Consider the following 230,686-nt stretch of genomic DNA (forward strand, 5'->3'; position numbering starts at 1 on the left):
GCGGGCCTCCGCCTTCGTCACCGGACGCCCCCCTCCCGGAGATCGCCCGCGAGATCAACGACATGCCCTCCGGCGGCCCCTCCTGGCCCTCTCGGTGAGCGGCCGTTCGCTGATCGGCCCGAGCCGTACAACCCTCGTGCCCGGCCGAGGGTCTCCTGTGCGCCGACGCGTCATCTTCACAGCCCATTCAGCAGGAGTACGGCCCCATTTAGTGGCAGTACGGGGGGAATGACGCTCGGCAGCCCTTTCGACATGGGATGCCCGAGTAGCGGGCGTTCCGCGTGCTGCCGCAGGAGAACCGCATGCCCCAGAAGTTCCGTATGGCCCTGGCCTGTGCCGCCACGGCCGCTCTGACCGGATCGCTGCTCGCCGCCGGGTCGGCTCCGGCCGGGGCGGCCCCCGGGGCGGACCGGATACGCGCCGACTTCAACGGCGACGGCTACGGCGACCTCGCGATCTCCGCTCCCCTGGCCAAGGTCTCGGGCAAGTCGGGTGCCGGCCAGGTCGCCGTCGTCTACGGCACCGCCGCCGGTCTCGACACCACCAAGCGGACGCTGATCGACCAGGCCGCCGCCGGCATCCCCGGCACCCCGGAGAGCGGTGACCACTTCGGCGACCGCGTCACCACCGGCGACCTCGACGCCGACGGCTACACCGATCTGATCGTCGGCGTGCACGGCGAGCGCATCGGGAGCACCGACGACTTCGGCGCGCTCACCGTGGTCTGGGGCGGCGCGAGCGGGCTCGGCACCGGGACCGACATCTCCTCGCCCCTGCCGGAGCACCGCAACGAACTGGGCTGGTCCGTGGCCGCCGGCGACTTCGACGGCGACGGCAGGACCGACCTGGCGGCCGCCAACAACGCCTCGCCCGGGCTCAACGTCTTCAAGGGCCCCATCTCCCGGACCGGCAAGGCCGCGGCGCTCACCGGCGTCGACACCCAGGACGCGACCGGCATCAACACCGACAAGATCGTCGCCGGTGACGTCGACGGCGACGCGGCCATGGACCTGCTGGTCATGGGCCAGGAGGAGACGAGCGGCGGCGGATACCGCACGCGCAGCGTCCTCTACCGGGGCGGTACGACGCCCAAGCCGGCCGGCAAGGTGGCGGGCGGTTACGCCGCGACGATCGCCGACGTCGACAAGGACGGCTTCGGCGACATCGTCACCGGCAACTTCATGGAGAAGTCGGCGGACGAGCCGAACGGCGGCCCCGGCGGCGCGGTCACCGTCACCTACGGCAGCGCGACCGGCCTGAGCACCCGCACGCCGGTGCGCATCACCCAGGACACGGCCGGCGTACCGGGGGCCGCGGAGAAGGGTGACGCCTTCGGCTGGAGCCTGGCCGCGGGCGACACGAACGGCGACGGCTACGCCGACATCGCGGTCGGCGCGGCCTCCGAGTCGCTGGGCTCCGCGCAGAAGGCCGGTTCGGTCGTCGTCCTGCGCGGCGCGGCGGGCGGTCTCACCGGCACGGGTGCGAAGGCGTTCTCGCAGGACACCTCGGGCGTGCCCGGCACCGCGGAGACGACGGACTTCTTCGGCGGCTCGGTGGCGTTCACGGACGCCGACGGCAACGGCCGGGCCGAGCTGGCGGCGGGCGCGTACGGGGAGAACGACGGGGCCGGTGCCGTCTGGCTGTTCAAGAGCGCCTCTTCCGGCGTGACCGCGACCGGTTCGAAGTCGGTCAGCGGGCCGGGGCTCGGCGGGCCGGCGGGCACGTCGTACTTCGGCGACGTGCTGCGGGGCTGACGCCTGCTGTCGGGGGCCGGGCCGTTGTCAGTGGTCGCTGCCAGAATCGTGGCAGTCGATGAGGAGGCCCCGCATGGCAGTTCTCGACGCGGACGATCCGCGGGCCGTCGCGGTGACGGCGGCGATCCGCTCCGGTGACGTTCCCGCGCTGCGCAAGCTCCTCGCAGCGCATCCGGGCCTCGCCGCCTCGTGGATCAGGCGGGAGGGCGAGGCCGCGGGGACGCGCTCCCTGCTGCACATCGCCACGGACTGGCCGGGGCACCTGCCCGCGGGGCCCGAGGTCATCGGCGTCCTCGTCGCGGCCGGTGCCGACCCCGGTGCCCGGTTCGTCGGCGCCCACCGCGAGACGCCTCTGCACTGGGCGGCCTCCAGCGACGACGTCGCGGCGATCGACGCCCTCCTCGCGGCCGGTGCGGACATCGAGGCGGACGGCGCCGTCATCGAGGGCGGCACCCCGCTGGCCGACGCGCGCGGGTTCGGCCAGTGGCGGGCGGCCCGGCGGCTGCTGGAGCGCGGGGCGCGAACGACCCTGCGGGACGAGGCGGCGCTGGGGTTGCTCGACCGCGTCCGGGCCCGCGTGACGGCGCAGCCGCCGCCTGCCGCCGATGACCTCGACGCAGCCTTCTGGGACGCCTGCCACGGCGGGCAGCCGGCCACGGCCCGGTTGCTCCTGGAGCGGGGCGCCGCGCTCGACCGCGTGGGGTACGACGGGATGACGCCACTGGACATCGCGGTCGCGGTGGCCGCCGATGACGTCGTGGCGTGGCTGCGGGGGCAGGGCGCGAGGACCGGAGCGGGGGCGGAGCCGTGAGGTCACCGGGGGCGGGGTCAGGTCTCCGGGATCGGCTGGTCGCGCTTCACCGGTGGTGTCGTGCCCGCTGTCTCGCCCTGGCCCGGCAGTTCGCGTCGTGTGCGTACCGGAGAGAGGAACACCGGCAGGAACGCCACCGCCATGATCACGCCGCCCGTCCACAGCGCGCCCCGTACCGACGCGACCTCGCCGATCAGCCCGGAGACCGCGGCGCCGACCGCGAGGGCACCGCTGAGCAGGAAGCGGAACGTAGCGTTCATGCGGCCGAGGAGGGCGTCGGACGTCATCCGTTGCCGCAGGCTCACCCCGAGGACGTTGTCCATGCCCGTCTTGAACAGGGCCAGCAGCCACCCGGCGCCGGCCACGTACAGCAAGGGCCCGCGGTCGACCAGCGGGACGAGCAGTCCGGCGGGGGCCAGGCACAGTCCCGCGAGGCCGAGCGTGCGGCCGTAGCCGACGCGTGCCGCCACGGCCCGGGCGCACCGCGCGCCGAGCAGCAGCCCGACGCCTCCCACCGCCCAGAAGAGACCCAACGCCGCGGGGGTAAGACCGAGTTCGCCGACGAAGAGCACCGGCAGCATGGTGTTCACGATCTGCGAACCGAGGTTGCCGAGAGAGGCGGTGAGGGCCAGGGCCCGCAGCTCCTTGTTGCCGAGGACGTGCCGCAGCCCCTCGGCGATCTGCGCGCCGAGACGCGGCCGCGCGCCGCGCGGGGCGGGCTTCGGCAGGGCGTCGCCGCCCCGTACGGCGGTGAGCCGCGCCGCCGAGGCCAGATAGCTGACGGCGGTGCACACCAGGGCGACCGGCGCGGTCAGCAGCGCCAGGAGCCCACCGCCCGCGCCCCGGCCCGCCACATTGCCCGCGGCCATCAGGGTCACCATGGCCGCGTTGGCCCGCACCAGCCCGTCCCGGCCCACCAGTTGGGGCAGCACGCTCTGGGAGCCGACGTCGAAGAAGACGGTGGCGCAGCCGTTCAGGAGCACCACCGCGTAGAGCTGGCCGAGCGTGAGGCACTCCAGCCACCAGGCCAGCGGCACGGTGGCGTACAGCGACCCGCGTACGAGATCGGCCGCGATCAGCACGCGGCGGTGGCGCATCCGGTCGACCCAGGCGCCCGCGGGCAGGCCGATGAGCAGGAAGGCGGCCATGCTCAGGGTCGCCAGGGCGCCGACCTGGCCGGGGCGCGCGTCGAGAGCCGTGACCGCGACGATCGGGATGGCCACGTACCCGATGTTGGTGCCGAGCTGGCTGAGCGCGGTGGCGCTGAACAGGACGCGGAAGTCGCCTATTCGCCAAGGGGATGCGGGCCGGTTCTGCACACCTGGTTCCATTCGTCCTTCTCGTCTCGTCTCTCGTCTCGTTTCTCGTGCTGCTCGTCGCCTCGCGGCTCGCCCAGGGGTTCACCCCGCCGCTCTCCTTTGTGCCGGGTCAGCCCCACCCCCGCGAGCACCACGGCCATGCCCACGAGGACCCGCGGCCCGACCTCCTCGCCGAGGACGAGGGCCCCGAGGGCCACCGAGACGACCGGCAGCAGATAGCCGACGGTGGCGGCCGCGGTGGGCCCCTCGTCCGCGATGAGGCGGGAGTTGAGGTGGAAGGTGATGCCCGTGCCGAGCGTGCCGAGGATGACGACCGCGACGATCGCGGTGAGTGTGGGGGAGCCCGAACCGGCCGGTGCGGCGGGCAGCGCGAGCGCGGTCAGCCCGGTCGCGGTGAGCAACTGCGCGGCGGACAGGGCGAGCGGGGCCCCCGCGGTGTCCGCACGGCCGACGAGGTGACGCGCCATGTAGGCGAAGGCGACCGCGTAACTGACCGCCGCGGCGAGCAGCGCGAGCGCGCCCCAACTGGCGAGCCCGGTCCGCTGCCAGGGCGCGAAGATCAGCAGGGTTCCCGCGAAGCCGAGCAGCAGACCGGTGAGGCGGAGCGGCCCGAGGCGGCGTTCCGTGCGCAGCGTCAGGCCGATGGCGAGGGACCACAGGGGCGTGGTGGCGTTCAGTACGCCCGCGACGCCCGAGTCGACGGTCTGCTCGCCGAGGCTGAAGAGGAAGAACGGCAGGGCGTTGCAGAAGAAGGCGGCCACGACGAGATGGCCCCAGACGCGGCGACCGCGCGGCATCCGCTGCCCGGCCGCGCGGGCCAGGGCGAGCAGGACGGCGGCGCCGAGCGCGCACCGGATGACCGTCAGGTGGAGCGGGGCGAGGCCGCCGCTGAGGGCGACCTTGATCCAGAGGAAGCCGGAGCCCCAGAGCAGGGCGAGCACGGCCATGCGGACGAGGGTGCCGCGGGTTCCGCTGAGCATGGCTGCTCCTCCTGCGTTCGTCGGTGGTCGGGGGCCCGGCTCCTGATCAGTACGTTCTCGCCGCCACACCCGTAAGACAAGCGAAAAGATCTGGAGCCAGAATTAAGCTCCACTGCACGCTGCGCACACGCCGTGCCACACACTGGCCCCCACGTCGTGCTGCACACTGAGGGGCATGCTCGACATGCGGCGGATGCAGATCCTGCGGGCCGTGGTCACCAGCGGCTCGGTCACCGCGGCCGCCCGGAACCTCGGCTACACCCCCTCGGCCATCAGCCAGCAGATGGCCGCCCTGGAGAAGGAAGCGGGCATCACGCTCCTCGACCGGACCGGCCGCGGAGTGCGCCCCACGGACGCGGGCCGCCTGCTCACGGAGTACGCGACGGTCATCGGGCGCCACGCCGCCGAGGCGGAGACCGCGCTCGCCGAGCTGCGGGCCGGGCGGACGGGACGCGTCTCCATGCGGTACTTCACCACGGCCGGGGCGCCCCTCGTGGTCCCGGCGATCGCCGCGCTGCGCCGCGAACAGCCCGGCGTACAGGTGGAGTTGCGGCTCTTCGAGCAGGACGATCCGGTACTGGAAGTGAAGGCCCGACGGGCCGACCTGGCGCTGGTGGTCAGGGAGCCGGACGGGGCGGCGGTGGACGGCATCCGGTTCGTGCACCTGCTGGCGGACCGCTACCGCGCGGTGCTTCCGCCGGGCCACCGGCTCGCCGCGCGGCCGGTCCTCGAACTGAGCGACCTCGCCGAGGAGCCCTGGATCGCGGGCGAGACACCGGGCCCCTGCCTCGATCCGGTGCTCGACGCCTGCGCGGCGGCCGGTTTCACCCCGGACTTCGTGGTGGAGAGCGGGGACTACGCCACGGCCCAGGGCTTCGTCGCAGCCGGTCTCGGCATCAGCCTGGTGCCCGAGCTGGGCCTGACCGCGGGGCACCGCCCCGACGTGGTCGTACGCGAGGTCAGGAGCCCCGAGCCGGTGCGGGTGATCCAGGCGGCGGTACGGGCCGGGGCGGCTCCGGCTCAACCGGCGCTGCGAGGGCTCGTGGAGGCGCTGCGGGCGGCGGCGGCAGGGGCGGGGACGGCCGCGGACGCCTCTCCGTCCCCGGAGGGTCCCGCGTAGCAGCGCAAGGTCACCCGCTGCCCCGGACCCCACTCCCGCTCGACGACGGCCAGCAGCTCCCAGCCCAGGCGTTCGTAGAGCCCTGCGGCGGCGTCACGGGAGACGACGTCCAGGACGGGATGCAGGCCCCGCGCCCGCGCCTCCCGCGCCGCCCGCCGCATCAGCAGCGCGCCGATGCCGTGGCCGCGCGCGTCGGGCGCCACGTACAGACGGCTGACCACGGCCGTCGCCTCGACGCCCACGCCCGCCCGCTCGCTCCACAGCCCGGGCGCGGCGTCGTCCGCCGTACTCCGGGCCAGCTGTACGTGACCGACGACGCGCCCGTCGAGTTCGGCCACCCAGGCACCGAGCGCGGCGGCTCCGGACAGCCACTCGCCGGGCTCCGCGGGCCAGTTGACGGGGTAGCCGTCGGCGTGGTGGACCCGGGCGAGCACGCCGACGCACGCCTCCAGGTCCCGCTCACCGGCACGCTCCCGTACGCGGAGGACAGGGTGGCCGTCGGTTGCCTCGGCGACACGGTCTGGTCTCATCGGAGCATCGAAGCACAGCCGGGCGCGCGAGCGGGCGGGGACGGCGGAAGCCCGCGGGACGGCGGTCCCTCAGGCCAGGCCGACCAGCTCACGGTAGTCGGGGCTCCACAGGTCCTCCGACCCGTCCGGGAGCAGCAGCACGCGGTCCGGGCGCAGGGCGTCGATGGCGCCCTCGTCGTGCGTGACCATCACGATCGCCCCGGGGTAGGTGCCGACGGCGGCGAGGACCTCGTCCCGGGAGGCCGGGTCGAGGTTGTTGGTGGGCTCGTCCAGGAGCAGGACGTTCGCGCCGGAGTGGACGAGCCCGGCCAGCGCGAGGCGCGTCTTCTCGCCGCCGGAGAGGACGGCGGCCGGCTTGTCGGCGTCGTCACCGCCGAACAGGAACGACCCCAGGACCCGCCGCACCTCGCCATCGGTCAGCTGCGGTGCCGCGCCCGCCAGGTTCTCCCGTACGGTCTTCGCGCCCTCCAGGGTGTCGTGCTCCTGCGCGAAGTAGCCGAGCCGCAACCCGGGCCCCGCCACGACGCGCCCCTCGTCCGGGAGTTCGCGCCCGGCGAGGAGCCGCAGCAGCGTGGTCTTGCCGGCGCCGTTGAGGCCGAGGACGACCAGGCGGCTGCCCCGGTCGACGGCGAGGTCGACGCCCGTGAGGACGCGCTGGGACCCGTACGACTTGGTGAGGCTGATGGCGCCGAGCGGCATCCGGCCGCACGGCGCGGGCTCGGGGAGCCGGATGCGCGCGACCTTCTCGGTGCGCCGCACCGGCTCCGTACCGGCGAGCATGCGTTCGGCACGCCGGTCCATGTTCTTCGCGGCGGTGGCGGTGGCGACGTGGGAGCGCATCTTGTCGGCCTGGGCGCGCAGCGAGGCGGCCTTCCGCTCGGCGTTGGCGCGCTCACGGGTGCGCCGCCGCTCGTCCGCCGCGCGCTGGCCGAGGTAGGTGTGCCATCCGGTGTTGTGCACGTCGACGGCGGCGCGCCGCGGGTCGAGGTGGAAGACGCGGTTCACGGTGTCGGCGAGGAGCCCGGTGTCGTGGCTGATGAGCACGAGACCGCCGGGATACGAGGAGAGGTAGCCGCGCAGCCAGACCACCGAGTCGGCGTCGAGGTGGTTGGTCGGCTCGTCCAGGAGCAGGGTGTCGTGGCGCGAGAAGAGAATCCTGGCCAGCTCCACGCGACGCCGCTGCCCGCCCGAGAGTTCGCCGACGGGCCGGTGCAGGGCCCGCTCGGGCAGCCCCAGTCCGGCGGCGACCCGGGCGGCCTCCGCCTCGGCGGCGTAACCGCCGTGCGCCTGGAAACGGTCGTCGGCGCGGGCGTAGGCGGCCATGGCCCGCTCCTGCGCGGCCGGGGTGGCGGCGTCCGCCATGGCGGCCTCGGCGGTACGCAGGGCCGCGACCGCCTCGTCGAGGCCGCGGGCGGACAGGACGCGGTCGATGACGGTGACGGCGGGGTCGGCGGCGCGGGGGTCCTGGGCGAGGTGGCCGACGGAGCCGGTACGGGTGACGGTGCCGGCGGCGGGGGCTTCCTGCCCCGCGAGGATCTTCAAGAGGGTGGTCTTGCCGGCGCCGTTGCGGCCGACCAGGCCGATGCGGTCGCTGGGGGCGATGTGGAAGGAGGCGCCGGACAGCAGGGTCCGGGCGCCGACGCGTACGTCGATGCCTCGTACGGTGATCATGGGGTAACGCTCCGCAATAGCGAATGGACACACGGGTGGCGTGAGAGCGGGTGTCCTGGCTAGGAGATGCGGGGCGTAGACATGCCGTCGAGGCTAACGGCGGCGGGGAGGCCGCCGCACGGCATTTTCCGCGCCGCCCACCCGGGGGCCTCCGGGGAGGCGGCGCGGGCGCCGAGGAGAGACCATCGACCCATGGACGTCACCCTGCACATCGCCCAGCAGCCGGAGGCCGACGAACTCCTCGGCCGCAGTCCGCTGGCCGCGCTGGTCGGGATGCTGCTGGACCAGCAGGTGCCGATGGAGTGGGCGTTCGCGGGCCCCTACACGATCGCCACGCGCATGAACGCGGACGACCTCGACGCCCACGAGATCGCCGATTACGACCCCGAAGACTTCGCCGCGCTGCTCTCCGCCAAGCCGGCGGTCCACCGCTACCCCGGCTCCATGGCCAAGCGCATCCAGCAGCTGTGCCGGTACCTCGTGGATCATTACGAGGGTGACGCCGCCGCCCTGTGGCAGGACGTCGCCACGGGGGAGGAACTCCTCGAACGCCTCAACGACCTGCCCGGCTTCGGCCGGCAGAAGGCGCAGATCTTCCTGGCGCTGCTGGGCAAGCAGCTGGGGGTACGGCCCAAGGGGTGGCGGGAGGCGGCGGGCGACTACGGCCCCGCCAAGGCGTACCGCTCGGTCGCGGACATCACGGGCCCGGAGTCCTTGCGGAAGGTCCGCGCGCACAAACAGCAACTCAAGGCGGCGGCGAGGTCGGAACCCTGAGGGGTGCCTCGGTGGCGGCCGGAAACGGGTACCCGGCGGTATCGGCCGTAGGGCTCCGCGCGGGACCCGGGGGTTCGGGGGGGCACCCGGCGGTATCCCCCACCCCGCCGCTCCGCGCCGGAGGCCTCCCACCCACCCACCCGTCACTCGGCGTCGAGGGGTTTGGGTAGGAGCAGGCAGGGGTGGCCGTTGCTCGGCGCCGAGACGTCTGGACAGGAGCAGGCTCAGGCCACTGCCCGGCATCGAGATGTCCGGGCAAAAGCGGGCGGGAGTGGCTGTTGCTCGGCGGCGAGACGTCCGGGCAGGAGCGGACCAGGGCGATTGTTGCTCGGCATCGAGGGGCGTGGGGAGGAGCGGGCAGGGGGTGTCCGTTACCCAGCGTCGAGGCCTTTATGGAGGAGCAGGCGAGGGGACCCATTGTCCGGCATCGGGAGCCCTAGGCAGGAGCAGGCCCGGGGTCCCGTTGCCCAAGATCGAGATCCCTGGGCAGGAGGCAGGCGCGGGCTGCCTGTTGCCCGGCGTCGAGGGCTCTACGTAGGAACAGACGAGGGCGACCCGGCATCGAAGGCTCTACGTAGGGACGGGCGGGGCGGGCGCCCGGTGATCGGTGGTGGGAGGGCAGGGCAGGGGAAGCGGGACGGATCGTAACGGTCGATGGGGACGGCCCGCAGGCGCCCGGTGGCCCGAGGGGACGTGGGGGTATGTGCGCGCGGAGCACAGTGGTGGTCATGACGGCCCCGAAGCAGCAAAGGGCCCGCGCCAAGATGGCGAGCACGGACATACCCCCGCGGCCCCGCCCCAAGACACAACCCAAGGCGCCCCGCGGCACTCAGAAGCGCCCGTCCCGCCCGGCACTCCGCCGTCAGCCCCACCACCCTCACTGACTCGTTCGGGCGACTTCCGATCCCCGTCGTGGACGACCTCGGCCGGCTCCCGCCCGCTTCGGCCCCTGCTCCCGACGGGGACACTTTCCGCTTTGCCCCCTTTAAGGCGTCATTTCCCGTGGCCGCACTCCGTCGCCATGGCTGCGCCCGGAGAGTCTTGACCGGTAGGCTTTCCGTGTGATCTTCAAGCGCATCGGAAACGGCCGGCCGTACCCCGACCACGGCCGGGAAAGCACCCGGCAGTGGGCGGACGTCGCGCCACGCCCGGTCCGCCTCGATCAGCTCGTGACGACCAAGGGCCAGCTCGACCTGGAGACGCTGCTCGCCGAGGACTCGACGTTCTACGGCGACCTCTTCGCGCACGTCGTGAAGTGGCAGGGCGACCTCTACCTGGAAGACGGCCTGCACCGCGCGGTCCGCGCGGCACTCCAGCAGCGCCAGGTGCTGCACGCCCGCGTACTCGAACTGGACTGACGCGAGGGCCAGGCCTCCACACGCCGCCCCACCTCCGCCGCCCCCGGGCGTTGACCCTTTCGGGTTGGACTGTCACCCAGCCGATGATCATTTAGTAGGCATCACCGCCACGCGGCACTACGCTGCGCCCATGAGCATGCTCACTCCCCCCGGCATGGGCGGCAAGTACCGCATCACGGGGGACAAATATCCCCGAATGCGCCGCACCGGCGGGCCCCGCAGGCTCGTGCTCGCGATCATCGCGTCCGCCGCGGCCATGGCCCTGATCGGCTGGGGCACGCTGCAGCTCATCCAGGTCTTCACCGGCGGGGACAAGGCGTCGGCCGCGGCCGGAACCACCCAGGACTGCGACCACCGCACCCCCGAGCCAGGGGCCACCCCCAAGCCCGACCACCCCCGCCCCCACCTTCGCTCCCTCCCCAAGCCCGCCCAGATCACCGTCAACGTCTTCAACGCGACCCCCCGCGGCGGCCTCGCCAAGAAGACGGCGGACGAGCTGAAGAAGCGCGGCTTCGCCATCGGCGAGGTCGGCAACGCGACGAAGCAGTACGACAAGAAGGTCAAGGGCACCGGGATACTGCTCGGCGCGAAGAAGACCGCCGACACCGCGTTCCCCGTCCTCGGCACGCAGCTCGCGGGCACCGAGCACAGGACGGACGGCCGCACGGGCGGCGAGGTCGACCTGATCCTCGGCACACGGTTCAAGGAACTGGCGAAAAAAGAGGACGCCGACAAGGCCTTGGCAGAACTCGCCAAGCCCAAGCCGACGCCCACACCGTCCGCCGAGAAGAACTGCTGAACCGCAGAGAACGCACAGACCGCGGAGAACCGCGGCCCGCGGCTACTCCGCCGTGCCGTACATCCGATCCCCCGCGTCGCCGAGCCCCGGCACGATGTAGCCCTGCTCGTTGAGCCGCTCGTCGACCGAAGCCGTCACGACCGTCACCGGCGTGCCGGCCAGCTCGCGCTCCATGACCTCGACGCCCTCGGGCGCGGCGAGCAGCACCACGGCGGTCACGTCGTCGGCGCCCCGCTTGATCAGCTCCTGGATGGCCGCGACGAGCGTGCCGCCCGTGGCGAGCATCGGGTCCAGGACGTACACCTGGCGCCCCGAGAGGTCTTCCGGCATGCGCGTCGCGTACGTGGAGGCCTCCAGGGTTTCCTCGTTGCGGATCATGCCGAGGAAGCCGACCTCGGCGGTCGGCAGCAGCCGGACCATGCCGTCGAGCATGCCGAGACCCGCGCGCAGGATCGGCACCACCAGCGGCTTCGGGCTCGACAGCTTCACACCGGTCGTCCGGGTCACCGGGGTCTCGATGTCGACCTGCTCGGTGCGCACGTCCCGGGTGGCCTCGTACGCGAGCAGGGTGACCAGCTCGTCGGCGAGGCGCCGGAAGGTCGGGGAGTCGGTGCGCTTGTCGCGCAGCGTGGTGAGTTTGTGCGCCACCAGCGGGTGGTCGACGACGTGGATCCGCATGGCATCAACAGTAACCGGGCCGGCCCCCTGCCCCTCGCTGGCATCAACAGCGCCGACGGGGGGAAGGTGGGGACGTACGAACCGAGGTGGTGTGGCCCATGGCGGAACGCAAACCGGAACCGGCAGACGAGACCGACGCCGAGCGCCGCAGGCGCCGCGCCCAGTTCCTGCGGGAACGCGCCGAGGCCATCGAGCTGCGCGACCGCGTGAAACCGCGCCGCGCCCGGGCGGCACGGATGCGCCAGCAGATGCGGATGCGTACGTTCCGCTGGTGACCGTCCCCGCGTGCGGCGGGCCCGGCGGGGGCCCGGCGGGGGGCCCGGACGAGCGTGACGGGGCCCGGGATGAACGCGACGCGGAACACAGCGGCCCGAAGACCTCTCCTGACGGCGCTGTTTCTGCCACGATTCCGAATGGGCGGGGCTCGGCACAGCTCCCCGCCCCCCGACCTCGCCGGGGGGACCCCAAACCGCCAACCGGCACTGCCTATGACCAGTGGGAGAGTCACGGTGTACTTCGCCGCACTGCTCGCGCGCACCGAAGACGGGTGGGAAGCGAGCGACACGGAACTCGACGACGTGGAGACCCTGGCGGATCTGGCCGATCTGGCCCGTGAAGCCACGGCCGACTACGACGACGACACAGTGCTCGTCTTCATCGAACAGGACGACGCGTGGTTCGGCGTCGTCCGTGTGGACGGCGAGGAGGACCCCCGTATCTACGTCTCGGACGCGGCCGCGGCCTCCCGCAGCTCGTACGGGGAGATCCTGCTCACCGACGAGATGCTCGGCCGCCACCCGGGCGCCGACGACACGGTCGCGGACCTCGACGCCCTCGATCTCGACGGTACGGAGGATGGGGAGCCGGAAGGCTCCGCCGAAGAAGGAGATGGTGAAGGAGACGGAGGAGCAGGAGCAGGAGTGGCCGGGCCCGCGGGGTCCGGTGGCGCGGTGCCCGCGGGACCGCTCGGGGACCGGAAGATCCTCGCCGACCTCGGCGTACCGGAGAAGGACCTGCTCGGCCTGGTGTCCGGTGACGCCCTCAACGAGATCGCCGACATCCTCGGCGCGGCGGAGGTGCTGGAGGCCGTCCGCTAGGTTCCCGGTGTGACCGACCCGACCGACCCGACCAAGTCGACCGACCCGACCAGGCCGATCGCTCATCCCAACCTGACCGATCCGACCGGGCCGACCGACCCGACCAGGCCGATCGGGCCGACCGGGGCGACCGGGCCAACCGGGGCGACCGGGCCAACCGACCCGAGCAGGCCAACCGACCCGACCGGGCCGACCGACCCGACCAGGCCGACCGGGGCGACCGGGCCAACCGACCCGAGCAGGCCAACCGACCCGACCGGGGCGACCGACCCGCACCCGGCCGGCCCGGCCCATCCGCCCGGCCCGACCCACCCGCCCGGCCCGACCCACCCGGCCGGCCCGACCCACCCGGCCGGCCCGAGCCACGGGACCGGCCCGAGCCACACGCCCGCCCAGGACCCCGTACGCGACCGCTGGCAGACCCCCATGCGGCTCGCTCTCGCCCAGGCCGAGCTGGCCGTTCGGGGCGGTGACGTCCCCGTCGGCGCCGTCGTGCTGTCCCCGGACGGCACGACGGTGCTCGCCACCGGGCACAACGAACGCGAACTGACCGGCGACCCCACCGCGCACGCGGAGGTGCTCGCCATCCGCAGGGCCGCCACCCAGCTCGGCCAGTGGCGGCTGACCGGCTGCACGCTCGTCGTCACGCTGGAGCCGTGCACGATGTGCGCGGGCGCGATCGTGCAGTCCCGCGTCGACCGGGTCGTCTACGGAGCGCGCGACGACAAGGCCGGAGCCGCCGGCTCGCTCTGGGACGTCGTACGCGACCGCAGGCTCAACCACCGCCCCGAGGTCATCCACGACGTCCTCGCCGAGGAGGCCGCCGGGCTCCTCACCCGCTTCTTCCGTGAGGGGCACCGGGGCAGCTGAACGGGCACGCCGGGGCCGCCGCGCGAAACGGGTCGGCGAAACGGATTTCTGACCACGGCCCATCTTGGGCTAGAGTTCCTCTCGGTAGCGTGTCCGAGCGGCCGAAGGAGCTCGCCTCGAAAGCGAGTGTGGCGCAAGTCACCGAGGGTTCAAATCCCTCCGCTACCGCTCTCCACACGAAGGGCCCGTCCGGTTGGACGGGCCCTTCGTCGTACTGCCGAAGCGGAAGCTGGGAAGTGGGAGTCGGGAGAAGCGGAAGCCGGGGGAAGCGGCATCGGGGGGACAAGCCGCTTCCCCCGATGAGGACCAGCCCTCAAGTCGACGCCGCCGTCGGGGGGAAGCGGACGGCGCGGACCCCGCAGTGGGGCCGGTCCCTCGCCCGTGGATTCCTGCCAGATCCCCGGGCTCACCACCCATCCTGCGCCCCGCGCCACCGCGCGGAGGCGGGCAAAGGACCTCCGGAAGTGGGCCGTTGGTCCTCAAAAGCCCGGTGCGTACGCGCCGGGTTAGACTCACCGCCGTCACAGGGGTCACACGGGGCGCGGGCAAGGGGAGGCCAGATCGTGGCAGTGCAGTGGAAGAAGGTCGGCCTCTTCGTGGTGGTCGTCTTCGCGCTCTACGTGATCATCACCGACCCCGCCAAGGCCGCGGACTACGTGCAGATAGGGTTCGAAGGCGTGTCGAGCGCCGCTCAGAGCATCGGCGACTTCATGACCTGGGTCGCCAACGGAGGCAAGGACTGAGCGACCGCCCCGGCCGCCAAACCCCGGCACCTCGCCCTCGTACCCCTTCTCGTTCTCGCCAAGGAGCGCCTGTGATCCGCCATCTGGTCCTCTTCAAGCTCAACGACGGTGTACGGCGCGACGAGCCGCGCGTCATCGAGGGCGTCGAGGCGTTCCGCGCGCTCGGTGAGCAGATCCCGGAGCTGACGTTCTGGGAGTGCGACTGGAACATCACCGACCGCCCCATCGCGTACGACTTCGCCATCAACTCGGCGGTCGAGGACACCGAGGCGCTGAAGCGGTACCTGGAGCACCCGGCCCACCAGGCGGGCGTCGCCATGTGGCGGGAGTTCGCCACCTGGGTGATCGCCGACTACGAGTTCTGAGCCGCCGGACGCCACAGCTCCCCGAACGGCCCCGCACCACGACGGTGCGGGGCCGTTTCGCGTCCCGCTCCCGGGCGTCTCGGCACCCGCGGCTGCCCCCCAACACGTAGTTATCGGGTGCTTGCACACAGTGCACATGTCTTGTGATGCTATGACCGCTTTTGACGGATGAGTTGACCGAGGTCGATCGAGGTCGACTGAGACCGATTGATGCAGATTGATGCCGATCGAGACCGATTGAGGTCGACTGAGCTTGACTGGGCTTGACCGAGAAGGGGTGGCGTTGACCGTGCCGGCCAGTACTGCGCCCGAGGCTCCACCCACCAAGACCGCACCGGGCACCGGAAGCACCCGCGGTGCCGACACCCGGGCCCTGACCCAGGTCCTCTTCGGCCGGCTCAAGGACCTGGAGCCCGGCAGCCCCGAGCACGGCCGGGTGCGCGGCGCGCTCATCGAGGCCAACCTGCCCCTCGTGCGGTACGCGGCGGCCCGCTTCCGCAGCCGCAACGAACCGATGGAGGACGTCGTCCAGGTCGGGACCATCGGGCTCATCAACGCCATCGACCGCTTCGACCCGGACCGCGGGGTGCAGTTCCCGACCTTCGCGATGCCCACCGTCGTCGGCGAGATCAAGCGGTACTTCCGCGACAACGTCCGCACCGTCCACGTGCCCCGGCGGCTGCACGAGCTGTGGGTGCAGGTGACGGGCGCCACCGAGGACCTCACCACCGCCTTCGGGCGCTCCCCGACGACCGCCGAGATCGCCGAGCGGCTGCGCATCACCGAGGAGGAGGTGCTCGCCTGCATCGAGGCCGGCCGCTCGTACCACGCGACGTCACTGGAGGCCGCCCAGGAGGGCGACGGGCTGCCCGGCCTCCTCGACCGGCTCGGCTACGAGGACCCCGCGCTCGACGGCGTCGAACACCGCGACCTCGTACGCCACCTCCTCGTCCAGCTGCCCGAGCGCGAGCAGCGGATTCTCCTGCTGCGCTACTACAGCAATCTGACCCAGTCGCAGATCAGCGCCGAGTTGGGCGTTTCCCAGATGCATGTGTCGAGACTGCTGGCCAGGAGCTTCGCGCGCCTTCGATCCGCAAATCGGATCGAGGCGTAACCGTATCGAGTGGAGTACCGTCGGGGCTCTTTCCGACGCCACTGCGGGCCCATATGCCTCAGACCCCCTCTTTCCTGCACGGATGTCACCCTTGTTTGTCGACAAGTAACTACAGCGCGTTGCCGACATGTGACATTCTGCTGGAACCGCGTTTGCCGTAGCCCCACCTCCGGTATTCAGGTGGAGGCTGCGTTCCTCCGACGGGAGCGCCCGCCGCGACCGTCCGCGACCTCAAGGTGGTGGCATGTCCGCAGACCAGGGCAGCTCGAAGGTGCTCACGCTCACGCTCACGAAGAGCCCGAGCGAATCCGCGCCCGACGCGCTTCAGAGTTCACCCGACGCGCTGGAGCCCTCACCCGAGGCTCTCCAGACCGCGACGGCCCCGGAAGCCATCGACACACGGACCCTGTCCCGCTCCCTGTTCCTGCGGCTCGCCGCACTCGACCAGGACAGCCCCGAGCGCGTCTACGTACGCGACACGCTCATCGAACTGAACCTCCCCCTCGTGCGGTACGCGGCGGCTCGCTTCCGCAGCCGCAACGAACCGATGGAGGACATCGTCCAGGTCGGCACGATCGGCCTGATCAAGGCGATCGACCGTTTCGACTGCGAACGCGGCGTGGAGTTCCCGACGTTCGCGATGCCCACGGTCGTCGGTGAGATCAAGCGCTTCTTCCGCGACACCAGTTGGTCGGTGCGCGTGCCGCGCCGCCTGCAGGAGCTGCGGCTCGCGCTGACCAAGACCAGCGACGAGCTGGCGCAGCGGCTCGACCGCTCGCCCACCGTGCCCGAACTCGCCCTCGCGCTAGGGGTGTCGGAGGAGGACGTCGTCGACGGCCTCGCGGTGGGCAACGCCTACACCGCGTCCTCGCTCGACTCCCCGGCACCGGAGGACGACGGCGGCGAGGGCTCCCTCGCGGACCGGCTCGGGTACGAGGACTCGGCCCTGGAGGGCGTCGAGTACCGCGAGTCCCTGAAGCCGCTGCTCGCCAAGTTGCCGCCGCGCGAACGCCGCATCATCATGCTGCGCTTCTTCGCCAACATGACGCAGTCGCAGATCGGCGAGGAGGTCGGCATCTCCCAGATGCACGTCTCCCGGCTGCTCACGCGGACACTGGCGCAGCTCCGCGACGGCCTCATCTCGGACTGACCTCCCCCGGCTGAACTCCCGTGGCGCGTATGCCTCCTGGGACACCTTGGCCTGCCGGACTTTCCAGAGCTTTCGGCACGACAACCGCGTGCCGCGTGAGCCGTGTGTCGCCGGCAGGTTCCTAATTGACGGTCCGTCAGCCACACTTCCGCCATGCGACGTGGTGCTCGGAACGTGCTCGGTGCGTCGGCGGTCCTGCTGTGCCTCGGCGGAGTTCTCGCCGCGTGCGGCGGCGAGAGCGGTGACGGTCATGTGGCGACCGGGGCGGCCGGCCCCACGCAGGGCGGCGCCGGGGGCCCGGCCGGTGACGTGCGCCTGATCCCGATGGACGGCGGAGAAGACGGAGGCGGCCCAGGCGACGGAGACAGCAGCGCCAGGAGAGGCGGCAGGGACAGCGGCGGTACGAACGACTCCTCAGGCGCCCCCAAGGGCGCTCGCGGCGGCTCGGCGAAGGCGCCGCCCGTCCCGGACGAGGACGCTCCCGGCAGCAGCGGAGCGGGTGGCACGGAGGGGAAGCCACCCACCGCCGACGGGAGTTCACCCTCCGGGACCGGCGAGGCCACCGAGCCGGGCGGCCCGGCCTCACCGCCGGCAGGAACGCCACCGGGCAGCCGACCGTCGCCCCCGGGTACGGAGAGACCCGGTCCCGCCAAGCCGCCGAGCGGGCCCGCCGCGCTCGGCGTCGGCACGCCGGAGCGGGAACCCACAGACAACGCCGACAAGCGGTGGTGCGAGAAAGTGACGGTCACCTTCCGGAACACCGGCGGCTCACCGGTGCGTTCGGGCACGGTGACCTTCGGTACGCACATCATCGGGGCGCTCGGCGTCGACTGGGCCACGATCAAGTCGACCGAAAAGCTTCCGGTCCCGATCGAAGCGGGACGGAAGAAGACGGAAACCTGGCCGATATGTGTCGACGCGTGGCGCGTACCGCTGGGGATGCACATCGAGACGCGTGACGTCTCGGTGGAGTGGAAGTAGGGACCGCGCGACTCCCGGCCCTCCGCCGCCCAGGGGGCGTCACAGGTTGTCGTACTTCACCCTGCTGCACCCCCGCGCGTCCGCCGAGGTCACTCGCGCAGCTCGCGCAGTCCCCCGCGCCCCTTCACGACTCCAAGGGACACGAGCCCCCGCCCCCAGGCCCGCTACTTCAGCGCCAGCCAGGCCACTCCCGCCACGATCACCACCGCGAGCACCACGCCGAGGATCAGTCCGACCCGCGGGCCGGAGGAGGAGGCGGGCGCCGCCGCTCGGCGGCCCTGCGGCGCCTCGTCGACGAAGGCGCGGAACATCTGCGTGCTGCCGGCGGGGTCGGGGTTGCCCTGGGGGCCCTGCGGGTTGTGTGCCATGGAGCAGGACCCTAGCGAATCCACGGCGCCCGGCCCAACCCCCGCCCGCCTGGGGCTTTACGTGCGCAGCCCCAGAGCTTTGCCGACTCTTTAGGGCTTTGGTCCGCTTTTCGTTTGCCTGCGGCAACCAACTGCTTCTATCGTTGCCCTAAGCAACAAATACCCAGGAGGTGCCGTGGCCGCGCAGCGTCAGTACGAGGAGCTGGCCCGACAGCTCAGCGCCATCGGTGCCGTGAAGCGCGGTCTCGGCCGGGGGCTGCCCCACGACTGCCCCGGCGGGTCCGCCGCCGTACTCGTCCTCCTTGAGCGCCACGGCGCGATGCGGATGAGCAGGCTCGCGGAGCTGCTCGCCGTGGACATGTCGGTGACCAGCCGCCATGTCGCGCACGTCGCGGAGAGGGAGTGGATCGTCCGCGATCCCGACCCCGCGGACAAGCGCTCCCGCATCCTGCGGCTCACGCCCGAGGGCAAGGCCAAGGTCGACGAGCTCTCCGAGCTGTCCATCCGGACCCTCACCCACTACTTGCACGACTGGACCGACGACGAGGTCGTCCAGCTCAGCACGTTGCTCGCGCGCCTGCGCGACAGCTTCGGGGACTGCCGAGCGGCTTCGGCCCGGCTGTCCGACGTACCGACCACCCGTACACCCGCGTAAGAAAAGGAAGTCCATGGCAACAACCACACCAGCCGGTGTGCGGGGCAGCCATGCCAAGCACGGAGCCCACCACGGCCACGCCGATGAGAACGCTCCGATGACGCACCGGCAGATCATGGAAGCGCTGTCCGGGCTGCTGCTCGGCATGTTCGTGGCGATCCTGTCGTCGACGATCGTCTCCAACGCCCTGCCCGAGATCATCGGTGACCTCGGCGGCGGCCAGTCCGCCTACACCTGGGTCGTCACCGCCTCGCTGCTCGCGATGACGGCGACCACGCCCCTGTGGGGCAAGCTCTCGGACCTCTTCAGCAAGAAGGCCCTGGTCCAGATAGCCCTGATCATCTACGTCGGCGGTTCGGTCGTCGCCGGTCTCTCGCAGAGCGCCGGGATGCTGATCGCCTGTCGTGTCGTGCAGGGCATCGGCGTCGGCGGTCTTTCCGCCCTGGCGCAGATCGTCATGGCCGCGATGATCTCCCCGCGTGAGCGCGGGCGTTACTCCGGCTACCTCGGCGCGACCTTCGCCGTCGCCACCGTCGGCGGACCGCTGCTCGGCGGCGTCATCACCGACACCTCGTGGCTCGGCTGGCGCTGGTGCTTCTACGTCGGCGTGCCCTTCGCGATCATCGCGCTGATCGTGCTGCAGAAGACCCTGAAGCTCCCCGTCGTCAAGCGGGACGTCAAGGTCGACTGGGCCGGCGCCTTCTTCATCAGCGCCGCCGTCTGCCTGCTGCTCGTCTGGGTCACCTTCGCCGGTGACAAGTACGACTGGATGTCGTGGCAGACCGCCGCCATGGTCGGCGGGTCGGTCGTCCTCGGGCTGATCTTCGTGTTCGTCGAGTCCAGGGCGAGCGAGCCGATCATCCCGCTGCGGCTCTTCCGCAACCGCACCATCACGCTCGCCTCGCTCGCCTCGCTCTTCGTGGGTGTCGCGATGTTCGCGGGCACGGTCTTCTTCAGCCAGTACTTCCAGCTGGCGCGGGGCGAGTCCCCGACGATGTCCGGTGTCATGACGATCCCGATGATCGGCGGCCTGTTCATCTCGTCGACCGTCTCGGGCCAGATCATCACCAAGACGGGCAAGTGGAAGGCGTGGCTGGTCAGCGGCGGTCTGCTGGTGACGGCGGGCCTCGGTCTGCTCGGCACCATCCGGTACGACACCGAGTACTGGCACATCGGGGTCTACATGGCCCTCATGGGTCTCGGCATCGGCATGATGATGCAGAACCTCGTGCTCTGCACGCAGAACCAGGTCGAGCCGCAGGACCTCGGTGCCGCCTCCTCCGTCGTCACCTTCTTCCGCTCGCTCGGCGGTGCCATGGGTGTCTCGGCGCTGGGCGCGATCATGGCCACGCGGATCACCGACTACGTCAAGGACGGCATCACCGACCTCGGCCCGAAGGCCGCCGCGCAGTTCGGCCACGGCGGTACCGGTGGCGGCGGCATCCCTGACCTGGACAAGATCCCCGAGCCGTTCCGCACGGTGATGGAGAGCGCGTACGGGCACGGCATCGCCGACGTCTTCCTGATCGCCGCGCCGATGGCGCTGATCGCCTTCCTGATCACGCTGTTCATCAAGGAGGTCCCGCTGCGGACGTCCGGCGCGCTGGCGCAGGCCACCGCCGGGGACGCCCCCGCGACCACCGCGGCTCCCGCCGCGGCCGCCTCCGCCGGGACGTCCGGCTCCGCCGAGGAGCCCGTGCTCGCCTCCGTCGCCTCGCGTCCCGAGGCCGGGCCCGAGGGCACGCAGCGGCTCGCCGCCGTGGCGTCCGCCGCCGAGGCCGCGTCCGGGGGCCTCCCCCCGGTCACCGACGGCATCCCGGTGCACGGCTACGTCCGCGGCGCCGAGAGCGCGCCCGTCCCGCAGGCCGCCGTCACGCTGATCTCCCTCGGGGGACGGCAGCTCGGCCGCGCGGTCGCGCAGGGCGACGGGGCGTACTCCGTCGACGCCCCCGGCGCCGGGTCGTACGTGCTCATCGCCTCCGCCGACGGCTTCCAGCCGCAGGCGTCCACGGTGATCGTGGGTGAGGACGCCCTCGCGTACGACATCCTGCTCAGCGGCACCAGCGGGCTCAGCGGTGTGGTGCGGGACGCGGACAGCAAGCTGCCCGTCTCCGGTGCCATGGTCATCGTGACCGACGTGCGCGGTGACGTCCTGGCCACCGGGCTCTCCGGTGAGCAGGGCGAGTTCACCTTCGCCGAGCTGGTCCCCGGCACCGTCACCATCGCGGTGAACGCCGCCGGACACCGGCCGATGGCCCTGCCCGTCGAGGTCGGCGGGGCCGGGGTGACCCGGGTCGAGGTGGAGCTGAACTCCGGCGCCCAGGTGCTCGGCACCGTCCGGGCGGGCGGCGCGCCGCTGAACGACGCGCGGGTCACGCTCGTCGACGCGGCGGGCAACGTCGTCGCCACCGCGACCACCGGGACGGACGGGGCGTACGCCTTCACCGACCTGGACAGCGGCGAGTACACGGTCATCGCGACCGGCTACCCGCCGGTGGCGACCGGCCTGACGGTGACCGGCAGCGGCGTCGAGGGCCACAACATCGAACTCGCCCACCCGGGCGAGTGACGACCCCGGTCCGTGGCCGCGCCCCGAGCGGAGGCGTGGCCGCGGACCGGTCGCGGAAAGGGCCCCCGGGCCGGCGGTGGCGTTCACGGCAGGGGACGGCCGGCCACCGCCGACCCGGGGGCCGACTGCTCTCGGCCTCACGGGACTTGAACTTTTTTGTGGCCCCCTGACAGGGGCCCGGCAAGGAGTAAACGGGATGGGACTCAACGCTCGGATTCGCACGCGCGACGGATGGGCCGTGCCCCACGCCGTCGTCACGGTGACCGACATGACCGGGGCACAGGTGCTGCGGGCGGCCGCCGACGAGGAGGGCGCCGTACGCGACGACACGGCCCTGGTGCCCGGGCCGTACACCGTCATCGTCACCGCCGTCGGGTACGCGCCCGTCGCCTCCACCGCCCTTGTCACGGCCAGCGGCCGGGCCGAGGTCGGCAACGTCGTCCTCGCCCGGCAGGGCGGCACCGAGCTGCCGCCGCCCGGCCCCTGGACGATCGACCCGGCGCACTCGACCGTGGGCGCCGTCGCCCAGCACCTCGGGATCACCAGCGTGCACGGGCGGTTCACGGAGTTCGGGGGCCGCGTGGAGATCGCCGAGGACGTGGAGAAGTCACGCGTCGAGGCGGTCATCCGGTCGGCCTCGATCGACACGGGCAACGGCATGCGCGACGGCCACCTGAAGTCCCCGGACTTCCTGGACGTCGACCAGTACCCGGAGATCACCTACCGGTCGAGCGGCCTGACACCGGCCGGGGCGGACCGCTGGACGGTCCACGGCGAACTGGGGATGCACGGGGTCGTACGCCCGGTCGACCTGGAGCTGAGCTATCTCGGCACCGGCGCGGACCCCTGGGGCGGCACCCGGGCGGCCTTCCGCGCCACGGCCGAGCTGCGCCGCGAGGACTTCGCCATGAACTACAACCAGGTGGTGCAGGCGGGGATCTCGGCGATCGGCACGACGCTGCGCGTGGAGCTGGACATCCAGGCCGTGCAGGGGGACGCGCTCCCGCAGGCCTGATCCGCGTACGGACGGTGTCCGCGTACGTACGGTGTCGGGTGCCCGTCAGAGTCCCTGGCGGGCGCCCGGCATCTCGTCTTCTCCTCGGCCGGAGCGCTCCCCTCGGTTCTCCTGTTCGAGGAGGGACTCGATCCCGGCGATCATCAGATCGAGGGCGACCGTGAAGTCCCGATGCCACAGCTCCTCGACCGTGCCGTCACCGCGCGCCGCCAGCAGATCCTTCGCGCTCTCCATGATCCCGTGCGAGGCGAGTTCGACCTGGACCGTTCCGGCCGCCTCCCGGTAGTACTCGTCCTGGGTCATCCCCGCCTCCGCGCACCGCGCCATGTAGTGGCCCTCGATGGTCCCGAAGCCGTACACGAACTGGAAGACCGCCGAGATCGCGCCGTTCTGCGTGTGCGGGGGCAGGCCGGTCCTGCGTACCGTCTGCTGCACCGCGACGGCGAACGCCAGCCAGTTCGGCCCGATGTTGAGGAACCGGCCGACCAGCGGCGAGACCCAGGGGTGGCGGATCAGCAGCGCGCGGTACTCGTCCGCGAGGGCCCGCAGCTGGTCGCGCCAGGACTCGTCGGCCGCCTCCGCCGTGTCGGGCAGCCGCATCTCGCCGCACACCGCGTCGAGGGCCAGCTCCAGGAGGTCTTCCTTGGTGTCCACGTACCAGTAGACGGACATCGCCGTGACGTCGAGCTCCGCGGCGAGCCTGCGCATGGAGAACTTGGCGAGGCCCTCCGCGTCCAGGAGCCGGACCGAGGCCTCGGTGATGCGGTCCCGGTCGAGGCCGCTGGGCTGGTCACCCTTGCGTCCCCCGCCGCGGGGAGCCTTGCCCTGGAGCCAGACACTGATCCGCGCCGGGTTCTTCGTGCCGCCGGCTGCCTTGGCCATGGCGCGCCTTCCTGGTTGGTCGTGGGGCCCGGGGTGGTGGCCCCCACGATGCTATGCCGCCGCCTTACCCACCGAGTCTGCCCTCTCCGCCCTGCGCAGCAACGCGGCCGCCAGGACACCGCCGACGAACACCGCGGCCGCGCCCACCAGCTGACTCGTCTCCAGCCCGGAGGCGAACGCATCGGCGATCCGCTCCCGCTCCCCGGACGACTCGGCCGCGGCCATGGCCGCCGGGAAGGACGCCGCGGAGACCGCCACGAGCGAGGCGAAGCGGGAGTTGAGGACCGCGCCGAGGACGGCGACGCCGAGGCCGTTGCCGAACTCCGCGAGGGTGCCGTTGACGCCCGCGCCCACGCCGGCCTTCTCCACCGGGATGGCGCTCATGATGGCATTGGCCATGGCGGGCATGGCGAACGCGATGCCCGCGCCCATGATGACGAGCCCGGCCAGCATGCCGTTGTAGTCGTCGCCGCCGAGCAGCGCTATCACCGCGAGACCGGCGGCCAGCGCGCTCATGCCGGACAGGATCGTCGCGGGTGTGCCCAGCTTGGCGTGGAGCTTCGCGCCGACGCCGGTGAGGTTCAGGGCCACGATGGTCACCGCGAGCGGCGCCGTCCGCAGACCCGCCTCCAACGGCTCGTACCCGAGGACGAACTGCAGGTGCTGGGTGAGCAGGAAGAGCGAGCCGCCCAGGCCGAAGGCGACCAGGATCGCGCCCGCCACCGCGCCGATGAACCGCTGGTTGCGGAAGAAGTGCATGTCCAGCATGGGGTACGGGATGCGCAGCTCCCACAGGACGAAGCCGCCGAGGACCAGTACGCCGACCGCCGCGGAGACCAGCACCTGCGACGACGTCCAGCCGTGGCCGGGCCCGGAGATGATCGCGTAGACCACCGAGGCCATGCCGATGGTGGACAGCAGCGCGCCGAGCAGGTCGGGGCGGTCGCCCCGGGGGTTCTTGGACTCGGGCACCAGCTTGGCGACCGCGGCGAGGCCCAGCAGCGCCACCGGCAGGTTGATCAGGAAGATCGAGCCCCACCAGAAGTGGTTCAGCATGAAGCCGCCGAGCAGCGGACCGGCCGCGAAGCCGAGGGAGTTGATGGTCGACCAGAGGCCGATCGCCTTGACGCGCTCGGTCTCGTCGAAGATCTGTACGACGACCGCGAGCGTCGTGGTCATCAGGAGCGCGCCGCCGACGCCCATGCCGGCGCGGGCGGCGATGAGCTGCGCGGAGGACTGCGCGAACGCCGCGACGCACGAGCCGACGCCGAACAGCGCGAGGCCCGTGAGCAGCATCTTCTTGCGGCCGTAGCGGTCGGCGGAGCTGCCCGCGGTGAGCAGCAGGCCGGACTGCACGAGCGAGTAGGCGTTGATCATCCACTGGATGTCGGACGTGGACGCGTCCAGCTCCCGGGTGAGGGAGGGGATCGCGACGCTCAGGACGGTGTTGTCGAGCAGCACGGTGAGCTGGGCGAGGCAGATGACACCGAGAATCAGCCAGCGCTGCGGGTGCCGGGGCGGGGCGGCCGAGGACTCGGCGGTCGTCGCCGTCATGCGGGTCTCCTGGTCCGTGAGAGTTCTACGGTGTACGAGAGCGTGTGTCATACACCGTAGATCAGTTCCCGTACGCCGTACAAGGCGATATTCGGGCGGGGGTCCCTTGGCGCTGTCGGCTACTACTTCGGCTGGGCCAGGTCGCAGAAGGTCGCGCCGCCCAGCGAACAGTCGCTGCCCGGCATCAAGCAGCTGCCCGGCGCCCAGCCGCGACGAGGCCCTGCATCCACTCGGCCCCGGACTCGATCCGGCCGGGCGCGTGCCGCGTACCGCGTGTCGGGACCGGTGGACTCCCGTTCCCGGCACGTCAGTCGGCATAACCGACGTACCCGCGTCTCGGTGTGCGGGTCCGTGTCGGGGCCCTCGTGCAGCGTCACTTCGCCACTTCGCCGCGGTGCAACGGGAGTTCGGCAGCGGCCAGGCCCGCGGCCATGCCGCCGACCTCGACGACGACCAGCGTGCCGAGGGTGCTGCGCGCCGGGACGGAGGCGAGTGCGGCCTTCTGGCCGTCGTCGAGCCGCGTCACATCCGGCAGCGGACTGCCGCTGCCCCTGCCGCTGTCCGCCTCGGTACTGACAAGGGCCCCGACGGACAGGGCGAGACGGGTGCGCAGCCCGGAAGCCAACGGCACCGGCGCCCGGCCCTCACGAAGCCGAGGCCACCGGCACCGCGGGCTTGATCAGGTAGCCCGCCCCGCGCCGCGTGTGGATCATCGGCTCCCGCCCGGCATCGATCTTCCTGCGCAGATACGAGATGTAGAGCTCGACGACGTTGGCCTTGCCCCCGAAGTCGTAGTTCCACACCCGGTCGAGGATCTGCGCCTTGCTGAGCACGCGCCGCGGATTGCGCATGAGGTAGCGCAGGAGTTCGAACTCGGTGGCGGTGAGGTGGATGGAGTCCCCGCCGCGCGTCACCTCGTGGCTGTCCTCGTCCAGGGTCAGATCACCCACCACCAGGGTGGACTCACCGCGCTTGCCCGCGCCCCCGGCCCCGGCCCGCCGGATGAGCCCGCGCAGCCGCGCCACCACTTCCTCCAGGCCGAAGGGCTTGGTGACGTAGTCGTCGCCGCCCGCGGTGAGCCCGGCGACACGGTCCTCCACCCCCTCCTTCGCGGTCAGGAAGAGCACGGGCACGCCCGGCAGCTCCCGGCGCAGCCTGCCGAGCACGGAGAGGCCGTCCATGTGGGGCAGCATCATGTCGAGCACCACGGCGTCGGGCCGGAACGCGCGCGCCACCCGCACCGCGCCCGCGCCGTCCCCCGCGCTGCGGATCTGCCAGCCCTCGTACCGCAGGGCCATGGACATCAGCTCGGTGAGCGACGCCTCGCCGTTCACCACGAGTACGCGGACGGGGCTCCCGTCCGGCCTGGGCAGTTCCGTACGCGCCTGAGGCGTGGTCATGGTCATGCCCCATAGCGTGGGCCGCGCCCCTGAGAGCACCCTTGCGCCTACCTGTGAATTCCCTGAGAAACACCGGCCCGCCCAGGGCGCTGTCCCCGCACAAAGCCGTGGCTCCGCTCCACCTTCGCGACATGCAGTGCGTACGACTCGTACCACTCCGTACGCCCGCGCCGCTGCGCCACGCGGTGCTCGGGGTCGCGCTGCCAGGCCTTGATCGCCTCCTCGTCCCGGAAGTACCCGACGGTGATGCCGAGCCCGCCCGGCGTTCCGGCGGACTCCATCCCGAGGAACCCGGGCACGGTGGCGACCAACTCGTCCAGGCGTTCGCCGGTTTCGCCGTACGCGACCCCGTCGTCGCCGCTGCGGACAGCGGTGAAGACGACGGCGTAATAAGGCGGTTCGAAGGGACCGACCGGCCCCGCCACAAGATCACTCATGCCCCCACCCTCAGAGCGCGGCCAGGCGGTGTCCACCCCTCCCCGCCGCTCCTTGCCGTCCGGTCACCGAGACTTGACCATCCGGTCAGCGAAGCGGAGCGCAGTGTGCGGTCCCTCTCAGAAGAGCCCGTCCTGCTCGCCCCCGCCTCCGCTTCCACTTCCGCTTCCGCTTCCACCCGCGGCACCGCGCACCGCCTCCACCGGCACGGTCACCCCGCCGCCCGCCGCCGCCCCCGCGTCGACCCCCGCCAGCTCCCACCCCACCAGGACCCGCGTGTCCACGACCAGCACCCGCCCGTCCGCGACCGCCAGGTACAGATCGGGCCCGGCCGCGGAGACGAGCCGCCCCGCCACGACACCACCGTCGACCAACTCCCGCACGACCCCGTCAGCGGCCCCGGCAGCACCCCCGTCGGTGGCCCCATCAGCAACCCCGGCAGTCGCCCCACCCACCGCCTCGCCCCACCCGAACGCCGCCGAATGGTCGACCGCCTCGAACTCCACCCGCTCCAGCGCCTCGGCCCACCCCTCCAGTACGACCGCCCGCCGGTACAACTCCGCCAACTCCCGCACCCGCTCCGCCCACCCGGGCAGAGCCCCCCGCACCGCCCGCTTGCGCGCGTACGGCACCCGGTCCGGCACCCCCAGCGCCGCCCGCAACAACTCCTCCGTACGCCGCGCCGCCATCAGCGGCCCCCGCCCCAGCCAGCAGAACGCCACGGCCCCCTGCTCCAAGAGCCGCACAGCGCCCCGCTCCTCGGCGGTGATCCCGACCTTGACCAGCCCCGCCCCGAACCACGCGAGGTACACCCGGTACGTCCGCGGGTCATCCGGCACCCCGTCCGCCGCCACGGAGAACGCCCGGTCCAGGCGCGCGCACTCGGCACACCGCGCCTGCGTGGCCCGCGCCGGCACCACGGCCCGCAGGGGGCACGGGTTGCCGCGCGCCCCCACGCACCGCCGCTCACCGACGGCCCGGAACCCGATCACCCGCCCGTACGTGAGGGCGCTGCTCCTGCCCCCCGCCCACCGCAACACCGGCACCCCACCCGGCCACCCGAGCCCCGCGCAACGCCACTCCATCGCCGTACTCCTTCTCCCCCGACGCACAAACGACCAGAGGCACCGACGATTTCTCGTCAGGGCCTCTGGTCCGCTGTGCACTCGGCAGGATTCGAACCTGCAACCTTCTGATCCGTAGCTCTATGTGGATCAGCCGCGAACGGTCATACCGGCCGCATTACGGCCCCAGAGTGACGCTACCGGACCGCACCGGTCGCTGTGGTTGCTGTACTTCACTGCTGTACCGCTTCCAGGAGCAGTTACCGAATGGCAGTGATCAGCGCGGCGACTCCAACCAAGAGAGTTCCTGCGCTCGCCATGAGCTGCGTCCACGCGCTTATGGCACGCCTAGTCCTTCCGCTAGGCTCAGGCTCGGCAGGGGTATCGGATAGTCCCATATCGCTCCTTCCCTTGCGCATCTTCACGAGGTGCGTTTGGAGCCCCGTTCGTTGTCTGGCGAGACGTTTCCGGACGGGGCTCTTTACGGCCACGGAACGTATCAGCGATCCCCGCCCCCTGGTCCGTCCGAGCGATGGTTTTGGCTTCTGAAGGCGCTGTCCATAAGACGCGCTACGTGGTTTCAAAGATCACCATGGTGCGACCCTCTGACCTGCACTTTCTCTCGGTCTACATATGCCGCACACCGGACTGCACGCCTGTGTCGCCGGACTGCACGCCTGTGTCGCCGGACTGCACGCCTGTGTCGCCGGACTGCACGCCTGTGTCGCCGGGCTGCACCGCCATGGAGAATGGCGCATATCACCTAAAAAACCATTCACCCTGAATGGAAAGATGGCTCGTTCTTAGCGCTTCTACATGCCTGACGGACTTCACCACTAGGTCGGTGGAGCGGCTTTGGGCGGGAGCTGCTTTGGGGCGAGTGATCATGGCCCCTTAAGCTTCCGGCGAGTCGGGCAGTCTGTGGACCTGCCCGTTAAAGCACGACGTTGGGGCCATGATCTTAGAGGCTCGCCCCAAAGTGGCTGCCTAAAGCCGTGGAGCCGACCGCCCCAGCCCCCACCTTCCCCACCCCCACCCCACCTCATCCTTCCCCCGCCTCCTGCTCACCGCGGCGAGTGGTGGTCCACGGTCGGCAGGGTGGTCCGGTGCCGGCGCGCACTGGGTGCTGCCGCGGGCCTAGCTGGGTGAGCGGGCCTGCCCGGTGCGAGGCGGGGTGGTCTTCCTGCTGCCTTCGAGGTGTGCGTCCTGGGGCCGCTGATGGCCATGGTGGGAGCCGACCGTCCGGGCTTGGGGCAACGGCCCCGGGTAGCGGGTTAGCCCGCCGTGTGCCGCCGCCGCGATCCGGCCTATTCGGTAACCCAAAGCGTCTGTGACCTGCTGTGCGGATATCCCCTGTGCCCTATGGCCCGGTGCTGGGTTTTGGCCGCTGTGTGGGGCGACGGGCGGTCGCCGCCGCGCAGCCGGTGGCGGAGACATAGAGGCAGCGTGGCGGCGGCCGACCGGCGCCGCCGCGCTGTGTGCGGCCCTCGGTCCTTGGATTGATCCCCTTCGGGGGCGGCTCGGGTCTGTGGGCTTGTTTGGGTGTTTGTGTCCGTGCGTGCGCTTGGCGTTCTACGGCTTTTAAGGCCTTCCCCCTCCAAGGCCGGATCGCGGCGGCGGTACGCGGCGGGCTCACCCGCGTGACCAGGGGTCGAAGTCCCGGGCAAGGGATGGTTGGCGCTCGCGGCTGGCCATGGACGGCCGCGAGCGCAGCGAGCCTTGATGAAGTAGGGAAAGTTCTACCGCGCGGTGTCTCGGCGCTAGGGCTTCCGGGTAGGGCTACGCGTCCAAGCTCTTGGGCTGCTGCCCATGTTCGAGGTAGATCGGTGTGGCCCCTGATCGGGCTTCAATCGCTGCCAAGATCCGTCGGCCTAGCCTCGGGATCGTCCGTTCACTGATCTCTCGGGGCGACAGGAACTCGAACCCTTTGATCTCCTCCACCTGCAAGGTCACTCCTGCAAGACTCTCCGGCGAGAGCTGACCGCCATCGAATAGGTAGAGGATCTTGTCACCCTCGGTGTCGTTGGGCGCCCAATCGACAGCCAGTAGACGCCCAAGAGGAACCGTAATTCCCAGCTCTTCCCGCACCTCGCGGATGGCTGCCTGGAGGGGCGACTCCCCCATCTCGACGTACCCGCCGGGGATGTCCCAGTAGTCCTTGTACGTGGGCTCGACCATGAGGACTCGCCCCGCGGCATCAAAGAAGAGCGCACCCGCGGCCACTCGCGGATGCGCCATCTTCGCTTCATGTTCGTTCAAGGCCATGCAGCCGAGCGTACCTATGTCAGACGATGTGGAGCCGGTTGGCCAGGTCGGCCATGGGGCGGCTCGGTCGACCGCGCTGGTTCCGCACCCAGGTGAGCACAAGTTCCCGCGCAAGGTAATGACTCCGTACCTGCTCCGGCGCCCATCCCTCTGCTTCGAGGATCATTGTCAGAGCGTCGTCGACCCGGTTGTGCGCGCTGAGAGCACGGGCTACTTCGAGGTTGTGCCGCGTTCGTCGCTCGATCGGCAAAGCACTCGTATCGATCTGTGGCCCAAGGTCGACGGCGACTTGCATGTCTCCAAGCTCTGCCGACGTGGCTACACGGTGAATCGCGACGTTGGTCGGTCCGAACGCTGTCCATACGTGGTTGGCGTCGTGTCCGAGCTGTTGTGCCGCTCTGTCGGCCTCGGCAAGAAACGCGCGGGTCGTGGCCCGATCTGCCGCGCGGGCTGCTGCCATCGATCCGGCAAGAAAAAGTGTTCCGTAGATCGACAGGAACTCGGGGCCGGCGTCATCGAGACCTGGGCGGAGATAGTCCGATGCATCGCCGACAAGCTGCACTGCGGTGTCGAAACGGCCGTTGGACAGTAGGCAGTGTGCTACTGATCGGAAGAGCGATCCCGTGATGACCCCGTTGCCCGACTGCTGCGCCGCAGCCAATCCCCGATCCGCCGCGATCCACGCGAGGTCCGTTTCACCGACCTTGGTCAGCACCATCGCAGCGCCTTGGTAGGTCATCGCCAACAACTCGTGCGCCCGCTCTCGGTCGTGGCCCTGGTACGACTGGGCAGCAATCAACACGTCGGCAAGCAGGAGCGGCAGACGGCGAGTCGCGAATCCGTACCGCGAATCCTGGTAGGCGTCCCACACTTCCGCCACGTTGGCCCGCAACTCGTCGAGCGGAGTCGGTTCTCCCTCTGTCGCCACCCCCAAGAGCGGTGTGAGTTGCCTGTAGTTCATCAGCGCGGAACGCAGCGCGGGGACAGTCCTGGTTCCGCTGTCGGCTGTCCAGTCCATGAGAGTGGGTTCGGCGAGCAAGTCGCCAAGGGTCACGTCCAGCGCGTCGGCTAGCGACTTGATGACCGACAGCCGGTCCAACTCCAGCCGGTTGTTCTCGGCCTTGCTCAGCCAGTCGACCGTACGGCCGACGAGTCCGGCCAAGACCTCCTGGGAGATGCCGCGGCGGCGGCGGTACCAAGCGACTCGTTCGCCGATCGTCAGGTTCGTCGTCATTCCTCGCATGGCAAGAGCGTCTCCCCGTCTCCTCACGCGACCCCGGAGAGTTTTTCCGGGGTGGTGTTTCCCTCCGGTCCTAGCGTTGCTGACTACCCGAGGGGCTGTCAGCTCGAACGTGCGAGGAAGGGGACACGATGGCACTGACCCCGCAGGAGCGGAAGGAACTAATCAGGCAGATCAAGGGCCTTGGGAACGAGGTGGACACCCTTACGCGTCGCGCTGACGCGGTAATCACTTCGCTTGCGTTTGCTGCTTCACGAGACCTTCGAGCTGCTCCATCCGCTCGGCGAGACGGCGGACCTCCTGGCGAACCTCCGACAGATACTCGGTAATCTGCTCGAACTCCGGGCTTCGCTTCGTCTCGGCACCTTCACCGGGCATGGCGGCAAAACTGCCTTTGCCCTGATGAGAGATCGCGTATCCGTCCTCACGCAGACGAGAGATCGCCTGCCGGGCGACGGTGCGCGAGACGCCGTGACGAGTCATCAGCTCGGACTCTGAAGGCAGCTTGTCCCCAGGGGCCAGCGCCCCCTTCCGGATCTTGCCCTTGAACTCGTCGGCGATCTGCAAGTACGCCGCACGCCCGGTGAACTCGGTCATAGCCCCTCTCCACGGTTGTTGTACCAAGTGCAGCACATCGCACCGACACGAGTCGAGACGGCCCACTTGACATACCAAGTAGGACAGGTGCACTCTCGATGCAAGGTTGACGTACCAAGTACGTCAAGTAGCTCGGATCTAGGAGCACTCAATGCGTCAGATTCCCGTCGACACCTCCGCCGCTACCGTGATGGTGGCCAAGGCTCCGCAGCCCAAGGTCAAGGACCGTCGTACCGGTGAGATCGCCACGGACGCTGATGGCGTCACGCTGATGACCGTGGACGTGATGTTCTCCGCCAACGACGAGGTGGAGATCCTGAAGGTCACCGTTCCCCAGCCGGGCATCTCCGAGGACCTGGCCATGGGCTCGCTGGTCGCCCTGACGGGCCTGGTGGCCTCGCCGTGGGAGAACGAGTTCAACGGCCAGAAGCGGCACGGGATCGCCTTCCGCGCGGTCGCGGTCACCGCCCTCTCGGCTGGCGCCTCGAAGCCGAAGGCTGCCTGATCATGAGTTGGCTGATCGCCTCCGTGCTGCTGGTCGTCGCTACCGCGGGTCTTCTGCGGTGGCGGCGCCCCGCCTGGTACTGGATGAGCTTCGGAATAGTCTTCACGGTGGTGCGTATCCGACTGCGCTACGCGGACGTGATGGACGCTTGTCACCTGACGATGCCGGCATCCCGGTTCCGCCTGGCCATGGCGCGCATGTTCAGGCGGGAGGTTCCCCGTCAGAGGGTGCCGCGGCTGCTGTGGCTGCGTCCGACTCGTACCGGGGTGAAGCTGCGGATCAGGATGTGGCCTGGTCAGGATGCCTTCGAGTTCTCGGCCGCCGCTGATCGGTTACGGCACTCCTTCGCCGTTCACCAGGTCATCTCGCGTGAGGTCAAGCCGGGCGTCGTCGAGCTCACGCTGACCGGCTTCGATGTCCTCAAGCACGTACACATGCCGCTCAAGACGGACCGTGCCCTGTTGAAGATCCCGGTAGCGCTGGTGGAAGACGGCTCGGTGCACTACCGCGACTACCGCGAGACGCCGCACTCGGTGACCGCTGGCGCTACGCAGTCGGGCAAGTCCGTCTTTCAGCGCACCGTGATCAAGGAACTCGCCTCGCAGCCGGTGGCGCTGGTCGGTATCGACTGCAAGAAGATCGAACTGGGGCCGTTCGCCCGTCGCTTCTCCGCGCTGGCCGACAACCGCGACGATGCCGCCGATCTCCTCGAAGCACTCGTGGTGCGCATGGAGAACATCTACGAACTCATCCGCTGCGAACAGCGGATCAGCGCCGACACCCCCGATGCGGAGATCGCCGCGAACATCTGGGACCTCCCCGAAGCCCTGCGTCCGGTCCCCGTCGTGATCACCATCGACGAGATCGCGGAACTGGCCATGAGCGCCAAACGCAATGATCCGCAACGGGACCGGATCATCACCGCCCTGGTCCGTCTTGCCCAGCTCGGCCGCGCCGCGGGCATGTTCCTGGACATCTACGGCCAGCGCTTCGGCTCTGAACTCGGCGACGGCATCACCATGCTCCGCGCCCAGCTCACCGGCCGGATCGTGCACCGCGTCAACGACGAGTCGACCGCCAAGATGACCTTCGGCGACATCTCCCCGCACGCGGTGTTCGCCGCCACGCAGATCCCCAACACGCGCCGCGGTATGGCCATCGTCGGCTACTCCACCGGCGAGTGGAACCGCATCCGCACCCCGCACACCTCGATGCGCCAAGCGGTATCCGCCTGCAACAAGCACGCGCACCTCACCCCGGATCTCCCGGAACTCGACCGCTTCCGACCGCTGGTCGACGCCGATCCGAAGGCACCCGCAGCCGTCGTAGAAGCCGCCTGAACCCTCCCCGCTCCACCAGTCGGCGTGACCATCTCGCGCCACGTCCCTACCCCCTCCATGCCTGATCACAGAAAAGGAGTCGGTTCATGGCCGCCCGGACCCGCAAGACCGCCGCTAAGCCCCGGGTGAAGAAGTGCCCGGACTGCAAGGGCAAGGGCGAGAACACCGAAACCGTCCGCGTCGGTGCGCGCAAGGGACGTGCGACCGCCGATGAGCAGACCGCTCTGTGCCTCACCTGCTGGGGCAGCGGCGAAGCCCCCACCACTTGATCACCGCTGGGACCGGGCGGCTGGGCACGACTCCCCGCCCTGTCCCGGCTCCAACCCCGCGAAGGAGGTGAAGACATGGCCCGCTCGATCCGCCCGGACGCCGTACTGATCCAAGCCGTGATCGCTGGTGCTCTGTCCTTCGCCCACTTGCACGACCTTGCCGCCGCTGCCGGGCAGACCGGGTGGAAGGCATGGGCCTACCCCGTCTCCGTCGACCTGCTGCTTGTGGCTGCCTGGCGGCGCCTGCGCAACGGCGGCTCGTCCCGCCTTGCCTGGTGCTGGTTCCTGATCGCCCTGATCGCCTCACTGGGCGCCAACGTCGCCACGGCCGGATTCCTCGACCTCGCCGACCCGCCCGCCTGGCTGCGCTTCGGAGTCGCCGGATGGCCCGCGCTCGCCTTCCTCGGCGGCACCCTCCTCGCCCACGCCCCGACCCCTGCCGGACACCAGTCGCCCGCCCCGCCGACGCCCACAGCCGGGAATGCCAACGAGCCGGACCCTGCCCCGGAACCGAACCCCGCTCCGGTCGCTGCTCCCGACGTAACCCCTGCTCTGCCCACTGCCGACCCGGCACCTGAACCGGCCCCCGAGCCCCTTCCTGCATCCCCCTCGGTCCCGGCCGCGCTGGTCGAGCACGCCCGCAAGGTCGCCGATGCCCACCAGTCCCGCACCGGCACCCCGATCGACAGCGACACCCTGCGCGCCCGCCTCGGCGTCCCGGCCCCCATGGCCGACGCCATCGCCGCCCAACTCACCTGACGAAAGGACAACCCTCATGGGCCTCTTCCGGATCTTCCGCGAACTGCGCCGCGTCGGCCAGGTCACCGTCGGCACCGCACACGGCAAGCGCGGCCACATCGCCTACGTCGCCGCCTGCGCCGCCGACGACTGCGGATGGTCGGCCGAGTACGACAACTCCGCCGCCGCCATGGTCGCCGCCCAGGGCCACCGCTGCCGCGTCCGCTGACACCAGAGGAGACAGACCCATGTCCGTTCCGCTGTGGTTCCTCATCGCCTGCCTCGGCCTGGTCGGCGTCAAGCTCGTCCGCCCGCCCTGGTGGCTCGTGATCGTCCTGCTCCTCGGCGGCTACCTCCTCGCCGACAGCGTCCTTGCCCCCGCCATCGACACCGCCACCACCACCAAGTGAAGGGAGACCAACCCATGTTCGAACCCCGCATCCCGACCAACCCGACCCCGACCGGCGAGACCACCCCGATCATCACCACCACGGCACTGCCCGGCCACCCGCACGCCCCCACCGCGTGCTTCTGCCACAACCAGGCCCCCGCCCCGGCCCCCGTCGTGGCGTCCTCCCGCCCGACCATGCAGATCACCCCCGGCAACGTGCTCGCCCTCGTCGGCGCCGGTACGGCCGTGGTCCTGGTCGTCGGCGCGGTGCTGGTCTCCCTGCTCCTCGCGGTCACCATCACCGCCGTCTCCATCGCGGTCATCACAGTCGTGCTGCGCCTGCTGGTCCGCGACATACAGAAGGGCCGGTGACCTCAATGGACACGACCATGATGGCGGCGGCGGGATTACCGGCCCTGGGCTGGCTCCTGCACAGCGGACTCCTCTGGCACCGTCTGGCCACCGCCCGCCGCGACCCCCTGACCGGCCTGCACACCCGCGCCGGATGGACCGCCCGCGCCGAACGCCTCATCGCCAAAAACCCGAACGCCCTGGTGCTCCTGGTCGACCTCGACGACTTCAAGGCCATCAACGACACCCACGGCCACGCAGCCGGAGACGCGGTTTTGACCGCCACCGCTCAGCGGCTGAGCGACTGGTGTGGGCGCCATGGAATCGCCGCCCGTCTTGGCGGGGACGAATTCGCCGCCATCGTCACCCGCCCCGACGGCACTCCCGACCTCTTCGACCTCTGGTCCGCCTTGGACACCCCCGTCGAGCATCACGGGCACGTTCTGCCGGTCTCCGCCTCGGTCGGCTGCTGCCACTCCGGTTTCTTGCCGGCCCCGACCCTGACCGACGCCCTGTCCGCCGCTGATGAGGCGATGTACGCGGACAAGGGCCACGGCAGGCGCAACACGCGCTAGCGGCCCCCGGGGCGGCCTCGGTCACCAAACTTCCGCCGCCCCGGGCGCCTGAACCCCTCCCAGATCACCGGACCCGAAAGGGAAGTCCCATCATGCCCGAGCACGCCCGACCCGCACCGCGGATCTGCCCCACCTGCGACGGCTTCGCCTCCGTCAAGGTCACCCGCGGCGGACGCGACCGCCACGGCCACCTGCACACCATCACCGCCCACTGCACGGACTGCCACGGCACCGGCCACGCCCGCACGACACGTACGCGGGAGGGCGCCCGTGTCTGACGCGCTGCTCGACCCGACCACCCTCGGCGACCTGCTGAGGGTGGCTTCGGCCGACGACTTCGACCGCTGGCAAGACCAGATCCGCCGTACCGGTGGCTGCTCCGACCCGATCCACCTCACCGGCTGGACGCTGGCCAAGGACAAGACGACCGGCGAAACCCTGCACCACTACTCCACCGACGGTGAACCGGGCGGTCGGCTCCGCCTCGCCTGCGGCAACCGCCGCGCCTCCCGCTGCCCCTCCTGCGCCTGGACGTACGCCGGGGACACCTACCACCTCATTCGCGCCGGACTCGCCGGAGACGACCGCCGCGATATCCCCGTCACCGTTCGCGATCACCCCCGCGTCTTCGCCACCTTCACCGCCCCGTCCTTCGGCCCCGTCCACAACCGGCCCAACCGCGGCGCCTGCCGCTGTGGCGCCCGCCACCTTGCTGACGACCCGGCCCTCGGCACGGCCCTCGACCCGAGCACCTACGACTACGCGGGAGCGGTTCTCTTCAACAACCACACGGGCAACCTGTGGATGCGCTTCACCACACGCCTACGCCGCGAGATCGCCGCCCGCGCCGGACTCACCCAACGCGAACTGAAGGAAGCCGGTCGCCTCTCCTACGGCAAGGTCGCCGAATTCCAGAAGCGCGGAGCCATCCACTTCCACGCCGTGATCCGCCTCGACGGACCCGACGGGCCCGACACCCCGCCCCCGTCATGGGCGAACGTCGACCTGCTCACCGACGCCATCCGCGCCGCCGCCACGCACTCGTACACCTCGGTCTCCGTGCCCGCCGCCGACGACCAACCGGCCCGCACCTTCCGATGGGGCACGCAACTCGACGTACGCCCGGTCAAGGCCTTCGGCGACGGCTCCGACATCACCGAACAAGCCGTCGCCTCCTACGTCGCCAAGTACGCCACCAAAGCCGCCGAGAACACCGGCACCCTCGACCGCCGCATCGGCGAACTCGCCGAACTCGACCGCCACAGCGTCCCCGACCACGCCCGCCGCCTGATCGAAGCGTGCAAGCTGCTCGATCCGCTCTACCCGGACCGACGGCTCTGGGCCTGGGCTCACATGCTCGGCTTCCGCGGCCACTTCTCCTCAAAGTCCCGCCGCTACTCCACCACCCTGGGCGAACTCCGCCAGGCACGCGCCGACTTCCGCGCCGCCCAAGAACGCCAAGCCCTCGGCCTCGACGACCGCGAGCCGGACACCGTCCTCGTCCTGGCCGACTGGCAATACGCCGGCCACGGCCACACCCCCGGCGAATCCGCCCTCGCCGCCACCATCGCCCGGGATCTCCAGCACAACCGCGACACCGCACGCGAAGCACTGCACGACCAACGCGCCTCGGAAGGAGCCGCAGCATGACCACGGCAGTAATACAGCGGAAGTGGCACACCACGGCAGAGGTGGCCGAGATGCTCGGCTACGGCCTCTCCAAGACGAAGATGCTTGTGTTGACCGGCGAGATCCGTTCCATCAAGGACGGCCGCAACCGCCGCATCCTCCCCCGCTACGTAGACGAATACGTCGAACGCCGTGCCCGCGAGGCCGAAGGAGTGATGGCATGAGCGGCAAGCGCGGCAACGGTGAGGGTTCGATCTATCCGTACAAGAACGGCTTCGCCGCCTACGTCTGGGTGACCAAGCCGGACGGCAAACGGGCCCGGAAGTACGCCTACGGCAAGACACGCGAAGAGGTCCACGAGAAGTGGCTCAACCTCCACGCGGAGGCGAAGAAGGGGCCCGTGGCCACTCGGCACCGCACCGTGTCCGCCTTCCTCGCGTACTGGCTCGACTCGATCGTTAAGCCGAACCTCGCCCCGCTCTCCTACGTCTCGTACGAGGGCTGCGTACGCCTCTACATCACTCCCTACCTGGGGGCGAAGCGGCTGGACCGGCTGACCGTCCGGGACGTGCGGGAGTGGCTGACCAAGCTCGCCACCGTCTGTCAGTGCTGCGCTCAGGGCAAGGACGCGAAACGGGCCCCGGCTCGCCGTAAGTGCTGCGCGGTCGGGGGGTGCTGCGAGGCCTACCCGTCCCGTCGGGTTATCCAGGCTTCCCGCGACGCCCTGAGGGCGGCCCTGACGCACGCGGTATCCGAGGAAGAGATCAGTAAGAACGTCGCCTCCCTGGTGAAGGTGCCCAAGCCGCGCCGCCGCCGCATCAAGCCGTGGTCCGTCGCGGAAGCCGGTCAGTTCCTCACCGACGCTGCGGCACGGGATGACCACTTGTTCGCCGCGTGGATGCTGGTGCTCTGCCTCGGCCTGCGTCGGGGTGAGGTCTTGGGCCTGACATGGAAGTCCGTCGACTTCGAGAACGGTGAGCTATACGTCGACCACCAGATCCAGCGCGCCGGGCGCCAGATCCTGCACCGTGAGACCAAGACGGAGGACTCGGACGACTTCCTGCCCCTGCCCGCGCTGTGCCTGAAGGCTCTCCGGATGCGCCGCGTCCAGCAGGAAGGGGACCGCCGCGCCGCTGGCGACGCCTGGCAGGACGGTCACGGCCTGATCTTCACGACGAAGTACGGCACGCCGATCGAGCCGGGCAACATGACCCGGATGTTCGCGCTCCGGGCTCGCCGCGCCGGTCTGCGTGTGATCCCGCTGCGGAATACCCGGCACACATGCAGCTCGCTCCTGGTCGCCCTGAAGGTGCACCCGAAGGTGGCGCAACGCATCCTTCGGCACTCGCAGATCGCTATGACGATGGAGGTCTACGCGGAGGCGAGCGAGGAAGAGGTGCGCTCGGCACTCGATCAATTGTCCGGCGCGATGGACGGCAGCGGTTAGCGCGGTTGCGGTACTTCGCTGCTGTACGGGTAACGCGAGAGGCCCCCGGATCATCTCCGGGGGCCTCTCACCTGTGTGCACTCGGCAGGATTCGAACCTGCAACCTTCTGATCCGTAGTCAGATGCTCTATCCGTTAAGCTACGAGTGCTTGTGCTTCCGGGGTTTTTTCTGCCCCGTCGGCGTTGCGAGAACAACATTACATGACCTGCGCCGTGAGGCGAAATCCGTTTCCCTCACCCGCTCTGAACTGGGCAAACGCCCCCTGGGGCGCAGGGTCGGCCCCGGCGGGCCGCCGTCGGCGTCCGCCCTCGAACACGACCGAAGCCCGAGCCGAACACGACCGAAGCCCCGGTCGCGGACGACCGGGGCTTCGGGTTCAACGTGCGGAGGCGGAGGGATTTGAACCCTCGATGGGCTTTAAGGCCCAAACCGCATTAGCAGTGCGGCGCCATAGACCGGACTAGGCGACGCCTCCAGCTTGCACACCTGCGCGAGCGCGGGGGTGCGTGCAGATGATGACACAGCCAGGCGGGCTGCCACCAATCGCGTCCTCCACGGTACTAGTCGCGCGGCCCGCAGAGCAAAGCGCGGCGCGGCCCCGCAACGTCATGCGGCGCACGGCGTTAAAGGGTGTGGGTCCGTCTTCGGACCCGGTCGTTCACTCCGCCACTCCGTTACTCCGACTTCCGTGGAGCCCTCATGCTGCGCCGCCTCGTTCTCACCGCCGCCGCCTCCGCCGCCGCGCTCTCCGCCCTGCCCCTCCTCCCCGCCACCGCGAACGCCGCCACGCCCGCCCCCGGGCCGATCGACCGGCTCACCATCACCGTCTCCGACTCGGGAGGCGACGGCGAGGGAACGTACGAACTGACGTGCCACCCCACCGGCGGCACCCACCCCGCCGCCAAGCAGGCGTGCGCGCGGCTGGACGAGGTCACCGTCTACGGGACCGACCCGTTCGCGCCCGTGCCGGCCGACAGGATGTGCACGATGCAGTACGGCGGCCCCGCCACCGCGCGCATCAAGGGAACCTGGCAGGGCCGACCGGTGGACGCGACCTACAACCGCGGCAACGGCTGCGAGATCTCGCGCTGGGACAACATGGCACCGGTGCTGCCCCGCGCCTCACGATGACCGGGGCGGACGTCACCTCGTACTGCGCCTCCCGGGGGCGTCACCTCGTACTGACGGCCGACCTCTCCTTGTACTGAGGGGTGACATCTCCTCGTACCGGAGAGCTGACGTCACCGTTCTCCGGGGGTGGCCTCGGGCCTCCCGTGACCAGGTAGTACCGAAAACTCACATCTTCTGCGTGCGACCTCCCTCTCATCCGGCGTCGCGCGGGCAACCACTCCCCGTAGACTCCCTCCCGTGACACGCCACGGGTCGAGCGGCAAGATGGCCTGAGCGGGTCGGCAAGCAGCGGTAACCAGGGAGGAAGCGTCGTCGTGAGCAGCAGGCCATCCCGAGGCGCTGCTCGCCTCGCAGCCATACTCGACGCGCTTCCGGACGCGTTGGTCCTCGTCAACGCCAACGGCACCGTCGTGAACGCGAACGCGATCGCGCTGGAGGCGTTCGAGACGCCGGGCACCGCCCTCGTGGGGCGCGGTCTGCTCGATCTGCTGCCGGAGTTCGACTCCCGGCTCATCCCCGGCTCGATGCGGCGCCCGGACACCATCGACGAGCGCGGCCGCACCAAGCCGACACGGATGACCGCCCGGCGCACGGACGGCACCGAGTTCCCGGTGGAGGTCACCAGCTCCCCGCTGGAAGACGGCCGGCACGCGTACGACAACCACGGCTACACCGGCGACGAGCTGCTGATGCTCGTCGTGCGCGACCTCTCGGGCACCGTGGACACCGAGGCCGAGCTGGCGCGTTCGCAGCGGCAGACCGAGATGATCCTGCGGGCCGCGGCCGAGGGCGTCGTCGGCACGGACACCGACGGACGGGTCGTTCTCGTCAATCCGGCCGCCGCGCAGATACTGGGCTTCCGGGCGAGCGACCTCGGCGGGCAGGAACTGCACCCCCTGGTCCTGCACTCGCGCGCCGACGGCGAACCCTTCCCCTACGAAGAGTCCCCGCTCGCGGACACGCTCCGCTCCGGGCGCAAGCACCGGGTGCGCGGGCAGGTCCTGTGGTCCAAGAGCGGCGCCAAGGTGCCGGTCGACCTCACGACGTCCCCGGTGCGCGACGGCGACCAACTGGTCGGCGCGGTGATGACGTTCACCGACCGCAGGCCCTACGACGAGCTGGCCGAGAAGTACGAGGCCGCCCTCGCGCGACACGCCGAGGAAACGCGCGCCCTCAACGAGCGGCATGCCGAGGAGATCAAGGCGGCGGAGGAGCGGCGCGCCGAGGAGATCAAGGCCGCCGAGGAGCAGCGCGCGGAGGCACTCGCCGCCGAACAGGAGCGGTACGCGGCGCTCGCCGAGCGCGAGAAGGACCGCTTCGAAGAGCTGGCCGAGCGCGAGAAGACGCGGTACGAGAGCCTGGCCGCGCGGCATGAGCAGCTCCTCGCCGTCCTCGGCTCGTCCCTGCGCGGGCCTCTCGACGAACTGCGCCGCGAACTGTCCGCGCTCGCCGCCGACGACGCGGGCCAGCTGTGGCCCGAGGCCAACCAGGTCCTGCACCACCTGTCCGCCGGGTACGCGCGCATGACCACCCTCGTCGACAACGTCCTCGGCTTCCAGCGACTCGACGCGGGCGACGAACAGCTCTCCCGTACGGCGGTCATGCTCGACGCGGTCGTCTCCGCCGGTGTCGAGGGCGCGGTCGAGCTGATCGGGCCCGGGCGGGCACAGTTCGCGGTGCACGCGCCGCCGATCGAGATCGTGGTCGACGCGGGGCGACTCGCCACCGCGATCGCCCATCTCGTCGCGGACGTGGCGGGGATCGACGCCACGGGCAACACGCGCGCGGACGCCGGGATCGTCGCGGCGGGCGGTTACGTCGACTCGACCATCGTGGTGGCCGCGGCCCAGCGCGGCGAGGTCGTCCGCATCGAGGTGCGAGGCCCCTACGCGGGCGGCGACCCGGTGCACGAGCCGATCGTGCGGGGCATCGTGCGGGCCCACGGAGGCGTGCTGCAGACGCACGAGGTGCCGGGTATGAGCGGCAGTGCGTACGTTCTTGAGGTTCCGGTGGGGGCGGGCTCGGCGGAGGCTGGGGGCGCTGGGGGCTCCGCGGGATCTGCGGGTTCTGCGGGAGCTGTGGCTTCCGTTGGATTTGCGGGCTCTGCGGCGTCTGCGGGTTCGGGTACGGGTTCGGGTTCTGTGGGGTCTACGGAGAGTGCCGGTTCGGGGCGGGCTGTCGCGCTGCCGGGTGGTGCTGTCACGTTGCCCGAGCAGGCGTCGGGTGCTGCGGATTCCGGGACTCCCGGTACTGCTGGTGGCGGGCGTCGGCGTGCTCGGCGTCCCTCTACGGACTCCTTCCTGGAGACCGGTGTCTCCGGCGGTACGGAGGGTGCGGCGACCGCCGCGTCGACCGGTACGGGTCGGCGCCGGGGACGGCGCGCGGCAGAGGCCGCCGGTACCGCTCCGGGGAGCCAGGACACCCTTGGGGGCGGCTCTCCCGGGGCCGAGCCGGGGACGGGTCCGTCGACCGCCGCTCCTGCTGCTTCCCCGGCCGGCTCCGTGACTGGCCCGGGAGCGCAGGTGCCGTCTCCGGAGACGGTCAGTGGCGCTTCGGGCGGTACCGGACGGCGGCGTGGGCGGCCGAGTGCCGCCGAGAGCGCGGAGGGTGCGCAGGGTTCGGCGGGTTCGGCAGGCTCCCTCGGCTCCGTGGTGACGGCGGCCGAACACGCGGCCGGGTCCGCGGCGTTGGGCCAGACGGTGCCGCCGCAGGGCGTGCCGGTTCCCGCTGCCGGGACCGGACGTCGCGCACGGCGGGCCGGTGAGCAGCACGCGCTGCCCGCGCTGGCCTCGGGCCCGTCCGAGGCCTCCGGTGCCGCCCCCGGCACGGAACTCGCCGCGGTGGAGGCCGGCCATGGCGACGCCGCGCGCCCCTCGGGACGGCGGGCGCGCCGCGCGCTGGCCGCGGCCAAGGAACGGGCTGCCGCCGAGGAAACCAACAGCGGGCGCGTCTTCGCGCTGCCCCCGGCCGACGCCGACCGTGACCCGTCGAGCCAAGGGCCCGGCGCCCAGGAGACGGTGAGCGCCTACGGCCACGCCGTGCTGAATCAGGACGCGGTGGTCGTGGGCCAGGGCGTGGTGGACCAAGGCGTCGTGAACCCGGCGGGCGTGACCCCCGGTAGCCCGGTTCAGGGACAGGGTCAGGGTCAGGTTGCCGCGGGCGGCCAGAGCCGTATCGGGCACGCCGTGGTGAACCAGGCCGCCGTAAGCCGCCCCGGTCCTGTCGTCGCGACCCCCCTCGGCCAGGGCCACCCGGTCGCCCCGGGCAGCACCGCCCAGCACGCCGCGGCCCCGCACGCCCCCGGCGACGACCACACCCCGCCGCAGCCGCACCCCGCGCAGGCTCCCACCGGCCGCCGCCGCTCGCGCCGCCCGATCACCACGGACCCGGCGGCTTCGGAGAACCCGGCAGCAGCCCCGCAGGTTCCGGGTACCCCGGCAGCCCCCGGCATGCCGCCGGTCCCGCCTGCACCCACAGCCCCGGGCACCCCGGCAGCCCCGAACACCCCTGCACAGGGAACTCCCGCGCAGGGAACGGCCGCGCAGGGAACCCCCGCTCACGGCACGCCCTCCGCACCCGGTGCCCCGCAGAGCCGCCCGGTCGCCGACCCGGGGCCGCTGCCCGCGCCGCAGCCGTGGCCCGACAGCGCCACGCCCGCCGGTGGCGTGCCCGCCCAGGGCAACCCGCACTCCGCGGGCACGCCCGCGCCGGGCGTTCCGTCGCCGGCCCCGGGCACTGCGCTGCCGCCCGAGCGCGGCACCCCGGCGCGCGCGGCCCAGCCGCTGCCCGCCGAAGCCGGGTCCGGTGGCGCCGGTGACCCCAACTCGACGCAGGGGCGCGCCTTCAGCGTGCGTACGCTCGGGCAGGGCGTACCGTTCGGCCAGCAGATCACCGAGCAGCAGGCCCGACAGGCTCCACACACATCGCAGGCGCCGCAGGCCTCTCAGACATCGCAGGCCCCGCTGCCGCCCCAGGCCGCGCAGCCGGAGCAGCCCGTGGCGGGCCCGATGCCGCAGGGTCCGGCCCCGGCATCGCCCGCCCCGGACGGCGCCGCGGAGCCGCCGCGGCAGGCCCAGGCCGCCGCCGCCCCGCAGTCGCAGACCCTCGGCGGCTCCGGACGCAGGCGCCGCCTCGCCACCCCGCCCGAGCCCACGGGCGCCGAGCGCGCGGAGACCCCGGCGCGCCCGCACCCCCAGCCGCACACCCCGCCCCCGGCCCACCCCCAGTCGCGTATCGCGGCCGCCACGGAAGGCGCCGGACGTTCGTACGCGATCGGCGCCCCGGACGAGGACGCGGACGAGGGCCCGGAGCCGCTCGACGGCCCCGGCGGCGCGGTCGAGGTCTCGAACCGGCCCCAGCCCCGGCCGATGGACGACGAACTGCCGCCCGAGCCGCTGGACAACCCGCGCCGCCTCCTGGTGTGGCCCGCGCCGGACGTCACCACCCAGCAGGCGCTCAGCGACCGCGGCTACCGTCCCGTCATCGTGCACTCGCGCGAAGAGGTCGACGCCCAGATCGCGGCGTTCCCGGCGGCGCTGTTCGTGGACCCGCTGACGGGTCCGATCACGCGCACGGCGCTGCAGTCGCTGCGTCAGGCCGCGGTGGCCGCCGAGGTGCCCGTGCTGGTCACGGCGGGCCTCGGCCAGGCGACACGCGAGGCGGCGTACGGCGCCGACCCCGCCGTACTCCTGAAGGCCCTCGCACCGCGTGACAGCGAGCAGCATCCGCCGCGCGTCCTGCTCATCGAGGAGCACGAGGAGATCGCGCTCGCCCTGACCTCGGCGCTGGAACGGCGGGGCATGCAGGTCGCGCGGGCCGCCAGCGACGCGGACGCGGTGACGCTCGCCGCCCAGATGCGGCCGAACCTCGTGGTGATGGACCTGCTCCAGGTGCGCCGCCGCAGGGCCGGCATCATCGACTGGCTGCGCGCGAACGGCCAGTTGAACCGCACCCCGCTGGTCGTCTACACCGCCGCCGTCGACGAGACGGAACTGCCGCGCCTCGCGGCGGGCGAGACGGTGCTGTTCCTCGCGGAGCGCTCCACGAGCACCGAGGTGCAGAGCCGCATCGTGGACCTGCTGGCGAAGATCGGCACCAACTGACGCTGACGTCGGACGGATTCCAGGACGGATTCCAGCAGGTCAGACGGTGGTACGGCGGGTCAGGCGGTGATGCGGCGCACCGCCGCCTTGATGGAGGCGCGCAGCCGTTCCCGCTCGGCGTCGCCCTCCCCGACGAGTATCCGCCGCATCTGCGGGACCGCCGTGGACCAGCCGGCCAGCGCGACCATCATGAAGAGCAGGTGGGCCGCGGGGAGTTCATCGCTGATCACACCCCGGGCCTGGGCTTCGGCGAGCACGGAGACCTTGCGGTCGTAGTGGTCGCGCCGCTCCCGCTCGTCGGGAAGCTCGTCCGTGTCGTACTCGATGCCCTCCCAGAAGAGCAGGCGCAGCAGTTCGGGGTGGGCGGCGTGGTAGTCCATCAGCCGGTCCATCCAGCCGTCCAGGTCGTCCGCGTCGACCGGGTTGGCGACGGCCATGTCCAGCATCCGCTTCTCCAGGACCTGGGCGAACAGCTCCGCCTTGTTGCCGAAATAGGCATAGATGAGCTGCTTGTTGGCCTTCGCCTGACTCGCGATGCGGTCGATGCGGGCACCCGCGATGCCGTACCGGGCGAACTCGGCGACGGCCGCGTCGAAGATGCGTGCCTTGGTGGCCTCGGGGTCTCTCACTGCCATGGGCACAGGGTAAGGGAACCCGTTCGGGTAACCAACTGGTTGGTTGCTTGACACGCGAGCTCGGGCGGGCGCAGACTTTTTCCAACCAACTGGTTGGTTGTCGTGCCCTCGCAGGCCTCGAAGGAGCCCCACGCCCATGCCCCCACATCCGCCCACCTCATCCGCCCCCACCTCATCCGCCCCCACCTCATCCGATCCCACCTCATCCGATCCCACCTCATCCGATCCCACCTCACGGGCGACACCTTCAGACGCGACATCCTCCAGCCCGTTCTCCGTCCCGCCCGGCCTCTTCCTCGTCCTCATCGCGCTCTGCACGGCCGTGACGGCCGCCAACATCTACATCGCCGCCCCGCTGCTCCCGCTGATGGCCCGCGACTTCGGGTCGACGCCGTCGGCCATCGCCTGGATCGCCTCGGTCGCCCAGTTCGGTTACGCCGCCGGGCTGCTGTTCTTCGCCCCGCTCGGGGACAGCGTGAACCGCCGCAAGCTCGTCACGGTGCTCTCCCTCGTCACCTCGGGGGCGCTCGTCCTGGGCGCGGCGGCCTCGGGGGCCACCGCGCTCGCCGCGGCCGTCCTGGTGGCATCGGCCGCGACGGTGGTGCCGCAGCTGCTGGTGCCACTGGTCGCCGAGCGGGCACCCGCGCACCGGCGGGCCAGCCATGTCGCGGCCCTCATAGCCGGGCTCTTCACCGGCATCGTCGCGGCCCGCGTGCTGGGCGGGCTCGCCGGCCAGGCCTTCGGATGGCGTTACGTCTTCCTCGGCGCCGCCACGCTCACGGCTGTGCTCGGCCTCGCCTCGGCCGCCGTACTGCCGGCCGAGAACCGCCGCAGGTCAGGGCCGCTCTTCGCGGGCCTCGCCCACCTCCCCGGCGTGGTGCGCGGCTCCGCCGAGCTGCGCCGCGCCTGCATACGCCAGGCCGGGATGTACGGCGCGTGGAGCGCGCTGTGGACCTCACTCGCACTGCTCCTCACCGGGCACGGCGACGACGGCTATGGGATGACGACCGCCACGGCGGGCCTGTTCGGGCTCTTCGGTCTCGCGGCCAGCGTCGTCGCACCGCTCGCGGGAGGCCTCGTGGACCGGTTCGGCGCCGCGAAGGTCGTCGCGTACGGCTACACCCTCGCGGCGGCCTCGGTGCCCTTGTTCTGGCTGGGCGGTGGAGCGCTCTGGGCCTTGTGCGCGGCGGCGGTCGCCATCCACATGGCGCTGGTCTCCAGCCACGTCGCCAACCAGACCCTGGCACTGACGACCACGTCCACCCCGGCGGTGGCCAACACCGCATACGTGGTCGCCGGGTTCGCCGGCGGCGCCCTGGCCTCCGCGTTCGCGGGCACGGCGTTCACGCACTGGGGCTGGACGGGTGTGTGTGCGGTCGCCGCCCTCTGGCTCGCGCTCGGCTGGGCGACGACCGCGATACGGGTCCGTAAGGCCCCCGGCGCCACGGCCGCGTGACGTCCTCAGATCCACCTGCCGGCGTCAGAGCTGCGTGACGTCCAGCTCCCCGGCGGCGTACTGCTTGCGGAGGACCTTCTTGTCGAACTTGCCGACCGAGGTCTTCGGGACGGCGGGGATGACCGCCCAGCGCTCGGGGAGCTGCCACTTGGCGACACTGGTGGCGAGGAAGGCGCGCAGGGCCTGGTAGTCGGCGGTCGCGTTCTCCTTCAACACCACCGTCGCCAGCGGGCGTTCACCCCACTTCTCGTCCGGCACCGCCACCACCGCGGCCTCGGCGACGTCCGGGTGGGACATCAGGGCGTTCTCCAGCTCGACCGAGGAGATCCATTCGCCGCCCGACTTGATGACGTCCTTCGCCCGGTCGGTGAGGGTCAGGAAGCCGTCGGGGCTGATCACACCGACGTCACCGGTCTTCAGCCAGCCGTCCTCGCTGAACTTGTCCTCGGGCCTCAGTACCTCACCGCCCGCGCCGCCGTAGTAGGCGCCCGCGATCCAGGGGCCGCGTACCTCCAGCTCACCGGCCGACTCGCCGTCCCAGGGCAGGTGGTCGCCGCCGGGACCGACCAGACGGGCCTCGACGGACGCGGGGAAACGGCCCTGTGTGAGCCGGTAGCCGAACTCCTCCTCGGTGCCGATCGCGTGGGCGGGCGGGCGGGCGACCGTCCCCAGCGGGGAGGTCTCGGTCATGCCCCAGGCGTGGCAGACCCGCATGCCGAGCCGGTCGAACGCCTCCATCAAGGACGGCGGGCAGGCCGAGCCGCCGATGGTCACCTGCCCGAGCGAGCTGACGTCCCGCGGCTTCGCGGTCAACTCGGCGAGCAGGCCCTGCCAGATGGTGGGGACGGCGGCCGCGTGGGTGGGCCGCTCCGTCTCGATCATCTCGGCGAGCGGTGCGGGCTGGAGGAAGCGGTCCGGCATCAGCATGTTCACGCCGGTCATGAGGGTGGCGTGCGGCAAACCCCACGCATTTACATGAAATTGGGGCACTACCACCAGGGAGGTGTCGGCGTCGGTCAGCCCCATCGACTGCGCCATGTTGACCTGCATGGAGTGCAGATAGATGGAGCGGTGGGAGTAGACGACGCCCTTGGGATCACCGGTGGTGCCGGAGGTGTAACACATGGCGGCCGCGGCCCGCTCGTCCAGCTCGGGCCAGTCGTAGATGGTGGGCTTACCGGCGAGCAGATCCTCGTACTCGTGCACCCGCGCCCGGGTGCCCGCCAGGAGGGAGCGGTCGCCGGGCCCGGAGACCACGACGTGTTCGACACTCGTCATCTGCGGAAGCAGGGGCGCGAGCAGGCCGAGCAGGGAACCGTTGACGATGATGACGCGGTCGGCGGCGTGGTTCACGATCCACGTCAGCTGGTCCGCGGGCAGCCGCAGGTTGAGGGTGTGGAGGACGGCGCCCATGCAGGGCGCCGCGTAGTAGGCCTCGACGTGCTCAGCGTTGTTCCACATGAAAGTGGCAACAGGCTCGTCGTCCGCCACCCCGAGGTCATCGCGCAGGGCGTGGGCGAGCTGGGCCGCTCGCTCACCGATCTCGCGGTAGCTGCGGCGCTGCGGTGCGCCCTCTCCGGTCCAGGTGATGACTTGCGACGTCCCGTGCACGGTCGAGCCATGTCGGAGGATGCGGGTGACGGTCAACGGTACGTCCTGCATCGTGCTCAGCACGGCGTCCTCCTGGGGCGACATCGCCTACGCGGCGGTAAGGGTTGCGCTGATTCTGCGCGCATACCGCTTGGTATGTCACTACTCCAGTGGATGATCGATCATCAGCCCGAGGTCTCAGCGACCTCAGCGGACCTCAGCGCACCGGTGTGAGTTCCGGGTCGTCGCGGAGCTTGCCGAGCGCGCGCGACACCGCGCTCTTGACCGTCCCGATGGAGACCCCGAGCACCTCGGCGGTCTGGGCCTCGCTGAGATCCTCGTAGTACCTGAGGACGACCATCGCCCGCTGCCGGTCCGGCAGTTTCATGATCGCGCGCCACATCGCGTCCCGGAGCACCTGCTGCTCGGCCGGGTCCCCGGTCGGCAGCACATCAGGTTCCGGCAGCTCGTCACACGCGAACTCGTCGACCTTGCGCTTGCGCCACTGCGACGTGCGTGTGTTCAGCAGGGCCCGGCGCACATAGCCGTCGAGCGCCCGATGGTCCTCGATCCGGTCCCACGCGACGTATGTCTTGGTCAGCGCGGTCTGCAGCAGGTCCTCGGCATCGCTGGGATTCGCGGTCAGCGAGCGGGCGGTGCGCAGCAGTACGGGCTGGCGGGCCCGTACATAGGACGCGAACGACGGGTACGCGAAGGGCCCCGTGGCCCGCGTCGGACCCGTGCCCCGCGTCGCGGCCTTCGATGCGCTGGTGCACACGGACACCATGGATGCGGTCATGGCTCCACGCTAGAAGCGCCCCCTACCACTGCGGATCGGCCCCAAGTCCCGAAGCGGTGTCCGCCTCAGGTTGTACGAGGGGCGTCGGCTCCACCTCCTACAGGTGGAGGAGGCGGAGCACACCCCTGAGGAGCACCCCTGAGGGTTCACCCCCGAGAGCCGCCCCGGCACACGGGCGCCGGGCAATGAGGGCGCCTAGCCGACGCGCGCCACCGGGGCGTGCACGAGGTTGCGGTCGATCAACAGCGTGCGCCCCCCGTGCCGCTCCTTCACGTTCCCCGCGTACTGGTGGATGCGTCGCGCCGGGGTCCAGCCGTACCTGCTCAGCGAGGGCTCGCGGTACAGGTGCGGCCGGGTGCGCCAGCGCGCGAACCACATCACCGAGGGCAGGTCGCGCACGCCCGCCCGCCGTGACAGCTCCATGTGCCGCACCCCGGAGTCGGCGCTGCTGTAGAAGCCGGGGACGTAGCCGGATCTGCGCACTTCGCGGTCCCAGGCCCGTACGAAGGAGAGCGTGGTGCGGGCGCACGACGCATTCCGGTAGGCGTACGCCTCCATGTCCAGGTAGAGCGGGCTGCGCGTCCGGAAGCCGACGGCCTTGGCCTCGCGGACCGCGTCGCGCGCCTCCCGCTGCCCCTGACTCCAGGGGTTCCGCCCGATAGGCACCCCCTTCTTGTTCTTGGCGAAGACGCAGGGCGACTGCGAACCCACGTACAACGGCAGCACCCGCCACCCCAAGCGGTGCACCGAGCGCACCCAGCTCCGGCTCAAGTGCGGTTGGTTCTTGCAGGCCCGGCCGCGGCCCGCGAAGTAGACCCCCACAGCGCGGTACTGCGAACTCCGCCACCGCCGCATGGTGTCGACGGACGGAGCGATGCAGGTGTCGAACGCCCGCCCGCGGAAGCGCGGCACCCCGGCGGGCAGCCGAACGGGCCGCGCGGTGGCCCCCGTGACGGACCCGGTGGCACCGGACGCGGGGAAGCCGCCGTACTCCTCGACAGCACCGGCGGGGTCGGGTGCCGCTCGGGTGGGGGCGGGGGCGGCCGACGCGCCCGGTGGTGACGCGGTCAGGTCGACGGTCAGGGTTGCCAGCGCGAGAACCAGTCCAATGATCATCTTTTGGTGACGCATACGGTGAGTGAACGGCCACCGCACCGCGACTCACGCCGGGACACGCGGCACGTTCAGCCGTCCGACCCCAGAATCAGCCCCGATGTGGGGACGCCGGTGCCCGCGGTGACCAGCGTGTGCGCGGCGCCGGGTATCTGGTTCACGGATGTGCCGCGTATCTGACGGACGGCCTCCGCCACGCCGTTCATCCCGTGCAGGTACGCCTCCCCGAGCTGCCCGCCGTGGGTGTTGAGCGGCAGCCGCTCCTCCGCGACGAACCCCGTGGCCTCGCCCGGCTCGCAGAACCCGAACTCCTCCAGCTGCATCAGGACGAACGGCGTGAAGTGGTCGTAGAGGATGCCCACATCGACTTCGGACGGGGCGAGCCCTGATGTCCGCCACAGCTGTTGCGCCACGACGCTCATCTCGGGCAGCCCGCTCAGACCGTCGCGGTAGAAACTGGTCATCTGCTCCTGTGCCCGGCCCGCCCCCTGAGCCGCCGCCCTGATCACGGCGGGGGGATGCGGAAGGTCGCGGGCCCGCTCCACGCTCGTGACGACGATCGCCTGGCCGCCGTCCGTCTCCTGACAGCAGTCCAGGAGCCGCAGGGGCTCGACGATCCAGCGCGAGGCGGCGTGATCGGCGAGGGTGATCGGCTTGCCGTGGAAGTAGGCGGCCGGGTTCGTCGCCGCGTACTTCCGGTCCGTCACGGCCACAGGGCCGAAGGCGTCCGGAGTCAGGCCGTACGTGTGGAGATAGCGCTGGGCCGCCATCGCCACCCAGGACGCGGGGGTGAGCAGGCCGAACGGCAGGGACCAGCCGAGCGCCACCCCCTCGGCGGAGGGTTCGCGTCGTTGCACCCCGGAGCCGAACCGCCGTCCCGACCGTTCGTTGAACGCGCGGTAACAGACGACGACTTCGGCCACACCGGTCGCCACCGCGAGCACCGCCTGCTGGATGGTGGCGCAGGCCGCACCGCCGCCGTAGTGGACGCGGGAGAAGAAGGACAGCTCCCCGATCCCGGCCGCCTGGGCGACCGTGATCTCGGGGCTGGTGTCCATGGTGAACGTGACCATGCCGTCGACATCGGCGGGGGACAGCCCCGCGTCATCGAGCGCCGCCCGGACCGCTTCCACGGCCAGCCTCAGTTCACTGCGGCCGGAGTCCTTGGAGAACTCCGTCGCCCCGATCCCGACGATCGCCGCCTTGCCCCCGAGGCCGTCGCGCTTACGGAGACTCATGCGGTACCCCCTGGCGGAAGGGTCACGGTCACCGTGCCGGTGACGTGCTTGCCGATGCCGTTGGTTCCGACGACCTTGACGGTGGCCGTCACACCATCAGGACCGCTGTCGACCGCCACGACCGTGCCGCGCAGCACCATGGTGTCCCCGGGGTGGTTGGGCGCGCCGAGGCGTATCGCCACCTTGCGCAGGACCGCCGTGGGGCCGAACCGGTCCGTGATGTAGCGGCCGACCAGGCCGTTGGTGGTCAGGATGTTCATGAAGATGTCGGGGGAGCCCTTGGCCTTCGCGAGCTCCGCGTCGTGGTGCACGTCCTGGTAGTCGCGGGACGCGATGGCCCCGGCGACGATCAGGGTGCGGGTGATCGGGATCTCCAGCGCCGGCAACTCCTCACCCACCCTCAGAGCACCGCCGGGCCCGCCCTCCGCGAGAGTGCCGCCCCCGGCGCAGGGGTCACCGATGACGGCGGATGGCTCACCGCCCCCGGCGAGCGGCTCGCCACCGCTGGCGTAGGGCGGGCCTCCCCCCAGAGCCCGGAACAAGGGCAGCTCCAACCCCTCGTCCACCGACTGGAATTCGAGCCGCACCGGCATACCGACCCGCACCTTGTCGTACGGCACCCCAATGACGTTGCTGACGATCCGCACGCCCTCCGCCAGCTCGATGAGGCCCACCGCATAAGGGGGGTCGAACGCCGGGAAGGGCGGGTGGTGCATCACGACGTACGAATAAACGGTGCCCTCGCCGCTCGCCTCGATCGTGTCCCACTCGGGTGATCCGCAAGCATTGCAGCCGGGCAGCCACGGGAAGCGCAGCTCCCCGCAGCCGCCGCAGCGCTGGATCAGCAGGCGGTGCGCGGCGACGCCCTCCCAGAATCCCGCGTTGTCGCGGTTGATCACCGGGCGGGGACGCTTGCCCTTCGGCTCTCGCCGCGCCGGGGCGTACTTGAGGATGCGGAAGCGGTGCGCCCCGGCGAGTTCGCCGCCGGCCCGGATGTCCATCCGCGTGGTGACGAAGTGGCCCGTGCCGAGCTTGGTCGTCTTGCGCTCCGACACCGACTCGATCACCGCGTCGAAGGTGATCTCGTCTCCGGGGCGCAGCGCCCGCACGTACTCCTGCTCGCAGTCGGTGGCGACCACCGAGGTGTACCCCGCGCCGTCGAGCAGGGCGAACAGCTCGTCGTACGCCTCCGACCGGCCCTCGTGTCCGGAGAGGCCGCCCATCGTCCAGGCCTGCATCATCGTGGGAGGCGCGATCGGGTCCGCGCCCGCGTAGGCGGGATGGGTGTCTCCCATGGCCTCGCACCAGTGTCTGATCATGGGTTCGTTGACCAGGTCCTTGCCGATACCGGCCTCTGCCGCGGCCCTGCCCTCGAATGCCTTCAAGTCGTCGTACGGGATGTCACGCACCGCGTCGTACGCCATGTCACGCACCGCGTCGGATGTGGCCCCCCGCACCGTGCTGTCGCTGTTCACCGCCGTCCCCTCCACATGCCGAGCCGCATAGCCGTGACGATCGCGCGCCGCACCTCGCTCACCCCGCCACCGGACAGGCAAGGTTTCTGACTGTCCGTCAGATCGCGCGCTACTGTCAAGAGCTCGCGTCGCCGGGTTCGAAACCCGGACACAGCAGTGCGGCGGCACCGAAGCGCCGCCGCACCAGACCTGTCACACCCCCCGTCGTGGCCCCCTGGAAGCCATCCCCATCGCTTCCGGGGCCGTCGGCTCACCAGAGGTGGGTGAAGTTCACCGTGACGTCCCGGCTCGACTGGTCGATCGCCGTGAACGCCGAGCCCTCGACCTGCGCGGTGCTGTTCTGGTTCGAGGCACTGTCGCCGACGGCCTGCTGCTGCGTGGTCGCCGAGTTGCCGAGGTTGTTGCCGCCGACACCACTGTCGTCCACGGCTGCCGCTCCCGCGTTCGATCCGTCGTTCGCGAACGCGCCACTGTCGGCCATCGCGGCGCCCGAGAAGAGCGCGGCGGCAAGCGGGAGGGCGGCGGCGGCCGCGACGACTCGGGCGGTACGGATACGTGCCATGTCTATTCCTCCAGAGCAGGAAGTACGCGCCGGCGGTGAGCCGGCAGTACCGAGAAACACGGGTCCCCCTGGGCAGTTGGCCGACCGCCCCGGAGTGCTGCACGACGTCGCGGGATCAGAGTTGCCCACCGACCCTTCGGCGATCCACACCGCAAGCCCCGATTCCCCCGCAAGCGTGAGGGCGTGTCGATAAACGTGCTGTGCGCCTCGCACCCATGGCACAGCCCCACATCCACCCCTCGTGATCCGCCCCCGGCCTGCTCCCGTCACGGCCTCGCCCAGGCGCCACAAGGGGCGAAGCGTTCCGCCAGACACTCTCGGCATCCTCAAGAGGGGGGCGCTTTTCACCTCCGAGCCCTCACCCCCGTGCCACCCGAGCCTCGCTCCCCCTTCCCTTCTTCGAACGTACGTACGAAAATGAACCCATGGCCACCACCGACCGCCATGTCACCACCCTCGCGCTCGCCCACGCCCTGTCCGCCGCCGAGCGCGGCCTCGCGGTGATCCCGCTCTCCCGCACCAAGCTCCCCGCCCTGCGGTCCCCTCACCACGCCGAGATCCGTGACGCCGAGATCCGTGACGCGGAGGTCCGTGCCCCGGAGGTCCACGACCCAGAGGCCCGTGATGCCGGCCCCCGGCCGCCCCTGCCCTGCCACGGCGAGTGCGGCCGCCCCGGCCACGGGGTGTACGACGCGTCGACCGACCCGCGGCGCATCCGTGAACTCTTCGCCGCCGCCCCGTGGGCCACCGGTTACGGCATCGCCTGTGGGCTGCCCCCGCACCATCTGATCGGCGTCGACCTCGACACCAAGTCCGGCGCTGACGCCTCCGCGGCCCTGCGGGAACTGGCACTGCGCCACCTGTTCACGATCCCGGAGACCGTCGTCGTGACCACGCCGAGCGGCGGCCGCCACATCTGGCTTTCCGGGCCACCCGAAGCCGTGGTCCCCAACTCCGCGGGCCGCCTCGCGCCCGGCATCGACATCCGCGGCGCGGGCGGCTACCTCGTCGGCCCCGGCTCCCGTACCGAACACGGCGTCTACGGCACCGTGCCCGGCACCGCCCACCTGCCGCCCGCACCCTGCCCACCGGCGCTGCTGCGCCTGCTCATGCCTCCGCCTCGGGCCCATCACGCGGCGCCCCCGCAGGCCGGTCCCGGCACGGCTGACATCCACACGGCCGGCCCCGGCCCAGTCGCCTCCGGGGCGGCCGCCCAACAAGGCCAAGGGCTCGTGCAGTTCGTCCTCGCGGCGCACGAGGGCCAGCGCAACACCCGGCTCTTCTGGGCCGCTTGCCGGGCCTTCGAGAACGGCATCGGCGAGGCCTTGGCCCCCCAACTCACGGACGCGGCGGTCCGCGTCGGCCTCACGCGCCGCGAGGCCCACTCGACGATCGCCTCGGCGGCACGCCTCACAGGACGATCGTGAACGGGCCGAACGGGCCGTACCTAGCCGCCCACACAGACCTACGTAGGCCTATCGCGCCCCCCTAGAGCCACCATGTAAGGCGCGTAAGGGGCGTCCGCCATTGCGGACGCCCCTTACCAACCACGCGGCGGGCAACGCGGCTTCTCCAACAACCACGCAAGGCTTGCGGCTCATCCGCCGCTTTCCCCGTCGGAGGCCTCACCGCCCCCCGTCTTGTGGATCAGCGGTACGAGCACGGCGACCACTCCGGTGGCGGTGCCGATCGGGGCCGCGAGAAGCGGGAAGGCCAGCACCAGGGCCACGACCGCGAAGCCCACGGCGAGGACCCCGCCGATCAGCAGCGCCCCCCGCCCCCGTCTCCGCGTCAGCTCGGCGCCCCGGAGCGGCAGGGCGGATTCGACAGCAGGGGACTTTCTGAAGTCCACGCCTTCGGCGTTCGTGAATACCGTCATGACTGACCTCTCTGAAGTGGGGTCAGGGCGGCTCCCGTGCCAGCGGGGGCCGCCTTTTGACGACCACGCCACCCGTCAGCGGCAATAGCGGCAGCGCGTGAACCCGTGACGGTCTGCTGACCAGCAGGCTCTGGGGATGACCCGCCTACCACTATGTGCAACGAGCAAGAAGAACTGTGCACGAGTCCGTGGAATTGCGGGGCGAGCGCCCGCAGGATTTTCCGTGACCCCCTCTGAGCTGGAGGTTCACCACCCTCCGACTACGACCGGGGGATTTCGTACACGGTTCGAGACCACTGTCAGTTAACGCGGAAGCCTTGTTTCCCTCCGTATTCTATCCGCGTAGAAAGGTAAAGTAAGGGTGCCCATAGTGTCGCGCACGCACATTCACTCCTTCGGCCTCCTTCGACCCCCGGCTCACGCGACGACCAATGACTAAGGCGGAAATTCAGCCGACCCAGGGGTTTTACGTCACGCCCGACCCCTTTGATGAGCCCGCTCCAGCCCCTCCAAGAGATCGGCGATGCCCTGTTCCGACCAATGCCCGGCGGCTCCCGGGCAGGCTGCGACGTACGCGGCGATCGCTCCCCTGTCCCACGCACCGGCCGACAGGAGGCCAAGGGCCAGGAAGCGCAGGTAGGGGAGCGACGGGCGAACACCCCGGACGTCTGCCATGCCCCAGGGAGCCGTGAAAGTCAGCACGGGCATGCGGTCGACCTGGCCGGCGCACACCAACGTCTCGTACCGGCCTGCTCCCAGTACGGCACGCCCCCGCGTGAGCGCCTCCGTCAGATCGAGGTCGGTGCCCGGCTGCCGGTACATCTCCTGAGCCGCGATGTCCGCGAACTGCTCCGCCGTCACCAGATGAGCCCTGGCCAGCACCCGCCCGCTCACCTGCGGATCGTAGAAAGCCCTGCCTCCTCCCCACACCGGCGACTCGGTCGCGAAGTACATGGCCCCGGTCAGCTCCACCGGGACCGATCTCGCGGGCAGGGCAGGGTCGCGGCACCCCGGGTAGTCCTTCGCCGCCCCCGGAGGGCGACCACCCCGGATATACGCGGCAAGGCGCTCCGGGTGCATGTTCGAGCCGTAGGACGCGTACCAGACCCACTCGGGACGCCGCTCACTCGGCAGCGTCGAGTCGATGCTTCGCAGGGCCTTCACGCCGACTCTCTACCACGACCACGCCCCACATCCGCCGGACCGCTCCCCCGAGGGGCAGGCCCCCGGCGGTGCCCCCGCAACAAGCACCGCCAACGCCACCGGCAACGACAACGGCCCCCGACCGTCACACCAGGTCAGGGGCCGTCAATCACTGCGGTGGGTGTGGGATTTGAACCCACGGTGACATCGCTGCCACGACGGTTTTCAAGACCGTTCCCTTAGGCCGCTCGGGCAACCCACCCCGCGCCGGTCACCGGGAACCGGGACGGCGCGGGGACAAGACTAGCGGGTTGGGGCGTCGGCGGAGCAGCGGCTCAGCTGTCGCCCTTGCGCTCGCCCAGGGTCACGTCGACCGTGTGCTCCTTGCCGTCGCGCTCGTACGTGATCTTGACCGTGTCGCCCGGCTTGTGGGTCCAGATCTGGCCGATCAGGGTCGGGCCGCTGTCGATCACCGTGTCGTCCAGCTTCGTGATGACATCACCGGGCTTGAGACCGGCCTTGTCCGCCGGGCCGTTCGGGGTGATCGCGTCCGAACCGCCCACGCCCTCCCGCGAGATCGTCGCGCCGTTCGAGTTCTCCTGCTGGAGCGAGACCGAGGCACCGATCACGGGGTAGACCGGCTGGCCGGTCTTGATCAGCTGCTGGGCGACGTTCTTCGCCTGGTTCACGGGGATCGCGAAGCCGAGGCCGATGGAGCCCGACTGGCCGGAGCCGCCGAGGCCGCCGCTGTCGGCCGGCTTGATGGCGGAGTTGATGCCGATCACCGCGCCGCGGCCGTCCAGGAGCGGGCCGCCGGAGTTGCCGGGGTTGATGGAGGCGTCGGTCTGCAGCGCGCTCATGTACGAACTCTTGCCGCTCTGCCCGCCGTCGCTGGAGGTCACCGGGCGGTTCTTGGCGCTGATGATGCCCGTGGTCACCGTGTTCGAGAGGCCGAAGGGGGCGCCGATCGCGATCGTGGAGTCGCCGACGGCCACCCGGTCGGAGTTGCCGAGGGGCAGCGGCTTCAGGTCGCCCGGGGTGTTCTTGAGCTTGATGACCGCCACGTCGTAGCCCTCGGCGCGGCCGACGACCTCAGCGGCGTACTTCTTGCCGTTGGAGAACGTCGCCTGGAGCTTGCCGCCCTCGGCGGCCGATGCCACCACGTGGTTGTTGGTGAGGATGTGGCCCTGCTTGTCGTAGACGAAGCCGGTGCCCGTGCCGCCCTCGCCGCTGCCGCTCTGGGCCTCGATGGTGACGACGCTCGGCAGCGCGTCGTTCGCGATCCTGGCGACCGAGCCCGGCTCGCGCTTCAGGTCGGCGGGCGTGTCCGCGGCGGCGACCGTGGTCGAACCGGTTTCGTTGTCGTTCCGCTCCGCGGCCCAGTAGCCGATGCCACCGCCGACACCGCCCGCGATCAGAGCGGCCGCGAGCACCCCGGCGATCAGCCCGCCGCGCCGGCGCCCGGGCTTCGGCTCCTGCGGCTGGTAGGAGGCGCCCCAGCCGGAACCGGAGCCACCACCCGCGGCATACGACGGGACGGTCGGCGGCTGCGGAGGCGGCCACGCACCGGCGGCCGCGGACCCGGCACCGGCCCCCGGGTCGCCGGCACCACCAGCGGCCCCGGAAGCCCCGGGAGGAACCGACCCCGCGGCGGCACGGGAATCGGCGGCAGCAGCAGCGTCAGGGGAGGGGGCGGAGGCGGCGGAGTCGGCGGAAACAGCGGGAGCGTCCACCGGCACGGGAGGTGCGGACGGCGCCTTCGGTACCGCGTTGCCCTCGTTCTCGGTGCTCACAGCTCTTCTCCTCGGTCCATGCTGTCGTGGCTTGCGTACTCGGTCACGGCCTGGCTGTGCCGACTGCTGCGCGTCTGTCTCAACTGCGTCTGTTGCGTCTGTCTCAACTATGCGTCTACCTGCTCAACCATGCGTCTGCCCCAGTCAGCTTTTCCCATGGGCTGTCAGGGCACCATAAGCCGAGCCTGTGTGTCCGGCGCTGCGAGACGCGGTCCACCGGGCGAGCCCTCGGGCACCCCGTGATGGCACCATGACGCGGTGACCCTCGCACGACAGCACCAGATCCAGGTCGTCGCCCACCGCGGAGCCTCCGAAGACGCCCCCGAGCACACGCTGGCCGCGTACAAGAAGGCGGTCGACGACGGGGCCGACGCCCTCGAATGCGATGTACGGCTCACCGCGGACGGCCACCTCGTCTGCGTCCACGACCGCCGCGTCAACCGCACCTCGAACGGCCGGGGAGCCGTCTCCGCCCTCGAACTGGCCGACCTCGCCGCCCTCGACTTCGGCTCCTGGAAGCGGCACCACGACGAGGCCCTGGAGGGCGAGGGCCCGGACTGGGAGGGCTCCGCCGGGGCGGACACCTCCGTCCTCACCCTGGAGCGGCTCCTCGAACTCGTGGCCGAGAGCAACGCGTCGGGCCGCCGGGTGCGGCTGGCCATCGAGACGAAGCACCCCACGCGGTGGGCGGGCCAGGTGGAGGAGCGCCTGCTCATGCTGCTGAAGCGCTTCGGTCTGGACGCGCCGCCCGCGGAGGGGCCCTCTCCGGTACGGGTCATGAGCTTCTCCGCGCGTTCGCTGCACCGCGTGCGGGCCGCCTCCCCGACGCTGCCGACCGTCTATCTGATGCAGTTCGTCTCGCCCCGCCACCGCGACGGCCGCCTCCCCCCGGGTGTGCGCATCGCGGGCCCCGCCCTGCGGATCGTGCGCAACCACCCCGGTTACGTGGCCAAGCTGAAACGCGCGGGGCACCAGGTCCACGTATGGACGGTGAACGAACCCGAAGACGTCGAACTCTGCGCCGAACTCGGTGTCGACGCGATCATCACCAATCGCCCCAGGCAAGTTCTGACCCAACTGGACCGCCTGGGACTCCGGTAACCGCCGCTACAGGGAGTGCACCGGCGCGTTCGGTCCGTATTCGATCGTTACGAGTGCGTCACCGGAGGGCGATTGGCCGGTTTCCGGTCCAGTCCATTGGGGCATCCACACCGTGGCGTGGGGCAAAGGAGGTCTCGGGGGTGGCGTTGGTGGTGGCACGGGAGGTGCCCACGTCGTCGAGCATGGCCGTTCCCCATGGCCCTGCGGGCGTGGGGGAAGCGAGACACCGGATGCGTGATCAATTGCGCGTCGGCGGAGTGTCGGAGTCGGTCATCGACGATGCCGTACTGATCCTTTCGGAGTTGCTCAGCAATGCCTGCCGGCACGGCAGGCCGCTGGGCCGCGGAATGGTCGGCGACGGCGATGTACGAGCGGCCTGGCACGTCGACAAGACCGGTCGGCTGACGGTCGAGGTGACGGACGGAGGGGGCCCGACCCGGCCCGTTCCGGCCACACCGTCGGTCACGGCGCACGGCGGCCGCGGGCTCAACATCATCTCGGCGCTCGCCGACACGTGGGGCGTACGCGACGACGTGCACGGCGAGGTCACCGTCTGGGTCGTCGTGCAAGCGGGGCACCGCCCCGAGGATTTCGCTACGCGCGTCGCCGCCCCGTCGGCGGCCGCACTGAGCGACCTCGCCCTCGCGGACCCCTTCGACGACCTGGACTGACGACCACGTGGGCCCGCTGGGGTTCACCAAGGCACGGAAGGCCACCGAAGCTCCCGGCGCCGGGAAGAACACCGAAGCTCCCGGCACCCTGGAGTGAATCCCGGCCGCCCACGCACCAACGGCTAGGCTCGCGCCCGTACGCAAGAGCATGAGCCGCAGCCGGGAGACACCCAAGATGGCCAAGAAGCGCCCCCAGACCAAGGGCAAGCAGCAGCCGCAGTCCAAGGGCGGAGCCGACGCGAACTATCCGGTCGTCGGCGCCCGCGAACCCTGCCCCTGCGGTTCGGGCCGCCGCTACAAGGCCTGCCACGGCCGTGCCGCGGCCCAGGCCGTCGCCGAGCTGGTGCAGCGCCCCTTCGAGGGGCTGCCCGGCGAGTGCGACTGGGTCGCGCTGCGCGAGCTGGTGCCCGCCGCCACCGTCGAGTTGACGCTTCGGGACGGGCTGCCCGAGGGCGTTCCCTCGGTCACCCTCGCCACCGTGCTGCCCATGGCGTGGCCCGCGCTGCGCCGCGACGACGGCTCGGTCCTGATCGGCCTGCAGAACGACACCTCGTCCGGTGACATCAGCCGCGACCTCGCCGACACCCTGCGGCGCGCCCTGGAGGCCGAGCCGGGGACGCCGGTGCAGGGCCGCCGTGCCCCCGCCGACGGGCCGCGCCTGCAGGAGCTGCTCGACCCCGAGGCGCCGTTCGAGCCGGTGGTGCACGCCGGGTTCGAGTTCTGGGTGCCGGACTCGGAGAACGCGACCCCGGAGGTCTCCGCCTCCCTGGAGCGGGCGAACGCCGCCGCCATCCCGACCGTACGGCTCACGGGTGTGGACTCCGCGTACTGGTGCGAGACCCCGGAGAAGAACCACCTGCGCTGGGTCATGCCGCACCCCGAGGAGCAGCTCCTGGACGCCCTGGCCCGGCTGCACGCGGCCGGCACGTCGAGCCTCGGTGAGGGCACCCGCCTCGTCGGCTCCTTCCGCGCGCACGGGGTGATCGTGCCGGTGTGGGACCTGCCGAGCGGCGTCGGCGCGGACGACATCGAGAAGCCGGCCGCGGAGTTCGCCGAGCGGCTGGCGTCGGCGCTCGCCTCGGACGCCCCGCTGACCGCCGACGAGCGCCGGGCCCGCGGCGGCCTCACCAACCGCCAGGTCACGCTCAGCTGACCCGTCCACCACCGCTGCCCCATCCGACCCGTCCGGCGCGGCCGACCCGTCCGCCACGGTCGGCCCGTCCGGCGCCGGCTGACCCGTCCACCCCGGCTGCCCGTCCACCACAGCGACCCGGACGGGTCCGCCTCCGCCGACACGATTCCGCCGTCCGTTCCGCTGACGCGCTCAGGTCACGCTGCGTCGACACCCCCACGTCACACGCCGCTGACCCACCAGTCAGTCGGTGGGGACAGCGTGACTCCTGTCACAACTCCCCGTACTCACAGGTAAATCCCTGTCCGGATACCTGAGATCGAATTTGCCAGGAGCCGATCTCTTGTTACCGTTCAGATAGCCCGGTTGCTGGTGCATCCCCCGTCGCCAGCAACCGGGCCCTTCCATGTCCGGGTCCGGTTCATGGCTCAACTGCCTTGCGGTGGCGGCGAGTTGCTCCCCGAGCGCAGCAGCAGCGCCCCCGCCTCGTCCGCGGCGAACTCCGCCACCGCTGAGTACTCCGCCGCCTCTCCCACCACCCGCTCACGCGGCGTCTCGCAGACTCCCGGCTCGTCCCCGGCCCCCACCCCGCAGTGCGTCCGCACGGTGCGCGCGTCCGGGCCCATCGAGGTCAGTACGGCGTTCAAGTCGTCGCCGGTGGCGTTGCGGTAATAGGTACGGGCCCACGTGTCGTGGCCCTGAGTGAGCACACAGGTCTGTGCCTCGATGCCGTCGGGGGAGGAGAGTTCGGGCCCGCACCGGGCCTCGGTGCCCGCGCCGAGGCCGTCCGGCGGCGAGGGCGTCGGCTCCTCCGCCGCCCGAACCGGAGGGTTGTTCGAGGGGACGGGCGACGGGGCGGGGAGGGGCGACTTCGCGTCACCGTCGTCGTCGCCGACCGGCCCCGCGGACGCGCCGGCGAGTGGGAGGAGAACCGTGACGGCCACGGCACCCAGGAGCACGAGCAGGCGGGGTTGCCGCGTGGGCCGTTGCATGCGCCGAAGATAACGACAGGCGGACGCGCGGCCCGTTCGCCGCGCACCCATTGGCCTACAACTCGGGGGCGCTCACACCCGTACGAGTGAGCGCGTCGACGACGGCGTCCACGACCGCCTCGACGTCGGGCACCCAGGGGGCGGCCGAGTCGGGCAGCTGGGCGCGCTCCCAGCGGACGGGGCCCTGGCCCGTGCCGGAGGGCGGCAGGGCGAGGTAGCCGCCCTCGCCGTGGAAGCGGAGCGAGCCGGGGACGTAGTCCTTGGCGTAGAGCAGCTCGCCCAACCGGGCCAGGGAGTACGGGGCGACGAGTACGTAGAAGCGGCTCTCCGTGGCGACCACCGGGCCGAGCCTGATGCCCGCCTCGTCGAGCGCGGCGAGGGCACGCACACCCGCGGTCACGGGGAGGCTGACGGCGCACGGGGCGCGGCCTCCGGTGGCGAGCAGGACGGGGGCGCCCGGGCGGTTGGTCCACCACCAGCGCACCATCCGCTCATCGGTGGTGGCGGCGAGCAGCCCGGGGTCGAGGGGGTGCGCGCCCGGCACCACACAGTCGGGGTCGGGACAGGCGCACCGGGTGCCGTCACGCCGGTCGAGACCGACGCCCGGCAGGACGGGCCATCGCCACGCGGTCGCGAAGGTCAGGGCCGCGCCGATCTGTCCGGTGCTCCGGCCGGGCCTCCTTCCCCATCGCCACGACAGGAGCCTGCGTCGCCTTCCGAGGATCTCGCGCATGAGCGCTCGTTCCTTTCCGTTGCACGCCGGCGCTTGACGCCGGGGAGACTGCGGGCCACATCACACCAAGTGTGGATCACTGCACCATGCGTGGATCACCGCACCATGCGTGGATCGCTTCGATCACTTCGTGTGGATCACTTCGCTGTACGTACGAGCTGGCACATCCGACCCCAGCCTGTGGCATGGGGAACCACTCTGAACCGAGCGTTGACGTGGCGTGGGGTGGCGGCGCCTGGCGTTTGCCGTCGCGCGATATTGCTTGCCGCCTCCCCCACGGGAGGATGGGGCACGGTCGTCGTGCGTTAAGACGTCCGGGTGCTCCGTGAGGTTCCGGACGGGTCCCAACTGCCCCTGGTCGCCACTGAGTACGTACCCAGCACGACCGCTACAACGCTCTGCCGAACAACGTCAGTCGACCGCAATATGCCCTCACCATGCACGGTTTTCGGTCAACTTAACAAGATCATTTTCCGGGCTCAGAATTCCCACGGACACCAGGAATCCCAGCAGGACAATGCTGGACATCCCCTCACCAGGGCGTGTACATCTGGAGACATTGCTGGCGGCGCAGAATGACATGGGGGTTTGCGATGCTATTGAGCATTACGCACCGGCCGGAAAGCCGTAAGCCATGAACGCCCCGCACCTTCCGAAAGTGGCCGGAATCAATTCCACTGTTCCGCCACCCGCCCACACTGTCGCGCCCTCCGCGCCCACCACGCCCGCACCGACGGGCTCCCCCGTCCCCGGCGCCCCCGGCGCCGCGCTCCAGGACCGCCTCGCGGGCTGGGTCTCCGACCTCACCACGCTGCACGAACTCACCGAGCGGCTCGCCCGCACGAAGACCCTCGACGAGGCCCTGCGCGAGATGCTCGGGGCCGGCGCCGCCCTCGTCGGCGCCCGCCGCGGCCTCGTCGTCCTCGAACCGGCCGACGGGCTGGGCCCGGACAGCACGACCGGCCTGGAACTCTCCCGCGCCGAGCTGGGCCACATCGAGACGGTGCCGCGCGGCGCGACGTCGTACGGCCGCATCCTGGACGCGCCGACGGCCGGCGCCCCCGGCCCCGCCACCGAGATCGTCCAGCCCGACCTGCTCGCCGACGACGGCCTCGACCCCCGCCACCGCGAGGTCGCCGCCCGCCTCGGCTACGCCGCGAGTTACGCCCTGCCCCTGGCCACCGAGGCGGCCGGCCGGATCGGCGCCGCCGTCTGGCTGTACGACGAGCCCGCCGAGCCGACCGAGCGCAGACGCCACCTCGCCGGGCTCTACGCGGCCCACGCCACCGAACATCTGGCCCGCCTGCTGGAGCTGGACCGGGCCCGCACCAGCGCCGCCACCCTGCGCGAGGAACTCATGCCCGCGCGGCTGCCGCGGGTCACCGGGGTGCAGCTCGCCGCACGGCACCGCACCGGGCCGCGCGGCGGCGGCGACTGGCACGACGCGCTGCCGCTGCCGGACGCCGCGCTCGGGCTCGCGGTGGGGTCGGTCACCGGGTCGGGGCCCAGCGCCGTCGCCGCGATGGGGCGACTGCGGGCCTCCCTGCGGGCGTACGCCGTGATGGAGGGCGAGGACCCCGTCGCCGTACTCTCCGATCTGGAACTGCTGCTGCGGCTCACCGAACCCGCGCGGTCCGCCACCGCCCTCTTCGCCTACTGCGAGCCCGCCCTGCGCAAGATCGTGCTCGCCGGTGCCGGGCACAGCCCGCCGCTGATCATCGGGGAGCGGCGCACGGAGTTCGTGGAGACCTCCCTGTCCGCGCCGCTCGGGATGCTCGCCTGCTGGGAGGCACCGAGCGTGGAGATCTCCCCGGAGCCCGGAGAAACGGTGCTTCTCTACACCGACGGCCTGCTCCACCGCACCGGGGACGCCATGGACCGGGCGTTCGCGCGGCTGCACGCGGCGGCGGCGAGCGTGCCGAAGCCCCTGCGGGACGACCCGGGCGCGATCGCCGACCACGTCCTGCGCACGGTCCTCCCCGACGGGCTCGACACCGCGGACAGCGAGGAGGACGTGGTGCTTCTGGCGGCCCGCTTCGCGTGAGGCCGCGGCCACGCGCGGTAAGAGGCCCAACGGCCCTGGGCCCCCTTCCGTACGCCCGTACGATGGAGGGTGGCCCAGTGTCGTACCTAGGAGGCAGACCGTGTCGGACGCCGCTCTCAACCCGGAGACCCCGGAGACCCCGGAGGAGACCGAAGAGGAGCCGATCAAGCAGCGGAAGAACGGACTGTACCCCGGCGTGTCCGACGAGCTCGCCGAGAACATGAAGTCCGGCTGGGCCGACACCGAGCTGCACGACCTGCAGCCGATCCCGCAGGCCGAGAACACCGCGGCCCGCCGCGCCGCGCTCTCCGCGCGCTTCCCGGGCGAGCGCCTGGTGATCCCCGCGGGCAACCTCAAGACCCGCTCGAACGACACCGAGTACGCCTTCCGCGCCTCCGTCGAGTACGCGTACCTCACCGGCAACCAGACCGAGGACGGCGTCCTGGTCATGGAGCCGACCAAGAGCGGCCACGACGCGACCATCTACCTCCTGCCGCGCTCCGACCGCGAGAACGGCGAGTTCTGGCTGGACGGCCAGGGCGAGCTGTGGGTCGGCCGCCGCCACTCCCTCACCGAGGCCGAGAAGCTGTACGGCATCCCCGCCTCCGACGTGCGCGAGCTGGCCGGGGCGCTGCGCGAGGCCACCGGCCCCGTGCGTGTCGTACGTGGGTACGACGCCGGCATCGAGGCCGCGCTGACCGACAAGGTCACCGCCGAACGCGACGAGGAGCTGCGCGTCTTCCTCTCCGAGGCCCGGCTCGTCAAGGACGAGTTCGAGATCGGCGAGCTCCAGAAGGCCTGCGACTCGACCGCGCGCGGCTTCGAGGACGTCGTGAAGATCCTCGACAAGGCCGAGGCGACGAGCGAGCGCTACATCGAGGGCACGTTCTTCCTGCGCGCCCGCGTCGAGGGCAACGACATCGGCTACGGCTCCATCTGCGCCGCCGGCCCGCACGCCACCACGCTGCACTGGGTGCGCAACGACGGCCCGGTGCGCTCCGGAGAGCTGCTCCTCCTCGACGCCGGCGTGGAGACGCACACGTACTACACCGCGGACATCACCCGCACGCTGCCGATCAACGGCCGCTTCAACGAACTCCAGAAGAAGATCTACGACGCCGTGTACGAGGCCCAGGAGGCCGGCATCGCGGCCGTGAAGCCGGGCGCCAAGTACCGCGACTTCCACGACGCCTCGCAGCGCGTGCTGGCCGAGAAGCTGGTGGAGTGGGGCCTCGTCGAGGGCCCCGTCGAGCGCGTCCTGGAGCTGGGCCTCCAGCGCCGCTGGACGCTGCACGGCACCGGTCACATGCTCGGCATGGACGTGCACGACTGCGCCGCCGCGCGCCGTGAGTCCTACGTCGACGGCACGCTGGAGCCCGGCATGTGCCTGACCGTCGAACCCGGCCTGTACTTCCAGGCGGACGACCTGACCGTGCCGGAGGAGTACCGCGGCATCGGCGTCCGGATCGAGGACGACATCCTCGTGACGGAGGACGGCAACCGGAACCTCTCGGAGTCGCTGCCGCGGCGTTCGGACGAGGTCGAGGCGTGGATGGCGCGGCTCAAGGGCTAGACCTGCCGCCGCCCTCCTCCGGACCGCGGAGGGGGGCGTCGGGTCCGGACCGCGGAGGGGGCGTCAGGCCGTCATCAGCGGCGCGCCCTCGCGCCACTTGAGCATCTTGTCGAAGCTGATCACCGCGCCGCCGCCCGCGCCCGGCTTGTTGCCGAGGTGGACGTGGTCGGCCAGCTCCCTGATGAGGCAGAGGCCCCGGCCGTGCTCGTCCGTCTCCGCGGCGGCCGGACGCGGCGCCGGTGCCGGACAGCCGTGCGAGGCTCCGGGGAAGCCCGGGCCCGAGTCGGCGACCTCGATGCGGCACTTCTCGCCGTCCAGGTAGGCCGTGACGCGGTAGGCACCCGTCCCGCCCGCGGTGCCGTTCCCGCACGCGCCGCCGTGCTCGACGGCGTTGGCACAGGCCTCGCTGAGGGCGAGCGACAGGTCGAAGGAGACGTCGGGGTCCACGCCCGCCGTCTCCATCGTGCCGATCAGCAGGCGGCGGGCGAGCGGAACGCTCGCAGCTTCGCGCCGCAAATGGAGAGACCACCAGATGCTCATGCTCCAGCCTCCTGGCTGCGGCTCGACATACCGATACGTATTGCCGCAAGGGCGCGTGGATAAGCGCCCTTGCGGCGTGATGCCGCCCATACGGCGGACTGCGCGGCTCGCGCGGCTCGTGTAGGGCGCTCGCGGTCACGCGTACTGATCCGTGCTCATCCGTGGCCATCTGTGCTCATCGCCCGGAACAGGACCTTCCGGACCTGCCGTACGCACCAGGTGGCCCCAGTGCGATGATGGCCCCGCCATGAACGCCCCCCACCAGCGCCAGCCGCGTGACGGCGTCGATCTCCGGCTGCTCAGGGCCGCGATGTTCGCCGCGGTCTGTGTCGTGCTGTCCGCCGGGGGCCATGTACTCGCTTCCTGCGTCGCCGTCCCGCTGTGGACGCTCGGCGCGGGCTTCCTCGCCGTCCTCGCGGTCGCGCTGCCGCTCGCCGGGCGGGCCCGCTCGCTGCCCGGCATCGCCGCGCTCCTCGCGGTGGGCCAGGTGGGGCTGCACGCCCTGTTCGGCCTCGGCCAGCACGGTATGGCCGCCGCCCCGGCCAGCGGTGACGCCACCCTCGTGGAGCGGGCCGCGCGCCTGGTCTGCGGGGCCGGCGCGGCGACGATCACGCCCGCCCAGGCCCATCGCATCCTCACCACGGCCGGGCTCACCCCCGGCGGGGGCCGCGCGGCCGGGCACCACCACGGCCAGTCGGCGGCCGCCGCGGCCGACACCGCGCTGGACTCGCTGCCCGCGGCGGGCATGACCGGCTCGGCCCACTCGGCGGGTTCGATGGGCGCCATGGCGCTCGTGCCCTCCCTGCCGATGCTCGTCGCCCACCTCCTCGCGGCCGTCGCCGCGGGCTGGCTGCTGCGCCGCGGCGACCTCGCCCTGCTCCGGCTCGTGCGGCTCGCACACGGGGCGCAAGGGGTCGCTGAAGGGGCGCTCGTACGTTCCTTGCGTTCGGCCCTCACCCTCGTACGCGCCCTGCGGGCCGGCCTGCCCGGGGCGCCCGGGACCAGCGGCCCGCCGGTTCCGCGCACCGCGCTGTTCGCGCCGCCGAAGCCGCGCACGGTCACGCTGGAGGACGCGGTGATCCGGCGCGGCCCACCGGGCGGCGCCCGCGACCTCGAACTCGCTGCCTGACGCGACGTACTCCACTCAGCGGTACGGAGGGGTCGCTCGGCACGCACGCGCGCGTGCCCGCCAACCGAGCCGCGCGCAGCCCCCCGTACTGAGTACTGGCTACTGAGTACTGGCTACTGACCACTGAGTACCGAGCACCGTGCTCTGCGTACCGCACCTTGCGTACCGCGTGCACGGGACGCGTCCGTGTGCCGTGCCCCGCGTGGCACGCGCGCCTGGTGTCCCGTGCCACGTGTCCCGCGCTGCTCACCGCGTACTCGCCACATCTGCCGAAAAGTGGAGTGTTTCCCTGATGAAGATGTCCCGCATCGCCGCCGTCGGCACCGTCGCCGCCTCCGCCGTCCTCGTGCTCGGCGCGCCCGCGTTCGCGCACGTCAGCGTCTCGCCGGAGGGTGAGGCCGCCAAGGGCGGCTACACGACGGTCAACTTCAAGGTGCCGAACGAGATGGACGACGCCTCGACCGACAAGCTGGAGGTCTCCTTCCCCGGCGACCACCCGCTCGCCTCCGTGATGACGCAGCCCGTCCCGGGCTGGACCGCGAAGGTCACCAAGAGCAAGCTCGACAAGCCGCTGGAGATCCACGGCAAGAAGATCGACGAGGCCGTCACCAAGGTCACCTGGACCGCTGACGGCAAGGGCATCCAGCCCGGCACCTTCCAGAAGTTCCCGGTCTCCATGGGCCAGTTGCCCGAGGACGCCGACCAGCTCGTGTTCAAGGCCGTCCAGACGTACGACAACAAGGAAGTCGTCCGCTGGATCGAGCCGCAGCAGAAGGGCCAGGAGGAGCCGGAGCACCCCGCGCCCACCCTCCAGCTGACCGCCGCGTCCGACGACCACCACGGCTCGGGTGCCGGTTCCGACGACACGAAGTCCGGCGACGCCAAGTCGGACGCGAAGTCCGAGAGCGCCGCCTCGGACTCCTCGGACAGCAGCGACACCCTCGCCCGTGTCCTCGGGGTCGTCGGCATCGTCGTCGGTGCCGCGGGCGTCGCGTTCGGCGTCCTCAGCAGGCGCCGCGGCGCCACCGGCTGACCCGACGGGCCCGTCATCCTTCGGGGTGCGCCGGGGCGGCGAACGCCCGCCCCGGCGCACCCCGGCCCCCTCACATCTGGGACATTTTCGTATGCGCACGAAGAGCACGAACAGAACGAACAGAACGAACAGCACGAAGGGTTCGAAGAGCACCGAGAGGAAGCTCGCCGCCGCTGCCCTGCTGGCCGTGGCCGCACTCACCCTGACCGCCTGCGGCGGTGGTGACGAGCCCAAGAAGCCGGTCGCCGACGTCTCCATGGAGACCGACTCGGGCAAGGCGGCGACGGTCCTGGACCAGCCGTTCGAGAAGCCCGACCTCGTCCTGACCGACACCCGGGGCAAGAAGTACGACCTCCGCGCGGAGACGAAGGGCCGGCCGACGCTGATCTACTTCGGCTACACGCACTGCCCCGACGTCTGCCCCCTGACGATGAACAACATCGCGGTCGCCAAGAAGGCCCTGCCCAAGGCCGACCAGGAGAAGCTGAAGGTCGTCTTCGTCACCACCGACCCCCAGCGCGACACCCCCGCCGAACTCGGCAAGTGGCTCAAGGGCGTGGACGCCGACTTCACCGGCCTGACCGGCGACTTCGCGACCATCCAGGCCGGGGCCCGCCAGCTCGGCATCAGCGTCCTGCCATCCAAGAAGGACAAGAAGGGCAAGATCACCTCGGTGCACGGCAAGCAGGTCATCGCCTTCTCGCCGAAGACCGACGCCGGGTACGTCCTGTACGGCGAGCAAGCCACCGTCGACGACTACACCAAGGACCTCCCGAAGCTCGTCAAGGGAGAGACCCCGTGAACCACCGCACCACCGTCCGCCGCCGCGCGCTCGCCGGCGGGGCCCTGGCGCTGGCCGCGGCGCTCACCCTGGCGGGCTGCAACGACGACTCGGGCTCCACCGGCGCGCAGACCGCCAAGAAGCCCGAGCTGAAGGTCGGCGGGGCGTACATCCCCGAGCCCACCATGGACGACATGGCGGCCGGCTTCTTCACGCTCACCAACAAGGGCGGCGCCGCCGACAGGCTCACCTCCGCCACCAGCGACGTCGCCGGCGCCGTCACGCTGCACAGCACCAAGGGCGGTGTGATGAAGGAGCAGAAGTCCTTCGACGTGCCCGCCGACGGTGAGCTGGTCCTCGCGAGCGGCGGCAACCACCTGATGCTCGAAGAGCTCAAGCACAAGCCGAAGCGGGGCGAGAAGGTCGCCATGACCCTGCACTTCCAGAAGTCGGACCCGATCACGATCGAGGTGCCGGTCAAGGAGGCGACGTACCGCCCCGAGCAGCCCGGCGGCGGCTCGAAGACCTCGCACGGCACCCACATGTCGCACGGCACTCCCATGTCGCACGACACCCACATGTCGCACTGAGGGACGGACCTTTGATGCAGACCATCGCTCCCCGCTCCCGGTTCGTTCCCCGGACCGAAGGCGCTCGCCGTGGGGCCGCGGGCGCTCCCCGCCTCTGGCGGCTCCTTCTCGTGCTCGTCGCCGCCACGGGCGCGTTCCTCGCCGGTGCCGCCCCGGCCTCCGCGCACGCCGCGCTGACCGGCAGCGACCCGAAGCAGGGAGCGGTGGTCAAGAAGGCTCCCGTCCAGGTGAAGCTCACCTTCTCGGAGAAGGTCGCCATGGCGGACGGCTCCGTGCGGGTGCTCGACCCGGCCGGCAAGCGCGCCGACGCCGGCAAGACCGCCGACCTGGGCGCCAACACGTACGGCGTGAAGCTCCGCAAGGGCCTGCCCGACGGCACGTACACCGTCGCCTACCAGGTCGTGTCCGCCGACAGCCATCCGGTCGCCGGCGCCTTCACCTTCTCCATCGGCGCGCCCTCCGCCACCAAGGCCACGCTGCCCGACCAGCAGGCGGGCGGCGGCCTCGTCGGCGTGCTCTACGACATCGCGCGCTACCTCTCCTACGCCGGGTTCATCCTGGTCGTCGGCGGCGCCGCCTTCGTGCTCGGCTGCTGGCCGCGCGGCGCGGGCGTACGGCCCGTGCAGCGGCTGGTGACGTACGGCTGGGTCACGCTCACCGGCGCCACGCTCGCCCTGCTCCTGCTGCGGGCCCCCTACACCGGTTCCGGGAAGCTCGCCGACGCCTTCGACATGGGCGCGCTCGGCGACGTGCTCAACACCAAGACGGGCGCCGCCCTGGTCTCCCGGCTGCTGCTGCTCGCCGCCGCCGCGCTGTTCATCGCGGTGCTCTTCGGGGCGTACGTGAAGCGCGACGCGCCGGAGGAGGCCGCCGCGAAGAAGGACCTCACCTTCGGGCTCGCCATCGGCGGCACGGTCGTCGCCATCGGCATCGCGGCGACCTGGGCCATGGCCGAGCACGCCTCTACCGGTATCCAGGCGGGCATCGCGATGCCCGTCGACGTGCTGCACCTGCTCGCCGTCGCCGCCTGGCTGGGCGGGCTCGCGGCGCTGGTCGTCGCGCTGTTCCGCACGACCTCGGTGGAGGCGGCGGCCGTGCGGCGCTTCTCGCGCGTGGCGTTCACCAGCGTCGTCGTACTGGCCGCGACCGGGCTGTACCAGTCGTGGCGGCAGGTCGGCTCGTGGTCGGCGCTGACCGGTACGTCGTACGGACAGTTGCTCCTCGTCAAGATCGGCCTGGTCGTCGTCCTGGTGGGCGTCGCCGCCGTCTCGCGGCGGTGGACCGGCCGGATCACCGCCGAAGCGGGCGACACCGCACCCGAGGTGGCGGCGGCCCTGGTGGTCGAGCAGCGCGCCGCGAAGAAGGCGGTGGCGGTGACGGGGGCGCCGAAGGGGGAAGCGGGTGACGCCGAGGAGGCCTCTGGGGCCTCTGGGGTCTCTGAGCACGCCGAGGACCCCACGGACTCCAAGAACTCCGCGGACTCCAAGAACTCCGCGGACTCCAAGGACTCCGCTGACTCCGAGAACTCCGCTGACTCCGAGAACTCCGCTGACTCCGAGAGCTCCGCGGGCTCCAAGAACTCCGCTGCCTCCGAGCGCTCCGCCCAACTCGCCCGCCAGCGGGCGGCCATGGCCACCGCTCGTGAGAAGCGCATCCGCGACGCCGACCCGCACCGCTCCGGGCTGCGCCGCTCGGTGCTCACCGAGGCGGGCATCGCCGTCGTCCTGCTCGCCGTCACGACGGCCCTGACGAGCACCGAGCCGGGCCGCACGGAGGAGGAGGCCGCCAGGGCCACCGCCGCCGTGGCGGAGGCGCAGCGCTCGGGCCCGCTCTCCCTGAAGGTGCCCTTCGACACGGGCAGCGCGGACGGCAAGGGCACCGTGCGCCTCGAACTGGACCCGGGCCGCACCGGCAGCAACGACCTGCACGTGTACGTGAAGCGGCCCAACGGCAGCGCCTTCGACATCCCCGAGGTGAAGGTCTCCTTCACCCTGGAGTCGAAGGGCGTGGGCCCGCTGCCCGTCACCCCGAGCCACATCGCCACCGGACACTGGACGGCGAGCGGAGTGCAGATCCCGATGGCGGGCGACTGGAAGATCGCGGTGACCGTGCGGACCTCCGACATCGACCAAGTGACCGTGAACAAGAACACCAAGATCGGCTGAACGGCATGACGGACAACGGGATTTCCAGGCGGCGGCTGCTCGGCACCGCCGGCGCGACCGGCCTCGCGCTCGGCGCGGCGGGCGGCGCGGTCGGGTACGCGGTGGCGCCGTCGGCCGGTGCCGGCACGTCGGACGCCTCCGATACGTCGGGCACGTCCGGCACGTCGGGCTCTTCGAAGGCGGCCCTGGCGTCTCTCGGCGCGGACGAGGTGATGTTTCACGGGAAACATCAGTCCGGGATCATCACTCCCCCGCAGTCCCGCGGCCACCTGATCGCCTTCGACCTCTCCCCGGGTGCAGGCCGCAAGGAGGCGGCGGCCCTGCTGCGACGCTGGTCGGCGGCGGCCGAGCGGCTGATGGCGGGTGAGCCGGTCGGCTCCGACGACACGGCGGTCGCGCGCGACGCCGGCCCCTCCTCCCTCTCGGTCACCTTCGGCTTCGGTGCCTCCTTCTTCTCCCGTACGGGGCTGGAGAAGCGGCGGCCGACCGCGCTGGAACCGCTGCCCGACTTCTCCTCGGACCACCTGGACAAGGCCCGCAGCAACGGCGATCTGTGGGTGCAGATCGGTGCGAACGACCCGCTCGTCGCCTTCCACGCCCTGCGTGCCCTCCAGAAGGCGGCGGCCGGGGTGGCGCGCGTGCGGTGGCAGATGAACGGTTTCAACCGTTCCCCCGGCGCCACCGCGCACCCGATGACGACGCGCAATCTGATGGGTCAGGTCGACGGCACGAACAACCCGAAGCCCGCGGACAAGGACTTCGACAAGCGGATCTTCGTGCCCGCCGACGGTGACCCCGCGTGGATGGCGGGCGGCTCCTACGCCGTCGTACGCCGCATCCGGATGCTCCTCGACGACTGGGAGAAGCTCGGTCTGAAGGAGCAGGAGGCGGTGATCGGGCGGCACAAGAAGGACGGCTCGCCGCTGACCGGGGGCAAGGAGACGACGGAACCGGAGCTGGAGAAGACGGGCCCGGACGGCAAGGTCGTCATCCCCCTCAACGCGCACGCCCGCATCAGCCGCCCGGACCAGAACGGTGGCGCGGCGATGCTGCGCCGGCCGTTCTCGTACCACGACGGCTTCGACGCGCACGGGGAGCCGGACGCGGGTCTGCTCTTCGTCTGCTGGCAGGCGGACCCGATGCGGGGGTTCGTGCCGGTGCAGCGCAAGCTCGACCGTGGCGACGCCCTGTCGGAGTTCATCCGCCACGAGGCGAGCGGCCTCTTCGCCGTGCCGGGCGGGGCGGCGAAGGGCGAGTACGTGGGGCAGCGGTTGCTGGAGGAGTAGGAGTGCTGGAGGCGTAGGCCTCCGGAATGCTGGACGGGCAGGCCTCCGGGAGCCTGCGGTGGCCTCCGGTGTCGGGTTCCCACGCGTCCGCGCGCAGGCCCCGGCCGGTCGCGGCTTCCGCACGCCTGTGCGGGGCCCGTGCCGCTCTCTGAGACGCATGAGCCGTGCCACGTCGGGCCCATTAGGGTGACCGGTATGTCGGCGACGCGTTACACCTATCTCGGCCCCGAAGGCACCTTCACCGAGGCCGCCCTCCGCACGCTGCCCGAAGCGGCCGCCCGGGAACTCGTCCCGATGGTGTCCGTCCCGGCCGCGCTGGACGCGGTCCGCGGCGGCCAGGCGGCGGCCGCGCTCGTGCCGATCGAGAACTCGGTCGAGGGCGGTGTCACCACCACGGTCGACGAACTCGCCAAGGGCGAGCCGCTGATGATCTACCGCGAGGTCGTCCTGCCGATCACCTTCGCGCTGCTCGTGCGTCCGGGCACGGAACTCAAGGACATCAAGACGGTGACCGGCCACCCCGTGGCCCAGCCCCAGGTCCGCAACTGGCTGGCCGCCCACCTTCCGGACGCCCTGTGGGAGTCGGCCGCCTCGAACGCCGACGGCGCGCGCCTGGTCCAGGAGGGCCGCTTCGACGCGGCCTTCGCGGGCGAGTTCGCGGCGGCCACGTACGGCCTCGAACCGCTGGTGAGCGAGATCCATGACGCGGCGAACGCCGCCACCCGGTTCGTCCTGGTCGGCCGCCCGGCCCGCCCGGCCGCCCCGACCGGTGCCGACAAGACCTCCGTCGTCATCTGGCTGGGTGACGACCACCCCGGCGCCCTGCTGGAGCTGCTCCAGGAGTTCGCCGTACGAGGCGTCAACCTCATGCGGATCGAATCGCGGCCGACCGGGCAGGGCATCGGCAACTACTGCTTCTCGGTGGACGCCGAGGGGCACATCACGGACCGCCGTGTCGGCGAGGCCCTGATGGGGCTCAAGCGGATCTGCCCGCAGGTGCGCTTCCTCGGCTCGTACCCGCGGGCCGGGGTGGCCCCGGCGGACACGCGGCCGTTGCGGCCCGGGACGTCGGACGGCGAGTTCGCGGCGGCCTCGGACTGGCTGGCGCGCTGCCAGGACGGTCGTTTCTAGCCACTGTCGGCTGCTGTCCTACCTGCAGATTTACGTTGTCCACAGAAGTTATCCACAGGCGTGCATCTCGACCTGGGGACAAGTCGACAACGAAGTGCGACATGGTCGACAAATCTGCTCACAGCCCCCAACTCCGTCCACAGCCCCGCACGTCACCCCTCGTCCACCCTTTTCCATTGATCAACTCTTTAGGGTGAACCATTTCCACTCGAAAGTGGGTGACGAGTCGGTTTGGGAAGAGAATCCTTTGCCGGACTCGCGGCTTTCGGAACAACCACTTCCGGCGTCCACAGATCTTTCGCACACCCTGTGGATAACTTCCTGGAGGTAGTCATTCCTGTGGACAACCGACGTGGACGGAGGCCCCAAGTCCCGCTCCGCGCAAGGGGTTCGAGTCAAGGGGGCAGGCGCGCTCTGCCCCTTTCGAGGAGAGGCGCCCCTTTTATTGACCGAGCGTCCACGCGCGCGTGAACGCGCTTTTCCGGCCGCGCCGACCGCTCGGGATCTCCACTCATTAATTCCGGCAAAGCGGGCATAGCGCCCACAATGGAATATCGAGTCGTGGGCCGGAACGGCGCAACGGTAGCCTGGTGTGGTGATTGACCTTCGCCTGCTCCGTGAGGACCCCGACCGTGTTCGCGCCTCCCAGCGCGCCCGTGGAGAGGACGTCGCGCTTGTCGACGCCCTGCTCTCCGCCGACGAGCGGCGCAGGTCGTCCGGCGTCCGCTTCGACGAGCTGCGCTCCGAGCAGAAGGCGCTCGGCAAGCTGATCCCGAAGGCCTCGCCCGAGGAGAAGCAGGAGCTCCTGAAGAAGGCCGGCGAGCTCTCCGCCGCGGTCAAGGCGGCCGACGCCGCCCAGGACGAGGCCGACGAGGAGACCAAGCGGCTCCTCCAGCAGCTGGGGAACATCGTCCACCCCGACGTCCCGGTGGGCGGCGAGGAGGACTTCGTCGTCCTGGACACGATCGGCACCCCGCGCGACTTCGCCGCCGAGGGCTTCGAGCCGAAGGACCACCTGGAGCTCGGCGAGGCGTTGGGCGCCATCGACGTCGAGCGCGGCGCGAAGGTCTCCGGATCGCGCTTCTACTACCTCACCGGCGTCGGCGCCCTCCTTGAGCTGGCCCTCGTCAACGCGGCGATCGCACAGGCGACCGAGGCCGGGTTCATTCCGATGCTGACGCCGTCGCTGGTCCGCCCGCGCGCCATGGAGGGCACGGGCTTCCTCGGCCAGGCCGCGGAGAACGTGTACCACCTGGAGAAGGACGACTACTACCTGGTCGGCACCTCCGAGGTCCCGCTCGCGGCGTACCACATGGACGAGATCATCGACGCCGACAAGCTCCCCCTGCGGTACGCGGGCTTCTCGCCCTGCTACCGCCGCGAGGCCGGCACGTACGGCAAGGACACCCGCGGCATCTTCCGCGTCCACCAGTTCGACAAGGTCGAGATGTTCTCGTACGTCGACCCGGCCGACGCCGAGAACGAGCACAAGCGGCTCCTGGAGTGGGAGAAGCAGTGGCTGACCGGCCTCGGCCTGCCCTTCCAGGTGATCGACGTGGCGACGGGTGACCTCGGCGCCTCGGCCTCGCGCAAGTTCGACTGCGAGGCGTGGATTCCCACCCAGGGCAAGTACCGCGAGCTGACCTCCGCCTCGAACTGCGACGGCTTCCAGGCCCGCCGCCTGTCCATCCGGTACCGCGACGGCAAGAAGGTGCAGCCGCTCTCGACGCTGAACGGCACGCTCTGCGCCGTCCCGCGCACCATCGTGGCGATCCTGGAGAACCACCAGCAGGCCGACGGCTCCGTGGTGGTGCCCGAGGTGCTGCGGCCGTACCTCGGGGGACGAGAGATCCTGGAGCCCATCGCCAAGTGAGCCAGCCAGCTCCGGCCACGCCGTCCTTCCCCTACAAGCTTGTCGCGACCGACCTCGACGGGACGCTGCTGCGCCCCGACGACACGGTCTCCGTACGCACGCGCGACGCGCTCACCGCGGCCACCGCGGCGGGCGCCGCGCACATCGTCGTCACCGGCCGGGCCGTGCCCTGGACCCGGCACATCCTCGACGACCTCGGCTACAACGGCATAGCGGTGTGCGGGCAGGGCGCGCAGGTCTACCACGCGGGGGAGCACCGGCTGCTCACCTCCGTGACGCTCGACCGGCAGCTCGCGGGCCTGGCCCTGGCGAAGATCGAGGCGGAGATCGGTCCGCTCGCCCTGGCGGCGAGCCGCGACGGCATCGACGGAGAGGTCCTGGTCGGGCCGGGCTACGCGGTCCAGGACGGTCCGCTGCCGAGCATCCCCTTCACGGAGATCGCCGACCTGTGGGCCGCCCCGCTGAACAAGGTGTACATCCAGCACCCCGGTCTCGACGACGACGCGCTGACCGACGTGGCACGCCAGGTGGCGGGTGACCTGGTCGGCGTGACCATGGCCGGCGAGGGCGTCGTCGAACTCCTCCCGCTCGGCCTCTCCAAGGCCACCGGCCTCTCCCTGGCGGCCCGCCGCCTGGGCGCGAAGGCCGTGGACACAATTGCCTTCGGCGACATGCCGAACGACATCCCGATGTTCGGCTGGGCGGCCCATGGCGTGGCCATGGCCAACGCGCACGAGGAACTCAAGGCGGTCGCGGACGAGGTGACGACGTCGAACGAGGCGGACGGCATCGCGGTAGTGCTGGAACGCCTGCTGGGCTGAGCGGGGGCACTCCGGCCCGCCCGGCTTTGCGTGGTGGCGCCGGTCTCTGGCCCGCCCCTGCGGGCAGGGCGGAGCGGCGCGGGACAGCCCCGCTTTCCGACCGTCCGGCGGGAGGGGCGGCGGGACGGGGGCGGGGCCCGTATCTCCAGCCCGTCCGGCGTTTGAGGACGAACTCGGCGAAGCCGGTGACAGACGCCGGCCCCGGTGCCGAGCACCGTCAACCGCCCAAGCCCAGTGCGACGTCTCGCGGAGGATGCGCGGATCGAACGCGCGCAGGGCGTCAGCCCTGACGACGGCTTAGCAAGCCGCTGCCTTACCACTCGGCCAATCCTCCGGGTGGGCGGCCCGCGCAGCAAGGTGATCTGCGCGCTCGAAGCGGCCGCCCCGGGCAACTCCCCGTGCGGGACTCGACGAAGTGAGTAACTACTCCGGAGCCTGCCGCAGGCTGCCCTGCCGGGAACTCGACGGACTACTGATGGACACGTCGGCTCCTCTCCCGGACGGTGAGCGCCAGGTGCTGGCGCGGGACATCAACCACTGTGCCCGCCCCCGGAGTTCACCGCCACCGAATAACCCCCCTACTCCTCCCCGGCCAGCTTCAGCGACCGCAGCTTCTGTCCGGCGAACCAGGTGGTGACCACCGTGACGACGACCAGCAGGACCGTCGCCGTGGGCAGAGCGACGTCCGAGGTGATCAGGTCGCCGTCGCCGACCTTCTGGGCCACGGCGAGGGACCACTGCTGCACGCTGAGCGTCCGCGCACCCGTGACCAGCGACCCGAAGAGGGCCTCCCACACCAGGGCGTAGACCAGCCCGAAGACCACGGCGTGCCGGGTGATCGTGCCGAGGAGCAGGAAGATCGCCGCGTACGTGATGGAGGCGACCAGCGCCGCGATCGTGTAGGCCACGGCGACCTGCTGGCCGTTGCCGTTGAGGATCATCCCCGCGATGAACGTGGGGATCGCCGAGAAGGCCATGGTCACGGCTATCGCGACGATCAGCTTGGTGAAGATGATCGTGGGCCGCTTCACCGGCTTGGAGAGGAGATAGACGACCGAGCCGTCGTCGATCTCCGGGCCGATGGCGCCCGTGCCCGCGATGACGCCGATGATCGGCACCATCGTGGCGAGCGCGAAGCCGCCGAGGACATCGACGGCCACTTGGTCGTCGGCGCCGCTGAAGCCGCGTACCGCGCCGGCGATGACGATCAGCAGCACGGGCAGGGCGAAGAGGATCAGAGCCCGGCGGCGGCCGAGCAGGGCCCGGTAGGTGAGCCGGGCGACTGTGGGGTCGTACACGATCGCTCCTTCAGGCCGCGACGAGGTAGGAGAAGACCGACTCGAGGGACTCGTCCGAGGGCGAGACCGTCAAAAGCCGGATGCCGTGCTCACGCGCGACGCGGGGGAGCAGGGTCGTGAACCGGCCGAAGTCGACCGCCTGGATGCGCAACGCGCCCTCCTTGAGGTCCACCTCGATGCCGGCCGTCGACGGATCGGCGATCAGCGCGGCGGCCAGTGCGCGGTCGTCGCTGGAACGGATCAGGTAGCGGTGGGGCCGGTCGGTCATCAGACGGCGAATCCTGCGGAAGTCACCGCTCGCCGCGTGCCGCCCGGCGACGATCACCTCGATGTGCGAGGCCAGTTGCTCGACCTCTTCGAGGATGTGCGAGGAGAACAGGACGGTGCGGCCCTGCGCGCCCATGGTCCGCAACAGCTCCATCAGCTGCATGCGCTGGCGCGGGTCCATGCCGTTGAAGGGTTCGTCGAGCAGCAGCACGGACGGATCGTGGACCAGGGCGGAGGCCATCTTCACGCGCTGGCGCATGCCCTTGCTGTACGTGGAGATCTTCCGGTCCTGCGCGTACTCCATCTCGACCGTCGCGAGGGCCTTCTTGGCGGCCCGCTCGTCCAGACCGTGCAGCTCGGCGTTGGCGACGACGAACTCGCGGCCGGTGAGGAAGTCGTACATCGCCTCCCGCTCCGGGACGATGCCGATCTCCTTGTAGATCTGTTCGTTGCGCCAGATCGGCTTGCCGTCGAGGGTGACGCTGCCCGTGGAGGGGGCGAGGAAGCCGCCCATCATGTTGATGAGCGTCGACTTGCCCGCGCCGTTCGGACCGAGGAGTCCGGTGACGCCCGGGCCGATGTTCATGGTGATGTCGTTGACGGCGACGACGTTCCCGAACCAGCGTGAGGTGTGGTCGATGTTGATCGTGGTCACAGCCCGACCTTTCGGTAGCGGCGCATCATCGCGCCGTAGCAGCCCGCGATGAGGCCGAGGACGACGAGTACGTAGACGACGCCCAGGCCGGACGAGGGGCCTTCCCCTCCGGGGAAGGCGGAGGTCGCGCCGAGGAAGGCGGTCTGTACGCCGTCGATGAGCGTGATCGGCGAGAAGAGGCCGAGCCACGCGATGGCTCCGGTGCTCCCCTGTTCGTAGGCGATCGCCTGGACCGTCGACACCGCGCCGTAGGTGATGGTCAGGACGGCGATGACGGCGGCGATGCCGAACCCGCGGCGGGGTGTGATCGCCGAGATGACCAGGGCTATGCCGGAGAAGAGGAGCGACAGCAGCGCCACGGAGACCAGGCCTTGGGCGAAGCCCGACGTCTGGTCCGTGAAGTCGAGCTTGGCGAGCAGCGCCCCCACGTAGAGGACGAGCAGCGGGGCGGCCGTGAGGATGAAGAGGGCCGAGGTCATCGCGGCGAACTTCGAGAGGACGTAGTCACCGCGCTCGATGGGACGTGAGAAGTAGAGCGGCACGGTCTTGAACCGCAGGTCGCGTGAGACGGTCTGGGGTGCCTGGGCGGCGAGGAAGAGACTGATGACGGCCTGCAGGACGATCGCGTAACGCGTGTAGTCGACCGGGAGGTCTTTGGCCTTGGTGGCGACGGCGACCGCCACCATGATCGCCGCGGGGAGGCACATTACCGCGAAGAGGATCATGGGCAGGACCTTGGATTTCGCGGAGCGCCCGAGGCCGTACGCGCCGCGCAGGCTCTGGGAGAAGAGCGAGCGGCGGGCGTAGGCGCGGCCGAGGCGCGGGCCGTCGTACTTCCTGTACCCGATGTTGTGGATCTGGGTGGACTCACTGCTCATCGCGTCCGCCTCCTGTCTGCTGTGCGGTGGCGGCCGACGCGGCGGCGCGCTCGGAGCCCGGCTCCGGCAGGGCCTCGTGCTGGTCCTTGAAGACCTCGGCGATGTGGTGCCTGCGCTGTTCCATGCGGACCAGGCCGAGGCCGAGGTCGGCGACGAGGTCCCGTACGAGGTCGTATGTCTCTTCGCCGTCGGCGGTGAGCAGGATCGTGTGGCCGGCGCCGGGCAGTTCGCCGCCGGTCCGCGTGTCGATGCCGCGTCCGCTCAGCGCTTCACGCAACGCGCCGGTGCCGTCGGGGTGTTCGTCGGTGTCCGTGACCTCGACGGCCAGAGTCGCGGTGGTCTGGGTGAAGTCGGTGGTGGAGCTGGACCGCAGGAGCTTGCCGCCGTCGATGACGACGACGTGGTCGCAGGTGCGCTCCAGCTCGCCGAGGAGGTGTGAGGTGACGAGGACCGAGATGCCGAAGTCGGTGTGGACGCGGCGGATCAGGCCGAGCATCTCGTCCCGCCCGACCGGGTCCAGGCCGTTCGTCGGCTCGTCCAGGAAGACCAGCTGGGGGTCGTGGACGAGGGCCTGGGCGAGCTTGACGCGCTGCTTCATGCCCGTCGAATAGCCGCCGATGGGGCGGTAGCGCTCCTCGTACAGTCCGACGTGCCGCAGGGTGTCCGCCGTGCGCTCGCGGGCCGCGGTGGGCGGCAGGCCGGACATGCGCGCCATGTGGACGACGAACTCGGTGGCCGAGACGTCGGGTGGCAGGCAGTCGTGCTCGGGCATGTACCCCACACGCTCGCGGATCTGGCCGCCGCTGGTGGCGACGTCGAGACCGAGCACGGTGGCACTGCCCTCCGTGGCGGGGGACAGGCCCAGCAGGATCTTGATCAGAGTGGACTTGCCGGCCCCGTTGGACCCGACGAGTCCGGTCACACCGGGCTCGATGTCCATGGAGAGCCGGTCAAGCGCGGTCACCCTCGGGAACCGCTTGCTGAGGCTTTCGGTCGCGATCACAGTCACGTCGTCGACGGTAGTGGCGCGGCCCACACCAGTCGTCAGACCACGGGCTTGCCCTGCCCTCACTCTGGAGTATTACGGGCCCGTAAGGGTTGTACGGAGGTCTACCCCTGGGGGAACTTCCGGACTTGTCCCGCAGGGTGGGACAGACCTATTGACGCAGCCGCCGGGCATTGTCACATTCATCAGTGTCAAGTTACGACCGCGTACGGCGACGGGCCGGACACGGGTGGACCGGACTCGGGACGGACGGCGGCATGACCTCAGTTGCAGGCGAACTCTCCGCGGATCTGCGGGGGTTCAGGGAAGTGCAGGCCCTCGCGTATGAATGCGCGGAGGCGGTCGCGGCCCAGCTCAAGCCCGGTGTGACCGAGCGCGGAGCCGCGCGGATGCAGCGGGAGTGGCTGCGGGAGCGGGGCGTGCGGGACTGGTTCCACCTGCCCTTCGCCTGGTTCGGCGACCGCACGGCGTTCACGAACTTCCGGATACCGCTGCAGTTCTTCCCCACCCACCGCGAGCTGGAGCCGGGGATGCCCTTCATCCTCGACATGGCCCCCATATACAAGGGCTTCACCGCCGACATCGGCTACTCCGGCTGTCTGGGCCTCAATCCCTTGCACGACAAGCTGCTGGCCGACCTGGAGGCGCACCGTGAGCTGATCCTGCGGGAGGTGCGTGAGCGCCGCCCGCTGCGCGAGATTTACGAGGACGTGGACCGGCTCATGGTCCGCCAGGGCTATGCGAACCGCCATCGCGCCTATCCCTTCGGCGTCATCGCGCACAAGGTCGGCCGGGTCAAGGAGCGCCGCCTGTCACCGCATCTCTTCGGGTTCGGCACGCAGTCGCTCAAGGGCCTGGCGAGCGACGCCATCCATGGCCACCGGGACGGCTGGTCACCGCTGTGGTCCCCCTACAAGTTCTCCGACCACCCGCCTCGAAAGGGGCTGTGGGCGGTCGAGCCGCACCTCGGGTTCAGGGGTACGGGCGCGAAGTTCGAGGAGATCCTGGTCGTCACCGACTCCAAGGACCCCGAACAGAGCGCGTTCTGGCTGGACGACGATCTGCCGCATGTACGGCGCTGGGCTGAGGAGAGGGCCACCGCATGACCACGGGAGCAGTCGCGGAGAAGATGAAGGATGCGCGCGAGCGCTGGGTGCGGACGGGCGGCGTGGAGCTGTGTGTCGCCGCGCTGGGCGACCCGGAGCGGCCCACGGTCCTGCTCGTGCACGGCTACCCGGACTCCAAGGAGGTGTGGAGCGAGGTCGCCGAGCGTCTCGCCCCCCGCTTCCACGTCGTGCTGTACGACGTGCGCGGGCACGGCAGGTCCACCGCACCGAAGCCGCTGCGCGGCGGTTTCACGCTGGAGAAGCTGACCGACGATTTCGTGGCGGTCATCGACGCGGTCAGCCCGGACCGGCCGGTGCACGTGGTGGGACACGACTGGGGTTCGGTGCAGTCCTGGGAGTTCGTCACGGTCAAGCGGACCGAGGGCCGGATCGCGTCCTTCACCTCGATGTCCGGGCCCTCGCTCGACCACTTCGGGCACTGGATCAAGAAGCGGATGTCCCGCCCCACCCCACGCCGGCTCGGCCAACTGCTCGGCCAGGGCGCCAAGTCCTGGTACGTGTACATGCTGCACACGCCCGTCCTCCCGGAGCTCGCCTGGCGCGGCCCGCTCGGCAAGCGCTGGCCCAAGATCCTTGAGCGGGCGGAGAAGGTCCCGGCGGGCGAGTACCCGACGCCGTCGTTGCCCCAGGACGCCGCCCACGGAGCCTGGCTCTACCGCGACAACGTCCGCGCGAGGCTGCGCAGGCCCCGCGCAGATGCGTACGCGCACGCGCCCGTGCAGCTCATCACGCCCTCCGGTGACATGTTCTTGTCCGAGCGGCTCTACGACGACCTGGAGCAGTGGGCCCCCCGGCTGACCCGCCGCACCCTGGCAGCCAAGCACTGGGTGCCGCGCACGCGACCCGATCAACTGTCGTCCTGGATCAGCGATTTCGTAGCGGCCCATGAGGACGGCGTGCCGGCCAAGGACAGCCGACCCACGGGGAAGTACGCCGAACGGTTCGGCCGCCGGCTCGTCCTGGTCACCGGCGCGGGCAGTGGCATCGGGCGGGCCACCGCCTTCGCGTTCGCCGAGGCGGGGGCACGCGTGGTGGCGGTCGACCGGGACGCCGAGAGCGCGGCCCGCACGGCGGAGATGGCCCACCTGATCGGCGCCCCCGAGGCCTGGGGCGAGGCGGTCGACGTGACCGACGAGCAGGCCATGGAGAAGCTCGCCGAGAAGGTCGCCAGGGAGTACGGCGTGGTGGACGTCCTCGTGAACAACGCGGGCATAGGCCTCTCCGGCTCCTTCCTCGACACCAGCGCCGAGGACTGGAAGAAGGTCCTGGACGTCAATCTGTGGGGAGTGATCCACGGCTGCCGACTCTTCGGTCGGCAGATGGCCGAGCGCGGCCAGGGCGGCCACATCGTCAACACCGCTTCTGCGGCCGCGTACCAGCCCTCCAAGGCGCTGCCCGCCTACAGCACCTCCAAGGCCGCCGTGCTGATGCTCAGCGAGTGCCTGCGCGCGGAGCTGGCGGGGCAGGGCATCGGGGTCTCCGCGATATGCCCGGGCTTCGTGAACACGAACATCACGGCGACGTCCCGCTTCGTCGGGGTCGACGCCGACGAGGAGAAGCGCCGCCAGAAGCGCACCTCCCGGCTCTACGGCCTGCGCAACTACCCGCCGGAGAAGGTCGCCGACGCCGTTCTGCGCGCCGTCGTCAGGAATCAAGCGGTCGTCCCGGTCACCCCCGAGGCACGCGGCGCCCACCTCATGTCCCGCTTCGCCCCCAAGGCACTGCGCGCGATAGCCCGATGGGAGCCCCCGGTGTGAGCGAGGAGAGGACACCCGACCCACACGCCGAGGAGCACGACGCGATCGTCCCGCGCCGGGTCTCGTTCGACTGGGGCTGTTCCCGCGAGCTGGGCATGGCGATACCGCGTTCTCTGCGGCGGTCGTACCATCCCTCGCAGGAAGGATCGCCGCGCAAGGCGGTCGCGTACCTGGCGCGGTAGCCCGCGGCACGGGCCGCGGCGGGCGCGGTGGGGCGGGCGGCCATCGCTTAGCCCTGGCCTTGGCCTGCGGCTACTGGGCCCGCTGGGGCGACTCGGGTGTCTGGGGCAGATGTCCCGGCAGGGCTCCCCGACATAAAGGTTCCGGCGGCCACCGCCCGGCACGACGCATCACGGAGGACGGTCAGCGTGGAGTACCGCATCGAGGACCTGGCGCACCACAGCGGCGCGACGGTGCGCACGATCCGCGCCTATCAGGATCGCGGGCTTCTCCCCCGCCCGGAACGGCGCGGACGGTCCAACGTGTACGGGGAGCCCCACTTGGCGCGGCTGCGGCAGATCGCCGACCTGCTCGACCGCGGCTACACCCTGGCCTCCATCAAGGAGCTTCTGGAGGCCTGGGACACCGGCCGGGGCCTCGGCGGGGTGCTCGGGCTGGCCGCGGAGGTCGACGGTCCCTGGACGGACGAGAAGGCCGACCGGATCACACGTGCCGAACTCGACGCGGCGTTCGGTGGCACCGCGGACGAGGCGGCGGTGGCGGACGCGGTCGCGCTCGGAGTGCTGGAGCCGGTGGCCGGGCGCGAGGACGAGTTCCTGGTGCCCAGCCCTCAAGAGCTGGCTGTAGCGGTGGAATTGCACGCGGCGGGCGTGCCGCTGTCCGCGATTGCCGACCATTTGCGGGAGTTGAGAGGCCAGGTCGAACATATAGCGTCCCGTTTCCTGGATTTCACCACGGAGCACGTGTTCGCGCGCTATCTCGGGCATCGTCCTCCGACCGAGGCGGATGCCGCTGAGGCCGCCTCGCTCGTACGCAGGCTCCGGCCGCTCGCCCAGCAGTCGGTCGATGCCGAACTGGCTCGCGCCATGCGTCTGTTCGCCACCCGTCACCTGCGGCAGCAACTCGACCCGGAGCAGGCTCCCAGCCATGACGAGGAGACGCAAAGCGTTCGGCTGCCCGCCTCCACAATGCGCGCCGTGCGAAAGTTGGTTGGCGAAGGCGATGCGGCGGCGTTCATAGCAGCGGCCGCTGAACGCGAGGTGCAGAAACGGATTTTGGACGCACTTGCCGCAAATGGCGCAAATACACCCAATGTTGGCCAAACCGTCAATGCGGTATGAGAGTTGTCCACAGAAACGGCAACTGGCCTGTGGATAACGGGACTTGGTTGTGGATCAAACCTGCGGGCCAAAATTCGTGGATGAAAAGTCGGTGGACAAAAATCGAGTGCGGGGAAAACGGGTCAGCGGGACGCTGAAGGCATGAGAAAAGGATCTCCCGACGCCGACGCCGACGCACGACGTGACGTGGCGGACGGGCAGAGGCGCTTCCCCGATGAGGGGCGCACCGTGAAGGTGTCCAAGTACCTGTCCAAGCACTTGCGGCATCAACCCGACCGGATCGGGCTCACTCTGGACGAGAACGGCTGGGTCGAGATCGATGTGCTCCTGGCGGCGGCGGCCGCGCACCGCTTCCCCTTCACGCGTGCCGAACTCGACCACGTGGTGGCCGTGAACGACAAGCAGCGTTTCGCCGTGGAGGGCAGCCGAATCCGCGCTCAGCAGGGGCACTCCGTAAGCGTGGACCTCGGTCTGCCCCCGGCGGTTCCGCCCGCGTACCTGTACCACGGCACCGTGGCCGCCGGTCTGGCCGCGATCCGGGCCGAAGGGCTGCGGCCCATGAAGCGGCACGCCGTCCATCTCTCGCCCGACCGCGAGACCGCGACGCGCGTCGGCGCTCGACGTGGGCGGCCCCTCGTGCTGTCCATCGACGCGGGCGCGATGCACCGAGACGGCCATGTCTTCCAGGTCAGCGGCAATGGGGTCTGGCTCACGGCCGCCGTCCCGCCCCGTTACCTGCGCTTCCCCGCCTCCCGCCGAGCCGACACCGCGCGCCCTTGAGTGTCGGGGCTCCGAGTTCCCGTGCCGAGCAGCCGGGTGCTGCCGAGCGGCCGCGTCCCGCCGAGTGGTGGCGCCCCGGCTTCCCCGACCGGAGGAGGGGGGCATGATCGGCTGCATGGAGCATCTGCCCAGCACCGAGGCCGCCCTCACCGCCTTGCGCGAGGTCGCCCGCGCGTATCACCGGGAGATCGAGGTCTCGCACGACATCGGCGCCGACCAGACCTCGCGCCGCACCGCTGCGGGCGTCGGCGTGACGGCCGATCCCGACGGCTCGTTGCCGCACGAGGCCTTCGTGGAGTTCGGCGGCTCACCCCGGATCTCGGTACGGCTCTATCCAGACGACGAGGGGGACGCGGACGCGCTGATCACCGTGGAGGGCGTCGAGTGCGCCGACGTGCCACGTGACGCCGTGCCCGCCTTCGTACGGTCGGTTCTCAGTGGGCTCGCGTACGTCAAGGGGAAGCGTTTTCCACCGGGCTACCGCCTGATCGTGCCGCTGCCCGGCGACGAGACGTACAAGGAGTTCATTCCGATGGTCACCCTCACGCCCTGGCTCAGCGCCCGCGTCCGCTGAGCCGGAGCCGGAACGGGAACGGGAACGGGAACGGCAAACGGGAACGGGTCGGCTCAGGTCAGGTCAGCTGAGCCAGCGCTTCGGTGGCGATCTGCTCGAAGACGGCCTGGTCGGCGGCGAAATCGGAGTCCGGGATCGGGGCATGGATGACGATCTCGGTGAAGCCGAGTTCCACGTGCTTGCCCGCGAAGTCCACGAAGGCGTCGAGGGAGGCGAGGGGCCGGTCGCGGTCCGGGGTGAAGCCGGTCAGGAGGACCTTGTCCAGTTCGGCCACATCCCGCCCGACGTCCGCGCACGCCTTGCCGAGCTTCTCGATCTGCCCCCGGATCGCCTCGCGGGACTGCTCGGGCGTACCCGTCTCGGAGAGCTTCGGGTCACCCGTGGTCACCCACGCCTGACCGTGCCGCGCCGCCAGCCGCAGACCGCGCGGGCCGGTCGCGGCCACCGCGAAGGGCAGCCGGGGCCGCTGGACGCAGCCGGGGATGTTGCGGGCCTCGGTCGCCGAGTAGAAGGTTCCCTCGTACGTCACCGAGTCCTCGGTCAGCAGGCGGTCGAGCAGCGGCACGAACTCGCCGAACCGGTCGGCCCTTTCGCGCGGCGTCCAGGGCTCCTGGTTCTCCTTGAGCAGGGTCGTGGCATCGAAGCCGTTGCCGCCGGCGCCGATACCGAGCATGATCCGCCCGCCGGAGATGTCGTCGAGCGAGATGAGTTCCTTGGCGAGCGTGACGGGGTGGCGGAAGTTGGGGGACGTCACGAGCGTGCCCAGACGCATCCGCTCGGTGGCCGCGGCGGCCGCGGTCAGCGTGGGCACCGCGCCGAACCACGGACCGTCCCGGAAGCTGCGCCAGGCCAGGTGGTCGTACGTGTAGGCGGTGTGGAAGCCCAGCTCCTCGGCGCGCAGCCACTGGTCGCGACCGCCTTCGTGCCAGCGGCGTACGGGAAGGATCACAGTGCTCAGACGCAGGCTCATGTCTCCGAGCCTACGGCGGGACGCAGACGCCCCGGCCGACACCCGGGCCCCCTGCGTCACAACGCAACGCAACGCGGCACAACGCAACACAGCGCACCACGCGACACGCGACACGTGACACGCCACGACATGTCCGCCGTGCAAGGTCGGCCGCCCGCCGCGCAGCCCGAGCAGGGACGGAGTCCGAGGGCACTCAAATGTGCGCCCCAGCCCACGGCCGTGCGGGCATATGCGGGAGAATCGTCGGTGTGACCTCAGCTAACCCAGGGCCCCAGCGCTCGGCCGACCTCGCCCCGGCCGACTCAGCCCCGGCCACGCCCGTCCCGGCCGGGCAGCGCCCCCGGACCCGGCTGATCGCGACGGACCTGGACGGCACGCTGCTGCGCGACGACAAGTCGGTCTCCGACCGTACGGTCGCCGCGCTCGCCGCCGCCGAGGAGGCCGGGATCGAGGTCTTCTTCGTGACCGGCCGCCCGGCACGCTGGATGGGCGTCGTCAGCGCCCATGTCCACGGCCATGGTCTCGCCATCTGCGGGAACGGCGCGGCAGTCGTCGACCTGCACGGCGGTCCCGGCACCCACAGCTTCGTCAAGATCCGCGAGCTGGAGCGAGCGTCCGCCCTGGACGTCGTCCGCAGGCTGCGGGCGGCCGCGCCGGGCACGTCGTTCGCGGTCGAGCGGACCGGGGGACTGCACCACGAGGAGACGTATCCGCCGCTCCACATGGAGCCGGCGGAGAGCGTCGCGCCCGCCGAGAAGCTCCTCGCCGAGAACCCCGGTGACCCCGTCGTCGCCGAGCAGCCCGTCCTGAAGGTCCTCGCCTTCCACCCCGAACTCGCGGCCGACGAGTTCCTGACGCTGGCCCGCGCGGCCATCGGGGACCGGGCGACGGTCACCCGTTCCAGCCCCAGCGCGCTCTTGGAGATCAGCGGCCCCGGCGTCTCCAAGGCCAGCACGCTGGAGCTGTGCTGCGCCGAGCGCGGCATCTCGCCCGAGGAGGTCGTCGCCTTCGGGGACATGCCGAACGACATCGAGATGCTGTCCTGGGCCGGTACGTCGTACGCGATGGGCAACGCCCATCCGGACGTCATCGCCGCCGCCTCCGGGCGCACGGTCGCCAACAACGACGACGGTGTCGCCGTCGTGATCGAGCGGATCGTGGCGGAGCGACGGGAGCAGAACTCGTAGAGCAGGGTGCCCACCGATGCGTTTCACGTGAAACGTTGCCTGTGACGAGAGCGGGTGTCCAGAACTGACTGGGCGTTCCGGCACTCCCTAGAGCTTGATGGCCCGCTACAGCGATGGCCTGCTGGAGCTTGCCGCCTCGTTAGAGCTTGACGCCCCGCTCCGCCAGCCACTTCCGCGGGTCGACCCCTGACCCGAGGTACCGGGTGAGCCGCGTCTCGAAGTGCAGGTGCGGTCCGGTCGAGTTGCCGGTGGTGCCGGCCTGGCCGATCCACTGGCCGGTACGCACCTTGTCCCCCTGGTCGACAGCGGCGGCCGCAAGGTGCGCGTACTGCGTGAAGTAGCCACCGGGGTGCCGCACCAGGATCTCGATGCCGAAGGCCCCGCCGCACGACACGCTCGCCACCCGGCCCGCGCCGACCGACCGCACGGGCGTCCCGATGTCGACCGCGAAGTCCTGCCCGGTGTGCCGGTGCGCCCAGCGTTCCCCGGCGCTGTCGAAGCCCGCGGAGAGTTCGTACGTCTTCACGGGCGTGACCCACGCGCGCGTGGAAGGCTTCTTCTTCGGCTGGCGCAGGCGGACGGCGCCCCGGCACTTCCCCGCGGCCACCGCCCGGTCCGCCTCGTCCTGGAGAGCCCACTGAGCCGACTCCAGCTTCCGTTCGATGCCGCGCTTCAGCACCGCCAGGCGGGCGAGGCGCCGGTTAAGGCCGTGCTGGGCCCGGTCCGCCTCGCGTTTGGCGACGGTGAGGCGGGCCGCTGCGCGACGCGTCTTGAGGACGGCGCTGTGGACGGCCAGGTCGGCCCGCGACTGGATCTGCTTCCCGCGCAGCAGCGCGTCGGGGCTGTCGGCCAGCAGGAGCTGTGCGGTGTAGGGGAGACCGCCGCCAGTGCGGTACTGGGCGCTCGCCAGCCGGCCGAGCTCACCGTGCAGCGCCGCGACGTCGTACTGCTTCTGGGAGAGCAGTTGGTTCAGTTTCTGGACCTTCTCACTCTGGAGATCTGCGGCCCGCCGCCCCTCTTCGTAGCGTGCGGTTGCGAGCGAGGCCTCTTCGTAGAGCCGCGCCACCTCCGCGCTCGCGCCGGGTCCCTCGGAGGCGGCAGCGGGTGGCGTGAGCCCGAGCAGCGCGCACAGCAGTACCGACACACTGAGGAGAGGGCGCGGACGATGACGCTGGCTCTGGGGCATGTCACGGATCGTTGCCTGTCCCGGCGGCACGGTCTCGCTGGATTCGGGCACTCGGGGGGACATGGTGCCCCGTACGGCGCACGCGGATACCGCCGAACAGGGAGGCGGGACCGCATTACCCGTCCGCCCGGAGACCGACACCCGGCTGGCCCCCGCAGGCAACACCCGGGCGCCGACAATCGACCCCCACAGACAACCTTCGGGCGCCGACACCCCGCCAGAGATCAATACGGCGCCTGCCACACCACCGTCGTCCCGCGCCCCTCCTCGCCGATGCCGGGCCCGTACCAGCTGTCGCCGCCCAGCGACTCGGCCCGCCTCTTGAGGTTCTTCAGGCCGCTGCGGCGGCCGCCCTCCGCGATGCCCACCCCGTCGTCGGCCACCGTCAGGCGCACGCCCTGGCGTTCGCCGGGCAACAGCACCGTCGAGTCGACGACGACGTCGATGCGGGCGGCGTGCGCGTGCCGGAAGGCGTTCGACAGGGCCTCCCGCAGAGCCGCGATGAGGTTCTTGCCGGTCAGCTCGCCCACCACGGTGTCGACGGGGCCCACGAAGCGGTGCGTGGGCTTGAAGCCGAGCGGGACGGCGGCCATGTTGATCTCCCGGAGCACACGGGTCCGCAGCCCCGACGGTGCCTCGGCCGGGCCCTGCTGAAGCGCGAAGATCGCCGTACGGATCTCCTGGATCGTCACGTCCAGCTCGTCGACCGCCTTGCCCACGCCGACCTGCACCTCCGGTACGACGGACCTGCGCTGGGCGCTCTCCAGCATCATCCCGGTCGCGAAGAGCCGCTGGATGACCAGGTCGTGCAGGTCCCTGGCGATCCGGTCGCGGTCCTCGTACACCGCGAGCCGCTCCCGGTCCCGCTGCGCCTCGGCCATCATCAGCGCGAGCGCGGCCTGTGAGGCGAACTGGGCGGCGAGCGTCCGCTCGGCCTCGGTGAAGGGACGGGCCCCGCGCGCGCGGGGCGTCACGAGTGCGCCGAGGACCCGGCCGTCGCTCTGCAGCGGCAGCATCATCACGGGGCCGTAGCGGTCGGCGAGGTGGGTGACGGTGTGGGGATCGGTCGCCGCGTCGTCGATGAAGACGGCCTGGCCCGCGAGCAGTTGGGTCACGATGCGGCTCTCCGCCGGGACGATCAGGCCAAGCGCACCGGTGGGCCCGTCCGAGGAGACGGCGACGACCTCCATGCCGCCCTCCTCGTCGGGCAGCAGCACGATCCCGGCGGCCGAGTCCGCGAGGTGCCGTGCCTGCTCGGCGACGACGGCGAGGGCGTCCTCCGCGTCGCTGCCGGAGAGCAGGGCCGTGGTGACCGCCACGGAGCCGTCGATCCAGCGCTCGCGCTGCTTGGCGGCTTCGTAGAGGCGTGCGTTGCCGATGGCGATCCCGGCCTCCGTAGCCAGGACGCGGACCATGTGCACGTCGTAGTCGTTGAACTCGGCCCCGTTCCGCTTCTCGGTCAGATAGAGGTTGCCGAAGATCTTGCCCTGGACGCGGATGGGGACGCCGAGGAAACTGCGCATCGGCGGGTGGTGGGCGGGGAAACCGCAGGAGCGCGGGTCGGCGGAGAGATCGGCGAGGCGCAGCGTCCTCGGCTGGTGGATGAGGGCGCCGAGGAGCCCCTTGTGGCCGTCGGGCAGCCGCCCGATCCGCTCGGCGGTCCGCGCGTCGATGCCGTGGAAGACGAAGTCGGAGAGTCCGTCGCCGTCTTCGGAGACGACGCCGATCGCGGCGTAGTGGGCGTCCGCCAGCTCGGCGGCGGTCTCGCAGATGCGGTCCAGGGTGGTGTGGAGTTCCAGCCCGGTGCCGACCGACCGCATGGCTTCGAGCAGCTGCGGCACCCGTGAGGTCAGCTCGGGCGAGAGCCCCTGGAGGCTGTGGGTCGCCCGCGCCGCCGAGCCCATCGGACCCGCCGAGCCGACCGGCCCCGCCAAGCCCATCGGACCCGCCGATTCCGCCGAGCCGGTTGTCCGCCCCGCCGAGTCCGTACACCCCACCGGGTCCGCCGACGTCGAGGGGCGGGGGCCGTCGGGGAGCGGGGCGTCGGCGGAGGCCGCGGGGTCTGACATGCCTTTGAGCGTAGTTAGTCCTATTTACAGGGGAAAGTCGAAGCCGAGGTTCATCCGAGCCGAAGACAGCTCAGGTCCCGGCCCCGTCAGCCCACCGTGAGCAGATCCGCCGCACGCTCCACCTCCAGCATCCGCCGCAACGGCCCCTCCACCGCCGCCAGCTCCGCGTACGTGCCGCGCTGCGCGACCCTCCCCGCGTCGAGGACGATCACCTCGTCGACCGCGTCGAGGCCGGCGAGCCGGTGCGTGATGAGCAGCGTCGTACGCCCCTCCGTCGCGGCCAGCAGGTCGGCGGTGACGGCGTCCGCGGTCGGCAGGTCGAGGTGCTCGGCGGGCTCGTCGAGCACGAGGACGGGGAAGTCCGCGAGCAGCGCGCGGGCCAGTGCGAGCCGCTGGCGCTGGCCTCCGGAGAGCCGCGCGCCGTGCTCACCGACGAGCGTGTCGAGCCCGTCGGGCAGCGAACCGACCCACCCATCGAGCCGGGCCCGCTCCAGGGCGCCGCGCAGCTCCGCGTCGGTGGCGTCCTTCTTGGCGAGCAACAGGTTCTCGCGCACCGAGCTGTCGAAGATGTGCGCGTCCTGGGCGCAGAGCCCGACCATGCGGCGCACGGTGTCTCCGTCCAGCGTGGCCGCGTCCACACCGCCGAGTGTGTACGTCCCCTCGTACTCCCCCACGAACCGCAGCAGCACCTGCGCGAGCGTCGTCTTGCCGGAACCGGAGGGGCCGACCACGGCGATCCGCCGGCCCCGCTCCAGCGTCAGGCCGACGCCCGCGAGCGCGTCCCTTGCCTGGCCCGCGTGCCGGGCGCGCAGAGCCGTGACGCGCAGCGGGAAGGGCGAGGCGGGTGCCGGGGCGGGCGTGGCGGGCTCCGGTACGGGATCGGCGGCGTCAAGCACCTCATGGACGCGCTCGGCGCTCTTGCGCACCCGCTGGCGGTACTGCACGGCGAGCGGCAGCCCCAGCACCGCCTCGAAGGCGGCGAGCGGCGTCAGCACGACCACGGCCAGCGCGACACCGCTCAGCCGCCCGTCCTGCACCGCCTGGACACCGACGAGCGCGGCCGCGGTCACGGTCAGCCCGGTCACGAGCGCGCCGAGCCCGTCGCCGAGCGCGGTGGCGGTGGCACCCCGCGAGGCGATCCGCGTCAGCTCGGCGTCGGCCTCCCCGGCCTTGGCCGTACGACGCTTCAGCGCGCCGGCGACGGTCAGCTCGGCGGTGCCGGTCAGCAGATCGGCCACGCGCGTGGCGAGCACCCCGCGCGCGGGGGCCAGCCTGCGCTCCGCCCGGCGGGCCACGGCGCCGCTCAGCAGCGGGACCCCGACGCCCGCGGCGAGCAGACCGGCGGCGAGCACGGCACCGGCCTCGGGCAGCAGCCAGGCGGTGAAGCCGACGGCTCCCGCGCTCACCACGGCCGCGGCGGACGCGGGCAGCAGCCAGCGCAGCCAGTAGTCCTGAAAGGCGTCGACGTCGGCGACCAGCCGGGAGAGGAGGTCACCGCGGCGGGTGGTGCGCAGGCCCGCGGGGGCGAGCCGCTCCAGGCGCCGGTAGACGGTGACGCGGGTGTCGGCGAGCATCCGCAGCACGGCGTCGTGCGAGACGAGGCGCTCGGCGTACCGGAAGACGGCACGGCCGATGCCGAAGGCACGGGTCGCCGTCACGGCGATCATCAGATACATCACCGGTGGCTGCTCCGAGGCCCGGGAGATCAGCCACCCGGACGTCGCCATGAGCCCCACCGCGCTGCCGAGCGCGAGCGAACCGAGGAGCAGGGCGAGCGCCAATTGCCCGTGCCGGGCCCGCGCCATATCCCGCACCCGTGCCAGGACCCCACGCTCCGCCCCGAAGCCATCCGCCCCGGAACCGCTCGGCCTGGAGCCGCCGACGCCGGAACCACCCGCCCCAGAGCTACCCACCCCGGAACCACCCGGCCTGGAGCCCTCCACCCCAGAACTACCCGCCCCGGAGCTACCCACCCCAGAGCCATCCGCCCCGGAGCTACCAGCCCCAGAACCACCCGCCCCGGCACCAACCACCCCAGAGCTACCCGCCCCAGAACCACCCACCCGCTCGACCAACACCCCGGCCAACGCCGCATCCCGGTCCCTGCCACCCGTCACACCAAGGACCGACACGTCCGAGCGCGGCCCCGGCTGCGGGGCGGCGGAGGCCCCGTCATCCAAGCCCGCGGCCTTCAACCGCACCACCCGGTCCGCCAGGGCCAGCAGCGCGGGCCGGTGCACGACCAGCAGGACGGTTCGCCCGACGGCCAGCCGTCGGACGGCCTCGACCACCTCGGCCTCGGTCCCGCCGTCCAGCGCAGCCGTCGGCTCATCGAGGAGCACCACGGGCCGGTCGGCCAGGAACGCCCGCGCCAGCGCCAGCCGCTGCCGCTGCCCGGCGGAGAGCCCGGCGCCGTCCTCCCCGAGCGGAGTCCCGGCCCCGGCGGGCAGCGCGTCCACGAACTCCAGGGCCCCCGCTTCCCGCAGGGCCTCCCGTACCTGCGCGTCGGACGCGTCGGGCCGGGCGAGTCGTACGTTCTCCGCGATGGTCCCGGCGAAGAGGTGCGGCCGCTGCGGCACCCACGCGACGCGCTCACGCCACCGCTCGGGGGAGACCTCGGCGAGGTCGACACCCCCGACGCGCACCTGCCCCTCAGTGGGCCGCACAAAGCCGAGCACCACGTTCAGCAGGGTCGACTTGCCCACCCCGCTGGGGCCGACGAGTGCCACGGTCTCCCCGGGCGCCACCTCGAACGTCGCCCCGGAGACGGCGTCCGACGCCCGCCCCGGATACCGGACCGTCACGCCCTCCACGCTCAGCACACCTGAGGGCGCCGCCCCCGTCCCGGCGGCCGGCACCGGGGTCTCCAGGACCTCGAAGATCTCCTCGGCGGCGGCAAGCCCCTCCGCCGCCGCGTGGTACTGCGCTCCGACCTGGCGCAGCGGCAGATAGGCCTCGGGCGCGAGGACCAGGATGACGAGACCGACGTACAAGTCCATCTCGCCGTGCACGAGCCGCATGCCGATGGTCACCGCGACCAGCGCGACCGAGATCGTGGCGAGCAGCTCCAGGGCGAAGGAGGACAGGAAGGCGATGCGCAGGGTGCGCATCGTCGCCTGCCGGTACTCGCCGGTGATCCTCCGGATCGAGTCGGCCTGCGCCTTGGCGCGGCCGAACACCTTCAGGGTGGGCAGGCCCGCCACGACATCGAGGAAGTGCCCCGAGAGCCGGGAGAGCAGCCGCCACTGACGGTCCATGCGGTTCTGCGTCGCCCAGCCGATCAGGATCATGAAGACCGGGATCAGGGGCAGCGTCACGACGATGATCGCCGCCGAGACCCAGTCCTCCGTCACGATGCGGGCGAGCACCGCCACGGGCACCACCACCGCGAGCCCCAGCTGCGGCAGGTAGCGCGAGAAGTAGTCGTCGAGCGCGTCCACGCCACGGGTGGCGAGCGAGACCAGGGAGCCGGTCCGCTGCCCGCTCAACCAGCCGGGCCCCAGCTCCCCCGCCCGCTCCAGCAGCCGCCCCCGCAGTTCGGACTTGACCGCCGCGCTCGCCCGGTGCGCGGCGAGTTCGGTCAGCCAGGAGACCAGGCCCCGCCCGGCCGCGACCAGGGCGAGCAGCAGCAGCGGCGTGCCCAGGTCGCTTACGGAGAGGCCCTTCTGGAAGGCGCCCACCACGATCTCGGCGATGAGCATCGCCTGGCCGATGACCAGCCCCGCCCCGACCAACCCCAGGGCCACCACCGCGACGAGGAAGAAACGGGTGGCACGGGCGTACCGAAGCAGGCGCGGGTCGATCGGTTTCACGTGAAACACACCTTCCGGGAGACCACGACGAGGCTCAGTGGGCGGGGTCGGGCGCGATGTGCTGCGTACCGATCCGCTTGCGGAAGACCCAGTACGTCCACCCCTGGTAGAGCATCACCACCGGCGCCGCGATGACCGCGCACCAAGTCATGATCTTCAGGGTGTACGGGCTGGACGAGGCGTTGGTGACCGTCAGACTCCACTCCTCGTTCAGCGACGACGGCATGACGTTCGGGAAGAGCGTCAGGAAGAGCATCGCGACGGCCGCCGCGATCGTGATGCCGGAGAGCGCGAACGACCAGCCCTCGCGCCCCGCCTTGATCGCCCCGATGGCTCCGAGCAGCGCCACGACAGCCACGATCATCGCGACCAGGCTCTTGCCGTCGCCCTGGTCCGCCTGGGTCCAGAGCAGGAAGCCGAGCGCCAGCACGGCCGCGACGAGCCCGAGGCCGAGCGCCATCTTGCGCGCCCGCATGCGGATGTCGCCCACCGTCTTGAGCGCGGCGAACACCGCGCCGTGGAAGGTGAACAGCGTCAGGGTGACCAGACCGCCGAGGATGGCGTACGGGTTGAGCAGGTCCCCGAAGGAGCCCACGTACTCCTTGTGGGCGTCGATCTTGACGCCGCGCGTGATGTTCCCGAAGGCCACGCCCCACATCACCGCCGGGATGAGCGACGTCCAGAAGATCGCGTGCTCCCAGTTGGTCTGCCACCGCTCCTCGGGCCGCTTGGCGCGGTACTCGAAGGCGACGCCGCGCACGATCAGGCAGATCAGGATGACGAGCAGCGGCAGGTAGAAGCCGGAGAAGAGCGTGGCGTACCACTCGGGGAAGGCGGCGAAGGTCGCGCCGCCCGCCGTGAGCAGCCACACCTCGTTGCCGTCCCAGACGGGCCCGATGGTGTTGATGAGGACCCGCTTCTCGACCCGGTTGCGGGCGAGCAGCTTGGTGAGGACGCCGATCCCGAAGTCGAAGCCCTCCAGGAAGAAGTAGCCGATCCACAGAACGGCGATCAGTACGAACCAGATGTCGTGGAGTTCCATGTCCTGAGCGCTCCTTCCTTCAGTACGAGAAGGCCATGGGCCGGTCGGCGTCAGAGTCGGCGTCGGAGCCTGAACCCGAGTCCGGGCCCTTGCCGGAGCCCGGGCCACCGATCTTGGTGGGCGGGTTGAGGTCCGCCTCGGTCAGCTCGGGCGGGCCGAGACGGACGTACTTGAGCAGCAGCTTCACCTCGATGACGGCGAGGATCGCGTAGATGAGGGTGAACCCGATCAGCGAGGTGAGCACCTCGCCCTGCGAGACGCCGGGGGAGACCGCGTCCCTGGTGCGCAGCACGCCGTAGACGACCCAGGGCTGACGGCCCGTCTCGGTGAAGATCCAGCCCCAGGCGGTGCCGATGAGGGGGAAGATCAGCGTCCACTGCGAGAGGCGCCACCACCAGGCGCCCAGCTTCGGCGCCAGCTCCTTGTTCTTGGTGAGCATGAGCTTCGGGATGTCGTCCGCGCCGGTGTGGTGCTCCGGGGCGAGCCAGAACTTCCGCCGCGTCAGCCACAGGCCGGCGGTGCACAGGGCCATCGAGACGCCGCCGAAGCCGATCATCCAGCGGTACGACCAGTAGGCGGTGGGGATGTTCGGCCGGTAGTCGCCGGGCCCGAACTTCTCCTGTGCCTCCTTGTTGAGGTCGTTGATGCCGGGGATCTCGGCGCTGAAGTTGTTCTTGGCGAGGAAGGACAGGACCCCGGGGACCTCGATGGCCACCTTGTTGTGGCCCTCGGCGACATCGCCGTACGCGAAGATCGAGAAGGGCGCCGGCTTCTCCGACTCCCAGAGCGCCTCGGCGGCCGACATCTTCATCGGCTGCTGCTCGTACATGACCTTGCCGAGCGTGTCGGCGCTGACCACGGTGAGCAGGGTGCCGACGAAGGCCGTGACCAGGCCGAGCCGCATCGACATGCGCATGGTGCGGATGTGCTGCTTCTTGCGCAGGTGGACGATGGCGATACCGGTCATGAAGGCGCCGCCGACCAGGATCGCCGCCGAGATGACGTGGAAGAAGTTGACCAGCGTCGTCTCCTGGAAGAGCACCTTCGCGAAGTCGGTGAGTTCCGCCCGCTTGGTGCCGTCGCGCTCCACGATCTTGTAGCCGACCGGGTGCTGCATAAAGGCGTTCGCGGCGATGATGAAGTACGCCGACAGGATCGTGCCGATGGAGACGATCCAGATCGTGGCGCAGTGCAGCTTCTTCGGCAGCTTGTCCCAGCCGAAGATCCACAGGCCGATGAAGGTCGACTCGAAGAAGAAGGCGATGAGGGCCTCGAAGGCCAGCGGCGCCCCGAAGACATCACCGACGAACCGCGAGTAGTCGGACCAGTTCATGCCGAACTGGAACTCCTGGACGATGCCGGTGACGACACCCATCGCGATGTTGATCAGGAACAGCTTTCCCCAGAACTTGGTCGCCCGGAGGTAGTGCTCCTTGCCCGTGCGCACCCATGCCGTCTCGAGGATCGCCGTGAGGGCGGCCAGCGAGATGGTCAGCGGCACGAACAGGAAGTGGTAGACGGTCGTGATGCCGAACTGCCATCGCGCCAGAGTCTCCGGCGCCAGAGCCAGGTCCACTGCGTCTCTCCTTACTCGCCTCAATCGCCTGCCGACCGTGCTCGCCATGGCGATTTGCCCCTGCTTGTCCCACTGATCTCCGGAGAAACAGGGCACGCTTGTGAACGCGTTCACATTCACAAGCATTATGTCGTACCAGCTTCCATCACCCAAACGGGGGGTCCCCTGTAACCGCGGGGAACCGGTCGGGGGGCGCTGTCGAAACCGGTCGGGAGCCGACCGGAACCCACCGAGAACCCACCGGAAGCGCGGGAAGGCCCCGGAGATGTGACTCCGGGGCCTTCCCAAGAACTTCAACATATTGTTGAATCCGCCGCATGCATACGGAGCAGCACCAGCTACGGATACGCATCTCCTGGCCCGCCGGGCACCTGACGGCCACGATCGAGGAGACCCCGACCGCGCAGGCCCTGGAGAAGGCCCTGCCGCTCACCGCCACCGCACAGACGTGGGGCGAGGAGGTCTACTTCGACACGGGCGTGAGCGTGGAGCGAGAGGCCGGCGCCCGACAGGTCGTCGACCCGGGCACGGTCGCCTTCTGGCCCGACGGCGACGCCCTGGCCCTTCCCTACGGCCCCACCCCGATCTCACGCGGCGACGAGTGCCGCCTCGCGAGCCCGTGCAACGTCCTCGGCCGCCTCGACGGGGACCCGAACCTGCTGTCGACGGTCCGGGCGGGCGACCCGATCCGCGTCGAACGGGTCGCGAACTGACGGAGGGGGCGGGGTCCTTGGGCGGCCGGGGGTGCGGGCAGATGCGGTGCTGGGGGGGGAGCGGACGGACACCCCCCAGCCAAAGCTCCTCGGCTAAAGCTCCTTGCGGAACGCCTCCGCCGCCTGGATAAAGATGTCATTCGCCTCGGTCTCGCCGATCGTGGCCCGCATCCCCTCGCCCGCGAACGGCCGTACCACCACGCCCGCCCGCTCGCACGCCGCCGCGAAGTCCATCGTGCGGTCCCCGAGCCGCAGCCACACGAAGTTCGCCTGCGTCTCGGGCACCGTCCAGCCCTGCCCGCGCAGCGCCTCGACCACCCGCGTGCGCTCGGCGACCAGCGCCCCGACGCGGCCCATCAGCTCGTCCTCGGCCCGCAGCGACGCCACCGCCGCGTCCTGCGCGAGCTGGCTCACGCCGAACGGCACCGCCGTCTTGCGCAGCGCCGCGGCCACCGGCTCATGGGCGACCGCGAAGCCCACCCGCAGCCCCGCGAGGCCGTACGCCTTCGAGAACGTACGAAGGACACAGACGTTCGGGCGCTCGCGGTAGATCTCGATGCCGTCCGGGACCTCGGGGTCGCGGATGAACTCGCGATACGCCTCGTCCAGCACGACCAGGACGTCACGCGGCACCCGGTCGAGGAAGCGCTCCAGCTCGGCCCGGCGGACCACCGTCCCGGTGGGGTTGTTGGGATTGCAGACGAAGATGAGGCGGGTGCGCTCGGTGATGGCGTCGGCCATCGCGTCCAGGTCGTGGACATCGCCCTCCGTCAGTGGCACACGCACCGACGTCGCACCACTGACCTGGGTGATGATCGGGTATGCCTCGAAGGACCGCCACGCGTAGATGACCTCGTCACCGGGGCCCGACGTGGCCTGGAGCAGCTGCTGGGCCACGCCGACCGAGCCGGTGCCGGTGGCGATGTGGGAGACGGGCACGCCGAAGCGCTCGGCCAGTTCACCCATCAGGGCCGTGCAGGCCATGTCGGGGTAACGGTTGAAGGACCCGGCCGCGGCGAGCGCGCTCTCCATGACTCCCGGGAGCGGCGGGTAGGGGTTCTCGTTGGAGGACAGCTTGTAGGCCACCGGACCATCGGCCGCGGCAGGCCTGCCCGGCTTGTAGGTGGGGATACCCTCCAGCTCGGCGCGCAGCCTCGGGCTCGTCTCGCTCACCGCAGTCCTCCTCGTACCAGTGCCAGCAACCGTTCGAATACTGCTCACCTTATGAGGATTCGGCGCCGGTGCGAATGGCCTCCGGGCATCGCGTACGACCGGCCACCTCGCCGCCCTGCCATCCGCCACCCCGCCGCGCCACCGTCCGCCGCGCCGCCGCCCAGCCCTCAGCCGCCCTAACACCCCGCTCCCGCCCCCTTCCCCCACCGCCCCACGAAGGCAAGCCGCCCCACGAAGGCATGCCCCAGGGGGGAGCGCCCCGAGCGTGCCGCGCGCCGGTGGCTCGCTCCGTGGCGCGCATCCCCCGTGAAGGTGAGTTGAGACCTCTTCGAGACCTCCCGCACTTGGCAGGCCCACGCCGGACGATCAGCGGCAGCTAATGCCATGACGCCCCAACCCCCTTTCGATCCAAGGTCATTGGCACACCGCAGCCATGCAGAAACGTGCCTGTCAACGAGTGAATATGCGTCCGCACTACCCACCCCGATGAGCCCTACTATCGGCTCGCCATGACAGCAGCAGGGAAGCACCAGGTGAGCCGAGCGGAGACCGCCCGCCGAAGCAACCGGCAGAACAGAGCGGGCATCAGAGATGTCGCCGCGGCCGCCGGCGTCTCCATCACGACTGTCTCCGATGCCCTCAACGGCAAGGGGCGGCTGCCCGACGCCACCCGACGCCATGTCCGCGAGGTCGCGGAGCGGCTGGGCTACCGCCCCTCCGCCGCGGCCCGAACCCTCCGTACCGGCAAGTCCGGCCTCATCGGTCTGACCGTGACCACGTACGGGGATGAACCTTTCACCTTCACCGAGTTCGCCTACTTCGCGGAGATGGCCAGAGCCGCCACCTCCGCCGCCCTCGCCCGCGGCTACGCCCTGGTGATCCTCCCGGCCACCTCGCGCCGCAGCCCGGTCGACGTATGGTCCAACGTCGCGCTCGACGGCACCGTCGTCGTCGACCCCTCCGACCACGACCCGGTCGTCAGCGAGCTGGTCAGACAGGGTCTGCCGGTGGTCTCCGACGGCCGCCCCGCGGGGTCCCTGCCGGTCACCGCCTGGGTGGACAACGACCACGAGGCCGCGGTCCTGGAGATCCTCGACCACCTCGCGGCCGCAGGCGCCCGCCGGATCGGCCTGCTCACCGGCAACACCACGGACACGTACACCCATCTGTCCACGACCGCGTACCTGCACTGGTGCGAGCGGGTCGGCCAGGACCCGGTCTACGAGTCCTATCCCGCCCACGACCCGTGCGCGGGCGCCGTGGCCGCCGACCGGCTGCTCGCCAGGCCCGACCGCCCCGACGCCGTCTACGGCCTCTTCGACCCGAACGGCACCGACCTGCTCGCCGCCGCCCGGCGGTACGGCCTGCGCGTCCCCGACGACCTGCTGCTCGTCTGCTGCAGCGAGTCCACGGTGTACGCCACCACGGAACCGCCCATCACCACCCTGTCCCTGAAGCCGAGGCGCATCGGCACGGCCGTCGTGCAGCTCCTCATCGACGCCATCGAGGGGCTCGACTCGGACCGGCCCGTCGAACAGGTGATACCGACCGAACTGATCGTGCGCACCTCGTCCGAGCGACGTCCGCCGCGCACGACGGTCAGCCCGCCACGCTCCTCGGGCTCCGGCTGACCCGGATGATTTCGGGCCGAGGTGGGTGACCAACCCGCCATCAGGGGGGAAACCTCTGCCCAATTCGGGATAAATCCTTGGTGAACCGGCGGCGGGGACCGATTCACCACCCCTGGTGCACCACACAGCGGGAGCCGCATTCCTATGATGGGCGGACGACACCGCGGGCCGCTGCGACCAGGCAGTCCGTTCTCGGTGCAGATGCGGCGCAATGGTGGTGGAGGGGTCGATGACTCAGGGGGCCGGTCAGGGACCCGATGTGCGGACGGCGACGCTGCGCGACTTCCGCGTACCGGCGTACGTCCATGAGACGACCGGCCCCGCCGAGGTGCACCCTCCGGCGCCGGCTCCGGGGGGGCTTCCGGACGACGGTTACACGCCCACCCAGCGCGACCTGCCGGTCATCAACCGCGGTGACACGGTCCAGGTGCAGGTCATGCCGGACCCCCCGCAGCCGAGGCCGAGCGGTGAGCACGGCCCGCTGTTCGTCGTGGGCGACGTGCACGGCTATCTGAACGAGCTGCTCGCGGCCCTCCAGGAACAGGGCCTCATCGACGCCGACGGCAACTGGTCCGCGGGCAACGCGCGCCTGTGGTTCCTCGGCGACTTCACCGACCGCGGACCCGATGGCATCGGCGTCATCGACCTCGTGATGCGGCTCTCCGCCGAGGCCGCCGCCGCGGGCGGCTACTGCAAGGCCCTCATGGGCAACCACGAGCTGCTCCTCCTCGGCGCCAAGCGCTTCGGCGACACCCCCGTCAACTCCGGGGCGGGCACCGCCACCTTCCAGGCCGCCTGGCTGCTCAACGGCGGCCAGAAGACCGACATGGAGCGCCTGGAGGACCACCACCTCCAGTGGATGGCCCGGCTCGACGCCATGGAGGAGGCCGACGGCCATCTCCTCGTGCACTCCGACACGACCGCCTATCTGGACTACGGCGACTCGATCGAGGCGGTGAACGACACCATCCGCGAGACCCTCACCCGCAACGACGCCGACGAGTGCTGGGACCTCTTCCGCAAGTTCACCAAGCGCTTCGCCTTCCGTGACGAGTCGGGCCCCTCGGCCGTACGCGAACTGCTGGACGTGTACGGCGGCACCCGCATCGTCCACGGCCACAGCCCCATCCCCTACCTCCTGGGTGACGTCGGCTCCGAGGACGAGTCGGACGGCGGCGGACCGGTCATCGAGGGACCGCACGTCTACGCCGACGGCCTGGCCATCGCCATGGACGGCGGAGTGACCATGGCCGGAAAGCTACTGGTCTGCCAACTCCCCCTGGGTATCTGAGCGTTCCCTGGGCAGGCGCCCCCACGAGGGATACTTGCGCGATCCCGCGCAGGGCCCCTTACACGATCACGCCGACCGGGGGCGCCAATTCTGTAAACCCCCTGTCACCGCGTGCCGTCACGGCTCTACCATCGGCTTATCCGTAGCAGGCTCCCCTCCGTTTCTGCCAGACGGCTCGTAGCCATGCGAGCCTTAGCCCTACGGAGCATCGGGGGATGCACATGAACAGCGCTCCACACCTGCTCAATGAGGACCGCCCCGAGTACGAGCGAATCCTCGACGAGGCGCTGCGCACCGCACCTGACCGTCCTGAACTCGCCGCAGTGGGCCGGCGGCTCAACGTCGAACAACTGCGCACCATGGCCCTGAACGCGACAGCACTGATCACGGCCGCCGCCGCTGCCGAGTACGCGCACTACGTGAAGGTCCGCGAGGAGTCGCGCGAACCTCGGCCGTCCTCCACCGCGATACGCGAAGGCAGCGGAAGCGGACAGAGCGCCGCGGAGTCCGGCTCGGGCGGCGTCGGTCTCGCCACGACGATGGGCGAGGTCGCCGAACCGGCGGCCGCGGCGGGCGCCGGAGCGATCGCCGTCGTCGCGGTCCTCGCACCCGTCCTCGCGGGGGCGGCCGCCGCGATCTTCCTGCTCGTCGGCTACATCCTGAAGATGCTCAACCCCGAGCCCGCCTTCGCGGACACCCTGCTCACCGCGGGCTGGCTGTTCGGCGCGCTCACCGCCGGGGGCATCCTGGTCGCCGCGGTCGGCCTGCTCCTGACAGCCCTGCGAAACGGCGCCACGTCACTCCAGGCGGAACTGCACGGCGAGCAGTACGAAAAAGTGTCCCGAGCCAGGGAGGCCTGGGGCCGGGCGCTGCTCGAACGGGGCATCGTGCCGTTCTTGCGGGAGGCTCTGGCGGAGCCGGGCACGGCTCCCGCGACCCGCGCGCCGTCACAGGGGGCCGGGGGTTCCGCGGCGAGCGGCCGCATGCCCCGACTCGGCTACCACCGACCCGGTTTCAGCAGCCCCGACGGCGGCCGGGCGGCGGGGCCGCGGCCGAGCTTTTCGAGCCCCGACTTCTCCGGCCCGGACTTCGGCGGCCCCGAACGCAAACCGGAGTAGGCCGGAATGCACAAGCCGGAGTGTCCGCAAAGACCGCAGAGACGGCAGAGGCGGCAGCGGCGGCCGAGCCACCGGAGTGTCCGCAGAGCCAGTCGTCACGACACTCTGCGGACACCCCCTTCCACACCTCACTCCGGGTTCGCTCAGTCGGCGATCGGCAGATAGACCCGGTTGCCGGCGGCGGCGAACTCCTTGGACTTCTGCTCCATGCCCGCCTCGATCTCGCCTTCCGCCAGGTCACCGCCGTGCTGACGGCGGATGTCCTGAGAGATCTTCATCGAGCAGAACTTCGGCCCGCACATCGAGCAGAAGTGCGCCGTCTTCGCGGGCTCGGCGGGCAGCGTCTCGTCGTGGAACTCCCGCGCCGTGACCGGATCGAGGGCCAGATTGAACTGGTCCTCCCAGCGGAACTCGAAGCGCGCGTCCGAGAGCGCGTCGTCCCAGTCCTGCGCGCCCGGGTGCCCCTTGGCGAGGTCCGCCGCGTGCGCCGCGATCTTGTACGTGATGACGCCGGTCTTCACGTCGTCGCGGTTGGGCAGGCCCAGGTGCTCCTTGGGCGTGACGTAGCAGAGCATGGCCGTGCCCCACCAGCCGATCATCGCGGCGCCGATGCCCGAGGTGATGTGGTCATAGGCGGGCGCGATGTCCGTGGTCAGCGGACCGAGCGTGTAGAACGGCGCCTCCTCGCAGATCTCCTGCTGGAGGTCGATGTTCTCCTTGATCTTGTGCATCGGGACGTGACCGGGGCCCTCGATCATCGTCTGTACGTTGTGACGCTTGGCGATCGTGTTGAGTTCCCCAAGGGTCCGAAGCTCGGCGAACTGCGCCTCGTCGTTGGCGTCCGCGATCGAACCGGGCCGCAGGCCGTCCCCGAGCGAGTACGTCACGTCGTACGCCGCGAGGATCTCGCACAGCTCCTCGAAGTGCTCGTAGAGGAAGCTCTCCTTGTGGTGCGCGAGGCACCAGGCGGCCATGATCGAACCGCCGCGCGAGACGATGCCGGTCTTGCGGCGCGCGGTCAGCGGGACGTACGGCAGGCGCACACCGGCGTGCACCGTCATGTAGTCCACGCCCTGCTCGGCCTGCTCGATGACCGTGTCCTTGTAGATCTCCCAGGTCAGCTCCTCGGCCTTGCCGTCGACCTTCTCCAGGGCCTGGTAGAGGGGAACGGTGCCGATAGGAACGGGGGAGTTGCGCAGGACCCACTCGCGAGTGGTGTGGATGTTGCGGCCGGTGGAGAGGTCCATGACCGTGTCGGCGCCCCACTGGGTCGCCCAGGTCATCTTGTCCACCTCCTCCTCGATGGAGGAAGTGACCGCGGAGTTGCCGATGTTGGCGTTCACCTTCACCAGGAACTTCTTGCCGATGATCATCGGCTCGATCTCCGGGTGGTTGACGTTGGCCGGGATCACGGCGCGGCCGGCGGCGACTTCCGCCCGCACGACCTCGGGGTCCATGTTCTCGCGAATCCCGATGAACTCCATCTCTGGCGTGATCTCGCCCCGCCGGGCGTACGCGAGCTGCGTCACCGCCTGGCCGTCGCGACCCCGGCGCGGCTGACGCGGACGGCCGGGGAAGACCGCGTCGAGGTTCTTCAGCCCGCCGCGCGGCGAGGTGTGCTTGATGCCGTCGTCCTCGGGGCGGGGCGGGCGGCCCACGTACTCCTCGGTGTCACCGCGGGCGATGATCCAGTTCTCCCGCAGCGGCGGCAGACCGCGGCGGACGTCGGTCTCGGCGGACGGGTCCGTGTACGGACCCGAGGTGTCGTACAAGGTCACGGCCTTGCCGTTGGTGAGGTGCACCTGTCGGACCGGCACCCGCAGATCGGGGCGTGAGCCCTCGATGTACGCCTTGTGCCAGCCGATGGACTTCCCGGCCTCCGCGCCCTCAGGCGTGCTGGAGGCAGGCGTGCGTGCGTCCGATGTGGTCATGAGACCTACTCCCTACGCCGGCATTACCCGGTAACAGGTTCGGCGGTCGACGCAGCGGATTCCGTACGTTCATGCACGACTCGTGCCGTTTCGTACGGAGGTCAGCGCCCTCTCAGCCCGGTGCTCCGAGCTCCCGCGATTGCAAAGGTGGCTCCACGCTAGCGTCATGTCGGCCGCGCTGAACAGAGGGCCCCCTCGGTTCTTGCGATGATCGGTCCGTGACCACCACACCCCCGCCGCCGCCTCCGCCCTCGCAAGCGCCCCGCTCCGGCCCGCCCTCCGAAGGCCCCGGGCAGGGCCACGGACATGGACCTGGGCACGCACACGGACACGGCCACACACACAGCCACGGCCCCGCCGCGCCCGTCTCCCAGCACCTGCGCAAGGTCATCGCGGCGGTCCTGATCCCCTTCGCCACCGCGGTCGTCGTGGGTCTGCTCGTCCTGTGGCCGGGCGGGACGCCCAGCCATGAACGCACCGGTGTCGGCTTCGACCGGCAGACGCAGTCGGCGACGGTCGCCAAGGTGCAGGAACTGCCCTGCAAGGACCTCAACCCCTCACAGCCCCAGCCGAACGGCGACACCTCCACCCCCGAGGGCCAGACCGCCCAGTCGCGCGCCGAGGGCACCTGCAAGAAGGCGCTGATCGAGGTCACCAGCGGCGACGACAAGGGCCGCACGTTCACCGAGATCATCCAGCCGGACTCGCCCCGGCAACTGCACAAGGGCCAAGAGGTGGTGGTCGCCTACGAGCCCAAGGCCCCCGAGGGCCTGCAGTATTCGGTGACCGACGTGAACCGCAAGTTCCCGATGGCGCTGCTCGCCGGCATCTTCGCGCTCGCCGTGGTGGTGGTGGGGCGGCTGCGCGGTGTGATGGCCCTGGTCGCGCTCACCATCAGCTTCCTGGTCCTCACCTTCTTCATCCTGCCGGCGATCCTCCAGGGCTCGAACCCGCTGGTCGTCGCGGTGGTCGGGGCGAGCGCCATCATGCTGGTCGCGCTCTATCTCTGCCATGGCCTCACGGCCCGTACCTCCGTCGCGGTGCTCGGCACCCTCATCTCCCTCCTTTTGATCGGCCTGCTCGGCTCCCTGTTCATCGGCTGGGCCGCGCTGACCGGCAACACGGACGACAACACCGGCCTCATCCACGGCCTGTATCCGTCCATCGACATGAGCGGCCTGCTGCTCGCGGGCGTCATCATCGGCTCACTCGGCGTCCTCGACGACGTGACGGTCACCCAGACCTCGGCGGTCTGGGAACTGCACCAGGCCAACCCGACCATGGGCCGACGCGGCCTCTACCGCGCGGGCATTCGCATCGGCCGCGACCACATCGCCTCGGTCGTCAACACCCTCGTCCTCGCCTACGCGGGCGCCGCGCTGCCCCTCCTCCTGCTCTTCTCGATCGCGCAGTCCAGCGTGGGCACGGTCGCCAACAGCGAGTTGGTCGCCGAGGAGATCGTGCGCACCCTGATCGGCTCGATCGGCCTGGTCGCGTCGGTGCCGGTGACCACCGCGCTGGCCGCCCTGGTCGTCTCCGCCGACCGCACCGCCCCTGGCACCGGCGGCCCGGCCGCGGCCACCGGCACACCCGCTCCCCGCTCCTCCCGCGGCGGAAAGGGCCGCCGCCGCAAGGCTTGACCCCGAAGGGACACGCACGGCCTCCTACGGGGGAGAGGCCGACGCAGCGCCACATCGGTCGGGCGGGAGCGTCTCATCTGGCAGAGCATCACGTCGGGCGGGGATGCCTTACATGCGGCACCTTGGCGGCAGTGCCCCGATGGCGGCGCCCCGACCGCGGCAGCCCGACCCAAGGGCACCAGGCGCGGGCACCCCTGAGCACGGGAGCAGCCCAGCCGACCGCAAAATGCACCAATCTGCCATTCATATCCGCCCACCGGCAGTTGATCAGCCCGCGTTCTGCTCCTCCGCCAGGATCCGGTCGAGCGCCTCGTCGAGGTGTGCGTCGAAGTCTGCGAGCGCCCGCTCCTGGCCGAGCGGCACCAACTTGTCCGTACGGTCCAGGAAGGCGAGCAGCGGCGGAATGCCCACCCGGAACAGCGCCTGGTCAGGACCGACCTGGAGTCTGATCAGCGCCTCGTCCATCAACTCGGGATCAGTGGGTTCGATCCGCACATCCCCGACCCCGCACGGCCGGCCCACTCCATCGATCAACAGCTCCCGGCCGAATGCCCAGGTCACCGGAGCATCGCCGGGCAGATGAAACGTCAGCCGCACGGCAAATGGATCGCAGGTCTCGTAGAGCAACTCCACCGGGATACGAAACGACAGCTCCTCGGAAACAAGGAAGCTCATCATGACCTCTGCCTGAACCGTCTCGTCCATCGCGCCCTACCCCGTCACTTGGCCTTCAAGTGGCCAGGAACCAACTCCCTGACACTCATGGCATCTTGCTTAAAGTACACACCAGATCACAAGGAGTGAGTTTTCAGATGCTGATAGAGAAGGCGAGTGTCCTTAGCAGCTTCCCGATCTCACGTTGCAATCTCTCCGCCGCGGGCAGCAGCCGATCCGCCTGACCTGCGGGCACGGAAATGGCGAGAGTCGCCGCGGTGTCACCCGCCAAGATCGGAATCGCCGCACAGACCGTCCCCAACGCGTACTCCTGACGCTCCACCACCGGCCTCATCCGCCCCATCGCGTCGAGCCTGCGCAGAAACGTGCGGTCGTCGCGGACCGAGTAACGCGTGATCGACTGAACCGGATAGCGATCGAGGTGGTCCTGCCGTGCCTCGTCGTCGAGTTGGGAGAGCAGGCACTGCCCGATCGCGTGGGCGTGGCCCGTCTCCCGGAAGTCGGCCCATTCCTCGACCGCCGGGTTGCCCGGCGTGTCGGAGACCGCGACGACCTCGATCTCACCCTCGCGGTAGACGGCGAAGTACACCGGCATCCCGATGACGTCCCGGCAGTGCGCCAGGGCATCACCGATCATGCCGCGACGATTCTGCTGAGCCCCGCTGCTGCTGAGCCGCTCGGCCGCCTCGCCGAGCACGAAAACTCCTTTCTCGCGGCGCAGATAACCCTCGTGGGTCAGCGTGCGCAGCAGGTGGTAAGCGGTGGGCAGAGCGATTCCCGCCTCACGGGCCAGCTGCTTGGCGGGTGCCCCGTCCGCATGTGTGGCGGCGGCTTCCAGCAGCCGCATGGCCCGCTGCACGGAGCCGATCAGGGTGGGGGCAGGTTCGGGCGGTGGGGTGGGGGCGGGGTCGAGCGGTGGGACGTCGCTCGGTGGACGAGTCGTGACGTCGGTCCGTGAGCGAGAGGTGGGGGTCCGTGCAGTGGGGATGACGGCCGGTGAGGTGGGGGCACCGACCGGTGCAGTGGAGTTGTCGACCGCGGCCAAGGTTCACTCCCGAAGCGCGTGGGGGGGGCCGCCCGTGCCCGGAGAAACACGGGAGGGCAATGCGCCCGTCCGCGGGGCACGGCCCCGCGTCGGTTTTCGGACTCTAACCCTTGGCCACCGCTCTTCGGCCGTCTGCGGAGAAACTTCCCCCGGCCGAGGGACTCGTTTCGAAAAGTCACCGCCTGGCAGTAACCGCGCGGCCCGTAACCACTACAGCGACAACCTTAAATGATCCCCACCTGGTAACCATACGAAACAATGGTCACCCATCAGCGGTCACCAATCGGTACGGGACGACGACGCCCCGGATATGAACTTTCGTACGACATAAATGAGTCCACCGACCAAGGCGACGAATAGCAGCACCTTGAAGAGGAGGTTGACCACGAAACCGACAACAGTCAGTATCACGCCGCCGAACACGACCAAGGCGATGACGGGCACGGCCACCCACTTCACCCACCACGGCATTCCCGCAAAGATCCCCTTCGCTGCCATCGTCCTTACCTCTCTCCGCGCACATCACGTCGATGCGGGAGCCTGATTGTCCGCAGGCTCCCGGCTTCTTGCATTCGATGCTAGGGCGCCGAAGCCCTCTGCGGGGGCCGCGCAGCCCTTGTCCTCCCCTGAACCGACCCTGAGAGAACCCCGAGGTCATGACCCTGAACCCGTCGGCCTCCAGAGGGAGATCAGGCCTCCGGAGAGCGGGAGATCAGGCCTCGGGCGGAGAGAAGACGACCAGGACCCGCAGGTCTTCGCTGATGTGGTGGAACTTGTGGGGCACCCCGGCCGGCACGTACACGACACTGCCGCGCGCGACCGCCGTGGTCTCCATGCCGACCGTGATCGAGGCCCGGCCGCTCACGACCATGTACACCTCGTCCTGCCCATGCGGCTGCTGCGGGTCGGACTCCCCCGCGTTGAGCGCGTAGAGGCCGACGGACATGTTCCGCTCCCGCAGAAACTGCAGATACGCCCCGTCGTTCGCGACGCGCTCCGCCTCCAGATCGTCCAGCCGGAATGCCTTCATCGCCCTCGTACGCCCCTCGCTGGTGCTCGCCCCGCGGATATCCCGCCGGTCTCGTGACCCGACCGCTTCCGGTCCATGTCTGCCACGATCAGACACATGAAGAATTTCGTAGTCAAGACGATCGCCAACGCAGCGGCCCTGGCCGTGGCCGTATGGCTGCTCGACAAGATCACGCTGACCGGTGGCAGCACCGGCAAGAAGGTCGGCACCCTGATCGTCGTCGCGCTGCTGTTCGGGCTGGTGAACTTCCTGGTGAAGCCGGTGGTGAAGGTCCTCACCTTCCCGCTGTTCATCCTGACCCTCGGCCTGATCACCCTCGTGGTCAACGCCCTGATGCTGCTGCTCACCTCGTGGCTGGCCGACAAGTTCGACGTCAGCTTCCATGTGGAGGGGTTCTGGACCGCCGTCCTGGGCGGCCTGATCATCTCGATCGTGTCCTGGGCCATGAACATGGTGCTCCCGGACGACAAGGACTGACCGGCATGACGGACTCTTCGGCGATAGGCGGCGGTGCGGACGGCGGGACCGGCGGCCCGGCCGGTCTGGTCGGTCCTCCCGGCAGTGGCCCAGGCGGCACCCCAGGCGGTGGCCCGGACGGCGGCCCAGGCGGTGGCGCGCGCAGTGGCACGGCAGGCATCGGCGACGGCACCCTGGCGGTGCGGGCCGGGCTGCCCGAGCCGGTGCAGCACGAACCCACGCTGCCCGGACCGGTGTTCGCCGCGCACTTCCACCTCTCCGGTGACCCCACCGGCGGCTACGCCTACGCACGCGACGAGAACCCCACCTGGACACTCCTGGAACACGCCATCGGCGAGCTGGAGGCGCCGGGCGCCGGCGAGGACGTCGAGACACTCGTCTTCGCCTCCGGCATGGCCGCGATCTCAGCGGTCCTCTTCTCCCAGCTGCGCGCCGGGGACACGGTGGTCCTGCCGGACGACGGCTACCAAGTCCTGCCCCTCGTCCGCGAGCAGCTCACGGCGTACGGCATCGAAGTGCGCACCGCACCCACCGCTGGCGACACCCAGCTCGACGTCCTGGACGGCGCCAAGCTGCTCTGGATCGAGACGCCGTCCAATCCCGGCCTCGACGTATGCGACGTGCGTCGCCTCTCCGAGGCGGCACGCGCGCGTGGCGTCCTGGTGGCGGTCGACAACACCCTGGCCACACCGCTCGGCCAGCGGCCCCTCGAACTGGGGGCCGACTTCGCGGTGGCCAGCGGCACGAAGATGCTCACCGGTCACGGAGACGTCCTCCTGGGGTACGTCGCCTGCCGTGACGCTGAGCTGATCGCATCCGTGCGGCGCTGGCGCAAGATCGTCGGGGCCATTCCGGGCCCGATGGAGGCCTGGCTCGCGCACCGCTCGCTCGCCACGCTCCAGCTGCGTGCCGACCGGCAGAACGCGAACGCCCTGGCCCTCGCCAAGGCCCTGCGCGGCCGACCCGAGGTGGCGGGGCTGCGCTACCCCGGGCTGCCCGATGACCCCTCGTACGAGATAGCCTCGCGGCAGATGCGGCGTTTCGGGTGTGTGGTCTCCTTCGCGCTGCCCACCCGCGCGCGTGCCGAGCGGTTCCTGGCAGCGCTGCGCCTCGTCGACGACGCGACGAGCTTCGGCGGGGTGCGGTCCACGGCCGAGCGGCGCGGGCGCTGGGGCGGCGACGACGTCCCGGAGGGCTTCATCCGCTTCTCCGCGGGCGCCGAGGACCCGCGTGACCTGGTGGACGACGTGCTCCGCGCGCTGGACGCGTCAGCCGAGTGAGAGCGGTCCCCGCACGCCGGTTCCGCCGCCGGCTCCGGTCCACACCCGGTGCCGGGCTACGCCCAACGAACGGTCCGAGCCTCCCCCCTCGTGGCTCGGACCGTTCCGGTTCCTCGCGCGAAGAACCGCGCGAACAAGGCTAGTTGACTGTGTGTCAGTGTCCAATCACAGTAGCGACAGAGACCTATCGACATATTTATAGTTGGGCGCGCCCTGAGGTCACGCGGGGGAGGGACATTGACATGGATCTGGCCCTGTTACGCACCTTTGTGACGGTGCACCGGGCCGGCTCCTTCACTCGCGCCGCAGCACTGCTCGGTCTCTCGCAGCCCGCCGTCACGTCCCAGATCCGCACCCTGGAGCGGCAGCTGGGCCGTCCCCTCTTCCTTCGCCAGGCCCGCGGCGTGACCCCCACGACCATCGGGGACGAACTCGCCCACAAGGCCGCCCCGCACCTGGACGCCCTCGTGGAGATCGCTGAGACCGGGCTCGACGAGGAGTCGTCGATGCGCACGCTCCACCTGGCGGGCCCGCCCGAGTTCACCGCCGAACGAGCCCTGCCCGCGCTCACCTCCCTGGCCGGACAGGACGGCCACAGCTACGCCCTGCGCGCCTCGTTCGGCACCGCCGACGAGGTTCTGGAGGGGCTCGCCTCCGGACATCACGACCTGGCCATCGCCACGGCCCGGCCGCGTGGCGCGCTCCTCACGGCGACACCGCTCTGCGACGAAGAGCACGTCCTGATCGCGGGGGAGCGCTGGGCCGCCCGGCTCGGGGCCGGCGGGCCGGCCGGTGGTGGGTTGGGACCCGGCGGGCTGGACCGTGGCGGGCTGGACCCCGGCGGGTTGGGCCGTGGGGAAGCGCTGCCGCTGGAGAACCTGCCGGTGGTCGAGGTGCACGAGACGCTGCCTTTTGTCTCCCGCTACTGGGCCGCCGTATTCGATGCCTGCCCCGCCGCTTCCGGCGCCGTCATCGTGCCGGATCTGCGGGCGGTCCTCGCCTGCACGGCCTCGGGCGCCGGTCTCGCCGTGCTGCCCCGCTACCTCTGCGCCGACGCCCTGAAGCGCGGTGATGTCGTCGCCCTCCTCGAACCCCCGGTACCGCCGCTGCGTACGTACTTCCTGGTGGTACGCACCGGGACGCTGGCCATGCCCCACATCGCACGGGCACACGAATGGCTCCTGCGGACCGCCGTCGAGTGGTCGTGAGGGCGGGGCGGCAACCGGGCCTGCTCATGACCCGGAGTGAGGCTTGCTCGTGGTCGTCACTGGGCTCGATGGCGGTTCTGAACGGGCCGCGATGTTTCACGTGGAACAGTCCGGGCCACATTTTCCCCATGACCGTCCGACCCGTGGTCAAGCGCACCGCACGCGCCGTCCTGCTGGACGGAGACGACCTGATCCTGATCAAGCGGACCAAGCCCGGCGTCGATCCGTACTGGGTCACCCCGGGAGGTGGCGTGGAGCCGGAGGACGCCACCGTCGTCGACGCGCTCCACCGCGAGGTGCACGAGGAACTCGGCGCCAAGATCACTGATGTCGTGCCCTGCTTCGTCGACACCGTGGAGCACATCGGCGAGGACGGCGGCGCGACCGGCGTGAAGGTGCAGCACTTCTTCGTCTGCCGTCTGGAGTCCATGGACACCGGCCTGCGGCACGGCCCCGAGGTCGAGGAGCCATGCGGCGAGTACGAGATCGTGCGCGTCCCCTTCACCCGGGTCGGCATCGCCTCGGTCCACCTCGTACCGCTGTCACTGCGGCACTACCTGGATGGCAACATCGAGGGCGTACGCGCAATGCACGCTCCTGACCTGGGCTGATACTGAGCCGCTCGTAGCGATCCCGGGCTGGTTCGCTGTCCTGAGCGCCCGCGTCCGGGCTTCCCTCCGGCTCGGGCGCTCCGACGTCGGTCACTCTCCCGCCAGCACCAGTTCCTCCACGGAGTCGTGGCGGATGCGGCCCTCGGGGACGCCGGCGTCTCGCAGCGCGTCCACGCCGCTGCGGATCATGCCGGGCGGTCCCGAGAGATAGGCGTCGTACTCGTCCCAGGGGCCGTACTCGCGCACGGCGTCCGGCAGCTGGGCTCGCTGGTCCACGATCGGGCGGACGGAGAGCCAGGGGTGGCTCTGTTGCAGCCGCAGCATCGTGTCGATGTCGTACAGATCGTGATCGGTGCGGGCGCCGTAGAACACCTCGACCGGGCGCCGCCTGCCGTGCTCGGCGACATCCTCGACCAAGGCCTTGATCGGCGCGATGCCCGTGCCGCCGCCCAGACAGAGGAGACCGCTGTCGGTGGTGTGGTCGACGGTCATCGAGCCTCCCGGCGGGCCCAGCCGCAGGACGTCACCGGGGCGGGCGTGGTGCACCAGGGCGTTGGAGACCCAGCCGGCCGGGACAGCCTTGACGTGGAAGGACAGCAGCCCGTCGGAACGGGGCGCCGAGGCGAAGGAGTAGTGCCGCCAGATCCGCGGCCACCAGGGGGTCTCCAGGCTGGTGTACTGCCCGGCGAGGAACGGGTACGGCTGGTCCGGGCGGACCGTGACCACGGCTATGTCCGGCGTCCGCAGATCGTGCGACACGACCTCCGCGAACCACCAGGCGGGGGCCCGCAGTTCGTCCTCCGCCGCCGCGTCGATCATGACTTGGGAGATCGTCGTGTACGTACGGACCCAGGCGGCCTCGGTCTGCTCGTCCCAGATCGCGCTCGCGTACCGGCTCAGCGACCCGATCAGGCACTCGCCGACGGCGGGGTAGTGCTCGGGCCGGGTGCCGTACTTGCGGTGCCCGCGTCCGAGGTTCTTGAGGTACGAGACGAGTACGTCGGTGTGGTCGATGTGCTCCGCCGCCGTCAGCAGCGCCTTGAGGAGGCGGTCCCGCTGGGTGTCCATGGCCGCGGGGAACAGCGGGCGCAGGTCGGGGTGACGGGTGAAGAGCAGCGCGTAGAAGTACGAGGTGACCTGGTCGGCGACAGGGCCGATCTCGGCCATCGTGCGCTGTACCAGTGCGGCGTCGGGTGACGCCGAGGGGGACGGCTTCATCGCGGCCTTCGCCACGGGCGGCGGCGCGGACTGGGTCGCCGGGGGCGGCTTCGGCTTGTCCTGGAAGGCGGAGGGCGGCTGCGGCTCCTCTTGGAGGGCGACGGGAGGCTGCGGCTGGGCTGCGGTTTCCGCGGTCGGCTGCGGGGCGGGAGTGGCCCGGGGGCCCGGAGTGGGCTGGGGGGCGGCTGGCTGCGGGGCAGGAGACGGCTGCTGGGAGGTCGGCTGTGTGCTCACCGGCTCCGGCTCGCGCTCCCCCTCTGGGCCTCGCTTCGCGGGAGCATCCGCACGGACCGTCGAAGCGGCGGCGGGTATTCGCCCGCCCGCGGACCCGTTCACCGCCTCTTCCGTCGCGTCGTGCACCGCCTCTTCCGGCAGCTCTTCGCCCCGTTCAGCGACAGCGACAGCCTCCGCCGTGGGCGCCGCGGGGCTCTCAGGCCGACCCAAGGGACGTATGAAAGCGGGCCGGCGCCCCTCGTGGCCCTGGCGCGCGCCGTCGGCGTCGGCCTGCTGCGGCTGACTGTCCTCAGTCGGCCTCGGGGGTCTGCGCGGCGTGAACCAGCCACTCCCGCCGCCGGAAGTGCCGTCGTCCGCCGACGTGGTGGTCGGAGCGTCCATGCTGTGCCTCGCCTCGAACATCTCTCGGTCGGTCTGTGCACTTCCTGACGGAAGTCGCCTGCTTTCCCCGCTCTGCCTCGATGGCCGATCCGGCCACATTGAACCCCGGGTTACCGGACCCTACGGACAAGTAGGTCCGGAATGTGACATTGGCCGCACTCATCTCACGGCAGCATCCCATTCGGCGTGACCACGTGTGCCGCAAAACTGGAAGTACCGGCTCTGGGTCTCTCTACCCCGTTAGGCTTCATTGACCTGCGTGCGTGACCCCCGGGACACGAAGAAGAGCACCCGGCACGAACCGGAGTCGACCATACCGGCAGCCGCCCGACATACAAGTCCCCTGCCCTTCCTCGGTAATTCAACGCATCCGCCTGCGCATTGCCTCTATTAGTCGGCGTGACGCACCAATTCGTACGCCTTACGCAGATCGCGCCCCACATAGGAGTGGGTGGCCAGGCCGACCAGCCGTGGGTCCGCGTTGACCGCGACGGAAACCGGTACGACACCGAAGAGCTCCAGGTCAGAGAGCGAGTCCCCGTACGCGACGCAATCGCTCCGGCGTACCCCGAACTCTTCACAGAGCCGGTTCGCGACCTTCACCTTGGCCGCAGCGTCGAGAATGCCCGCCGGTTCGACGGGCTCGGTGAAGGGCACGGCCGGAAACCGCGACCCATGCGCGGCGTGCGCGCCCCACCCGACGAGCCGTTCCACGAAGAAGGACGGCGAGAGCGACACCACCGCGCAGTAGTCACCGCGTTCGCGGATCTCGGCCCAGGTCTCCCGGATGCCGGAGAGCCACGGTGCCTCCTCGAAGGCGGCGGTCACGTGTGCATCCGTGAGTTCCGCCCACAGGGAGTGCACGCGCGCCGCGTACTCCGGTGAATCGATGCGCCCGGCGACGAAGTCCCGCTCCAGCGCCACGATCTCCGCGTCCAGTCCGAGCTGCCGCGATATCTCGACGGGCGCCGCCGTGCCGTGCAGCAGCGTTCCGTCCAGGTCGAAGATGTGCAGTCGTGCCATGTACGCCGAGGCTAGTACCCACGGTTACTCCCGCTGTCAGACGCCCCGGCACCGCTTTGGTCGGCACTGTGTTTCACGTGAAACTTCGCCGCCCCGCACGTCGGGCCACCCTGGTTGTCCATGTCATCGGCGCAGCCTGCTGGCTCGGGCTCACACTCGGCCTCGTCGCGCTCGCCCTCACCGCGATCACGACGGACTCCTCCGCAGCCGTGGAGGCCGCCGTCCGCTCGATGCAGGTCTTCGCGGACTGGCTGGTGCTTCCGCTCGCCCTGAGCACCCTGGTGAGCGGGCTGGTGCTGTCCTTGGGCACTCAGTGGGGCCTCGCCAGACACCGCTGGGTCTACACGAAGTTCTGGCTCACCCTGGCCACCACCGCCGCATCGGCCTTCGCCCTGCGCCCCGGCGTCGCCGAGTCGGCCGCCATCGTGGCCGCCGGGGACCCGATCACCGACACGGCCGACTTGATCGCCGGCCCACTCGTCTCGCTCGGCGCCTATCTGTTCATGACGGCCCTGTCGGTGCTCAAGCCCTGGGGGCTCACCCGACGTGGCCAGAAGCAACGTGGCCAAAAGGAACGTGCTTCTGCCCACAAACGGGTGGACGCCGAGGACGTGCGTCAGACAGCCTGACCCGAGTGTCGACACCTTCCCTCTCCGCACTGCCCATCCGCCGACTCACCCCCCGCGATCTGACGTCCTGCGCCGATCTCTCCGAGGACCGGGGTTGGCCCCGTGAGGAACACAAGTGGGGCCTCCTGCTGTCGGCCGGAACGGGCTACGGCATCGACGATCCCGACGGCGACGGCCTCATCGGCGCCTACGTAGTGACCCGGTACGGCCCGCACGAGCGGCCCGGCCTCGCGGCGATCGGCATGGTCCTTGTCGCCGAGCGGTACGCCCGCCGCGGTATCGGTCGTCGGCTGATGCGGTACGCCCTGGAGGAGACCGCCACCGTCCCGGTGACGCTCCACGCGACACCGAACGGCCGCCCCCTGTACGAACAGCTCGGCTTCAAGATGATCGGACGGGCCGAGATGGTCCGCGGGCATCTCACCCCGTCCGGGCCGCCCCCCGGCATCGCCACCCGCCCGGCCACCGCGGAAGATCTGACGGCCATCCTCCGGCTCGACACCGAGGTCTTCGGGCACGACCGGACCCATGTGATCACTCGTCTGCCCGCCTTTACCGACCAGCTCCGGGTGGCGGAGGTCAATGGCGAGATCATCGGTTACGCGGGCGCATGGCCGAACATGGAGACCCACGTCGTCGGCCCGCTCATCGCCCGTGACACGGAGACCGCGAAGGCGCTCATCACCTCGCTCGGCGCGCACACCGACCGGCCGCTGCGCACCGACATCGACGTACGGCACGAGGAGTTGCTGAACTGGGTGAAGGAGAGCGGCCTCGAACCGGTCGCCTACAACGCGGTGATGGCTCACGGCATCCCGGAGCTGCCGGGCGACTGGACCCGCCGCTTCGCGCCGCTGACGGTGGCGGCCGGCTGACAGCCGAGGAGCGCGGCGGACGACACCAGCGGCCCCGGCCCACGACGTGAAGAGGCCCGCCCCCAAGTGCCCGGAAAGCTCCGGGGCTTGCGGGCGGGCCTTTCCGCGCGCGGATTACGCGAGGGCCTCCACGGCCGCCGTCGCGAAGCCGTGGTCCTGCTCGGGGGCCCCGCCACCGACGCCGATCGCACCGATCAGGCGGCCGTCGCGGTGGACCGGCAGGCCGCCCGCGATGAAGAGCAGCGGCCGGTCGAGGGCGGTGGGCAGGGTGTGGAAGAGGCCGCCGGGCTGGACGGCGTCGACGAGGTCGGCGGTCGGGGCGTTCAGCTGCAGGGCGGTGTACGCCTTGCGGGTGCTGGTCTCGCCGGAGATCAGCACGGCCCGGTCGTCGCGCCGGAAGGCCAGGAGGTGGCCACCCGCGTCGAGGACGGTGACGCTGACCGTAACGTCGGCCGCCTCGGCGGCGCGGCGGGCCGCGGTGACGAGCGCTTCGGCGTCCTCGATGGTCAGCGGGGCGACGGCAGTGGTGGTGGTGCTCATGCGGTGCTTCTCCTTGTGGTGCGCGGTGCGAGGGGAGGGGAGGAAGAAAGGTCAGTGGTGGACGGGGGTGGCCCGCTCGACGGGGGCCGTTCCGGTCACGACGAGGCTCGGGGCCGCTGTGGAGCGGCGCTCCAGTACGGCCGAGAGGATGGCCAGCACGAGGGCGGACCCGGCGAGGACTGCGCCCACCCAGTTCGGTGCGGTGTAGCCGAGGCCGGCGGCGATGACGATGCCGCCGAGCCAGGCCGAGAGGGCGTTGCCGAGGTTGAAGGCGCCGATATTGACGGCCGAGGCGAGGGTGGGAGCCCCGGATGCCTGGTCGAGGACACGCTTCTGGAGTGGCGGTACGGTCGCGAAGCCCAGCGCGCCGATGAGCGTGATGGTCACAGCTGCGGCGATCTTGTTGTGCGCGGTGAGTGTGAAGAGGGCGAGCACGACGGCCAGGGCGCCCAGCGAGATGTAGAGCAGCGGCATCAGCGCGCGGTCCGCGAACTTCCCGCCGATCAGGTTGCCGGCGACCATGCCGAGGCCGAAGAGGACGAGCAGCCAGGTGACGGAGGAGTCCGCGTAACCGGCGACGTCCGTCATCATCGGCGCCAGGTAGGTGACGGCGGCGAAGACCCCGCCGAAGCCGAGGACGGTCATGGCCATGGCCAGCAGCACCTGTACGTTGCGGAAGGCCGCCAGTTCGTGGCGCAGCCGCACGCCTTCGGGCTTGGGCAGGTCCGGGACGAGCTTGGCGATGCCCGCGAGGCCGATGACGCCGAGCGCCGCGACGAGGCCGAACGTCATGCGCCAGCCGAGCGTCTGCCCGACGAAGGTGCCGAGCGGCACGCCGACCACGTTGGCGACGGTCAGACCCGTGAACATCATGGCGATGGCGCCGGCCTTCTTCTCGGGGGCGACCAGTTCGGCCGCGACGACCGAACCGATGCCGAAGAAGGCGCCGTGGGCGAGCGATGCGACGACACGTCCTGCCAGCATCACGCCGAAGACGGGGGCGGCGGCGGAGAGCAGATTGCCCGCGATGAACAGGCCCATCAGCAGCATCAGCATCCGCTTGCGCGAGATCTTGGTGCCGAGGACGGTCATCAGGGGGGCGCCCAGGACGACGCCCAGGGCATAGCCGGTGACGAGGAAGCCGGCCGTGGGGATGGAGACGCCGAAGTCACCCGCGACCTCGGGGAGCAGCCCCATGATCACGAACTCGGTGGTGCCGATTCCAAAGGCGCCGATCGCGAGGGCCAGTAGCGCGAGAGGCATGGAACTACCTTCCAGACGGTTGCAGGTGCGCTTAACGTGCGTCCACAATAATTGCAGACGCGGGTTAGCTGCAAGAGCTGGCTATTGCACACGTGGACTATCCTGGGTCGTAGCCACTCCGGGACGGAGGAATACAGGAGCCATGACAGCGACGGACCCCGCACTCACCGCACTTGCCCAGGGGTGGTGCGCGCTCTCCCTGCTTCACGGGCAGATCGAGAGCCACATCGAGCGCGCTCTCCAGACCAAGCACGGGCTGAGCGTGCGGGAGTACTCCCTGCTCGACGTCCTCAGCCGCCAGCACGACGGCGAGGGAGGCCACCTGCAGATGAAGCAGGTCGCGGACGCCGTGGTCCTGAGCCAGAGCGCCACCACGCGCCTGGTCACCCGCCTGGAGGACCGCGGGCTGCTCTCCCGCTACCTGTGCCCCACCGACCGGCGCGGCATCTACACGGACGTGAGCGAGGCCGGCATGGCACTGCTCGATGAGGCGCGCCCCACCAATGACGAGGCACTGCGCGAGGCGCTCGACGAGGCCCGCCAGAATCCGGAGCTCGCCCCGCTGGTCAAGGCCGTCGAGACGCTGCGCGTGCCTGCCTAGAGTTGCCCGCCCTCTTCAAGAAAAGCCTCCTCTTGACGCTCCTGGCGAGGACGGCCCGCATAGGCTGCGGCCATGGGAGATCTTGAAATACGCCCGGCCATAGCCGACGACCTGCCCGCCATCGTCGCCATGCTCGCCGACGACCCCCTGGGTGCCACGCGCGAGTCGCCCGACGACCTGACCCCGTACGTCACCGCGTTCCAACGTCTGGCCGATGATCCGAACCAGCGCCTGGTCGTCGCCGTCCGGGAGGGGCGCGTGGTCGGCACGCTTCAGCTCACGATCGTTCCGGGGCTCTCCCGGAAGGGCGCCACGCGCTCGATCATCGAGGGCGTACGCGTGCACGCCGACGAGCGCGGCAGTGGGCTCGGCACCCGGTTCATCGAGTGGGCCATCGACGAATCACGCCGTGAGGGCTGCCAGTTGGTGCAGCTGACCTCCGACGCCACACGCACCGATGCCCACCGGTTCTACGAGCGGCTCGGGTTCACCGCATCGCATCTGGGCTTCAAGCTTCAGCTCTGAGACGTCCCCGACCCCTGCGACGTCTGCGACGCCTGTCGGCCTTCGTGACCCTCGCATCCTGGGAGCCGAGGTACGTCTGTGGTTTCGCCCGGGGGCGTTTCACGTGAGACATGCCTCGCGCGGGGGCCGTGTTTCACGTGAAACATGCCCCCCCTTTTGCCCCGGGCCCTACCTCACATCTGCCCTCAGAAGCCGCGCCAACCCTCCGGGTCCACACCACCCGGAACCGGCGCCCCTTCGTCGTACGGCTTACGGGTGAAGACGAACGAGCCCAGGTCGAGATGGCTCACCGAACCGTCCGTTCGCCGCACCGGTCGCAGCAGCTCTCCCGCGTAGTAGCCGTCAAGCCCCGTCCACGTGCCGTCGCCGTTGGAACGGAATCGTGCCTGGCGCCCTGCACCGGACAGCGGGCCGATCTCGACACCGCCGTCGGCCGACAGGCGGAGCGCGAGCACTTGGGTCCCCCAGTACCAAGGGCCGGTCAGCTCAAGAACCTTCTCGTCGACTTCAGGGAGCGGCCGCCACGGCTCGGGGATGCGCGGCTCCGCCTCGGCCACGACCTTCACCAAGTCCGCTGCCAGCGTCGCCACCAGCGGCCCGGAGGTGCAGTTGGCCAACGCGACCGCGGCCACCCCCTCCTGCTCGCTCACCCACAGGCCGGCGATGAAGCCCGGCAGCGACCCCGTGTGCCCCGCCAGGCTGAGACCCTCCCACCGCAACAGGTCCAGACCCAGGCCGTACGACCTCTCCCAGCTCTCCGGCTGTGACGGTGCCGATGGGGTCCGCATCTCCCGTACGGACTCCGCGCCGAGGACCCGCTCGTCGCCCTGCGCGAGGAAGCAGGCGAAACGCGCCAGATCCGCCGTCGTGGACCACAGCTGACCAGCCGGAGCCATCAACCCCAGATCCTCGACAGGCTCCGGCATCAGCACGTCCGCCCACGGATGCACCGCCCAGCCGCCCGCGTGCGGAGCCTGCGGCTGCGCGCTCGTACGGTTCAGTCCCAGCGGTTCGAGCACCTCGCGGCGCAGCACGTCCTCCCAGGGCGCGCCACGCACCGCCTCCACCAGCGAACCCAGCAACGTATAACCGGGGTTGGAGTAGTGGAAGCGACGGCCGACGGGGTGCCGGAAGGGCTGCTCGCCGAGGACATCGGCGAGTTCCGGGCGCGTCGTCCCGGGCGTGCGCTCCCACCATTCCCCCGGTGTCTCGGCCGCCAGTCCGCCGGTGTGGGCGAGGAGTTCGGCGATCGTGGCCTCCCCCGCACCGGTCCCCGGCAGGTGCTTCTCCAGCGGGTCCCGCAGATCCAGCAGTCCCTCGTCCCGCAGCCGCATCACCAGGACGGCGGTGAACGTCTTGGTGATCGAGCCGATGCGGTACTGGACGTTCTCGTCCGGCGCGTGCCCGTCCACCATGCTTCGGGCGCCGCTCCACACGACCTCACCGTCGCGGGCCACGGCGGCCACCAGAGAGGGGGCCCGGCCGTCCGCCTGCGCGGTGGCGATGCGGTGCAGGAGGGTGCGGCGCGTGGTGGGGAGCAGTTTTTCCTGGGGCGTTGTCATGGGAACAGTTCACCTGGGCGCGACCGGTGCGTCGAGCGTATTCGATCGTCGGTCAGCTCGGGGGAGTCGTTCGCGTATCGGTCAGCCCGGTGGAGTCGCTGGTGACGGAGCCCAGAGCCCAGCCGCCGTCCCGTCGCACAGGTGCTGTTCGTACGTGGTGACCTTGCTGTGGACGATCTCCAGGCAGGCGTTCAGATCGTCGATCTTGGTCCGGATGTCCCGCTCATGCTTTTGAAGCAGTGCCAGACGGTCCCGCGACGCGCACCTCGCCGGCGTCCGCGGGAAGCAGCGTGGACAGGACCCGGACGGTGGTGGTCTTGCCGGCGCCGTTGGGCCCGAGCAAGGCGTAGACGGTGCCCGCGGGGACGGTCAGATCGATGCCGGCGACCACTTCCCGGTCCCCATACGCCTTGCGCAGTCCGGCGACTTTGATCGCGCTTGTTCTCGTAGTCATGCCGACCATGCTGGAAGGTTGCCTCTGGGGCAGGGTCAAGCGTCACGCCGAGAGCCGACCGGGAGCACACCGCCCCCGCCGTTCCACCCACGGAGAAGACCCGCCCGCCCGCGCCCGACGCTCACTACAGTCCAGCCACATGACGACGGTCACCACGCGAACAGTCGAGTATCCCGCCGACGGCCTCACGATGATCGGACACCTCGCGCTCCCCGCCGGGGCCGACCGCCGACCCGCGGTCCTGATCGGGCCCGAGGGTCCGGGCTTGAACGACTTCCAGCGCCGCCGGGCCGACGCCCTGGCCGAACTGGGGTACGTGGCGCTGGCCTTCGACATCAACGGCGGTCGCTGGTTCACCGACCCCCAGGAGATGCTGGCACACACGACCCCGCTGCTCGCCGACCCCGACCGGATGCGGGGCATCGGCCACGCCGCACTCGACGTACTGCGCGCCGAGCTGCGGACCGACCCCGACCGGATCGCCGCCATCGGCTACGGAACCGGAGGCGCCATCGCGCTGGAACTCGGGCGTGACGGCGTCGACTTGCGCGCGATCGGGACGGTCAACGCGCTGACCACAGGCCGACCGGGCGAGGCGGCGCACATTCGCTGCCCGGTGTGGGCCGGCGTCGGGTCCGAGGACCCGATCATGCCGCCCGAACAACGGAACGCCTTCACGGCCGAGATGCAGGCCGCGGGCGTCGACTGGCGCCTGGTGGTCTACGGGGGCGCGCTGCACGCCTTCCACCATCCGCCGGTCGACCAGACCGTGCTGCCCGGCGTGGGCTACCACGAACGGCATGCCCAGCGTGCCTGGGACGACATCGTCGACCTGCTCGCCGAGTGCCTGCCCTGCCCTTGACGGAGCGCGGTCCTCCTCGCCTCAGGTCTGCGCCATGTCCACGAAGCGCGAGTAGTGGCCCTGGAAGGCGACCGTGATCGTCGCCGTCGGACCGTTACGGTGCTTGCCCACGATGATGTCCGCCTCACCCGCGCGGGGCGACTCCTTCTCGTACGCGTCCTCGCGGTGCAGCAGGATCACCATGTCCGCGTCCTGCTCGATCGAGCCGGATTCACGCAGGTCGGAGACCATGGGCTTCTTGTCCGTGCGCTGCTCGGGACCGCGGTTCAGCTGGGAGAGCGCGATCACCGGCAGCTCCAGCTCCTTGGCCAGGAGCTTGAGGTTTCGCGACATGTCCGAGACTTCCTGCTGCCGGCTCTCGGCCCGCTTGGAACCACCGGACTGCATCAGCTGGAGGTAGTCGATGACGACGAGCTTGAGGTCGTTGCGCTGCTTGAGGCGGCGGCACTTGGCGCGGATCTCCATCATCGACAGGTTCGGGGAGTCGTCGATGTAGAGGGGGGCGGCCGAGACGTCCGGCATGCGGCGGGCGAGCCGGGTCCAGTCCTCGTCCGTCATCGTGCCGGACCGCATGTGGTGCAGCGCCACGCGCGCTTCGGCGGAGAGCAGACGCATCGCGATCTCGTTGCGCCCCATTTCGAGCGAGAAGATCACGCTCGGCATGTTGTGTTTGATCGAACAGGCCCGCGCGAAGTCCAGCGCCAGCGTCGACTTACCCATCGCGGGGCGGGCCGCGATGATGATCATCTGGCCGGGGTGCAGGCCGTTGGTGAGCTGGTCGAGGTCGGTGAAGCCGGTCGGCACACCGGTCATCTCGCCGGACCGCGAGCCGATCGCCTCGATCTCGTCGAGTGCGCCTTCCATGATGTCGCCGAGCGGGAGGTAGTCCTCGGTGGTGCGCTGCTCGGTGACCGCGTAGATCTCGGCCTGCGCGCTGTTGACGATCTCGTCGACGTCGCCGTCGGCCGCGTATCCCATCTGGGTGATGCGGGTGCCGGCCTCGACGAGGCGGCGCAGCACCGCGCGCTCGTGGACGATCTCCGCGTAGTACTCGGCGTTCGCCGCGGTCGGGACCGTCTGGACCAGCGTGTGCAGATACGACGCACCGCCGACCTTGGTGATCTCGCCGCGCTTGGTGAGCTCGGCGGCGACCGTGATCGGGTCGGCCGGCTCGCCCTTGGCGTACAGGTCGAGGATCGAGGCGTAGATCGTCTCGTGCGCGGGCCGGTAGAAGTCGTGGCCCTTCAGGACCTCGACGACGTCGGCGATGGCGTCCTTGGAGAGCAGCATGCCGCCGAGCACCGACTGTTCGGCGTCGAGGTCCTGGGGCGGAACGCGTTCGAAGGAGGAGCCTCCGCCGTCCCAACCGCTCTCACGTCCGCGCTCATGCTGCTCGTCGCGGTTCCGGCCTCCGTCGCGGCGCTGGCGGGAGACGGGCAGACGGTCACTGGGACCGCTGTCGGCCCAGGGGTCGTCCAAAGGCTCGGAGATACTCACCGGGCCACCTCCTCCCGTCCGCCGCGCGGACCTCGCCGTGCCCCTTTTTCTACGGCACGACACTGACAAATCAGGGGGCCCAACTCCGGTTCTGACGCGTCGGTTTTCGGGGGTTTCCGAGGTCGTACGACGAGGCGGGCGCCGGACCACGGTAGGCCCGCGGGCACCGTCAGCCAATCTGGTTATCCACAGGCGGTGTGGATGACGGGCCCGATGCTGTGGAGAACCTCGTCAAACCTGTGCACGGCCCGGTGGACAGCCCTGTGAACAAGCCCTCAGCGGCCGTCGGACACTGGCCCTGACCTGCACCTTTCCCATCCACCGGCTGTGCAGAAGAAAAACTTTCCCCAGCGGACCAAGATCACGACAAACGGCGCGCCAAGGAGCGTCCAGCGACCGTCCAAGTAAGGGTCACAATCCAGTTGCATCTCTTACCTGTGGAAGATTAGATTGGTGCCCATGACACAGGCTTCCGCCGCGCCCAAGGCCGACCGTCGAAGGCACGACCGAGAGATCATCGCCCTCGCCGTCCCCGCCTTCGGCGCACTGGTCGCCGAACCCCTTTTCGTCATGGCCGACAGCGCCATCGTGGGTCACCTCGGCACAGCACAGCTGGCCGGCCTCGGCGTCGCCTCGGGCCTCCTCACCACCGCGGTGAGCGTCTTCGTCTTCCTCGCCTACGCCACTACCGCCGCCGTGGCCCGTCGGGTCGGCGCCGACGACCTGTCGGCCGCGATCCGGCAGGGCATGGACGGGATCTGGCTCGCACTGCTGCTCGGCGCCGCCGTCATCGCCGTCGTCCTGCCCACAGCGCCCGCACTGGTGGAGGTCTTCGGAGCCTCGGACGCGGCGGCAGGGTACGCGATCACGTATCTGCGGATCTCCTCGCTCGGCATCCCCGCCATGCTCGTCGTGCTCGCCGCCACCGGTGTACTGCGCGGCCTCCAGGACACCAGGACCCCGCTCTACGTCGCCATCGGCGGCTTCGTCGCCAACGGCGTCCTCAACGTCGGCCTGGTCTACGGCGCCGACCAGGGCATCGCCGGCTCCGCCTGGGGCACCGTCATCGCCCAGTGCGGCATGGCAGCGGTCTACCTCTTCGTCGTCGTACGCGGCGCCAGACGCCACGGAGCCTCGCTACGCCCTGACGCCGCCGGAATCCGGGCCTGCGCCCAAGCGGGCGTCCCGCTCCTGGTCCGCACGCTCTCCCTGCGGGCCATCCTGATGATCGCGACCGCGGTGGCCGCACGGCTGGGTGACGCCGAGGTGGCCGCCCACCAGATCATTCTCTCCCTGTGGAATTTTCTGGCCTTCGCCCTGGACGCCATCGCCATCGCCGGGCAGGCGATCATCGCCCGCTACCTGGGGGCCAATGACGCCGAAGGCGCCCGCGCCGTCTGCCGACGCATGGTGCAGTGGGGCATCGCGGCCGGCGTCGGCCTCGGCCTGCTCGTCGTCCTCGCGCGGCCGCTCTTCATCCCCCTCTTCACCGGCGACGCCCCCGTCCAGGACACTGCGCTGCCCGCTCTAGTGGTCGTGGCGCTCGCGCAGCCGATCTGCGGCATCGTCTTCGTGCTGGACGGTGTCCTGATGGGCGCCGGCGACGGGCGCTATCTCGCCTGGGCGATGCTGCTCACGCTCGCGGCATTCACGCCGGTCGCCCTGCTGGTGCCGTATCTCGGCGGCGGCCTGACCACCCTGTGGGCAGCGATGACCCTCATGATGACGGTACGCATGCTGACCCTCTGGCTGCGCTCCCGCTCCGGCCGCTGGATCGTCACGGGCGCCACGCGCTGACCCGCGCTGCCCCCGCCGCGGTTTCACGTGAAACACCGGCGGGGTTTCACGTGAAACATGGGCACCCACGAGAAAGGGGCCGCACCCCATGGGTACGGCCCCTTCACTCAGTCCAGCCAAGCGCAGTGCTTAGGCAGAGACGACCTCGACGTTGACCTTCGCGGCAACCTCGGGGTGCAGACGCACGGACGTCGCGTGGGCGCCCAGCGTCTTGATCGGCGAACCCAGCTCGACGCGGCGCTTGTCGATCTTCGGGCCACCGGCAGCCTCGATCGCCGAAGCGACGTCAGCCGGGGTGACGGAACCGAAGAGGCGACCGGCCTCGCCGGAGCGGACGGCCAGGCGGACCTTGACGCCCTCGAGCTGCGCCTTGATCTCGTTGGCCTGCTCGATCGTCGCGATCTCGTGGATCTTGCGAGCACGACGGATCTGCTCGACGTCCTTCTCGCCGCCCTTGGTCCAGCGGATCGCGAAGTTCCGCGGGATCAGGTAGTTGCGGGCGTAGCCGTCCTTGACGTCTACGACCTCGCCGGCGGCACCGAGGCCGGAGACCTCGTGGGTGAGGATGATCTTCATTAGTCGGTCACCCTTCCCTTATCGCGCGGTGGACGTGTAGGGCAGCAGCGCCATCTCACGGCTGTTCTTCACGGCCGTGGCGACGTCACGCTGGTGCTGCGTGCAGTTGCCGGTCACGCGGCGGGCACGGATCTTGCCGCGGTCGGAAATGAACTTCCGCAGCATGTTCGTGTCCTTGTAGTCCACGTACGTGACCTTGTCCTTGCAGAAAGCGCAGACCTTCTTCTTAGGCTTGCGCACAGGCGGCTTCGCCATGGTGTATCTCCTGTGTGATCAAGAAGTGGGGGTACGACCCGCCCTCGGCCCGAAGGCCATAAGCCCTGAGGCTCAGAAGGGGGGCTCGTCCGAGTAGCCGCCACCGGAGCCGCCGGAGCTTCCGCCCCAGCCGCCACCGCCGCCGCCCTGCTGCTGGCCGCCGCCGGCCGGGGCACCGGTCGCCCAGGGGTCGTCGGCGGGAGCACCGCCGCCGCCCTGCTGCTGGCCGCCGCCGGAGCCACCGCCCCAGCTGCCGCCCTGCTGGCCGCCGCCACCGCCGCCGTAACCGCCCTGGCCACCGCGACCGGTGGTCTTGGTGACCTTGGCCGTGGCGTTCTTCAGGCTGGCGCCGACTTCCTCGACGTCCAGCTCGTAGACCGTGCGCTTGACGCCCTCACGGTCCTCGTAGGACCGCTGCTTCAGTCGGCCCTGCACGATGACGCGCATGCCTCGCTGGAGCGACTCCGCGACGTTCTCCGCCGCCTGACGCCAGACCGAGCAGGTCAGGAACAGGCTCTCGCCGTCCTTCCACTCATTCGTCTGACGGTCGAAGGTGCGGGGGGTGGACGCGACACGGAACTTCGCGACCGCCGCACCGGAGGGGGTGAAGCGCAGCTCGGGGTCGTCGACAAGATTGCCGACGACCGTGATGACGGTCTCGCCTGCCATGGGGGAACCTCTCGGCGGGTTTGCTGCTGGCTGCTTGTTGCTGCTACTCGATTCCCGGGTGCTGCTGAGCTAGAAAGCTCAGTGCATCTCGGGACGGAGGACCTTGGTCCGGAGGACCGACTCGTTCAGGTTCATCTGTCGGTCGAGCTCCTTGACGACCGCAGGCTCGGCCTGGAGGTCGATGACCGAGTAGATGCCCTCGGGCTTCTTCTTGATCTCGTAGGACAGACGACGACGGCCCCAGGTGTCGACCTTCTCGACCTTTCCGTTGCCCTCACGGACGACGGAGAGGAAGTTCTCGATCAGCGGGGAGACAGCGCGCTCCTCGAGATCGGGGTCGAGGATGACCATCACTTCGTAGTGACGCATGTGGAACCCACCTCCTTTGGACTCAGCGGCCACGGTCGTTCCGTGGCAGGAGGGTCGTGATGCGTACGCAACCGTATCGGCCGCCACTGACAATCGGCTTCCGCGAACGGAAGCTCCTGCCGTGGTCCGGGCAGACACGGGTGCAGACGGTACAGACTACCCGCACCGAGGCTTCCGGTTGAAATCCGGCGAGGTACGGGCAGAATCTGTACACATCGGGTGTGTATGGCGCTACGATGCGCCGCTCTCCGCAGGAGGTGCCTCACATGGCACAGACAATGCGACACAACACCACTACCTCGCTCTTCGCCTCGGACGGCAAGTCCCATCCGCTCCAGGACACGCTCGTCGGCGTGACGCTGGTACTGGGCGCGATCGCCTTCGTGACGGCGATGTTCCACAGCCTCCATCTGCTCAGCTCGTGGACGGGCCTGGTCGGCATCATCACCGGCGCGTACGGCCAGTTCATCTCGGCGACGACCCGTGAGCGCTTCGGTCTGATCCTGGGCATGGGTGCCGCGGCCATCGGCTTCTTCCTCGGCATGGCACACGGCGGACTCTTCGGCGGAATCATCGGCTGACCACCCACGGCACCCCGGTCCCGGGCGGGGCCGGGGGCCAAGGTTGCCTACGGCCAGTCGGGGCGCTCGCAGGGCGCAGTAGGCTTCGGCGCGAGAGCCGGAGCCCCTGAACCCATGGGGACACACCAGCCGAGGAGCGCCCCGAATGAGTCTGACCCTGAGGACCATCAGTCGCGAGCAGCATCTGGCGTATATCCAGACACTGCCGTCGGCGAGTCATTGCCAGGTCCCGGCATGGGCTGACGTGAAGAGCGAATGGCGCTCGGAGAACCTGGGCTGGTTCGACGACCGGACCGGCCAGCTCGTCGGTGCGGGCCTGGTGCTCTACCGGCAGCTGCCCAAGCTGAAGCGGTATCTCGCCTACCTCCCCGAGGGCCCGGTCATCAACTGGTACGCCCCGAACCTGGACGAGTGGCTCCAGCCGATGCTGGCGCACCTCAAGCAGCAGGGGGCCTTCTCCGTGAAGATGGGCCCGCCGGTCGTGATCCGCCGCTGGGACGCTCCGGCGATCAAGGCCGGCATCCAGAACCCGGACGTGAAGCGGCTGCGGGACGTCGAGGCGACGTTCATCGAGCCGCGCGCCTTCGAGGTCTCCGACCGGCTGCGCCGGATGGGCTGGCAGCAGGGCGAGGACGGCGGCGCCGGCTTCGGTGACGTACAGCCCCGGTTCGTCTTCCAGGTGCCGCTGGCCAACCGCTCCCTGGACGAGGTCCAGAAGGGCTTCAACCAGCTGTGGCGGCGCAACATCAAGAAGGCCGAGAAGGCCGGCGTCGAGGTCGTCCAGGGCGGCTACCAGGACCTCGCCGAGTGGCAGCGCCTCTACGAGATCACGGCCATCCGCGACAAGTTCCGCCCGCGGCCGCTCGGCTACTTCCAGCAGATGTGGCAGGCCCTCAACTCCGAGGACCCCAACCGCATGCGGCTGTACTTCGCGCGGCACAACGGCGTGAACCTCTCGGCCGCCACCATGCTCGTCGTCGGCGGGCACGTCTGGTACTCCTACGGTGCCTCGGACAACATCGGGCGTGAGGTCAGGCCCTCGAACGCGATGCAGTGGCGGATGCTCCGCGACGCGTACGCCATGGGGGCGACGGTCTATGACCTGCGCGGCATCTCCGACTCCCTGGACGAGACGGACCACCTCTTCGGTCTGATCCAGTTCAAGGTGGGCACCGGCGGTGAGGCCGCCGAGTACATCGGCGAATGGGACTTCCCGCTCAACAAGCTGCTGCACAAGGCGCTCGACATCTACATGTCGCGCCGCTGATCCCGCACAATTTCCGTCCATAACTCTGATACACCGCAGACACGAGAAAGGTTCCGGGACCAGCCATGGCGCTCACGCTCTATGTCGACACCGCGCGCTGGCGGGCACATCACAAGCACGTGCTGGAGCAGTTCCCGGGCATCGTCCCGGTCTGCAAGGGCAACGGCTACGGCTTCGGTCACGAGCGCCTGGCCGAGGAGGCCACGCGCTTCGGCTCCGACATCCTCGCCGTGGGCACCACCTACGAGGCGGCCCGGATCAAGGACTGGTTCAGCGGTGACCTGCTGGTCCTGACCCCGTTCCGGCGGGGCGAGGAGCCGGTGCCGCTGCCCGACCGCGTGATCCGCTCCGTGTCGTCGCTCGACGGCGTGCACGGCCTGGTGGGCGCCCGCGTCGTCATCGAGGTCATGTCCTCGATGAAGCGCCACGGCATCAGCGAGCAGGAGCTCCCGCAGCTGCACGCCGCCATCGAGGACGTACGGCTCGAAGGCTTCGCGCTCCACCTTCCGCTGGACCGCACCGACGGCTCGGACGCCGTCGAGGAGGTCATCGGCTGGATGGACCGCCTGCGCGCCGCCCGTCTCCCGCTGCACACGATGTTCGTCAGCCACCTCAAGGCCAACGAACTCGCCCGGCTTCAGCAGCAGTTCCCGCAGACCCGCTTCCGGGCGCGCATCGGCACGAACCTCTGGCTGGGCGATCACGAGGCCACCGAGTACCGCGGCGCGATCCTGGACGTCACCGCCGTCGCCAAGGGGGACCGTTTCGGCTACCGCCAGCAGAAGGTCGCCTCCGACGGCTGGCTGGTCGTGGTGGCGGGTGGCACCTCCCACGGCGTCGGCCTGGAGGCCCCGAAGGCGCTGCACGGCATGATGCCGCGGGCCAAGGGCGTGGCCCGCGCGGGGCTCGCGACCGTCAACCGCAACCTCTCGCCGTTCGTCTGGGCAGGCAAGCAGCGCTGGTTCGCGGAGCCGCCGCACATGCAGGTCTCCATCCTCTTCGTGCCTTCCGACGCACAGGAGCCCAGGGTCGGCGAGGAACTGGTGGCCCATCTGCGGCACACCACCACCCAGTTCGACCGCATGGTGGACCGCTGAGGCACCGCCGAAGCCTCCGCACCCCCGCACCACGCTTGAAGGGGCCGGACACGACACACACGTCGTCTCCGGCCCCTTCAGGCGTATGCAAGCTGTGTCCACCACCCGTCGCCGGTGTTCGCTCAGGGCGAACACGGACGCGAACGCCCGACGGCAGGTCCGGGCCCCTCAGCGCGACATATCGGTTGTCGCCGCCCCCCACTTCACCATCGGCCCCTCGGCGGAGTGCGCCACAGGCCGCGCCGGTTGCGCCGCCAGCCCGAGGACGAAGGCGTCCTCCGCACCGTTCAGAACGCCGCCCGAAGGGTCATCGTCGCCGCCCCGGCGCACCACGTCCCGCTCCGGCATCAGGATGTCGCGTACGACCACCGCGCACAGGTAGAGCGTCCCCAACAGATGGACGACGATGGCCACTTGGTAGCCCTCGGTGGGCAGGCCTTTGTGCGCGTCCCCGCTCGTGGTGTACGCCAAGTACAACCAGATCCCGAGGAAGTACGCGACCTCGCACGCCTGCCAGATCAGGAAGTCGCGCCAGCGGGGCCGCGCGAGCGCCGCGAGCGGGATCAGCCACAGGACGTACTGCGGCGAGTAGACCTTGTTGGTCAGGATGAAGGCGGCCACGACCAGGAAGGCGAGCTGCGCGAAGCGCGGCCGGCGCGGGGCGCTCAGCCCGAGTGCTCCTATGGCCAGGCAGGCCAGGAGCATCAGCGCCACCGCCAAGATGTTGACGGTGTCGGTGGACAACGGCGACTCCGTGCGCTGGTTGAGGATCAGCCAGAAAGACCCGAAGTCGACGTCCCGCTCCTGGCTGAAGGTGTAGAACTTCGACCACCCGTCGCCGGCGAGCAGTATCACCGGAAGGTTGACGGCCAGCCAGGTGCCCGCGGCACCGACCAGGCCGGTCCCGAAGGCCCGCCAGCGGCCCGCGCGCCAGCACAGGATCAGCAGCGGCCCGAGCAGCAGCACGGGATAGAGCTTGGCGGCCGTGGCGAGCCCCAGGAGGACGCCGAAGGCGAGGGCACGCGCCCGCGCCCACATCATCATCGCGGCGGCCGTGAGGGCGACGGCCAGCAGATCCCAGTTGATGGTGGCCGTCAGCGCGAGGGCGGGGGCGAGGGCGACGAGCAGGGCGTCCCACGGGCGACGCCGGTGGGTACGCGAGACGCAGACGGCGACGACGGCCGCACAGACCATCAGTATCCCCGCGTTGACCATCCAGTAGATCTTCTCCTGGTGCTGGATGGACCCGCTGCCCGGCGTCACCCAGGAAGCCATCTCCATGAACGCGCCGGTCAGGACCGGGTATTCGAGGTACTCCATCTCGCCGGGCAGTCTGTCGAAGTACGGCACGAGGCCGTCGGCGAAGCCTCGCCCTTCGTAGAGATGCGGGATGTCGGAGTAGCACGCGTGCGTGTACTGCGAGCTCGCTCCCGAGAACCACGCGCCGTTGTAGCACGGCATCTTCTGGACCATGCCCAGCGCGAACATGCCGAGCGCGATGATCGCGATGACGCGGACGGGAGACCACCAGTCCGCCGTGTACAGCGCTCTTCGGCCGGAGGGACCGCCGAGCAACTCGCTGCCGGCCCGGGCGACCTCGTCCTCCACTGTCGGCCGTACCGGCTCCGGCTCCTGCGGGCTCACGGGCTCGTACGCGCTTCCGCTCGGCGTCTCTGCGCCGGGGCGGGCGCTGGGGTCTGCACTGGGCATGCCCGACATCCTGCCGTACGCGGGTGAGAACGCGCCGAGGGCCGCCACACCCGGTCGGTGTGGCGGCCCTCGTTTCACGTGAAACATGCGCGGGGGCGGTCCCGGTCGGCCGTCGGATCACTCCGCACGGACGGGTGGGGCCGGCTCAGCCGAAGATTCCTCCGCCGTTCTGGTTCCCCCGGTCGTCGCCGTCCGGCGGGTCGATCGTGGGAGGTGGTGATTCCCCGCCCGGGTCTCCGTTGGCGCCGCCGTCCTGGGCACCGCCATCGACGCCGCCGTCGTTGTTGCACTCCCAGTCCCACTGGCTGCATGACTCTTCAGGGTCGGGCGACTGCGTCGTGGGCGGCTTGGTCGTCTCCGTCTCCGTCGGCGTCGGAGACGTGGTCTCTTCCTTCTCCGGCTCCTTGGTCGCCGTGGGGCTCGGCGGCGGAGGCGGCGTCTCACCGACGAGCTGACCGATCGGCCCCGGCGGCGGGAAGGACTCCACAGGCTCGCCCTTGAGCGCCTTCGACATGTAGTCCTGCCAGATCTTCGCGGGGAACGAGGCGCCGTGGATCTTCTCCTCGCCACCCGTGCCGAACATCTCCAGGAACTCGCGCTTCTTGTTGGTCTCGTCGTCGTCGAGCCGGTACATGCTGATCGCCGTCGACAACTGCGGGGTGTAACCGACGAACCAGGCGGACTTGTTGCCGTCCGTGGTGCCGGTCTTGCCCGCGACCGGGCGGTTGCCCAGCTGCGCCGAGGTGCCGGTGCCCTTCTCCACGACGGTCCTCAGCACGTCGGTGACGTTGTCGGCGACCTGCGGGGTGAAGGCGCGCTTGGTCTCCTTATTGTGGTGGTAGACCGAGTCGCCCTTGTACTCGACCTCCTTGACCGAGTACGGCTCGTTCTGCTTGCCGCTGGCCGCGAACGTGGCGTAGGCCCCGGCCATCCGGATCGCACTGGGCGACGAGGTGCCGAGCGAGAAGGAGGGGTAATTGGCGCTGGCCATGGAACTGTCGTCCTTGAGGCCGGCGTCGATGGCCGCCTCCTTCACCTTGTCCAGACCGACGTCCATGCCGAGCTGCACATAGGCCGAGTTGACCGACTCCCGCATCGCCTCACGCAGGTCGATCTGGTAGGTCGGAGGGTTGTACGACGCGTCTCCGTCGTTCTTCTGGAGCCACTCCTTGCCCTCACGGTCGGTCCAGACACTGTCGTTGTAATTCTGGATCTTCAGCTCGTTCTTGCCGCTGTACAGGCTCTTCGGACTGACCACAGTGCGCTGGGCCAGGCCCTGCGACGCCGGGCCACCGGGGTCCCGTACGCCGTACTTGAAGGCGGCGGCCAGCACGAACGGCTTGTACGTCGAACCCACCTGGGCGCCGGTCTGGTCGGCGTTGTTGGTGAAGTGCTTCGTCGCGTCCTCGCCGCCGTAGATGGCCTTGATGGCGCCGCTCTTGGGGTCCACGGAGGCCCCGCCGAACTGGACGTGCGTGTCCTTCTCGGGACGCAGCTTCGGCTTGATCTTCTCCTTGCGGACCTTCTTCACCGCGTTCTCGAGTTCCCTGACCTTCTTCCTGTCGAAGGTCGTGTGGATCTCGTAGCCGCCCTGCTGGAGCTGCTCGGCGGTGATGTCCGTGTTGCGGATGACATACGCCTTGGCCAGGTCCACGAGGTAACCGGTCTGGCCGCCCAGCTGGGTGTTCGACCGCGGGTTCTGCAGCTTCGGGAACACCTTGTACTTGTTCCGCTCCTCGGCGGTCAGGTGGCCGTCCTTGACCTCTTCGTCGAGAATCCACTCCCACCGCTTCTTGGCGCGCGCGGTGTTGTCCTTCTGGTTGGCCGCGGGGTCGATCTCGGGGTAGCCGGCCGGGTCGTAGTACGTGGCGCCCTTGAGCACCGTCGCGAGGAGCGCGCACTCGCTCGGGTCCAGGTCCGTCGCTTCCTTGTCGAAGTACGCCCGGGCGGCCGCCTGGATGCCGTAGGCCCCACGACCGTAGTAAGCGGTGTTGAGGTAGCCGGCCATGATGTGTTCCTTGGACTCGGTCCGGCCGACCTTTATGGAGATGAAGAGTTCCTTGAACTTGCGGCTAAACGTCTGCGACTGATCACCGAGACGCGCGTTCTTCACGTACTGCTGGGTGATCGTGGAGCCACCCTGGGTCTGCCCGCCCTTGGCCATATTCACCACGGCGCGCGCGATGCCCATGGGGTCGACGCCCTTGTCGTCCTCGAACGTCTTGTTCTCCGCCGACATGACGGCGAAGCGCATCTCCTTGGGGATGTCGTCGTAGTCGATGATCTGGCGGTTGCGCTCACCACCGGTCGCGACCATCTGCTTGCCGTCGGCCCAGTAGTAGACGTTGTTCTGGGCCTTGGCCGCCTTGTCGACCTCGGGAACCTCCACCAGGGCGTACGAGATGCCCGCGACGGCCATCAGGCCGCCGACGAAGCTCAGGAAGAGACCGGTGACCAGGCGCCACGACGGCACCCAGCGCCGCGCGCCCCGCTTGCCCGCGCGCGGGTAGTCGATGAACCTCTTCTTGCCGGGCTGCTGGGCGCCACGGCCCCTGCCGCGCCCCGGCCCGGACCCGCCGGAACCGCCGGGCCCACCCCCGCCACGGCGTCCGCCACCGCCGGCACGTCCGCCGCCGGAGGCCTCGGCCGCCCTGCGGCGACCGCCTCCCGCGCCGACCGAACCACTGCGCTGCGCGGCGCGCCGGGCCTGCGCCCGGCCTCCGTAGGTCTGGTCCCCCTCGTCCTGAGCCCCGGCTCCCGGTGCCCCATAGGAGGAAGCGGACGGTCCAGTGGCATCTCTCGGCGCCGCACGGCGGCCCGACGGCGCTCCTGGGGCGCCACGCCTGGCCGCGGCGCGTCCGCCGCCCTGCGGCTGCGGCGGTTTGCGACGGTGCTCGCTCATCGAACGATTACTCCTCGGGCAGGCGCAGCTGTCCACGCCTGGAAACGGCGGCTGGTTTCCGGTCCCCCCGACGTACGGATGCGCCCGTTCCGGCGCTCACCCGCACTACACCGGGGACGACGACGCTCCCTGGCGTCACTTGGTTCCCGGCGGCATACATGGCGCACAGACTACGCACCGTCAAAACCCTCGTAGAGCCGAAGTTCACCCCAAATCAGGCAAGTTACTTCCTACGAATCGGTGATGTGACGCCGTTCACCGTGCCCCCTCTTGTCACATGCGGGGCACCGTTCTATCGTCTCGATGTATCGAGTCGATACATCAGCTCGGCATAGAGGCCGTACTGAGGGACCTCGGAAGACGGGAGGCGAAGATGAGCAGGCGCTCCGGCATCCTGGAATTCGCCGTCCTCGGTCTCCTCCGCGAGTCCCCGATGCACGGCTATGAGCTGCGGAAACGTCTCAATACGTCGCTAGGAGTCTTCCGCGCCTTCAGCTACGGGACCCTCTACCCCTGCCTCAAGACGCTGGTCGCCAACGGCTGGTTGATCGAGGAAGCGGGCAGCGCCTCCGAGGACGCCCTCGCGGCTCCGCTCACCGGGCGTCGCGCCAAGATCGTCTATCGGCTGACGGCGGAAGGTAAGGAGCACTTCGAGGAGCTGCTCTCGCAGACCGGCCCCGACGCGTACGAGGACGAGCACTTCGCCGCCCGCTTCGCCTTCTTCGGGCAGACCTCGCGGGATGTGCGCATGCGGGTGCTCGAGGGCCGCCGCAGCCGGCTCGAAGAACGTCTGGAGAAGATGCGCGCCTCCCTGGCCCGAACCCGGGAGCGCCTGGACGACTACACGCTTGAGCTGCAGCGGCACGGCATGGAGTCCGTGGAGCGCGAAGTGCGCTGGCTGAACGAGCTCATCGAGAGCGAGCGCGCGGGGCGGGACCAGCACCGGCCCTCCCGCGAAGGCTCCGCTCAGCAGGACAGCACATCTGGGGAGTCGGCGGACCTGCCCCGGCGGCGGGAGAACGACCCGCCGCCGGACCCGTCCGATGGCCCCACCAAGTGAGACCCAGCGTTCCGCAGGGTTTCATCCGGAATACCGAGATCACACAGGGAGCAACCGGAATGGGTTCGGTTCGCGTAGCCATCGTCGGCGTGGGCAACTGCGCCGCCTCGCTGGTCCAGGGCGTCGAGTACTACAAGGACGCCGACCCGGACGCCAAGGTCCCGGGCCTGATGCACGTCCAGTTCGGCGAGTACCACGTCGGTGACGTGGAGTTCGTCGCCGCCTTCGACGTGGACGCGAAGAAGGTCGGCCTCGACCTCGCGGACGCGATCGGCGCCAGCGAGAACAACACCATCAAGATCTGCGACGTGCCGAACACCGGCGTGCAGGTCCAGCGTGGCCACACCCTCGACGGCCTGGGCCTGTACTACCGCCAGACCATCGAGGAGTCCGCCGAGTCCCCGGTCGACGTCGTCCAGGTCCTCAAGGACCGCAAGGTCGACGTCCTCGTCTGCTACCTGCCCGTCGGTTCCGAGGACGCCGCGAAGTTCTACGCGCAGTGCGCCATCGACGCCAAGGTCGCGTTCGTCAACGCGCTGCCGGTCTTCATCGCCGGTACCAAGGAGTGGGCGGACAAATTCACCGAGGCCGGCGTGCCGATCGTCGGTGACGACATCAAGTCGCAGGTCGGCGCCACCATCACGCACCGCGTCATGGCAAAGCTGTTCGAGGACCGCGGTGTGCGCCTTGAGCGCACGATGCAGCTCAACGTCGGCGGCAACATGGACTTCAAGAACATGCTGGAGCGCGACCGCCTCGAGTCGAAGAAGATCTCGAAGACGCAGGCCGTCACCTCGCAGATTCCCGACCGCGAGCTGGGCGAGAAGAACGTCCACATCGGCCCGTCGGACTACGTCGCGTGGCTCGACGACCGCAAGTGGGCGTACGTCCGCCTTGAGGGCCGCGCCTTCGGCGACGTCCCGCTGAACCTCGAGTACAAGCTCGAGGTCTGGGACTCCCCGAACTCCGCGGGTGTCATCATCGACGCCCTGCGCGCCGCGAAGATCGCCAAGGACCGCGGCATCGGCGGCCCGATCCTCTCCGCGTCGTCGTACTTCATGAAGTCCCCGCCGGTCCAGTACTTCGACGACGAGGCGTACGAGAACGTCGAGAAGTTCATCAAGGGCGAGGTCGAGCGCTAAGCAGCTCTCTCCTTGCCGCTCATCGAGGGTCCCCCGGGCAATGCGCCCGAGGGACCCTCCTCGTATGTGCCGGGGGCCTTCCTCGTATGGGGCCTTCCTCGTATGTGAGGGTGTTCCCCATGGCTGTCGTCGGTGACCTGCGTGTCCTGCTGCGTCTGCGGGATTTCCGGCGCCTGCTCGCCGTACGGCTGATCTCCCAGAGCGCGGACGGCGTCTACCAGGTCGCGCTCGCCACGTACGTGGTCTTCTCACCGGAGAAGCAGGCCTCGGCCGGAGCGATCGCCTCCGCGATGGCGGTGCTGCTCCTTCCGTATTCGCTGGTCGGCCCCTTCGCGGGCGTCCTCCTGGACCGCTGGCGGCGCCGACAGGTCTTCCTCTACGGCAACCTCCTGCGGGCGGTGCTGGCGGCGCTGACCGCCGTGCTGATGCTCAGCGACGTCCCGGACCAGCTCTTCTACGCCTCCGCGCTGTGTGTCACCGCCGTCAACCGGTTCGTGCTCGCCGGACTCTCCGCCGCGCTGCCGCGGGTGGTGGACGCCGACCGCCTGGTCATCGCCAACTCCCTGTCGCCGACCGCGGGGACGCTCGCCGCGACGGTGGGCGGCGGTCTCGCCTTCGTCGTCCGGCTGGCGGGCTCGGATTCGGACGCGGCGGTGGTCCTCCTCGGGGCCGCCCTCTACCTCTGTGCGGCGCTCGCCTCACTCCGCATGGCGCGTGACCTGCTCGGTCCGGACCCCGACCTGGTACGCCCCCACCTCGGGGAAGCGCTGGCCGGCACGGCGCGTGGCCTGGCAGCGGGAGTGCGGCACCTGGCCCGGCGCCCCGCGGCCGCCCGCGCGCTGGCCGCGATGACCGTGCTGCGCTTCTGCTACGGCGCGCTGACGGTCATGGTCCTGATGCTCTGCCGGTACGCCTGGTCGTCCTCGGAGTCCGACGGGCTGGCGCTGCTCGGCCTCGCCGTCGGCATCTCCGGGGCGGGCTTCTTCGTGGCGGCGCTGGTGACCCCGTCGGCGGCGGGCCGACTGGGCCCCGGCGGCTGGATCGCCGCGTGCGCGGCCGTGGCTGCGGTCCTGGAACCGGCCCTCGGCCTCACCTTCGCCCCCGTACCCCTGCTCGTCGCCGCCTTCGTCCTCGGCCTGACGACGCAGGGCGCGAAGATCGCCACGGACACGGTGGTGCAGGCCGCGGTGGACGACGGCTTCCGTGGCCGGATCTTCTCGCTCTACGACGTCCTCTTCAATGTCGCGTTCGTGGGAGCGGCGGCCGTGGCGGCGCTGATGCTGCCGGGTGATGGTCAGTCGGTTCCGCTTGTCGTCATCGTGGCTCTGCTGTACGGAGCAGTTGCGGCGAGTATGGCCCGCTTTGGCATGCAGTAAGTGTCACATCAGTGCCACAGACCTCCTCTGAGCTTCAGAGATGTCACCGCACCCCGATAACTTACGGACGTCTTATCCGCGCCATCGCGCTTTCGTTCGAGGGGGACCCCCAAAAGTGACCACTCCGCCGCCCCAGGGCCAAGCTCCGTACCCGCCCCAAGGTCAGAACCCGTACGGACAGCAGGCCCCGGGCGCGCCGTATCCGCAGCAGGGTGCTCCCTACCCTCCGCAGCAGGGCGCGCCGTACCCCCCTCAGCAGGGCGCGCCGTACCCGCCGCACCAGGGCGGGCCCGTGCCGCCGCCGGCCGCTCCGAGCAGGTTCGGCAAGAAGTTCCTTCTGCGTATCGGCGGGTTCCTCCTCGTCGCCATCATCATTGCCGTCGGCAAGTGGTACCTCGGCAAGAGCGAGGCAGAGTCGGCCGCGGTGGGCGACTGCTTGAAGCCCGCTTCCTCGTCCTCGGACCGCATGGAGGTCGTGGACTGCTCCTCCTCCGAGGCCGAGGCCAAGGTCATCAAGAAGATCGACGGGCACTACACCCAGTTCACCGCGGAAGCCGAGTGCCGCAAGGTTGACGGCGCGACCGGTTTCTACGCGGAGACCGGCAAGGGCAGCGATTTCCTCTTCTGCACGAAGAAGCCCTGATCGGTGAAGCCCTGATCCGGCTCACCGGACATACGCCGAGGGGCGCTGTTTTCACGGTTTCACGTGAAACAGCGCCCCTCGGCACGTTTGGGGTGAGTGGGTGTTTCACGTGAAACACCCACACCGCAGCGTCAGTCCTGCGCCGCCCACCACTCCTTGAGCGCGGCCACCGCCGCGTCCCGCTCCATCGGCCCGTTCTCCAGGCGCAGCTCCAGCAGGAACTTGTACGCCTTGCCGATCACCGGGCCCGGACCCACGTCCAGGACCTGCATGATGTCGTTGCCGTCCAGGTCAGGACGGATCGAGTCCAGCTCCTCCTGCTCCTGGAGGCGGGCGATGCGCTCCTCCAGGCCGTCGTACGCCCGCGACAGGGCGTTCGCCTTGCGCTTGTTGCGCGTCGTGCAGTCGGAGCGGGTCAGCTTGTGCAGGCGCTCCAGGAGCGGGCCGGCGTCGCGTACGTAGCGACGTACGGCCGAGTCCGTCCACTCTCCCGTGCCGTAGCCATGGAAGCGCAGGTGGAGTTCGACGAGGCGCGAGACGTCCTTCACCAGGTCGTTGGAGTACTTCAGCGCGGTCATGCGCTTCTTGACCATCTTGGCCCCGACCACCTCGTGGTGGTGGAAGGAGACCCGGCCGTCGCTCTCGAAGCGACGGGTCTTCGGCTTGCCGATGTCGTGCAGCAACGCGGCGAGCCGCAGCGTCAGGTCCGGCCCTTCCTTCTCCAGCGCCATCGCCTGCTCCAGGACGATCAGCGAGTGGTCGTAGACGTCCTTGTGGCGGTGGTGCTCGTCGCGCTCCAGACGCAGCGCGGGCAGCTCCGGCAGGACGCGCGCGGCGAGCCCCGTGTCGACGAGGAGGGCGAGGCCCTTGCGCGGGTGGGCGGAGAGGATCAGCTTGTTCAGCTCGTCCCGCACCCGCTCCGCGGAGACGATGTCGATGCGCTCGGCCATGGCCGTCATCGCGGCGACGACCTCGGGCGCCACCTCGAAGTCCAGCTGCGCGGCGAACCGCGCGGCCCGCATCATCCGCAGCGGATCGTCCGAGAAGGACTCCTCGGGGGTGCCCGGGGTGCGCAGGACACGCCCGGACAGGTCCTCAAGGCCTCCGTGCGGGTCGATGAACTCCTTCTCGGGGAGCGCCACGGCCATCGCGTTCACGGTGAAGTCACGGCGGACGAGGTCTTCCTCGATGGAGTCGCCGTAGGACACCTCGGGCTTGCGCGAGGTCCTGTCGTACGCCTCGGACCGGTACGTCGTGACCTCGATCTGGTAGCCCTCCTTCTGGCAACCGACGGTCCCGAAGGCGATCCCGACCTCCCACACCGCGTCGGCCCACGGCCGGACGATCTTCAGTACGTCCTCGGGGCGGGCGTCGGTCGTGAAGTCCAGGTCGTTGCCGAGCCGGCCCAGGAGAGCGTCCCTGACCGAGCCACCGACCAGGGCGAGAGAGAACCCGGCCTCCTGGAAACGGCGGGCGAGATCGTCCGCGACAGGGGACACACGCAGCAATTCGCTGACCGCGCGGCGCTGCACCTGGCTCAGGGCGCTGGGATTGTCTTCGTTGGCGTTCGGCACAACAGAAAAGGGTACGTGCCCCGGCCGCCCGGAGCCGACCCGATTCCCGCCGGGCAGCCCGGGGCCCATGCCACCGCCCCGGCCAACTGTTGCGATCATGTGGAGCAGACCGCGGCACTTCGCCACAGCGCGCATCGTTACCATGCGTGGACGCACAACCGACGACCACTGACGACGAGGGACGGGCGAACGCGTGGCCGAGGCGGCAGACTTCCCGGGGACAAGCCCCTCACCTGCCCGCCGGTGGCTGCGGCGCACCGCAGCACTCCTGGTGGGCACCCCCTTGCTGGCCGGCCTCCTGCAGGCCCCGGCAGGCCCCGTGGCGCACGCCACCGCGCCGAGCGCGCCTCCTGCCGTCGGTTCCGGCACCGTGGACGTCTCGCTGGACGCCCTGACCCCGACCGCTCCCGATGAAGGCGACAAGCTCACCGTCTCCGGCACGGTCACCAACCACGGCAAGCAGACGGTGACCGGGGCCCAGGTCGGGCTGCGGGTGGGATCGTCGCCTCTCGGCGGCCGGAGTGAGATCGACAGCGCCGCGAAGCGCACGAGCTACCAGCCGGGGCTCGACGGCACGGAGGTCGGCGGCAAGTACGTCGACAAGTTCGACAGGCTCGTGCCCGGTGTCCGGCAGGACTTCAGCATCTCCGTGCCCGTCAAGGCGCTGCACCTCGGCGCCGACGGCGTCTATCAGCTGAGCGTCGCCCTCACCGGGCAGAGCGCCGCGCGGGGCTATCAGCAGGTGCTCGGCATCGAGCGCACCTTCCTGCCGTGGCAGACCGCCGCCGCCGACACGAAGACGAAGACGACCTACCTCTGGCCGCTCATCGCCGACACGCACCTCACGGCGAAGACCGAGTCCGACGAGCAGCAGACGCCTGTCTTCCGGAACGACGACCTCGCCGACGATCTCGCCCCGGGCGGCCGTCTCCAGCAGCTCTTGGCCCTCGGCAGCGACCTCGACGTCACATGGGTCATCGATCCGGACCTGCTCGCCTCCGTCGAGGCGATGACGAAGGGCTACCGGGTCCAGAACCCCGACGGTCGGTCCAGCAGGGTGGGCAAGCATCAGGCGGTGGCCACCGCCTGGCTCAACGACCTGGAAGCCGCGGTCAAGGGCAAGAAGGTCGTCGCCCTGCCCTTCGCCGACCCCGACCTCGCGTCCCTCGCGCACAACGGCAGGGCCGTGACCGGCTCCCTCAGCCACCTCAAGGACGCCACCGACGCGGGGGTCAGCGCGGTGGAGACGATCCTCCACGTGAAGCCGAGCACGGACTTCGCGTGGCCGGCCGACGGAGCGGTCGACCCGTCCATCGTCGATGTGGCGACCTCCGCGGGCGCCCACACGGTGATCGCCCGCAGCGACAGCTTCCGCGAGACGGACGGTCTGCCGTACTCGCCGACCGCGGCCCGGCCCATCGGCGGCGGCACGACCGCCGTGGTGGCCGACGCGCGCCTGTCCACCGCCTTCCAGGGCGACATGACGGAAGCGGAGAACTCCACGCTCGCCGTCCAGCAGTTCGTCGCCCAGAGCCTGATGATCAACCTCCAGGACCCCGGCAAGCAGCGCAGCATCGTGATCGCGCCACAGCGCATGCCGACGGCCAGCCAGGCCCAGGCCATGGCGAAGGCGCTGTCGACGCTCCAGGACGGGCAGTGGTCGCAGTTCGAGGACCTGACCGCCGCGGCGAAGGCGAAGCCGGACCCGCGGGCCACCACCCGGGTCCCGTCGACCGGGGCCTACCCGGCCGCGCTGCGCAAGCAGGAGCTTCCCCAGCCGGCGTTCGAGTCGATCCGCGACACCCAGGGCATGCTTGAGCGCTTCCAGGTGATCCTCGTCGAGAAGGACCGCGTGGTCACGCCCTTCGGAAGGGCCATAGACCGCGAGATGTCGACGTCCTGGCGCGGCCGCCCGTCGGAGGCGACCGCCTACCAGACCGGCGTCAAGAACTACCTGCGGGAGCTCACCGAACAGGTGGCTCTGATCGACAGGTCGGACGCGAAGCTCTCCGGGCGCAGCGCGACCATCCCCGTATCGGTGCAGAACAACCTGGTGCAGGGGGTCCGCCACCTGAAGCTGCGGTTGTCCTCACAGAACCCCACCCGCCTGAAGATCGGCGACGGTCTGTACGAGGAGATCGACGTCGAGATCGCGGGCGGCCACTCCCAGTCGGTGAAGTTCACCACCACGGCCAACGCCAACGGCCCGGTCCCGGTCTCCGCTCAGCTCTTCACCGAAGACGGGGAACCGTACGGAAAGGCCGTGCACTTCGACGTCAACGTCACCGAGGTCACCCCCGCGGTGATGCTCGTCATCGCCGGCGGCCTCCTGCTGCTTGTCCTGGCCGGTTTCCGGATGTACACCCAGCGCAAGCGCGCGGCGCGGAAGCTGGCCGCCGAGGAGGGCCCGCACGAGGGTCCCGACGGCGAATCCGGTGCCTCGTCCGGCGAAGGCGACCCTGAGCAGCCGAGTGACCCGACACCGGACACCGCCCCGGAAAGCACCGAGCCATCGGACACGGGTGAGAGAGTGGACCGTTGAGCGAAGTCGTGGCCGGTGGGCCCGGGGACGATGAGGTGGGGTAAACCATGAACGCGCCGTACGACGGTGACCGTGGCCAGGGCTCGGGCGGCCCTGCCTCGCCCGAGGGCCCGCCGCAGGGCTCTGCCGACTACGGGCAGCAGGTTCCGCCGCAGCCCGCGCCCGACGCGTACCTCCAGGACGCCTACGAGGAGGACCCCTACCGGGCGCAGGACCTCTCCGCACAGGACCCGGTGACCGAGGCGCTCTACGACCGCGCGGCGCACCCCCCGCCGCCGCCCGGCACCTACCCTCAGCAGCCGCTCTACGGGCGGCCGCCCACCCCCGAGCACGCCCCGGACCCCCGCGTGTGGGCCCAGACGCCGCCTCCGGAGCCGGAGGGTCCGACCCGGCACCTGCCGTACGGCGATGACGCGCGCACGACGCAGTTCGTGGGCGTCGACGACCTGGTGACGCAGGCGGGCGAGGAGCGCCACGAGCCGGACGCCTTCGCGCACCTCTACCGCGACCAGCAGCCCGGCGGCTACGGCAGCCAGCAGGTCAGCTACCAGCAGGGCAACGGCTACCCCCAGGACAACGGCTACCCCCAGGACAACGGCTACCAGCAGGACAACGGCTACCCCCAGGGCGGCGGCTACCAGCAGGACAACGGTCACCAGCAGCACGGCGGCTACCCGCACAGCGGTGGCTACCCCCAGGAGAACAGCTACCCCCAGAGCGCCGGCTACCAGCAGCCGCTCAACGGCGGCTTCCCACCCGCCGACCAGCCGATCGTCCCCGCCACCGCGCCGGCCCCGGCTCCCACCCCCGCGCCGGCACCGGCCGCCCCCAAGTCGGGGGGCCGCGCGTCGAGCCTGCTGAAGTCCAGCGCCGTCATGGCGGCCGGCACGCTCGTCTCACGCCTCACCGGCTTCATCCGCTCCGCACTGATCGTCTCGGCGCTCGGTGTCGGTCTGCTCGGCGACACCTTCCAGGTCGTCTACCAGATCCCGACGATGATCTACATCCTCACCGTCGGCGGCGGCCTCAACTCCGTGTTCGTGCCGCAACTGGTGCGCTCCATGAAGGAGGACGACGACGGCGGCGAGGCGTACGCCAACCGCCTGCTGACCCTCGTCATGGTGGCCCTCGGTCTGCTCACCGCCCTGGGCATCGTCCTCGCCCCGCAGCTGGTGCGCGTGATGTCCGTCCCGGTCGCCAACGACCCGGCGGCGACCGAGGTCGGCACCACGCTGCTGCGCTACTTCCTGCCCTCGATCTTCTTCATGGGCATCCACGTGGTGATGGGCCAGATCCTCAACGCGCGCGGAAAGTTCGGCGCGATGATGTGGACCCCGGTCCTCAACAACATCGTCATCATCGCCACGCTCGGCATGTTCATCTGGGTCTACGGCACCTCGGCGTCGTCCGACATGACCGTCGGGAACATCCCGCCGGAGGCCGAGCGCCTTCTCGGGTTCGGTGTCCTGCTCGGTCTCGTCGTGCAGGCCCTGGCGATGATCCCGTACCTGCGCGAGACCGGGTTCAAGCTGCGTCCGCGCTTCGACTGGAAGGGCCACGGCCTGGGCAAGGCCGCCAAGCTCGCCAAGTGGACGATCCTGTTCGTGCTGGCCAACCAGGCGGGCGCCCTCGTCGTGACCCAGCTGGCCACCGCCGCCACCGTCGACATGCCCTCGACGAGCGGCATCGGCTTCTCCGCCTACGCGAACGCCCAGCTCATCTGGGGGCTCCCGCAGGCGATCATCACGGTCTCCCTGATGGCGGCGTTGCTGCCCCGGCTCGCCCGCTCGGCCCAGGACGGGGACTCCGGCTCCGTCCGCGACGACATCTCCCAGGGCCTGCGCACGACCGCGGTCGCGATCGTGCCGATCTCCTTCGGGTTCGTCGCGCTCGGCATCCCGATGTGCACGCTGATCTTCGGGTCTTCGGGCAGCGCCCAGGCGACGAACATGGGCTACATGCTGATGGCCTTCGGCCTCGGCCTGATCCCGTACTCCGTGCAGTACGTCGTGCTGCGAGCCTTCTACGCCTACGAGGACACGCGGACCCCCTTCTACAACACGGTCATCGTGGCCGCGATGAACGCCGCCGCCTCCGCGGCCTGCTACTTCGTGCTGCCCACCCGCTGGGCGGTCACCGGCATGGCCGCCGCCTACGGCCTCTCCTACGCCATCGGCGTGGGCGTCGCCTGGCAGCGGCTGCGCAAGCGGCTCGGCGGGGACCTGGACGGTTCCCGTGTACTGCGTACGTATGCCAGGCTCGGCATCGCCGCACTGCCCGCGGCACTGCTCGCGGGCGGCGCCGCGTACGCGATCACCAAGAGCCTGGGACAGGGTGTCCTCGGCTCGCTGGCGGCCCTGGTCGCGGGCGGTGCCGTACTACTGGGAGTCTTCTTCATCGCCGCGAAGCGCATGCGGATCGAGGAGCTCAACTCCATGGTCGGCATGGTCCGCGGCCGTCTCGGTCGCTGAGATGAGGAGCACCGCACAACCATCGCCGGCCACCGCGTGTCGTGCATAGCACTGGACTGTGGGCACAATTGGCTTTGGCGTCTGACGAAGCGCAACGGATGGGGAGGCAGGAGCGACGGTGGCGGAACGGAGCACGGCTGCCGTCGACGTGGCAGACAACAGCGGCGACGAGCCGCTGACCGCCAAGGCGGAGCAGCCCACGGCCGACGGGGTGGCCCAGACCCGGGAGCGGGACACGGCAGCAGACGATGACACGGCGGATACAGAGAAGCCCATGAGCCGTGGGGCCTCCTCACCTCCCGAACTACACAGTGGCCACAAGCTCGCCAGGCGCTACCGACTCGAAGAGTGCGTCACCCGTCTGGACGGTTTCAGCAGCTGGCGCGCGGTGGACGAGAAGCTCCGCCGCGCCGTCGGCGTCCACCTGCTGCCCGCAGCCCACCCGCGCGCACGCTCGGTCCTCGCGGCGGCCCGTTCCTCGGCCCTCCTCGGCGACCCGCGGTTCGTACAGGTCCTGGACGCGGTCGAGGAGAACGACCTCGTCTACGTCGTCCACGAGTGGCTCCCGGACGCCACGGAGCTGACCGCCGTCCTCGCGGCGGGCCCTCTGGAAGCACACGACGCGTACCAGCTCGTCAGCCAGGTCTCCCAGGCCATGGCGGCCGCCCACCGCGAAGGGCTGGCCCACCTGCGGCTGACCCCGAGCGCCGTACTGCGCACCTCCTCCGGCCAGTACCGCATCCGAGGCCTCGCGGTGAACGCGGCCCTGCGCGGCATCAGCTCCGACACCCCGCAGCGCACGGACACCGAGGCGATCGGCGCGCTCCTGTACGCCGCACTGACCCAGCGCTGGCCGTACGAGGACGACGCCTACGGCCTCTCCGGGCTGCCCAAGGACATCGGCCTCATCGCACCCGACCAGGTCCGTGCGGGCGTCCACCGCGGCCTCTCCGAACTCGCCATGCGGGCGCTCGTCAACGACGGCGCGACCGCGTCCCGCCAGGAACCGCCGTGTACGACGCCGGACGAGCTGGTCAAGGCCATCGGTGAGATGCCGCGCATCCGGCCGCCGGAGCCGGCCTTCACGGCTCCCCCGGAGTACCAGCGCACCACGTACCAGCAGGGCAGCTACGGCCGCCCCGCGGCTCATCCCGGCCTCACCCAGACCGTGATCACCCCGCCGCCCCCGCTGCAGAGCCGCACCGGCAGGGCCCTCAAGTGGGCCGTGTCCGCGCTGCTCATCGCCGCGCTGGGTCTGGGCAGCTGGCAGCTCGCCGACGCGCTCATGGAGCGCGACAACTCCGGCGACGCCACCGAGACGCAGACCACCAAGGGCGACGACAAGGACCGGCCGAAGCCCAAGAAGCCGATCAGCATCAAGGGCGGCCAGGAGTACGTGCTCAAGGGCTCGCCCCAGGACCCGGGTGACATCCGCAACACATACGATGAGGACCCGGCCTCGCTCTGGCGCACGATGACGTTCAAGGACGGTCCGAGGCTCGCCCCCTACAAGCCCGGAGTCGGCATCGTCTACGACCTCGGCTCGAAGCGGGATGTCTCGGTGGCGTCGATAGCCCTTCAGTACGGCGGGCCCCACACCACGATCTCGCTGTACGCCGTGGATTCGCTCTCGCCGACGACACCGATCGAATCCATGAAGAAGATCGGCACCGTCACCACCTCGGGCACCACCGCGAAGATCGAGGCCAAGAAGCCCGTCAAGTCGCAGTACGTGCTCTTGTGGATGACCGCGGTGCCGAACTCCGGCCAGGACGGCTATTACAGGGCGGGGTACAAGCAGGCCATCACGGACGTGAAGTTGAAGGGCTGAGACAGGCTCGGCGAAGCTCACTGGGGGGAGGGGCCTGACGGTGGACAGTACCGCGCTGGGTGAGATGAGCGACCAGGACCTTCTCGCCTCCCATGTCGCGGGGGACAAGGACGCCTTCGGTGAGCTTGTCCGCCGACACCGGGACCGGTTGTGGGCGGTGGCGCTGCGCACCCTCGGCGACCGCGAGGAAGCGGCCGACGCGGTACAGGACGCTCTGGTCTCCGCCTACCGCGCGGCGCACGGCTTCCGTGGTCAGTCCGCCGTGACGACCTGGCTGCACCGGATCACCGTGAACGCCTGCCTCGACCGGGCCCGCAAGGCGGCCTCGCGCAAGACCTCCCCCATCGACGACACCGAGCGTCTTGAGCAGCTCTTGGAGCCGGAGGAGTCCGCGGCCGCCCCGGTCGAGCGGGACGATCTGCACCGTGAGCTTCTGGAGGCGCTGGACACGCTCCCGTCGGACCAGCGAGCCGCTCTCGTCCTCGTCGACATGCAGGGTTACCCGGTGGCTGAGGCAGCCCGTGTCCTCGACGTCCCCACCGGCACCGTCAAGAGCCGCTGCTCCCGCGGAAGAGCCAGACTGCTGCCGCTGCTCACCCATCTGCGTACGGAATCACGGACGCGGGGCCGGGACAGCGGCGAGGACGACGCCAGGAACCCCGGCCCGGAAAGGAACCGGACGCAGGGGGCATCCGTCCCACCGGCAGCAGGGCCACGGGATGCGGGACCAAGCGATTCAGCTGCTGTGAAGGGCGGAGGTGGACGAGCGTGACAGCCACGACCGACTCGGCCGGGCATCCGGAGGTCACCGAGATCTCCGACCTGACCGAGGGTCTGCTCTCCCCGTCGCGCACGAGCGACGTGCGACGGCATCTGGACGGCTGCGAGCTCTGCGCCGACGTCTACGCCTCGCTGGAAGAGATCCGCGGCATACTCGGTACGCTGCCCGGCCCACCGCGGATGCCCGCCGAGGTCGCGGGCCGCATCGACGCGGCGCTGGCCGCCGAAGCACTGCTGGACGCCACCGCTCCCGACGAGCCCCCATCGGACGCGGCTACCAAGCCCCAACCCGAGCCCCTGCCGGACGTGACGCCCGCGCCCGAGCCCGAGTCCGCCTCCTCCGCTCCCGCACCCTCCTCGGCGTCGCGTGTTTCACGTGAAACATTGCCCGCCGCGCCTGCGGCCCTCCCGGGCCAGGCCGGTGACCGGCCTGCCGGGCGCCCGCGTGCGGCCACCGGACCGGGGCGCGGCGGCTCTCTACGGCGCACACGGCGCCGTACCGCCGTACTCGGCGCCGTCTTCACCGCGGCCGCCCTTGGCCTCGGCACACTGCTGATGCAGACGCTGGGCGGAGATCCGGACAGCCCGCCCGTCAGCCACCGGGACAGCGCCGACTCCTTCTCCGGGGCGAAGCTCAAGGGAAAGGTGGCCGACCTTCTCGCACAGAGCCCCGTCAAGGAGTCACCCGGCGGCAAGTCGGAGGGGTCCAAGCCGTCCTTCGACACGCGCTCCACCCCTCAGTCCCCGACGTCCAACGCCCCTCTGCGCGAGGCGACGGTCCAGGTGCCCGAGTGCATCCAGCGCGGCATCGGCGCCAGAACTCCCCTGGCGGCCGAGGAGGGCTCCTACGAGGGGAAGCGCGCGTACCTCATCGTGGTGCCCCATGACTCCGACGCAGGCCAGGTGTCCGCTTACATCGTCGACGCCACCTGTGTGGGCAAGTCCTCGTCCAGCGCGGGCAAGGTGCTGCTGACGCATTCCTACCCCCAGGGCTGACACGCTGCCGTACACGCGGACACGACGGGGAATGCATGCCCCGTACTATCCGTTGGGTGGGATGAGTACCTGAGACAGGCACCCCACCAGCAGTACGCAGCAGTCCCCAGAGACGAGGAATCAAGCCGTGACCGACGTCCGTAACGTGATCATCATCGGCTCCGGGCCCGCCGGCTACACGGCGGCGCTCTACACCGCGCGCGCGTCGCTGAAGCCGCTGGTGTTCGAGGGCGCCGTCACCGCCGGTGGTGCGCTGATGAACACCACCGAGGTGGAGAACTTCCCCGGCTTCCAGGACGGAGTCATGGGCCCCGAGCTCATGGACAACATGCGCGCCCAGGCCGAGCGCTTCGGTGCCGAGCTCGTCCCGGACGACGTCGTCGCCGTCGACCTCAGCGGCGAGATCAAGACCGTGACGGACACCGCGGGCACCGTGCACCGTGCGAAGGCCGTCATCGTCACGACCGGCTCGCAGCACCGCAAGCTCGGCCTGCCGAACGAGGACGCCCTCTCCGGACGCGGCGTCTCCTGGTGCGCCACCTGCGACGGCTTCTTCTTCAAGGACCAGGACATCGCCGTGATCGGCGGCGGTGACACCGCGATGGAGGAGGCCACCTTCCTCTCGCGGTTCGCCAAGTCCGTGACGATCGTGCACCGCCGCGACAGCCTGCGCGCCTCCAAGGCGATGCAGGAGCGCGCCTTCGCCGACCCGAAGATCAAGTTCATCTGGGACAGCGAGGTCGCCGAGATCAAGGGCGACCAGAAGCTCTCCGGTCTGACGCTGCGCAACCTCAAGACGGGTGAGACGTCCGAGCTGCCGGTCACCGGCCTGTTCATCGCGATCGGCCACGACCCGCGCACGGAGCTCTTCAAGGGGCAGCTGGAGCTGGACGACGAGGGCTACCTGAAGGTCGAGGCGCCCTCGACCCGGACGAACCTGACCGGTGTCTTCGGCGCCGGTGACGTCGTCGACCACACCTACCGCCAGGCGATCACAGCGGCCGGCACCGGCTGCTCCGCCGCCCTCGACGCCGAGCGCTTCCTCGCCGCCCTCGCCGACAGCGAGAACGCTGCGACTGTCACCGTCTGATCCCGACTTCCCTCACCGCACCAAGCTAAGGAGACTGCCGTGGCCGGCACCCTGAAGAACGTGACCGATGCCTCCTTCGAAGAGGACGTCCTCAAGAGCGACAAGCCCGTACTGGTGGACTTCTGGGCCGCCTGGTGCGGCCCGTGCCGCCAGATCGCTCCGTCCCTGGAGGCGATCGCGGCCGAGCACGGCGACAAGATCCAGGTCGTCAAGCTGAACATCGACGAGAACCCGGGCACGGCTGCCAAGTACGGCGTCATGTCCATCCCCACCCTGAACGTGTACCAGGGTGGCGAGGTCGCCAAGACCATCGTCGGTGCCAAGCCGAAGGCTGCACTCGAGCGGGACCTCGCGGACTTCATCGCCGAGTAGTCAGCGGCGTTGTTTCACGTGAAACACGAATGGCCCGGCCCCGAAAGGGCCGGGCCATTCTGCTGTTCGTCAGAGCGGCGCGAAGTCAGAGCGGTCGGAGCGCCGGTTCCTTCTGCACCGCCCCCAGCAGCCGATCGAGTGCCATCTCCACGTCTTCCTTCCAGGAGAGCGTCGTCCGCAGCTCCAGCCTCAGCCGTGGGTAGGCGGGGTGCGGGCGGACTGTCTTGAAGCCCACCGCCAGCAGGTGATCCGCAGGCAGCACGCACGCGGGCTTCTCCCACCGAGCGTCACCGAAGGCCTCGATCGCCTTGAAGCCTCGCCGCAGCAGATCCTTGGCTACCGTCTGTACGATCACTCTGCCGAGCCCCTGACCCTGGTATCCCGGCATGATCCACGCGGTCATCAGTTGCACGGCGTCCGGGGACACGGGGCTTGTGGGGAACGCGGTGGAGCGTGGCACATAGGCAGGTGGCGCGTACAGCACGAAGCCCACCGGCACGTCGTCGACGTACACGACCCGGCCGCAGGACCCCCACTCCAGCAGGACCGCGGAGATCCATGCCTCCTTCTCCAGATCTGGCGTCCCGGCCTTTACCGCGGCCTGGCCGCTGACCGGGTCCAGCTCCCAGAAGACGCACGATCGGCAGCGCTTGGGAAGGTCCGAGAGGTTGTCCAGCGTGAGCGGTACGAGCCGACGCCCCATGAAGGCGATTCCTCCCTTTCTTCGCCCGCCGCACTGCGGGCGGCCGTCAGAGCACCGCGTTCCCGGAGCAGACTGCCGACGAACCCGCCGACCGCTCCCAGCCCCAGGCCCGCGGTCATCAGTCCGGTGCGGCTCATCGTCCGCATGGCCCTCGCCTCCCCAATGAGGTGCCGTCAGATGGATGCGCCCTATCCGATCGCATCGTATCCACGAAGTGATTCCATCGATAGCACAAGACAGCAAAAAGCGGGCCGTATCCGGCACAGACCGAACACGGCCCGCTCTCGCGGTGCCAGCCGTTATGGCTCAGCCCTTGTCGTCCTCGGGGGCGTCTTCCTGGGAGTCCGCGGCCTGACCGTTCTGGAGGACGGGGCCCTCGCCCGGAGCCAGCGTGCTGAGGATGCGCTCCAGATCCTCCAAGGAGGCGAAGTCGACGACGATCTTGCCCTTCTTCTGGCCCAGGTCCACCCGCACCCGGGTTTCGAACCGGTCGGACAGCCGCGTGGCGAGGCTGGTCAGGGCCGGCGAGAGCCGGGTCCCGGCACGCGGCCCCTTGGCCTTGGGAGTGCTCTGCGGCCGGGACCCCATGAGGGTCACGATCTCCTCGACGGCGCGCACCGAGAGGCCCTCTGCCACGATCCGGTGTGCGAGCCGGTCCTGCTCCTCCGAATCGTCCACGGAGAGCAGCGCTCGGGCGTGCCCCGCGGAGAGCACCCCTGCGGCCACCCTCCGCTGCACGGCCGGCGAGAGCTTCAGCAGACGCAGCGTGTTGGAGACCTGCGGGCGGGACCGGCCGATGCGGTCCGCCAATTGGTCGTGCGTGCAGTTGAAGTCCTTGAGCAGCTGGTCGTAGGCGGCGGCCTCTTCCAGCGGGTTCAGCTGAGCACGGTGCAAGTTCTCCAGCAGCGCGTCCAGGAGGAGCTTCTCGTCCTCCGTGGCACGCACGATCGCCGGGATGCGCTCCAGGCCGGCCTCACGGCAGGCCCGCCAGCGCCGCTCGCCCATGATGAGTTCGTAGCGGGCGGGGCCCAGCTGACGTACGACGACCGGCTGGAGGAGCCCGACCTCCTTGATGGAGGTCACCAGCTCCGCGAGGGCGTCTTCGTCGAACACCTCGCGCGGCTGCCGCGGGTTGGGCGAGATGAAGTCCAGCGGCAGTTCGGCGAAGTGCGCACCGGCCACGGGCGCGTACTCCTGTGCCGCCGCGGTCTGCTGAGGCGGCTCCACCGTTTCATGTGAAACAGAACTCTGCGGGAGAGCGGTGACCTTCGCGGCGGCCACCCCTCGCTCAGCGGTGAGCACCGGCACGGCCGTGGGGGAGACCGAAGCTCCCGCCGCGCTCTGCGGGATCTGCTTCTCCGTGGGGGCTGCAGGGATCAAGGCGCCTAGGCCTCGACCCAGTCCTCTCCGTCGCTCGCTCACTGCGTCCCCTCCGTCATGCTGTGCTGTTTGTTCTGAGCGCCCGTGTGGGCGTGCTGGACGTCGTAGCGCACTCCGACTCCCCGCAGCGCGATCTCACGCGCCGCTTCGAAGTACGAGAGGGCACCACTCGATCCGGGATCGTAGGTGAGCACCGTCTGGCCGTAGCTCGGGGCCTCCGAAATACGGACCGATCGCGGGATGCTCGTCCGCAGGACCTCGCTGCCGAAGTGGCTGCGCACCTCGTCGGCCACCTGGGAGGCGAGCCGGGTCCTGCCGTCGTACATGGTGAGCAGAATCGTCGAGACGTGCAGGCTCGGGTTGAGGTGTCCCCGCACCAGGTCGACGTTTCGCAGGAGTTGGCCGAGCCCTTCGAGCGCGTAGTACTCGCACTGGATGGGGATCAGCACTTCCGCGCCGGCCACCAAGGCGTTGACCGTCAGCAGACCGAGCGACGGCGGGCAGTCGATGAGGATGTAGTCCAGCGGCTGCTCGTACGCCTGGATGGCCCGCTGCAGCCGGCTCTCGCGCGCCACCAATGACACCAGCTCGATCTCCGCACCGGCGAGATCGATGGTGGCCGGGGCACAGAAGAGGCCTTCGACGTCCGTCACCGGCTGGACGACATCGGAGAGCGGCTTGCTCTCGACCAGCACGTCGTAGATGGACGGCACTTCGGCGTGATGGTCGATGCCAAGAGCAGTAGAGGCGTTGCCCTGAGGGTCGAGGTCGATCACCAGGACTCGGGCGCCGTGCAGAGCGAGCGAGGCGGCGAGGTTGACGGTCGTCGTCGTCTTACCCACCCCACCCTTCTGGTTGGCGACCACCATGATGCGGGTCTCCTCGGGGCGCGGCAGGCCTTCGCCCGCACGACCGAGTGCTTCCACCGCCAGTTGGGCAGCACGACCGATGGGTGTGTCGTCCACGGGGGACGGCGTTTCACGTGAAACATCCTCCCCCGCCGGTTCGGTACGGGGGCCGGGGACCGGATCGGTCATCGGTCCCGCGATGTTGGCGTCGGACCGCAAGGATTCACTCTCCTCGACATCAGGCTCGCAATGAACAGAGCCTCCCATGCTTTGAGGGTCATGAACCAGCGAGGCCAGGTCTTCTGTGGACGAATCCACCTCTGTGGAAAACTCCGTGCCCCTATTGAGGGAACCGAGAGGGCGGCGGTCGCGAGGTTCCGCAGCGCGGCCGCGATTGATGATGCCATGCAGCAGTGAGCGACGTTTCACGTGAAACACGATGCACGGCAACCGGGGTGCCGCTTGTGCGACACCCCGGTATGCGTACGTTTGGCAGCTTTTGTGGAGTACTGCCCGCCGTCAATCAGCTGCGACGGCGTCGCGCACGGCCAGTACGCGCAGCCTTGGCTCGCTTCGCCGCGAAGCGCACACCGCCCGGGCTCTCCCCCACCTCGACCCGGACGACCGTGGACAGCGGGTCCACGACGCCTTCGCCGACGTGCAGCACAGAGGTGCCGACCGCGCCGAGCTTGCTCAGAGCGGACCCCGCGGCCTTGACCTCTTCCTCGGCGGTATCACCCTTCAGGAGGAGCATCTCCCCGTAGGGGCGCAGCAGCGGGACTCCCCAGGCCGCCAAGCGGTCCAGCGGCGCCACGGCGCGCGCCGTCACCACGTGGACCGGCGGCAGCTTGCCGAGGACTTCCTCGGCGCGTCCCCGCACCACCGTCACATGGTCCAGGCCGAGCAGCTCGACGACCTCGGTGAGGAAGTTCGTGCGCCGCAGCAGAGGCTCAAGGAGCGTGATCTTCAGGTCCGGGCGGACGAGCGCCAGCGGGATGCCGGGCAGTCCGGCACCCGAGCCGACGTCGCACACCGTGACGCCCTCGGGCACGACCTCCGACAGCACCGCACAGTTCAGCAGGTGCCGTTCCCAGAGCCGGGGCACCTCCCGGGGACCGATCAGGCCTCGCTGCACTCCCGCATCGGCGAGCAGCTCCGCGTACCGGACCGCGTCCGTGAAGCGCTCGCCGAATACCGTCCGGGCCTCTTCAGGCGCCGGGGGAAGCTCCGCTGCCTCCGTCACGGGGACCGTCCTTCCGTACCGCACTGGGTGGCTGACTATCAGGCTGACAAAGACCGGCCCCGCCTGCGAACAGACGGGGCCGGGAAAACGGGGTACCGCTCAGGCGGGGAGTACGACGACGAAGCGCTGCGGCTCCTCGCCCTCGGACTCACTGCGCAGGCCGGCGGCCTTGATCGCATCATGCACGACCTTGCGCTCGAACGGCGTCATCGGCTGGAGCTTGGTCGGCTCACCGGAGCTCTTGACCTCGGCCGCGGCCTGGGCTCCCAGCTCCGAGAGCTCCTCACGCTTCTTGGCGCGGTAGCCCGCGATGTCCAGCATCAGGCGGCTGCGGTCACCGGTCTCACGGTGCACGGCGAGACGCGTGAGCTCCTGGAGCGCCTCCAGGACCTCGCCGTCACGACCGACCAGCTTCTGGAGGTCGCGGCTGGCCGTGTCGCTGATGATCGAGACAGCGGCGCGATCGGCCTCGACGTCCATGTCAATGTCGCCGTCGAGGTCGGCGATGTCCAGCAGACCCTCGAGGTAGTCCGCCGCGATCTCGCCCTCCTGCTCAAGGCGGGTGAGGGTGTCGCCGGCCTCGACTGCGGCGGAGGTGGTGGTGCCTTCCGTCACGGGATGGACTCCTTCTACTTCTTGGAGGACGGGTGCTTGGGCCGCTGCTGGCCCTTGCGCTGCTGTCCCGACTTGGCTTTGCTGCGGGTACCGGAGCCGGGCTTGTTGCCCGTCGTGTTGCCGCCCGGCTTGGCCTTAAGGGCGGCGTCCTCAGACTGGTCCTGAGCCTTCTCCAGCGACGTCTTGGTGACCTCTTCACCGTCCGGCTTGGCGGCGCCCTGCGCGGTGGCGGACTGGCGCTTGGCCTTGCTCTGGCGCTTGGGCTGCTGGCGCCGCGGGGCACCGGCGGCCGTGGCCCCGTCCTCCGTCTCCACGGCGACGGCGGACTCGCTCTCCACCACGGTGCCGTCGGCCTGGGCCGCGAGGCCCGCCTTGGTCAGACCGTTGATGAACTTCCGCTCGAACTCGTTGCGGTCCCGGCCCTTGGCGACGATCGCCTTGATGACGTTCACGTTGCCACGTCCCCGCACCTTCTTGTGGTGCGTGACCTGCTTCTGCAGGCGCTCCAGGAAGGCGGCCTGCGCCTTGGAGCCCGGCGTCGGGTTCCGGCGGATCACGAACATCTGCTGGCCCATGGTCCACACGTTGGTGGTCAGCCAGTAGACGAGGACACCGACGGGGAAGTTGATGCCGAAGATGGCGAACATAATCGGGAAGACGTACATCAGCATCTTCTGCTGCTGCATGAACGGCGTCTTCACCGTGGTGTCGACGTTCTTCGTCATCAGTTGGCGCTGGGTGAAGAACTGGGAGGCCGACATCAGGATGATCATGACGGCGGTGATGACGCGGACGTCGGTCAGCGTGGCACCGAGCGAGGCGACCTTGTCGGCGCTGTCCAGGAACTTCGCGGCCAGCGGGGCGCCGAAGATATGCGCCTTACGCGCGCTCTCCAGGAGCGGGCCGTCGATGACCCCGATCTCCTTGCCCGTCGCGATGCTGTTGAGCACGTGGTACAGGGCGAAGAAGAACGGCGACTGCGCCAGGATGGGAAGGCACGAGGAGAGCGGGTTGGTGCCCGACTCCTTGTACAGCTTCATCATCTCTTCGGACTGGCGCTGCTTGTCGCTCTTGTAGCGCTCCTGGATCTTCTTCATCTCGGGCTGCAGCGTCTGCATGGCCCGAGTGGCCTTGATCTGCTTCACGAAGAGCGGGATCAGGCAGATACGGATCAGGATCACCAGGGACACGATGGACAGGCCCCAGGCCCAGCCCGTGTCGGGGCCGAAGAGCTTCCCGTACACCGAGTGGAACTGAACGATGACCCACGAAACTGGTGTCGTGATAAAGCTGAAGAGACTGGCAATCGTGTCCACTAATCAAGCTCCTTGAGCATGGGACGGGGTCTCGGTCTCGGCGGCCGTGCTCGGGGGGAGAGCCCCGGTCGGCCCGCCCGCGGCGGAGGGCCCGCCCTTGCGTTCGCGCCAGGCAGCGCGCAGCATCTCGTGCCACCGCGGTCGCTTGCGCGGCGGAACATGGTCGACGCCACCGGGCGACCACGGATTGCACCGCAGGACGCGCCAGGCAGTGAGCGCCGTTCCCTTGATCGCTCCGTGGCGGTCGATGGCCAGGTAGCCGTAGCGGGAACACGACGGGTAGTACTTGCACACCGGACCCAGCAGTGGGCTGATCGTCCACTGGTACAGCTTGATCAGGGCCAGCAGCGGGTACTTCATCGCGCGCCCCCTCCCAGCAACCGCTGCAAGGCGGCGTCCAGGTCTCGGGCCAGCTGTGCATGGTCGGCGTCACCCGCACCGGGCAGCGCTCGTACGACTACCAGGCTACCGGGGGGCACGGCGGCCAGCCGGTCGCGCATGAGGTGGCGAAGTCTGCGCTTCACCGCGTTGCGTACGACAGCTCCGCCCACGGCCTTGCTGACGACGAAACCCGCACGTGTCGGGGGAAGGCTCTCCCCAGGCACGTGCGGGTCCGTTGCACCGCTACGTAGATGGACGACGAGGAGCGGGCGTCCGGCCCGGCGTCCTCGGCGTACCGCGGTCGCGAAGTCTTCGCGCCGCCTCAGCCGATGCTCGGTAGGCAGCACGACGTCATGACCTGACTGAGATCAGGCGGACAGGCTGGCGCGACCCTTGCCACGACGGTTCGCGAGAATCGCGCGGCCGGCACGGGTGCGCATCCGCAGGCGGAAGCCGTGGGTCTTGGCGCGACGACGGTTGTTCGGCTGGAAGGTGCGCTTGCTCACTCGGGGGCTCCAGAAATGATTGTGTGGTGGCGGGACATCGCCTGGCTGTCACCGTGCGCCCACGAGAAGCTCGCGAATACGCACCGAGTGCACCGCTTCACAATCACAGATCGTGATCTTTGCCCATCGGAGGCAGGCGGCAGCAGCCATCGACAACTCGACCTGGTCACGGTACGCGGGGCTACGCCATCCGGTCAAACCGACCGCCGGGAGGGGACACTGTGCACAGCCTGTGGACAACAACTTGAACCGCAGCCGTCGCCCTGACTACCTTGGCTGAACTCCGATTCGTTCCCTTCCCCCTCCCCATCCCGATTTCCGTCCCAAGAACCACACCTTCGTGGGACCCCGTGAGAAAGCGTGCCCTGTGGCTGACGTACCTGCCGATCTTGCCGCAGTGTGGCCACGCGTGCTGGAGCACCTGCTGGGCGAGGGGCGAGGGCAGGGCGTCGAGGCGAAGGACGAGCGGTGGCTCCGGAGCTGCCAGCCCCTGGCGCTCGTCGCCGACACCGCGCTCCTCGCCGTGCCGAACGAATTCGCGAAGGGCGTACTCGAGGGCCGCCTGGCGCCCGTGGTCAGCGAGACCCTGAGCCGTGAGTGCGGCCGTCCGATCCGCATCGCGATCACCGTCGACGACTCCGTCGGTGAGCCCGCGGGCCCGCCGGCACCGCCGATCCAGCACCAGCAGCATCAGCAGTCCCACCAGCAGCGCTACGAAGAACCGGAGCTGCCCTCGGCCTCCGGTCAGGGACGCGAGTCGTACGAGAACTACGGGCGCCGCCCCTCGGACGAGCACCAGTCGGGCTCCCGGTCCGACCAGATGCCGACCGCCCGCCCGGCCTACCCGGACTACCAGCGGCCGGGCCCCGGCGCCTGGCCGCAGCCGCAGGACGACTACGGCTGGCAGCAGCCGCGGCTCGGCTTCCCCGACCGCGATCCGTACGCCGGCCCGGTCCAGCAGCCGCAGCACGACTACCGCTCGCAGCCGCCGCAGGACCGCTCGCCGTACGAGCAGCAGCGTCCCGAGCCGCAGGACCGGCGTGAACGCCATGACATGCAGGACTCGTCCGGAGACCACCGCGACCACCGCGATCCTCGTGATCACCGTGACCCCCGTGATCACCGCGGCAATGCCGGTCACGGTGGCCACGGCGTGCACCGGGGCGGCCCCGTCGGCCCCACCTCGTCGAGCGGCGCCCCCGGACCGCTGGCCGCGCAGCCGGCGCCCGCGACGGGCCCCGGCGAGCCGACCGCACGGCTGAACCCCAAGTACCTCTTCGACACCTTCGTCATCGGCGCGTCCAACCGGTTCGCGCACGCGGCCGCGGTCGCCGTCGCCGAGGCACCGGCGAAGGCGTACAACCCCCTCTTCATCTATGGGGAGTCGGGGCTTGGCAAAACGCATCTTCTGCACGCGATCGGGCACTACGCCCGCAGCCTCTACCCCGGCACGCGCGTGCGGTATGTGAGCTCCGAGGAGTTCACCAACGAGTTCATCAACTCCATCCGCGACGGCAAGGGCGACAGCTTCCGCAAGCGGTACCGCGAGATGGACATCCTGCTGGTCGACGACATCCAGTTCCTCGCGGACAAGGAGTCGACGCAGGAGGAGTTCTTCCACACCTTCAATACGCTCCACAACGCGAACAAGCAGATCGTGCTCTCCAGCGACCGGCCGCCCAAGCAGCTGGTCACCTTGGAAGACCGGCTGCGCAACCGCTTCGAGTGGGGGCTGATCACCGACGTCCAGCCGCCCGAGCTGGAGACGCGTATCGCGATCCTCCGTAAGAAGGCGGTGCAGGAGCAGCTCAACGCCCCTCCGGAGGTGCTCGAGTTCATCGCGTCGCGGATCTCGCGGAACATCCGTGAGCTGGAGGGCGCGCTGATCCGCGTCACGGCGTTCGCGTCGCTGAACCGGCAGCCCGTCGACCTCGGACTGACCGAGATCGTCCTCAAGGACCTGATCCCGGGCGGTGAGGACGCGGCTCCGGAGATCACGGCGCCGGCCATCATGGCCGCGACCGCCGACTACTTCGGGCTGACCGTGGACGACCTCTGCGGCTCGTCGCGCAGCCGTGTCCTGGTGACGGCCCGCCAGATCGCCATGTATCTCTGCCGCGAGCTGACCGATCTCTCCCTGCCGAAGATCGGGGCCCAGTTCGGCGGCCGCGACCACACGACCGTCATGCACGCGGACCGCAAGATCCGCGCGCTGATGGCCGAGCGGCGCTCCATCTACAACCAGGTCACCGAACTCACCAACCGCATCAAGAACGGCTGACGACCGCCCAGACACGTCGCTGAGGGCGCCCCGGGACGACTCCCGGGGCGCCCTTTTCGTCGCCCACGCGCGCGTGGAGCCCGTTTCCGAGGCCTCCGCCGCTGTCTCCGGGGCGGCCCTGGAGCCCGTTTCCCGCCCTCGGAGCACGCGTGGAGGCGGTCGCGACCGCACGGGATCTTCGTACGAGCGGCCCTCGGTGTTCGATTTCCGCTGGTCAGACGGGGGTTCTCCACAGATGTGCGAACTTTCTCGCTTCCACACCCTGGGGACTGGAAAGTTGTCCAGACGCTGTCCACAGGGGACGCTGCTGAGGGATCATCAGGCCAGGTCAACAGGTTGTGGATTCGTGGACGAAGACTCTCCACAGGCTGTGGATGAAATTTTCTTCCACAGGGTGTGCATGACGTTGTCCACCGTCGGCCCACAGGCTGGGGCCGGTTGTCCCCAGCTTTCCGCGGCTTCTCCACACAGCCGTCCACTGTTCGGCAACGCGACGCGCCCCCTCACCGGGTCGAGTGAAAGGCGTCACACCAAGGTGCGTGGTTGGCCTGTGGGGAAGGTGGGTAAAGCTGGGGACAGCGCTGGGGAGAAGTGACCCCTGCCTGTGCATCGGGTGTGCAGAACTTTCCCCCGTCCACAGAAACCCCCGGTTGTCCACGGGTGCCGCCCACAGGCGCAGTGGATAAAAAACCGGGGCTGACCAGCGCTTTCGCGGTTATCCACGGTTTCCACAGCCCCTACTACTACTCCCAACTAGAGAGTCCGGGGAATTCGTTTCGAAGTGGGGCCTGTGCACAACTCGCGCTCCGAGGCTCCGAGGCCGCTCGCCACGACTTGACCCCGACGGGCACCGACTGTCAGTGCCGTGCGTCAGACTGGTCCCCGGTGTCCTTCCCACGGCATGGCTGAGAGACACCGAGTCAGACGACGAGGGCCACAGGCCCAGCGGGCGAGAGCAGCCAGCAACAGCAGGAGGGCGGCTTACGGTGAAGATCCGGGTTGAACGCGACGTACTCGCGGAGGCGGTGGCCTGGGCGGCGCGCAGCCTCCCGGCCCGGCCGCCTGCGCCCGTCCTCGCGGGCCTGCTGCTGAAGGCCGAGGAAGGCGCACTGAGCCTGTCGAGCTTCGACTACGAGGTCTCGGCGCGCGTCTCGGTGGACGCGGAGGTGGACGAGGAAGGCACGGTTCTCGTGTCGGGCCGGCTGCTCGCGGACATCTGCCGCGCGCTCCCCAACCGCCCGGTGGAGATCTCCACAGACGGTGTACGGGCGACGGTGGTCTGCGGCTCCTCGCGATTCACACTCCACACCCTTCCTGTGGAGGAGTACCCCGCGCTGCCGCAGATGCCGACCGCCACGGGCACCGTCCCCGGTGAGGTCTTCGCCTCCGCCGCCTCCCAGGTGGCCATCGCCGCGGGCCGTGACGACACGCTGCCCGTGCTGACCGGCGTACGCATCGAGATCGAGGGCGACACGGTCACCCTGGCCTCCACCGACCGCTACCGCTTCGCGGTCCGCGAGTTCCTGTGGAAGCCGGAGAACCCGGACGCGTCCGCGGTCGCCCTGGTGCCCGCCAAGACGCTCCTGGACACCGCCAAGGCGCTCACGAGCGGCGACACGGTCACCCTGGCCCTGTCCGGCTCGGGTGCGGGCGAAGGCCTCATCGGCTTCGAGGGCGCGGGCCGGCGGACGACCACGCGTCTCCTCGAAGGCGACCTGCCGAAGTACCGCACGCTGTTCCCGACCGAGTTCAACTCCGTCGCCGTGATCGAGACCGCCCCCTTCGTGGAGGCCGTCAAGCGCGTGGCCCTGGTGGCCGAGCGGAACACCCCGGTGCGGCTCAGCTTCGAGCAGGGCGTGCTCATCCTGGAGGCAGGTTCCAGCGACGACGCACAGGCTGTGGAAAGGGTCGACGCCCAGCTGGAGGGCGACGACATCTCCATCGCCTTCAACCCGACGTTCCTGCTGGACGGCCTGAGCGCGATCGACTCGCCGGTCGCCCAGCTCTCCTTCACGACCTCCACGAAGCCCGCCCTGCTGAGCGGCAGGCCCGCCATGGACGCCGAGGCGGACGAGGCCTACAAGTACCTGATCATGCCTGTACGTCTGAGCGGCTGAGCCCACAGGTGTGTGCGTGCGTCCGGGCGTAGGCTCGGACGCAGGTACGAAAGTGCCGTAACGCCACCTCGCTAGTGAAGGAACCTCTGATGGAGCTCGGTCTCGTCGGCCTCGGCAAGATGGGCGGCAACATGCGCGAGCGCATCCGCCGCGCAGGTCACACCGTCATCGGATACGACCGCAACCCGGATCTCGCGGACGTCCCCAGCCTCGAAGAGCTTGTGGGCAAGTTGAAGGGCCCGCGTGTGGTCTGGGTGATGGTCCCGGCCGGGGCCGCGACCCAGTCCACCATCGACGAGCTGTCCGAGCTGCTGCAGCCCGGCGACGTCGTCGTGGACGGCGGCAACTCTCGCTGGACGGACGACGAGAAGCACGCCGAGGAGCTGAAGGCCAAGGGCATCGGCTTCGTCGACTGCGGCGTTTCCGGCGGCGTCTGGGGCCTCCAGAACGGCTACGCCCTGATGTACGGCGGCGACAAGGACGACGTCGCCAAGGTGCAGCCGATCTTCGACGCCCTCAAGCCCGAGGGCGACTTCGGCTCCGTGCACGCGGGCAAGGTCGGCGCCGGCCACTTCGCGAAGATGGTCCACAACGGCATCGAGTACGCGATGATGCAGGCCTACGCCGAGGGCTGGGAGCTGCTGGAGAAGGTCGACTCGGTCACCGACGTCCGAGAGGTCTTCCGCTCCTGGCAGGAGGGCACGGTCATCCGTTCCTGGCTGCTCGACCTCGCGGTCAACGCCCTGGACGACGACGAGCACCTGGAGAAGCTGCGCGGCTTCGCGCAGGACTCCGGAGAGGGCCGCTGGACCGTCGAGGCGGCCATCGACAACGCCGTGCCGCTCCCGGCGATCACGGCCTCGCTCTTCGCGCGGTTCGCCTCGCGTCAGGAGGACTCCCCGCAGATGAAGATGATCGCCGCGCTGCGCAACCAGTTCGGCGGCCACGCGGTCGAGTCCAAGAGCGAGCACTGATCCACAGCCTGTGCATGACCACGGCGGTCGCGCACAGGCCTCAAGCACGTGAAGTAGGCCGGGGGAGGTCGGCGCACACCATGCACGTCACGCATCTCTCGCTGGCCGACTTCCGCTCGTACGCCCGGGTCGAGGTCCCTCTCGATCCGGGCGTCACCGCTTTCGTGGGGCCCAACGGCCAGGGCAAGACCAACCTCGTCGAGGCCGTCGGCTATCTCGCCACGCTCGGCAGCCACCGGGTCTCCTCGGACGCCCCCCTGGTCCGTATGGGCGCCGAGCGGGCCGTCATCCGGGCCAACGTCCGCCAGGGCGAGCGCCAGCAGCTGATCGAGCTGGAACTCAACCCGGGCAAGGCCAACCGCGCCCGCATCAACCGTTCCTCGCAGGTCAGGCCGCGGGACGTGCTGGGCATCGTCCGTACGGTGCTGTTCGCGCCCGAGGACCTCGCGCTGATCAAGGGCGACCCCGGTGAGCGGCGGCGCTTCCTCGACGAGCTGATCACCGCGCGCTCGCCACGCATGGCCGGCGTCCGGTCCGACTACGACCGCGTCCTCAAACAGCGCAACACCCTGCTGAAGTCGGCCGCCCTCGCCCGCCGCCACGGCGGGCGCTCCATGGACCTGTCCACGCTCGACGTCTGGGACCAGCACCTCGCGCGCGCGGGTGCGGAGCTGCTGGCGCAGCGGCTCGACCTGATCTCGGCGCTCCAGCCGCTGACGGACAAGGCGTACGAACAGCTGGCGCCCGGCGGCGGCCCGGTCGCCCTGGAGTACAAACCGTCCGCGCCCGGCGAGGGCCACACGCGTGAGGCGCTGTACGAGCAGCTGACCGCCGCCCTCCAGGAGGCACGCAAGCAGGAGATCGAGCGGGGCGTGACCCTGGTGGGCCCGCACCGCGACGACCTGCTGTTCAAGCTCGGCCAGCTCCCCGCGAAGGGGTACGCGAGCCACGGCGAGTCCTGGTCGTACGCTTTGGCGCTGCGCCTGGCCTCGTACGACCTGCTGAGGGCCGAGGGCAATGAACCGGTGCTCGTGCTCGACGACGTCTTCGCGGAGCTGGACGCGCGCCGCAGGGAGCGGCTCGCGGAGCTGGTGGCCCCGGGCGAGCAGGTGCTGGTGACGGCCGCGGTCGACGATGACGTCCCGGGCGTGCTCTCCGGTACGCGCTACGCGGTGGCGGAAGGCGCGGTGGACCGCGTATGAGCACCGATGAGCCCGCCAAGGGCCCTGCCAATGGGGGCGCCGCAGGGCCGCAGAAGACGCCCGAGCCCTCCGGTGTCGACCTGGCCCGCGTCGCCCTGCGCGCCGCGAAGGAACAGGCACGCGCGCGTGGGGACGCCGCTCAGCAGAAGAAGCAGGCTCGTCGCGGAGGCCTGCGGTCCGGTGCGCGCGCTGACGGCCGTGACCCCCTGCCGCTCGGCTCCGCCATCAACCGGCTGATCACCGAGCGCGGCTGGGAGACGCCGGCCGCGGTCGGCGGGGTGATGGGCCGCTGGCCGCAGATCGTCGGCGACGACCTGGCCAAGCACTGCGTCCCGCAGAAGTACGACGAGGACGAACGCGTCCTCACCGTGCAGTGCGACTCGACGGCCTGGGCGACGCAGCTGCGCCTCATGGCGCCGCAGCTGGTCGCACGCCTGAACGAGGACCTGGGGCACGGCACCGTGCGCCTCATCAAAGTGCTCGGCCCCGGAGGCCCCCGCGCCGCTTCGGCCCCTTGCGCGCACCGGGCAGCACGGGCCCCGGCGACACCTACGGGTGAGACCGCCGGCGACGGTTGCTGGGGGTTGACGGCCCGAAGCGCTGAGTGCCGCTGTGAGCCCTCTGGAGCCCCGTTCCGCATATGGGGAGTCGGCCGAGTCCGGTTCAGGGCGGCACATGAGGACTCAGGTACCGGCAAGCCCCCATCAATGTCAGTGCTACCGGTAGACTGGAAGCTAATCCCGCCCCACTTGTGGGACGCACCGAGCAACGCTGACTAGGGCTTACCGAACAAACACGCCGCAGCCGCTCCGGCCACCGCCGGGAGCTTGGCTTGTGCTGTGCCAGAAAGGGCGCTTCGTGGCCGATTCCGGCAACCCCAACGAGAACATCCCGTCCACCGCCGCAGGCGAGCGCGCAGAGGCCCCAGAGCCCTCGTACGACGCCAGCGCGATCACCGTCCTCGAGGGCCTGGACGCCGTCCGCAAGCGACCCGGCATGTACATCGGCTCGACCGGTGAGCGTGGTCTCCATCACATGGTCCAGGAGGTCGTCGACAACTCCGTCGACGAGGCCCTGGCCGGGCACGCGGACACGATCGACGTGACGATCCTGGCCGACGGCGGCGTCCGGGTCATCGACAACGGACGTGGCATCCCGGTCGGCATCATCCCCTCCGAGGGCAAGCCGGCCGTCGAGGTCGTACTGACCGTCCTGCACGCGGGCGGCAAGTTCGGCGGCGGCGGTTACGCCGTCTCCGGTGGTCTGCACGGCGTGGGTGTCTCCGTCGTGAACGCGCTGTCCACGAAGGTCGCCGTCGAGGTCAAGACGGACGGCCACCGCTGGACGCAGGACTACAAGGCGGGTGTGCCGACCGCGCCGCTGGCCAAGCACGAGGCCACCGATGAGACCGGTACGACGGTCACCTTCTGGGCCGACGGCGACATCTTCGAGACGACCGAGTACTCCTTCGAGACGCTGTCGCGGCGCTTCCAGGAGATGGCCTTCCTCAACAAGGGCCTGACGATCAAGCTCACGGACGAGCGCGAGTCGGCCAAGGCGACCACCGGTGCGGACAACGCCGACGCGGCGGACGACAACGAACCGCGTTCGGTGACGTACCACTACGAAGGCGGCATCGTCGACTTCGTGAAGTACCTCAACTCCCGCAAGGGTGAGGTGATCCACCCGACCGTCATCGACGTCGAGGCCGAGGACAAGGAGCGCATGCTCTCGGTCGAGATCGCGATGCAGTGGAACTCGCAGTACACCGAGGGCGTGTACTCCTTCGCGAACACCATCCACACGCACGAGGGCGGTACGCACGAAGAGGGCTTCCGGGCCGCGCTGACGGGTCTGGTGAACCGCTACGCGCGCGAGAAGAAGCTGCTGCGCGAGAAGGACGACAACCTCACGGGTGAGGACGTTCGCGAGGGTCTGACCGCGATCATCTCGGTGAAGCTGGGCGAGCCCCAGTTCGAGGGCCAGACGAAGACCAAGCTGGGCAACACCGAGGCGAAGACCTTCGTGCAGAAGGTCGTGCACGAGCACCTCACGGACTGGTTCGACCGCAACCCCAACGAGGCCGCGGACATCATCCGCAAGGGCATCCAGGCCTCCACGGCCCGCGTCGCCGCCCGCAAGGCGCGCGACCTGACGCGCCGCAAGGGCCTCCTGGAGACCGCCTCCCTGCCGGGCAAGCTGAGCGACTGCCAGTCGAACGACCCGACGAAGTGCGAGATCTTCATCGTCGAGGGTGACTCCGCCGGTGGTTCGGCGAAGTCCGGCCGCGACCCGATGTACCAGGCGATCCTGCCCATCCGAGGCAAGATCCTGAACGTCGAGAAGGCGCGCGTCGACAAGATCCTGCACAACCAGGAGGTCCAGGCGCTGATCTCGGCGTTCGGCACCGGTGTGCACGAGGACTTCGACATCGAGAAGCTCCGCTATCACAAGATCATCCTGATGGCGGACGCCGACGTCGACGGCCAGCACATCAACACCCTGCTGCTGACGTTCCTCTTCCGCTTCATGCGGCCGCTGGTCGAGCACGGGCACATCTACCTGTCGCGCCCGCCGCTGTTCAAGATCAAGTGGTCGCGGGACGACTTCCAGTACGCGTACTCCGACCGCGAGCGCGACGCCCTGATCGAGCTGGGCCGCCAGGCCGGCAAGCGCATCAGGGACGACTCGGTCCAGCGCTTCAAGGGCCTCGGCGAGATGAACGCCGAGGAGCTGCGCATCACGACGATGGACCAGGAACACCGCGTGCTCGGCCAGGTCACCCTGGACGACGCGGCACAGGCCGACGACCTCTTCTCGGTGCTGATGGGAGAGGACGTGGAGGCACGGCGCTCGTTCATCCAGCGCAATGCCAAGGACGTCCGCTTCCTCGACATCTGAGTCGGCCCGTACAAGCCGCACCTCGAAAGGACTTTGACCAGCAATGGCCGACGAGAACACCCCTGTGATGCCCGAAGAGGAACCCGCCGTCCCTGGTGTGGGCATGCGTGTCGAGCCCGTCGGGCTCGAGACGGAGATGCAGCGCTCCTACCTCGACTACGCGATGTCCGTCATCGTCTCGCGCGCGCTGCCCGACGTACGCGACGGCCTGAAGCCGGTCCACCGCCGCGTCCTGTACGCGATGTACGACGGCGGCTACCGCCCCGAGAAGGGCTTCTACAAGTGCGCCCGCGTCGTCGGCGACGTCATGGGCACGTACCACCCGCACGGTGACTCCTCGATCTACGACGCCCTGGTCCGCCTGGCCCAGCACTGGTCGATGCGGATGCCGCTGGTGGACTCCAACGGCAACTTCGGCTCCCCGGGCAACGACCCGGCGGCCGCCATGCGGTACACCGAGTGCAAGATGGCGCCGCTGGCCATGGAGATGGTCCGTGACATCGACGAGGAGACCGTCGACTTCACGGACAACTACGACGGCCGCAACCAGGAGCCGACGGTCCTGCCGGCCCGCTTCCCGAACCTCCTGATCAACGGCTCGGCGGGCATCGCGGTCGGCATGGCCACCAACATCCCGCCGCACAACCTCCGCGAGGTCGCGGCGGGCGCGCAGTGGGCCCTGGAGCACCCCGACGCCACGCATGAGGAGCTGCTCGACGCCCTCATCGAGCGCATCAAGGGCCCCGACTTCCCGACCGGCGCCCTGGTGGTGGGCCGCAAGGGCATCGAGGAGGCCTACCGCACGGGCCGCGGCTCCATCACGATGCGCGCGGTCGTCGCGGTCGAGGAGATCCAGAACCGCCAGTGCCTGGTGGTCACGGAGCTGCCGTACCAGACCAACCCCGACAACCTCGCGCAGAAGATCGCCGACCTGGTGAAGGACGGCAAGGTCGGCGGCATCGCCGACGTCCGCGACGAGTCCTCCTCGCGCACCGGCCAGCGCCTGGTCATCGTCCTGAAGCGGGACGCGGTCGCCAAGGTCGTTCTGAACAACCTGTACAAGCACACCGACCTCCAGTCGAACTTCAGCGCCAACATGCTGGCCCTGGTCGACGGCGTGCCGCGCACCCTCTCGCTGGACGCGTTCATCCGCCACTGGGTGACGCACCAGATCGAGGTCATCGTCCGCCGTACGAAGTTCCGGCTCCGCAAGGCCGAGGAGCGCGCGCACATCCTGCGCGGCCTGCTCAAGGCCCTGGACGCCATCGACGAGGTCATCGCGCTCATCCGGGGCAGCCAGACCGTCGACATCGCGCGCGAGGGCCTCATGGGCCTGCTCTCGATCGACGAGATCCAGGCCAACGCCATCCTCGAGATGCAGCTGCGCCGGCTCGCCGCCCTGGAGCGCCAGAAGATCGTCGCCGAGCACGACGAGCTCCAGGCGAAGATCAACGAGTACAACTCGATCCTGTCCTCCCCCGAGAAGCAGCGCCAGATCATCAGCCAGGAACTTGCGGCGATCGTCGACAAGTTCGGCGAGGACCGCCGCTCCGCGCTCGTGCCCTTCGACGGCGACATGTCCATCGAGGACCTGATCGCCGAAGAGGACATCGTCGTCACGATCACCCGCGGCGGCTACGTCAAGCGCACCAAGACGGACGACTACCGCTCGCAGAAGCGCGGCGGCAAGGGCGTGCGCGGCGCGAAGCTCAAGGAAGACGACATCGTCGACCACTTCTTCGTGTCGACGACGCACCACTGGCTGCTGTTCTTCACCAACAAGGGCCGCGTCTACCGCGCCAAGGCGTACGAACTCCCCGACGCCGGACGCGACGCCCGCGGCCAGCACGTGGCGAACCTCCTCGCCTTCCAGCCGGACGAGCAGATCGCCGAGATCCTCGCCATCCGCGACTACGAGGCGGCGCCCTACCTGGTGCTCGCCACCAAGGGCGGTCTGGTCAAGAAGACCTCCCTGAAGGACTACGACTCGCCCCGCTCGGGCGGTGTCATCGCCATCAACCTCCGGGAGACGGAGGACGGTTCGGACGACGAGCTGATCGGTGCCGAGCTGGTCTCGGCCGAGGACGACCTGCTGCTCATCAGCAAGAAGGCCCAGTCGATCAGGTTCACCGCAACGGACGACGCGCTGCGCCCGATGGGCCGCGCCACGTCGGGTGTCAAGGGCATGAGTTTCCGCGACGGCGACGAACTGCTCTCGATGAATGTCGTCCGGCCGGGTACTTTCGTCTTCACCGCCACCGACGGTGGGTACGCGAAGCGGACCAACGTCGACGAGTACCGCGTCCAGGGTCGCGGTGGCCTCGGCATCAAGGCCGCCAAGATCGTGGAGGACCGCGGCGAGCTCGTGGGCGCCCTGGTGGTCGAGGAAACCGACGAGATCCTCGCCATCACGCTGGGCGGTGGTGTGATTCGTACGCGAGTCAACGAGGTCAGGGAGACGGGCCGTGACACCATGGGCGTCCAACTGATCAACCTGGGCAAGCGCGATGCCGTCGTCGGCATCGCTCGTAACGCCGAGGCCGGGCGCGAGGCCGAGGAAGTCGACGGGGACATCGTCGTCGACGACTCGGACGGTGCCGAGCCGGCCGCCGGTACGGACGAGGGCATGGACTCCTCGGCCGAGTAGCGCGAGGAGTGAGTCATCGTGAGTGGAGCCACGGGTGCCGGGGCGAAGCAGGCCGGCACTACCGGTAAGGACGGTGCCCGTGGCTCCGCCACTGATGCACAGGACTCCGAGGAGTCCCATGGAGCCCAGGGGGGAACTGTGACGGACACCCGAGACGCCGACGCCGCGGGCGGGGCCCTGCCCGGGGAACGGAAGCCCGAGCCCAAGACATCGCAGCCGTACCACCCGCCGCAGGCGTACGAGCAGGGCGCCAAGGCGGGGGCGGCCGCGGCGCGCATGCCCCGGACGGGGGTCCGCACGATTCCGCGCACGCGGAAGGCGCGGTTGCGGGTGGCCAAGGTCGACCCGTGGTCGGTGATGAAGGTCAGCTTCCTGCTCTCCATCGCGCTCGGCATCTGCACGATCGTCGCGGCCGCCGTCCTGTGGATGGTCATGGACGCGATGGGCGTCTTCTCGACGGTGGGCGGCACGATCTCCGAGGCGACGGGCTCGAACGAGTCCAACGGCTTCGACCTGCAGTCCTTCCTGTCGCTGCCGCGTGTCCTGACGTTCACCTCGATCATCGCGGTCATCGACGTCGTCCTGGCGACGGCGCTGGCGACGCTGGGCGCGTTCATCTACAACCTCTCCGCGGGCTTTGTGGGCGGGGTTGAGCTGACGCTGGCGGAGGATGAGTGAGTTGAGTTGAGTTGCGGCCTCGCCTCGCTCTGAGTGGGTTTTCTGCCGTCGGCTGGGTCTCGGACTTCCGGGGCTTGGTCGGCGGCCTTTTTTGTTTGCGGGTCGGTGTGCCTGTGGCTGGGGGCCCCGGTGGGGACTGGTTGCGGTGGTGGGTTGAGGGGGTTGGCTGAGCGGGTTGGCGGAGGGGCTTGGCTGAGGGGGCGGCTGTGGAGAGCCGGGGCGGAACCGTGCTGGTCAGCCCCTGGTCTGCCGCTGGTGGGACTGTGATGCGCCCCTGGCTCGTCGGCCGCCCGGGTATCGATTTTGGGACTGGCCCGCAGGTGCGCTAATCTTCAGGGGTCAGCGCGCGGGACACCCCGAAGCGCGGCGGGGCTATAGCTCAGTTGGTTAGAGCGCATCCCTGATAAGGATGAGGCCACAGGTTCAAATCCTGTTAGCCCCACATTGATGAGAGGGCGTCTCCCCTGGTGGGAGGCGCCCTCTCGGTGTTTTTGGACCCGGCTCGGTGTTGGTTTGCGTTGGTCCTCGGTGGTGAGCCGCGGAATGGCGGGAGAAGATCGTCTCCCAGATTTCTCCCACGGAGCTGCCCCGGGCGGGATGGCGGGGGAGAGCCCAGCCCGCCCTGGTCCTCAGAAATGCATCATTGAGTGCACCTCTGTGCTTCGTATGCCCATCTCTACAGCAGGGACCTCTTCGCCGGGTTGGACCCAGCCGGCGCTCTCGGCCGCCGAGACAGCGGCCCTCTCCGCCGCGTCCGCTTCGGTGTTCAGGTCGACATTTGTGCCCAGGTGCGGCGCGCTCGCGGCAGTAGCGGCGGCCTGTGAGGCCTTGAGAGCCGCCTGGAAGGCGCGAGAGGAGGGTTCCGCGTCGCCATGGACGAGCTTGGCTGCTTGGGAGGCCTGCGCGGCGGAAGCAGCCGCGTTCCGGGCGCACCGTGAATCCGCGGCGGCTGCGGGGGCGCCCTCCCCGAGCACAGCGAACGCCTGGGCCGCTATGCGGGCTGCGTGGGCGGCCCTGAACTTGGCATCGGCATGCTCGCCTGAGCCGTGCTGCTCGACGAAGCGGCTAAGGGCCGCTGATCGCGCTGCGGCGCTCTCGGCACGGGCGGCGTGGCTTTTCCTCAGGGCTGCTGCGTCCGTCTGTCCCTCACGGTTGCTGTACTCATTCACCGGCATCTCCTTGTCTGCCAGAGCGGGCAGGAAGTCTTAAGCCGTCTCCTGTCACCAACGTTGTCCACAAGCGGTGGACGGCGGTGCAGGGCAGGGTGGCACGTGGATCTTCACCAGGCCACAGGCAGAGCGGTCACTCGACGAGCCCCGTCAGGAAAAGCGCCGGGGAACTGGCCCCATACACCGTCTGGAAAGGGCTCCCTTCGGAGTACCGCCCCCATGACGGTGCGGAAATGGGTACAGATGTCCCGGTACCGGGCTGTCGACCATGGCGATAGTTCGGCGAGCACGCCCAGCGCCGCCCATGATGTTGGGCCTTCGATTGCGCGTCCGCCTATGCATTGCGCTGAGAAGGCGGCAATAGGAGATCGCGTTGCGGATGTCGCTCCCCCGTGACGCTGCCGCTGACGCCGAGGTCCTGGCGTGCGGCCTCGTAGAACTCGGTGAGGGCGCCGAAGACTGCTCGGTTCCGGTCGCGCCACTCCGCCAGGCTGCCGGTTACCTTGCCCATCGCCTGCCAGTCGACTTCGAGTGCTACTTGGTTCAGCTTGTGGGCGGCTTCAACGACGTCGTCACCAGCGAGGAGCAGTACACGCTCGAAGGCGCGGCCTCTGCGGTGAGTGGATTCCCGGATCTCGGAGAGGATCTCGCGCTCGTCCTGATCGCTCTCGCGGAGCCCTTCCTTGACCTCGTAGAGGTGGACCGCGAGGAAGATGCCGGCGCGGACGGTGTCGATGTAGTTCTCGTATGCGGTCAGCTTGCGCTCGTCCCAGCGGACAGAGCGCTCGTGCTTCTTGCGGCTCCGCTCCGTGAGGAAGTTCGTCAGGTGGGTCGTCAGCGCGCCCAGCAGCACCGCGACGACTGTGATGATCTGTTCCCCCGTACCCACCAATCCCCCAGGACAGCAGCACTCCTAAAGATGACTGGACGATCGTACGGGCGGGCGTTGCGGTGAAGGAAGAAGAACGCTGAAACAGTGGGGCGTCACGGCTGGTTACTGCCATCTGCCCCACACCAGAGATGGGCGTGACGCTGTGACCGGTGTGACACTCCCCTGTTTCAGCGTCTTTTCCTGATCACTCACTTTGGGGTCGGGGCCACATAGTCCTGGCACGTCACGCCAGGGTGTGCCCGTTGGCAGGCGGAAGGGTCACTTGGGGTGTGAAGCCTGCTGCGAGGCACAAGTTGGTGATCTGGTCGTACAACGGCAGGCCGCCCTCGCCGGCCAGTCCTTCGCCGGACCACCCGAGATCGAACACGCCACCCGTCTCGCAACATCCCATCTCAATGCCCGAGCCAGACCCTGGATATGGGGAAGACCCGCCCCACCCACTCGACAACTACGGCGCCGATACACGTACACCGTTTGAGGAATCCAGCACTAAGTGTCAGCTCGCCACGGTGGCGTTGGCCGGAGCGAGCATGCCCAACTGGTACGTCAGGATGGCAGCACGCACACGATTGGCTGTGCCGAGTTTGAGGTAGATGGCCCTTGTGTGGTCCTTCACCGTCGCCGCGCTGAGGTGCAGGCGCTGGGCGATCTCCGTGTTGGAGAGGCCCTCCGCCAGCAGGGCGCAGACCTCGATCTCCCTCGGCGTCAGGGTTCCGGCACGCTCGCGGATCGCGGGCGCGATTCCTCCCCGGTTGAGCAGACTGACGACCGTCGGCGACGCCGGGTTTGCCAGCACCTGGCCCCCGGTGGCAGCGACGCGTATGGCACTCACGAGCATCTCTGGGGTGGAGTCCTGCTCAAGAACCCCGGACGCGCCCTTCATCAGGGCGTCCGCTGTGAGGGAATCGTCGAGACGGCTGGCGAGCAGGACGACCTTGGGCGGAGTGCGGATGCTGTGCAGCACGTCGATGGACGACAGGGTCCGGGCGCGTGACGCGCAGTCGCCGAGGACAACGACTTCCGGCCGGTGACGTTCAACCGTCTCGGCCACGTCGGATCTTTGGCACGTCGCCACCACTCTGATGTTGAGTTCGTCCCCAAGAACGTTGCGCAACCCTGCTTGTAGCAGCGCTTGATCATGCGCGATCACCACGTTGATCACAACAGTCCCCCATTCGCGAGAAACACGAGGTCAGCCGTGTCCTCGCCGCTTAGCCTGCCCTTGATCAATCAGCAAATCAAGTTGAGCCAACCTTTTCCCCGAGGGCTGGAATGGTCTATTCCATTCGTGCCATGAATGGGTCAATGGAGCGCCACGGGAGGGCCGGGGGCGTCGCTGCCGTCTCCCGGAGGGGGAGGCCCCCTCCAACCGGAGGGGTTGGTACCAGCCCGGTAGTGGATGCGTGCGCGTTCCCCCAGACCTGATCATGTGTGCCGGAACCCGATTCACAAGGAACATCTGGGGGGAATGCGTGCGTTCCGGACGCGGCGCCTTTGCGCCACTTGAGCTTCGAAGAGTTCCGGAGGTGAATCACCTCCTCACCGGTCTCGGCCTGGGTGAGCTGCGCTCCGAGGGCGTCGATTCCCTTCTCGGGCGCAATGAGAACTGGGCGGGTACCACGTCGGCCGGCTTCGGCGTGTTCGTGAAGCACCTCGACCGCGGTGGCACGGACGCCGTAGAGCGCATCCACCGCTCCAGGGCCTTCGACTCGCTGATCCGTCAGGCCCGACGCGCCGGCCTCAGCACGCCCGAACTCATCGGGTACGACGAGGACGCGCGGATCCTCGTGTTCGACCTGGTCAAGGACGGCCGCACGCTGGCCGAGCACTTCGCGGACGGTGGGGTCGAGGACGAGTGGTCCGGCAGGGCAGGGCACGCCATCGGCACCTTGCACTGTCTCGGTTCTGCCGGCGCGGCCCTTCCGCTGGATACCTCACCGTTCCCGTTTCCCGACCTGCGCCTGCTCCAGGCGCTTCCGCTGCCGTCCTACTTGGGGCTCACGTTCGCCGAGGTGACCCTGTGGAACATCCTGCAAGGAGACGCGGTCCTCGCTGAGGCCCTCGCGGCTCTGCGGAGGAGCGAAGAAGAGGCGCCAAAGGTACCGACCCACTGTGACCTCAGGCTCGATCAGTTCCTCATCGGTGACGGAATGCTGTTCCTGACGGACGGCGAGGAGTTCCGGCTCGCGGACGGGGCCCGGGACGTGGGCGCCATCGCAGGTGAGTGGCTGTACCGGGCCATCACCGGCATGGCCGGCCGCACCGTGGACGAGAGCGGCGACGCCCTGGGGGAGGAACCCGACCACGCCGAGATCGTGGCTCGCGGAGTGCGAGAAGTGGACCGGGTGCGCCCCTTGATCGCCTCGTTCTGGTCCGGCTACCGCTCTGCTCGTGGCCGGGCCGACACCGGCCTCGCGACGCGCGCCACCGCGTACGCCGGCTGGCACATGATCGACCGGGCCATGGCCACGGCCATGCGGGGCAGCAGGCTGCCGGCCGTGTCCCGCGCGGCCATGGGGATCGGCAGGAACGCGCTCCTGCGACCGGAGAAGTTCGTGTCCACGCTCGGACTGGGGGATGAGGCATGAGCAACGTGCTCAGTGACACGCTGAACAGCGCCCTCGACGCGATCCAGATCGAAGAGACCGAAAACGGCCTCTCCGCGCGGATCGGTGAGCGCACCGTCGAGGCCGACACCGCACTCGCCCTCAGGGATCGGCTCACGATGCTGATCTACGAGTGCCTGCATGCCGGTCGGCCCGAGTTGCCGGGAGGCCTGCCCCGTACGCTGCGCGACGCGGACCTCGAGCGGCTGCTGACCCAGGCCACACCGCACCCGACCACCGTGCGCCGTACCCGCCTGCTCGGCAGTGACGCGGGACAGGCGATCGTGGAGCTGGACGGTCTGCGGGTGCGGGTACCGAGGGAGACCTGCACGGAAGCCGGCCCCGAAGGGGCCGTTGACGTGGCCCTTCAGGCGGTACGCCCCGCGCTGTCCCCGGGCTTCTTCCTCGCCGACGGCTCCGCCGGTCGCCCCGAGGGCAAGGAACTGCTCAGGCTGTATGTCCATGTCACGGACAGCTCCTACGCGCCCGATGTCTGGAACACCGTCCTGACGGCGCTCGAAGCCACGGGCGCCCCCTACCGGGCGAAGATCAGCTCCTCACCGTTGCTGTACCCGCGGCGCGATGCCCTGGTCGTCTACCTGGGCAGCGAGGCGCTGCACGTAGCGGACGCCGTCGTCCGGGCAGCTGCCGCGACCCCCGGACTGGGCGGCGCCGTCTCCCCGTTCACGCACGAACTGGCTCCCGGGCTCAGCTGCGCGTGGGAACCGACCGACACTCGTCCGGGCCGGTCACACATGAGCTTCGGTGAGCACCGTTCGGCCGCCGTGGCCGAGGGACTGCTCAACCACGTACACACCCCGACCCGTTGCTCTCGCGCGGAGGCAGTCGCCTCAGCGCTGACACAGGCGGGCATCGACCCCCGGCAGCCCGCGCGTGACCTCGTCTCCCCCGAGCTGCCCGTCCTCGAAGGGGTGTGAGTCATGGCCCGTCCTCCTGCACTTCCGTCCGAGGAAAAGGTGCGCATCGTGGTCTCCGTCCTCTCCAAGGACCGGACCGTCGCCGAGGCGGCCCGGGAGGCCCAGGTGTCCGAGCAGTCCATCTCCAACTGGCGACGGCAGTTCCTCCAGGGCGGCAGCGCGGCCCTGGGGGGAAACCTGATCAGCCACAGCACGACCCAGCGCGAACAGGCCCTCTCCGAAGAGGTCAGGAAGCTGAAGCAGGCGCTCGGCGAGGCGTATGTGGAACTGATGACCTGGCGCAGAACAGGGGACTACCGGCGAGTCCCTTCTGGTACCTCGAGGTAGTTCGGAATGAAACAGGAGTCAGCATCTCGAGGTTCTGCACCATTCTCGGCATACCCCGCCGCACCTACACCCGACGACTCCAGCAGCACAGAGCACAGAGCACCACACAGAAGGGGCAGGAAAATTCGGAATCCGTCTGAGGTGGGCACACCTGCGATATCTGTTGCCGATCTGACCATGCGGTACGGGACCAAGGACATCCTTCGCGGGGTGGATCTCACCGTCAACCACGGAGAGGTCCTCGCTCTGCTGGGCCCCAACGGCGCAGGGAAGACGACCACCGTGGAGGTGCTGGAGGGGTTCCGGCGGCGTACCAGCGGTTCCGTCACAGTCTTGGGACGGGACCCGGACGGCGGCGACGAGGAGTGGCGGGGGCGGCTCGGCATCGTGTGCCAGTCCTGGCGCGATCACTCCCGCTGGCGAGTGGGGGAACTGCTGCACCACTTCGCCTCCTACTACCAAAGTCCCCGTGAGGTGAGCGAGGTTCTGGAGGCCCTCCAGCTCAGTGATCAGGTCGACCAACAGTGCCAGAAGCTGTCGGGAGGCCAACGGCGACGGCTGGACGTCGCCCTCGGCATCATCGGCGACCCGCAGTTGCTGTTCCTCGACGAACCGACGACCGGCTTCGACCCGGTCGTACGGCGCGAGTTCCACGATCTGCTCACGCGTTTGAAGACAGACGGCATGACGATGGTTCTCACCACACATGACCTGCACGAGGCGGAGCGCCTCGCCGACCGCATCGCCATCCTCATCGACGGCCGGATCGCCGCATCCGGAACGTCGGAGGAACTGAGTGAACAGGCCCGTTCCCAGGCCCGGGTGATCTGGTCGGCTGACGGTTGCCGACAGGAGGAACGGACCTCCGACCCTTCCGCGCGCGCCTGGCGGCTGCACAACGAATTCGGTGGGCCCGTACCCGACCTGGAGGTCCACCGGCCCACCCTTGAGGACACCTACCTGCGCATGATCGCGGAGGTGAAGTGACTATGACGCGTGCACTGACCGCCGGAATCGACCGCGGTGTACTGGAGCTCCGGCAACTGCTGCGCAGCCCCCGTGACGTGTTCACCCAGCTGAGCACCCCGCTCATGTTCATCGTCCTGGGATCGGTCCTCGACGGCGACATCCCCGGAAGCACCGTGCCCATGGCCGAACTGATGGTCGCCGGAGGGGTCGCGACCATGGTCATCCAGGCCGGGCTCCTGACGCTGACCCAAGCTCTGGCCGTGGAGCGGGAGGACGGCACCCTGCTGCGCGTGAAGACGCTTCCCGGTGGAATCCGCGCCTACCTCATCGCCAAGACGTTCGTCATGGTCGTGACCGCGCTGGGCGGCGCGGCCCTGATGCTGCTCGGCGGGACAGTGGTGCTCGGCTCCTCGCTGCCGTCGGACGCCACACGCTGGCTCACGCTGGTCTCCGTCCTCGTACTGGGACTCGTCGCCGTCGCACCGATCGGCGCGATCATCGGGTCGCTCCTGCCGAATTCGCGGGAGGCGCTGGGCACGGTGATGATCCCGCTGTTCGCGCTCATGATGTTCTCGGGCATCTACTTCCCGGTCACGGTCCTCCCGGACCTCGCCCAGGACGTAGTGGGGGCATTCCCGCTGAAGTGGATCGCCCAGGGCGTACGCGCCGCGCTGCTGCCGGACTCGGCACTGGCCGCCGAGGCGACCGACAGCTGGGAACTGGACAAGGTGCACCTGGTCATCGCCGTGTGGGCCGTCCTGGGTTTCCTGTTCGCCCCCCGAGTACTGCACCGGATGACCCGCCGGGAGTCCGGCAGCCGACTGAAGAAGAGTGAGTCCGTGCGATGAGCGCCACCATGAACCACATCTCCACCATCTTCCCCATCCAGCCCGACTCGCTCGATCCCATGGTGGAGTTCGGCACCTTCGCCCGTGACCTGGGTGTGCGCCGGATCTGGCTCGGCCAGTCACTGCGCATCGAGACGCACCAGGCGCTCGCGGCCTTCGCGGCGCGTGTGCCGGGAGTTTCTCTGGGCACGAGCGTCGCGCTGACGATGCTGCGTCACCCCTACCAGGCAGCCGTCGAGGCCCGCTCGATCAGCGCGCTGTCGGGCGCCCCGTACGTGGCCGGCTTCGGTCCGGGGGCGCGCGATTTCCAGGCGTCGCTCCTGGGCCGGCCCTATGAGCGCCCGCTGAAGATGGTGGCCGAATACGCCACCCTCGTACGCAAACTGCTGGACAGCGAGGTGCTCTCCCACCAAGGCGATTACTTCACCGCCACCACTGGAATGCTGCACGTGCCGGCACCCGCTGCCGAGGTGGGCCTAGGTGTCCTGCGGCCCGGCATGGCCCGGACCGTGGGGGAGGTCGCCGACGTCGCCATCACCTGGCTCACTCCCCACTGGTACATCGCCGACCAGTTGATCCCGGCGATCGGTGAGGGCGTTCGGCGGGCAGGCCGCACGGGCACCCCGCGTGTTGCCAGCGTCGTGCACGCTGCGGTCACCCGGCCCGGCCGCAACCTGCGACGGATCGTGTTCGCCGCCGCGGGACCGCACCTCACCTCGGAGCACTACACGGACATGCTGCGGCGTGCCGGAGTGGAGGTCAGCGCCTCGGACCCGCTCAAGGGCGCCGAAGAATTGCTGCGCAGGGAGGTCTTCGCCTCCGGCACGGTGGAGGACATCGCAGACGTCGTCCGGGCGCACCGGGCAAGCGGTGTGGACGAAGTGATCATCAACGTCTGTGGCGTTCACCTGACCGAGGGCACCCAGGCCGGCCTGCGGGACCTGCGCGAGATCCTTGAGGCGGTCGCAGACGATGACTGACCCCGGCAACGAGGCCGACAAGGGCGGACCGCCGCCCTTCGGTGGCCGTCGGCTCCTGTATGTGGTGACGGGCGCCCTCAGCGCCGCGCACACCCCGTTTTGGGTGAACTGGCTGAGCATGAGCTACCCGGAGCTGGAAATCAGGATCGCTGTCACGCGCAGCGCCGAACGGTTCGCTACGCGCCAGGCGTTGGCCCCGCTCATCCCTGGGGACGTGTTCACCGACGCGTGGCCTTCGGAGGCAGCCACGGTCGCGCCTCATGTCGAGCTGGCCGAGTGGGCGGACACGGTGGTCGTGAACCCGGCCACCTTGAGCTTTGTCGCGCGGTTGGCCACCGGCCTCGCGGACACTCCCGTCATGCTGGCTCTGCAGTGCACGCGCGCGGCGGTGGCAGTGGCACCCTCGCTGCCGCCCGGCGGGGTGGACTCCGAGGTCTTCGCGAAGCACGCAGCGGCGCTGCGCGCGCGCCGCAATGTGGTGCTGGCACCTCCCGTGATGGGTCTGAGCGTCACCACTGGCCGGAACGATGCCGCGCTGAACGCCCCCTTGCCTGATGTCATCGCGGCGTTGGAGGCGTTGCGGGCCGGCATCGGGAGAGCCGCGTGAGCGCGCACGCCCTCACCCCGGAAACCCCGGAAACCCCGGAAACCCCGGAAACCCCGGAGATGCCGGTGGCGGACTTCGGCACAGGTTTTCTGACCACGCGGATACTCGGGAACGGCGTCGGCTACCAGTGGACCCGCGTCCCTGGTCCCGACCGCGAGGACCCCTTCACCTCGGTACCGGAGTCCGTCCGTGCGGACACGGCCGCGCTCGGCCTCTCGGGTGTCCGGGTGGAGCTGGGCCGGGGCCGTCGGGCAGAGCGCCGGTATCCCGCGCCGCTGCCCTACACGCTCGCCCACGTGCTCACCACCTTGCCGGAGTCCCCCGACAGGTGGGCGGCCATGCCCCGGCTGCTCCACGACGTCGGGGTCACGGTGCGACGGGTGCACGACGAGGTACGAACCGGCCCGGTGGTGCGGCGTCCCAGCGGCGGCCTACGCCTGTCCCGGTGGCTGGCCCGCCGTGGCGGTCCTGGCGGGGCAGCCCGGCTTTTCGAGGCAGCCGGGCACCGGCTGGGTCGGCTACGCACGGACCGCGTTCGCCGCTGGCTGGGCGAGTGGGAGCAGGAGCGTTCCGATGACGTCTTGGTGCTCGGCGGGGTCGGCCTCGGCGCGGTGATCCCCGCGCGTCCGCCTCAGGCCGGCGTCCTGCTGGCGGGCGAAGAGCTGGCGCGCGGCCCTCGCGCTCACGACCTCGGATGGCTGCTGGGCGAGCTGGCCGAGTTCCGGCTGCTGCACTTCGCCGACCCTCGGTACACAGAGGCGGCAGCCCTCTGTGCGGCGGCTGCCCGTGCGGTGCTGCGCGGGTACGGCCCCGAGGCGGCGGACACCGAGGCTGTGGAACGCGCCGCGGTACTTCGCGTGCTCCTCCATGCCCACGACTACGCGGCATACGTCGGCTGGACCGAGCAGCTGCTGGACTACCTGGACCTGCTGGCCGAACTGATCGACACCCCCGCTGTCGCCGGCGCACCCGCCGAAGTCCCTTACGAGCCGACCGACTTGGAGAAGGCATGATCGCGCAGAACGCGCACTACAACGAGAAACTCGCCAGCGTCTACGAACAGATGTATCCGATCGGCTTCGACACCACGGCCGCGGTGGAGTTCCTCGACGGCATGCTCGAACCCGGCGGCAAAGTGCTGGAGCTGGGCATCGGCACCGGACGGATCGCCCTGCCCCTGGCCGAACGGGGACACGAGGTCCACGGCGTGGACGGTTCCGAGGCGATGTTGGCACGACTCCGGGAGAAGGATCCCCACGGAGCGATCACGGCGGTCCTCGGCGATTTCACCCAACCGCTCACGGACTTCGACGAGTCGTACGACATCGTCACGCTGGTACTGAACACGTTCTTCGTCGCTGTCTCCAAGGAGGCGCAGGTGGCTTGCCTGCGCAACGCTCGCGAACGGCTGGCGCCGGGCGGGCGGTTCGTCCTTGAAGCGTTCGACCCGTCGCCCTACCACGTCATGGAGAAGCCGGACTTCTCCATGCGCTACCTCGACGAGAGCACGGTGATGCTCGACACGCTCACCGTGGACAAGACACAGCAGCTCATGGTGGCGACGCACACCATCATCGACGGAGGTCCGCCTTCGACCACGCACCACGTGCTGCGGTACGCGTTCCCCCTCGAGATCGACCTGCTGGCCGAATTGGCCGGTCTGCGCTTGGTGGAGCGCTGGAGCGGGTGGTACCAGGAGCCATACTCCGTGACCAGCCCTCGGCATGTATCGGTGTACGAGCGGACAGACTGAACGGCATTCACTCACCATCGACCCTAGGGAGAGGGAGAAAAATGGACGGTATAACCGTACTCATCGCAGCGGGCGTCACCGGTGCCCTGGGGATTGCCGGGGACCAGGCCGTACGCAAGCGGAAGAAAGCATTCTGGAATCAGTACGGTTCTTATGAGGGATTCCGCAGTCAGGTGGACGAGCAGAGGATTCGCTCCGTGCAGCGTGACCGCGGTGACATCGCGGCCGTAAAGGCGGTGCGCGACAACTACCCGCTGGCTTCGATGGCTATCGCCAAGAAGTATGTGGACGGCCTGTAAGGGGCAGTGATTTCGTGCGGGCGGGGGTGGAGCCGAAGTGCGCCATTCCCGCCCGGTTTCTGCGCGCCCGCTGCTGATCCGGTGCTACCCAAGTTTTGCCCCTGAATATTCTGGGCCAGTAATCTTTCGAACTGGCCGGTTCCCTTCCCGGCGTGTTAGAAATTCGTGCAGGCGGAGCTGTTCGCCGAATTTCGAAGTATTGAGGAGAATGCAATGAACACCACCGACCAGCTGATCTCCGGGTACGCGGCCTACGCGACGGCCGAGGAGGTCGGCGCCGCCCAGACGACCGGCGCTCCGGAGGCCAGCCCGGTGGCCCTGTCCGCCACCGTGGTGATCACCGAGGGCTCCTACGCCCTGAGCGCCGGCATCAGCATGAGCGCCGGTGTGACCTTCGGCAAGGGCTGCTGAGCCTCTGGCCACATGCCGGTACCGGCCTGGCCGGTACCGGTTTGGCGCCCTTTTCCCGCCGACGGCAGTACCAGGCAAGCGGACAGGAATATGCGAAGACTGACTCTGGACAACGGCCTTCGCGTGGTGCTCGATCCTCGCCCCATGGCCCCGGCGGTCGGCATGGCGGTGCACTACGCAGTGGGGTTTCGCAACGAGCCGGAAGGCCGTAGCGGATTCGCCCACCTCTTCGAGCACATGATGTTCCAGGGAAGCCGGAACACGGGCCCGAGTGAGCACTTCCGGCACGTCCAAGCTGTGGGCGGCACCTCGGGCGCCTCCACGCACCAGGATTACACCGACTTCTACCAGGTCTGCCCCACCTCCGCGCTGGAGCGGATGCTCTTCCTCGAAGCAGACAGAATGGCCTCGCTGTGGTTGACGCAGAGGAACCTGCGCACTCAGCTCAGCGTCGTCAAGGAAGAGGTCCGCGCAAATGTGACCAACCGCGCGTACGGCGGTTTCCCCTGGACGGTGCTTCCTGCCGTCCTCTACGGGACCTTCCCCAACGCGCACAACGGCTATGGCCACTTCGGGGACCTCGACCGAGCAACCCTCGACGACTGCCAGGCCTTCCACTACCAGCACTATGCGCCGGGCAACGCCGTGCTCACCATCTCGGGCTCCTTCGCTCCGGACCGGGTCACCGACATGATCGAGCGCCATTTCGGCCGGATCCCCGCCCGGCCCGTACCGTCGCAGCCCTTGTTGTGCGAACCCCCGTTGACCGGGGAACGCCGGGGCACGCACCACGACGCGCACGCCGCACTGCCCGCCGTCGCCCTCGGGTACCGAATGCCCGATCCGGTGATCCGACGCGCCGACTATCTCGCCCATGTCGTGCTCTCGCTCCTCCTGACGGGAGGCGAAAACGCGCGGTTGACTCGAAGGCTCGTACGGGAGGGGGGCGTGGCCGCGTCGGTGCGGACCGGCTGCGGATTCTTCGGCCCCCTTCAAGCGCGCCACCCCGACACCTTCCACCTGGTGGCCGCCCACCCCCCGCACACGGCTGTCGACGACGTCCTGGGCGAGACGGACGCCATACTCGCGGACCTGGCCGCCACCGGACCCGATGAGCCCGAGCTGGCACGGGCCTTGGCCCGATCGTTCACCGCGGCGGCCCGGGGCTACGACAACCTCCTGGTACGCACCCGCCATACGGGTGCGTTCGAGGTACTCCACGGACGGGCCGAACTGGTCGACGAACTCCCTTACCTATTGCGGGCGGTGGACGCCGAGCAGGTGGCCCGGGCGGCGGGAGGACTTGCCGCCGACGCCAGGGGTGTGCTCGCCCTGACGCCCGCGGTCGGAGCGCTGCGATGACACACTCCGCACTGCTGCCCGAGCCGGACGGCGACCAGCACTTCGCCCTCCCTCCCTTTGTCGACACCCGCCTGAGCAACGGGCTGCGAGTGGTCACCGTGCACGCGCCGTCCGTGCCGATGGCGGAACTACGCCTCGCGATCCCCCTGCCCGCCCATACCGTTGACCCTGCGGCGGCTTCCGTGCTCGCCGCCGCGCTTGGCCGGCGCACGGCCCGGCACACCCCCGAGCAGATGGACGACATCCTGGGACGTCGGGGTACGACGCTGGACGTCAGCTGGACCGGCTCCCAACTCACCCTGAGCTGCTCGCTTCCACAGCAGTATCTGACGGACCTGCTCGCGCTGCTCAGCGAGGTCCTGACCGCTCCCGCCTACGGCGGTGCCGCAGGTCACGGGGCAATCCGCAAGGTCGTCGGCCATGTCCGGGCAAGGGCCGCGCAGCCCGCCGCGATGGCGCGCGACGCCCTCCAACGGCACTGCTGGCCCAGTCTGAGCACGAGCGGGCCGCCCGACGAAGCAGCCGTAGCAGCCGTGACGGCCGAGCAGCTCAGCACATTGCACCGCGAGGTGGTGCGGCCCGACGGGGCGTACCTCGTCGTCGTCGGCTCGGCCGACCCGGCCGCCACGGCCGGTGCCGCCGCATCCACGCTGGAGGCGTGGCGCCCGTCCCCGCGATCCTTCCCGCCACCGCCACCGATGACCAGTGCCGGGCTGCATGTGATCGACCGCCACAACGCCACGCAGACCCACATCACCCTCATGGCGCCGGCGGCCGCCCGCGTCGACCCCGTCTTCCCCGCGCTCAGCATCGGCAACTGTGTGCTCGGTGGTTTCTTCTCCTCCCGACTGTTCACCCGGCTGCGCGAAGACACCGGACTCGTCTACCAGGTCGAATCCAGCATCGAAGACGTTCTCGGCAGACAGGTCGGCTTCATCGAATCGGCTACCGCCATCGAATCGGCGCCCAGAGCACTCGGAGAAATAAGTCAAGTGTTGCGCCGTCTCTGCGATGAACCCCCATCGGCCAAGGAGATTCACGCAGCCAGCACCTACATGACCGGAATCACGAGCATAGGTCAGACATCCCAAGCAGGGATGGCGTCCACGCTGGCTGGTGTGATCGGATACAACCTTCCGCTCACGTGGCTGGTCGAGTTCCCTGAACAACTCCGCTCCGTTTCCCCGCAACAGGTGTCTGACGCGGTGCGTCATCACTACCGGCCGGCAGCTTTCTCCGGCGTCCTGGTAGGGCAGCACAGCGCTTTGGGGGACGACGTCCGGGCACTCTGGGACGAAAGCTGGAAGTAGCGACGCCCACGAAGCCGCGCGACCCTAAAGAAACAGTCGCCCTGAGCTGCGCCAATAAAAATTCTTCCGGACGTATGGCCGCAGATGAGGGGGATTCTCCGGAAAGAAATGGGTTGGGCGCCGGCGGCTATATGTGAGAGAAATTCTCCAGTCAGTTCCGAATTACTCACAGGAGCAACAGTGAACACTGCCGACCAGCTGATCTCGGGTTACACCGCCTACACCGACTCGGCCGAGATCGGCGCGGCCTCCTCCGCCGACGCCCCCGCGATCACCCCGACGACCTCGGTCACGGTCGTCTCCGTCGAGAGCATCCTGGCGTCGGCCGGTGGCGCCGCCAGCTTCAGCGCGGGCTTCACGATGGCCAAGGGCTGCTAATCCGGGGCCTGGTCCGGGGCGTCGCCTGCCGACGCCCCGGACCACCGCTCACGCCGCCGCACACCACGTCGATCCGGAAAGGGCCTCCCGTGCCGACAGGACCGAAGCCGTCACCGCAACACCCGAGACGCCTGCGCCTCCTCGGCGAACTGTCCCGCGGCCACATCCTCCAGATCTCGCTCGCGGTGCTGCTGAGCCTGGTGGCGACCGCAGCGACCCTGGCGGTGCCGCTCCTGGTGAGGGAACTCATCGATGCCCTCGCCCGGCGGGAGAGCATCCTGCGGTGGCTCGCCGTCATGGTGCCGCTGGCGCTGACAGGGGCGCTGGCGGCGTCGTTCTCCGGCTACCTCCTGGCCAAGACGGGCGAGCAGTTCATCCTGCGGCTGCGGGGCAGGGTCATGGAGCACACCTTGCGCATGCCGCTCAAGGCGGTGCGCGCGGCCGGAGCCGGAAACCTCGTCGCCCGCATCACCTCCGACGCCGCGCTGCTGCGGTCAGTGATCGACGTCGGCGTCGTCCAGCTGCCCGTCGCCGTCGTGACAGCCCTCGCGACCCTCGTCTTCATGGCCCTGCTGGACTGGATGCTGGTACTTCTGACCCTGGCCGTGTTCGCCGTGGCCGGCAGCGCCATCTGGCTGCTGCTGCGCCGGGTCCGCCAGGGTTTCGAGGGGATCCAGACAGCCACCGGCGCGCTCGCCCAGCGCTTCACCACGGTGCTCTCGTCGCTGGTCACCGTCAAGGCGCACCGCGCCGAGACGTCCACCAGCGCGTCCCTGACCCGTGACGCCGAACACATCACCGACGGCATGATTTCCGCCGCACGACTCCAGTCCGTCGTCATCCCCGTCATGTCGCTCGGGCAGGAAGTCGCCCTCGCCTGCATCGTGATCGCGGGCGGCGCACGGATCTCGCATGGAGATCTCAGCCTCTCCGACTTCATCGCCTTCCTGCTGTATCTGCTGCAGCTCGTCACCCCCATCACCATCATGGTGATGGGCCTGGGGCGTCTGCAAACGGGCCTGGCCGCGAAGGCACGGTTCGAGGACTTGCTCAGCACCCCCGTCGAAGCTGCGGGTGAACCCGGCGCGGCCCGGCCCGACGCCGGCGGTGACGCCGTGGTGTTCGACCGCGTGTCCTTCGGCTACGACGGTGAGCCGGTGCTGCGGGAGGTCTCCCTGCGGGTACCGCGGCGCGGGCTGACCGCTGTCGTCGGACACTCGGGGGCAGGGAAGTCCACCCTGCTCACCCTGATCGAACGGTTCGAGGATGCCTCCAGCGGGTCCATCACGGTGCTGGGGCAAGACGTCCGTGACTGGCCGCTCGACGCACTGCGCTCCCGGATCGGCTACGTCGACCAGTCCTTCACGCTTCTGGAGGGCACCGTCCGCGAGAACCTGCTCCTCGGACACAGGGACTCGAACACCGACGACGCCGCGCTCATGTCAGCGCTCGCCGAGGTGGGCATGGCGGACGTGGTACGCGCCCTCCCGAACAGCCTGGACACCGTGATCGGCCGTGAAGTGGACGTCTCGGGAGGCCAACGGCAGCGCATCGCCCTGGCCCGGGCCCTGCTCCAGTCCTCCGACCTCGTCCTGCTCGACGAGCCCACCTCGCAGTTGGACTCTCTCAACGAGATGCGCCTGCGCGACGTGATCGACACCCTCGCACGAGACCGTTCGGTTCTCGTCGTGGCCCATCGCCTGTCCACGGTGATGCATGCCGACCACGTCATCGTGCTGAAGGACGGCACTGTCGCGGAAACAGGCACCCACTCCGAACTGATGGCCAATAGCTCCCATTACCGCGACCTCGTCGAGGGCCAGCACTGGGCACAGGCCACAGCTGTATGACGGCTTCTCCGAACGGCGCTGTTTGGGGGCCATCCCCGGAACCACAGTCGAAGATCTAGGCCAGGGCCCAGATTGATGTGCGTGTGGTGTCAAGGGGGTTGCCCGACGGGCGGGGCCCTTCGAGCAGGCCATCCAGATCGTCGGAATCCGGTGGTACGTGGATGCCGACCAGCGCCGGTACGCACAGCCGGGGGCGCAGCGGGATGTGCTGCTGAGATCATCCGACCAGGTGGAACCCAGCGACACATCCGCAGCGCGCGCCTGCAGGCTTCAGGAGGAGCAGCGCCCGACCACAGCCTGAGCGGTCCGCCTTCGGTGGCAATCAATCCAAGATCGTTGTCAACGGACGCTGATCACTCACTTTGGGGTCTGGGCCACATAGTCCTGTCCCGTGGGCCGTTGCCACGTTGGCTTCATGGAACCAAATCGCTGTAAGGGCATCGGCAGTTGCACCGGGGTCAAGAGGGCGCGATCGGCTGCGCACCTTGCTGTCGGGTTGGCTCCGCCCTACTCTGCATCTGATGGCCCGTCAGGTGCGCGGTCGACGAACAAGCCGGTAGGTAGGGGGCACACGAGTGGTCAGCACCGAAGTCGGCACCAAGGAACTCCCTCGGATCATCAGCGTCGATGACCACGTGATCGAGCCCGCACACCTCTTCGACCGGTGGCTCCCCAGCAAGTACCGCGATCGAGGCCCGAAGCCCTTCACCGCTGGCATCGGCGAGCTCGCGTACGTCGGCGGGAAGTACAAGTTCACGACGGACCCGGACGGGCAGATCACCGACTGGTGGGAGTACGAGGGCGACCTCTTCCCGTACAAGCGCATCATCGCGGCCGTGGGATTCTCACGGGACGAGATGACGCTCGACGGGATCACGCGGGAGCAGATGCGCCGGGGATGCTGGGACCCGAAAGCGCGCCTGGAGGACATGGACCTCAACCATGTCGAGGCCTCGCTTTGCTTCCCGACCTTCCCCCGCTTCTGTGGTCAGACCTTCGCGGAAGCCAAGGACAAGGACGTCGGACTCGCCTGTGTGCGGGCGTACAACGACTGGATGGTCGAGGAGTGGTGCGGAGACAGTGGTGGGCGGCTGATCCCGCTCTGTCTGATCCCGCTGTGGGACATCGACCTGGCCGTGGCCGAGATTCGGCGCAACGCCGCTCGCGGCGTGCGCGCGGTGACCTTCTCCGAGATTCCGACGTACCTGGGGCTGCCGTCGATCCACTCGGGTTACTGGGACCCGTTCTTCGCTGCCTGCGAGGAGACGGGGACCGTCGTCAACATGCACATCGGGTCGTCGTCGCAGATGCCGGCCGCGTCGCCGGACGCGCCCCCTGCTGTCCAGGCTTCACTCAGCTTCAACAACGCGATGGCCTCGATGATGGACTTCCTGTTCTCCGGGGTCCTCGTGAAGTTCCCACAGCTCAAGCTCGCGTACAGCGAGGGACAAATGGGGTGGATTCCATACGCCCTGGAGCGGGCCGACGACGTATGGGAAGAACACCGAGCTTGGGGAGGCGTCAAGGACCTGATCCCCGAACCGCCGTCGACGTACTACTACCGGCAGATCTTCTGCTGCTTCTTCCGCGACAAGCACGGTATCGAGGCGATCGAAACGGTCGGCGTGAACAACGCGACCTTCGAGACGGACTACCCGCACGTGGACTCCACTTGGCCGCACACGAAGGAAGTGGCGACGGATCACGTAGGGCACCTTCCGGACGACGTCGCGTACAAGCTGCTGCGGGGCAATGCGATCCGGATGCTGGATCTCTCCTTTGATCGGGACCGGCACTGACGCAGTAGCCCGGGTCACCATCCGTTCCTTCCCCAGCACTGGGGGTTCAGGTGCATGGCGCAGGTGCCCCAGCGCTATCGTTCGCCCGTCCCCTGACGAGAGGCGATCGGATGAGCAACCCCGCGGCGGAGGTCCTGGTCACCCTGGCCCGTCGGTACGTACGCGCTGCCCCGGGCTCATGGGGAAAGGCCACGCTCGCTGAGCGGTATCTGAACCCGTGGCTGAGAGACCACCCTCGCCTACGCGCCACGCAGGCCCGGTCCGGTGCCCGGTTCGCTCTGGACACGCAGGACCTTATCCAGCGCTATCTCTACCTCTTCGGTACCTGGGAACCTGACATGACCCACTGGTTGGAGGGACGCCTTCGCCCCGGGGACGTGTTCGTGGATGTCGGTGCGAACATCGGGGTGTTCTCGGTCCTTGGCTCCCGGCTTGTCGGGGACACGGGTCGAGTGATCGCCATCGAGGCGTCGCCGACGTTCCACCGCAGGGTGTTGCAGCACGCCGACCTCAACGGGTGCAAGAACATCCGTGCCGTGAACGTCGCGGTGTCGGACGAGCGCAAGATGCTGAGGTTCATCCTCGCGAGCTCGAACAACATGGGAGCCAACTCCATCGTTCCTTATGACGGGCCGGCGGAGTCCACCTTCGAGATCGAGGCGGTGCCCATGGCGGAGGTCCTGCAGCCGGACGAGGTAGCCAGGGCTCGGGTGATCAAAATCGATGTCGAGGGTGCCGAGGGGAGCGTCGTCCGGGGCTTGGCGCCTTTGCTGGACGAGATGCGGCGGGATGTCGAGATTGCGATAGAGATCACCCCGGATCGTATGGAACAGCTTGGCGATTCGGCAGAGGAGCTGTTGGAGACCATGCGCAAGCACGGGTTCCACATGTACAAGCTGCCCACCGACTACTCAGCCGGCGCCTATCCCCATGCGATTCGGCGGCCTGCGGCTCCCGTCCGCTGGCAGGAGCCGATCACTGGGGAGACGGAACTGGTCTTCTCGCGCATCGACGCCGCAATCCTGTCCTGACCGCCTATGCCCCTCCGGGACTTCTCCGACGCGCAATGGCCCGGTACCTGACCTTCCAGGAACCGGGCCACGCGACGGCGACCGCCATGTCAGCGGTCACCGTCCTCAACAGCGCGGTTGCCGTCGTCGGGCGGTGGGTGGGTCATCAATGCCCGCCGACCCATTCCCTGCGCTGCGAGGCCTTCTGAGCTGCGCTGCAGGTTGGTTCACCAGCGCAGCGGGTAGAGCAGGCCACCCGCACATTCGGGGCAGTGGACGCGCCGACTGTGATGGCAGACCTCGCACCCATCGAAGCCGAAGCACTCCGGACACCAGACCTCCCGATGCCCAGCACAGAGGCCGCATCGCCAGGCCAATTCCTGACTGACTCGCTCCGGGCTCGTCGACGTGGCCATCAGAAGGGCTCCACCGGAAGCGTCGGGTCCTTCTCCTCTGGCTCGTCGCGCGCCTTGCCGCATCGCAGGCCAGGAAGTCGTTCGCCACGGCTCTCAGCTACGAGCAAGACGTCAGCAAGGGCCTCGCTCACACGACTAAGGGCGAACCGGAGAACCTGGGCGTCGGCACGTGGGTCACTGAGAACTTCCTTGGCGGCCTCCAGAAGCTTCTCCGCGGTGGCAGTCTGCGCTTCCTCGATGTCGTTCGCGAGACGTGCCACCGTGCTGTGGGCCTCGTCGTCAGTACTGAGGTAGCAGCGGTTGCCGTTGGGGCCGTGCCATGTCAGGAGACGAAGCTGACCTGCACGGGTCGAGACTTCCTGTTCTTCCTGCAGGGCGCCCGCATCGTCATAGATCATCAGGCCGCCTCCAACTCCCGTGTCCGGGTCGACTCGGTGAAGACCGCCTCTGCGCTGAAGCCCGGTAGGACGATGCGGGCTAGTTCGACAATGCGAGACTCGGCGTCCACGGAGACTCTCTGGATCTCCATGAGTGGAGCTCCGGCCCCGATGGCCAAGGTCTTCGTCTCCTCCTGGTTCGGGAGGCGAGAGACCACGCGCGTCCGCGTTTCGACGACGTGGACGCCGGCCCGCGAGAGAGCCTCTCTGATGTCCTCGCCGGTCGGCGTGGCGCAATGCGTCGGTGCTTCGAGTACGGCAACCGCGTGGGGAACGTAGATCAGGGCCAAGCTGTACGGGTCCGTGAGGTAATGCCCCTGGTAGCGGTACTCGGTCAGGACGCTGCCCACCGGCACACCGAGACTCGCAGCCACATCGTCCTTGGCCTTGGTGGCCCGCTTGCTCACGCTGACCTGCAGCGCGGTATCCATGACCGCGCAGCCGCCCGCCACACGGCTCGCGGTGTCGTAGGTGACGAGGCCCGGCTGGTGCCGCACGAAGTTGCCACGCCCGTGAATACGGATCAGCAGACCTTCGTTCTCGATCTGTGCCAGAGCGATCCGAACCGTCGGTCGGCTGGCTCGGTACTGTTCCATCAATGCGGACTCGGCGGGGATCGGAGTACCGGGTGCGTATGTGCCGCACTTGATGTGTCGGCGCAAGTCGTTCGCGATATGGACGTGACGGTTCTGAGCCACCGCGGTCACCACCTTCTGGCTGTCCGAAAGACGGTCAGCCGCGTCTTGAAGTGCATGTTCAGGACCTCGCCCGTGGTGAAGCGCAACGCTTTTCCCTGGGCGGGCAGCTCTATGAGATTCAGGACCTCGAAGGCCTGGCCGCCGATGTTCAGGACGTCGCCAGGCAGAATCGTTCGGGCCGTCACTTCGACGGTCTGACTGAGTGCCGCATGCTTCGGGTACGTCATGCTGCAACTCCCGCGGCGCGCCGCGACGTTGGGCGTACCCCTCGCTGTCCAGTCAGTGGTGCAGCCCGGTGATTTCCGTTGAACACGCTGATCAGCTCCCTAAAGCTGAAGGCCGTGGCCCCCGACGCCTGTATGCCGCGGGAACCTTTCTGATGGAGGCGTGGGCGATCCGGCTGCCTTTCGTGCTGACGAGCCCCCACTTGCCGCCCCAGCTGGCGACGGACGCGAGCAGCTCGTACAGCTGCTTCCAGTCCTCGGCAGGCAGGAGCCTGGTCACCTCCGTCTCCACGACGACGTACTCGCCGCGGTCGTACCGACGTGGGCTGAACCCAGCGGCCGTGAGGCCGGCCATGAGCTCTTCTGCTCGTACCTCTGCAGAGCACAAGGACGTTCCTCCGGTACTAGGCGGTCCCGCTGACTCATCTAGACGTCCAGGTTGAAGCTGGACGTCTAGATTAGAGGTGGTGGACTAGATTTTCCATATGCGAGAGCAGCCGACTTACCTTCGGATCGCCGATGAGCTACGGCAGCGTGTTGCTGGGCATGACTGGGCACCTGGCGAACAACTCCCGTCTCGCGCGGCGCTCGCGGCGGAGTACGGCGTCAGCGACGCGATCATCCGGAGAGCGCAGGAAGTGCTGATCACCGATGGTGTGCTGGAGGGCCGCGCGGGATCAGGGACTTATGTCGCTGAGCAGCGGAAGCGCCGGCGCATGGTTCGCTTCCACGCGGCGAAGCGGGTGGCAGACCTCGGACTCGGAGGGCCTGACCTGGGAGCGCTCGGTGAGGGCGAGACCTGGGAGGGGCGAAGTGACGTCATGACGCCCGCCCCGGCGAGGATCGCCGCGCGGCTCGGTATCGCCGAGGGGGATTACTGCGTTCGCACGGCCTACGAGCATCTGATGGACGACAAGCCCGTTTACCTGACCACGAGTTGGGAGCCGTACGACGTCACGAAGGGCTCACTCGTCGTGCTGCCCGACGGCGGCCCGCTGGCCGGGGCTGGTGTGGTGCGCCGCATGGCCGAGATCGGCATCACGGTTACCCGAGTCCAGGAGCGGTCCGAGCCCGGACAGACGAACGCCGAGGAGGCGAACCTCCTCGGCGTTCAGCGCGGAGCTCTCTGTACCCGCATCGAGCGGACCTTTTACGGCGACGATGGGCGGGCCGTTGAGACGGCGGACATCGTCGTCCCGTCCACGCTCTGCGAGATTGTGTATGAGTTGCCGGTCGGTCAGTCGCCGACCGGGTAGCGCCACTGGAAGTAGTCGAGGGCGCGGGCCCGCGCCTCCACTACGGCCATGCGCGCATCGCGTTCGGTGGTGTCCACGTGGGCGGCCTGGCCGGTCGCCTGCCCCTCCCACTTGCGGTAGAGGAGTCCGACCTCGGACGAGAACCAGCCGCGGGCAACGGAGTTGAGGGCCAGAAGGAGGCCGGTGTCCTCGGAGGCCGGCAGCGCCATCCATCCGCCGACCGCGAGCAGCAGGTCTCGCCGGACGAAGAGAGTCGCCGGGTGGACTTGGGCGCGATAGCTGTGCGATGCCCAGTAGTCGACGACGGCCTGGCGCTCGATCGGCCCGTGGTCGGGATCACCGGGGAAGCCCACGGTCGATCCGTCCGGCAGGAGATCGAGGACTCGGGAGGTCGCCCAACCAAGGCTCGGGTCGGCTTCGAGCGCCGCCAAGTCGCGAGCGAGAGCGCCAGGAGCGAGCTGGTCGTCCGCGTCCAGGACCTTAACGTACTCTCCGTCGGCGTTGGCGAGCGCCATCATGCGGGCGACGCCGGGGCCGCCGGGGCGCCCTTGGCGGAAGGTGATGCGCTCATCCTCCGGCACGTACGGCCTGACCCCGTCCGTCTGGCCGTCCTCCTGGATCAGCCAGTGCCAGTCCCAGCCGTCCGGCAGTTCCTGATCGCACAGCGACTTGTATGCGTCCGGCAGGAAGTGTGCCGACGGGGCGTGTACGGCCGTGACGATGATGATGCGCCGGCTCACGGCTCACCACCTTTCCAAGTGAGTCGTGAAGAGCATTTCCGTGCGGTCCCCGGGGATCGTGATGTCCGACATCTCGACGACGCGGTCCTCGATGTCGTACTGCGTCTTGCGGAGCACGAGCACTGCTGTGCCAGGCGGCAGGCCGAGTTCTTCGGCTTCCTCGGAAGAAGGCGGGCGGGCGGTGATGCGCTCCTCGATGCGATCGATCTCGATGCCGACCGTGTGGAGCTGGTTCATGGTGCCGCCGGGCCAGGGCTCCTTCGTCTCGTCCAAGAGGTCCGGGTTGGCCTCGACAAGGCTTTTGATCAGGTATGACGTCACCAAGTTGAAGGGGTTGCGCTCAGCGCTGTACCGGGTTCGGTAGGTGCGCTCCACCAGCGGCGTACCCTCGGGGACGCCCATCGCCTCGCCGATGTCCTTGGTGGCCTTGGTCTCCCGGTATGACGCGTGGAAGACGAGGTCGTTGATCTCCAGGCCGGTGTCGTGTTCGGTCGCGCCCGTTTCGAGGCGTTGTTTCTTGGGGGCGCGGGCCCGGTCCTTCTCCCACTGGTGTCGCGCGTTGTGGCGGAGGACACGAGTGCGCGGCTGGCGCACGAACGTGCCGACACCGTGTCGCTTCTCGATGAGTCCCTCGGCCTGGAGGACACGCAGGGCTTGTTGCACGGTGGGCCCGCTCCGCCCGCTGCTCTTGATGAGGTCGGCCTCGGACGGCAGACGATCGCCAGGTGCGTACCGACCTGCGCGAATCTGCTCGCGGAGGTCATCCGCGATCTTCTCGTAGGCCTTTGCCACCTGAGCTCACCGTCCTGTCGTTCGACGTCTTCAGCATACGACTCCTAAAGAGGTCTTGACGAGCGCGGGTGTTCTACCCCATAGTCTTGGCAACTCCTAAAGAGGTGTAGAGGACAAGACCTCTTGAGGGGCTGCGTGCCGACGGAAAACCCGCGAGGGCGAGTACGGAGGGAGCGTTCGAGCCTTCAGAACTCAACAGCGTGACAAGCCAGCGGGGTGCGAGTCCCCGCTCCCCAGGCGGCCGGGGTGAGGGCCGTCGGCGGCCACTTCCCCGCGCATCGGCTCTGGAGAACGCCCCTCGGGATCATCCCTTCATTTCTGGAGGTCAGCCCGTGGGACGCCACCCGATGCGCGCCGCCCTGCTGGCGTCAGAGCAGTGACGATGACGCGCCCGAACCTCCGGCTCGGGGCCGCTTCCACCGTGGCAACGGCGGAACGGAGAAGCCGGACCATCCCCTTCGCCTATAAGGAGGCCTTGATGCGGCTGGCTATCGGTGACGTCGTCCGGGACCGCACGGACATGGCGCTCGGGACCGTCGCACGGATCGACATCAACGTGGACCGGCGCGTGGTCGTGAACATCTCGGGCGGGCTCTCCCGCCCGGTCCCCGCTGATGACCTGGAGATCGTCAGCTGCCACACCCGGCCCGCAACGAATCGGTTTCATGTCGTTGCGATCTCCTTCTTCCTCATCGCGCTGCTCGCCGCGTACATCGCGGGCCACTCCGTCCAGTCGCTGGGTGGCAGCTGGCTGCTGACGCTCATGGCGTCCGTCGGCGCGTACGAGCTCTTCGAGTCCGGCTTCCGGTGCTACCGCCGGTTGACCGGCCCTCGCCGCTTCCGCATCTGAGCACTTCCCACACTTCAGCCAGCCACGGTGGCCGACGGGTCAAATCAGCCCACCGCGCTGGCTCTCCCATCCCGACCAGGACTTGGAGAGATCAATGCGTATGTACATCGGCGACCAGGAGGCCGCTACCGTCGGCGAGCTCATCGAGCTGGCCGGCGGGGTCGACATCGCCATCCCCCGCGAGCTGCATGAGCTGTTCTTCAGCGAGGACACCGAGGACGACTTCCGCGACCTGTTCCTTGGATCGCGCGGCGAGACGGACGAGCAGCGCCGTTCGCGTGAGCTGGTCGCCAGGGAAGTGCTCAGTGAGCTCCTGGAGGCAGGCCGGGACGACGAGATCGAGCGGATGAACGCGGCGTACGCGGCTCAGCTCGTCGTCGTCGCGAACCTGCGGAAGCAGATCAACAGCCCGCGGCTGCGGAAGATGCAGAAGGCGGCGTGATGCACGGCCTGCACCTTCCTTCCCTGAGCCCCGCGACGCAGTACCTCGCCCTCGGTGCGCTCGTCCTCCTCACCTGGCTCACGTGGCTGGGAGCGCGACGGATGCGCCGTATGGCACCGCCGGCGATCTGGGTTGCCGGGCTGGCCGCACTCGGTTGCACCGCGTATTCCTCAGACACGTCGTGGCGATTCGCCGCCCACTACCTGGACATGGGCAGTACGGCCGAGCGCGTCGCGATGTTCGCAGCGGCTGAGCTGGCCCTGTTTGCCAACTCGCTCCTCGCGCGGCAGAACCTGAACGGCCCGAATGGAACGCCGGGCGCTCCTGGCGTCCTCGTCTGGGTGATCACCGGGGTTCAGATCATCCCGGCGTATGCCGAGTCGGGAGTGATCGGCGGCACGGTTCGTGCCTTCGTCGGTCCGGTCATGGCCGCTCTCCTGTGGCACCTGGCCATGGGCATCGATCTCCGGCACCGCAAGCCCGGCGCCGAGTCCAACGGGCTCCTCGCCATGCTCGGTCGTGAAGCACGCGAGCGTCTCCTCTCCCGACTCGGTCTCACTGAACGCGATCGGGACGCTGCCAAGATCACCCGGGACCGAGCGACTGAGCGGGCTGTGAAGCTTGCCGAGCGACTGGCCGCCAAGACGCCAGAGCAACGGGGCAGGCTGTGGGGGCAGCATCTGACCCGCGCCCTCTCCGCCGCCGTTGCTCGCGCCGATGTGGGCGCGAACGGTGAACAACGTCAGAAGCTCCTCGATCAGCTCGCGGCGCGGCGCCATGCTGCCGGGCTCGCGACCGTCGAACTCCCGTCGCCGTGGGGAGAGGGGCTTAGGCCCGACCCCGCGGCATCGGCGCTCGCTACTCAGACGCGAGAGCAGATGGTCAGGGCCAGTGCGAATATCCGCAGCCAGGCCAACCCGCGGCTGCTTTTCGCTGACGTCACCCCAGTTCAGGGGGTGGACAGCGGCGAGCGTTCACCTGAACACCCCGGTGTCGACGAGGTGGACACAGCAGAAGCCGAAGAGGCCTCGAAGCTCAGTGCCGACGAGGCCCGGTCGGCGATCGAAGACGGGTGGGCCAACGGCCTCAGCGTTCGCGATACGGCTCGCCTCGCGACCCGCGCCCCCAGCTACGTACACAGCGTCTTCGTGAAGCTCGACGAGGAACGGGGCCCGCGCCCATCGCGCGGTGAACTCGTCGTCGTGAACGGCCACGGCGCCACCGAGCCCGGGGCCGATGAACCGTCGCCGACCTGACGTCGGCGTTCTCAGCCTTGCTCCTACCACCGACGCCCGGCCACTGCTTTGGCCGGTAGGGCCGGGCGTCGGCAGATCCCTCCCATGCAGGAAGGAAGTGCCAGTGAAGCACGAGGGCGATGAAGAGCCCGAGACGGACGAGCTGTTCGCACGTCTGGAAGCAGAGATGAAGAAACCCTCCGACACCAGCGCGGAGGGGGAGGTGCTGAACTTCGACAAGGCGCGGGCTGCCCGCGCCACAGGGGCCGTGCACGGCACCGCCGACGATCCGTCATGGGGCGGAGAAACGGGTGCGAGGCCGACGATCGTCGATGATCCCGCGCCGGTCGACTCAGGCCCTGGCCTGATCGACCGCATCAAGAACTCCAAGCGCCTGGACATCATCCCGGCATGGGCGAGGTCGGCCCGGGAGTTCAAGGAGGCCATGGGGTGGCTCGCCGGTCATGCCGGGCACACCGTGGCCTTCCACGCGGTACGGGTTCCGTTCCTCTATGTACCCAAGCTGGTGTGGCGGGCGCCCCGAGGGCTCCTCAACACCCTCGGTCGGCTCGGACGCTGGGCGCGCGACGCTGAGGGGGACCCACTCCGCCAGGCCGAGGCCCGCCGCGAGAACACCGAGCTGTACCTGAAGCTCTCGCGTCAGCGTGATCGCCGGGTTCGGCTTCGGACGCTGCTCGTCCTCCTCGGGCTCCCGATCACGGTCGCGGCGGTCCTGTACCTGATCTTCGGTGCGTCATTCACGACCCGACTGGCTGTGGGGGTTCTTGCGGTGTGCTGGTTGGGCTGGAAGGGAGCGCCGGCGGATGCGCCGCTCGCAACCCGTGCGGTCATCAAGGCCGAGGTGCAGAGGCTGACCAGCGACATCGTGGTCAGGGCCATGGCCTCGATCGGCATCAGCCAGATCACGAGCGCGGTGGCCAAGGGAGAGGACGGCATCACGTTTGTCGCCCCCATCACTCGCGAAGGTCCTGGCTGGCGAGCGGACATCGACTTGCCGCTCGGCGTGACGGTGGCCGACGTCGCCGACCGCCGGAGCCGACTCGCCTCAGGCCTGCGCCGCCCGCTGGGATGTGTCTGGCCCGAGGCCGATCCGTCAATCCACGAAGGGCGGCTCGTCCTGTGGGTCGGCGACAGGGATCTCTCGAAGACCGGCTTCGTCAAGTGGCAGCTTGCCAACGCCAAGCGCCACGACATCTTCAAGGGCAACCCGTTCGGTATCGACCCGCGGGGCCGTGGCCAGGTGGTCCCGCTGATCCAGCACAACGTGCTGATCGGTTCCCTGCCCGGCCAGGGCAAGACGGCGTCCGTCCGCGTGATCGCGTGCGGCGCCGCCCTCGACCCGACCGTGGAACTGTGGCTCCACGAGAACAAGGGAACCGGCGACCTGGATGCCCTCAAGTGCGTCTCGCACCGGTTCGTCTCCGGTATCGACGACGAGTCGATCAGGTACGCGGCCGACTCCCTGAAGCTGCTTCGGGAAGAGGTCATGCGCCGAGCGGCGGCGATGAAGAAGCTGCCGCGCGACCTGTGCCCGGACAAGCGGATCACACGCGAGATCGCCAATAAGCGCTCGCTGAAGCTGTGGCCGCTGCTCGCGGTGTTCGACGAGTGCCAGAACCTCTTCGCTCACCCCGAGTACGGCAAGCAGGCCGGAGAAGACGCCGAGTTCGTCATCAAGCTGGGGCGCGCGCTCGGCGTGATCCTGGTCCTCGCCACGCAGCGGCCCGACAAGGACTCGCTCCCGACGGGCGTCAGCGGCAACGTCTCGATCCGGTTCTGTCTGCGGGTGGCAGGCCAGATCGAGAACGACATGATCCTCGGTACCTCCGCGTACAAGAACGGCATCCGCGCCACTGCCTTCCGGCCCGAGGGCGACGCGGGCAACGGCTACCTCGTCGGAGCCACATCAGTACCGACCGTCGTCCGCACCGCATATCTGGACGATCCGGCGACGGAGGCCATCGCTCAGCGGGCGCTCGCGCTGCGCAAGGCCGAACGCAGGCTCTCCGGCATCGCGCTCGGCGAGGAGAGCGAGACGCCGTCGGGACCGTCGTACGACCTGCTCGGCGATGTCGCCGCCGTCGTTCCGGTCTCCGAGGAGCGCGTGTGGAACGAGCGGATCGCCGCTCGGCTCGCCGAACTCCGGCCCGAGGTCTACGGGGGCTGGAAGGGCGAGAACGTGACTCTCGCGCTCAAACCCCACGGCATCAAGACCACTGGCGTCGCCGGGGTCACCGACGAGGGAGAGCGCACCACCCGGCGCGGCATCGTCCGTGCCGACGTCAGCAAGGCAATCGCGGAGCGTGACGGATCAAGGGGCGCCGCTTAGCTGAGAACGGGTGCTACCGGTAGCGGGGTGCCCTGCTACCGGTAGCACCACCGCTAGCACCGTAAGCAGCCCCTCACCAGCTATCTAGCACGTAGCACCTCACCAGCGAAAACCCCTGAAAGCCCACTGGAAGGGCCCCTCATGACCCTCACGTTCCCTGCTATGGCCTGCCTGCTCGTGGTCACTTTCGGTTACGCGCTGATCTGTGCGGCCAGCCCCTTCGCCAACTGCCGCAAGTGCCGCGGCTTCGGTTTCCTGAGGCAGCAGAACCGCAACGGCCGCCTGAAGCGCGGCAAGCAGTGCCGCCGCTGCCACGGCCACGGCAAGCGCATACGAGTCGGACGGTGGCTTTTCAACCGTGCCCACCGCATTTACCGCGAGGGGAGCCAATGACGCGCTCCGTCCTCTACATGGCGCTCTTCGGATTCCTGCTCGCCACTCTCCTCATGTCCTGCCCGGGCGCCGGGCCGGCGCCCACTGGTCCCTCGCCCACTCCGTCCAAGGGAGCCACGACATGGCCGTGACCATCTCGCTCGTCTTCTTCTTCGGCATCCTCCTGGCCGTCCTGCTCCGCAACAGCTCGCTCGGCTACGGCTCCGCCTTCATCGCCGTGATGTTCGGCTTCTTCCTCGCGTCCACCGGGCTCGCGGGCCCCATCAACTCCCTGACCGCCGACGTCATCGAGACCATCCAGCAGCAGATGTGACACGCACAGAAGGGGTTCCTCATGACCGTCCACACCCCATTGGCTTCTCCGCACATCTCCCTCATGGCCTCCGGCGAACTCCGTGATGCCCTCACCGCGATCGAGGAGGGCAAGGGCGCGACGGCGATAGCCGCGCTGATGGCCATCGATGCCGAGTCCTGGCGAGCGATCGAGCACCGCTTGGTCACCGTCATCGGCAGTGACCTCCGGGAACTGCTCCTCGCCGTTGCCGAGCGCGTCGCGGACGAGCCGTTCTCGGCCTGACGTATCTCGGTGCGGTCTCACCCGAGCGCTGGCTGAGGCCGCGCGGAGGGACGGACAGCCCGGCCCGTGTCCATCCGAGGGGGAACCTCATGTCCGACACCACCCGCGCGTGGTTTCACGACCTGACCGAGAGCGTCTTCGCCGTTGGTGCTGGCGCTCGCGAGTACCGCATGGCTCACCAGGCGGCGCAGAGTGCCGCCTGGAGTTTCGAATCCGCTCGCCTCGATTCCGTGGAGGGGGCTGTGAGCGTGGTGGGACGGTATTTCATTCAGCCCCACCACGAGACGCTCAGGAACCTCAAAGAGATCCACGACTCCACGGAGGTGCGGATCAAAGCCCTGTATGAGAACACCTCGCTGGCGTACGCGTACGGCACGGCTCATGCGGTGGCCGACATCGCGAGGGGGCAGCGCCCCCGGCACCTGGAGTTCGCCCGTCGGGACGGCTTCTACGGAATCCCCGCGGCACCGCTGCCGAACCTCGAAGTTGTTCTTGCGCGGTGGCCCGGTGGGCCGAACCTCATCGCGCTCGGCGAGATCCTCACCGAGCACATCCGGGCCCGTGACCTGGCTCGGGACTTCTCCTTCTACGAGGACTTCGCGGACTGCCACAGCCCTGAGTCGGCGGAGGCCTCGAAGTTCGCCGCAGGCCTGGCCGACGCCGCGTATGCATACGGCGAAGTCGCTGAGCGCGCTTTGCACTTCGTCGTTCTCGGCCTTCAGAAGAACCACGTCACCCAGGAGAGCAAGTGACCGACCCGAACCGCCCCTCACCGAACGCGGTCTACGCCGGCGCTCCGACGATCGCGCAGGAGATCTGCCTGATCGCTGAGGCGTCCGGCTCCCACCCCACCGATGTCAGCGCCGACCGCGAGTTCCGCCTCCGCAAGGCCGCGCTCCTCGATCGCCTGGCTCTGCAGGAGCGGGCCCGTAACGGCGTGCTCGCGGCGGCCGACGCAGAGGACGCGGCGAACGTCGCCGCGGAATGGCTCGTCGAATACGACGTGGCGCATGGCGGTCTCAGCCGCAAGGGGCGGGACCTGGTCCTCGCCGAGGACTACCGGGACTACGTCCGCACCGAATACGCGGCCTGGAGTGATGCACAGGCTGCCTGAGATATGCCCGGAGCAGCGGCCGACGGGTCAACGAAGCCCGCTGCTCCGGTCCTCCCATCCCAACCAGGAATCAGGAGGTGCCATCAGGATGCACCACACCAACCCCTGCCCGCTGCCCCGAGCCGTTTTTGACGCGATCACGCGTGGCTGGCACGTTTTTCCGCTCATTCCTGACGCGAAGCGTCCGGCTGTGCGTGCGTGGGAGACCCGCGCCACGGTCGACGTGGGCCGCGTCCGACACTGCTGGGCGTCCGGCTCCTACAACATCGGCATTGCGACGGGCCCCTCCGCTCTCGTGGTCGTCGACCTGGACGTGCCCAAGAACGACGAGGACCGTCCGCCTGCCGGCACCCCGGAGGGCGTAACCGACGGCGCGGACGCTTTGGCCTTGCTCGCTGAGCAGCATGGCCAGGAGTGGCCCGTCGACACGTACACGGTCCGCACGGCGAGCGGTGGCACGCACCTCTACTTCGCCGCGCCTGCGGAGTTGCGGTTGCGCAACACCGCAGGCGCCCTCGGGTGGAAGGTCGACACCCGGGCGAATGGCGGCTACGTGGTCGGTGCGGGCAGCACCGTCGGCGGCGAGGAGTACAGCGTCGTGAACCACGCCGAAGTGGTCCCGCTGCCCGAGTGGCTGACGAAGCTTCTCACCCCGGCACCGCTGCCGAAGCAGCGCCTCGTACGTGTGCCGCTCGTCGCGGCAGGACGTCGGGGCGCCTACCTGACCTTCGCGGTCAATGCCGAGCGGGAGCGTGTCCTTCGGGCCCCCGTGGGCCGCCGCAACAGTGCCCTCTACGAGGCCTCGATCGCGCTGGGGCAGCTCGTCGCGGGAGGCGAGCTCAGCGCTTCGTACGTGAGTGAGCGGCTCACGGAGGCCGCGGTTCATGTCGGTCTCGGCGAGATCGAGATCAACCGGACGATCGCCTCTGGCTTCCGGGCCGGCGCCCGTCGCCCCCGCCGCTTCGAGCAGGGGAGGGCGGCATGAACCTCAGCGTCCTGGACACGTATTTCGGCTGGCGTGAGCCGGCGCACCATACCGACTGCCGCCGCCCCGCGTGGACGGTCGACATCCGTGAGGACGAGGGCTTCCGCCCGTCGTACCAGGGCGCCCTCAGCAACCACGACTGTGCCGATGAGGACTGCAACCACAGCAGCCGCTACACCCGCAAGACGGTGCGCGTCGTCTGCCGATGCTGCCACGCCGCGCGCGTCATCAGCGGCGAAGCGGGGAGCGATTTCCAGACCACCACGAGGACGGTGGGCTTCGGAGAGGAGCCCCGCAAGGTCGCGGGTCTGTTGCTGTGGCCGGGAGAGACCTGGTTCGACGACGAGCCTCATGAGTGGCTCGTGACCGGCCGCGACGTCGAGCGGGTCGAGCGGGCGGACCTGATGGGGCAAATCAGCGAAGGCCGGGGCCCGCGCGGCGGGAAGCAGTACTCGGCCGTGGCGTTGCCGACGCCCGACGGTACGCACGGCTTCGGCAAGTACCGATGGGCCCGCGCGGAGAAGGGCTTGAAGGCCCTCGCCGCAGCGGCGAAGTGGATCGCCGGACAGAACGACCAGGGTGCGGAGAGCAAGTGAACGACAAACCGTACGACGCCGAAATGCCACCTCACCTGTACTCTCCACACCCGGCTCCGGAGCCTCGGCCGCTACAGCCCGCACAACAGCGCATCCGTACGGCCTGGACCGCCGACGAGCTGATGAACACGGAGTTCCCGGAGCCCAAGTGGGCCGTCCCGGGGATCATCTCCGAAGGCGTCAACCTCCTCGCCGGTCCGCCGAAGGTCGGAAAGTCCTGGCTCTCCCTCGGCCTGGCCCTCTCGGTCGCGGCGGGAGGTACGGCGATGGACAGCGTTCCCGTGGACGGCGGCCCCGTGCTGTACCTCGCACTGGAGGACACGCCCCGCCGTCTGCAGACGCGCATGCGGAAGATCCTCGGTGGGGGACCGGCGCCCGCCTCGCTGACGCTGGCGACCTCCTGCCCGCCGCTGCCACAGGGCGGGAACGAAGCCATCGCCCAGTGGTGCGAGCGCAACTCGGAAGCCCGCATGATCGTGATCGACGTGTTCGCGAAGATGCGGGGCACGTCGGCACCGGGGTCTTCCGCCTACGACGCGGACTACGCGGCCGTGGGCCACGCGAAACGGATCGCGGACCACTACGGGATCGCCGTGGTCCTGGTCCACCACGTCCGAAAGGCCGGCTCGGACGACTTCCTCGCTGAGGTCTCCGGCACCAACGGCCTCGCGGGCGCGGCGGACGCCACGCTGGTCCTCAAGCGCTCGCGCGGTCAGGCCGACGGCGTCCTCCACGTCACCGGCCGCGACGTCGACGAGGCCGAGTACGCGCTCCGCTTCTATGCGGAGGCCGGCGCCTGGCAGCTCCTAGAAGGCCCGGCTGCCGATCACACGATCGGCGACAGCCGCGCGACGATCCTGCGCTACGTCCGCGATAACCCCGGAGTCGCGCCGAAGCAGATCGCCGAGGGAACGGGGCTCGCTCCCGACCTCGTACGTCAGACCTGCTCGCGCATGGCCAAGGATGTCCAGCTCATCCGCAAGGACGGGGGCTACGTCGTCCCCGCCGAGAATGGGGGACAGGCTTGACGAGTCACACCAGTCACAGCGTCACCGCAGTCACTGTCACGGGCGGCCCGGCACTGCCATACCTCTACCGACCGGCGGAGATCGCCGAGGCTCTCGGAGTCTCCGAGTGGTGGGTGAAGGAGCAGGCGCGCCGGAAGCGCATCCCCTTCACCCGCCCCGGCGGGACGTACCGGTTCACCGCAGAGCACTTCCAGGAGATCATCCGCCTCTTCGAGGAGCGGCCGACGCGAGGAGGCCGCGAACCGGAGGTAGGACGCCAGAGGTCACGCCGAAGCGAACCGCGTACTTCCGCGGAGTCGAAGCGGGCCCGGCTCGTGCCGCGGGTTCCCCGCCGCATGCGCCTGGCGCAGATCGCTGCCGCCGCGTAAGAAGAGGAGCACTGCCGAGATGGGATACGGAGAGAAGCGCGGCAACTACTTCCGAGGGCGCTACAAGATCGCACAAGGCAAGTACGGCACGCTCAAGGACGAACACGGCAGCGTGATCAAGTTCAAGAGCAAGCCCGCGGCGAAGAAGGCGGCGGATGCCGAAGAGGCCAAGATCCGGGCGAAGATCTGGAAGAACCCGGAACTGGGCTCGGAGACCTTCGGGGAATACGCCGAACGATGGTTCGGTGACCTCGACCTCGCGTCCACGACGATGGACAACTACCGGCGGGACATCGAGGGGCACGTACTCCCAGAGTTCGCGGACAAGCCGCTCAAGGAGATCACCGCGCGCGACGTCAGTGCGTGGGAGAAGAAGATCAAGGCAGCGGGATACGCGAGCGAGAGCGTGTCGACGTACCGTTCCCGTCTCCACCTCGTCCTTGCGGATGCCCTGGAAGAAGGGCTGATCGACGCCAACCCGGCGACCCGTCGGCGCGGCCGCGGCCGCCGCGCCGGCCGTGTCCGTCATCGCGGCCCGGAGAAGGTGACCACTACGCCCCTGGGCATGCTGCTCATCGCCGAGCGGATGGCAGTGCTCTCGGGTCGCGATGACGAGTTCGTCGCCAATATCACCATCGGCTACACCGGCATGCGGTTCGGCGAGTTGGTCGGCCTGGAGACCCCGTACGTACGGGACGAGGCGATCCGCGTGGAACAGCAGCTCGTCGAACTGGACTCTGGCGACATCGAGCTGTGCCCGCCGAAGGACGACAGCTACCGGACGCTCGACGCGAACCGATGGCTCATCGCTCTTCTCCGCGATCACATAACGCGGAAGCATCCGCAGCCCTGCCCCTGCCACGGCAGGAGATTCGTCTTCGACAGCTTCGGCACAGTTCGCCGCTGGGGGCGGGGCGGTGGCCCCACCCTCAAGGACGTGGCGAAGGCCGCGGGTGTCAGCACCGGCACGGTGTCGAACGTGCTCAACCACCCGCAGCTCGTAAGGCCGGAGACCCACCTCCGCGTGATCGAGGTGATTGCCGAACTCGACTACATGAGGGGCCGTACCGCAGACGAGACTGCAGCGCACTGGCGCCGCTCCGCCTTCGGCTCTCGCCTCTTTTATCCGGCCGCGCACGGCAGGTACCGCCCCGAGGAAGGTAAGGAGGGAAAAACGGGGTCGCTCGTACCCATCCAGGCTGACCCGTGGGTGCCGGGCACCTTGGTTCAGGGACGCAAGGCCGAGGCGCGGGCGACGGCCTGTTGGGTACCGATCGCTCCAGGGCTCACGCCGCACGGTGAGCGTCACTCCCACAAGATGCACATGGAGGAGATGGGTACGCACAAGGTCCTCATGGATGAGCGGATGGGCCACATCGATGGCTCCGTCTCGGCGCGTTACTCCCACGTCTCGGACGAGATGCGGCTCCGTCTTCTGGAGGGCCTGGACCACAACTGGTACGCGTCGCTCGATGCCCGGTTGGCCATGAGCCCGCGCTCGTCGGTGGCTGTACTCGACGCGGTCCTGAAGGAGCGTGCGGGGCAGCTCGCGGCCGAGCGTAAGTAACAGACAAGAAGGGGACGCCTCCGAGAGCCTGGGGGCGTCCCCTTCTTTGCTTTCTGGAGCCTTGCTTCCAGGCCCTCTAGAGCTCGTGGCGGGCAGTTTTCTCCCATATTTCTCCCAGACGATCACTCTGAGGTGGGAGAAACCGTCTCTGCCCTGCATGTATGTGTGCAGCAGGTGGCGTCCGACCGTTTCTGATAAGGATGAGGCCACAGGTTCAAATCCTGTTAGCCCCACATTGAGAAGGCCCCCAGTCGATATCGACTGGGGGCCTTCTGCTGTCCACCGCTGTCACCCGGTGACGAGGTTGCCGACCGTCCGCGCGAAGGCCCCCAACCAGTTGGCTGGGGGCCTTCGGAAGTTTCTGGGTGGCGGGCCTGGGGGCGGTCGCCGACCGGATTACGGTTCTGCGGCGAGTCCTGGCTCAGGGGCGGCGCTCGCGGCCTCGGCTTCCGTGTCCGTGGGGGGCAGGTGCCGGCAGCTGGGCGAGGACCCGTGGGCCTCGGCGCGGATGCGCTGCTTCATCGTCGGGGGCAAGGACCGTTCGTACGCGGCCGTCCAGAGGGTCATGAACGGCGCCGACGCGCACTCCGTGGCGTTGCGTGCGTTCGTGGTCTCCTGTACCGCCGTGGCCGCGGTGGCCGTCGTGGTGAGCCCCAGCGCGGTGAAGAGCGCGAGGAAGGCGGTGATGATCGTGGTCCACAGCTTCATGGCCTTGTTGCCGGTCATGACCCCTCAATTCGGGTTGGGCGATTTGCGTACTTTCCTCATGATGTGTATGTGGGGTCGAGAACGAAGTACCGACGCTCGCGCGGCGCCGATGTTCAGATCAACACCACCCGGATGGCCCCAAGGGGCTCGAGAAAGGGGCAAGAGCGGCGAAAATCACAGCGGGGCGGCGGTGAGCGGAGGGTCGGGGTCCGTTTTGATCGCTGTGTGAGGGGCGGGAGTTGGGGGCGCATCCAGGTCACCGATCGATATCGATCGGTGTGTATAGTCGGGCGCCAGAAGTCCCCTACGTCAAGGAAAGACGAGGTCGCGCGGTGAAGAAGCTTCTCCTGGTCGCACTGGCCGCCATCGGCGGGCTCCTCGTGTACCGCCAGATCCAGGCGGATCGCGCCGAGCAGGATCTGTGGACGGAGGCGACTGACTCCGTGCCCACGGGTTCTTGAGTCATCGACACCAGTCACTTCACAAGCCCCGGTTGCTCTCGCGGCCGGGGCTTTGTGCTGTCTGCTTTGGAAGTGGGGGGTTTGCTTACGTTAAGGAATGACTTGCGTAAGCAAATTTAGTTGGGGGGTTGCGGGGCTGCGGGATTGCGGGGTTGCGGGGTTGCGGCTGGGCGTGGGCCCGGCTGCGCTGAGCCGGACAGTGGCCTGTTGGCCCGATTGCGCTCATGGGGGACTCGTGGTGGGGTCCGCGTGGCATGGGCAGGGCAGTCGGGGTGGCTGCGTTCGCTGCGAGGGGGCGCGTGATGTGGTGGCGCGGGATGGGGCGGTGGGGTGGCAGGCGTGGGGGGCGCGGCAGAAGGGCTCCTGGCGGCCTCCATCGAGGTTCGTCGGAGGGTGGCTTCGGCGTCCGCCTCGGCGGCTGGTGGCGGGACGTGAAGGGCTTGTGCCGCCAGGACCTCCGGGCCGTACGAAGCCGGGCCGTACGAATCCGCGCCGCCTCGGCGCTGGTGAGGGGAGCCGTGTGGTGGGGGGCGGGGAGTCGGCTCGGGGCTGTGGTCGTCTGCCGGGGTCTGGTTGTCAGAGCCGTGTCAGTGCCCAGAAGCCGACCGTGAGGCAGACCAGCGCGACGAACAGCATCGGGACCGCCACCTTCGCGGGCGGACCCGGCCGCCGTTGCGGGGCGGGGGCTGCCAGGACAAGGGGCTGGAGAACTGCCGGGTTCGGATGGGGGACCTGAGCGGCGTGAGCGGTGCATGGATGAGTAGAAGTGGGGGAGGCTGCGCCGCCGTGGACGCCATGGGCTGGGCCGGGGCGTGGACTACGGGGGCGTGCGCCGCGGGGTCGTGGGCCGCGTTGTGGTGAGGGGAGATCACGTGCGTGGGGTCGGGCGCGGGGACGCGCAGGGGCGTGGGCGTAGGTGTAGGCAGGGGCGCGGGTGTGATGGTGGCGGGGGCAGGTGGTAGCTGCCGGTATCCGCGCCAGAGCCGGTGGAGGGGAGTGGAGGTCGCGTGGGCGTCGGGGGCTCTGTGGCGGTGGGCGCGGAGGCAGGATCTCGGGTGGGCCCGGGGAGGACGGGCGGCGGTGGCTGCATGGGGGCGGCGTGGGGGCCCGCATCTGGCTGACTTCCGGGTGAGCACCCTGCGGGCTCGGGGGCGGCAGTGGCGCCGCCGATGGGGGCGTTGGTACGGCGGTCGAGACTTGGCCGGGGCCGGGGCCGGGGCCGGGGCCGCGACCAGGGCCAGGGTCGGGTGCGGAGTCGAAGTCGGTGCCGGGACCACGGCCGCGACCGGGGCCAAGGCCGGGGGCGCGACCGTGACCAGGGCCGGGCTCGGGGCCAGGGCCGGGGTCCAACCCGGAATCAGGGCCAAGGCGGGGGTCGGACCCGGAGTCGGGACCAGGGCCGGCCGGGGCCGGGGCCGGGGCTGGGGTTGGGGTCAAGGCGGCGACCGGAGCCAGAGCCGCAGCCGGGATCAAGACGGCGACCGGAGCCAGAGTCGGAGTCCGGATCAAGGCGGCAGCCGGAGCTGGAGCCGGGGGTGGGATCAAGGCGGCGGCCGGAGCCCCGATCAAGGCGGAGGCCAGAGCTCGAGCCGGAGCCGGGACCACGGTGGCGGCCAGAGCTGGAGCCGGGACCACGGCGGTCAGGGCCGGCGCCGGGACCACGGCGGGCAGAGCTGGAGCTGGAGACGGGCCCATGGCCGGGGTTCGGGCTGTCCGGATGTGGATAAAGGGGTACGTGCGCGGACGCGGGGCCCGGCCGTGGCGCCAGGGCCACGAGGCCGTCTGCGTTGTCGGGGCCACCGGGGGCATCGGGGGCATCGGGGCCGGCAGGCCAAAGACCACGGGCAACGGCGGGAGTTGGTCGAAGATTTCGACGAGCTCGTCGGCAGGGCCCGGATCGGGCAGCATCTCCGCGGCGGAGGCCAGTGCCTTGCGCGCTCCGATGGCGGTGCGGAAGCGCGCCTGGGGGGGTCGGGCTGGAGCAGGGTCGCGATGACCTGCCAGAGCGGTTCCGGTATGCCCTGGGGCGGGCCCGGGGTGCCGTGCTCGGCGAAGTGTTCGATCAACGCCTTGGTATCCGGCTTGGCGCCCTCCAGGAGGTACAGGGCGACCAGGCCGACGGCGAAGAGATCGGCGGGGGAATCCGGCTCGGCGCCCAGCATCTGCTCAGGAGCGACGTAACCCGGCGTGCCCACCACATGGTCGGGCTCGGTCAGCCGGGGCTCGCCCTTGCGCATCGAGATGCCGAATTCGGACAGCCGCAGGTGCGGGCGTGCGGAGCCGGTGGCTTCGAGCAGGATGTTGGCGGGCCTTGATGTCACGGTGGACGACGCCTTCGGCGTGGACCGCCGCGAGGCCCGCGAGGAGCTGGTCGAGGAGCGCGCAGACGAAGCGGGGCGGCAGCGGACCGTAGTCCCCGATGACATGGGCCGGTGAGCCACCGGCGACCAGGTCCATGGTGAACAGGACCTGATCGTCGTCGGCGGCCCAGCTGGCGGGCGCGAGCACACGGGGGTGGTCGATCCGGAGGGCCTGCTCCCGCACGAAGCGCAACAGGGCGTGGGCGTCGGTCTGTTGCTGGACCTTGGCGGCCACATACCGGCGCCGCCGGTGGTCCCAGGCACGCCAGACCGCTCCGACTCCCCCGCGTCCGATCGGGTCGACCAGTCCGTACCGGCCGGCGAAGACCTCGCCCATGGTCGCGCTCCGCTCCCCTTCCGGGCCGCGTGGCGGCCCGGTCGACGGCTCAGCTCTGGTGCGCCTCGTAGTGGGCGACCGCGTCCGCGGTGCGCCCGGCGCCGTACACCCGGAGGAACTCTGCCAGCTCCGGGTGGGTCGGGGCGAGGGAGTCCGCGGCGTCGATGATGTCACCGGCCGCCGCGACGGAACGCAGCAGTGACTGGATCTCGCGTACCACGCGCTTGACCGTCGGTGCGCCCGAACTGGTCGTGGACTGCGCGGTGTTGGTCAGCACCGAGCCGCCCTGGGACTTCTTGATCTCGTCCATGCGGTCGGTCGCCTCGGCGGCGCTCACGCTGCCGTCCGCGACCTGGCCGGCCAGTTCCTGGAGCAGCTGGACACGCTGGACGACCGCGGGGTTGCCGATCTTGGCGCGCTGACCGCTCATCAGCTGGGAAAGCATGGGCGCCGACAGGCCGAGGACCCCGGCCAGGCGCGCCTGGTTCAGGCCCAGATCGTCGATGAGGCGACGGAAGAGCGCCCCCAGCGGCTCCCCGTACCAGTTCCGCTGGAGCTCTCGTGCTCTCGCGGTGGTGTCCTGCTGTGCGGCGTCCATTTGCGTCTCCCCATCGCTTCCCCTAAGACCGCGGTTCGCTGCCGCGAACCACGTCGTGCATCTTACGGAGCGTGGTCGTCGACCGGGACCCCCAATCCTTTTGCGAGATCCGGGGGGAGACCCGGTACTCTGGTCTGCGACGCACGCCGGGAGGTGGTTCTTCCGGTCCGGCGCATCGTTCGGGGCCTTAGCTCAGTTGGTAGAGCGCTGTCTTTGCATGGCAGATGTCAGGGGTTCGACTCCCCTAGGCTCCACCCATGTACACCCCTCTGACCTGCGGAAACGCGGTCAGGGGGGTGTTTTTGTCTCCATTTGCCGTGCTGACGTGTCACCACAGCGGTGGGGGCGGGCTGCGTCACAAAGGCCGAGATTCCAGGGCGGCCGAGAGTTGCGGGTCGGTGCCGCTCTCAACAGCAGCTCACCCGACGGGAGCGACGAGTTTTCGCGCAGCGACGCTACGAAGGCCTTCGGTTGCTCACCGTGGTCGTCCGCCTGGGGCCACCGTCCGCACTTCAGCCTTCACGCTGGATGCACGAGCCGCTCAGGAAGCTTGCGACCTGGTTGACGACGGGTGGTTTCAAGAAGGAGTGGTGATCGCCCTCCACCACGGCGTGCCGTGCCCGGGTGCGGGTCAGCTCCGCCCAGCGGGCCGGGTGATCGGGGATGATCGAGTCGGTCGGGAACAGCAGCCACAGCTCGGCGTCCACCATGCCGCTGGGGCGGTACTGCTCCACCGCGTGGAAGTGTGCGCGGAAGACGGTGAAGCGCCGCTCCAGGTCCTCCCGCGCAAGGTCTACGTACTGGGCCTGCCCGCGACCGAAGGTGGTCGCCAGCCAGCCCAGGGGGTCGGCGTCCGCGGACGCGGGCATGTCCAGGCCGAGGGTGCCGGCGACGTCCTCGGCGAAGTGGGTGCGCAGTTCCGGTGACTCGGTCGGCGTCTCGACGTCCGGCATGGGGCAAGGGTCCTCGAACGGGGCGTCCATCAGGGCGGTGAACTCCACCGCGGCGCCTTGGCGCTCCAGCTCCCGCGTCATCTCGAACGCCACGATTCCGCCCATCGACCAGCCCGCGAGCCGGTACGGTCCCTCGGGCTGCGCGGCGCGCACGGCCGCGGTGTAGCGCTCGACGATCTCCGTCAGCTTGTCGACCGGTTCGCCGTCAGAGATGCCGAACGCCTCGATACCGGTCACGGCATAGGTGCCGGCGAGACCCTTCGCCAGGGCGTTGTAGGCGCGCACGGTCCCGCCGACGGCGTGGACGAGGAAGAGCGGCGGACCATCGGCCTCCCGGCCGCTCAGCGGGACGAGACGTACGGGCGGTGCGGTATTCGGATGGTCGTACAACTGGCGTTTCCCCCTAGGTAGTTGAGACGGATGGACCGGCCCCGGTCCATGAGAGCGGACCACTGTAACGGCCTAGCAGAATTGCCCACCATGCGCGCAACTTGTGTGTATTTTACGGTAGATGGAACTAGGGGCGAGTCTTTGCCTGTGGCGGTGAGCCCCAACCAGCCTAGGAACAGGCGGAGTTGAGCAGTTCACGTCAACCAGCTCTGTACTGGCGCCAGTTGGGGCGCGGCGCGCCCCGGGGTCGAGCGGGTTGCACGGCCCTGGTGCCCGAGGGAGGATCAACTACGCGTGATGCAGGGTGACTTGAGTCCGCACGCGTAAAGCTACGGGGTTGCTGGGTCTCGGTGGACGGGGGTCGGTAGTGCGCGATGGCAAGGTGGGTCCGGCCATGGAAGCCGAGGGGCGGGTCGCCGGAGCCCGTACGGGCGGAGTCTGTACCGTAGGTCCGGGGGGTCGTGGATTACCCGCCAGACTCCCCAACACAAGCGCCCGAGCAGGGCAGTTGGGCTGCCGGGCATCGACGACCCCACCGCCCTCCCCGCGTACCAAGCGCACGGCCCTCTGCCTGTGCGCCCAGCGCACGACGGCGCGCACCGATCGTGCCCGGCACATCAACTCCCCTTCTGTGCAAGGGATTGTCTCTGTGAAGGGGGCCGTCCCTGTGCAGGGGGCCGCCTCCCGATGCGCACCCACAGAGCGAGCACGCGTGACTCCCGTGGACGAACCCACGTGGCCGGGTGCTTCCTCGCGAGCCTCGGTGGATTGCGTCAGGCCCATCCGTGCCCGCAACCCCGCCGACGATGTCACTAGGAGCCCACGATGACCGCTGGCCGCCCGCCCACTCATGCCCCGTATCCCTATCCCCTGTCCCCCGACGCGCTGCGAGAAGCCGTCGCGCAGTACGGTGCCAACCCGGTGTACCAGGACAGCGCGGAATGGTTCAACGAAGACAATCCGTACCGGCGGCAGATGCGGCCGCAGGACCTCGGCCACCTCGATTTCAGCCGGGTTCTGCCGGCGTCGGAAATCCTCGGCAATTCCGCCCTCGCCGCTCAGCGCCTCCTCACGTCCATCTACGAGGCGGACATGATGTACCTGCCGCCGACCGGGTTCGCCGAAAAGCGGGAGGACTTCTCCGCCTTCTACAACGCGTCGAACCGGACGCTCGGCGAGATGATCCGGCCGGCCCTGGAACGGCACGCGTACGGCTTCCTCGACGACGAAGTGCACGTGACGGGTAAATGGACACGCGACAGCTTCCGGTCATATCTGGAGGCCTTCGCCGAGAATCCGCCGAACGGCGATTCGCCGTCGATCCGGGCGGTCGAGAACTCCAGCGACCCGGAACGGGCCGCACGCATGTACCTGCTGCAATTCGCCGCCGATTTCCTGTCGGAAGCCTCGCCGATGGTCCGCAACGCGCTCGGCAACTACGGAAACCCGCAGTCCGAGTGGTTCAAGATCATCATTGACGAGTACGGCTACGGCGTGCACGAGACCAAACACAGTCGGCTCTACGAAAACACCCTGGAATCGGTCGGTCTCCGGTCCGACGTGCACCACTACTGGCAGTTCTATCTGTCCAGCAGTCTCATGATGAACAACTACTTCCACTTCCTGGCGAAGAACCACGAGAACTTCTTCCGGCACCTGGGCGCGCTGTACTACACGGAGACCGCCCTGATCGAGGACTGCCGGTCCCAGTCGAAGATGATGAGGAAGGTGTTCGGCGACTCCGCCGACGTCACGTACTTCGACGAGCATGTGCACATCGACACGCACCACAGCCGGATGGCCATCGACAAGCTGATCTGGCCCATCATCGAGCGGTGCGGTGAGGGGGTGATCCCCGACATCGTGCGGGGCTTCGAGGAACTCCAGGCGATCAACGTGATCGCCGACCGCGACCTCGTCGATCAGATCCGCTGGATGGACGGCGAGCCCGCCGGCAAGGACCTGCACGGGCCCGTCCGGGCCGCCATCGACAGCGGCACGGTCACCGCGCCGGTGACCCGGCTGGTCGAACCTCGCGGCAAGCTGACCAATACGTTCGTGCACGACGAAGACGTCCTGTGCCATGTCGTCTCCGGAACCATGAAGGTGGTCTGCGGCCTCGATTCCCACCACGTTCTGGAAGCCGGCCAGGGCATGGTGATCCCCCGACAGCGGCTGCACGGCGCCAGTATCGAGTCCGAAGAGTGCGTGTACGAGATCCATTCCGTGGGGGACTACCGGAAATGCTTGTCGTAACGTGGGAAACGGACGGCCTAGGAAACTGTGTCGTCCTCGCGGGAAAGCCGTACGTCTACGCCAGGACCACGGCAGGGGAATTCGTTCTCATGGCTCGTTGCTCGCATCGCGGCGGCCCACTGCACCTGGCCTCCTTCAGCCCTGGGACCACGCGGCTGGTGTGCCCCTGGCATTCGCGGGCGACCTCGGTCACCAAGGCACTCCGCGCCGGTATCCCTGCGGTGCGCCGCGGCAAGCGAGTGACCGCGGTGTTCGACGTACCCGCCACCGAGAAGGCGGAGATGGAGTACCGGCCGCTGTCGCCCGACCTGGTTTGTTGAGCCAGTAGTCGGCAGGCGTCTGAAGAATCGAAGGCATCGGACACATCCGGCTGTCGATCCCGTCCCGTGCCCATACCCGGCCCCCCATTCGGTTCGAATCGGAAATAGGGAACTCTGATGTCCGATCGCTGTGTCCATCAGCTCGTCGAAGCACAAGTTCTGGAAACGCCGGATGCCGTGGCGGTCGTCTGGGACGGCGGCACTCTCACCTACCGTGAACTCGACGAGCGGGCAGCCCGGCTCGCCGGTCTGCTGACCGCCGAGGGCGTGCGGCAGGAGACCCTGGTCGGCGTCGCGATGGAACCGTCGCCGTTGCTCCTGGTCTCGCTGCTGGCGGTGTGGAAGGCCGGCGGGACGTACGTGCCCATCGACCCCGCCCTGCCGCGCAGCGTCGCCGAGACGATGATCGCCGACGCCGCGATCGCCGTAGTCATTCTCAACGGGCCTGCCGCAGTGGACACTTCGGGCCTGTCGGTGGTGAACCTGGACGGCCTCGATCTGGGCCGGGCCCGGCCGGGGGGCGGTGACCTGCCCGGTGCACCAGGCCTCGCCTCCACACTCACCAACGACCCGGCACTCACCAACGACCCGGCCAATCTCGCCTACTGCGTCTTCACGTCCGGTTCGACCGGTAAGCCGAAACCCGTCGTCGTGGCGCATGCCAGCCTCGCCGCGCACGCCCGCTCCATCCGTGACGAGCTGGCGCTCGGGCCCATGGACCGGGTCCTGCAATTCACCACCATGGGCATTGACGCCGCGCTGGAAGAGATCGTGCCCGCATGGCTCGCCGGCGCCGCCGTCGTCATGCCCGCCCAGCGCCGGTTCTCCAGCTGGGAACTCACCGACATGATCGTCCGGCTCGCGGTGACGACGGTGAGCCTGCCCAGCGCCTACTGGCACCAGTGGGTGGACGACCTGACCGCCGGGCTGGTCCACCTCCCCGCCGGACTGCGCAGCGTCTACATCGGGGGCGACAAGATCCTCGCCGCCAAGCTCGACGCCTGGTACCGGGTCCCCGGAGCGGAAGCGGTCGACTGGATGGCCGGCTACGGGCCCACGGAGACCACGATCGTCGTGGCGCTGTACCGGCCGGACAGCGCCCACCGGGAGCACCCCACCGATCCGGACAACGCGCTGGTGCCCATCGGCCGCCCACACGCGAACGCCAAGATCGTCATCCTGGACGACGTGCTGCGCCCGGTGCCGGACGACACCCCCGGGGACATCTGGGTGGGCGGTCCGCCGCTGGCCCGCGGCTACCACAACGCGCCCGGCGCGACCGCCGCCCGGTTCCTTCCCGACCCCCAGGGCCCTCCGGGGGCCCGCATGTACCGTACGGGCGACCGCGGCAGCCGTCGCGCCGACGGGACCCTGGTGTTCCTCGGCCGCTCGGACCGGCAGGTCAAGATCCGCGGGCAACGCGTCGAGCCCGGCCAGGTGGAGAGCGCCCTCCACCGCTGCCGCGGGGTCAGGGACGTGGCCGTCGTCACCGCCGACGATCCGCCCTACGGCGCCCGCCTCATCGCGTACGTCGAGGCCGACGTGCCGGAGGCGGCGATCCGCGCCGAAGCCGCCGGGCTGCTGCCCGAGGCCATGGTGCCCCAGACCATCGTGGTCATGGACCAGATCCCGCGCTCGCCGCTGAACGGCAAGGTGGCCCGCGCGCAGCTCCCCGCGGTGCGACCGCCGCGCGTCGACCACCCCGACTCGGCCGCGATGACCGCGTTGGAGCGCGTTGTCGCCTTCCTCGCCTCCGACGTGCTCGACGGCAGGAGCGTCGGGCCTGCGGAGGACCTCATCGCGGCCGGCGGCGACTCGTTGCGGGCCCTGCAACTGCTCAGCCGGGTCTCCGAGGTGACCGGCGTCGCCTTGACCTTCGCTCAGTTCCGGGCCGCGCCGCACGTCGCGGGGATCGCGGCCCTGGTGAAGCAGGGCCGCGGCCAGGACGTGTCCGACGGCACGGTCGTGGCGACGGGTGACCGCGGTGACCGCATTCCTGCCTCCCGCGGGCAGCAGGCCCTGTGGTTCCTCGACCTCGTGCACCGCGGCGCGCCGACCTACGCGATCCCGCTCGGCTATCTCATCCGGGGCCCGCTCGACCTCGACCGCCTCGACACCGCGCTGTCCGCGCTCGTCGCCCGGCACGAGGCCCTGCGCACGGTGTTCGAGCAGCGCGACGGCACGGTCCGGCAGCACATCCGGCCCGCCGGCCCGGTGCGCACCGCACTGACCGTCGTCCCGGACCGGGCCGAGGCCTCCCGCCGGGCCATGGCCGATGCGGCGCTCCCGTTCGATCTGACCGCGGGGCCGTTGCTGCGCTCGACCTGCTTCCGCGTGAGCGCCGAGGAGCACCTGTGGCTGCTCGACGTGCACCACGCGGTGTTCGACGCCTGGTCCGTCGGAGTCTTCTGGCGCGAACTCACCGCGCTGTACGAGGGCGCGCCGCTGCCCGAGCCCACCGTCCAGTACGGTGACGTCGCCGCCTGGCAGCAGCGCTGGCTGCGCGGCGCGGAGGCGGACCAGCAGCGTGCGTACTGGCGTACCCGGCTGGACGGGTACCAGCCGGCCATCGCACCCGGTTCCCCGCGCGGAACCGGCACCAACGGGTTCGCGGTGCCGTTGCCGCCCGGCGCCGTCGCCCCGGCCGACGTGGAGCGCGTCGCCGGGGCGTACGGGACCACCGCCTTCACCGTGCTGCTCGCCGCCTTCATGGCGGCGCTCCACCGCACGGGCGGCGGCGACGACATCGTGGTCGGCGTGGTGATGGCCTGCCGGAACCGACCCGGCACCGAGGACGTGATCGGCTACCTGGCGAACACGGTCCCGGTCCGGGTGCGCTTCGCCGAGGGCATGCGGTTCGGTGAACTGATCTCACGCACCGACGATGCGCTGACCGAGGCCCTGACCCACCAGGAGCTGCCGCTCGCCGACATGGTGGAGAGCCTGGAGCGGCGCGGCGGAGGCGGGCAGAGCCCGCTGTTCCACACGACCTTCTCGCTGCAGTCCACACCGCTGGACGACCAGGCCGGCATCGACGGGCTCGACATCACCGAGCACTTCGTGCACACGGGCACCGCGCGGGTCGCGCTGAGCCTGATGATGCGGCAGGGCAAGGAGGGGCTGGTCGGTGAGATCGAATACGCGGCGGCCAGGTTCGACCAGGCGTCGGCGCGGCAATGGCAGAGCGGCCTGCTGGCGCTCACGGCGGCCGGTCTGGCGGACCCCGATTCACCGGTCGGTCATTTTCCGCTCACGACCGCCGACGGCCCCGAAGAATGATCACCGACCCGCATTGCCGGGACATGTCAATTTCCGGGACGTCACCCAAAGGGGGCGCGACGCGTCGCATGCGCTCGCGCCGGGGCGGGAATTCTCCGGACAGTCACTCCGGCGGGACCCGAACAGCTCCACTGCCTCAACTGCCTTGAATGCAACGCGAGTTGGGCCTTGTTCCGCACGCGGCGGGCTGTATAGCATGATGCGGACTCAGCGGTCTGCCGAATGAGCGGGGGTAGTCGGTCAGCCATGCCGGTGCAAGAGCAGGAAATCTCCCGTATCTGGGCCGAAGTCATCGGCATCCCGGACGCGGATATTCACACCAATTTCTTCGATCTCGGCGGCCACTCATTGCAGCTGATGGCCCTTGCCGACCGTCTCAGCCGGCAATTGGGCATCGAGGCCGACATTGTCGCGTTGATGGAGCATCCGACGGTGGCCGATTTCACGTCGCACGTGAACAGCGTGGAAACGACCGCCGGCGACGCCGACCCCACGCGCCCGCGCCCCTAGCCCGCCCACACCCGTGCACCCCGTGGTAGCGGCTTGTCGTACGGCTGCACCGATGGACGCGAGGCGCACCCCGGCAGGCCCCACGTGAGGATCCGATCATGAGTGATCGCAACGGCTGGACACCGCTGGAGGTCAGGCCGCAGGACGTCGGCGCGGACGCCACGGCGGAGGCACTGGCGGGATATCTCGGCTCCACGGACGTGGGCGACCTGCTGGTACGCGAAAAGGCCGTCGTCTTCCGCGGCTTCCATGTGCCCGAGGACGGCCTGGACCTGGTCCTCGACCGCCTCCTGCCGCACCGCATCGCCTACGTACACGGCAACTCCCCGCGTACGAAGGTCGGTTCCAACGTCTATACGTCGACGGAGTACCCGCCCGCCTACACCATCTCCCTGCACAACGAGATGTCGTACGCCCACGCCTGGCCCACCCGGCTCGCCTTCTACTGCGCGGTCGCCCCCGCGTCGCAGGGCGCGACCCCCGTCGTCGACGGGGCGCTGTGGCTGGAGTCGCTGGACGACGAGGTCTGTGAGGCGTTCGGGCACGGGGTGCTCTACACCCAGAACCTGCACAGCGGCAGCGGACTCGGAAAGAGCTGGCAGGAGACCTTCGAGACGCAGGACCGCGACGAGGTCGAGGCCTTCCTCAAGGGCACGGACGCCCAGTGGAGTTGGGGCCCCGATGACGCTCTGCGCGTCAGTCAGGTGCGCCGGTCGACGCTGCGCCACCCCGTGACGGGCGCCGAGGTCTGGTTCAACCAGGCCGATCAGTGGCACCCCGCCTCACTCGGTGACGACACGGCGAAGGCGCTCGCGCAGATCATGCCGGCGGACGAACTCCCGCAGTCGGTGACCTTCGCCGACGGCAGCCCGATCCCGGACGCCTACGTCCTCCAGATCCGCGACCGGGGCCTGGAGCACGCCGTGGACGTCGACTGGCGCGAAGAGGGTGACCTGCTCCTCATCGACAACGTCCTGGTCGGCCATGGCCGCCGCCCCTTCACCGGACCGCGGAAGATCTTGGTCGCCATGTCGGACTGACTTCCCTCACAGAGCACTCCAGGAGCATCCATGACGTCCGAGTCGGCCACGAGCGGCTCGCCAGTTCGGTCCGCAAGCGCCGCGGCGCCGGGCGGCGGCCTGCCGTGCTTCCCGGGCCAGCACCGCCTGTGGGCCTTGGACCGGACGAACCCGAAGAGCGCCGAGCGGGCGGCCGGCATCCTCCTGCCGATCCCGCCGCGGGCCGACGCCGCCGCGGTACGCCACTGCCTCGACGCCCTGGTCGCGCGGCACGACGCCCTGCGCACCAGGTACGCCGTCGAGGGCGGCGAACCGTGCCAGTACGTCGACGACCCCGCCCCCGTGGAACTCCAGGAGACGGAGGTGACCCGGGAGGGCCTCGCGGACCTGCGCGACGACCTGCTCGGCCAGGGCTTCGACCTGGCCCGCGGGCCGCTGCTGCGAGCCGTGCTCGTGCGCACACGCGACGACGGGCAGCGCGTGCTGGTCCTGGCAGTGCACCGCATCGCCTGCGACCACCTCTCCGCGCAGATCCTCCGGCGGGACTTCCACGAGCTGATCTCGGCCGCCGCCACCGGCCGGACCGCGACCCTGCCTCTGGGCGTGCCCTACGCCGACCACGCCGTCCGGCTGCGCACCCGGCTGACGGACGAGGTGACGGAGCGCGAAACGACCCACTGGCGAGCCGTGCTGGACGGCTCCACCCTGGTGACTCTGCCCACCGACCGGCCGCGCCCCCCGTCCGGCGACGGGAGCGGCAGCGCGGGAGTGTCCTTCACGGTGCCCGCCCCCATCGTCGCGGCGCTGACCGGCATCGGACGCGGACGCGGTGCCACACCCTTCATGACGCTGCTGACCGCCTACGCCACGCTGCTGGCCCGGCACACCGCCCAGTGGGACCTGCCCATCGGCACATCCGTCGCGCGGCGCGGGCGCCCCGAACTCAGCGGCCTCGTAGGCTGTTTCACCGATGACGTCGTGCTGCGCTGCACACTCGACGGCGACGAGACGTTCGCCGCGGCGCTGGACCGGGTGCGGCACATGTGCCAGGAGGCGTTCGCCCACGCCGAGCTTCCGTCGGACCGCCTGGCCGAGAAGCTGGCCACCGAGCGCGACGAGCCCCGCGGCCCGCTGTACCGCGTCGCCTTCGACATGGACGACCAGGAGCAGGAAGGCGGGGACCGGGCCACCGGCCTGACGGACCTGGCAGCCTTCGTCGACGCCGTGCGACAGCCGCACACCGATGTCACGCTCGTGATGCGTCCCGCCGCCGACGGCACCGTGCACGGCACCTTCGCGTACGACACCGCCCTGTTCGAGCATCGCACCCTGGAGTACCTGGCCGCGCAGTTCCGGCGGCTCCTGGAATCCGCCGCGGCGGACCCCGGGGCCCGGCTCGCCGCGCTCGCCGTCGTGCCCCAGGACGAGGCGGCGACCGTGCGGCAGTGGTCGATGGGCGCGGGGCCGGTGGTGGAGCGCCCCGTCGTCGAGATGTTCGAGGAGCAGGCCGCGCGAAGGCCCGATGCGGTGGCCGTGCTGTGCGGTGACATGTCGCTGACGTACCGGGAGCTGGACGAGCGGGCCAATCGACTGGCCCACCATCTGCGGTCGGCCGGCGTGGACGCGGAATCGGTGGTCGGCGTGCTGCTGGAGCGGGGCGTCGAGCTGATGGTGGCCTTGCTGGCGGTGTGGAAGGCCGGTGCCGGTTTCGTACCCCTGGATACGGCGCTGCCGGGGACGCGGGTGGGAGGCATGCTGGGGGACGCCGGGGCCCGCGTACTGATCACGCGCGGCGGTTCCGTGGCGGGGTACGAGGGCACGGTCATCGACGTGGAGGGGGACGCGCCGCTCGTCGCCGTACGGCCCGCACACCGGCCGGACGTCGTGATCCACCCCGACGGGGTGGCCTATGTGGTGTTCACCTCCGGGTCGACGGGCTGGCCGAAGGGCGTGCTGGTCTCGCACCGAAGCCTCGGCAACCACGTGGCCTGGGCTGCGCGGGAGCTGGCCGGCAGGGGCACGGGCGGCGGCGCGGTGTTCTCGTCGGTCGCCTTCGACCTGGTGGTGCCGAATCTGTGGGCCCCTCTGTGCGCCGGACAGCGGGTGGCGTTGTTCGATCCGGACGGCGGACTGGACGAGCTGGGCGACTGGCTCATCGACCAAGGCCCCTTCAGCTTCCTCAAGTTGACCCCCGGGCACCTCGAGGTGCTGTCGAGTCAGCTCACGGCGGACCAGGCCGCGGGGCTGGCGGGCGTGGTCGTCGTCGCCGGGGAAGCGCTGCCCGGGGGGCTGGCTTCCCGCTGGGCGAAGTGGCTGGGCCCGGACCGGTTGATCAACGAGTACGGGCCGACGGAGACGACCGTGGGCACGACGGTCCACCCCGTGCCGGTGGACGTCCCGGCGACGCGGGTGGTCCCGATCGGGCGGCCCTTGCCGGGCATGCGGGTGCACGTGCTGGACGGGCGGCTGCGGCCCGTGCCGGTCGGCGGCCTGGGCGAGCTGTACGTCGGCGGTACCGGAGTGGCCCGTGGATACGTGGGGCGGCCCGGTCCGACGGCGGAGCGGTTCGTACCGGACCCGTTCGGCCCGGCCGGTGCCCGCCTGTACCGCACCGGGGACGTGGTGCGGTGGAACGCCGCGGGGGCGGTGGAATTCCTCGGGCGCGCGGACGACCAGGTGAAGATCCGCGGTTACCGGGTCGAGCCCGCCGAGGTCGCCTCCGTGCTGTCGCGCTGCCCGCTGATCGACGAGGCCGCGGTCGTCGCGCGGACCGACGACGGAGAGGCGCGGCTGGTCGGCTACGTCGTCCCGACGGGCGGCCCCGGCACGGCACCCGCCGACGCGCTCATGGCGTATATGGCGAAGTCACTGCCCGAATACATGCTCCCGTCGGCCTTTGTCGAGCTGGACGCGATACCCCTCAATGCCAATGGCAAGCTGGACCGAAAGGCCTTGCCCGCGCCGGCCGCCGTGCCGGCCGATACCGGGGGGCCCGCCCCGGCCACGCCCACCGAGCGGCGACTCGCGGAGATCTGGAGTCGCGTACTCGGAAAGGAGGGAATCAGGACGACGGACAGTTTCTTCGCGCTGGGCGGGCATTCCATCCTGGTAGTCCAGGTCATCGCCGCCGCCCGCGCGGAAGGGCTGCCGCTCTCCGTGGGCATGCACTACAAAGCCCAGGACCTGGCCGAGCTGGCCCGCACGGTGGACGCGATGGTCGCGTCACAGGTCCGCGACACCGAAGAGCGGGTGAATTGAAGAAGCCATTCCTGATCAAGAAATACGACCGCTCGGGGAACGCGCGAAAGCATGTTCTCCTGACCGCGCGGGGTGCGTGCGCGCAGGTCCGCGCGTCGCCCAACTCCCTTTGCCCGAACGGGTCTTGCGGGGCGGGGAACGGCTTGCGTACTATGACGCGGACTCGATGATCAGCGTAGCGAGGCAGCAGATCGTCCGCCGCGCCGACACACGGGCAGGGAATCTTCCAGCTACGGGTGGGCGTCATGGGAATTCCGGAAGCTCCTGCCGACATCAACTTCTTCGGCCTCGATGGCCATTCGCTGCCACAGACGGCTCCGATTGCCTGCTCTCGGCCCCGAATCAACCAATTGCATATCTCCTGGTAACGCATTGCTGCACGGCTGATGTCAAGCACTGGAGGGGTATATGGGCGTCGGTGAAGTCGAAACAGCTGCGGTTGATCCCGCTGTCGATCCCGCTCTCAATTCCGTTGTCGACGACGTCGAGAATCGGCTCATCGCCATCGTGGGCGACAGGTTGAATGTCCGCTGCACACCTGCGGACAATTTTTTCGCCCTCGGCGGCGGTTCACTCGACGCGCTCCACGTTCTGGCGACCATCCGCGAAGAGTTCGGGGTCAGAATCCGGCTGCGCGCATTCTTCCGGGCCGGGACCATCCGGGACCTCCGTCACCTGATGGGAGACGTGGCGTGACCGTTGACGGAGTCGACCCGACCGCCAAGACGCTGCCGCTCGGCCCGCTCCAGGAGGGCATCTGGCTGTTCTGGCGCCTGAACCCGACGAGCCCCGCCTACAGCATGCTGGAGATCTTCCACTTCGACGGCGCCTTCAGCCTCACCGCGCTGGAGTCCGCGTTCCACGGGCTGCTGCGGCGCCACGAGGCGCTGCGCACGACCTTCCGCGACACGGAGACCGGCGTCGTCCAGGTCGTCTCGCACGACCCGCTGCCGGTCCCGGTCGAGGTGGTGGACCTGCGCGGCCTGGCGCAGGACGCGCGGTCCGAACGCCTGCAGTCGGCCATCGGCACCGCGGCGAACCGGCCGTTCGACCTGCTCACCGAGCCCGGGATCAGGCTCACCGCCATTCAGGTGTCCGACAGCCGCACCACCCTCGTCCTGGTGGCTCACCACATCGTGTGCGACGGACTCTCGATGGGTGTGCTCCTCGACGAGTTCGGCGAGCTGTACCGATCGGCCCGCCGGGGCATCGAGCCCGACCTCGGCCCCGTCCCGCCCGGTTACAGCGCCTTCGTGGAAGGCCAGTTGGCCACGCTCGACGACGGCACCCTGGAGGAGGAGACGGCGTACTGGCGGGAGCAGCTCGCCGGCACCACCGGCAGCGTCCTGCCCGGGGCCGACCGCACCGGCACGCGTACCCCCGTGGCACGCGACACGGCCATGGTCACCGTCACGCTCGACGAAGCGCAGCACGAGTCGCTGTCGTCCTGCGCCCGGAACACCAGGGCGACGCCGTTCGCCGTCCTGCTGTCGGTGATGAAGGTCATGATCGCGGCCGCCACCGGGGAGAGCGTGACGGCGCTGGGGATGGCGACGAGCGGCCGCACACCCGAATTCGACCGCACCGTGGGCGTGTTCGCCAACACCATCGTCGTCCGGTCGCAGATCGACCTGTCCCGGACGTTCACCGACACCCTCAAAGAGGTCTCCCTGGACCTCATGGACGCCATCGACCACCAGGACCTGCCGTTCAGCAGGATGGTCGCCGACGCCGAAGCCGAGCAGCAGCCCGGCGCGGGCATCCTGCAGACGGTGTTCACCGCGGGCGCCGTCGGCAGCCTGAAGCTGGACGAGGGCAAGATGACGGAGGTCTACGCCCGCACCGTGCAGGGACCCTTCGACCTGCACGTGGCCTGCGACATCACCCCCGCGGGGATCGCTCTCGACTGGGAGTACGCGCGGCGCACGTACCCGGACGACGTCGCGCACGGCTACGCCGCCGCGTACCAGGACATCCTGGTGGCGTTGCTGGCACAGCCCGACGCGCCGATGACCTCGCTCGGCCTGCACGACCTTCTCGCCCGCGTCCCCGGACGCGCGGAGGACGGGACGGCCACTGACGGCTCCGCGTCCCCGGCCCAGGGCGAGCCGGACGTGTCCGCCGACCGCGTGTCCGCCGAAGGGGCCCCCGCCTTCACCGACGTCGAGAAGGCCATCGCCGCCATCTGGGCCGACGTGCTCGGCGTCCCCGTGGAGTCGCCGTACGACGACTTCTTCGAGCTGGGCGGGCACTCGCTGCTGGTCGGGCCGATCACCGCCGCGGTGCGCCAGCAGGTCTCGCAGAGCGCGACCCTGCGCCTGCTCTTCGACCACCCGCAGCTGCGCGACTTCGCCTCGCAACTGGATGCCGACACGGTGGCGGCGGGCGGGTGAGGCGCCACCGCTGCGGTGTCGCCGCCGCGACGGCGGTCGCACGCGGCGGCCGTGCGTCCCGGAGCGCGGGTGGGGGACACGACGACGGGCTCAGGTAAGGAGCAGCAGGTGCAAGAGCCGCTGGCCATCGTGGGCATGGCGTGCAGGGTTCCGGGCGCGGCCGACTACCGCTCGCTGTGGGCCGGCGCCGAGGCCGGGGCGACCGGCATGGTGCGGGTCGAGGAGGAGGACCGCCGGCGCGAGGGCATCGGCCTGGACCCCGGCGTACGTAATCGCTACGTCCCCGTGGCCGCCCCGCTGGACGGCTACGACGCGTTCGACGGCGCCGCCTTCGGCATCAGCCCCGGAGAGGCGGACGGGCTCAACCTCAACTACCGCGTCATGATGGAGGTGGCGCTGGAGGCACTGGAGGACGCCGGCCACGACCCGTCCCGCCACCCCGGAGACATCGGGCTGTTCGCGGCCGGCGGCGGCGCCTCACCGATCTCCGTGACGCAGCGCATCGGAGACAGCCGGTACGGGGAGGTGACGCGCCCCCTGAAGCTGTCGGAAGCCATCAACTGGACGACGCTCCTCGACAACGACTACCTCGCCACCCGCATCGCCTACGCGCTGGACCTGCGCGGGCCCTGCCTGACCGTCCAGACCGCCTGCTCCAGCTCCCTCGTCGCCCTGCACCTGGCGACGCGGAGCGTGCTCTCCGGCGAGTGCGACATGGCGCTGGCCGGCGGGGTGAACGTGGAACTCCCCCAGCGGGCGGGCTACTACTACCAGGAGGGCGCCACCTGGTCGGCCGACGGCCAGTGCCGCCCCTTCGACGCCGCCGCCAACGGCATGATCACCGGGAGCGGCGCGGGCGCGGTCGTGATCAAGCGCCTGGAGCGGGCCATCGCCGACGGGGACGCCGTCCACGCCGTCGTCCGCGGCAGCGCGATCAACAACGACGGCAACCGGAAGATGGGCTTCACCGCGCCCAGCGTGCAGCAGCAGAGCCGCGTCATCAGCGCGGCGCTGGCGTCCGCGGGCGTGGCCGGGCGCGACATCGGCTACCTGGAGGCGCACGGCACCGCCACCGCCATCGGTGACGTCGTCGAATGGGCGGCCGTCGAACAGGCCCTGGGGGCGGAGGGCGTGCGGTGCGCCCTCGGCGCGACCAAGGCGAATGTCGGCCACCTGGGTGCCGCCGCGGGCATCCTGGGCGTCATCAAGGCCGCGCTGGTCGTCCACCACGGCCGCATCCCCCCGGTCGCGAACTTCGTGGAGCGCAATCCGCGGATCAAACCGACGAGTGACCGGCTGTTCGTGCCGGACAGCTCCCGCGAATGGGAGGCGAGCGGGACGCCGCGGCGGGCCGGCGTGAGTTCCCTGGGCATCGGCGGCACCAACGCGCATGTCGTACTCGAACAGCCACCGGCCGCCGTCACGCCCGACGAACCGGACGAGCTGGTCGCCGTCCTCCCGGTCTCCGCCGCCACGCGGCGCAGCGCCG

Annotated in this window: 209 protein-coding genes, 7 tRNA genes and 4 pseudogenes (2 of these 220 only partly in view); 137 read left to right on the forward strand and 83 right to left on the reverse strand. The window is 69.7% G+C overall.

The genetic code is table 11. The annotated features are described in order from the left end of the window. From J2N69_RS17775 to J2N69_RS17785, 3 genes are all read left to right on the forward strand, one after another. Positions 1-232: the end of a hypothetical protein gene (locus tag J2N69_RS17775; protein WP_230901661.1), read on the forward strand. It extends 404 nt beyond the left edge of the window; the window shows 232 of its 636 coding nt (coding positions 405-636); the start codon falls outside the window, past its left edge; the stop codon is at positions 230-232. A 70-nt stretch (positions 233-302) separates the two neighbouring features. Then, complete coding sequence (locus J2N69_RS17780; RefSeq protein WP_230901662.1) at positions 303-1,754, forward strand: FG-GAP-like repeat-containing protein; 1,452 nt, start codon at positions 303-305, stop codon at positions 1,752-1,754. 73 nt (positions 1,755-1,827) lie between these two features. Continuing rightward, positions 1,828-2,565, forward strand: coding sequence for an ankyrin repeat domain-containing protein (locus J2N69_RS17785; RefSeq protein ID WP_230901663.1), 738 nt, complete (start codon positions 1,828-1,830; stop codon positions 2,563-2,565). Positions 2,566-2,582: 17 nt separating this feature from the next. On the opposite strand, the gene J2N69_RS17790 is transcribed toward J2N69_RS17785, so the two are convergent. Both J2N69_RS17790 and J2N69_RS17795 read right to left on the reverse strand, forming a co-directional pair. Beyond that, complete coding sequence (locus J2N69_RS17790) at positions 2,583-3,896, reverse strand: MFS transporter (RefSeq protein WP_230901664.1); 1,314 nt, start codon at positions 3,894-3,896, stop codon at positions 2,583-2,585. Next, positions 3,851-4,864 (reverse strand): DMT family transporter, encoded by a 1,014-nt coding sequence (locus tag J2N69_RS17795; RefSeq protein ID WP_230901665.1) that lies wholly within the window; start codon positions 4,862-4,864, stop codon positions 3,851-3,853. The genes J2N69_RS17790 and J2N69_RS17795 overlap by 46 nt, the downstream gene beginning before the upstream one ends. A 175-nt stretch (positions 4,865-5,039) precedes the next feature. Between J2N69_RS17795 and J2N69_RS17800 the strand changes: the two genes are divergently transcribed. Continuing rightward, the gene (locus J2N69_RS17800) at positions 5,040-5,984 is read left to right on the forward strand and encodes a LysR family transcriptional regulator (RefSeq protein WP_230901666.1); all 945 of its coding nucleotides are present in this window, start codon (positions 5,040-5,042) and stop codon (positions 5,982-5,984) included. Here J2N69_RS17800 and J2N69_RS17805 read toward each other — a convergent pair. After that, positions 5,885-6,514, reverse strand: a complete 630-nt coding sequence (locus J2N69_RS17805) for a GNAT family N-acetyltransferase (RefSeq protein WP_230901667.1) — start codon at positions 6,512-6,514, stop codon at positions 5,885-5,887. The two genes, J2N69_RS17800 and J2N69_RS17805, sit on opposite strands and share 100 nt — an antisense overlap. A 69-nt stretch (positions 6,515-6,583) precedes the next feature. Then, positions 6,584-8,185 (reverse strand): ABC-F family ATP-binding cassette domain-containing protein, encoded by a 1,602-nt coding sequence (locus J2N69_RS17810; RefSeq protein ID WP_230901668.1) that lies wholly within the window; start codon positions 8,183-8,185, stop codon positions 6,584-6,586. 192 nt (positions 8,186-8,377) lie between these two features. On the opposite strand from J2N69_RS17810, the gene J2N69_RS17815 reads away from it, so the two are divergent. The 3 genes from J2N69_RS17815 to J2N69_RS17825 all read left to right on the forward strand — a co-directional run bounded on the left by J2N69_RS17815 (position 8,378) and on the right by J2N69_RS17825 (position 11,116). Beyond that, positions 8,378-8,959, forward strand: coding sequence for an HhH-GPD-type base excision DNA repair protein (locus tag J2N69_RS17815; protein WP_230901669.1), 582 nt, complete (start codon positions 8,378-8,380; stop codon positions 8,957-8,959). A gap of 1,061 nt (positions 8,960-10,020) precedes the next feature. Next, positions 10,021-10,317, forward strand: coding sequence for a type II toxin-antitoxin system VapB family antitoxin (locus J2N69_RS17820; RefSeq protein ID WP_003999914.1), 297 nt, complete (start codon positions 10,021-10,023; stop codon positions 10,315-10,317). Positions 10,318-10,447: 130 nt separating this feature from the next. After that, positions 10,448-11,116: a LytR C-terminal domain-containing protein gene (locus J2N69_RS17825; RefSeq protein ID WP_230901670.1), complete on the forward strand. Its 669-nt coding sequence runs from the start codon at positions 10,448-10,450 to the stop codon at positions 11,114-11,116. A 42-nt stretch (positions 11,117-11,158) separates the two neighbouring features. Here the strand turns inward: J2N69_RS17825 and upp are convergent, their stop codons facing one another. Then, a complete protein-coding gene (upp, locus tag J2N69_RS17830) occupies positions 11,159-11,794 on the reverse strand; it encodes a uracil phosphoribosyltransferase (RefSeq protein WP_127913363.1) in 636 nt (211 codons plus the stop codon). A gap of 86 nt (positions 11,795-11,880) precedes the next feature. Between upp and J2N69_RS17835 the strand changes: the two genes are divergently transcribed. The 9 genes from J2N69_RS17835 (at position 11,881) to J2N69_RS17880 (ending at position 18,114) form a co-directional block, all read left to right on the forward strand. Continuing rightward, positions 11,881-12,069: a hypothetical protein gene (locus J2N69_RS17835; protein ID WP_127913364.1), complete on the forward strand. Its 189-nt coding sequence runs from the start codon at positions 11,881-11,883 to the stop codon at positions 12,067-12,069. A gap of 234 nt (positions 12,070-12,303) precedes the next feature. Then, positions 12,304-12,891, forward strand: coding sequence for a tRNA adenosine deaminase-associated protein (locus J2N69_RS17840; RefSeq protein WP_230901672.1), 588 nt, complete (start codon positions 12,304-12,306; stop codon positions 12,889-12,891). Between the two features lie 426 nt (positions 12,892-13,317). After that, the gene (gene tadA / locus J2N69_RS17850) at positions 13,318-13,761 is read left to right on the forward strand and encodes a tRNA adenosine(34) deaminase TadA (RefSeq protein WP_230904760.1); all 444 of its coding nucleotides are present in this window, start codon (positions 13,318-13,320) and stop codon (positions 13,759-13,761) included. Positions 13,762-13,844: 83 nt separating this feature from the next. Then, positions 13,845-13,929, forward strand: a tRNA-Ser gene (locus J2N69_RS17855). 395 nt (positions 13,930-14,324) lie between these two features. Then, complete coding sequence (locus J2N69_RS17860; RefSeq protein ID WP_230901673.1) at positions 14,325-14,504, forward strand: hypothetical protein; 180 nt, start codon at positions 14,325-14,327, stop codon at positions 14,502-14,504. 71 nt (positions 14,505-14,575) lie between these two features. Beyond that, positions 14,576-14,869, forward strand: a complete 294-nt coding sequence (locus tag J2N69_RS17865) for a Dabb family protein (RefSeq protein WP_230901674.1) — start codon at positions 14,576-14,578, stop codon at positions 14,867-14,869. A 277-nt stretch (positions 14,870-15,146) separates the two neighbouring features. Then, the gene (locus tag J2N69_RS17870; RefSeq protein WP_175613634.1) at positions 15,147-15,983 is read left to right on the forward strand and encodes an RNA polymerase sigma factor SigF; all 837 of its coding nucleotides are present in this window, start codon (positions 15,147-15,149) and stop codon (positions 15,981-15,983) included. 244 nt (positions 15,984-16,227) lie between these two features. Then, positions 16,228-17,133 carry an RNA polymerase sigma factor SigF gene (locus tag J2N69_RS17875; protein WP_230901675.1) on the forward strand — a complete coding sequence of 302 codons (906 nt, stop codon included), beginning with the start codon at positions 16,228-16,230 and terminating at the stop codon, positions 17,131-17,133. A 153-nt stretch (positions 17,134-17,286) separates the two neighbouring features. Next, positions 17,287-18,114, forward strand: coding sequence for a hypothetical protein (locus J2N69_RS17880; RefSeq protein WP_230901676.1), 828 nt, complete (start codon positions 17,287-17,289; stop codon positions 18,112-18,114). Between the two features lie 164 nt (positions 18,115-18,278). Here J2N69_RS17880 and J2N69_RS17885 read toward each other — a convergent pair whose 3' ends face one another. Then, positions 18,279-18,482 (reverse strand): hypothetical protein, encoded by a 204-nt coding sequence (locus tag J2N69_RS17885; protein ID WP_127911204.1) that lies wholly within the window; start codon positions 18,480-18,482, stop codon positions 18,279-18,281. 175 nt (positions 18,483-18,657) lie between these two features. Between J2N69_RS17885 and J2N69_RS17890 the strand changes: the two genes are divergently transcribed. The 3 genes from J2N69_RS17890 to J2N69_RS17900 all read left to right on the forward strand — a co-directional run bounded on the left by J2N69_RS17890 (position 18,658) and on the right by J2N69_RS17900 (position 22,721). Then, entirely contained in the window at positions 18,658-19,137 is a 480-nt protein-coding gene (locus J2N69_RS17890; RefSeq protein ID WP_230901677.1) for a MarR family winged helix-turn-helix transcriptional regulator, read from the forward strand. 13 nt (positions 19,138-19,150) lie between these two features. Then, on the forward strand, positions 19,151-21,706 hold the full coding sequence (locus tag J2N69_RS17895; protein WP_230901678.1) for an MFS transporter: 2,556 nt from the start codon (positions 19,151-19,153) through the stop codon (positions 21,704-21,706). Positions 21,707-21,902: 196 nt separating this feature from the next. Further along, on the forward strand, positions 21,903-22,721 hold the full coding sequence (locus J2N69_RS17900) for a YceI family protein (RefSeq protein WP_230901679.1): 819 nt from the start codon (positions 21,903-21,905) through the stop codon (positions 22,719-22,721). 45 nt (positions 22,722-22,766) lie between these two features. Here the strand turns inward: J2N69_RS17900 and J2N69_RS17905 are convergent, their stop codons facing one another. From J2N69_RS17905 to J2N69_RS17945, 9 genes are all read right to left on the reverse strand, one after another. Beyond that, a complete protein-coding gene (locus tag J2N69_RS17905) occupies positions 22,767-23,603 on the reverse strand; it encodes a TetR/AcrR family transcriptional regulator (protein ID WP_230901680.1) in 837 nt (278 codons plus the stop codon). 51 nt (positions 23,604-23,654) lie between these two features. Next, positions 23,655-25,157, reverse strand: a complete 1,503-nt coding sequence (locus tag J2N69_RS17910) for an MFS transporter (RefSeq protein ID WP_230901681.1) — start codon at positions 25,155-25,157, stop codon at positions 23,655-23,657. Positions 25,158-25,530: 373 nt separating this feature from the next. After that, positions 25,531-25,788: a hypothetical protein gene (locus tag J2N69_RS17915; protein WP_230901682.1), complete on the reverse strand. Its 258-nt coding sequence runs from the start codon at positions 25,786-25,788 to the stop codon at positions 25,531-25,533. 13 nt (positions 25,789-25,801) lie between these two features. After that, positions 25,802-26,563 (reverse strand): response regulator transcription factor, encoded by a 762-nt coding sequence (locus tag J2N69_RS17920; protein ID WP_272595828.1) that lies wholly within the window; start codon positions 26,561-26,563, stop codon positions 25,802-25,804. A gap of 41 nt (positions 26,564-26,604) precedes the next feature. Next, complete coding sequence (locus tag J2N69_RS17925; protein WP_230901683.1) at positions 26,605-26,994, reverse strand: antibiotic biosynthesis monooxygenase family protein; 390 nt, start codon at positions 26,992-26,994, stop codon at positions 26,605-26,607. A 117-nt stretch (positions 26,995-27,111) separates the two neighbouring features. Next, positions 27,112-28,077 (reverse strand): DUF2797 domain-containing protein, encoded by a 966-nt coding sequence (locus J2N69_RS17930; protein WP_230901684.1) that lies wholly within the window; start codon positions 28,075-28,077, stop codon positions 27,112-27,114. A 1,758-nt stretch (positions 28,078-29,835) separates the two neighbouring features. After that, on the reverse strand, positions 29,836-30,321 hold the full coding sequence (locus J2N69_RS17935; protein ID WP_230901685.1) for an NUDIX domain-containing protein: 486 nt from the start codon (positions 30,319-30,321) through the stop codon (positions 29,836-29,838). Between the two features lie 19 nt (positions 30,322-30,340). Then, a complete protein-coding gene (locus J2N69_RS17940) occupies positions 30,341-31,555 on the reverse strand; it encodes a helix-turn-helix domain-containing protein (protein ID WP_230901686.1) in 1,215 nt (404 codons plus the stop codon). A gap of 234 nt (positions 31,556-31,789) precedes the next feature. Continuing rightward, positions 31,790-32,158: a GntR family transcriptional regulator gene (locus J2N69_RS17945; RefSeq protein WP_230901687.1), complete on the reverse strand. Its 369-nt coding sequence runs from the start codon at positions 32,156-32,158 to the stop codon at positions 31,790-31,792. A gap of 151 nt (positions 32,159-32,309) precedes the next feature. Between J2N69_RS17945 and J2N69_RS17950 the strand changes: the two genes are divergently transcribed. The 12 genes from J2N69_RS17950 (at position 32,310) to J2N69_RS18005 (ending at position 39,403) form a co-directional block, all read left to right on the forward strand. Further along, positions 32,310-32,663, forward strand: a complete 354-nt coding sequence (locus tag J2N69_RS17950; RefSeq protein ID WP_230900729.1) for an SCO3933 family regulatory protein — start codon at positions 32,310-32,312, stop codon at positions 32,661-32,663. 2 nt (positions 32,664-32,665) lie between these two features. Continuing rightward, the gene (locus J2N69_RS17955) at positions 32,666-34,003 is read left to right on the forward strand and encodes an FtsK/SpoIIIE domain-containing protein (protein WP_230901688.1); all 1,338 of its coding nucleotides are present in this window, start codon (positions 32,666-32,668) and stop codon (positions 34,001-34,003) included. Positions 34,004-34,089: 86 nt separating this feature from the next. Beyond that, entirely contained in the window at positions 34,090-34,272 is a 183-nt protein-coding gene (locus tag J2N69_RS17960) for a hypothetical protein (RefSeq protein ID WP_230901689.1), read from the forward strand. Positions 34,273-34,347: 75 nt separating this feature from the next. After that, positions 34,348-35,031: a DUF2637 domain-containing protein gene (locus J2N69_RS17965; RefSeq protein WP_230901690.1), complete on the forward strand. Its 684-nt coding sequence runs from the start codon at positions 34,348-34,350 to the stop codon at positions 35,029-35,031. A 16-nt stretch (positions 35,032-35,047) separates the two neighbouring features. Beyond that, complete coding sequence (locus tag J2N69_RS17970) at positions 35,048-35,239, forward strand: mobile element transfer protein (RefSeq protein WP_230901691.1); 192 nt, start codon at positions 35,048-35,050, stop codon at positions 35,237-35,239. A gap of 19 nt (positions 35,240-35,258) precedes the next feature. Continuing rightward, a complete protein-coding gene (locus J2N69_RS17975) occupies positions 35,259-35,420 on the forward strand; it encodes a hypothetical protein (protein WP_230901692.1) in 162 nt (53 codons plus the stop codon). A gap of 14 nt (positions 35,421-35,434) precedes the next feature. Next, positions 35,435-35,773 carry a SpdD-like protein gene (locus tag J2N69_RS17980; RefSeq protein WP_230901693.1) on the forward strand — a complete coding sequence of 113 codons (339 nt, stop codon included), beginning with the start codon at positions 35,435-35,437 and terminating at the stop codon, positions 35,771-35,773. Between the two features lie 5 nt (positions 35,774-35,778). Continuing rightward, on the forward strand, positions 35,779-36,327 hold the full coding sequence (locus J2N69_RS17985) for a GGDEF domain-containing protein (RefSeq protein ID WP_230904762.1): 549 nt from the start codon (positions 35,779-35,781) through the stop codon (positions 36,325-36,327). Positions 36,328-36,419: 92 nt separating this feature from the next. Beyond that, the gene (locus J2N69_RS17990) at positions 36,420-36,605 is read left to right on the forward strand and encodes a hypothetical protein (protein ID WP_230901694.1); all 186 of its coding nucleotides are present in this window, start codon (positions 36,420-36,422) and stop codon (positions 36,603-36,605) included. Further along, positions 36,598-37,977 (forward strand): replication initiator protein RepSA, encoded by a 1,380-nt coding sequence (gene repSA, locus J2N69_RS17995; RefSeq protein WP_230901695.1) that lies wholly within the window; start codon positions 36,598-36,600, stop codon positions 37,975-37,977. The genes J2N69_RS17990 and repSA overlap by 8 nt, the downstream gene beginning before the upstream one ends. Further along, positions 37,974-38,180: a helix-turn-helix domain-containing protein gene (locus J2N69_RS18000; protein WP_230901696.1), complete on the forward strand. Its 207-nt coding sequence runs from the start codon at positions 37,974-37,976 to the stop codon at positions 38,178-38,180. The genes repSA and J2N69_RS18000 overlap by 4 nt, the downstream gene beginning before the upstream one ends. Continuing rightward, on the forward strand, positions 38,177-39,403 hold the full coding sequence (locus tag J2N69_RS18005; RefSeq protein WP_230901697.1) for a site-specific integrase: 1,227 nt from the start codon (positions 38,177-38,179) through the stop codon (positions 39,401-39,403). Before J2N69_RS18000 ends, J2N69_RS18005 begins: the two co-directional genes overlap by 4 nt. Positions 39,404-39,479: 76 nt before the next feature. Here the strand turns inward: J2N69_RS18005 and J2N69_RS18010 are convergent. Together J2N69_RS18010 and J2N69_RS18015 are read right to left on the reverse strand one after the other, a co-directional pair. Continuing rightward, positions 39,480-39,552: transfer RNA gene (locus tag J2N69_RS18010), tRNA-Arg, on the reverse strand. A gap of 236 nt (positions 39,553-39,788) precedes the next feature. Next, a tRNA-Ser gene (locus J2N69_RS18015) sits at positions 39,789-39,879 on the reverse strand. A gap of 224 nt (positions 39,880-40,103) precedes the next feature. Between J2N69_RS18015 and J2N69_RS18020 the strand changes: the two genes are divergently transcribed. After that, on the forward strand, positions 40,104-40,535 hold the full coding sequence (locus tag J2N69_RS18020) for an SSI family serine proteinase inhibitor (RefSeq protein ID WP_230901698.1): 432 nt from the start codon (positions 40,104-40,106) through the stop codon (positions 40,533-40,535). 314 nt (positions 40,536-40,849) lie between these two features. After that, a complete protein-coding gene (locus J2N69_RS18025; protein ID WP_230901699.1) occupies positions 40,850-45,637 on the forward strand; it encodes a PAS domain-containing protein in 4,788 nt (1,595 codons plus the stop codon). A gap of 59 nt (positions 45,638-45,696) precedes the next feature. On the opposite strand, the gene J2N69_RS18030 is transcribed toward J2N69_RS18025, so the two are convergent. Further along, positions 45,697-46,272, reverse strand: coding sequence for a TetR/AcrR family transcriptional regulator (locus J2N69_RS18030; protein WP_230901700.1), 576 nt, complete (start codon positions 46,270-46,272; stop codon positions 45,697-45,699). 136 nt (positions 46,273-46,408) lie between these two features. On the opposite strand from J2N69_RS18030, the gene J2N69_RS18035 reads away from it, so the two are divergent. Then, the gene (locus J2N69_RS18035; protein ID WP_230901701.1) at positions 46,409-47,728 is read left to right on the forward strand and encodes an MFS transporter; all 1,320 of its coding nucleotides are present in this window, start codon (positions 46,409-46,411) and stop codon (positions 47,726-47,728) included. A 24-nt stretch (positions 47,729-47,752) separates the two neighbouring features. On the opposite strand, the gene J2N69_RS18040 is transcribed toward J2N69_RS18035, so the two are convergent. The 6 genes from J2N69_RS18040 to J2N69_RS18070 all read right to left on the reverse strand — a co-directional run bounded on the left by J2N69_RS18040 (position 47,753) and on the right by J2N69_RS18070 (position 54,505). Further along, entirely contained in the window at positions 47,753-49,402 is a 1,650-nt protein-coding gene (locus J2N69_RS18040) for a long-chain fatty acid--CoA ligase (protein WP_230901702.1), read from the reverse strand. 133 nt (positions 49,403-49,535) lie between these two features. Then, positions 49,536-50,117: a SigE family RNA polymerase sigma factor gene (locus tag J2N69_RS18045; RefSeq protein ID WP_230901703.1), complete on the reverse strand. Its 582-nt coding sequence runs from the start codon at positions 50,115-50,117 to the stop codon at positions 49,536-49,538. A 195-nt stretch (positions 50,118-50,312) separates the two neighbouring features. Further along, positions 50,313-51,248: a DUF1906 domain-containing protein gene (locus J2N69_RS18050; protein ID WP_230901704.1), complete on the reverse strand. Its 936-nt coding sequence runs from the start codon at positions 51,246-51,248 to the stop codon at positions 50,313-50,315. Between the two features lie 53 nt (positions 51,249-51,301). Next, positions 51,302-52,468: a lipid-transfer protein gene (locus J2N69_RS18055; RefSeq protein ID WP_230901705.1), complete on the reverse strand. Its 1,167-nt coding sequence runs from the start codon at positions 52,466-52,468 to the stop codon at positions 51,302-51,304. Continuing rightward, the gene (locus tag J2N69_RS36675) at positions 52,465-53,892 is read right to left on the reverse strand and encodes an OB-fold domain-containing protein (RefSeq protein ID WP_408056900.1); all 1,428 of its coding nucleotides are present in this window, start codon (positions 53,890-53,892) and stop codon (positions 52,465-52,467) included. The genes J2N69_RS18055 and J2N69_RS36675 overlap by 4 nt, the downstream gene beginning before the upstream one ends. Before the next feature lie 301 nt (positions 53,893-54,193). Beyond that, positions 54,194-54,505, reverse strand: a complete 312-nt coding sequence (locus tag J2N69_RS18070; protein WP_230901706.1) for a hypothetical protein — start codon at positions 54,503-54,505, stop codon at positions 54,194-54,196. Between the two features lie 425 nt (positions 54,506-54,930). Between J2N69_RS18070 and J2N69_RS18075 the strand changes: the two genes are divergently transcribed. Continuing rightward, positions 54,931-55,932: a bifunctional DNA primase/polymerase gene (locus tag J2N69_RS18075; RefSeq protein WP_230901707.1), complete on the forward strand. Its 1,002-nt coding sequence runs from the start codon at positions 54,931-54,933 to the stop codon at positions 55,930-55,932. A gap of 170 nt (positions 55,933-56,102) precedes the next feature. On the opposite strand, the gene J2N69_RS18080 is transcribed toward J2N69_RS18075, so the two are convergent. The 4 genes from J2N69_RS18080 to J2N69_RS18095 all read right to left on the reverse strand — a co-directional run bounded on the left by J2N69_RS18080 (position 56,103) and on the right by J2N69_RS18095 (position 59,320). Then, the gene (locus tag J2N69_RS18080) at positions 56,103-56,384 is read right to left on the reverse strand and encodes a hypothetical protein (protein WP_230901708.1); all 282 of its coding nucleotides are present in this window, start codon (positions 56,382-56,384) and stop codon (positions 56,103-56,105) included. Positions 56,385-56,855: 471 nt separating this feature from the next. Next, complete coding sequence (locus tag J2N69_RS18085) at positions 56,856-57,548, reverse strand: histone deacetylase (RefSeq protein WP_230901709.1); 693 nt, start codon at positions 57,546-57,548, stop codon at positions 56,856-56,858. Positions 57,549-57,702: 154 nt separating this feature from the next. After that, positions 57,703-57,789: transfer RNA gene (locus J2N69_RS18090), tRNA-Ser, on the reverse strand. Positions 57,790-57,862: 73 nt separating this feature from the next. Beyond that, complete coding sequence (locus J2N69_RS18095) at positions 57,863-59,320, reverse strand: S1C family serine protease (RefSeq protein WP_230901710.1); 1,458 nt, start codon at positions 59,318-59,320, stop codon at positions 57,863-57,865. A 258-nt stretch (positions 59,321-59,578) separates the two neighbouring features. Here J2N69_RS18095 and J2N69_RS18100 point away from each other — a divergent pair, with 258 nt between their 5' ends. From J2N69_RS18100 to J2N69_RS18110, 3 genes are all read left to right on the forward strand, one after another. Then, the gene (locus J2N69_RS18100; protein WP_230901711.1) at positions 59,579-60,421 is read left to right on the forward strand and encodes a glycerophosphodiester phosphodiesterase; all 843 of its coding nucleotides are present in this window, start codon (positions 59,579-59,581) and stop codon (positions 60,419-60,421) included. Between the two features lie 53 nt (positions 60,422-60,474). Continuing rightward, positions 60,475-61,092: an ATP-binding protein gene (locus tag J2N69_RS18105; protein ID WP_127910163.1), complete on the forward strand. Its 618-nt coding sequence runs from the start codon at positions 60,475-60,477 to the stop codon at positions 61,090-61,092. 175 nt (positions 61,093-61,267) lie between these two features. Continuing rightward, a complete protein-coding gene (locus J2N69_RS18110) occupies positions 61,268-62,245 on the forward strand; it encodes a DUF5926 family protein (RefSeq protein ID WP_230901712.1) in 978 nt (325 codons plus the stop codon). A gap of 407 nt (positions 62,246-62,652) precedes the next feature. Here J2N69_RS18110 and J2N69_RS18115 read toward each other — a convergent pair whose 3' ends face one another. Next, positions 62,653-63,216 carry a hypothetical protein gene (locus tag J2N69_RS18115; protein WP_230901713.1) on the reverse strand — a complete coding sequence of 188 codons (564 nt, stop codon included), beginning with the start codon at positions 63,214-63,216 and terminating at the stop codon, positions 62,653-62,655. A 55-nt stretch (positions 63,217-63,271) separates the two neighbouring features. Continuing rightward, complete coding sequence (locus tag J2N69_RS18120) at positions 63,272-63,949, reverse strand: bifunctional DNA primase/polymerase (RefSeq protein ID WP_230901714.1); 678 nt, start codon at positions 63,947-63,949, stop codon at positions 63,272-63,274. 634 nt (positions 63,950-64,583) lie between these two features. Between J2N69_RS18120 and J2N69_RS18125 the strand changes: the two genes are divergently transcribed. Further along, on the forward strand, positions 64,584-65,993 hold the full coding sequence (locus J2N69_RS18125; RefSeq protein ID WP_230901715.1) for a PP2C family protein-serine/threonine phosphatase: 1,410 nt from the start codon (positions 64,584-64,586) through the stop codon (positions 65,991-65,993). Positions 65,994-66,093: 100 nt separating this feature from the next. Then, complete coding sequence (locus J2N69_RS18130; protein ID WP_230901716.1) at positions 66,094-67,566, forward strand: aminopeptidase P family protein; 1,473 nt, start codon at positions 66,094-66,096, stop codon at positions 67,564-67,566. Positions 67,567-67,629: 63 nt separating this feature from the next. Here J2N69_RS18130 and J2N69_RS18135 read toward each other — a convergent pair whose 3' ends face one another. After that, positions 67,630-68,106, reverse strand: coding sequence for an ATP-binding protein (locus tag J2N69_RS18135; RefSeq protein WP_230901717.1), 477 nt, complete (start codon positions 68,104-68,106; stop codon positions 67,630-67,632). Positions 68,107-68,353: 247 nt separating this feature from the next. On the opposite strand from J2N69_RS18135, the gene J2N69_RS18140 reads away from it, so the two are divergent. From J2N69_RS18140 to J2N69_RS18180, 9 genes are all read left to right on the forward strand, one after another. Continuing rightward, complete coding sequence (locus J2N69_RS18140; protein ID WP_230901718.1) at positions 68,354-69,235, forward strand: hypothetical protein; 882 nt, start codon at positions 68,354-68,356, stop codon at positions 69,233-69,235. Positions 69,236-69,527: 292 nt separating this feature from the next. Next, positions 69,528-70,268, forward strand: a complete 741-nt coding sequence (locus J2N69_RS18145; protein ID WP_230901719.1) for a YcnI family copper-binding membrane protein — start codon at positions 69,528-69,530, stop codon at positions 70,266-70,268. A 91-nt stretch (positions 70,269-70,359) separates the two neighbouring features. Beyond that, the gene (locus J2N69_RS18150) at positions 70,360-71,070 is read left to right on the forward strand and encodes an SCO family protein (protein WP_230901720.1); all 711 of its coding nucleotides are present in this window, start codon (positions 70,360-70,362) and stop codon (positions 71,068-71,070) included. Continuing rightward, positions 71,067-71,639 carry a copper chaperone PCu(A)C gene (locus tag J2N69_RS18155; protein ID WP_230901721.1) on the forward strand — a complete coding sequence of 191 codons (573 nt, stop codon included), beginning with the start codon at positions 71,067-71,069 and terminating at the stop codon, positions 71,637-71,639. The genes J2N69_RS18150 and J2N69_RS18155 overlap by 4 nt, the downstream gene beginning before the upstream one ends. A gap of 14 nt (positions 71,640-71,653) precedes the next feature. Then, entirely contained in the window at positions 71,654-73,804 is a 2,151-nt protein-coding gene (locus J2N69_RS18160; RefSeq protein WP_230901722.1) for a copper resistance protein CopC, read from the forward strand. Between the two features lie 5 nt (positions 73,805-73,809). Further along, positions 73,810-75,090 (forward strand): iron uptake transporter deferrochelatase/peroxidase subunit, encoded by a 1,281-nt coding sequence (gene efeB / locus J2N69_RS18165; RefSeq protein WP_230901723.1) that lies wholly within the window; start codon positions 73,810-73,812, stop codon positions 75,088-75,090. Between the two features lie 195 nt (positions 75,091-75,285). Beyond that, positions 75,286-76,221, forward strand: a complete 936-nt coding sequence (pheA, locus tag J2N69_RS18170; protein ID WP_230901724.1) for a prephenate dehydratase — start codon at positions 75,286-75,288, stop codon at positions 76,219-76,221. 595 nt (positions 76,222-76,816) lie between these two features. After that, the gene (gene serS / locus J2N69_RS18175; RefSeq protein ID WP_223775595.1) at positions 76,817-78,094 is read left to right on the forward strand and encodes a serine--tRNA ligase; all 1,278 of its coding nucleotides are present in this window, start codon (positions 76,817-76,819) and stop codon (positions 78,092-78,094) included. Continuing rightward, complete coding sequence (locus J2N69_RS18180; protein ID WP_127910155.1) at positions 78,091-78,915, forward strand: HAD family hydrolase; 825 nt, start codon at positions 78,091-78,093, stop codon at positions 78,913-78,915. The genes serS and J2N69_RS18180 overlap by 4 nt, the downstream gene beginning before the upstream one ends. 247 nt (positions 78,916-79,162) lie before the next feature. Here J2N69_RS18180 and J2N69_RS18185 read toward each other — a convergent pair. The 5 genes from J2N69_RS18185 to J2N69_RS18205 all read right to left on the reverse strand — a co-directional run bounded on the left by J2N69_RS18185 (position 79,163) and on the right by J2N69_RS18205 (position 83,049). Continuing rightward, positions 79,163-79,249: transfer RNA gene (locus tag J2N69_RS18185), tRNA-Ser, on the reverse strand. Positions 79,250-79,493: 244 nt separating this feature from the next. After that, entirely contained in the window at positions 79,494-80,213 is a 720-nt protein-coding gene (locus J2N69_RS18190) for an ABC transporter permease (RefSeq protein WP_230901725.1), read from the reverse strand. A 10-nt stretch (positions 80,214-80,223) separates the two neighbouring features. Next, positions 80,224-81,135, reverse strand: coding sequence for an ABC transporter ATP-binding protein (locus J2N69_RS18195; RefSeq protein ID WP_127910153.1), 912 nt, complete (start codon positions 81,133-81,135; stop codon positions 80,224-80,226). Further along, positions 81,132-82,013 carry an ABC transporter permease gene (locus tag J2N69_RS18200; RefSeq protein WP_230901726.1) on the reverse strand — a complete coding sequence of 294 codons (882 nt, stop codon included), beginning with the start codon at positions 82,011-82,013 and terminating at the stop codon, positions 81,132-81,134. The genes J2N69_RS18195 and J2N69_RS18200 overlap by 4 nt, the downstream gene beginning before the upstream one ends. Then, on the reverse strand, positions 82,003-83,049 hold the full coding sequence (locus tag J2N69_RS18205; protein ID WP_230901727.1) for an ABC transporter ATP-binding protein: 1,047 nt from the start codon (positions 83,047-83,049) through the stop codon (positions 82,003-82,005). The genes J2N69_RS18200 and J2N69_RS18205 overlap by 11 nt, the downstream gene beginning before the upstream one ends. Before the next feature lie 227 nt (positions 83,050-83,276). On the opposite strand from J2N69_RS18205, the gene J2N69_RS18210 reads away from it, so the two are divergent. From J2N69_RS18210 to J2N69_RS18235, 6 genes and pseudogenes are all read left to right on the forward strand, one after another. Further along, positions 83,277-84,125, forward strand: a complete 849-nt coding sequence (locus tag J2N69_RS18210; protein WP_230901728.1) for a M24 family metallopeptidase — start codon at positions 83,277-83,279, stop codon at positions 84,123-84,125. After that, complete coding sequence (locus J2N69_RS18215; protein ID WP_230901729.1) at positions 84,122-85,903, forward strand: SDR family oxidoreductase; 1,782 nt, start codon at positions 84,122-84,124, stop codon at positions 85,901-85,903. The genes J2N69_RS18210 and J2N69_RS18215 overlap by 4 nt, the downstream gene beginning before the upstream one ends. A gap of 83 nt (positions 85,904-85,986) precedes the next feature. Then, positions 85,987-86,085: pseudogene (locus J2N69_RS18220) on the forward strand (metal-dependent hydrolase); the annotation flags it as partial. Between the two features lie 186 nt (positions 86,086-86,271). Next, complete coding sequence (locus tag J2N69_RS18225; RefSeq protein WP_230901730.1) at positions 86,272-87,204, forward strand: MerR family transcriptional regulator; 933 nt, start codon at positions 86,272-86,274, stop codon at positions 87,202-87,204. Positions 87,205-87,345: 141 nt separating this feature from the next. Further along, on the forward strand, positions 87,346-87,984 hold the full coding sequence (locus tag J2N69_RS18230; RefSeq protein ID WP_230901731.1) for an RNA 2'-phosphotransferase: 639 nt from the start codon (positions 87,346-87,348) through the stop codon (positions 87,982-87,984). A gap of 103 nt (positions 87,985-88,087) precedes the next feature. Next, on the forward strand, positions 88,088-88,558 hold the full coding sequence (locus tag J2N69_RS18235) for a hypothetical protein (RefSeq protein ID WP_127910147.1): 471 nt from the start codon (positions 88,088-88,090) through the stop codon (positions 88,556-88,558). A 58-nt stretch (positions 88,559-88,616) separates the two neighbouring features. On the opposite strand, the gene J2N69_RS18240 is transcribed toward J2N69_RS18235, so the two are convergent. Continuing rightward, positions 88,617-89,528 carry an LLM class flavin-dependent oxidoreductase gene (locus tag J2N69_RS18240; protein WP_230901732.1) on the reverse strand — a complete coding sequence of 304 codons (912 nt, stop codon included), beginning with the start codon at positions 89,526-89,528 and terminating at the stop codon, positions 88,617-88,619. A gap of 248 nt (positions 89,529-89,776) precedes the next feature. Between J2N69_RS18240 and J2N69_RS18245 the strand changes: the two genes are divergently transcribed. Then, on the forward strand, positions 89,777-90,715 hold the full coding sequence (locus tag J2N69_RS18245; protein ID WP_230901733.1) for a Cof-type HAD-IIB family hydrolase: 939 nt from the start codon (positions 89,777-89,779) through the stop codon (positions 90,713-90,715). 139 nt (positions 90,716-90,854) lie between these two features. On the opposite strand, the gene J2N69_RS18250 is transcribed toward J2N69_RS18245, so the two are convergent. The 5 genes from J2N69_RS18250 to J2N69_RS18270 all read right to left on the reverse strand — a co-directional run bounded on the left by J2N69_RS18250 (position 90,855) and on the right by J2N69_RS18270 (position 100,400). Next, positions 90,855-91,901, reverse strand: coding sequence for a M23 family metallopeptidase (locus J2N69_RS18250; RefSeq protein ID WP_230901734.1), 1,047 nt, complete (start codon positions 91,899-91,901; stop codon positions 90,855-90,857). A 224-nt stretch (positions 91,902-92,125) separates the two neighbouring features. After that, a complete protein-coding gene (locus J2N69_RS18255; protein ID WP_230904764.1) occupies positions 92,126-93,805 on the reverse strand; it encodes a GAF domain-containing sensor histidine kinase in 1,680 nt (559 codons plus the stop codon). A gap of 251 nt (positions 93,806-94,056) precedes the next feature. Next, the gene (gene cydD / locus J2N69_RS18260) at positions 94,057-97,782 is read right to left on the reverse strand and encodes a thiol reductant ABC exporter subunit CydD (protein ID WP_230901735.1); all 3,726 of its coding nucleotides are present in this window, start codon (positions 97,780-97,782) and stop codon (positions 94,057-94,059) included. Positions 97,783-97,816: 34 nt separating this feature from the next. Continuing rightward, complete coding sequence (cydB, locus tag J2N69_RS18265; RefSeq protein WP_230901736.1) at positions 97,817-98,824, reverse strand: cytochrome d ubiquinol oxidase subunit II; 1,008 nt, start codon at positions 98,822-98,824, stop codon at positions 97,817-97,819. A gap of 19 nt (positions 98,825-98,843) precedes the next feature. Continuing rightward, positions 98,844-100,400: a cytochrome ubiquinol oxidase subunit I gene (locus tag J2N69_RS18270; RefSeq protein WP_230901737.1), complete on the reverse strand. Its 1,557-nt coding sequence runs from the start codon at positions 100,398-100,400 to the stop codon at positions 98,844-98,846. 317 nt (positions 100,401-100,717) lie between these two features. Between J2N69_RS18270 and J2N69_RS18275 the strand changes: the two genes are divergently transcribed. Then, positions 100,718-101,113: a cyclophilin-like fold protein gene (locus tag J2N69_RS18275; protein ID WP_230901738.1), complete on the forward strand. Its 396-nt coding sequence runs from the start codon at positions 100,718-100,720 to the stop codon at positions 101,111-101,113. Between the two features lie 93 nt (positions 101,114-101,206). On the opposite strand, the gene hisC is transcribed toward J2N69_RS18275, so the two are convergent. After that, positions 101,207-102,286 (reverse strand): histidinol-phosphate transaminase, encoded by a 1,080-nt coding sequence (hisC, locus tag J2N69_RS18280; RefSeq protein WP_230901739.1) that lies wholly within the window; start codon positions 102,284-102,286, stop codon positions 101,207-101,209. A 509-nt stretch (positions 102,287-102,795) separates the two neighbouring features. On the opposite strand from hisC, the gene J2N69_RS18285 reads away from it, so the two are divergent. The 3 genes from J2N69_RS18285 to J2N69_RS18295 all read left to right on the forward strand — a co-directional run bounded on the left by J2N69_RS18285 (position 102,796) and on the right by J2N69_RS18295 (position 106,326). Further along, positions 102,796-103,917 (forward strand): LacI family DNA-binding transcriptional regulator, encoded by a 1,122-nt coding sequence (locus J2N69_RS18285; protein WP_127908761.1) that lies wholly within the window; start codon positions 102,796-102,798, stop codon positions 103,915-103,917. A 214-nt stretch (positions 103,918-104,131) separates the two neighbouring features. Continuing rightward, positions 104,132-105,208, forward strand: a complete 1,077-nt coding sequence (locus J2N69_RS18290) for a metallophosphoesterase (RefSeq protein WP_269075668.1) — start codon at positions 104,132-104,134, stop codon at positions 105,206-105,208. A gap of 215 nt (positions 105,209-105,423) precedes the next feature. Beyond that, positions 105,424-106,326, forward strand: a complete 903-nt coding sequence (locus J2N69_RS18295; RefSeq protein WP_230901740.1) for a hypothetical protein — start codon at positions 105,424-105,426, stop codon at positions 106,324-106,326. 143 nt (positions 106,327-106,469) lie between these two features. Here J2N69_RS18295 and thiC read toward each other — a convergent pair whose 3' ends face one another. Then, the gene (gene thiC, locus J2N69_RS18300) at positions 106,470-108,257 is read right to left on the reverse strand and encodes a phosphomethylpyrimidine synthase ThiC (RefSeq protein WP_230901741.1); all 1,788 of its coding nucleotides are present in this window, start codon (positions 108,255-108,257) and stop codon (positions 106,470-106,472) included. A gap of 218 nt (positions 108,258-108,475) precedes the next feature. Between thiC and J2N69_RS18305 the strand changes: the two genes are divergently transcribed. Continuing rightward, positions 108,476-109,897: a YibE/F family protein gene (locus J2N69_RS18305; protein WP_230901742.1), complete on the forward strand. Its 1,422-nt coding sequence runs from the start codon at positions 108,476-108,478 to the stop codon at positions 109,895-109,897. Positions 109,898-110,164: 267 nt separating this feature from the next. On the opposite strand, the gene J2N69_RS18310 is transcribed toward J2N69_RS18305, so the two are convergent. The 4 genes from J2N69_RS18310 to J2N69_RS18325 form a co-directional block, all read right to left on the reverse strand. Next, entirely contained in the window at positions 110,165-110,602 is a 438-nt protein-coding gene (locus J2N69_RS18310; RefSeq protein WP_230901743.1) for an SsgA family sporulation/cell division regulator, read from the reverse strand. A gap of 103 nt (positions 110,603-110,705) precedes the next feature. After that, a complete protein-coding gene (locus J2N69_RS18315; RefSeq protein WP_330166816.1) occupies positions 110,706-111,431 on the reverse strand; it encodes an IclR family transcriptional regulator in 726 nt (241 codons plus the stop codon). A 462-nt stretch (positions 111,432-111,893) separates the two neighbouring features. Continuing rightward, positions 111,894-112,115 (reverse strand): DUF5326 family protein, encoded by a 222-nt coding sequence (locus J2N69_RS18320; protein ID WP_230901744.1) that lies wholly within the window; start codon positions 112,113-112,115, stop codon positions 111,894-111,896. Between the two features lie 214 nt (positions 112,116-112,329). Beyond that, on the reverse strand, positions 112,330-112,647 hold the full coding sequence (locus J2N69_RS18325; RefSeq protein WP_127908754.1) for a cupin domain-containing protein: 318 nt from the start codon (positions 112,645-112,647) through the stop codon (positions 112,330-112,332). A gap of 96 nt (positions 112,648-112,743) precedes the next feature. Between J2N69_RS18325 and J2N69_RS18330 the strand changes: the two genes are divergently transcribed. The 4 genes from J2N69_RS18330 (at position 112,744) to J2N69_RS18345 (ending at position 116,223) form a co-directional block, all read left to right on the forward strand. Continuing rightward, positions 112,744-113,124 (forward strand): phage holin family protein, encoded by a 381-nt coding sequence (locus J2N69_RS18330; RefSeq protein WP_127908753.1) that lies wholly within the window; start codon positions 112,744-112,746, stop codon positions 113,122-113,124. A 5-nt stretch (positions 113,125-113,129) separates the two neighbouring features. Then, positions 113,130-114,404: a cystathionine gamma-lyase gene (locus tag J2N69_RS18335; RefSeq protein WP_230901745.1), complete on the forward strand. Its 1,275-nt coding sequence runs from the start codon at positions 113,130-113,132 to the stop codon at positions 114,402-114,404. A 242-nt stretch (positions 114,405-114,646) separates the two neighbouring features. Beyond that, the gene (locus J2N69_RS18340; protein WP_230901746.1) at positions 114,647-115,612 is read left to right on the forward strand and encodes a LysR family transcriptional regulator; all 966 of its coding nucleotides are present in this window, start codon (positions 114,647-114,649) and stop codon (positions 115,610-115,612) included. A 128-nt stretch (positions 115,613-115,740) separates the two neighbouring features. Next, positions 115,741-116,223, forward strand: a complete 483-nt coding sequence (locus tag J2N69_RS18345; protein WP_230901747.1) for an NUDIX domain-containing protein — start codon at positions 115,741-115,743, stop codon at positions 116,221-116,223. A 90-nt stretch (positions 116,224-116,313) separates the two neighbouring features. On the opposite strand, the gene J2N69_RS18350 is transcribed toward J2N69_RS18345, so the two are convergent. Further along, positions 116,314-118,056: a globin domain-containing protein gene (locus tag J2N69_RS18350; RefSeq protein ID WP_230901748.1), complete on the reverse strand. Its 1,743-nt coding sequence runs from the start codon at positions 118,054-118,056 to the stop codon at positions 116,314-116,316. Between the two features lie 390 nt (positions 118,057-118,446). After that, complete coding sequence (locus J2N69_RS18355; RefSeq protein WP_230901749.1) at positions 118,447-119,079, reverse strand: HAD family hydrolase; 633 nt, start codon at positions 119,077-119,079, stop codon at positions 118,447-118,449. A gap of 77 nt (positions 119,080-119,156) precedes the next feature. On the opposite strand from J2N69_RS18355, the gene J2N69_RS18360 reads away from it, so the two are divergent. Both J2N69_RS18360 and J2N69_RS18365 read left to right on the forward strand, forming a co-directional pair. Then, entirely contained in the window at positions 119,157-119,708 is a 552-nt protein-coding gene (locus J2N69_RS18360; protein ID WP_230901750.1) for a DUF2269 domain-containing protein, read from the forward strand. A 5-nt stretch (positions 119,709-119,713) separates the two neighbouring features. After that, entirely contained in the window at positions 119,714-120,583 is an 870-nt protein-coding gene (locus J2N69_RS18365) for a GNAT family N-acetyltransferase (RefSeq protein WP_230901751.1), read from the forward strand. A 114-nt stretch (positions 120,584-120,697) separates the two neighbouring features. On the opposite strand, the gene J2N69_RS18370 is transcribed toward J2N69_RS18365, so the two are convergent. Beyond that, positions 120,698-121,123: a GlcG/HbpS family heme-binding protein gene (locus tag J2N69_RS18370; RefSeq protein WP_230901752.1), complete on the reverse strand. Its 426-nt coding sequence runs from the start codon at positions 121,121-121,123 to the stop codon at positions 120,698-120,700. A gap of 51 nt (positions 121,124-121,174) precedes the next feature. Beyond that, complete coding sequence (locus J2N69_RS18375; protein ID WP_230901753.1) at positions 121,175-122,386, reverse strand: MFS transporter; 1,212 nt, start codon at positions 122,384-122,386, stop codon at positions 121,175-121,177. Positions 122,387-122,528: 142 nt separating this feature from the next. Here J2N69_RS18375 and J2N69_RS18380 point away from each other — a divergent pair, with 142 nt between their 5' ends. Together J2N69_RS18380 and J2N69_RS18385 are read left to right on the forward strand one after the other, a co-directional pair. Continuing rightward, a complete protein-coding gene (locus tag J2N69_RS18380; RefSeq protein WP_230901754.1) occupies positions 122,529-122,987 on the forward strand; it encodes a MarR family winged helix-turn-helix transcriptional regulator in 459 nt (152 codons plus the stop codon). 72 nt (positions 122,988-123,059) lie between these two features. Next, complete coding sequence (locus J2N69_RS18385; protein ID WP_230901755.1) at positions 123,060-123,512, forward strand: GNAT family N-acetyltransferase; 453 nt, start codon at positions 123,060-123,062, stop codon at positions 123,510-123,512. A 185-nt stretch (positions 123,513-123,697) separates the two neighbouring features. On the opposite strand, the gene J2N69_RS18390 is transcribed toward J2N69_RS18385, so the two are convergent. Continuing rightward, positions 123,698-125,074 carry a serine hydrolase domain-containing protein gene (locus tag J2N69_RS18390; protein ID WP_230901756.1) on the reverse strand — a complete coding sequence of 459 codons (1,377 nt, stop codon included), beginning with the start codon at positions 125,072-125,074 and terminating at the stop codon, positions 123,698-123,700. A 250-nt stretch (positions 125,075-125,324) separates the two neighbouring features. Continuing rightward, positions 125,325-125,528, reverse strand: a pseudogene (locus J2N69_RS18395) (ATP-binding cassette domain-containing protein); the annotation flags it as partial. 139 nt (positions 125,529-125,667) lie between these two features. Here J2N69_RS18395 and J2N69_RS18400 point away from each other — a divergent pair. Then, a complete protein-coding gene (locus tag J2N69_RS18400) occupies positions 125,668-126,390 on the forward strand; it encodes a dienelactone hydrolase family protein (RefSeq protein ID WP_230901757.1) in 723 nt (240 codons plus the stop codon). A 21-nt stretch (positions 126,391-126,411) separates the two neighbouring features. Here J2N69_RS18400 and dnaB read toward each other — a convergent pair whose 3' ends face one another. After that, positions 126,412-127,887 (reverse strand): replicative DNA helicase, encoded by a 1,476-nt coding sequence (gene dnaB / locus J2N69_RS18405; protein ID WP_127908736.1) that lies wholly within the window; start codon positions 127,885-127,887, stop codon positions 126,412-126,414. Between the two features lie 459 nt (positions 127,888-128,346). Between dnaB and J2N69_RS18410 the strand changes: the two genes are divergently transcribed. Further along, positions 128,347-129,684 (forward strand): MATE family efflux transporter, encoded by a 1,338-nt coding sequence (locus J2N69_RS18410; RefSeq protein ID WP_230901758.1) that lies wholly within the window; start codon positions 128,347-128,349, stop codon positions 129,682-129,684. A gap of 129 nt (positions 129,685-129,813) precedes the next feature. Here J2N69_RS18410 and rplI read toward each other — a convergent pair whose 3' ends face one another. The 4 genes from rplI to rpsF all read right to left on the reverse strand — a co-directional run bounded on the left by rplI (position 129,814) and on the right by rpsF (position 131,553). After that, positions 129,814-130,260, reverse strand: coding sequence for a 50S ribosomal protein L9 (gene rplI / locus J2N69_RS18415; protein ID WP_127908734.1), 447 nt, complete (start codon positions 130,258-130,260; stop codon positions 129,814-129,816). A gap of 18 nt (positions 130,261-130,278) precedes the next feature. Then, positions 130,279-130,515, reverse strand: coding sequence for a 30S ribosomal protein S18 (gene rpsR / locus J2N69_RS18420; protein WP_003949403.1), 237 nt, complete (start codon positions 130,513-130,515; stop codon positions 130,279-130,281). A gap of 72 nt (positions 130,516-130,587) precedes the next feature. Further along, positions 130,588-131,184: a single-stranded DNA-binding protein gene (locus tag J2N69_RS18425; RefSeq protein ID WP_230901759.1), complete on the reverse strand. Its 597-nt coding sequence runs from the start codon at positions 131,182-131,184 to the stop codon at positions 130,588-130,590. A gap of 78 nt (positions 131,185-131,262) precedes the next feature. Then, positions 131,263-131,553 (reverse strand): 30S ribosomal protein S6, encoded by a 291-nt coding sequence (rpsF, locus tag J2N69_RS18430; protein WP_016644628.1) that lies wholly within the window; start codon positions 131,551-131,553, stop codon positions 131,263-131,265. 266 nt (positions 131,554-131,819) lie between these two features. On the opposite strand from rpsF, the gene J2N69_RS18435 reads away from it, so the two are divergent. The 3 genes from J2N69_RS18435 to J2N69_RS18445 all read left to right on the forward strand — a co-directional run bounded on the left by J2N69_RS18435 (position 131,820) and on the right by J2N69_RS18445 (position 134,498). Further along, positions 131,820-132,134, forward strand: coding sequence for a hypothetical protein (locus J2N69_RS18435; RefSeq protein WP_230901760.1), 315 nt, complete (start codon positions 131,820-131,822; stop codon positions 132,132-132,134). A 145-nt stretch (positions 132,135-132,279) separates the two neighbouring features. Next, a complete protein-coding gene (locus tag J2N69_RS18440; RefSeq protein ID WP_127908732.1) occupies positions 132,280-133,401 on the forward strand; it encodes a lipid II:glycine glycyltransferase FemX in 1,122 nt (373 codons plus the stop codon). Between the two features lie 65 nt (positions 133,402-133,466). Next, positions 133,467-134,498: an alanine racemase gene (locus J2N69_RS18445; protein WP_127908731.1), complete on the forward strand. Its 1,032-nt coding sequence runs from the start codon at positions 133,467-133,469 to the stop codon at positions 134,496-134,498. Between the two features lie 168 nt (positions 134,499-134,666). On the opposite strand, the gene J2N69_RS18450 is transcribed toward J2N69_RS18445, so the two are convergent. Both J2N69_RS18450 and J2N69_RS18455 read right to left on the reverse strand, forming a co-directional pair. Then, the gene (locus J2N69_RS18450) at positions 134,667-136,217 is read right to left on the reverse strand and encodes a glycosyltransferase family 87 protein (protein WP_230904766.1); all 1,551 of its coding nucleotides are present in this window, start codon (positions 136,215-136,217) and stop codon (positions 134,667-134,669) included. Between the two features lie 136 nt (positions 136,218-136,353). Further along, positions 136,354-139,110 (reverse strand): transglycosylase domain-containing protein, encoded by a 2,757-nt coding sequence (locus tag J2N69_RS18455; RefSeq protein ID WP_230901761.1) that lies wholly within the window; start codon positions 139,108-139,110, stop codon positions 136,354-136,356. Positions 139,111-139,483: 373 nt separating this feature from the next. Here J2N69_RS18455 and J2N69_RS18460 point away from each other — a divergent pair, with 373 nt between their 5' ends. The 4 genes from J2N69_RS18460 to J2N69_RS18475 all read left to right on the forward strand — a co-directional run bounded on the left by J2N69_RS18460 (position 139,484) and on the right by J2N69_RS18475 (position 143,331). Then, positions 139,484-140,170, forward strand: coding sequence for a PadR family transcriptional regulator (locus J2N69_RS18460; protein ID WP_230901762.1), 687 nt, complete (start codon positions 139,484-139,486; stop codon positions 140,168-140,170). Positions 140,171-140,229: 59 nt separating this feature from the next. Further along, positions 140,230-141,312: an inositol-3-phosphate synthase gene (locus J2N69_RS18465; protein ID WP_230901763.1), complete on the forward strand. Its 1,083-nt coding sequence runs from the start codon at positions 140,230-140,232 to the stop codon at positions 141,310-141,312. Positions 141,313-141,431: 119 nt separating this feature from the next. Then, positions 141,432-142,688 carry an MFS transporter gene (locus J2N69_RS18470; protein WP_230901764.1) on the forward strand — a complete coding sequence of 419 codons (1,257 nt, stop codon included), beginning with the start codon at positions 141,432-141,434 and terminating at the stop codon, positions 142,686-142,688. Between the two features lie 292 nt (positions 142,689-142,980). After that, positions 142,981-143,331, forward strand: coding sequence for an LppU/SCO3897 family protein (locus J2N69_RS18475; protein ID WP_230901765.1), 351 nt, complete (start codon positions 142,981-142,983; stop codon positions 143,329-143,331). 131 nt (positions 143,332-143,462) lie between these two features. Here the strand turns inward: J2N69_RS18475 and J2N69_RS18480 are convergent, their stop codons facing one another. Beyond that, on the reverse strand, positions 143,463-144,905 hold the full coding sequence (locus J2N69_RS18480; protein ID WP_230901766.1) for a CCA tRNA nucleotidyltransferase: 1,443 nt from the start codon (positions 144,903-144,905) through the stop codon (positions 143,463-143,465). A 193-nt stretch (positions 144,906-145,098) separates the two neighbouring features. On the opposite strand from J2N69_RS18480, the gene J2N69_RS18485 reads away from it, so the two are divergent. The 7 genes from J2N69_RS18485 (at position 145,099) to trxA (ending at position 154,987) form a co-directional block, all read left to right on the forward strand. Then, positions 145,099-147,447, forward strand: coding sequence for a DUF6049 family protein (locus J2N69_RS18485; RefSeq protein WP_230901767.1), 2,349 nt, complete (start codon positions 145,099-145,101; stop codon positions 147,445-147,447). 47 nt (positions 147,448-147,494) lie between these two features. After that, positions 147,495-149,918, forward strand: a complete 2,424-nt coding sequence (murJ, locus tag J2N69_RS18490; protein ID WP_230901768.1) for a murein biosynthesis integral membrane protein MurJ — start codon at positions 147,495-147,497, stop codon at positions 149,916-149,918. Positions 149,919-150,036: 118 nt separating this feature from the next. Further along, entirely contained in the window at positions 150,037-151,749 is a 1,713-nt protein-coding gene (locus tag J2N69_RS18495; protein ID WP_230901769.1) for a protein kinase family protein, read from the forward strand. 40 nt (positions 151,750-151,789) lie between these two features. After that, complete coding sequence (sigM, locus tag J2N69_RS18500) at positions 151,790-152,521, forward strand: RNA polymerase sigma factor SigM (protein WP_269075614.1); 732 nt, start codon at positions 151,790-151,792, stop codon at positions 152,519-152,521. After that, a complete protein-coding gene (locus J2N69_RS18505) occupies positions 152,518-153,525 on the forward strand; it encodes an anti-sigma factor (RefSeq protein WP_230901770.1) in 1,008 nt (335 codons plus the stop codon). Before sigM ends, J2N69_RS18505 begins: the two co-directional genes overlap by 4 nt. Positions 153,526-153,652: 127 nt before the next feature. Continuing rightward, positions 153,653-154,615, forward strand: a complete 963-nt coding sequence (trxB, locus tag J2N69_RS18510; RefSeq protein ID WP_230901771.1) for a thioredoxin-disulfide reductase — start codon at positions 153,653-153,655, stop codon at positions 154,613-154,615. A 39-nt stretch (positions 154,616-154,654) separates the two neighbouring features. Continuing rightward, the gene (gene trxA / locus J2N69_RS18515; RefSeq protein WP_230901772.1) at positions 154,655-154,987 is read left to right on the forward strand and encodes a thioredoxin; all 333 of its coding nucleotides are present in this window, start codon (positions 154,655-154,657) and stop codon (positions 154,985-154,987) included. A gap of 85 nt (positions 154,988-155,072) precedes the next feature. Here trxA and J2N69_RS18520 read toward each other — a convergent pair whose 3' ends face one another. The 9 genes from J2N69_RS18520 to rpmH form a co-directional block, all read right to left on the reverse strand. Then, on the reverse strand, positions 155,073-155,690 hold the full coding sequence (locus tag J2N69_RS18520; RefSeq protein ID WP_127908718.1) for a GNAT family N-acetyltransferase: 618 nt from the start codon (positions 155,688-155,690) through the stop codon (positions 155,073-155,075). A gap of 306 nt (positions 155,691-155,996) precedes the next feature. Further along, positions 155,997-157,112 carry a ParB/RepB/Spo0J family partition protein gene (locus tag J2N69_RS18525; RefSeq protein ID WP_230901773.1) on the reverse strand — a complete coding sequence of 372 codons (1,116 nt, stop codon included), beginning with the start codon at positions 157,110-157,112 and terminating at the stop codon, positions 155,997-155,999. Next, a complete protein-coding gene (locus J2N69_RS18530) occupies positions 157,109-158,185 on the reverse strand; it encodes a ParA family protein (protein WP_127908716.1) in 1,077 nt (358 codons plus the stop codon). Before J2N69_RS18530 ends, J2N69_RS18525 begins: the two co-directional genes overlap by 4 nt. A gap of 256 nt (positions 158,186-158,441) precedes the next feature. Then, positions 158,442-159,161, reverse strand: a complete 720-nt coding sequence (gene rsmG, locus J2N69_RS18535; protein WP_127908715.1) for a 16S rRNA (guanine(527)-N(7))-methyltransferase RsmG — start codon at positions 159,159-159,161, stop codon at positions 158,442-158,444. Positions 159,162-159,260: 99 nt separating this feature from the next. Continuing rightward, positions 159,261-159,776, reverse strand: coding sequence for a Jag family protein (locus tag J2N69_RS18540; protein WP_127908714.1), 516 nt, complete (start codon positions 159,774-159,776; stop codon positions 159,261-159,263). 14 nt (positions 159,777-159,790) lie between these two features. Next, entirely contained in the window at positions 159,791-161,092 is a 1,302-nt protein-coding gene (gene yidC / locus J2N69_RS18545) for a membrane protein insertase YidC (protein ID WP_230901774.1), read from the reverse strand. 3 nt (positions 161,093-161,095) lie between these two features. Continuing rightward, the gene (gene yidD, locus J2N69_RS18550) at positions 161,096-161,452 is read right to left on the reverse strand and encodes a membrane protein insertion efficiency factor YidD (RefSeq protein ID WP_127908712.1); all 357 of its coding nucleotides are present in this window, start codon (positions 161,450-161,452) and stop codon (positions 161,096-161,098) included. Further along, on the reverse strand, positions 161,449-161,820 hold the full coding sequence (gene rnpA / locus J2N69_RS18555; RefSeq protein ID WP_127908711.1) for a ribonuclease P protein component: 372 nt from the start codon (positions 161,818-161,820) through the stop codon (positions 161,449-161,451). Before rnpA ends, yidD begins: the two co-directional genes overlap by 4 nt. A 21-nt stretch (positions 161,821-161,841) precedes the next feature. Further along, complete coding sequence (gene rpmH, locus J2N69_RS18560; protein WP_006381191.1) at positions 161,842-161,979, reverse strand: 50S ribosomal protein L34; 138 nt, start codon at positions 161,977-161,979, stop codon at positions 161,842-161,844. Positions 161,980-162,388: 409 nt separating this feature from the next. Between rpmH and dnaA the strand changes: the two genes are divergently transcribed. The 9 genes and pseudogenes from dnaA (at position 162,389) to J2N69_RS18605 (ending at position 175,221) form a co-directional block, all read left to right on the forward strand. Further along, positions 162,389-164,260 (forward strand): chromosomal replication initiator protein DnaA, encoded by a 1,872-nt coding sequence (gene dnaA / locus J2N69_RS18565; RefSeq protein WP_230901775.1) that lies wholly within the window; start codon positions 162,389-162,391, stop codon positions 164,258-164,260. 986 nt (positions 164,261-165,246) lie between these two features. Then, positions 165,247-166,377, forward strand: a complete 1,131-nt coding sequence (gene dnaN / locus J2N69_RS18570) for a DNA polymerase III subunit beta (protein WP_230901776.1) — start codon at positions 165,247-165,249, stop codon at positions 166,375-166,377. Positions 166,378-166,466: 89 nt separating this feature from the next. Next, positions 166,467-167,351: a phosphogluconate dehydrogenase (NAD(+)-dependent, decarboxylating) gene (gene gnd / locus J2N69_RS18575; RefSeq protein ID WP_230901777.1), complete on the forward strand. Its 885-nt coding sequence runs from the start codon at positions 166,467-166,469 to the stop codon at positions 167,349-167,351. Positions 167,352-167,431: 80 nt separating this feature from the next. After that, positions 167,432-168,553 carry a DNA replication/repair protein RecF gene (recF, locus tag J2N69_RS18580; RefSeq protein ID WP_230901778.1) on the forward strand — a complete coding sequence of 374 codons (1,122 nt, stop codon included), beginning with the start codon at positions 167,432-167,434 and terminating at the stop codon, positions 168,551-168,553. Continuing rightward, positions 168,550-169,112 (forward strand): annotated as a pseudogene (locus tag J2N69_RS18585) (DUF721 domain-containing protein). Before recF ends, J2N69_RS18585 begins: the two are co-directional and overlap by 4 nt. Before the next feature lie 275 nt (positions 169,113-169,387). Further along, a complete protein-coding gene (gyrB, locus tag J2N69_RS18590) occupies positions 169,388-171,454 on the forward strand; it encodes a DNA topoisomerase (ATP-hydrolyzing) subunit B (RefSeq protein ID WP_272595830.1) in 2,067 nt (688 codons plus the stop codon). A gap of 43 nt (positions 171,455-171,497) precedes the next feature. After that, entirely contained in the window at positions 171,498-174,101 is a 2,604-nt protein-coding gene (gene gyrA / locus J2N69_RS18595) for a DNA gyrase subunit A (RefSeq protein WP_230901779.1), read from the forward strand. Between the two features lie 18 nt (positions 174,102-174,119). Beyond that, entirely contained in the window at positions 174,120-174,779 is a 660-nt protein-coding gene (locus J2N69_RS18600) for a DUF3566 domain-containing protein (protein ID WP_230901780.1), read from the forward strand. Between the two features lie 368 nt (positions 174,780-175,147). Continuing rightward, a tRNA-Ile gene (locus J2N69_RS18605) sits at positions 175,148-175,221 on the forward strand. Between the two features lie 187 nt (positions 175,222-175,408). Here the strand turns inward: J2N69_RS18605 and J2N69_RS18610 are convergent. The 3 genes from J2N69_RS18610 to J2N69_RS18620 form a co-directional block, all read right to left on the reverse strand. Then, positions 175,409-175,948: a hypothetical protein gene (locus tag J2N69_RS18610; RefSeq protein WP_230901781.1), complete on the reverse strand. Its 540-nt coding sequence runs from the start codon at positions 175,946-175,948 to the stop codon at positions 175,409-175,411. Between the two features lie 334 nt (positions 175,949-176,282). Then, a complete protein-coding gene (locus tag J2N69_RS18615) occupies positions 176,283-176,801 on the reverse strand; it encodes a hypothetical protein (RefSeq protein ID WP_230901782.1) in 519 nt (172 codons plus the stop codon). A 535-nt stretch (positions 176,802-177,336) separates the two neighbouring features. Continuing rightward, positions 177,337-178,002, reverse strand: coding sequence for a response regulator transcription factor (locus J2N69_RS18620; protein ID WP_230901783.1), 666 nt, complete (start codon positions 178,000-178,002; stop codon positions 177,337-177,339). 364 nt (positions 178,003-178,366) lie between these two features. Here J2N69_RS18620 and lxmK point away from each other — a divergent pair, with 364 nt between their 5' ends. The 17 genes from lxmK (at position 178,367) to J2N69_RS18705 (ending at position 194,308) form a co-directional block, all read left to right on the forward strand. Continuing rightward, positions 178,367-179,428: a class V lanthionine synthetase subunit LxmK gene (lxmK, locus tag J2N69_RS18625; RefSeq protein WP_230901784.1), complete on the forward strand. Its 1,062-nt coding sequence runs from the start codon at positions 178,367-178,369 to the stop codon at positions 179,426-179,428. Then, positions 179,425-180,384, forward strand: a complete 960-nt coding sequence (locus J2N69_RS18630; protein ID WP_230901785.1) for a T3SS effector HopA1 family protein — start codon at positions 179,425-179,427, stop codon at positions 180,382-180,384. Before lxmK ends, J2N69_RS18630 begins: the two co-directional genes overlap by 4 nt. 3 nt (positions 180,385-180,387) lie before the next feature. Beyond that, positions 180,388-180,711, forward strand: a complete 324-nt coding sequence (locus J2N69_RS18635; RefSeq protein WP_230901786.1) for a transposase — start codon at positions 180,388-180,390, stop codon at positions 180,709-180,711. 210 nt (positions 180,712-180,921) lie between these two features. Further along, complete coding sequence (locus tag J2N69_RS18640) at positions 180,922-181,698, forward strand: ABC transporter ATP-binding protein (RefSeq protein ID WP_330166817.1); 777 nt, start codon at positions 180,922-180,924, stop codon at positions 181,696-181,698. A gap of 2 nt (positions 181,699-181,700) precedes the next feature. Beyond that, positions 181,701-182,528, forward strand: coding sequence for an ABC transporter permease (locus J2N69_RS18645; RefSeq protein ID WP_230901788.1), 828 nt, complete (start codon positions 181,701-181,703; stop codon positions 182,526-182,528). Beyond that, entirely contained in the window at positions 182,525-183,508 is a 984-nt protein-coding gene (locus J2N69_RS18650) for an LLM class flavin-dependent oxidoreductase (protein WP_230901789.1), read from the forward strand. Before J2N69_RS18645 ends, J2N69_RS18650 begins: the two co-directional genes overlap by 4 nt. Next, positions 183,501-184,115: a flavoprotein gene (locus J2N69_RS18655; RefSeq protein ID WP_230901790.1), complete on the forward strand. Its 615-nt coding sequence runs from the start codon at positions 183,501-183,503 to the stop codon at positions 184,113-184,115. The genes J2N69_RS18650 and J2N69_RS18655 overlap by 8 nt, the downstream gene beginning before the upstream one ends. After that, on the forward strand, positions 184,112-185,128 hold the full coding sequence (locus J2N69_RS18660) for a hypothetical protein (RefSeq protein WP_230901791.1): 1,017 nt from the start codon (positions 184,112-184,114) through the stop codon (positions 185,126-185,128). Before J2N69_RS18655 ends, J2N69_RS18660 begins: the two co-directional genes overlap by 4 nt. Next, positions 185,125-185,868, forward strand: a complete 744-nt coding sequence (locus J2N69_RS18665; protein ID WP_230901792.1) for a class I SAM-dependent methyltransferase — start codon at positions 185,125-185,127, stop codon at positions 185,866-185,868. Before J2N69_RS18660 ends, J2N69_RS18665 begins: the two co-directional genes overlap by 4 nt. Before the next feature lie 41 nt (positions 185,869-185,909). Beyond that, complete coding sequence (locus J2N69_RS18670; RefSeq protein ID WP_230901793.1) at positions 185,910-186,167, forward strand: hypothetical protein; 258 nt, start codon at positions 185,910-185,912, stop codon at positions 186,165-186,167. A gap of 213 nt (positions 186,168-186,380) precedes the next feature. Then, entirely contained in the window at positions 186,381-186,578 is a 198-nt protein-coding gene (locus tag J2N69_RS18675; RefSeq protein WP_230901794.1) for an LxmA leader domain family RiPP, read from the forward strand. Positions 186,579-186,668: 90 nt separating this feature from the next. Further along, a complete protein-coding gene (locus tag J2N69_RS18680) occupies positions 186,669-187,940 on the forward strand; it encodes a M16 family metallopeptidase (protein WP_230901795.1) in 1,272 nt (423 codons plus the stop codon). Beyond that, positions 187,937-189,250 (forward strand): M16 family metallopeptidase, encoded by a 1,314-nt coding sequence (locus tag J2N69_RS18685; protein ID WP_230901796.1) that lies wholly within the window; start codon positions 187,937-187,939, stop codon positions 189,248-189,250. The genes J2N69_RS18680 and J2N69_RS18685 overlap by 4 nt, the downstream gene beginning before the upstream one ends. 180 nt (positions 189,251-189,430) lie before the next feature. Beyond that, positions 189,431-189,628: an LxmA leader domain family RiPP gene (locus J2N69_RS18690; protein WP_230901797.1), complete on the forward strand. Its 198-nt coding sequence runs from the start codon at positions 189,431-189,433 to the stop codon at positions 189,626-189,628. An 89-nt stretch (positions 189,629-189,717) separates the two neighbouring features. Then, positions 189,718-191,478 (forward strand): ABC transporter ATP-binding protein, encoded by a 1,761-nt coding sequence (locus tag J2N69_RS18695; RefSeq protein ID WP_230901798.1) that lies wholly within the window; start codon positions 189,718-189,720, stop codon positions 191,476-191,478. 575 nt (positions 191,479-192,053) lie between these two features. After that, positions 192,054-193,277 (forward strand): amidohydrolase family protein, encoded by a 1,224-nt coding sequence (locus J2N69_RS18700; protein WP_230901799.1) that lies wholly within the window; start codon positions 192,054-192,056, stop codon positions 193,275-193,277. A 110-nt stretch (positions 193,278-193,387) separates the two neighbouring features. Further along, entirely contained in the window at positions 193,388-194,308 is a 921-nt protein-coding gene (locus tag J2N69_RS18705; protein WP_230901800.1) for an FkbM family methyltransferase, read from the forward strand. Between the two features lie 394 nt (positions 194,309-194,702). Here the strand turns inward: J2N69_RS18705 and J2N69_RS18710 are convergent, their stop codons facing one another. Genes J2N69_RS18710 through J2N69_RS18720 form a run of 3 tightly spaced genes read right to left on the reverse strand, consistent with a single transcriptional unit; the run spans position 194,703 to position 196,065 of the window. Further along, entirely contained in the window at positions 194,703-195,101 is a 399-nt protein-coding gene (locus J2N69_RS18710; protein ID WP_230901801.1) for a hypothetical protein, read from the reverse strand. After that, positions 195,101-195,838, reverse strand: coding sequence for a GntR family transcriptional regulator (locus tag J2N69_RS18715; protein WP_230901802.1), 738 nt, complete (start codon positions 195,836-195,838; stop codon positions 195,101-195,103). Before J2N69_RS18715 ends, J2N69_RS18710 begins: the two co-directional genes overlap by 1 nt. Before the next feature lie 5 nt (positions 195,839-195,843). Then, entirely contained in the window at positions 195,844-196,065 is a 222-nt protein-coding gene (locus tag J2N69_RS18720; protein WP_230901803.1) for a hypothetical protein, read from the reverse strand. A 482-nt stretch (positions 196,066-196,547) separates the two neighbouring features. Here J2N69_RS18720 and J2N69_RS18725 point away from each other — a divergent pair, with 482 nt between their 5' ends. Further along, positions 196,548-197,318, forward strand: coding sequence for a GntR family transcriptional regulator (locus J2N69_RS18725; protein WP_230901804.1), 771 nt, complete (start codon positions 196,548-196,550; stop codon positions 197,316-197,318). On the opposite strand, the gene J2N69_RS18730 is transcribed toward J2N69_RS18725, so the two are convergent. Further along, positions 197,300-198,058 (reverse strand): glycosyltransferase family 2 protein, encoded by a 759-nt coding sequence (locus tag J2N69_RS18730; RefSeq protein ID WP_230901805.1) that lies wholly within the window; start codon positions 198,056-198,058, stop codon positions 197,300-197,302. The genes J2N69_RS18725 and J2N69_RS18730 overlap by 19 nt on opposite strands. Before the next feature lie 3 nt (positions 198,059-198,061). Next, complete coding sequence (locus tag J2N69_RS18735; protein ID WP_230901806.1) at positions 198,062-198,850, reverse strand: GntR family transcriptional regulator; 789 nt, start codon at positions 198,848-198,850, stop codon at positions 198,062-198,064. Positions 198,851-199,328: 478 nt separating this feature from the next. Here J2N69_RS18735 and J2N69_RS18740 point away from each other — a divergent pair, with 478 nt between their 5' ends. The 14 genes from J2N69_RS18740 to J2N69_RS18805 all read left to right on the forward strand — a co-directional run bounded on the left by J2N69_RS18740 (position 199,329) and on the right by J2N69_RS18805 (position 210,355). Then, the gene (locus J2N69_RS18740) at positions 199,329-199,700 is read left to right on the forward strand and encodes a hypothetical protein (protein ID WP_230901807.1); all 372 of its coding nucleotides are present in this window, start codon (positions 199,329-199,331) and stop codon (positions 199,698-199,700) included. Positions 199,701-199,794: 94 nt separating this feature from the next. Further along, entirely contained in the window at positions 199,795-200,142 is a 348-nt protein-coding gene (locus J2N69_RS18745) for a hypothetical protein (protein ID WP_230901808.1), read from the forward strand. Next, positions 200,142-201,398 (forward strand): hypothetical protein, encoded by a 1,257-nt coding sequence (locus tag J2N69_RS18750; protein ID WP_336298598.1) that lies wholly within the window; start codon positions 200,142-200,144, stop codon positions 201,396-201,398. The genes J2N69_RS18745 and J2N69_RS18750 overlap by 1 nt, the downstream gene beginning before the upstream one ends. Before the next feature lie 103 nt (positions 201,399-201,501). Further along, on the forward strand, positions 201,502-203,727 hold the full coding sequence (locus tag J2N69_RS18755) for a P-loop NTPase family protein (RefSeq protein ID WP_230901809.1): 2,226 nt from the start codon (positions 201,502-201,504) through the stop codon (positions 203,725-203,727). A gap of 141 nt (positions 203,728-203,868) precedes the next feature. Then, entirely contained in the window at positions 203,869-204,120 is a 252-nt protein-coding gene (locus J2N69_RS18760) for a hypothetical protein (RefSeq protein WP_230901810.1), read from the forward strand. 121 nt (positions 204,121-204,241) lie between these two features. Further along, a complete protein-coding gene (locus tag J2N69_RS18765; protein WP_230901811.1) occupies positions 204,242-204,433 on the forward strand; it encodes a hypothetical protein in 192 nt (63 codons plus the stop codon). A gap of 21 nt (positions 204,434-204,454) precedes the next feature. Then, on the forward strand, positions 204,455-204,697 hold the full coding sequence (locus J2N69_RS18770; protein WP_230901812.1) for a hypothetical protein: 243 nt from the start codon (positions 204,455-204,457) through the stop codon (positions 204,695-204,697). A gap of 89 nt (positions 204,698-204,786) precedes the next feature. After that, the gene (locus J2N69_RS18775) at positions 204,787-205,449 is read left to right on the forward strand and encodes a hypothetical protein (protein WP_230901813.1); all 663 of its coding nucleotides are present in this window, start codon (positions 204,787-204,789) and stop codon (positions 205,447-205,449) included. Continuing rightward, positions 205,446-205,811, forward strand: coding sequence for a hypothetical protein (locus J2N69_RS18780; protein WP_230901814.1), 366 nt, complete (start codon positions 205,446-205,448; stop codon positions 205,809-205,811). The genes J2N69_RS18775 and J2N69_RS18780 overlap by 4 nt, the downstream gene beginning before the upstream one ends. Positions 205,812-205,899: 88 nt before the next feature. Beyond that, positions 205,900-206,796 carry a bifunctional DNA primase/polymerase gene (locus J2N69_RS18785; RefSeq protein WP_269075616.1) on the forward strand — a complete coding sequence of 299 codons (897 nt, stop codon included), beginning with the start codon at positions 205,900-205,902 and terminating at the stop codon, positions 206,794-206,796. Continuing rightward, entirely contained in the window at positions 206,793-207,392 is a 600-nt protein-coding gene (locus tag J2N69_RS18790) for a hypothetical protein (RefSeq protein WP_230901816.1), read from the forward strand. Before J2N69_RS18785 ends, J2N69_RS18790 begins: the two co-directional genes overlap by 4 nt. Further along, a complete protein-coding gene (locus J2N69_RS18795; RefSeq protein ID WP_230901817.1) occupies positions 207,389-208,420 on the forward strand; it encodes an AAA family ATPase in 1,032 nt (343 codons plus the stop codon). The genes J2N69_RS18790 and J2N69_RS18795 overlap by 4 nt, the downstream gene beginning before the upstream one ends. Beyond that, a complete protein-coding gene (locus tag J2N69_RS18800) occupies positions 208,417-208,788 on the forward strand; it encodes a helix-turn-helix domain-containing protein (protein WP_230901818.1) in 372 nt (123 codons plus the stop codon). The genes J2N69_RS18795 and J2N69_RS18800 overlap by 4 nt, the downstream gene beginning before the upstream one ends. Positions 208,789-208,807: 19 nt before the next feature. Continuing rightward, the gene (locus J2N69_RS18805) at positions 208,808-210,355 is read left to right on the forward strand and encodes a LacI family DNA-binding transcriptional regulator (protein ID WP_230901819.1); all 1,548 of its coding nucleotides are present in this window, start codon (positions 208,808-208,810) and stop codon (positions 210,353-210,355) included. A 396-nt stretch (positions 210,356-210,751) separates the two neighbouring features. On the opposite strand, the gene J2N69_RS18810 is transcribed toward J2N69_RS18805, so the two are convergent. Next, positions 210,752-211,081: a DUF6344 domain-containing protein gene (locus tag J2N69_RS18810; protein ID WP_230901820.1), complete on the reverse strand. Its 330-nt coding sequence runs from the start codon at positions 211,079-211,081 to the stop codon at positions 210,752-210,754. Between the two features lie 314 nt (positions 211,082-211,395). Here J2N69_RS18810 and J2N69_RS18815 point away from each other — a divergent pair, with 314 nt between their 5' ends. Further along, positions 211,396-211,524, forward strand: a complete 129-nt coding sequence (locus J2N69_RS18815) for a DLW-39 family protein (RefSeq protein ID WP_003999697.1) — start codon at positions 211,396-211,398, stop codon at positions 211,522-211,524. Between the two features lie 1,821 nt (positions 211,525-213,345). Here J2N69_RS18815 and J2N69_RS18820 read toward each other — a convergent pair. Further along, positions 213,346-214,221, reverse strand: a pseudogene (locus J2N69_RS18820) (serine/threonine-protein kinase); the annotation flags it as partial. Positions 214,222-214,270: 49 nt separating this feature from the next. Next, entirely contained in the window at positions 214,271-214,819 is a 549-nt protein-coding gene (locus J2N69_RS18825) for a helix-turn-helix domain-containing protein (protein WP_127909386.1), read from the reverse strand. A 181-nt stretch (positions 214,820-215,000) separates the two neighbouring features. On the opposite strand from J2N69_RS18825, the gene J2N69_RS18830 reads away from it, so the two are divergent. After that, positions 215,001-215,073: transfer RNA gene (locus J2N69_RS18830), tRNA-Ala, on the forward strand. 258 nt (positions 215,074-215,331) lie between these two features. On the opposite strand, the gene J2N69_RS18835 is transcribed toward J2N69_RS18830, so the two are convergent. Further along, a complete protein-coding gene (locus J2N69_RS18835) occupies positions 215,332-216,162 on the reverse strand; it encodes a thioesterase domain-containing protein (protein ID WP_230901821.1) in 831 nt (276 codons plus the stop codon). 825 nt (positions 216,163-216,987) lie between these two features. Here J2N69_RS18835 and J2N69_RS18840 point away from each other — a divergent pair. From J2N69_RS18840 to J2N69_RS18875, 9 genes are all read left to right on the forward strand, one after another. Further along, positions 216,988-218,418: an iron-containing redox enzyme family protein gene (locus tag J2N69_RS18840; protein ID WP_230901822.1), complete on the forward strand. Its 1,431-nt coding sequence runs from the start codon at positions 216,988-216,990 to the stop codon at positions 218,416-218,418. Then, complete coding sequence (locus J2N69_RS36680) at positions 218,406-218,738, forward strand: Rieske 2Fe-2S domain-containing protein (RefSeq protein ID WP_408056747.1); 333 nt, start codon at positions 218,406-218,408, stop codon at positions 218,736-218,738. The genes J2N69_RS18840 and J2N69_RS36680 overlap by 13 nt, the downstream gene beginning before the upstream one ends. Positions 218,739-218,855: 117 nt before the next feature. Further along, a complete protein-coding gene (locus J2N69_RS18845; protein ID WP_230901823.1) occupies positions 218,856-222,017 on the forward strand; it encodes a non-ribosomal peptide synthetase in 3,162 nt (1,053 codons plus the stop codon). 246 nt (positions 222,018-222,263) lie between these two features. After that, a complete protein-coding gene (locus J2N69_RS18850; protein WP_230901824.1) occupies positions 222,264-222,527 on the forward strand; it encodes an acyl carrier protein in 264 nt (87 codons plus the stop codon). Between the two features lie 98 nt (positions 222,528-222,625). Further along, positions 222,626-223,567, forward strand: coding sequence for a TauD/TfdA family dioxygenase (locus tag J2N69_RS18855; RefSeq protein ID WP_230901825.1), 942 nt, complete (start codon positions 222,626-222,628; stop codon positions 223,565-223,567). Positions 223,568-223,597: 30 nt separating this feature from the next. Further along, complete coding sequence (locus tag J2N69_RS18860) at positions 223,598-226,804, forward strand: non-ribosomal peptide synthetase (protein ID WP_230901826.1); 3,207 nt, start codon at positions 223,598-223,600, stop codon at positions 226,802-226,804. Between the two features lie 408 nt (positions 226,805-227,212). Next, the gene (locus tag J2N69_RS18865) at positions 227,213-227,500 is read left to right on the forward strand and encodes an acyl carrier protein (RefSeq protein WP_230901827.1); all 288 of its coding nucleotides are present in this window, start codon (positions 227,213-227,215) and stop codon (positions 227,498-227,500) included. After that, on the forward strand, positions 227,497-229,197 hold the full coding sequence (locus J2N69_RS18870) for a condensation domain-containing protein (protein ID WP_230901828.1): 1,701 nt from the start codon (positions 227,497-227,499) through the stop codon (positions 229,195-229,197). Before J2N69_RS18865 ends, J2N69_RS18870 begins: the two co-directional genes overlap by 4 nt. A gap of 108 nt (positions 229,198-229,305) precedes the next feature. Further along, positions 229,306-230,686 carry the 5' end (the start) of a type I polyketide synthase gene (locus J2N69_RS18875; RefSeq protein ID WP_230901829.1) on the forward strand. It continues 4,430 nt past the right edge of the window, so only the first 1,381 of its 5,811 coding nucleotides appear in the window; the start codon lies at positions 229,306-229,308; the stop codon falls past the right edge of the window.

The organism is Streptomyces huasconensis, from assembly GCF_021028635.1.
GTDB classification, from domain to species: domain Bacteria; phylum Actinomycetota; class Actinomycetes; order Streptomycetales; family Streptomycetaceae; genus Streptomyces; species Streptomyces huasconensis.

Excerpts from the sequence above, each read along its gene's own strand:
- J2N69_RS17780 (WP_230901662.1), top strand. The coding sequence starts at position 303 with ATGCCCCAGAAGTTCCGTATGGCCCTGGCCTGTGCCGCCACGGCCGCT.
- J2N69_RS17785 (WP_230901663.1), top strand. The coding sequence starts at position 1,828 with ATGGCAGTTCTCGACGCGGACGATCCGCGGGCCGTCGCGGTGACGGCG.
- J2N69_RS17790 (WP_230901664.1), bottom strand. The coding sequence starts at position 3,896 with ATGGAACCAGGTGTGCAGAACCGGCCCGCATCCCCTTGGCGAATAGGC.
- J2N69_RS17795 (WP_230901665.1), bottom strand. The coding sequence starts at position 4,864 with ATGCTCAGCGGAACCCGCGGCACCCTCGTCCGCATGGCCGTGCTCGCC.
- J2N69_RS17800 (WP_230901666.1), top strand. The coding sequence starts at position 5,040 with ATGCTCGACATGCGGCGGATGCAGATCCTGCGGGCCGTGGTCACCAGC.
- J2N69_RS17805 (WP_230901667.1), bottom strand. The coding sequence starts at position 6,514 with ATGAGACCAGACCGTGTCGCCGAGGCAACCGACGGCCACCCTGTCCTC.
- J2N69_RS17810 (WP_230901668.1), bottom strand. The coding sequence starts at position 8,185 with ATGATCACCGTACGAGGCATCGACGTACGCGTCGGCGCCCGGACCCTG.
- J2N69_RS17815 (WP_230901669.1), top strand. The coding sequence starts at position 8,378 with ATGGACGTCACCCTGCACATCGCCCAGCAGCCGGAGGCCGACGAACTC.
- J2N69_RS17825 (WP_230901670.1), top strand. The coding sequence starts at position 10,448 with ATGAGCATGCTCACTCCCCCCGGCATGGGCGGCAAGTACCGCATCACG.
- upp (WP_127913363.1), bottom strand. The coding sequence starts at position 11,794 with ATGCGGATCCACGTCGTCGACCACCCGCTGGTGGCGCACAAACTCACC.
- tadA (WP_230904760.1), top strand. The coding sequence starts at position 13,318 with ATGCGGCTCGCTCTCGCCCAGGCCGAGCTGGCCGTTCGGGGCGGTGAC.
- J2N69_RS17875 (WP_230901675.1), top strand. The coding sequence starts at position 16,228 with ATGTCCGCAGACCAGGGCAGCTCGAAGGTGCTCACGCTCACGCTCACG.
- J2N69_RS17880 (WP_230901676.1), top strand. The coding sequence starts at position 17,287 with ATGCGACGTGGTGCTCGGAACGTGCTCGGTGCGTCGGCGGTCCTGCTG.
- J2N69_RS17885 (WP_127911204.1), bottom strand. The coding sequence starts at position 18,482 with ATGGCACACAACCCGCAGGGCCCCCAGGGCAACCCCGACCCCGCCGGC.
- J2N69_RS17895 (WP_230901678.1), top strand. The coding sequence starts at position 19,151 with ATGGCAACAACCACACCAGCCGGTGTGCGGGGCAGCCATGCCAAGCAC.
- J2N69_RS17900 (WP_230901679.1), top strand. The coding sequence starts at position 21,903 with ATGGGACTCAACGCTCGGATTCGCACGCGCGACGGATGGGCCGTGCCC.
- J2N69_RS17905 (WP_230901680.1), bottom strand. The coding sequence starts at position 23,603 with ATGGCCAAGGCAGCCGGCGGCACGAAGAACCCGGCGCGGATCAGTGTC.
- J2N69_RS17910 (WP_230901681.1), bottom strand. The coding sequence starts at position 25,157 with ATGACGGCGACGACCGCCGAGTCCTCGGCCGCCCCGCCCCGGCACCCG.
- J2N69_RS17920 (WP_272595828.1), bottom strand. The coding sequence starts at position 26,563 with ATGACCATGACCACGCCTCAGGCGCGTACGGAACTGCCCAGGCCGGAC.
- J2N69_RS17925 (WP_230901683.1), bottom strand. The coding sequence starts at position 26,994 with ATGAGTGATCTTGTGGCGGGGCCGGTCGGTCCCTTCGAACCGCCTTAT.
- J2N69_RS17930 (WP_230901684.1), bottom strand. The coding sequence starts at position 28,077 with ATGGAGTGGCGTTGCGCGGGGCTCGGGTGGCCGGGTGGGGTGCCGGTG.
- J2N69_RS17935 (WP_230901685.1), bottom strand. The coding sequence starts at position 30,321 with ATGGCCTTGAACGAACATGAAGCGAAGATGGCGCATCCGCGAGTGGCC.
- J2N69_RS17940 (WP_230901686.1), bottom strand. The coding sequence starts at position 31,555 with ATGACGACGAACCTGACGATCGGCGAACGAGTCGCTTGGTACCGCCGC.
- J2N69_RS17945 (WP_230901687.1), bottom strand. The coding sequence starts at position 32,158 with ATGACCGAGTTCACCGGGCGTGCGGCGTACTTGCAGATCGCCGACGAG.
- J2N69_RS17950 (WP_230900729.1), top strand. The coding sequence starts at position 32,310 with ATGCGTCAGATTCCCGTCGACACCTCCGCCGCTACCGTGATGGTGGCC.
- J2N69_RS17955 (WP_230901688.1), top strand. The coding sequence starts at position 32,666 with ATGAGTTGGCTGATCGCCTCCGTGCTGCTGGTCGTCGCTACCGCGGGT.
- J2N69_RS17960 (WP_230901689.1), top strand. The coding sequence starts at position 34,090 with ATGGCCGCCCGGACCCGCAAGACCGCCGCTAAGCCCCGGGTGAAGAAG.
- J2N69_RS17965 (WP_230901690.1), top strand. The coding sequence starts at position 34,348 with ATGGCCCGCTCGATCCGCCCGGACGCCGTACTGATCCAAGCCGTGATC.
- J2N69_RS17970 (WP_230901691.1), top strand. The coding sequence starts at position 35,048 with ATGGGCCTCTTCCGGATCTTCCGCGAACTGCGCCGCGTCGGCCAGGTC.
- J2N69_RS17975 (WP_230901692.1), top strand. The coding sequence starts at position 35,259 with ATGTCCGTTCCGCTGTGGTTCCTCATCGCCTGCCTCGGCCTGGTCGGC.
- J2N69_RS17980 (WP_230901693.1), top strand. The coding sequence starts at position 35,435 with ATGTTCGAACCCCGCATCCCGACCAACCCGACCCCGACCGGCGAGACC.
- J2N69_RS17985 (WP_230904762.1), top strand. The coding sequence starts at position 35,779 with ATGGACACGACCATGATGGCGGCGGCGGGATTACCGGCCCTGGGCTGG.
- J2N69_RS17990 (WP_230901694.1), top strand. The coding sequence starts at position 36,420 with ATGCCCGAGCACGCCCGACCCGCACCGCGGATCTGCCCCACCTGCGAC.
- J2N69_RS18000 (WP_230901696.1), top strand. The coding sequence starts at position 37,974 with ATGACCACGGCAGTAATACAGCGGAAGTGGCACACCACGGCAGAGGTG.
- J2N69_RS18005 (WP_230901697.1), top strand. The coding sequence starts at position 38,177 with ATGAGCGGCAAGCGCGGCAACGGTGAGGGTTCGATCTATCCGTACAAG.
- J2N69_RS18020 (WP_230901698.1), top strand. The coding sequence starts at position 40,104 with ATGCTGCGCCGCCTCGTTCTCACCGCCGCCGCCTCCGCCGCCGCGCTC.
- J2N69_RS18030 (WP_230901700.1), bottom strand. The coding sequence starts at position 46,272 with ATGGCAGTGAGAGACCCCGAGGCCACCAAGGCACGCATCTTCGACGCG.
- J2N69_RS18035 (WP_230901701.1), top strand. The coding sequence starts at position 46,409 with ATGCCCCCACATCCGCCCACCTCATCCGCCCCCACCTCATCCGCCCCC.
- J2N69_RS18045 (WP_230901703.1), bottom strand. The coding sequence starts at position 50,117 with ATGACCGCATCCATGGTGTCCGTGTGCACCAGCGCATCGAAGGCCGCG.
- J2N69_RS18050 (WP_230901704.1), bottom strand. The coding sequence starts at position 51,248 with ATGCGTCACCAAAAGATGATCATTGGACTGGTTCTCGCGCTGGCAACC.
- J2N69_RS18055 (WP_230901705.1), bottom strand. The coding sequence starts at position 52,468 with ATGAGTCTCCGTAAGCGCGACGGCCTCGGGGGCAAGGCGGCGATCGTC.
- J2N69_RS36675 (WP_408056900.1), bottom strand. The coding sequence starts at position 53,892 with ATGGCGTACGACGCGGTGCGTGACATCCCGTACGACGACTTGAAGGCA.
- J2N69_RS18070 (WP_230901706.1), bottom strand. The coding sequence starts at position 54,505 with ATGGCACGTATCCGTACCGCCCGAGTCGTCGCGGCCGCCGCCGCCCTC.
- J2N69_RS18075 (WP_230901707.1), top strand. The coding sequence starts at position 54,931 with ATGGCCACCACCGACCGCCATGTCACCACCCTCGCGCTCGCCCACGCC.
- J2N69_RS18080 (WP_230901708.1), bottom strand. The coding sequence starts at position 56,384 with ATGACGGTATTCACGAACGCCGAAGGCGTGGACTTCAGAAAGTCCCCT.
- J2N69_RS18110 (WP_230901712.1), top strand. The coding sequence starts at position 61,268 with ATGGCCAAGAAGCGCCCCCAGACCAAGGGCAAGCAGCAGCCGCAGTCC.
- J2N69_RS18115 (WP_230901713.1), bottom strand. The coding sequence starts at position 63,216 with ATGCAACGGCCCACGCGGCAACCCCGCCTGCTCGTGCTCCTGGGTGCC.
- J2N69_RS18120 (WP_230901714.1), bottom strand. The coding sequence starts at position 63,949 with ATGCGCGAGATCCTCGGAAGGCGACGCAGGCTCCTGTCGTGGCGATGG.
- J2N69_RS18125 (WP_230901715.1), top strand. The coding sequence starts at position 64,584 with ATGAACGCCCCGCACCTTCCGAAAGTGGCCGGAATCAATTCCACTGTT.
- J2N69_RS18135 (WP_230901717.1), bottom strand. The coding sequence starts at position 68,106 with ATGAGCATCTGGTGGTCTCTCCATTTGCGGCGCGAAGCTGCGAGCGTT.
- J2N69_RS18140 (WP_230901718.1), top strand. The coding sequence starts at position 68,354 with ATGAACGCCCCCCACCAGCGCCAGCCGCGTGACGGCGTCGATCTCCGG.
- J2N69_RS18145 (WP_230901719.1), top strand. The coding sequence starts at position 69,528 with ATGAAGATGTCCCGCATCGCCGCCGTCGGCACCGTCGCCGCCTCCGCC.
- J2N69_RS18150 (WP_230901720.1), top strand. The coding sequence starts at position 70,360 with ATGCGCACGAAGAGCACGAACAGAACGAACAGAACGAACAGCACGAAG.
- J2N69_RS18160 (WP_230901722.1), top strand. The coding sequence starts at position 71,654 with ATGCAGACCATCGCTCCCCGCTCCCGGTTCGTTCCCCGGACCGAAGGC.
- efeB (WP_230901723.1), top strand. The coding sequence starts at position 73,810 with ATGACGGACAACGGGATTTCCAGGCGGCGGCTGCTCGGCACCGCCGGC.
- pheA (WP_230901724.1), top strand. The coding sequence starts at position 75,286 with ATGTCGGCGACGCGTTACACCTATCTCGGCCCCGAAGGCACCTTCACC.
- J2N69_RS18200 (WP_230901726.1), bottom strand. The coding sequence starts at position 82,013 with ATGAGCAGTGAGTCCACCCAGATCCACAACATCGGGTACAGGAAGTAC.
- J2N69_RS18210 (WP_230901728.1), top strand. The coding sequence starts at position 83,277 with ATGACCTCAGTTGCAGGCGAACTCTCCGCGGATCTGCGGGGGTTCAGG.
- J2N69_RS18215 (WP_230901729.1), top strand. The coding sequence starts at position 84,122 with ATGACCACGGGAGCAGTCGCGGAGAAGATGAAGGATGCGCGCGAGCGC.
- J2N69_RS18230 (WP_230901731.1), top strand. The coding sequence starts at position 87,346 with ATGAGAAAAGGATCTCCCGACGCCGACGCCGACGCACGACGTGACGTG.
- J2N69_RS18235 (WP_127910147.1), top strand. The coding sequence starts at position 88,088 with ATGATCGGCTGCATGGAGCATCTGCCCAGCACCGAGGCCGCCCTCACC.
- J2N69_RS18240 (WP_230901732.1), bottom strand. The coding sequence starts at position 89,528 with ATGAGCCTGCGTCTGAGCACTGTGATCCTTCCCGTACGCCGCTGGCAC.
- J2N69_RS18250 (WP_230901734.1), bottom strand. The coding sequence starts at position 91,901 with ATGCCCCAGAGCCAGCGTCATCGTCCGCGCCCTCTCCTCAGTGTGTCG.
- J2N69_RS18255 (WP_230904764.1), bottom strand. The coding sequence starts at position 93,805 with ATGGGCTCGGCGGCGCGGGCGACCCACAGCCTCCAGGGGCTCTCGCCC.
- cydB (WP_230901736.1), bottom strand. The coding sequence starts at position 98,824 with ATGGAACTCCACGACATCTGGTTCGTACTGATCGCCGTTCTGTGGATC.
- J2N69_RS18275 (WP_230901738.1), top strand. The coding sequence starts at position 100,718 with ATGCATACGGAGCAGCACCAGCTACGGATACGCATCTCCTGGCCCGCC.
- J2N69_RS18285 (WP_127908761.1), top strand. The coding sequence starts at position 102,796 with ATGACAGCAGCAGGGAAGCACCAGGTGAGCCGAGCGGAGACCGCCCGC.
- J2N69_RS18295 (WP_230901740.1), top strand. The coding sequence starts at position 105,424 with ATGCACATGAACAGCGCTCCACACCTGCTCAATGAGGACCGCCCCGAG.
- thiC (WP_230901741.1), bottom strand. The coding sequence starts at position 108,257 with ATGACCACATCGGACGCACGCACGCCTGCCTCCAGCACGCCTGAGGGC.
- J2N69_RS18310 (WP_230901743.1), bottom strand. The coding sequence starts at position 110,602 with ATGGACGAGACGGTTCAGGCAGAGGTCATGATGAGCTTCCTTGTTTCC.
- J2N69_RS18320 (WP_230901744.1), bottom strand. The coding sequence starts at position 112,115 with ATGGCAGCGAAGGGGATCTTTGCGGGAATGCCGTGGTGGGTGAAGTGG.
- J2N69_RS18325 (WP_127908754.1), bottom strand. The coding sequence starts at position 112,647 with ATGAAGGCATTCCGGCTGGACGATCTGGAGGCGGAGCGCGTCGCGAAC.
- J2N69_RS18330 (WP_127908753.1), top strand. The coding sequence starts at position 112,744 with ATGAAGAATTTCGTAGTCAAGACGATCGCCAACGCAGCGGCCCTGGCC.
- J2N69_RS18335 (WP_230901745.1), top strand. The coding sequence starts at position 113,130 with ATGACGGACTCTTCGGCGATAGGCGGCGGTGCGGACGGCGGGACCGGC.
- J2N69_RS18340 (WP_230901746.1), top strand. The coding sequence starts at position 114,647 with ATGGATCTGGCCCTGTTACGCACCTTTGTGACGGTGCACCGGGCCGGC.
- J2N69_RS18345 (WP_230901747.1), top strand. The coding sequence starts at position 115,741 with ATGACCGTCCGACCCGTGGTCAAGCGCACCGCACGCGCCGTCCTGCTG.
- J2N69_RS18350 (WP_230901748.1), bottom strand. The coding sequence starts at position 118,056 with ATGGACGCTCCGACCACCACGTCGGCGGACGACGGCACTTCCGGCGGC.
- J2N69_RS18355 (WP_230901749.1), bottom strand. The coding sequence starts at position 119,079 with ATGGCACGACTGCACATCTTCGACCTGGACGGAACGCTGCTGCACGGC.
- J2N69_RS18370 (WP_230901752.1), bottom strand. The coding sequence starts at position 121,123 with ATGAGCACCACCACCACTGCCGTCGCCCCGCTGACCATCGAGGACGCC.
- J2N69_RS18375 (WP_230901753.1), bottom strand. The coding sequence starts at position 122,386 with ATGCCTCTCGCGCTACTGGCCCTCGCGATCGGCGCCTTTGGAATCGGC.
- J2N69_RS18380 (WP_230901754.1), top strand. The coding sequence starts at position 122,529 with ATGACAGCGACGGACCCCGCACTCACCGCACTTGCCCAGGGGTGGTGC.
- J2N69_RS18385 (WP_230901755.1), top strand. The coding sequence starts at position 123,060 with ATGGGAGATCTTGAAATACGCCCGGCCATAGCCGACGACCTGCCCGCC.
- J2N69_RS18390 (WP_230901756.1), bottom strand. The coding sequence starts at position 125,074 with ATGACAACGCCCCAGGAAAAACTGCTCCCCACCACGCGCCGCACCCTC.
- J2N69_RS18400 (WP_230901757.1), top strand. The coding sequence starts at position 125,668 with ATGACGACGGTCACCACGCGAACAGTCGAGTATCCCGCCGACGGCCTC.
- J2N69_RS18410 (WP_230901758.1), top strand. The coding sequence starts at position 128,347 with ATGACACAGGCTTCCGCCGCGCCCAAGGCCGACCGTCGAAGGCACGAC.
- rplI (WP_127908734.1), bottom strand. The coding sequence starts at position 130,260 with ATGAAGATCATCCTCACCCACGAGGTCTCCGGCCTCGGTGCCGCCGGC.
- rpsR (WP_003949403.1), bottom strand. The coding sequence starts at position 130,515 with ATGGCGAAGCCGCCTGTGCGCAAGCCTAAGAAGAAGGTCTGCGCTTTC.
- J2N69_RS18425 (WP_230901759.1), bottom strand. The coding sequence starts at position 131,184 with ATGGCAGGCGAGACCGTCATCACGGTCGTCGGCAATCTTGTCGACGAC.
- rpsF (WP_016644628.1), bottom strand. The coding sequence starts at position 131,553 with ATGCGTCACTACGAAGTGATGGTCATCCTCGACCCCGATCTCGAGGAG.
- J2N69_RS18435 (WP_230901760.1), top strand. The coding sequence starts at position 131,820 with ATGGCACAGACAATGCGACACAACACCACTACCTCGCTCTTCGCCTCG.
- J2N69_RS18440 (WP_127908732.1), top strand. The coding sequence starts at position 132,280 with ATGAGTCTGACCCTGAGGACCATCAGTCGCGAGCAGCATCTGGCGTAT.
- J2N69_RS18445 (WP_127908731.1), top strand. The coding sequence starts at position 133,467 with ATGGCGCTCACGCTCTATGTCGACACCGCGCGCTGGCGGGCACATCAC.
- J2N69_RS18450 (WP_230904766.1), bottom strand. The coding sequence starts at position 136,217 with ATGTCGGGCATGCCCAGTGCAGACCCCAGCGCCCGCCCCGGCGCAGAG.
- J2N69_RS18455 (WP_230901761.1), bottom strand. The coding sequence starts at position 139,110 with ATGAGCGAGCACCGTCGCAAACCGCCGCAGCCGCAGGGCGGCGGACGC.
- J2N69_RS18460 (WP_230901762.1), top strand. The coding sequence starts at position 139,484 with ATGAGCAGGCGCTCCGGCATCCTGGAATTCGCCGTCCTCGGTCTCCTC.
- J2N69_RS18465 (WP_230901763.1), top strand. The coding sequence starts at position 140,230 with ATGGGTTCGGTTCGCGTAGCCATCGTCGGCGTGGGCAACTGCGCCGCC.
- J2N69_RS18470 (WP_230901764.1), top strand. The coding sequence starts at position 141,432 with ATGGCTGTCGTCGGTGACCTGCGTGTCCTGCTGCGTCTGCGGGATTTC.
- murJ (WP_230901768.1), top strand. The coding sequence starts at position 147,495 with ATGAACGCGCCGTACGACGGTGACCGTGGCCAGGGCTCGGGCGGCCCT.
- J2N69_RS18520 (WP_127908718.1), bottom strand. The coding sequence starts at position 155,690 with ATGGGGCGTCGGCTCGTACCGCTCACGCTGGACAACCTCTCGGACCTT.
- J2N69_RS18530 (WP_127908716.1), bottom strand. The coding sequence starts at position 158,185 with ATGGGAGGCTCTGTTCATTGCGAGCCTGATGTCGAGGAGAGTGAATCC.
- yidD (WP_127908712.1), bottom strand. The coding sequence starts at position 161,452 with ATGAAGTACCCGCTGCTGGCCCTGATCAAGCTGTACCAGTGGACGATC.
- gnd (WP_230901777.1), top strand. The coding sequence starts at position 166,467 with ATGGAGCTCGGTCTCGTCGGCCTCGGCAAGATGGGCGGCAACATGCGC.
- recF (WP_230901778.1), top strand. The coding sequence starts at position 167,432 with ATGCACGTCACGCATCTCTCGCTGGCCGACTTCCGCTCGTACGCCCGG.
- gyrA (WP_230901779.1), top strand. The coding sequence starts at position 171,498 with ATGGCCGACGAGAACACCCCTGTGATGCCCGAAGAGGAACCCGCCGTC.
- J2N69_RS18630 (WP_230901785.1), top strand. The coding sequence starts at position 179,425 with ATGAGCAACGTGCTCAGTGACACGCTGAACAGCGCCCTCGACGCGATC.
- J2N69_RS18635 (WP_230901786.1), top strand. The coding sequence starts at position 180,388 with ATGGCCCGTCCTCCTGCACTTCCGTCCGAGGAAAAGGTGCGCATCGTG.
- J2N69_RS18645 (WP_230901788.1), top strand. The coding sequence starts at position 181,701 with ATGACGCGTGCACTGACCGCCGGAATCGACCGCGGTGTACTGGAGCTC.
- J2N69_RS18650 (WP_230901789.1), top strand. The coding sequence starts at position 182,525 with ATGAGCGCCACCATGAACCACATCTCCACCATCTTCCCCATCCAGCCC.
- J2N69_RS18655 (WP_230901790.1), top strand. The coding sequence starts at position 183,501 with ATGACTGACCCCGGCAACGAGGCCGACAAGGGCGGACCGCCGCCCTTC.
- J2N69_RS18665 (WP_230901792.1), top strand. The coding sequence starts at position 185,125 with ATGATCGCGCAGAACGCGCACTACAACGAGAAACTCGCCAGCGTCTAC.
- J2N69_RS18670 (WP_230901793.1), top strand. The coding sequence starts at position 185,910 with ATGGACGGTATAACCGTACTCATCGCAGCGGGCGTCACCGGTGCCCTG.
- J2N69_RS18675 (WP_230901794.1), top strand. The coding sequence starts at position 186,381 with ATGAACACCACCGACCAGCTGATCTCCGGGTACGCGGCCTACGCGACG.
- J2N69_RS18680 (WP_230901795.1), top strand. The coding sequence starts at position 186,669 with ATGCGAAGACTGACTCTGGACAACGGCCTTCGCGTGGTGCTCGATCCT.
- J2N69_RS18685 (WP_230901796.1), top strand. The coding sequence starts at position 187,937 with ATGACACACTCCGCACTGCTGCCCGAGCCGGACGGCGACCAGCACTTC.
- J2N69_RS18705 (WP_230901800.1), top strand. The coding sequence starts at position 193,388 with ATGAGCAACCCCGCGGCGGAGGTCCTGGTCACCCTGGCCCGTCGGTAC.
- J2N69_RS18710 (WP_230901801.1), bottom strand. The coding sequence starts at position 195,101 with ATGATCTATGACGATGCGGGCGCCCTGCAGGAAGAACAGGAAGTCTCG.
- J2N69_RS18720 (WP_230901803.1), bottom strand. The coding sequence starts at position 196,065 with ATGACGTACCCGAAGCATGCGGCACTCAGTCAGACCGTCGAAGTGACG.
- J2N69_RS18725 (WP_230901804.1), top strand. The coding sequence starts at position 196,548 with ATGCGAGAGCAGCCGACTTACCTTCGGATCGCCGATGAGCTACGGCAG.
- J2N69_RS18740 (WP_230901807.1), top strand. The coding sequence starts at position 199,329 with ATGCGGCTGGCTATCGGTGACGTCGTCCGGGACCGCACGGACATGGCG.
- J2N69_RS18745 (WP_230901808.1), top strand. The coding sequence starts at position 199,795 with ATGCGTATGTACATCGGCGACCAGGAGGCCGCTACCGTCGGCGAGCTC.
- J2N69_RS18750 (WP_336298598.1), top strand. The coding sequence starts at position 200,142 with ATGCACGGCCTGCACCTTCCTTCCCTGAGCCCCGCGACGCAGTACCTC.
- J2N69_RS18760 (WP_230901810.1), top strand. The coding sequence starts at position 203,869 with ATGACCCTCACGTTCCCTGCTATGGCCTGCCTGCTCGTGGTCACTTTC.
- J2N69_RS18765 (WP_230901811.1), top strand. The coding sequence starts at position 204,242 with ATGGCCGTGACCATCTCGCTCGTCTTCTTCTTCGGCATCCTCCTGGCC.
- J2N69_RS18770 (WP_230901812.1), top strand. The coding sequence starts at position 204,455 with ATGACCGTCCACACCCCATTGGCTTCTCCGCACATCTCCCTCATGGCC.
- J2N69_RS18775 (WP_230901813.1), top strand. The coding sequence starts at position 204,787 with ATGTCCGACACCACCCGCGCGTGGTTTCACGACCTGACCGAGAGCGTC.
- J2N69_RS18785 (WP_269075616.1), top strand. The coding sequence starts at position 205,900 with ATGCACCACACCAACCCCTGCCCGCTGCCCCGAGCCGTTTTTGACGCG.
- J2N69_RS18790 (WP_230901816.1), top strand. The coding sequence starts at position 206,793 with ATGAACCTCAGCGTCCTGGACACGTATTTCGGCTGGCGTGAGCCGGCG.
- J2N69_RS18805 (WP_230901819.1), top strand. The coding sequence starts at position 208,808 with ATGGGATACGGAGAGAAGCGCGGCAACTACTTCCGAGGGCGCTACAAG.
- J2N69_RS18810 (WP_230901820.1), bottom strand. The coding sequence starts at position 211,081 with ATGACCGGCAACAAGGCCATGAAGCTGTGGACCACGATCATCACCGCC.
- J2N69_RS18825 (WP_127909386.1), bottom strand. The coding sequence starts at position 214,819 with ATGGACGCCGCACAGCAGGACACCACCGCGAGAGCACGAGAGCTCCAG.
- J2N69_RS18840 (WP_230901822.1), top strand. The coding sequence starts at position 216,988 with ATGACCGCTGGCCGCCCGCCCACTCATGCCCCGTATCCCTATCCCCTG.
- J2N69_RS36680 (WP_408056747.1), top strand. The coding sequence starts at position 218,406 with ATGCTTGTCGTAACGTGGGAAACGGACGGCCTAGGAAACTGTGTCGTC.
- J2N69_RS18845 (WP_230901823.1), top strand. The coding sequence starts at position 218,856 with ATGTCCGATCGCTGTGTCCATCAGCTCGTCGAAGCACAAGTTCTGGAA.
- J2N69_RS18850 (WP_230901824.1), top strand. The coding sequence starts at position 222,264 with ATGCCGGTGCAAGAGCAGGAAATCTCCCGTATCTGGGCCGAAGTCATC.
- J2N69_RS18855 (WP_230901825.1), top strand. The coding sequence starts at position 222,626 with ATGAGTGATCGCAACGGCTGGACACCGCTGGAGGTCAGGCCGCAGGAC.
- J2N69_RS18860 (WP_230901826.1), top strand. The coding sequence starts at position 223,598 with ATGACGTCCGAGTCGGCCACGAGCGGCTCGCCAGTTCGGTCCGCAAGC.
- J2N69_RS18865 (WP_230901827.1), top strand. The coding sequence starts at position 227,213 with ATGGGCGTCGGTGAAGTCGAAACAGCTGCGGTTGATCCCGCTGTCGAT.